Here is a 225802-nt window from a genome sequence, read left to right on the forward strand (position 1 = left end):
TTTCGCCACGCATGGTTCCGGCCGCCCTGTCGGGCGTGGGTCTGTCCATCGGGCTCTTTCTGCTTTTCAAATACGCGCTGGGGCTAAGCCTCGTGGGCTTCCCGAAAGGCTGGTTCTGATATGGAAATGCTGGCAAATCTCAGCCTTGGTTTTTCCGTGGCGCTCTCCCCCTTCACCCTCGCGCTTGCCGTGGCAGGTTGTTTTCTAGGAACGATCATCGGCGCACTGCCCGGGCTTGGCCCGTCCAATGGCGTGGCGATCCTGATCCCCCTGACCTTCACCATGGGGTTGGATGCAACCTCTGCGCTCGTGCTGATGACGGCTGTTTACTACGGCGCGATGTACGGCGGGCGGATTTCCTCCATCCTGCTGAACATCCCCGGCGATGAACCCGCACTAATGACGACGCTCGACGGTTATCCGATGGCCAAACAAGGCCGGGCGGGCGACGCATTGGTGCTCTCCGGCGTGGCCTCTTTCGTCGGTGCTTTTCTGGCCACCATCGGACTGATGTTGCTGGCGCCGATGCTGGCGCGCGTGGCCTATCTCTTTGGCCCTGCAGAGTATTTCGCGCTCTATCTGTTGGCCTTCTGCACTTTGGGGGGCATGGCCTCCAACAATCAGGCCAAGGCGGCGCTGGCCTCCTGTATCGGTCTGGGTATCGCCATGATCGGGGTGGACAGCTCCTCCGGGCTGCCGCGTCTGACGGGTGGCAATCTGCACCTCTATGACGGCATCGATTTCCTCGTGGCCATTGTGGGCCTCTTCGCCATCGCCGAAGTGTTTTTCTTCATCGAAAGCCACGGCAAAGGCTCCTCCATCGGGGTGAAACTCGATAAGGTGCGCATCCCCTGGAAAGATATCCTATCCACCAAATGGACCATGTTGCGTGCGTCTTTCGTGGGCTTCATTGCGGGGATCCTGCCGGGCGCGGGGGCCTCCTTGGGCTCATTCCTCGCCTATATGTCTGAAAAATCCATTGCCGGTGAAAAGGGTGGTTTTGGCACAGGTGTGGCCAAGGGGGTTGCGGCGCCGGAAGCGGGTAACAATTCCGCGGCGGGTGGCGCACTGGTCCCGATGCTCACGCTGGGCGTGCCGGGATCGGGCACCACCGCCGTGTTGCTGGCGCTGCTGATGACGCTGAACATCACCCCCGGCCCCACGCTCTTTACCGAGCGGCCTGAAGTGGTCTGGGGCCTCATCGCCTCGCTGCTCATCGCCAATGTGGTGTTGCTGCTGATGAATGTGCCGATGGTCAAGATCTTCGTGAAAATCCTGATGGTGCCCGCCTGGGTGCTGCTGCCGGGCGTCACGATGATCTCCTTTGTGGGCATCTATTCGCTGTCCGGCAGCTATTTTGACCTGCTGTTGATGGTCGGTTTCGGGGTGCTCGGCTATATCCTGCGCAAACTCGACATCCCGACCGTGCCGGTCATCCTCGGCATCCTGTTGGGTGGCAACATGGAGGACGCGCTGCGCCGTGCGATGGTGCTGTCAGATGGGGACGCGATGTTCCTCTTCTCCACACCCATCGCCATCGGCCTCTGGATCGCCGCGATTGCCGGCTTTGTGGCACCGATGTTCCTCCGAGGGGTTCTGAAAAAGCCACAAGCGGTCACAGACTGATGGTCCGGGTTCTGGTTCCATCCGGCGCTCTGGGCCTGAACTATGACGCAGAGGCTTTGCAGCGCGGGATTGTTGCAAAGCCGGACATCATCGCCATTGATGGCGGCTCTACCGACAGCGGCCCCTCTTATCTCGGGCGCGGCGTGTCAAAATATGCCCGTGCCTCGACCAAACTGGAATGGGCCGGGCTGATGGCCGCACGAGCGGAGGCTGGCGTGCCCCTGGTCATCGGCACGGCGGGCACCTGCGGAGCGGACAGTGCGGTGGACTGGATGCTCGACATCACGCGCGAGATTGCGCATGAGCAAGGCACCCCCTTGAAAGTGGCCGTACTGCGCTCTTCTCAGGACCCCGACCGCATCGCGCAAAGCTTTGAGGGAGGCGAGATCACACCGCTGGCAGGGGCGCCGGAGATCACCTCCGAGACCATCCGCGCCTGTTCCAATATCGTGGCGCTGGCAGGGGCGGAGCAGATTGCCGCAGCGCTCGAAACCGGTGCGGATGTGATCATCGCCGGGCGCACCACTGACACTGCGATCATCGCCGCCCTGCCCCTGATGCACGACTGCCACGCGGGCGCGGCATGGCACGGGGCCAAGATCGGCGAATGCGGCGCACTTTGCGCCACCAACCCGCAATCGGGCGTCATCATGATCGATTTCGACGCCACCGGGTTTACGGTGACACCGCTCGCCGACGGCGCCCATGCAAGCCCGCACACGGTGTCGGCGCATATGCTCTATGAGAATTCCGACCCCTTCATCCTCTATGAACCCGGCGGCCATCTGGACGTGACGGCCGCCACTTATACGGCGCTGGATGAGACCTCCGTCCGGGTTGAGGGCTCCGCCTGGCTCCCATCGGATCGGTACACTGTGAAGCTCGAAGGGGCGCGGCCCGCTGGCGCACGCACAGTGGTCATGGCGCTACTACGCGACCCGCACTATGTGGCGCAGGCGTCGGTCTGGGCCGATGATATTGTCGCAAAATGCTCCGCAAAGGTTTTGCAGCGCATGGATATCGCCGCAGCAGACTTCAACCTGGAAATCCGCTTGATGGGCCATTCCGCAAGCTTCGGCGCGCTGGAGACCAGGACAGCAGACCCCGTTGAGATCGGCGTGATCGGCATCATCACCGCGCCCACGGAGGCGCACGCCGCGGAGATCGGGAAACTGCTGAACCCCTATCTCCTGCACCATCCGCTGACGCAGGAAGAGGAACAGCCGACCTTTGCCTTTCTCTTCTCACCCCCGGAGATGCATCAGGGCGTGATCTATGAGTTTGCCCTGAACCACGTCTTGCATCTCACCGATCCGATGGAGGCGTTTCAACTGGAGGTGATTGACCTTGCCTGAACTTCGCAGCCTTGTCACCAAAGTGCGCAGCAAAAACGCCGGGCCGTTCTGGCTAACAATCGACATTTTCTGCGGCTCAAATGATGCCTACAAACAGGTTTGCTCCGGGCTAAGCACATCGCATGTGGCCGGAGTTTTCAAGGCCGACACGCAGACAATCAAGCGCTTTGACATTCCTGATCTGAACGTCGTCAAATTCTCTTTGCCGCGTCCGACCGTTCAAGGTGCCATTGGGGATCGAGACATGCACGGCGCGTCATGGGCCGCCCTTATTGGTGAGCTGGTCATTTAAGTCGTTTCAAACCATACGGAGACGTATGCATTTGCTATAATCGTCCTCACGCCTTAACCCTCGTATTTTCGGGGTCGTATAGCGGGGTAAGCTCAATTTCGGCTGGGCAAAGAATACCTAGGATATCCACCTGCAATTCTTTTGGATTATCGAGGATATCGGCATCCACAAAGGCAAGCGCCAGATTTGCGCCAACCCGATGCCCCCAGTCGCCTGAGGTGACGGTGCCAACCACCTTGCCATATTGCATCACGGACGCACCGCCCGGGGCTGGAGCATGGTTTGCGGCGACCCTCAAAGTGACCAATTTTTTGCGCGGCCCGCTAATCTGACGCTTCAAAAGCGCATCACGCCCGACAAAATCGCCCTTATTCACATCGACAAAGCGCTGCAGGCCTGTCTCGAAAGGATCGAACTCTGTCAGGATATCGCTCTTCCAATGAAGATACCCTTTTTCCATCCGCATTGAGTCAACGGCCCTGCTGCCAAAGAGTTTCAGGCCATGTGCTTCACCAGCCTGGCGCAAGGCCAGATAGGCGGCGTATAGCTGGGCGTTGGGGACGTGGATTTCATAGGCCAGTTCACCGGAAAAGCTGACGGACATGACCCACGCGGGCGCGATACCGACAAAAGCTTCACGCGCCGACAGCCAGGGAAAAGCCGTCTTTGACCAATCGCCGCGCGAGACAGACTGCAGGACCTCTCGCGCTTTTGGCCCCGCGAGCACAAGGATGGTCCAGTCATTGGTAAGGGACCGGATGTGCACATCCTCATCGTCCCGCACATGCGCCTGTAACCAGTCGAGGTCATGAAATTCCGATGCGGCCGCAGACCCATACCATACGCTATCGTTTGGCAAGTTAGCAATTGTAGCTTCTGCCTTTAATCGACCGTGTTCATTCAACAAATATCCCAGCCCCACTTTGCCGGGTTTGCGTGGCACACGACCGCAGATCATACGGTCGAGGAAATCATGAACGTCACGCCCCGTCAGTTCGATCCGATTGAATCCGTTCACTTCGGTCAGCCCCACGGCGTTCTGCACCGCAGCGACCTCGGATGCGATCACGTCAAAGGCTTCGTTGAACCGATAGCTGTGGGTCTCGGTAAACTCCGGCGATGGCATGATATACTCGATGCGCTCCCAGCCATTGACCACACCAAATGCGGCGCACTCGGCGGCCAGGACGGGTGTTAAAGGGGTCGTTTTCATCGGTCGCCCGGCAGGGCGGTGTTCGTGTGGGAAGTGAAAGCGGAACTCGTTCTGATAATCCTCGATCGCTTTAAGCGCGGTCAGTTCGACAGTCGCATGCCCGGTGAATCGTCGGGGATCGATCACCCATGTGTCATAGCAGGCTTCACCATGCACGATCTGCTGCGCGAGAAGCCAACCATGGCCACCGCCTTCGCCCAGACCGGCCCGCAGCCCGATGATACAAAAAGCATTGCGTTTGCCCGGAATCGGCCCCACCAAAGGGGCGCCGTCAATTGTATAGGTTATCGGCCCATTCACGACCGTATGGATTCCGGTTTCCATCAGCGTCGGCATCCGCGCAAAGGCACCTTCGAGCACATCGGTCACACGATCCAGGTCGTCGGGGCAAAGCGCATTCACGAAGTTCGGGTCGATCCCATCCATGCCCCAGGTTTTACAATCCTGTTCGTAAAACCCGACCAGCAAGCCGTGCTTTTCCTGCCTGCAATAATAATCACTGATCGGACACCTCAGCAGCGGCATGCGGCGTCCCGCATCGCGTATCGCGGGGATTTCTTCGGTCAGAAAATACTGGTGCTCCATCGAAATCACCGGGTGGTGCACCCCCATCATCGCACCGACCTCGTTCACCCGGTAGCCGCAAGCATTGACGACAACCTCGCAGTCGATGTCGCCTTTCTCGGTATGGACGACCCAACTGTCATCCGGTTTTTGGGTCAAGCCGATAACTGGCGTGTTGCGGTAAACCTCCGCCCCCGCCTTGCGCGCGCGCCGCGCCAGCGCCTGACAGAGCTGCGCCGGGTCGATATCGCCATCCAGCGGGTCCCAGAGCCCCCCCAACAGATTCTCCGTTGAAATCAGCGGGTGCCGGCGCGCGCATTCCGCAGCATCGATGACTTCGAATTCAACATCCATACCGCGGGCCATCGAGGCAAAGTGTCGATAGCCTTCCATCTGCGCTTCGGTGTTCGCCAGACGAATGCCGCCATCTGCGTGGTGGTAGTTGATTGGATAGTCGGGGTCATCAGCGAGCTCCTTGTAGAGCGCGATGGAGTGGCTTTTCAGACCCACCATCGTCTGCGTCATCCCGAAATTCGTCACCTGAGCCGCGGAGTGCCAGGTTGTGCCGCTGGTCAATTCATTCCGCTCGACCAGAACCACGTCCGTCCAGCCCTCTTGCGTCAGATGATAGAGGGTCGAGCATCCCGCGATCCCGCCGCCAATCACCACCGCCTTGCATTGTGTCTTCATCGAACGCTCCCGTAGATTTCGCAAACCCAAACGTGCCGGGACCGTTGAGGTCAAGCAAAGCGGCACATATTCGAAAAAATAGGATCCAGCATTTCAAATTTTCGCCGAAATATAAAATTTGGTTGCCTGAGCCCGTGTAAACTGCACCGATCATCTGATCCGCCTGGGAAACCCGATACGCATCGCAATGGACACCCAAAACTCCCGCCTCCGCCGATCCGGGCGCAAACACCGCATCGCAAAGCGCGCGGCAAAACCCGCTGTGAACCCTGCGGCGCCAGGCCAGTCGGGTGGTCGCTACACGCCGCTGACATCAGCCGAACTCACGGCCATCTATGACACAAGCCTGCGCCTGCTCGCCGAGCTTGGCATGGGCGACGTGCCAAAACGATTGCAGGAAGATCTGTTGGCCGTCGGCGCAGAGGTGGCGGGCAACGGTCGCATCACCCTGCCGCGCAGCTTGACGGAAGAGGCCATTGCACAGGCGGCACGCCGTTTCACCCTACATGGGCGCGACCCGGACCGCTCCATCGAGGTGGGCGGCGACAAGGTCTACTTCGGGACAGGCGGTGCAGCGGTCCAGACGCTCGATATCGAAACGCGCCTTTACCGACCGTCGACTTTGCAGGACTTGCATGATTTTACGCGTCTTCAGGACACTTTGGCCAACGTCAGCTGGTTCACCCGCTGCTGCATCGCCACGGATGTGCCGAATACCTTCGATCTGGACGTCAACACCGCCTATGCCCTGATGCGGCACACCACCAAGCCGGTCGCGACCGCCTTTACGCTGGCCGAGCATGTCGCTCCGATTGTGCAGATGTTTGACATCGCAGCCGGTGGCGAGGGTGCCTTTGCCAAGCGACCTTTCGTCAAGGCACATATCAGCCCGGTGATTTCACCCATGCGATTTGGCGCAGACGCGGTCGATGTGGTCTACGAATGCATCCGCCACAATATCCCCGTCTCCTGCATCACGGCGGCGCAATCGGGAGCAACGGCCCCTGCCACGCTGGCCGGTTTTCTGGCGCAATCGCTGGCGGAGACGCTGGCGAGCCTGGTGATGGTGCATGCGATCCAGCCTGGGTTTCCGATGATCTTTTCCAATTGGCCATTGGTGATCGATCTGCGCACGGGGGCCTTTGCCGGGGGCGGTGGCGAAATCGCAGTTTTGAACGCAGCCTCGGCGCAATTGTCCAACTGGTTGGGTCTGCCCTCAGGCGTTGCGGCCTCAATGACCGATGCCAAGGCGATCGACGCGCAATATGGTGCGGAAAAGGGGATGACATCGCTCGCAGCAGCCCTCGCGGGTGGCAATCTCATCTATGAAAGCTCGGGCATGACGGCCTCATTGCTGGGTGCGAGCTTCGAAGCCTTCGTCCTGGACGATGAAATGCATTCGGCAACCTATCGCGCGTTGCGGGGGATCGAAGTGACTGAAGAGAACCTGGGCTTTGACGCGATTTGCGACGCGGTGTTGGGCGACGGTCACTTTCTGGGAGCCCAACACACCTATGCTGCGATGGAGCGGGACTATTTCTACCCGCAACTCGCTGACCGCGATCAACCGGTCACATGGCTTGAAAACGGTGCGCAGGATGCTTGGTATCGCGCCAATGCGCGGGCCGGGACCATTCTGCAAGACCATCACCCGGATTACCTGACACCCGATCAGGACGCGGATATCCGACGCATTTTCAACATACTGGCGTAATGCGCGGCAAGAGCCGAAACTGCTCGCGCAGCCAGGGATAGTCGGCGATTAAGGGGTCAATAGCACGCGCTTCGATCAATCGCCGCAGCGTGACGTCGATCAATTCAAGCACATCCATCGAATACCCTTTTGCGAGGTAAATCGACAGAGTGCGGCCAAAGTCGCTGCCCGGAAACGGCAGCAGAGAAACCTGCCGGTGAAATCTGCGACCGCGCAGATAGTTGGTGGGCGTTGTAATCGTCCATCCCGCCCCATCCGCGACAAGACCCAGCAGCGATTGGTTGCTCTCGAACTCGAACCGTTGCGGCAGCTGCACGCGCATGCGCTGCAGCTGCGCCTCGATCCGGGTGCTCATGATCTGCCGGTGGCTGTAGCGCAGAAAAGGCAGCCCGGTCGTGTTGTCCAGATAGGCCTCAGCGGGGTGGGCCAACCCACGCGGCACCACAAGCACAAAGGGGTCGCGCAGCAGTGGAAAGCTGGTGATGTCATCCGCGCCAAAGGTTGGCTCGGTCCCGACGCCCACGTCTATGTCGCGTGCCTTGACCAGCGAGATGACCTCGTGGCTGGGCCGCGTCAGATGCTCGAACGTGCACCGGGGCAGCGCGACCGCCAGATGCCGGGCCAATTCGGGGGAGATTTCGCTGTCGAAATCCTCCACCATCGCCATGCGCAATTGCCGGGTGGTGCCAAGCGCGCCGGACAGTGTTTCCGTCGCCCCCTGCTCCAACGCGCTCAGCGCCGCAAGGACCCGCGGCAGGAAGGTTTCCCCTTCGGTCGTCAGGGTCAGGGGGCGGCGCTGGTGATCAAAGAGGGCCACACCCATCAGCTCTTCAAGCTTGCGCAGATGATGTGACGCGGTGCTCGACGAAAGACCGGTTTCCTGCGCTGCCCGGCTCACGGAGCCATGCTCCGCTGCGCGAGAAAAAACGGCCAAAGCCGTCAGGTTCATCTGGGAAATCTTCATCAGCCGCCTTGCCCCGGGTGGCTTGCGCCACAGTCTCTGGTCCGGTCAATCTAGACCGAACCCGGCGGCGCCACCATCCACATGTGGTGATCTGGGGCATCAGAGGTTGGTCCCGCGACATGAATGCCATGCCGCGCGACCGTGTTTGCTATTGCGGACGCACCGCATCGGCTGTGCCCTGGACAAAGGCGATCAGCTTTTCCACATCCTCTTCGGTCAGCTTGTCCGCAAACGACGGCATGCCACCGGCCACCATGCTGCCGCCCAGAACGATATCACCGGCATTCATCAGCAGGTCAGCATCCGAATAGCCCAGATTGGGCACGCCGCCGCCATTGTTCACGCCCGGCACCCCGTGGCAGAAAAGACAGTTGGACACGTAGATCGCCAACCCGTCCCCCACGTGATCCGGATTATAGGGCACCCCTTCGACAAGCGTGAGCCGTTCGCTCTTTACCGTCTCAGGCAAGGGCGCATCGCCGCCAACTTTGAAGGTATAGACACGCCCCGGACCGACCTTATCCGTGGCCCGCTGCATCATGCCATAAACGCCGCCCCAACCGACGGCGATAGTCACATATTGAGTGCCATCCTTCTCCCATGTCGCGGGAGCTGCAACGACGCCCGAGCCCACAGGGGTTTGCCACAAGACCTCCCCTGTGGCCGCGTCATAGGCCATGAAACGCCCGTCTGCGGTGCCCTGAAACACCAGACCGCCCGCCGTCGTCAGCGTGCCGCCATTCCAGGGGGAGACGTATTCCGCGCGCCAGGCTTCTTTTTGGGCGACCGGGTCCCAGGCCAGCAGGTGCCCGAAGGCCGTGGCCTCGGGTGCGACCACGTTGAACAGATACCCCAGGTTCCAGCCGACGCCGGACATGGTGGACATGGGTTTATGCGAATTGAGCTCCCAGGCGGGATCGGTCGATTGCACCAAAGGCACGCCTTGGGCGGGGATGTAGACCAGCCCGGTCTCAGGGTTGAAGCTCATCGGGTGCCAGTTGTGCGCGCCATAGGCCGAGGGGATGGTCTCCCACGGATCGGTTTTTGAGCGCGCACCTTCGGCCTCAATGGGCCGCCCGTTTTCATCATAGCCCGTGGCCCAGGTCACTTCGACAAAGGGCTCTGCCGAGATGAACGCCCCATTCGTTCTATCGATCACGTAGAAGAAGCCGTTTTTCGGAGCCTGCATCAGCACCTTGCGCTCGGCGCCATCGATTTCAAGATCGGCCAGAATGATGTGCTGCGTGGAGGTGTAATCCCAGGTATCGCCGGGCGTGTTCTGGTAGTGCCATTGGTATTCCCCCGTGGCCGGGTCAAGCGCGACAATCGATGCGAGATAGAGGTTGTCGCCACCACCCGGAGAACGCAGATGCCGGTTCCAAGGGGAGCCATTGCCCGTGCCCACATAGAGCAGACCCAGTTCCGGATCATAGGCCATCGCATCCCAGATCGTACCGCCGCCACCGGCCTTCCAGTATTCCGCAGACGCGTCCCAGGTGGCCGCTGCCGCTTCCATCGACGCATCCTCATATCCCTCTGCCGGGTCGCCGGGGACAACATACCACCGCCAGTCCATTGCGCCGGATTTGGCGTCATAGGCGCTGACATAGCCGCGCACGCCAAACTCCGCGCCGCCGTTGCCGATGATCACACGCCCATCGATCACGCGCGGCGCGCCGGTGATCGTGTAAGACATCTCGCGGTTCTCGATGGTGTCGGTTTTCCAGATCTGCGCGCCGGTGGCCGCGTCAATCGCGTGCAGATAGCCATCATAGGCACCGACAAAAACTGTGCCTTCGTAGAGAGCCACACCCCTGTTCACCACGTCGCAACAGCCCTTGTGGGCATATTCCCGTGGCACTTCCGGATCATAGACCCACAATTCCTCTCCCGTGACCGCATCCAGCGCATGCACAATCGACCAGGAGCCGGTGACATACATCACGCCATCCACGACAATCGGCGTTGCTTCGACACCCCGCCGCGACTGCATGTCATGTGACCAGACAAGACCCAATTCGCCCACATTCTCGGTGTTGATTGCGGTCAGTTTGGAGTGCCGTGTCTCTGCGTAATCCAACCCGTAATTCAGCCAATTTCGCGTCTCGGAGGCGTTCTCAATGATCGCCGCTGTATCGATGCCGCCGGTGATGTCACGTATCCGGTCTTCGCTCAGGGGTTCGGCCGATGCCACACCCGCTGCAGAAAGGGCGCAGACCGCCCAATACCAAAATCTCATATTTTCCTCCCATTGAATTACAGGTTGTCAAAGCACGCCAAAGTCACGGGGTCGTGCGGCTTGAGATACCGCTTTTTGATGTTTTTGTGCCGTGTTCGGAGGGGCAACACCCTCACTTCAGAAAGGCACAGGCCGCAGCCCGCAGCGAAACCTGTCGCGGCGCGATAGGCACCAGCGTCCGCTAAAATCCGATCAAAATCAACCTAAACGAGAGGCGCTTTCAGCACTGGATCCATCCGGCGATGGCAATGCAAGCTTCGGGCTGTCAAACCCTAACGGGTCGCAAAGCGGTCGGGTGCATAGGGTTTCAGATCGGTGTTCGGCGCGCGCCCGGTGAGCATTGAGGCCACCAGCCGCCCGGTCTTTGGCCCTCCGGTCAGGCCGATGTGGTGGTGACCAAAAGCCGTTATCACACCGGTTTGCCCAATCTCACCGATCAGCGGCAAACTGTCCGCAGGCGCTGGCCGGTGGCCCATCCATTCCTCTTCGCGCCCATAGGTCAGGTTGGGATAGGCCTCTTTGACCTTTCGGCGCAGCAGCGCAAAGGGCGCTCTTGAAGGCCCGGCCTCCAACCCGCCGAACTCGACAATTCCCGCACAGCGCAGACCTGCGGCCATGGGGGTCGCCACGAATTTGCCGCTGGCCACCATTGTCGGTGCGGCTGGCCCGCTTTCTGCCCCTTCAAATACGATGTGGTAGCCGCGCTCGCTTTCGAGCGGCACCGAAAGCCCCAGTTTGCGCATCAACGGCTTTGACCAGACGCCCGTGGCCAGAATGGCCGCGTCGCAAGGCATCGCACCCTCTTTTGTCACCACCGACGCAATGCGCCCGCCCGACATCTCGAAGTCCACCACTTCGGTCTCGCGGATCTGCCCGCCCATCCTGGTGAAGACCTCGGCCAGTGCAGCGACGTAACCGGCCGGATCCCGAATAAACCCATGGTCTTTCATCGTCGCCAGACAGCCGATGGCGGAGGACAGATTGGGCTCCGCCGCCTGCACCTCTGCGCCCTCACGCAGGTGCGGCTCGAACCCGGCCTGACGCCGCAGCGACCAGGTATAGCTGTCCGCTTCAAAAGCCGCACGATCCGCATAGGCGAAGTGGTAATCGCTGTCGGTGACCCAATGTGCGGCCTCTGTACCATCGGTCAGCGCTTTGTGCTGTTCGACCGCATCCGCGACAATCGGCGTCAAACCGGCAGCGATCCGGCGGGTTTCGGCATCACTGGCATGGCCGAGGTATTTCATCAGCCAGGGTGCCAGTTTCGGCAGGTAAGACCAGCGCAGGAACAGGGGAAAATTCGCGTCCAGCAACATGCCCGGTGCTTTGCGCACCAGCCCCGGCGCGGTCACCGGCACCATCGAGCAGGCGGCGAGCACCCCTGCATTGCCATAGGAGGTTCCCTGACCTGGTACCGCGCGATCCAAAAGGGTGACATCCGCACCAAACCGTTTCAGCCAGATGCCCGTAGAGACGCCCACAATACCGGCCCCGACGATGATAATTTTCTGTGTCACGGTTGAGCTTGCCTGCCTGTTGTTCCTGATCCGAGACCGCGCCCGAGGGTTCCGTCACAATGACGGCACGCATGTGTTCGTCAATCCGTTTTCACGATCAGGACCATCAGCCCATCCAGCGGCGCACCGGTGCGTTGCTCTCTTCAAGCGGTTGCGTGATGATATCCACCAGGGTTGGGCCGTCATGGGCAATCGCGCGGCGCAGCACCGCCTCCAGATCCTCCGGAGCCTCGACTTTCCAGGACGTGACACCGTAAGCAGCGGCGACCGCGGCCTGATCGACGCGGGTGAAATCCACGTTGTGATAGCGCGCGCCCTTGTCGTCCTTCTGGCTTGCCTTGATCCAACCAAAATTGCTGTTGGAAAAGACGATATAGGTGATGTTCGCGCGCGCGCGGCATACCGTTTCCAACTCGCCGCAGGTGAACCCGAAGGAGCCGTCACCCATCAGCGCGACGATTTTGCTCTCCGGTCTGCCGTACCACGCGCCCAACGCCGCCGACATCGCATAGCCGAGCGCCCCATGCGCCCGGTTGGTAATGAAATAGCGCCCGGCCATTGGCAGTTGATAATAAGCCGAGAAATACGGACAACTGGTGCCGGGATCGGACACAACGGTTGCGTCCTCCGGCAATACGCGCTGCAGGGTCGCAATCACGCGTTCCGGTCGAATCGGGGCGTCATTGCTGTTGGCCAAGGTCTGAAACTGCGCGAATTTTCGGCGTTTGATGTCTTCTGCCGTCGCTGCACCGCCGAAGGTCGCATGCCCCTGCCCCTTACGGTCCAGCACTGCGTTCGCCGCCGCCAAGGCCAGTTTCAAATCCGCCACGACCGCAACTTCTGCGCGGTAGTTCGCGCCGATCACCATCGGATCACTGTCAAGATGCACGACCCTGCCACCGGGTTTCGGCGCTTCCCACCGCGCCGTTGTGGTGGAGCCCGCACGACAGCCCATGAAAATCACCAGATCCGCGCCCGCCAGCGCTTCCCATGTTTCATCAGTACCGCCATTTGAGCCGACCACGCCGACGGATTGCGGGTGCGTTTCCGCCAGTGACCCCTGCCCCGAGATCGATGTGACAACCGACAAGTCAAGACGTGTCGCCAAACGGTCAAGCTCTTCCATCGCGCCGGCGATCACAACACCCCCGCCACAGACAATCACCGGGGATCTCGCTGACAAGATCGCGTCGAGCGCGGCTTCGACGGCGCCCGGGGCCGGGGCCGCGCGGTAGGCGGGGTAGCTTTGGTGCATGGGATCGGCCCAGATATCTTCCGGATCGACCGCGTCATATTGGATGTCATAGGGCAGACCCAGATGCGCCGCACCGGGCCGCCCTGTTGTCATGGCCCGAAAGGCCGCACGCACCATGCGCGGCACATGGGTCGCCTGTTTGATCACGGTATTCCACTTGGTCACCGGGCGCATCAGCGCCTCCTGATCCACCTCGGTCAGAGGGTACTTGCCATAGGTGCCCACCGAAATGTCGGTGGTGATGCCCAGAACCGCATATGAGCTCTCGCTCGCTTCAATCAGCCCCGGCAGAATATAGGTGGCACCGCCCCCGGATGGCCCCTCGCATACGCCCGGTCGGCCGGTCACCCGCGCATAGCCGTCCGCCATATAGGCCGCCGAGCGTTCATCACGGGTCAGCACGTGCGTGATCCCATGGTCGAGCCCACGCATCGCATCATAGAATGGCAGGCTGGTATCCCCGCAGAGCCCAAAGACATGTTTCACCTGATGCGCGTCCAGCATTCGGACCATCGCCTCGGCACCGTTGAGGGAGTTTGCCGTCATCACATCTCCTCGGACAGCAGGCCACCCAGCCTGCATGCACCATATGTATCGTTTTCAGAAGATGATGAAAACATCGCCGGGCTGGACATTTGCAGCAAATTGCGCTGCTTGGAACGCAGGGATTTCGGGAGGTTTCAGATGACCGTACAATCAGGGGGCAAGACGGTCTACGGTGCGACGGTCGGTATTCTGATGCTGGAAACACGGTTCCCGCGCATTCCCGGTGATATCGGCAATGCCCTGACCTGGCCCTTTCCGGTGCACTACCGCGTGGTTGAGGGTGCGACGCCTGATCTGATCGTACGAGGGGACGCGCGCGCCATGCGCGATGCGTTCATCACCGAGGCGCAGGCGCTGGTGCGCATGGGCTGCGACGGGATCGTCACCAATTGCGGGTTCTTGTCGATCCTTCAGGACGATCTCAAGGCTGCCTTGGGGGTGCCAGTGGCCAGTTCATCTCTGATGCAGGTCCCGATGATTGCCCAGACCCTGCCTGCAAACAAGCGCGTTGGGATCCTGACCATATCCAAGGAGAGCCTGACCCCGGATCATCTGAAAGGCGCGGGGGTGGCGCCCGAGACGCCGATCATGGGCACGGTGGGGGGGCGCTGCTTTTCGCAAGCCATCCTCGACGATGAATATGAGATCGACTTCGAGGCCTGCCGGTTGGACATGATCGATGCCGCGCGCGCGTTGACCGCAGAACACGATAACATCGGCGCCATCGTTCTGGAGTGCACCAATATGGTGCCCTACGCATCCGACATCCGGGTGGCGACCGGGCTGCCCATCTATTCCATCTACACCCTGGTGACGTGGTTTCAGAGCGCCCTGTCACCCCGCAGTTTTGCAGGGGCGTTGAACGATCCGCGCTGACAGCCCTTAAAACGCTCCGTGTTCGGCGTAGGCCGAGCCAGTATGCGTCTCCAGAAAGGCGGAGAGTGGCACGTCTTCCTGTTTCAGAAACCCCTGATCGGGCAGCGTGCCTTTGCGCACCATCTCGATGATGCCCACAACCGAGGATGCGGTTGTCCAGGCAATGGCCGTGCGGCGCTTGCCTGCCAGCGTGATCGGTTTGTAGCCCCGCACGAATTCGCGCCGCGCAAGCCGGCCCTCAATATCGCCTTCGGCGGAGACATGAACATAGACGATGTCATCTTCAACGGGTGGCTTGGCATTGACCAGTATCTCTCCCGCTTCGCGGCGACGTTCCCGCATCAGTAATTCATGGAAAAAGAAATTCATCAAATCCACATGACCTGGATAGCGCATTGTTTTATAATCGATATTTGGCACGCGTCCCAGATAGGTCTCGCACATGGTGCCAAGCCCGCCGGAGGTAGTGAAAGCCTCCAGCTCGGTCCCGTCAATGTAGAGTTTCTCGATCCATTCCATCGGGGAGACCCATTTGATCTGCCCATCTTCCAGCACCTCGCAGTCGTTCAGATACTCGTTTACCACGCCTTCCGGCGACCAGTTGAACGAATACCCCATCAACCCAGTGGGGTGTTGTGGCAGCGCGCCCACCCGCATTTTACAGGCGCGGCACTCGGAAAACTGGCTAATCAGATCGGCCCCCACGATGCCCACAAATCCAGGCGCCAGACCACATTGCGGCGCCATCAACCCTTTGGCATTTTTGGAAAGCTCCAGAATGGTCTTGGTGGTTGGCACATCTTCGGTCAGGTCGAAATAATGAATGCCCGCCGCATGCGCCACCGTCGCAACGGAGGTGTTCAGATGATAGGGTAGACAGGACAAAACCGCGTCCGCCGCGTTCAGATCATCCTCATACTGCGCAGGGTCCGACAGATCGCGGGTTTTGGTTTCAAACGGCAGATCCGACGCTTTCCGCTGCATATCGATGCCCGTGACGGTGAACCCCGCAGATTGCAAAAGCTCACCGGCCAGTGTGCCCACCTTGCCCAGACCCAATACGACGATGCGTTCCATGCTGCCCCTCCTGATCAATTCCTTGCCGCGATGCGCCATGCAAAGCCGCTTCTGACGGGGATGGCAATCACAATTCAGCGCCTCGGCGGGGTGCCACGGTTCAGGATGGAGCATAGGGGCGCAGGATGGTCTTGCGCGTGGCTTCCGTTGCCTGCGCGCGCCGCCTGCTGATATGGGAGCGCATCGCGGCAACTGCCCCCGGCCCGTCGCCCGCAGCCAGCGCGGTCACCACTTTCGAATGGTGCGCAGACGTGAGCCCGCAACAGTCTGCCATGTCGACCCAACGCACCAACCGCAGACGCGCGTTCAGATTCGCCAACACACGTTTCAATTCCCGGTTGCCGGAAAGACGCAACATCTGCATTTGAAAACTGCATTCGCTTTTTGCGCGCACCGGGAAAAGCCAGCGGGTTTGCACGGAATCGACCTGCCTGCTCCCTTCATCTGCGCAGTGTTTGACGGATGGTTTCATTCGGACAGTCACCGATAAATCCGATCCGGATCACCTCAAGCACAACACGTCGAACCGCGATATCGATCTCTGCGCGCTTTGTGGCCAAACCCCGGAACAGACGGCGGCCCTGCGCGACCTGGTCACGCGCAACATCGCCAACCCTGAAAGCCTTGCATTTTTCGGGATGACGCAACCCGGATTGCAACGCGAATAGGTCTCATTCCGGTTGGGCAGAAATTTCTTCTGCCCCTCCTTGCAGCAACTTCTTGACGGACGGACAGGTTTGATCTTAGCGTCTGGGCAGTAATGTACAGTGCTGTCCAGAGCTATCGCTAAGATCATCGGGAGGATCCGTCATGAAGTCGCACTACCGCGTTGTTGTCATCGGGGGCGGCGTTGTCGGCGCCTCCGTCCTTTATCATCTGGCCAAACTGGGCTGGACGGACGTCTGCCTGATTGAACGCTCGGTGCTAACGGCCGGGTCCAGTTGGCACGCGGCGGGCGGCATCCACGCGCTGAACGCGGACCCCAACATCGCGCAATTGCAGGCCTATACCATCGACCTGCTGAGCGAGATCGAGGCAGAAAGCGGTCAGAACATCGGACTGCACATGACCGGTGGGTTGACCATGGCGGGCACGCCCGACCGCTGGGAATGGCTGCAATCGGCCTACCGGACGTTCCAGTCCATCGGCATTGATGACTGCCGTCTGGTCAGTGTTGAAGAAGCGGTTTCGCTCAACCCCATCATGTCGGGCGAGGGGCTGCTCGGCGGCATGTGGGCCGACCGTGAAGGTTACATCGATACCACCGGCACGGTGCACGCCTATGCGGGGGCAGCGAAAAAACGCGGGGCCACGGTCGTCGAACACAACCGTGTGCTCGAGCTGAACCAGACCCTTGAGGGCTGGGAAGTTGTCACCGAAAAAGGCACGGTGACCTGCGAACATGTGGTCAATGCCGCAGGGCTCTGGGCCAAGCAGGTGGGGCGCATGGCGGGCATCGAACTGCCGGTCTCCCCACTGAACCACCACTACCTGATCTCCGATACGATCCCGCAATTGGAAGGACTGGATTTCGAGGTGCCGATGACCGTGGACCTCGAAGGCTTCACCTACCTGCGGCAGGACCAGAAAGGCGTGCTGCTGGGCATCTATGAGATCAACCATCAGCACTGGATGATGGACGGCGCGCCCTGGGAGTATGGGTTTGAGCTGCAACAGGAAGACCCGGACAGGATCGAACACGAACTAACGCTCGGATTTGAACGCTACCCCTGCCTGCAGGAGGTGGGCGTGAAAACCTGGGTCAACGGCGCCTTCACCTTCTCGCCCGATGGCAACCCGCTGGTGGGCCCGGTGCCGGGCAAACGTGGCTACTGGTCGGCCTGCGCTGTGATGGCCGGGTTCCTGCAGGGCGGTGGCGTCGGCAAATCGCTGGCGGAATGGATGATCCACGGCACGCCGGAAGCGGATGTCTACGGCATGGACGTGGCGCGTTACGGCGTCTGGGCGGAGAACAAGCAATATATCAAGGAGACCACGGGCCAGTTCTACACCCGCCGCTTCGTGATGACCTACCCCAACGAGCAACTGCCCGCGGGTCGCCCGCTGAAAACTGCCGGGGCCCATGAGGATATGACCGCCGCAGGCTGCCAATGGGGGCAAAGCTGGGATCTGGAGGTACCGCTTTATTTTGCAGAGCCGGGGTTCGCAGAGACGCCTTCGCTGAAACGCTCAAACGCCCACGATATTGTCGCAAAGGAATGCCACGCGGTCCGCGAACGGGTAGGCTTGCTCGACATCACCGGCTTTTCCCGCTTCGAGGTCTCCGGGCCAAACGCGGAACGCTGGCTGAACCGCGTTATGGCCTCGAAACTGCCGAAACCGGGCCGCGCACGACTCGCACCGATGCTGGCTGAAGACGGACGGCTGAAAGGGGATTTGACGGTCTTCAACTGGGGCGACGGCACTTGGTGGATCATGGGCAGCTACTATCTGCGCGCCTGGCACATGCGCTGGTTCGACGACCATATGGAGGAGGGCGTCACCCTCCGCGATCTGGGTGAAGACACGGCCGGTTTCTCCCTTTCGGGCCCGGCCTCGACAAAGGTTATTGAGAGACTGACCGATGGCCCTGTAAGCGATCTGCCTTTCATGGGCTGCGGTGCCTTCGACATCGGCCTTTTGCGTTGCAAGGTTGGACGACTGTCGGTGACCGGCGAGTTGGGCTATGAGATCCATTGCCGTGCGGGCGATCATGCTACCCTACGCCGCATTCTGCTGGAGGCGGGCGCGGATCAAGGCATCCGCGAGGTTGGCTTCAACGCGCTCCTGAGCCTGCGGATCGAGAAAAGCTTTGGCATCTGGAACGCCGAATTCACCCAAGGTTACACGGCGGGCATGACCGGCATGGACCGCTGGATCGACTGGGACAAGGACTTCGTGGGCAAACCCGCCGCTATCGCCGAGCGCGACGGCAATGGCCCCGCGCAAATCCAGGTCACTCTGGAAATCGACGCCGAGGGCGCGGATGCCAGCGGCTTTGAGCCCATCTGGTCAGAGGGCAAGCAAGTTGGTTTTGTCACCTCCGGCGCCTACGGGCACACAACCCGCAAATCGCTCGCCATGGCGCTGATCAATGCGGAAAACGCAACGCCGGGCACCGCGCTGAGCGTGCACGTTGTCGGCGTGGAACGTCAGGCGAAGGTGATCCCACCCTCGCCCTATGACCCTGAAGGCAAGGCGATGCGGGGATGACGCTGGCAGAAAACTCAGGCCGCAGACGCACACGCCGGGGCGGTGGGGCCGCGGCGCATCAAACCCGCAAGTTGGACTACCGAAACCTGCGCAACCCTTTCCCACCGATGACGATTTTCTCCGAAGATCGCATTGAGGCCATTCACGAAGCAGCCCTCGATGTGCTGGAGACACTCGGCATCAAGGTGCTGCTGCCGGAGGCGCGCAAAGCCTATCGCGCCGCCGGTGCACGGGTCGATGACAGCACCGAAATGGTGCACATCGGTCGTGAAATCGTCGCCGCCGCGCTGGCCACCGCGCCGACGTCGATCCCCGTCACGGCAGGGGCGCGGGAGCGCGATATTGTGTTGGAGCTTGGCAATCTGGTGTTTCAGCCGGGCGCTGGCGCGCCACACGCAACCGACCTGGAGCGGGGCCGCCGTCCCGGCACGGAACGCGATTTTCGCGAGTTGGTGCAGCTCACCCAGCATTTCGATGTGTTGCACATGGTGCCACCGCTGATTGAGCCACAGGATGTGCCCATGCACCTGCGTCACTACGCGACGCTCGACGCGCAGTTGTCGCTGTCGGACAAGGTGCCCTTCATCTTCTCGCGGGGCACGCCACAGGTCGAACAGAGCTTCGAAATGCTCCGCGACTTCAGAGGTCTGTCCGACGCGGAATTCGCCGCCGTCAGCCATTGCTATACCATCATCAACACCAATTCACCGCGCACACTCGACGTGCCCATGGCGCAGGGGCTGATGGATTTCGCCAACGCCGGTCAGGTCAGCATCGTCACCCCCTTTACCCTGATGGGCGCGATGGCCCCGATTACAGTCGCAGGTGCCATGACCCTCAGCCACGCCGAAGCGCTGGCGGCGATCACCCTCACGCAGCTGGTGCGCCCCGGCGCACCCGTGTGCTACGGCACCTTCACCTCGAACGTGGACATGAAATCCGGCGCGCCCGCTTTTGGGACGCCAGAGCATTTCAAGGCCAGCCTCGCCGCCGGTCAATTGGCCCGTAAACTTGGCCTGCCCTGGCGGTGCGCCAGCGGGTCCGCTGCCAATCTGAACGATGTCCAAGCGGCCAATGAAACGCAATTCGGGACCTGGGGGTGCCTGTTGGCCGGAGCAACGGTGGTGATCCATGCCGCGGGCTGGTTGGAAGGGGGATTGACCGTGTCTTATGAAAAGCTCATCACAGATCTGGAGGTTCTGCAGATGGTTGCAGAACTATGCGCCACCACCCCGGCGGAAAATGCCGACATCGCTTTGGATGCCCTGACCGAAGTGCAACCGGGCGGGCATTTCTTTGGCGCAGCCCACACAATGGAACGCTATCAGACAGCATTTTATGAGCCATTGATCGGCGATCTGTCGAATTTCGGAACCTGGGAAGAACGCGGCGCGCTGGACACAACCAGCCGCGCGACGCATATGTGGAAACGCATCGTGGCAGAGGCAAAAGCGCCGTCCATAGACGCGGATGCACTGGCGCGGCTGCATGGGTATATTCGCACAAAGTCCGAGGCGGGCGGCGCCCCGCCGGAAAGCTGATCCTTGGAGCACTCGCAAAACACATCAAATGGCCACCCATCGCCAGAGGGCGATCGTCTGGTCGGCAACGTCAAGGTCACACGCCAAAACTGGCTGGACGCAGCCCGCGAAGCTCTGATTGCCAATGGCGTTGAAGGGGTGAAAATCCAGGTGCTGGGCGCGCAGCTGGATGTCTCTCGCTCTAGCTTTTACTGGTATTTCAAGTCGCGCCAGGACTTGCTGAATGCCCTGCTCGACCATTGGCAAAAGACAAATACCGCGGCCCTTGTGGCAAAAACCGAAGAGCCTGCCCAGACCATCACCGAAGCCGTGGGCAATGTGTTTCGATGTGTGATCAACCCGCAGCTTTTTAACACGCGGCTGGATTTCGCCATTCGGGACTGGGCGCGCAGATCACCCAAGGTGCGCAAAATTCTGCACGCCTCTGAAAACAAGCGACTTGAAGCGCTGCACGCCATGTTCCTCCGCCACGGTTACGAAGACCTTGAGGCCGTCGCCCGCGCGCGCATTCTCTACTACATGCAAATCGGATATGACGATGCCCAATTGGGTGAGCCCATGGAAGACCGCAGCCGTCTGTTGCCAAGCTACCTGCTGGGCTTTACCGGGCAACAGGCAAGTCAGGATGAAATCGCTGCCCTTGTGCGCTATGCGGACGCGGTGGAGGCGCAGAAACAAGGCGATTAGTCTTCGGGTGAACCCGCAGGGAAAACTGCGCCTGCGCACCTAAGCGTTATTTGCTTCCCGCAGGAATATGCTAGACCGTTCGGTATCACAGCTGACTGACCCCAAAGGCATGCTCCATGAGTCTATTATCCATTTTTCGGCTGGCGCAGCCTCTTGCATGGGCGGCGGCTTTTGCTTTTTCAGCCACATCAGCTCTGGCGCAGGGCGGGCCCGCTGCGGTTGGCGTCGAAACCGTAAACTATCAGAGCATCGCGGAGACTGTGCCACTCTTCGCAGAAGTGGTGACATCCCGCGAAGGCACCGTGGCCAGCCGCATTGCCGGAACGGTTGATAAAGTTCATGTTCTGGAAGGGGTTACCGTGAATGAAGGCGACATCCTCGCCGAGCTGGACACCGAACTTCTGGAAATCCTGTCGCGCCAGGCAGGCGCGCTTTTGGCGGAGGCGCGGGCCGGGATTGCGACGGCCACATCGCGCGTAGACCGGTCAACCAAATCCCTTGCCCGCATCGAAGGGCTACGGGGGACATCCGCCTTTTCAACCAGCCGTTTCGACGAAGCGCAGAGCGATTTCTTTGAAGCACAAGGAGAATTGGCAGAAGCCGAAGCACGGGTTCAAACAGCGCAAGCCAATGTCGCAGAGACCACTTATCAACTGGAACGCGCGCTGATCCGGGCCCCGTTTTCCGGCATCGTGCTTGAGGTGAACACAAATCCGGGCGAATTCATCAGTTCCGGCGCGCCGGTGGTATCGCTGCTCGACACCCAATCCTTTGAGATCGAGGCCAGCGTACCGTCCAAATACGTGCGTGTTCTGGAGCCGGGGCTGCGCGTCATTGGCATAAGCGAGGCGGGTGAAGAGCTGGACCTCACCGTGCGCGTCCTCCTCCCCGTCGAAGATACAGCGACCCGCACGCGGCCAGTGCGCTTTTCTTCGCCTGGTCTTGCGGATTTGCAAACCATTGCCATCGGGCAATCGATCACAGTTTCGATCCCTATCAGTGCGCCGCGCGAAGTGCTGTCCGTGCCCAAAGACGCTTTGGTACAGGCACGGGGCGGATGGACGGTTTTTGTCGCCGAGGACGGGCAGGCCACGCCGCGCACCGTGCAGATTGGCGTGGCACTGGGGGACCGGTTCGAAGTGTTGAGCGGTCTGACAGAAGGGGATGTCGTGGTCACGCGCGGCAACGAACGGCTGCGCCCGGGCCAATTCATCGCGCCCATGAGCGCCAGCAACTAGGGAGACCGCCATGGATTTCATCCGGTTTGCCATCGATAGACCTGTCGCGGTACTCGCGGCGGTCATCATGGCGGTTCTGTTCGGCATCATCGCGGTCACCCGCATCCCAATTCAGCTGGCGCCTGATGTCCGCAAACCCATCGTGGTGATCAGCACGGATTGGCCGGGGGCTGCGCCTTCCGAGGTTGAGCGCGAGATCCTCAACCCGCAGGAAGAGGCGCTGCGCGGCCTTGAGGGGTTGGATATCATGACCTCCCGCGCCCGGTCGGGTGAAGCTGAGGTGACGCTGGAATTCGGGATTGGCACGGATATGGGGCAGTCGCTGCTGCTCGTCTCCAACCGGCTCGACCGCGTGGGCGACTACCCTGACGAGGCGGGCGAACCTTCGCTGGATACCTCCGGCGCCGACGACAGCCCGATTGCCTGGGTGCTGCTGACCGCTCAGGAAGGCAACACACGTTCCATGCCGACCTATGGCGATTTTGTCGAAGACATCATCAAGGACAGGATCGAGCGGGTAGAAGGCGTGTCCGCCGTCAATGTGTTCGGCGGCGTGACGCGCGAGTTGCAGGTTGTCGTGGACCCGCGCCAGCTGGCCCGTTTCGGCATGACCGTTCCCGATGTGGTCCGCACGCTGCGCAATGAAAACATCTCGCTGTCGGCAGGCGATGTGGAGGAAGGCAAACGCCGGTATATCGTGCGGGCTGAAGGTAACCTCAACACTGTCGCGGCCATCGAGGAGGTTGTTTTGCGCTCCGAGCGGAGCACCGGCGGGTCTGGTCGTGTGCGCGTGGGCGATGTGGCTGATGTGGGCTTTGCCTTTGGTGACCCGACCGCACGGCTGCGGTTCCGGGGCGAGCCGGGTCTGGCTTTCAACATCGTGCGGGAACCGGGCGCAAATGTCATTGAAACCATGGAGGCCGTGCAAGAGGTCCTGGCCACGCTGGATAGGGGGCCGGTAACCGATGCCGGCCTCAAGATGCGCCAAGTCTATGACGAAACCATCTATATCAACGGCGCCATTCAGCTCGTCACACAGAACATCTGGATCGGGGGTGGGTTGGCGGCCCTGATCCTGTTGATGTTCCTGCGCAGTCCGCGCGCGACGCTGGTGGTATCGCTGGCCATTCCGGTCAGCATCGTCGCCACATTTGTCGCCATGGCGGCCACCGGGCGGACGCTGAACGTCATCTCGCTGGCGGGGATCGCATTTGCCGTCGGCATGATCGTAGACGCGGCCATTGTGGTTCTGGAAAACATCTACCGGCTGCGGGAACAGGGAAAATCCCGGCGCGAGGCGGCCTATCTCGGCGCGAAACAGGTCTGGGGCGCGATTCTTGTCTCTGCATTGACAACAGTTCTGGTCTTTGTCCCCATCCTGATCATGCAACTGGAGGCCGGGCAGCTTTTCCGTGACATCGCTGTGGCCATTTCCGTCTCTGTTCTGCTGTCGCTGATTGTCGCGGTGACGGTGATCCCGGCGCTCGCCAGTCGCCTGCTGAAGCGCGGCGAACAGGTCACGATGAGGATCTGGGGGCTTGATCATCTAGCCCATGGGTTCCACCGCCTGGTGATGTCCTATGTCCGCCTGACCGTGCGCTACCGGCGCGTCGGGCTGTTGATGGTCGCGGCCATCGCAGGGGGCGCAGGGGTTGCCGCCATCGCCTTTCTGCCGCGCCTGGAATACCTGCCCGAAGGCAACCGCAACCTAGTCTTTGGCCTGATCATCCCACCGCCGGGATACAACCTCGACACCACACAAACCATCGCACAACGCATCGAAGGCGTGGCCCGCCCCCTTTGGGAAGCGGCCCCTGCCCCGGCCATGGAAGATGGCACACCCACCATCGAGAATTTCTTTTTCGTGGCGACCCCCGGGAATAGCTTTGTCGGGGCGGCTGCAGTGGACGGCGCGCGCGCGGGGGAGCTGATCCCCGTTTTGTCGGGCCCTATTTTCGCGGAACCCGGCACCTTTGGTTTCATGACACAGCCTTCGCTTTTCGGGCGGGGTGTGGGCGGCGGGCGCACCATTGAGCTCAATATTTCAGGGCAGGATCTGGATGAAATTCTTGCTGTGGCCGGTCAGGCCGCAGGCACAATCGCAGGCCTCCTGCCCCGCTCGGAGGGTCACCAGTTCCGCCCGATCCCGGGGCTCGAACTGGGCGCGCCGGAGGTACGGCTCGTCCCGGATCGGCTCAGGTTGGCGGACGCAGGTCTCACGGCCTCCGATCTTGCGCTTACGGTCGATGCCTTCAACGACGGGCTGCGCGTGGCGGAAATCACCGTCGGCGCGGAACGGTTGAACCTGATGCTCAAGGGCGATCCGGGGCTGCAGGTGGCGCAACGCACGCAAGACATCGGCAACTACCCTGTGGTCACCCCGGGGGGTCAGATCGTGCCGGTCACGGCGCTCTCTGATGTGGTTGTGACGGCGGGGCCCACCGAGATCAGGCACCGGGATCGGTTGCGGACGGTCACGCTCGAAGTGCGCCCTTCGGATGCCTTGCCACTCGAAGCGGCGGTGGAGCTCTTGGAAACCGAGGTGGTCTCTGTCCTTGAAGCGCAGGGTCTGCCGAATGGCATCCGCGTCAGCGTATCCGGCACCGCAGATCAGCTCAGCCAGACATGGGATGCGATCCAGATCAACCTCGCCGTGGCGCTGGTGATTGTTTTCCTCGTCATGGCGATCCTGTTTGAGAGTTTCGTTTTGCCACTGGTCATTCTGATTTCCGTGCCTGTGGCGGCAGCAGGTGGCGTAGGCGGGCTGGCGCTGCTCAACACCTTTCAAAACCAACCGCTCGATATGCTGACGTTGCTGGGATTCATCATTCTGGTGGGGATCGTGGTGAACAACGCGATCCTGATTGTGCACCAGACCCTTTATCACCTGCGGGACGAAGGTATGGCGCCGATTGATGCCATTGAAGAGGCCACGCGGAACCGCATTCGCCCTATTTTCATGTCCACGCTCACCAGTGTCTTCGGCATGCTGCCACTGGTGGTCTTTCCCGGCGAAGGGTCCGAGCTTTATCGTGGTTTGGGGGCTGTGGTGGTCGGCGGGCTCTCGATGTCGGCCTTCCTGACGCTGCTGACGGTCCCGCCGTTGTTGCGCCTCTGCGTGCGCGCTCCGAAGCCTGACGAGGATGCGGCGCTCTCAGGCACGCCAGCGCAATAGGTTTACTTGCGCCAGTGAAACGGCACGATGACCAGGGCCCCGATGGAGGCGGCGATGGCGTTCATCCCTGGGCTTGAAAAGCCAAACCCAAACATGATCCGGACGAAGTAGAATAAAAACGCCCCGCCAATGCAGATGATGATGCTCTGCAAATACCCATTGTGAGTAAATCCGGTCTTTTCGCAGAGATACCCCACGATCCCCGCAATCACGACGGTGCCAAAGAGCGTCAGAAACATGGGCCTCTCCTATTCCAGCTGCCTACCGGCTTCCAGCGGCCAGCCCCGCAGAAACGCCTCTGCATCCTGTACCCCTTTGCCCGCGCGCTGCAAGCGGATGAGTTCCACGGCTCCTGCGCCGCAGACCACACGCAGGGGGTCGTGCAGCACCTGACCGGGCGCGCCCTGACCCTGCGCGGTGCGGGACTCCAAAAGCTTGATCCGGGTCTCGCCATCAAGCGTCCAGGCGCCGGGAAAAGGTGACAGCCCCCGGATCAGCCTGTCCACATCCTCGGCGGGCTGGTGCCAATCTACACGCGCCTCCGATTTGTCGATTTTCTGAGCATAAGTCACGCCCTCAGTCGGCTGCGGTGTGGCGGAAAGCCAATCCAAATTAGTCAACGTCTCGACAATCAGCCACGCACCCATCTCGCTCAGACGGTCATGCAAACTCGCGGTCGTCTCATGCGGTCCGATGTCGACCTCACGGCGGGTAAGAACGGGCCCGGTGTCCAACCCGGCTTCCATCTGCATGATGCAAACGCCCGTTTTCGCATCACCGGCCATGATCGCGCGATGAATGGGCGCCGCCCCGCGCCAACGCGGGAGCAGGCTCGCATGAATGTTGAGGCACCCGCGCGCCGGTGCATCAAGCACCGCCTGTGGCAGGATCAGCCCATAGGCGACAACGACAGCCACATCTGCCTGCAGTGCCCCAAATTCCGCCTGGGCACTGGCGCTTTTAAGGGACACAGGGGTTCGCACGGGCAGGCCAAGCTCCAATGCTCTGGCATGCACGGGGCTGGGGCGCTCTTTCTTGCCACGGCCCGCCGGGCGCGGTGGCTGGCAGTACACGCATGCAAGCTCATGCCCGGCGTCGACCAAAGCATTCAGCACCGGAACCGAAAAATCCGGAGTGCCCATAAAAATCACGCGCATTTCTTCATCTCCAACATGCGACGGTCCACGACGCACCAAGGCGCCAGGATTTGCGACGGGTCACTCGGTGGGGTGTCCGCTGCTTCAGGTTTTGGCCTTCCGTGCTTTGCGCAAAAGCATGTCGCGCTTCACCTTGCTGAGACGATCAAAATACATCTTGCCCTGCAAGTGATCGATCTGGTGCTGCACACTTGTCGCCTCCAGGCCGACAAAATCGCGGCGAACATAAAGCCCGTTTTCATCCATAAAGCGCACGGCCACGCCGCGGGGCCGCGATACTTTGGCTGAAAATCCGGGCAGGTTCGGGCTTGCCTCTTCATGATCATTCATGATCGCCGAAGCGTCGAGCACCGTCGGATTGGCCATGCGGATGCGCCGGTCGCGGGTGTCGGACGCGTCGACAACCGCCAGCTGCAAGCCGATGCCGATCTGCGGCGCAGCCAGACCAACGCCCGGCATGGCATCCATCGTGTCGATCATGTCCTCCCAAATGGCCCTGATTTCATCGGTTATTTCTGCTACCGCTTCGGCGGGTCGGCGCAAACGCGGGTCCGGCCACGGCAGGCAGCGGCGCACCGTCATTGCACCGCCTCGGCGTATTCCGCTTCCAGCCTGGCGCGCGTATCCGGTGTCAGATGATCGAAAGTGACGATACCATCGAGATGGTCCAACTCATGCTGCACACAGGCGGCGGCAAACCCGGTGAAGGCTCTCACCTGACGTGCGCCCTCCAGATCGGTCCATGCCACGGTCACTTCGGCAGGCCGCTCAATCTCGGCGCTGACGCCCGGGATCGACAGGCACCCTTCAGTTTGCGTCGCGCGCGCTGCACTGCGCGCTTCAATCGCCGGGTTGATGAGGACCAGCGGCGCGGGCGTGCCCTCTTTCCAATCGGTGTCCATCACGAAAATACGCGACATAGCGCCCACTTGTGGCCCGGCCAACCCCCGGCCCGGTGCGGCATACATGGTTTCCAACATATCCGCCGCCAGAACACGGAGATCAGCGTCAATCACCGCCACCGGTGCGCAAACAGTGCTGAGCCGTGGGTCCGGCCAGCGCACAATGTCCCTGACGGTCATGCGCGCGCCAGCTCGCGCTTGAGTTTGACCATTTTCCGCGTGATCATCTGGCGTTTGAGCGGCTTGAGGTAGTCGATAAACAGCTTGCCATCCAGATGGTCGATCTCATGCTGCGTACAGGTCGCCCACAGCCCGTCAAAGACTTCGGTTTGCTCCTTGCCGTTGCGATCGATCCAGCGCACCTCAACCTCGGCAGGCCGTGTAACATCCGCAAACTGTTCAGGGATCGACAGACAGCCTTCCTCATAGACATTTGTTTCATCCGAGGAAGCGATGACCTCGGGGTTGAACATGATCAGTGGCCGCGGCGTTTCGGCCTCACCTTTGACGCAATCCAGCACCACCAGTCGCTGCAGGATGCCCACTTGCGGGGCGGCCAACCCGATGCCCGGCGCGGCGTACATCGTCTCCAGCATATCATCGGCCAGGGCACGCAGCTCATCGCTCAGATCAGCGACGGGCGCGGCGTGTTTCTTCAGCCGCGGGTCCGGATGCAAAAGGATATTTCGTTTCATAAAACTTCATGTAAGACAGGAGCCCGCTGGCTGCAACATTGCCGGGCTTGCAGCCAGCCGAAATCTCGCTAGCTATAGGACAGCCCCAAAGGAGACCCCCATGAGCCTCGACGATAGCCACGACGCCCGTTTTGATACCGTGATCGACCGGCGCGGCACGCAATCGAGCAAATGGGACTATATGGAGAAATACTACGGCGTGTCACCGGAGGGCGGGCTGGCCATGTGGACCGCTGACAGCGATTACCCGACGCCGGCTTGCGTCACCGATGCCTTGCACCGCGCCGCAGATCACGGGATTTTCGGCTATTACCCGGTCAACGACGAATACCTTGCGGCCATCCAGTGGTGGATGAAGACCCGGCACAATTGGCAGATCGAGCCCTCTTGGATTCTGACAGCTCAGGGGCTTGGCAATGCCATTGGACTGTCGCTGGATGTCTGGACCGAGCCGGGCGATCAGGTCGTGATTTTTAGCCCCGTCTACCATGAGTTCCGCAACAAGGTGGAAAAATCGGGCCGGGAAGTGAACGAATGCCCGCTGAGACGGGACGGCGACACCTACATGCTAGATTTGGACGATGCGCAGGCGCGCATGACCGGGCGTGAAAAAATGCTGATCTGGTGTTCACCGCAAAACCCATCCGGCCGGGTCTGGACAGCGGAGGAGTTGCGCGCCGTCGCGGACTTCGCCGCGCACAATGACCTCACGCTGGTATCGGATGAAGTGCATCATGATCTGGTTTACGCGGGCAGCACATTTGTGCCCATGCATATCGCCGCCCCCGACCATGAAGACCGGCTGATCGTGCTGACCTCCGCCTCCAAGACCTTCAATATTGCGGGGCAGCGCACCGGCAACATGATCATCCCGAATGCCTCCTTGCGCCGGGACATGCAAAACCGCCTGAATGCGCTGGATTACAAGCCTGCTGGGCTCAGCCTGCTGATGATCACCGCGGCTTATTCACCGGAAGGGGCTGAGTGGGTCGACGCGCAGGTCGCCTATCTGGAAGGCAATCGCGCGCTGTTTGATGCCGCAATTGATGCGATCCCGGGCGTGCATTCTTTGCCGCTGCGCTCAACTTATCTGGCTTGGGTAGATTTTGCCGGGACTGGCATGAGCTATGAGGAGATCTCCAGACGCGTGCTCAAAGACGCGCGTATCGCGCCCAGTGCAGGCCCGGAATTTGGCGCTGGTGGCGAGACGTTCCTGCGCTTCAACCTGGCAGCACCGCGTGCGACGATCCAGGAAGCCTGCAACAGGCTCACCGCTGCTTTCAGCGACTTGCAGTAGCTTTCTCGGGCCTTACCGCGCGTCTTCGATCAGACCAACCGGCGCGTCATCGGCAATTTCAAAATCCACTGCCGGCGCCTGCGACACCGCCGTGGCCCGTTTGAATTCGTAGCGGCGTTCGCCATTTTCGTCATCGCTGGCAATGATCAGGCACTGCATCAGGTGCAGACTGCCATCATAGAGGTCCACCCGACCACGCAGGCTCGGCGCTTCTGCTTCCATCGCAAAACCGGATTTCCACATGCGCAGTATCGGGTGAATTTTACCCCCGGCGCTCACACGCAGCCGAGAGGCGCGTTTTAATGACGCAACGCGCGCCTTGTCCAAACCTGCTTGAATTTCCTTGGAAAAAATCGCTTCCATATCGTTAATACCCTACATAATCCCCACAGCACATTGATGCGCCAATGCGCTAAAAATCAAGTTAAGTTTTTATGTCATAAAGACTGTCCTGTGCACTCATGCGGAGGTCTATGCGCGGGACTTGCGCTGTCATATTTGATGCTGACTGCGTAGAAAACGGCCAACGCAATAAGGGGAATCGGAATGGGACTTTTGGTCGACGGCATCTGGCACGACACCTGGTATGACACCAAATCCACCGGTGGAAAATTCAAGCGGTCCGAAGCGAAATTTCGCAACTGGATCACCACAGATGGCGCTGCAGGCCCCTCAGGAGAGGCTGGTTACAAGGCCGATTCGGGCCGCTACCACCTCTATGTCAGCTATGCCTGCCCCTGGGCGCATCGCACGTTGATCTTCCGTAAACTCAAAGGATTAGAAGATCACATCGGCGTCTCAGTGGTTCATCCAGACATGCTGATCGATGGTTGGACCTTTGAGACGGACGACCAGGGCGCCACAGGCGACACGCTCTACGAGATGCCGTTTGCCCGCAATATCTACACCAAGGCAGATCCGGTGTTTTCCGGGCGTGTGACGGTGCCCATCCTCTGGGACAAGGAGCGCGAAACCATCGTCTCGAATGAAAGTTCAGAGATCATCCGGATGTTCAACCTGGCCTTCGATGGCATCACGGGGAACACCAATGACTATTGGCCAAACGCGCTGCACGATGCCATTGCCCCGGTGAATGACCGCATTTACGACACCCTAAACAATGGCGTTTACAAATGTGGATTTGCGACGAGCCAATCGGCCTATGATGCGGCTGTAACGCCACTTTTCGAGACGCTGGACTGGCTGGAAACCCGTCTTGCAGACAGCCGTTACCTGATGGGCGACCGGCAAACCGAAGCAGATTGGCGGCTTTTCACAACGCTGGTGCGCTTTGATCCGGTCTATCACCTGCATTTCAAATGCAACCGGAAACGGTTAGTCGATTTTCCCAACCTCTGGGCCTATACGCGCGACCTGTTTCAAACGCCCGGGGTCGCCGAAACGGTGAATTTCGCGCATATCATCCGTCACTACCATTTCAGTCACGAAAGCATAAACCCGCACCGGATCATCCCGATCGGACCCGAACTCGATTTTTTGGCTCCCCACAATCGCGGGTGATGCCTAAAACGGGTGTTTGCAGCGGGTGGCCCGTTCAGGCCGCCCCGGAATGCTCTGAGACACCGCCATAATGCTCGACCATGGCAGCCAAATCCTCGGGGGGCGTGGCACTCTGCACAAACGCACAGGCGTTCGTTGCGTGCCGGAAAATCGAGCCATCCGAGAAAAACGACGTGTTGGTGACAAAGATTACCCGCGCGTCGGGCAACCTATAACTTGCATAGTCTGCAACCGCCAACGCCGATCCATCGCCCAGCATCAGATCCATGATGATCACGTCGGTCTGATGCGTGCTCAGGTGGTTGATGGCATCGACTTGCCCCGACGCACGTGCAACTGTCATGCCCATGCGCTCAAGGTGTCTTTGCCATAGTGTAGCCAGATCGTTTTGGCTCTCAACGATTAGAACCTTCATCTGTCCTCCATTCCAGCTTTTGCTGAAATATGTTTGCACCGCATACCCGTGGTCTGCCTCAAAGGTTAACAAACGATTAAGCACTCAGCGACATCTTTATCAATTGGCAATAGACTTGAACAACCGGCTGATTTCCGCTTTTAGCGGGTTTGAAAGGCGCGGATTTGCGCCACGATCTTGGAAAAGTAGGCATATTGTTGACGGGACTTGGGCGTGATCATGGCGGTGGGTTGGATGCTGCAGTTGCTCGCTTCGGGGGCACGCGAATCGGGTGGATTGACCTCTCGACGGGTATCAATCCTGTAGCATTCCCTGTCTCCAACCTGCCTTTCGATGCCTGGACAGCCCTGCCCGACAAGACCGCACAGGCCAACCTGCTCAAAGCGGCACGTCGCTTCTGGGGCATTCCGGAGCAGGCCGGGTTGATCGCGGCACCGGGCGCATCAGCCGTGATCGCGCAAATCCCGCAGGTGCTGCCGAAAGGGACCGTCTGCATCCCCGAGCCGACATATAACGAGCATGCAGCGGCCTTCAGGACTTACGAATGGGAAGTCACACAGGCTGGACCTGCCGATGTTCAGGTTGTGGTGCATCCGAACAATCCCGATGGTCGCCAATGGACGCAGGATACACTCCCGGTGCGGGATGCAACGCTCACGATCATTGATGAGAGCTTTTGTGACATCGCGCCTTCTCTATCGCTGATTGACAGCGCGGGCAGGCCCGGCACCCTCGTGCTGAAAAGCTTTGGTAAATTCTGGGGGCTGGCCGGGATGCGGTTGGGCTTTCTTGCCGGAGATCCTGAATTGATCGATCGACTGGCCGACACACTGGGGCCCTGGGCGGTATCCGGACCGGCGTTGCACATCGGTACGCAGGCGCTTTCTGATCTGGATTGGGCACGCGCGACACGTGACCGGCTTTCTGAGGATGCCGCACGTCTTGACGCGCTGATGCAGATTGCCGGCGCCAAGGTCGTTGGCGGCACCCCGCTGTTCCGTCTCTATGACGTGGGCGAGGCAATTGAGTGGCAAACGCGATTGGCACAGCATAAAATCTGGAGCCGGACTTTCCCTTACGCCCCCGGTTGGCTGCGCCTCGGCTTGCCACATCCGCTGCACTGGCCGCGGGTCGAAGCAGCATTGGCATGAGCAACGCTCTTTTGATCATGTGCGCGCTGCTACTCGATGCGGCGATGGGAGAACCGAAATGGCTGTGGAACCGCATGCCCCATCCCGCCGTACTGATGGGCAAGCTTGTCAGCGCGCTCGACCACCGCTTTAACACTGGAAACCAGCGCCGGGTCAAAGGCCTCGCTTGCGTTCTCATCCTCCTGATCACCGGTGCCATAATTGGCGCTATGCTCAGCGCCTTCGGGCCAGTGGTCGAAATCCTGGTGGCGGCGGTATTGCTCGCGCAGCGCTCTTTGGTGCAGCATGTCTCAATCGTCGGCGTCGGGCTCAGGATCTCGGTGCGGGAAGGCCGCCGCATGGTGGCCCGGATCGTCGGCCGCGATACCGCGGCCATGGACGACAACCAGATCGCGCGCGCCGCCATTGAAAGCGCCGCTGAAAACCTGTCGGATGGCGTGATTGCCCCTGCGTTCTGGTTCCTGATTGCGGGCCCGCCCGGGCTGGTGATCTACAAGTTGATCAATACCGCAGACAGCATGATCGGTTACCGCACGCCACGACATGAAGAATTCGGGTGGGCCGCCGCGCGCCTGGACGATCTGTTGAACCTGATCCCGGCGCGGCTGACCGCGGTGCTGATTGCCCTGCCCGCAGGATGTCTGGACACTACCGGCATCCGATCAGATGCCGGGTTGCACCGCTCTCCCAATGCCGGCTGGCCGGAGGCCGCCCTGTCGCGTGTGCTTGGCATCGCCCTTTCCGGCCCCCGCGCCTATGAGGGTGAAATGCGTGAATTCCCCTGGGTGAACGCCGAAGGCCGCCGCGCGCTGACACCTGTAGACATCGACGCCAGTATCGTGATGCTGTGGAAAGCATGGGGGGCCTTTCTGGCCCTCTGCGCCCTGATTGTTCTTTTGTAACCCGATATTCCGGAGGTTTCTGATGCGACTACCCCTTATTGCCCTGTGTCTTGCTGCCTTGCCCTTCTCCGCGCAGGCCTGCGGTGGCTCCTTTTCCGATTTCGTCAGCGGGCTGAAATCGGAGGCGATTGCAAAGGGGCATGACGGGGCAAAGGTGAACCAGTTCTTTGCTGGCGTTGCCCAGGACAGCAGGGTGCTCAAGGCGGACCGAGCCCAAGGCGTTTTTCAACGGCCTTTCCTCGATTTCTCAAAACGCCTGATTTCGGCAGATCGGCTCAAGCGCGGGATCAGCAACGCCAAGAAATATGACGCGACCTTTGACCGGGTCGAGCAGACCTACGGCGTTGATCGCGGCGTGCTTCTGGCTTTCTGGGCGTTTGAGACGGATTACGGCGGGTTTCAGGGCGATTTCAACACGGTCAATGCGCTGGTCACCCTGTCTCACGACTGTCGTCGTCCCGAGCTTTTCCGGCCACAAGTCTTTGCCGCCCTTGAGCTTTATGAGCGTGGTGCCCTTGATCCCAGAACCACCACGGGCGCCTGGGCGGGTGAGATCGGTATGGTCCAGATGCTGCCCCGGGATATCCTTGAAAACGGCGTAGATGGTGATGGCGATGGTAAGGTTTCGTTAAAGACTTCGGCGGTGGATGCGTTGATGTCGGGGGGATCCATGCTCAAGAGCCTCGGCTGGCGGGCTGGCGAGCCCTGGATTCAAGAGGTCAGCGTACCGGGTACATTTGACTGGTCGCAAAGCGGGCTCAAGGTTGTCAAACCGACATCGCAGTGGGCTGCCATGGGCGTCGAAGCGCGCAGCGGTGCGCTTGAAAAGAATTTGCCCGCCGCCTTGATCCTGCCGCAGGGGCACAAGGGGCCTGCCTTTCTCGCCTATCCAAATTTCAATGTATATTTTGAATGGAATCAAAGCTTTACCTATGTCATGACCGCCGCATATTTCGCCACTCGGCTACAAGGCGCACCCGTTTACGACGCAGGCAATCCCGACCCCGGGCTTTCCGGTGCGCAAACCAAGGAGCTGCAACGCAAGCTTCAGGCCCGCGGCCATGACGTGGGCAAGGTCGACGGCATTCTGGGCGCACGCACGCGCGCTGCCGTGCAAACCGAGCAGAAACGGCTGGGGCTACCTGCGGATGCCTGGCCCACCCCGACCCTCCTCTCGCGGCTTTGACGCCCTCGCCGTTAACCTTTCTTTACCGCAGAAAACGTAGTTTCTCGGGTGAAACTTACATTCAGGTTTGTTTTCTACCACTCGACCCTGCGCGCTGAGGCAGCGCGGGGTCTTTTTTATTCCAGGACCTCAGGTCGAATTGGAAATCGCTGCCCATCCTCGGTCAGCAGCACGATGCGGGTGCCGCTTTGCACGTAGCGATCACATCGCGCAAAACCATTGCGATACTGGATACAGACCGTCCCGTCGGGTTCGATCGTATAGCGGCCATAGGCAGACTGGCCGCTCGCATAAGTGTAGGAATACGCCCCGCCCGCCGAAAACTTGGACTGCCCGTCGTCATAAAACACAAGCGTCTGACCGGTCGTCAGCTGCGCCACTTCCATGTGAGACAGCAATTTGTCCCCCGCCCGCAGCGCCCAATCCTGCGCGGCGGCGGCAGTTGGTATCAAGAACATTGCAATCAGAGAGATGATCCGGGACATGACGAACAGCATAGCCCGGAACCAGGGCCGCGCGTTACACGATCAGGTGATCTTCCCGGCACGCACACCTGCGCACGTGCAGCGCGTCATGCGACCAGCGTCTCAGCCTTCTTAAGGTCCACAGATACCAGTTGGCTTACACCCTGTTCGGCCATCGTGACGCCAAAGAGCCGGTCCATCCGCGCCATCGTTACCGCGTGGTGGGTGATGATCAGGAAACGGGTTTCCGTCTGGCGACACATCTCGTCCAACAGATCGCAGAACCGCGTCACATTTGCATCATCGAGCGGGGCATCCACCTCGTCCAGCACGCAGATCGGGGCCGGGTTGGCCAGGAACACCGCAAAAATCAACGCCATGGCGGTCAGCGTCTGCTCCCCGCCTGACAGCAGGCTCAGCGTCGACAGCTTTTTGCCCGGCGGCTGACACATGATCTCAAGACCCGCTTCCAGCGGGTCATCGCTCTCGACCATGACCAGATTGGCCTCGCCGCCTCCAAAAAGATGGGTGAACAGCATGGAGAAATTGGAGTTCACCTGCTCAAAAGCTGTCAACAACCGCTCGCGCCCCTCACGGTTCAGACTGGCAATGCCGCCGCGCAGGGTCTTGATCGCTTCTTCCAGATCCGCCTTCTCACCGGTCAAGGTGTCGTATTCGGTCTGCACCTCGCGGGCATCTTCCTCAGCCCGCAAGTTGACCGCGCCCAAGGCATCACGCTGGCGCTTCAAGCGGTTCACATCCGCTTCTAGGGTCTCCGCGCCCGGCATCTGATCCGGGGTCACGTCCAATTGACCCAAAAGCTGGTTCGGCGTGATCTGGCTTTCATCGGCAATGCGTTCCGCGGCCAGTGCCACGGTTTCGCGCGCGGCATCGCTACGCGCCTCCGCCCGCGCCCGCGCTTCACGGGCTTCCGAGGCTGTACGCTCCGCCTCCCGCTCCGCCATGGTCGCCTCACGCAAGGCACCTTCAGCCGTCGACAAAGCATCCGAGCTTTGCGCCTTGCGCGCCTCTGCCACCGTGATCGCTTCACCCATCTCGGCGCGCTTGGTGGCAATCTCTGCAGGCGCAGCGCTGGCCTCCTCCAATTCCGCTTCGGTCGCGATTTTGCGTGCCACCAACTCCGCGCTGCGCTTTTCTGCCGTCTCCAGACGGTGCCGCCAGCCGCTGACTTCCTTGGTGACCTCCTGCGCGCGTTTGGTGCGCGCCTCGCCCTCACGGCGCAATTCGTCATGCGCAGACCGACGCGACATCATGGTGATCCGCGCGGCCTCTACGGCCATGCGGACTGCGTCGACCATCTCGCGCGCCTCAGTCAGATCGCCGAGGTCTTCCAGCGCGCGCTCCGCTTCCTTCAGCCGCGTCCGCGCGCCCATCGCTTCTTCTTCGTGGCGCGTTACAGCAAGCCCCAGGGACTCCAGCCGACCTTCGGCCAGATTTCGATCCGCCTCCGCGCGGCTCAGCCGCCGACCCGCCTCAGCGACCAATCGGTCCGCCGCGCGGCGCGCCTCGCGCGCCAGGGCATCCGCCTTTGTCAGCTCCGCCAGTTGCGCGCCCAGATGGTCATGCGCTGCCTTGGCCCCATCTGCGCGTTGCGACGCCTGTTCCAGGTTTTGCTTGAGCTCCTCAAGACGGTTGAGCTGTTGCAGGCGCAAGGCCGCCGCCGATGGCGCATCCTCGGCCCAGGCGCGGAACCCGTCCCAGCGCCACAAGTCCCCTTCGAGCGATACCAGCCGCTGCCCGGGGTTCAGTGCCGCCTGCAAACGCGGGCCCTCGTCGGCATCCACAAGACCGATCTGACTGATCCGGCGCGCCAGAACTTCGGGAACATCCACAAAAAGAGACAGGGGTTTAACCCCTTCAGGCAACGCCTGATGACGCTCGTAGGCAGGCAATGCAGCCCAACCAGACGGCCCGTCCGCGGCCACCTCCGGCGCGCGCAGATCGTCGGCCAGGGCAGCCCCCAGCGCTTTCTCATAACCGCTTTTGACCTGCAACTGATCGAGCACCTGCCCGCCTTCCGCCGTGTCACGGTCCACCAGCTTGGCGAGCGCACCCGCCTCGGCGCGCAACGCGTTCATTTCGCCCTCGGCCTCTGAACGAAGCGCTCGTGCATCCGCTTCGCGGCCTTGCGTCTCCGCCCGGGCTTCATCCGCCTCAACCAACGCCCGTTCTGCGTTCTCCGCTGTCGTAACCGCGGCTTTTTCCGCCGCTTCAGCCTCTGCGAAATCCTGCCCGGCTTTGGTCAGCGCGGCCTGGCTTTCCGCCACCGCATCGCGGGCCTTCACAGCCTCGGCTTCTGCCTTGCTTTGCGTTTTGCGGCTGTCTTCGAGCAGGCGCTGCGCGGATCCATGTCGGGCTGAAAGCCGCGCCATATCCTCGGTTTGCTGCGACAGCTCACCCTCACGCGTCTGCAAAACCGCGGCGGCCTCACGCGCCGCCTCGGCAGCCGCTTCGAGCTTTTCCTCGTGACCCTCGGCGGCCTTGGACAGCTCCTGCGCTTCCCATTCCAGCCGCGCGATGGTCTCACCCGCATCGCGGTTCAAGCCGCCTTCACGCTCAATATCGTGGCCCAGTTGCGCGATGCGCCCGGTCAGCGTTTCGATCAGCGCCTGCGCCCGGGCTTCCTGATCGTTCAGCGTGTCGCGCTCCACCGTCAACCGCTGCAAGACCGCAGCCGCAATGGCCTCTTCTTCCCGCAGCGGCGGCAATGCGCCTTCGGCCTCTTCACGGTGTTTGGCGGCCTGACGCACCGCCGCTTCTGCCTGCGCCGCCTCGGTCACCTTGCCCCGCAAGCTTTCCTCTGCGCTGGCACGCGCGTCATCCGCTTCGCGCCACCGGCGATAGAGCAACATGCCTTCGGCGCGCCGCAAATCATTGCCGATCTCGCGATAGCGCGCCGCCTGCCGGGCCTGCCGGGCCAGCTGCGCAAGCTGATTTGCGAGCTGTTCGATCACATCATCGACCCGGGCCAGATTTGTCTCCGCCCCTTTCAGCTTCAGTTCCGCCTCGTGGCGACGTTGATAGAGCCCGCTGATGCCCGCGGCCTCTTCCAGAATACGACGACGGTTCTTGGGTTTGGCGTTGATCAGCTCCGCAATCTGCCCCTGCCGCACAAGGGCCGGGCTGTGGGCACCTGTCGACGCATCGGCAAAGAGCATCTGCACATCTCGCGCGCGCACGTCCTTTGCACCTACCTTATAGGCACTGCCGACATCGCGCGTGATCCGCCGCACGATTTCCAACTGGTCGTTATCGTTGAACCCCGCAGGTGCCAGCCGGTCGGAGTTGTCAATATGCAGGGCCACTTCCGCAAAGTTGCGCGCGGGCCGGGTTGCTGCCCCGGCAAAGATTACATCTTCCATACCGCCACCACGCATCGCCGTGGGGCGGTTTTCCCCCATGACCCAGCGCAGCGCTTCGAGCAGATTGGACTTGCCGCAGCCATTGGGCCCGACAACGCCCGTGAGACCATCCGCAATGATCAGATCCGTGGGGTCCACAAAGCTTTTGAAGCCGGTCAGTCGCAGTTTGGAAAAGCGCAATGCAGGGTGTCCAATGATTCCTAAGGTGCGTTAGCGTGAGGGGACAGGGGGTGGTCTGTCAACCAATTCACCCCACAAGATGGGGACCATTTATCAGTTATCCACAAGATATTGATGCAATCCCCCCTCCTGCGATCTCCCTGCCCTGAGCCTATCCGACAGTCAATATCCGGTTTTCCGGATGCAGGCGGTCAACCGCTCCCGTCGCCGAAAGCGTGTTGTCACATCGCTATTGTTGTTTACCGCGCGTCAAAGTGGTCATATTATTTGACCAATAGGAGGCCCCATGCCCTTTCGCCCAGTCCAGTCCGAAAAACTCTCAACCGCCGTTGTGCGCCAGATCGAGCAGCTCATCCTGCGCGGCATTCTGCGGCCGGGTGAAAGGTTGCCTGCGGAGCGGGAGTTGGCAGAGCGTCTGAAAGTTTCGCGCCCCAGTCTGCGGGATGCCATCGGTGTGCTGCAGGAGGAAGGGCTGTTGAGCACGCGCGCGGGCGCGGGCGTATATGTCGCGGATGTTCTTGGGTCTGCCTTTGCCCCGGCGTTGGTGCAGCTTTTCGCGCGGCATGACGAAGCTGTATTCGACTACCTGTCGTTTCGCAAAGACATGGAGGGGCTCGCCGCCGAGCGTGCTGCGCAGGTCGGCTCCGATACGGATTTGCGCGTGGTGCAGACTGTTTTTGACAAGATGGAAGTGGCCCATACCAAGCGCAATCCGGAAGACGAAGCGCAGTTGGACGCGCAATTTCACATGGCAATTGTCGAGGCCAGCCACAATGTGGTGATGCTGCATATGATGCGGTCAATGTACCAGTTGCTGCGCGAAGGCGTGTTCTACAACCGACAGGTCATGTTCAAGCAACGCGCCACGCGCGGTATGCTGCTGGACCAACATCGGGCGATCAATGACCGGTTGCAGCAGCGCGATCCGGAAGGCGCCAGACAGGCTGTGGAAACGCATCTGAACTATGTGGAGACTTGCCTGCACGGGCAGATCAAGGCGGATCGCAACGAAGAAGTCGCGCGACAACGGCTTGATCACGAGGTGGAACGCCACTAGCGGCGATATCTGCCCGGGGGCCGCATCAGGCAAGAATGCAAATTGCCCGCGTTCATACTCAGCCAACAAAAAAACCCCGATCAAAAGACCGGGGTTTCCATCACATTAACTTCAGACAGCCAATCAGTGTAGTTTGGCGTCCACCTCGGCAATCGCCCCATCGATCAGACTGTTGCCCTGCGCGGCGGTCATCTGCTTGGCGATCACCTCGCGGGCCACGGCGACAGCGACGGTGATCGACTGATCCCGCACTTCCTTGACCGCAGCGCCCTGTGCCGTTGCAATCTGCTCTTCCGCGGCAGCCATACGGCGCTCCAGTGAAACGGCCAGATCGGCGCGGGCTTGCTCGGCGGCTGTGCGTGCTTCTTCCTTGGCAGCGGCGACGATGCGATCAGCCTGTTCCTGCACCTCGCGCTGTTTGCGCTCATAGCTGGCCAACAGGGACTGCGCCTCTTCGCGCAGCGCACGGGCTTCTTCCAGTTCGGACTGGATGCCTTCGGCGCGTTTGTCCAACATGCCGCCGATCAGCGAGGGTACTTTGAAGTAGATCAGAATGCCGATGAAAACGACCAGGCCGAGGAACACCACGAAGTCGGTGTTCTTCAAGGATATGCCACCGCCTGCGGCCATCGCCGGGCTCGCAATGCCCAGTGCAAATGTGGCAGTCAAAAAGGAAAATGTTTTGCGCATTGCGTTCATCCTTTCAACCGGGCGCCGACCGCCGTGGCAATTGCCTTGGCATCGGGTTTGCCGCCCATTGAGGCCACGATTTCACCGGCGGTATCGGCAGCCACTTCTTTGACCGCATCCATCGCGCCCGCACGGATTTCGGCAATCGCTTTTTCGGATTCTGCAGCCTTGGCCGCAATCTCCGCATCGGCTTTGGCGATAGCGGCATCCAGATCCGACTGAATTTCTGCCTTGGCCTCACCAACAATGCGGTGCGCCTCGGCACGTGCGTCCACTAGCGCCTTGTCATAGGCGGCTTCAGCTTCCTGCGCTTTGACTTTCAGATCCTCAGCGGCGGCGAGGTCACTTGTGATGGTGCCCTGGCGCTCTGCCAAAACAGCGGCGATCCGGGGCAGGGCCACCCGAGACAGGATAAAATAGATCACAATCAGCGTGATCACCAACCAGAAAATCTGGTTCCCCCATGTCGAGAAGTCGAGCTGTGGCATCCCTCCCGAGGAGGCAGCGTCAGCGCTATGTGTTTCGGTTGCCATGTCGGTCTCCTGCGCGGCGGGCCGTTACATCGGGCAGCGCGAGATGTCGCGCCGCCCGACCGTAAGGATAGTCGTCGTCTGCTCTTAGACGGCGAACATCAGCAACAGAGCGACGAGGAATGCGAAGATCCCCAGCGCTTCTGCGAAAGCGATACCGATGAAGAGTGTAGCTGTTTGGCTTGCAGCAGCAGATGGGTTTCGCAGTGCGCCTGCCAGGTAGTTGCCTGCAACGTTGCCAACCCCGATTGCGGCGGCGCCGGAACCGATTGCTGCCAGACCTGCGCCGATGTGTGCGAGTTCGCCTTCCATGTGAATTCTCCTTACGATTGGAAGTTGAGTATTTGGACGGGTGTTAAAATCGCCCGAATTAGTGATGCGGATGAAGCGCGTCCTTGAGGTACACGCACGTCAGGATGGTAAAGACATAGGCCTGAATGAAGGACACCAGGACCTCCAGGCCGTACATCGCGGTGATGCCAAGGATCGCAACCGGGCTTACAAGCGTCAGTGCAGCAAAACCGGCGAAAACCTTAATGACCGCGTGACCTGCCATGACGTTGCCCGCCAGACGAATGGAATGGCTCACGGGGCGCACGAAATATGAAATCAGCTCGATGATGGCCAGTACGGGCCGCAGGGCCAGAGGCGCCGACGATACCCAGAACAGACCCAAAAACGCCGCGCCGTTTTTGACAAAACCCAGGATTGTCACGGTCAGGAAGACCGCAAGCGCAAGCACCACGGTGACCGCGAAATGCGATGTCGGCGTGAAAGATGTAGGGATCAAGCCAAGGAAGTTGGCGCAGACAATGAACATAAAGAGGGTCATGATATACGGGAAATACCGCAGACCTTCCTTGCCGCAGATGTCTTCGACCATCTTGTAGACAAAGCCGTAGGCGAGTTCCGCAACCGATTGCGACCGGCTTGGCACGATGGCGCGTTTGGAGCTGCCCAGAACCAGCAGAAGGATGATGGCGACAATCGACAGACCCATCCAGAGCGCCGCATTTGTCGGCGTGTACCATGTGACATCACCGCCAAAAATCGGCTCGATGATGAACTGGTCCATCGGGTGGAAAACCAGACCGCCTTCTTCCGCCTTATCCGCCATTCCGGGCTCCCTCGTCTCGTTTCTCGGCCTCGTCGGCCAATTTCTTTTCCTGGATTTCCTGCGCAGAGCGGAGCATCGTTTTCACCCCGGCTGCCAGACCCAGCATTGTAAACAGCACCATGAAGATCGGGAGTGTTCCAAAGAGAACGTCGAGCCCGTATCCGATGCCAAAACCGATCCCCAGACCGGCCACCAATTCGATCACCATCCGCCAGGCAAGTTGCGCCTGAGAGTAGTGCTCATCCGCGCGGGGCGCTGGCGCTTGCGCCTGTTTTGCCGCTTCGATCTTGTCCTCAAGCTGCTGCATGCGCTGCTTTTGGTCGGGATCCGTCACGTCGAAACACCCCTTTGGATGGTTGCGCTGTTGCTATTGTGCACAGCGCTGCGAGTCAAGCACCGGCAGAGAGGCCCCAAGAACCATTTAAATATCTGATTTATCTACATTTACCTGACCTCGCAAAAACGCCGGTACAGGATGTCACAGGCTTATTTCGCGCTGCCTCGGCGGTTTGCATTATTCAACCAATTGGTTGACCTTAATCGGATAGCCCGGTCTCGCGAAAAGGTTCGGTCTGCTCCAGCAGCCACCGGCGGAACTGGCGCAGCGCTTTGCGGCGCATCCCGCGACTGCCATAGACCAGATGGTAGCTGCCCGACCGGATGCCCACATCGGAACACCGGATCAGCCGGCCCATGCGGCACTCCATATCGACACATTCCGCAGACCCCAGATAGATGCCGTGACCATGCAGCACCGCCTCGATCGCGAGGGTGGAGCGCATGCGCCAGCGTGGCTCGGTGATGGCGTCGGCACCGATGCCCGCCGCCTCGCACCATTGCTGCCAGACATTGCGCCCCCGGTCCTTGAGCAGGCGGAATTTCAGCAGCTCGGCCGCTGCGATCCCGCCCTCCGGGATCAGGCCTGGGGCCGCATAGGGATAGAGCGGCGCGTTGCTGAGCAGATCGGATGGGGCATCAACCCCGCCGGAGATCAGGAACCGCACGGCCAGGTCGGCCTCGTAGCGTTCGACGTCCGCGAGGTTCTGCGAGGCATCCAACCGGACCTCTACGTCAGGATATGCCTTGTAGAAGTCAGGCAGCCGGGGGATCAGGAACCGCTGCGCAAACAGGGTCTCACTGCTGACGGTGATCTGCCCTGCCGGGGCCTCCTCCAGTTCTTCGGTTGCCTCGCTGATCACATCAAGCGCCGGGATGATCCGCGTCAGATAGGCCTTGCCGTCGGGCGTCAGCTGCACTCCTCGTGGCAAATCACGAAAGAGCTGCGCACCCAACCGATGCTCCAGCCCGCGCACATGACGGCTGATCGCCGAATGGCTAACCCCCAGCTCATCGGCGGCACGGGAAAAGCTCTCATGCCGCCCCGCCGCCTCAAAGGCACGCAGGGCATTCAGCGGGGGGAGTTTGCGCGACATGGTATTTACGTGCGTTTTTTGCACAGGTTCTGTCAAGCAATTGTCTTTGTGAAATAACATAGGGGATACTAAATTTAACCTGAAACTCTGAAAACAGGTGATTTTCATGCAAACTCAGACCTTAAACGCAGCTTGCTGCGTGCAAGACAGATGTGTCGTAAACGCACCCGTCACACCCCGCAAAAGCCTCTGGCGCCAAATTCTGAACATTCTGCGGCCCCGACCCTATATCCCGCATGCCCGTGATCTCAGTGATCATATGGCGCGCGACATCGGCCTCAGCCCGGCAGAAATGGAACGCCACCGGCTGACCCTGCCTTCGCAGTCCACGTTCCACCCGCGCGGATGACACGCTTTCCCTCCGGCGGGGCGGGCGTTATGACGGGGTATGACACGCGACCTCGACCAGGCCTTTGCGGCACTTGCCGACCCGACACGGCGGGCCATTCTGACAATGTTGCTGGAAGACGATATGGCCGTCACGGATGTCGCGGAGCCGTTTGAGATGTCGCTTGCCGCGATCTCAAAGCATTTAACCGTCCTTACAAATGCGGGCCTGATTTCTCAGGAAAAACGTGGACGTGTAAAGTGGTGCAAGCTGGAGCCCGACGCCTTGCGGGCCGCATCGGTCTGGATGCAGGGCTTCGGGCAGTTCGAACCGGTCAACCTCGACGCGTTTGAGAGGTTCCTGGAATCCGAACTGCCTGAAGAGAGCGCCTGAACGGCGCGGTTTTGATCAGGTCGCAAAGTTGATCACAGCCATCACAATGACCACAAGTCCGACAAGATAAATAATACCGTGCATTGTTTTTCCCTCTCAATTTCTGTGGAGGATCAACGCGCGCCTGTCGGTTTCGGTTCCAGTTGTGGCCGACCATCGTCCCTGAGCAAGAGCCAGAGCGCGACCATTGTCAGCGCCACACCCCCCAAGACCGCCATGCCGGGCGCACCGTTACCCAGCGCCTGTTCCCACAGGATCACCCAGCTGGGCGTGAGGTAGGTATAGGCCATGACCTTGGCACTTGGCAGGCGCAGTGTCGCAAACTGCAGCAGCACAAAAGTCGCGGATGAGGCGAAAACCGCGATGTATATGAGTGTGATCCAAACGATCATGGGCAAGCCCGCCCAATCGGTGGCCATGATGTCGGACCACGCATAAAGCGTCAGCACCACGGCCCCGGCCACCAGAACGCCAAAGGTGAAAACCACCGCTGGCTCACCCCGGTTCAGCTTGCGCACCATCGGCGTGTAGACCGCATGCGCCACACAGCCGACAAAATATATTGCCTCACCCTGCCCAACTTCAAACGCCCGGAATGCCGACCAATCCGCGCGAAAGATAACCCATAACGCGCCCACCGCCCCAATGGTCAGCGCCAAGGCCATGCGCGGCGTTGTCACCTGCCGCAACAGGATCCAGCCAAAGCCTGCCGCCATCACCGGTGTCAGCGTAAAGACCGCCGCAGCGCTTACCGGTGCCGCCGTCTTCAGCCCCTCGAACATCAACACGAAATAGGTCACGAAGGTGCCGCCGAGTACGATGTAACGCCAGGGCGCGCGGAACGCAGCTATCGGCAACCCGGTGGTCGCCGCTGCCACAGCCCCGATCACCGCGGCGGCCAGAACAAACCGCGCGGCATTCAGCACCGCCGGATCGATGACATTGGCCACCTGTGCACCCAGCGCAAAGGATCCAGCGACAAGCGCTGAAAACGTCAGCATCGCCAGGTGCCCCTGCTGGCCCGGTGTCATACGATCCAGTCTTTCGACTGTTCCTTCAGGAAGGTCAGAAAGGCTTGCACTTTGGTGGTACGATGCAAATCGACATGCGTCACCAGCCAGAGCGGTGCGGACCATTCCTCCTGGCGCTCGTAGATTTCCACAAGATCAGGGTCCTGACGGGCTTCTATCACGGGCAGGAACCCGATGCCTGCGCCCGCCTTGATCGCCTCCTCCAGCGCATGGGTGTCGGTGGAGCGGAAGGTGAGTGATGCGGAAGGGATGTGAGACCGCAACCATCTATTGAACGGCGCGCGGCTATTGTCGCTGTCGTGACCCACAAACCGGTGTTTGGCAAAATCGTCCAGGCCTTTGGGCGTGCCATTTGCGCTCAGATAGGCCTTTGTCGCGTAGAGACCCATTTTCTGCGGGTGAAAAGCCTGCACCACATTGTCGGGCTGATCGGGCGCCGACCCCGCCCGGATCGCAATATGCGCCTCCCCGTATTCCAGGCGGAACAACCGATCCCCGGTCAGATACCGCACCACGACATCCGGATATTGCGTCTGAAACCTTGCCAGCAGCGGCACCATGCGCGGCGCAAGGCTGATCAGCGAGGTCACCACCAGATCGCCGGACACCTCGTTGCCAAGCCCCCGGATTCTGCCGGCCAATTGGCTGAATTGATCATCCGTGGCCTGCGCCACCCGCAGCAGATCCTGCCCCGCTTCGGTGGCGGTATATCCCCGCGCATGACGCTGAAACAGTTTGACGCCCAGACGTCCTTCGAGCGCATCAATGTGCCGGATCACCGTGGCATGGTGCACGCCCAGCACATCAGCTGCCCCGCTCACCGTGCCCATGCGCGCGACCTGATACGCCGTTTTTATTTCGTCCCAGTTGTCCATATCGCTGCACTGATGCCCAGATATGTGCGAAAACGCACGATTTTTGTTCAATAACGCCAATTGCGTTCGAAATTGCAATAATCATATTTGTTGCACAACACAACATTCGTGCCACTGATAACAGGACCTCTGCAATGACAAAGACCATTCTGCACATTGATGCATCCGCGCGCCTTGCCGGTTCCACCACCCGCCAGCTGACCTCACGCATCGTCGAGAAATTGGGCGGTGACGTTATCCGCCGCGATTTGACCGACGCGCTGCCCCAAATCAACGAAGCCTGGGTCAACGCCAACTTCACCCCCGCCGACCAACGCAGCGAAGCGCAGGAACAAGCACTCGCGCTTTCTGATGCGCTTGTGGACGAAATCAAAGCCGCCGACGTCATCGTGATCGGCGCACCGGTTTATAATTTTGGCGTCCCGGCCGCGCTCAAGGCCTGGATCGACCTGATCGCCCGCGCCGGGCTCACCTTTGCTTACACTGAAAACGGGCCAAAAGGGCTGCTGGAGGGCAAGCGTGCGGTGATCGCGCTGGCGACCGGAGGGACGCCGGTTGGGTCTGAGATTGATTTCGCCTCTGGCTACCTGCGCCACATCATGGGGTTCATCGGCATTTCGGATGTCGAGATCATCGCCGCTGACCGGGTGATGGCGGATGCAGAAAAGGCCGTGACAGGGGCTCACGCGCAAATCGACGCGTTGGCCGCCTGAGGGCAGACACATCCCCGAACATCGAGCAAGGTGGCGCCGGACCATTCCCGGCGCCATTTTTTTGTGCGGGAACGGCCCAGAAAACACCAATATCATCTGCATCTCTGTGGGCATGAAAATCTTGATCGACACTCCGGACCGGCTGGTGATTGAAAGTCGACCTATTCTGCTGTCACTGGCATTGGTGGCCATGATTTTGGTCCTGCTGTACGCTGCGTTTTCGGCTTATTCGGCCAAGGACACCGGCAAGGCATTGTTTATCCTGGTGATCACAATTCTATTAATGGGGCCTTCCCTGTGGTTCGCGGTCGAACGGGTGCAGGTGGTCTTTGACCGACGCGCACAAATCTGCAGTCTGCAGAGACGTCGGATGTCAGGGGATGAGCGCCAGATCCATCCGCTATCCGATGTGACCCGGGCAATGATCCAGACCCGCAAAGGCGATCATGACAATATAGACACGCACCGCGTAGCACTTGTGCTTGGCGCAGACCGGTTGGAAAATCGTCACGGGCTGACGCAAAGCTATCGCAGCGGTCCGCAGGCGGAAAAGATCGTGCAGCGCATCAATGCCTGGCTTGACTCCGCAAGGCCCACAGCCTAAACGCCGTCACAACATCCGGAAGCCTCGATCTTCCGGTCCCGAACCATTCGGGATCGCCCTCCGTCAGCGCGTTGCGCCCACGGGGGCAAAGCCATTTGGTTTTGCCCTCTTGCGAAATGGCCCCGGGCATTTGTGCATTGATCGCATGCTCCTTACATCGGGGGTATCGCAACCGAACCAAAGGGGGCCATGGCCCATGTTTGAAAATCTTTCCGAGCGCCTTTCTGGTGTCTTTGACCGTCTGACGAAACAGGGTGCGCTTTCCGAGGAGGATGTCGCAACCGCCCTGCGCGAAGTGCGCGTGGCCTTGCTGGAGGCTGACGTTTCGCTGCCTGTGGCGCGTGATTTTGTCAAAGCGGTTCAGGAAAAGGCCACAGGCCAGGCGGTCACCAAATCGATCACGCCCGGTCAGCAGGTCGTCAAGATCGTGCATGACGCGCTCATTGACGTACTCAAAGGCGAAGGTGAACCGGGTGCCCTGAAGATCGACAACCCGCCAGCGCCGATCCTGATGGTCGGCCTGCAAGGCTCCGGCAAAACCACCACGACGGCGAAACTGGCCAAACGGCTCAAGGACCGCGACGGCAAGCGCGTGCTGATGGCCTCGCTTGACGTCAACCGGCCCGCCGCGATGGAACAGCTCGCGATCCTGGGTGCACAGATAGGTGTGGACACCTTGCCGATCGTCAAAGGCGAGGATCCCGTCGCCATCGCCAAACGGGCCAAGACCCAGGCGGGTTTGGGCGGCTACGACGTCTACATGCTCGATACCGCGGGCCGCTTGCATATCGATCAGGAGCTGATCGCGCAGGCCGCGGCCGTACGCGACGTGGCCAACCCGCGTGAGACCCTGCTGGTGGTCGATGGTCTAACCGGTCAGGACGCGGTCAATGTGGCCACCGAATTTGACGACAAGATCGGCGTCTCCGGCGTCGTGCTGACGCGGATGGACGGCGACGGGCGCGGCGGGGCGGCACTGTCGATGCGTGCTGTAACCGGCAAACCGATCAAATACGTGGGCCTCGGCGAGAAGATGGACGCCATCGAAACCTTCGAGCCGGAACGCATCGCTGGCCGTATCCTCGGCATGGGCGACATCGTCGCGCTGGTTGAGAAGGCGCAGGAAACGCTCGAGCTGGAACAGTCCGAGCGCATGATGAAGCGCATGGCCAAGGGGCAGTTCAACATGAACGACCTCAAGATGCAGCTGGAACAGATGCTGAAGATGGGCGGCATGCAGGGGATGATGGGCATGATGCCGGGCATGGGCAAAATGGCCAAGCAGGTGGAAGATGCCGGGTTTGACGACAGCATCCTGCGTCGCCAGATCGCGCTCATCCAGTCCATGACCAAGAAAGAGCGCGCCAATCCGCAGATCCTGCAGGCCTCCCGGAAAAAGCGCATTGCCAAGGGTGCAGGGCTCGAGGTTTCCGAATTGAACAAGCTTCTGAAGATGCAGCGCCAGATGGGCGACATGATGAAGAAGATGGGCAAAATGGGCAAAGGCGGCATGCTCAAACAGGCCATGAAGGGGATGATGGGTAAGGGCGGCATGGACCCCGCGCAGATGGATCCCAAACAGCTTGAAGCGGCGGCCAAAGCCATGGGGGGCAAGCTGCCCGGCGGTCTGGGTGGCCTCGGTGGTGGCGGCGGCATGCCCCTGCCCCCGGGATTGTCAGGGTTCGGCAAGAAGAAATGATCACCTGCACGCTCACATACCGGATCGACCCTTATCAGGTGGACGCATTCGAGACCTATGCCAAGGTCTGGATCCATTTGGTGACCCGGATGGGCGGCACGCATCACGGTTATTTCCTGCCGCACGAAGGCGCAAATGACCTGGCCTGGGCCATGTTTTCCTTCCCGTCGCTGGCCGCTTACGAAGCCTACCGCGCCGAGATGGCCGAGGATGGCGAATGCCAGGCGGCTTTTGCCTTTGCCGCCAAAACCAAGTGCATTCTGTCTTACCAGCGCAGCTTTACCCGCCCGGTGCTGCAGGGCGCCACCCCCTCCGAGCTCGGGTTGATCGCATGAACACATTGCCATGTGAGACACCGTCCATCGGTGCCGCGGCGGCATTGGCCGCAAATTTCCAATCGCTTGTACCGGTCCTGGAAACCGAACGGCTGTGCCTGCGCGCGCCTCATATAGGCGACTTCAAGTATTACGCCGAAATCACTGTGGGCCCCCGTGGTCAGCATATCCTTGAGGACCCGACCCGCGAGGCGGCCTGGTACGACTTCACGCAGATGATCGCAGGTTGGACCCTGCGCGGCCATGGTCTGTGGACCGTGGAGCTGAAATCAGACGGTACCGTTCTGGGGTTTGTCTTGCTCGGGTTTGAACCGGGCGATCACGAAGCCGAGCTTGGTTTCATGCTGCGCGCGGTTGCAGAAGGCAAAGGCTATGCCCGCGAAGCAGCGCTCGCCGCGCGCGACTACGGCTATGCGGTGCTGGAAATGCCAACGCTTGTCAGCACAATCGAGCCTGCAAATACACGGTCCTGCAAACTGGCCGAACGCCTTGGCGCGCGCCGCGATCTGAAGGCCGAAGCGGCCATGCCGGACGACATTCTGGTTTATCGGCATCCGGCCCCGGAAGGACGGGCATGATGACAGAGTTTCCAACGCTCGAAACAGAACGCCTGATCCTGCGCGGCCCCCAACCGTCTGATGCGGAAGCCTTCATGGCATTCTACAGGACGGATCGGTCGCAATACACCGGCGGGCCGATGACCGACCGGCAGGCTTGGAACTTCTTTGGCACTGAAATCGGTCACTGGACCATTCGCGGCTTTGGCATGTTCGTCGTCACCCGCAAGGGATCGAATGATCCTCTTGGCATTGTCGGACATTGGTATCCCCATGGCTGGCCGGAAAAGGAAGTGGGGTGGGTGCTCTTTGACGCCGCCAGCGAAGGTCAGGGCATCGCGCGCGAGGCCGCGGAGGCCTGCATTGCGCATGCCTGGACTGTGCTCAATTGGGATACGATTGTCAGCTACATCCATCCGGATAATGCCGCGTCAATTGCACTGGCGGAGCGCCTCGGAGCCACACTTGACCGCGAAGCCCTGCAGCCCAAGCCCGAAACACCCGGGCTGGTCTACCGTCATCCGAGGGCATCCGCATGAGCACGCAGATCCCCAAGCTGGAAACCAACAGGCTGAGCCTGCGTGGCCCGGAGCCGGAAGATTACCCGGACTTCAAGGCAACATTTACCAGTTACCGCGCGCGGTATATGGGCGGCCCCCTGAACGCCTATGAAGCGTGGATGCTCTATGCCGCCGAGATTGGCCATTGGCAGATCCGTGGCTATGGCATGTGGATGATCCACGACAAAACCACCGATGAGACCTATGGCATGGCGGGCGCCTGGAAACCCGCAGCCTGGCCAGAGGCTGAAATCGCCTGGGTGATCTGGCCGGACAAGGCAGGCCATGGCTACGCGCTGGAAGCCACACATGCGGTGCGCGATTACCTATACGCCCAGAAGGGCTGGGACGCTGCCGTCAGCTACATCGATCCCAAGAACCTCGACAGTATCCGGCTCGCCGAACGTCTTGGCGCGGTCAAGGACCATGACGCCGCGACCATCGATGGCAATGATGCCGTTTACCGCCATCCAGCCCCTGCCGATCTCAAGGGATCGCAGCTGGCGCATGGCATCGAAATGGAGATCAGCCACTACGCCGATCCTCTCTTCAAACCGAAAGGATGGGCCATTGACTGATGTTGTCACCCGCGCCGCCGCGGTGCTGAAAGAACACCGCGCCTCCATCGACAGGCTCGACGCGATCCTCGTCTACACGCTGGGCGAGCGGTTCAAACACACGCAGGCTGTGGGGAAACTCAAAGCCGAACACGACCTTCCCCCGTCCGATCCTGCGCGCGAAGCCGCACAGATCGAGCGGCTCGAAGATTTGGCGAACCGGGCCGATCTGGATCCGGAATTCGCCAAGAAGTTTCTCAACTTCATCATCGCTGAAGTGATTCAGCACCATCAAACACACCAATCATAGGATGGATTGAAATCCACCTTACCTACTGAACACAAAAGGAAATAAACTATGGCTATGAAAATTCGTCTCGCCCGTGGCGGCTCCAAAAAACGCCCGTTTTACCGTATCGTTGCCGCAGACAGCCGCATGCCACGCGATGGCCGTTTCATCGAAAAGCTGGGCACCTACAATCCGCTGCTGCCAAAAGACAGCGAAGAGCGCGTGAAAATGGATGTTGAGCGCGTTCAGCACTGGCTGGGCCAGGGCGCACAGCCCACAGATCGCGTTGCGCGCATGCTCGAAGCGGCTGGCTTGAAAGAGAAAGCCGAGCGCAACAACCCCAACAAAGGCACGCCAGGCAAGAAAGCCCAGGAACGCGCCGAAGAGAAGGCGGCTAAAGCTGCGGCACCGGCGGAAGAAGCGCCTGCCGAGGAGGCTCCTGCAGCAGAAGGCGCCGAGTAATCGGAGCTTTTTGAGCGGACCAACCCATAGGCTGGGCAAGAACGGCGCTGCGCTCTTTCATGGGGCCGGCGCCTTTTTCACACCACGTTTGGAGCGATCATGTTCAGACCCATTCGAACCCTGATCCTGATCGTCGTTGCATTTGTAACCGGCATATTCTTTGAACGGGCGGCGCATCGCGACGCCTGTGTTGATCGAGGCGGTGCAATGTCTGAAGGTTTGTGTCTGGGAGCAGAGGAATGAGCGAAGACAGAATCTGTGTCGGTGCCATCGGGGGGGCCTATGGCGTGCGCGGCGAACTGCGCATCAAGAGTTTTTGCGCTGTCGCCGAAGACATCGAAACTTACAGCCCGCTGACCTCGGAAGATCAGGGGCAAACCTTCCATCTGGCGCTGATCCGGCCCATCAAAAACGGCTTTGTCGCGCGCATTGCCGAAGTTGCCACGAAAGAGGCCGCTGACGCCTTGAAAGGCGTACAGCTTTTTGCCAACCGCGATCAGTTGCCGAGCTTGCCGGACGATGAATACTATCACACCGACCTCATTGGGCTGGAGGTTTTGGACACGGGTGGCACCATGTTGGGACGCGTCAAGAATGTTCTGGACCACGGGGCGGGTGACCTGCTGGAAGTGCAGCGCCCCAGTTCATCGGAGACTGTGCTACTTCCTTTCACGCTTGCCGCTGTCCCAACGGTCGACCTCGGCGCAGGACGCATTGTCGCGGATCCGCCTGATGGGTTGTTTTGATCCTGCTGCTCGATCGCCGCGCGCTCTGGCAGACCCTTCGTCTGAGAGCATAAACAATCAACCTGCAGCACCAAATGAATACGACCGATCCCGCCAGTTAGCTGATGCCACACGCGCGGCAAAGAAGAGACAACAGGTTACGACAGGGGTTCGCCCCTTGTACCCACCGGGACAAAAACCGAATATGGGTTCAGCAGATGGGACAAAAATGAGCGACACTCCGAAATCTCACGGTCGCAAGACCATTCGGCCAACACTGAAACCACGGTCATTGATGGATACGGACGCAGAATTGGCTGGCGTCTGGCAAGCGCGCATTGTCACGCTCTTTCCGGATGCGTTTCCCGGCGTGCTTGGGTTGTCGCTGACCGGAAAAGCGTTGCAGGACGGTCGTTGGCAATTGCACACGCATGATCTGCGTGATTTCGGGATCGGCAAGCACCGCAATGTTGATGATACGCCTGCCGGGGGTGGTGCGGGCATGGTATTGCGCGCGGATGTCGTTGGACCTGCTCTCGCCGCCGCGCAATCTCACGCGCGCGGGCGTTGGCCGATATTCTATATGTCACCACGCGGGCGGCCGTTTGATCAGGCGATGGCGCGTGATCTGGCGCGATGTGATGGTGTGACCTTGCTTTGTGGCCGTTTCGAGGGGGTCGACGAACGCGTGATTGAGCATTTTGACATTACGGAAGTGTCTTTGGGTGATTTCGTGATGACGGGCGGTGAATTGGCCGCGCAGGCCATGATTGATGCGACGGTACGGCTGCTGCCGGGCGTGCTGGGAAATGCGCAAAGCACCGTGGAAGAGAGCCACGCGAATGGCCTTCTGGAGCATCCGCAATACACCCGCCCGGCAATATGGGAAGATCGCGCAATCCCGGATGTCTTGATGTCGGGCAACCATGGCGACATCGCGGAATGGCGCCGCGCACAGTCGGAAGCACTGACTAAACAACGGCGTCCCGATCTTTGGGAGAAGGCGCGAGACGAGCCCTAGGCGCGCAGCGCTGTCTTTCGAGACTGGTTAACAAGCCCCAATATTGCCGCAAATTAAGATCAATTTGACTAAGTTTCGTCAAAGTTTCTGGAGACACTCTCCCAAAGTGAAAGTCTGGGGAGATGTCACATGTTGAGACTGTTCAATACACTAAACACCGCGAAGCATGACCGCATCATCGCGACGTCTGCCGAAAAGTTTTCGCGCTTTGAGCCACGCCATGTGCGTGAAACCCTATCCGAGGACGTCGTTATCCCGGTCCAGCCAGCACGCCAAACGCCTGCCCCTGTTGCCGCTTACCGTCCGGCTTCTCTTGCTGCTAAAAGAGCTGAGCCCAAATTCGACGATGCGGCGCATCTGCATTCTGAGGCACGCGTTTCTGTCGCCGTCTTGCGCCGTGCCCTGCCGATACGATTTGCCGAAATCGCGTGACGTCGGTTCCCCATCGGTAGAGAGCCCGCCGGGCGTCGAGAGGTTTTCGCGACACCCCTCCGAAAGCCAAAACAGGCCCTCCCTGAAGACAACAGCATTTGTTTTCCTTCTGGCGTGGGTCTTCTAACCGAGAGCTTCATAAGCGCCCGGAAACATGGTGATCAAGCCTGATCATCGGTATGCGTTTAGTCTTGATCTCATTGAGTTTCCCCCCTATACCGCGCAAGTTCGGAGTCGCAACAGCGGCTCGGGACCCGTTTCTTATGTGCTGACTGGTGGGTTGCTCTGTCACCCACCGAACGCCCAGAAGACGGACAAAACCAGGAATGACGTTTGAACCCTTCCGGCGGGCGCGATACGCGGACCCGATGACAGACCGGAAGCTCTGAGACGCGGTAAATCTTCGTGGACAAAACCACGAGCATCATAGGAGACGATCAGATGGATCTGATTGCAGAACTCGAAGCGGAACAAATCGCCGCTCTTGGGAAAGATATCCCCGATTTCCGCGCCGGCGATACGGTCCGCGTTGGATTTAAAGTGACTGAAGGCACCCGCACCCGCGTGCAGAACTACGAAGGTGTTTGCATCGCACGCAACAACGGGCATGGCATTGCCGGGTCGTTCACCGTGCGCAAGATTTCCTTTGGCGAAGGTGTGGAACGTGTTTTCCCGCTGCATTCGACAAACATCGACAGCATCACCGTCGTACGCCGTGGCCGCGTGCGTCGTGCCAAGCTCTACTATCTGCGCAGCCGTCGCGGCAAATCCGCACGGATCGCCGAAAACACTCACTACAAGCCCAAATCGGGCGCCAGCGCGTAAGGACCGGTCTCATGAAAGCCGATACACATCCCGAATATCACACGATCAACGTCAAGATGACCGACGGCACGATCGTAGAAATGAAGTCGACCTGGGGCAAGGAAGGCGATCAGCTTTCTTTGGATATTGATCCTTCCGTGCACCCCGCATGGACTGGCGGAACATCGCGCCTGATGGACACCGGTGGCCGCGTGTCCAAGTTCAAGAATAAATACGCGGGCCTGGGCTTCTAAACACCCGCCGGATCTGACGAACACGGGCTGCACCTTTTCGGTGCAGCCTTTTTTGTCACCTAAGACCGTTCCACTATATCCAATTGCCTGCTGCTAACTCTGTACAGACGAGGCATATCGTCTTGGCAAATGAACATCTTGGTCCGCTCAAAACTCTTCCCAACCGGAATCAAGATCCTCTTCTGGTGGCGCAAGAACCGCATTTCCCTCAAATAGTCTCGCGGCGGGCGCATTGCGTTCCATCTGGGCTACAGACGGCACTTCCGTTTCCCTAGCCTTTTCGTGAATTGGCGTGTTGACGGCCCGATGCCCACCCATCTCAAAACGTCCCAATGTCGTCTGAAGTAACCCGGCCTGCTTTGCCAAAGAATGGGTCACAGCATTGGATTCTTCAAACATCGCGGCATTTTGTTGCGTGACATTTTCCAACTGCACCATCGCATCATTGGTTTGCGAAATACTGAGAGATTGCTCTTCCGCAGAAACCTTGATTTTTGCTACGAACGACGAAATCTCCCCAACCGCCGCGTTGATCTTACTAATGGCGACACCAGTGTCGCTGACCAATTGCACCCCGGTTGCTACCTGTTTTTCGCTGTTTTCGATGAGGCTGCCAATTTCGCGAGCAGCCTCTGATGAGCGTTGAGCAAGCTCGCGCACTTCGGACGCAACCACCGAAAACCCACGGCCCTTGTCGCCAGCGCGGGCGGCTTCAACTCCTGCGTTTAAAGCGAGAAGATTTGTCTGAAACGCGATGTCCTCAATAACATCGACAATTTTGCTGATCTTACCGGACGACTCCTCGATTTCACCCATTGCCTGAACGGCGTTTCGAACGATCTCATCAGATGAATCAGCACTCGTCTTCGCTGTCCGCACGATCTCATCTGCCTGTTGTGCACTCTTCGCCGATTGCTGTGAATTCACTGCGATCTGGGAAATCGCAGCGGTCGATTCTTCGAGTGTTGCCGCTTGGGACTCCGTGCGTTTTGCCAAAGATTCGGCGGCTGCCTCAACAGATCCAACGTCATCGTTGATGATACCAGCGTTGTGCTGGACGGCCCCGATCGCCTCCCGCAACTCTGACACCGCTTTGTTAAAGTCTGCTCGCAGATCTTCGTATTTCTGGGGCAGTGGCGTATCAATCTGCTTGGACAGATCGCCGTTTGCGAGGTGTTTGAGCGCAGTGCGGAGTGTTTCCACAACTGCCCGCTGATCCCGCTCGATCACGGCACGTTTCTCACGCTCTTCCAATTCAAACGCGCGGGCTTTCCGGTCAGCTTCGACTGCTTCGGCCGTGCCCGCTTCCGCCTTCGCGCGGGCCTCAAGCGCCTCTTTCTGCGCCTCTTTGGTGTCGCGCAACGCGGTTTCCGCCTCAAGACGCGCCGCTTCGGCCGCCGCCAATGCGGTGCGCGTCTCCGCAGCCGATGCCTGCGCCTCTTTGCTTTTCGCGACACTGTTGGCCAAGGCGCGGTTGCGGGCACGCAATGCGGTCCACAGGAAAGCCGCCTCGACGACGACGATGACACCATGCACCGCAGTCCGCTGCAGGTTTTGCGCCAGATCGAAAGACGGGTAGACCATGGAAGGCAGGAACAGGGACAGACCAAGGTGATGCGCCGCGATGGCCCCGGCAGCAACCAGAATGACAATCGGTTCCGACATCACCATACACACCGCCAAAACGGCAAAGAAAATCATATGGCTGTCGATCTGCCAGGGATGCCCCGACAACGCGGCAGTTATGCAAATTGCCTGGCCGACCAGCCCCAATGCGACAAATATGCGTCCATGCACCGTTTGCATTTTCGCGCCCGTCAACGCGACGATGGCAAAAAATGCAGCCATTGCACCCACGATCAAGAGCGGCGTTTGGGCGAGCATTGCGGCACCAAGTGACACCGGCACCAGCGCAATACTTCCCAAGGCAAGGCGCATCTGGGATGTGTCCGGCTTCTCCTCCAGCACACCGTTACTCTCGTTCGCTACCACATTCATATTGCAACTCCACACAACAACGCGAATTGTCTGCCATCCAGGACAAACCAAGCGCCATCTGATTTCAACGTGTCGGGAAAGTCCGGGTTATCCGAGATAGCCAGCGCCCCCAAAAGCGCCGTTTCCGGACCAAGAATTCTGCCGCCAGACTGCTGGATCAACGCCGCACGCCCCCGTTCGTTCGGTGAAATAACCAGCACGATTTCTCCGGGAACCGGCTTTGCATTGGCCAGCACAATGGCAGGCCCCGCGAGCAGTGCGACAGTTAAAACAAATGCATATGCAATCACTGGCATGGCAGCTCCAAACTCATCGGAGCGTTCATATCGGGCACTGGTTTACAATCAGCTAAGGGAAATCAGCGATTTCTGACCTCAGAACACCTGTCGGGTCATACCCACTGCTTGCCCTTGCCCGCAGATCACCACGCGCTCCAAAACATCTGAATTGCCGCAAAACAGCGGTAGATTCAGCCTCTGTACACCTTCCCAAATCTCGAAACCCAACATATAGTGCCCGCCAATAGAAAGCCGCATAAAGCAGCTGGGGCAAAGGATCGGGCACATGGCGCATATTATCGTCGTCGGGAATGAAAAAGGCGGCGCGGGGAAGTCTACTGTCTCCATGCATGTGGCGACGGCGCTTGCGCGCATGGGACACAAGGTCAGCGCCCTCGATCTGGACCTGCGCCAGCGCACGTTTGGGCGATATACCGAAAACCGGAAATCCTTTCTCAAAAAAGCCGGGCTGGAGCTCGCAAGCCCGAGCACACACGAGTTGCCCGAGATATCAGCTGACAGCCTGAAGCCCGGCGAAAACATCTATGATCATCGCCTTTCGGCAGCCGTGGCCTCGCTGGAACCGGACAATGATTTCATCCTCATCGACTGCCCGGGGTCGCACACGCGCTTGAGCCAGGTGGCGCATTCGCTGGCGGACACGTTGATCACCCCCCTCAATGACAGCTTCGTGGATTTCGACCTGCTGGCCCGGACGGATTCCTCGGGGGACGAAATTCTCGGCCCTTCGGTTTATTCGGAAATGGTCTGGAACGCGCGACAATTGCGGGCACAGGCCGGCCTCACCCCCATTGACTGGATCGTGGTGCGCAACCGCATGGGGGCGCAGCGCATGGTCAACAAGGAAAAGATGGAACGTGCGATCAAGAACCTGTCCAAACGCATTGGATTTCGCATCGCGCCCGGGTTTTCCGAACGCGTCGTCTTCCGAGAGCTGTTCCCGCGAGGTCTGACCTTGCTCGACCTCAAGGACATTGGTGTGAAACAGCTCAACATCTCTAACGTGGCAGCCCGGCAGGAGCTGCGTGACCTGATGAAAGCCTTGGAACTGCCGGGCGTTTCCGTCGATTTCTGATCCTGCCAACTCACGGAAATTTCAGTTTTTTTCACAACCCCGGTAGGCACGCTGGTGTCACGCAGGTGTGAGTATAAGGTGATCAGACCTTGCTCCTAAGGTGCCGCAGCTTTTCCATTCGGAGAGCTCATCTGACAGGAGTGAAAAATGAGATTTGTATCCAGAAACCTTTTGGCTCTGGCCGTAACTGCCATGGGCGCGACAGTCGCCGTTTCGGCGCAGGCGACCACCCTCCAGATCACCGTGACGAACAATCAGGCTCCCGGTGGTCTGTCGATTACACCGCTCTACACCGCATTACACGACGGGAATTTTGATGCCTTTGATCTGGGGGGTACGGCCTCGCCGGGGCTGGAACTGATTGCTGAAACGGGAATGCCTTCAACAATTGCCGCGGAGCGCCGTGCGATCGATGGGGATTCCCAGCCGCTGGTGCTGGCGTCGCCCAATGGTCCGCCGCCGGTACAACCCGGCGAACGCGTGTCCGGCATCCTCGAGGTGAACGCGTCCGAAGCGCTCTATTTCACCTTCCTATCGATGCTTTTGCCCTCCAACGACCATTTCATCGGCAATGATGATCCGCTGGCCTATCAGATCTTTGACGCAGCCGGTAACTTCACGGGCAACCGCACGATCAACGTCACCGGTGGGCAAATCTACGACGCAGGCACCGAAGCCAACGGGCTTGAAGGCGCCGCCTTCATTCAGGGCGTCGACATTGAGGACAGCCCGACCGGCGAAGGGTCTATCCAGCAAGGCCTTTCGCTGTCGGATGAGCTTTTTGGCGAAGGCGTGTTGCTTGCAACAGGCGACACACTGAACCCGGCGCTGATCGATTTCACTTCGAACCCGGGTGCTTTCAATCTGCTGACCATCCAGATCACAGAAGTTGCGCCGGTCCCCCTGCCCGCAACCGCGCCACTGCTGCTGGGCGCATTAGGCTTCATGGGATGGCGCCACCGTCGCAAAACCCGCAGCTGACACATCACGCGAAAGGCCTGTTCAGGGGCCTTTCGCCTTGTCCACCGGGGGCATTTGCGCCAGCAACCGCAGGGCCTTGCGCAGCGTTTCGAGGTCAGCCGGGTCAAACTGCCCGCTCAGCGTCTCGTCATAGGTTCGGGCAACCTCCCGCAGGTCTTTGTATGCCGCCTGCCCACGCGCTGTCAGGCCCAGATGCTCCACCCGGCGGTCGCTTTCGTCACGGCTGCGGGTCAGAAACCGTCGCTCCGCCAACCGATGCACCGCGCGGCTGATCTTGGTCTTGTGCATTTTCGCGGCGGTCCCGATCTCAACCGCTGTCATGCTGCCATAGAGCCCCAGATGGAACAGCACCCGCCACTCCGTTCGCAACATCCCATAGCGATCCTTGTACACCTGCTGAAACTCAAGGCTGCTGACCTCTGCTGCCTGATTGAGCAGATACGGCAGGAAATCCTGTAAATCGAAGGTGTCATTTTCGGGCGTCGTCATTGGGATCCCTTGTTAGTTACAAAAACAACTATTACAAGCGCGCAGGTCTTTGGCAAGGGAGCGCGCAGTGAATAGACAGGTGACACCAACAGGTTTAACGCAAGCAGCCAGCGGTGCAGGCACGGTTGCTGGCTACATGCCCGGGTTTGGCAATGATTTCGAGACCGAGGCGCTGCCCGGGGCCTTGCCGCAGGGGATGAATTCACCGCAAAAGGTGAACTACGGCCTCTACGGCGAGCAGCTTTCAGGGACCGCCTTCACCGCGCCAAGCCATCAGAACGAACGCACCTGGTGCTATCGCATCCGCCCCTCGGTCAAACATTCGCACCGCTATGAAAAGATCGACCTGCCCTATTGGAAATCCGCGCCACATATCCCCGAGGATGTCACCTCGCTGGGACAATACCGCTGGGATCCGGTGCCGCATGGCGCAGCAGAGATGACCTGGCTGACGGGCATGCGCACCATGACAACGGCGGGCGATGTCAACACGCAGGTCGGCATGGCCAGCCATATCTATCTGGTCACGGCATCCATGGTGGACAGCTATTTCTACTCCGCCGACAGCGAGTTGCTGGTGGTGCCGCAAGAGGGACGTCTGCGGTTTTGCACCGAACTGGGTGTCATCGACATCGCGCCGCAGGAAATCGCGATCCTGCCCCGCGGTCTGCTCTACCGGGTCGAGGTGCTGGAGGGGCCGTGCCGGGGCTTTGTCTGCGAGAACTACGGCCAGAAATTCGAACTGCCGGGCCGTGGCCCCATCGGTGCCAACTGCATGGCGAACCGCCGCGACTTCAAGACACCGGTTGCCGCCTTTGAGGATCGCGAAACCCCCTCCACCGTGACGATCAAATGGTGTGGTCAGTTTCATGAGACCGAGATTGGTCACAGCCCGTTGGATGTGGTCGCCTGGCACGGAAACTACGCGCCGGTGAAATACGACCTGCGCACCTACTGTCCGGTCGGCGCGATCCTGTTCGACCATCCCGACCCGTCGATCTTTACCGTGCTCACCGCCCCCTCCGGCGTGGAGGGCACCGCCAACATCGATTTCGTGCTCTTTCGGGACCGTTGGATGGTGGCTGAAGACACGTTCCGCCCGCCGTGGTACCACAAGAATGTCATGTCGGAACTGATGGGCAACATCTACGGTATCTATGACGCCAAACCGCAAGGGTTTGTGCCAGGGGGTATGAGCCTCCACAATATGATGCTGCCCCATGGCCCGGACAAGAACGCCTTTGACGGCGCCTCCAACGCCGAACTGGCGCCCGAATACCTCGCCAATACGATGAGTTTCATGTTCGAGACCCGCTTCCCGCAGCACCTGACAGCATTTGCCGCGAAGGAAGCGCCGCTGCAGGACGATTACATCGATTGTTGGCGCGATATTGAGAAAAAGTTCGACGGAACGCCCGGGAAGAAATAAGTACTGTGCATGAACACTGCACTTGTTGACCTCCTATTCTGGATCGGCGTCTTCGTCGCCTTTTTCTTTTTGTTCCGCTGGCTTCAAGCCCGCAAGAAGCGCGGAGACACTCCAAAGGATGACTGAAAGGTTTCCGGTTTTCATTGAAACAGATCTCCCGAAATGCCCCTTCGACCGCAGACAGAGGCAGGTATTTCAAGGGACGTCAAATCGGGACCGCCCCAGATGCCACTGACAAAAAGCTGGGTTGCCAGCGCGAATGATCCCGATACGCATTTCCCGCTGAACAACCTGCCGTGTGGCGTCTTCTCCAACGACCCGCATGACGCGCGCTGTGGCGTCGCCATTGGCGATCAGGTGCTGGACATGGCAGCGGTTGAAGCTGCGGGCCTGATCAGGCTGAGCGAAGAGCCAGTCTTTGATCTGCCCTTCTGGAATGACGTGATGGAGCTGGGGGCCGATGCCTGGCAAAAGCTACGCGACCGGCTCACTGAATTGCTGAAAGAATACGCGCCGGAACAAGCCATGATCGCACAGCATTTGGTGCCCATGTCTCAGGTCCGCCTGCACATGCCGCTGGTCGTCTCCGAATACACCGACTTTTACGCAGGTCGGCATCACGCCACCAATGTCGGCACCATGTTTCGGGGCGCTGAAAACGCGCTCCCACCCAACTGGCTGCACATCCCCATCGGCTATAACGGCCGCGCCAGCACTGTCGTCGTCAGCGGGACGGAGATCCGCAGACCCTCAGGCCAGACCAAGGCGCCAGATGCCGACATGCCCGCTTTCGGCCCTTGCCAGAAGCTCGACATCGAATTGGAGATGGGCGCGGTCGTCGGCATGTCGACGCAAATGGGACAACCGATTTCTGTGGCCGAAGCCGATCAGATGATCTTTGGCTATGTGCTTTTGAACGACTGGTCCGCGCGTGACATCCAGGCCTGGGAATACCAGCCGCTTGGGCCCTTTCAGGCCAAGGCCTTTGCCACCTCCATCAGCCCGTGGATCGTGACCGCCGCCGCGCTGGATCCCTTCCGCACCTCCACGCCGGAACGCGAGAAAGACCTGCTGCCTTATCTGCAGGAACCGCGGCCCATGTTGTTCGACATTGACCTTGCGGTACTGATTGAACCGGATGGTGGCACATCGGAGGTGATCGCCCGGACCAACTACAAGGAAATGTATTATTCCGCCGCACAGCAACTGGCACATCATGCGTCATCGGGTTGCGCGATGAACGCAGGTGATCTTTTGGGATCGGGCACCATATCAGGCCCGGAGAAAGATCAGCGCGGTTCGCTGCTGGAACTGAGCTGGGGCGGCGAGGAACCGATTGCTTTGCAGGATGGCACATCGCGCCGCTTCATCGACGATGGCGACACGCTGACATTGACCGGGCATGCACAAGGAGACGGCTATAAAGTGGGCTTTGGCGCCTGCACCGGCAAAATCCTGCCCGCAATCGACTTTCCGTAGAGCCACCACCGGTTTTGCCGACAAAAAACTCTGCACGCTTGGGGGGACCTGTTAGGGTCGCTGAAAGACAATTCACTTCTTCAAGAAGAGGCAAGGATGGTCGAAGCTTTCAAAACCATGGCGGCCAACAACGCCTGGGCAAATGCGACACTCTTTGGCGCCGCAACGCGGCTGCCGGAGACCGCCGCCCATGACCCCGCACCGGGGTTTTTCCCGACCCTCAGCAGGACGCTCAATCACATCCATGAGGTCGACCTCTACTATCTGGACGCAATTGAGCAGAAAGGACTGGGGCGGGCGGTCTACCGGCGCGAAGACATCCCAGCCATGGCTGATCTCGCAGAGGCGCAGGCGAAACTTGATGCAAGGCTGATCCGGTTTTGCGCCAAATTGACCCCAGAGATGCTTTTGGAAATGCGCCCGACGGAACGACATGAAGAAACGGTTCACGAAGAGGTTCAGGCCCTCTTGCTGCATCTCTTCCAGCATCAGGTCCATCACCGCGGGCAGGCGCATGTTCAACTGCACGCACTGGGCATTGACCCACCACAGCTTGATGACTTCCACCTGCGATATGATCGCGCCTTGTCAGCCCAGGTTTACTGGCAATGAGCAAATACGGCCCCGACAAGAAAGAACTGCAATTCCGGCTTTATGTCTCCATCGCCGGTCTGATCCTGATGATCGGCGCCATTGCATATCGGGGCATGCCTCAGGGGCCTGCGATGTTCGAGACCCTGGGGATTGCCGGGGCGTTTTTCGGCGGCACATTCGTGTGGACGCTGAAAAAACTGATCCGCAAGGAGTATTCTAGAGAAACCTAGGGCGTCATCGCGGCCCAAACCTCAACCTCAACAACAAACTCGGGCCGGGTAAAGCCGGACACGATCATGAGGGTCGAGGAGGGCAGCACGTCCACCTCTGCCAAAAAAGCATCCCGCGCCCGCATGTAGCCCGCCATATGCGCCCGGTCAGTGACAAAGGCGCTCACATGGCAGACCTGCGCCGCCCCCATGCCCGCCTCACCCAGAATGGCCAGGATATTCGCAAAACAGATCTTGGCCTGCGCTTCCGCACCGTCCGGGACAGAGCCATCCCGCGCCAAACCCAACTGGCCCGATGTGCGCACCACGCGTGCACCCGCAGGCAATTCCACGCCATGAGAATAGCGGGCAAAGGGTGGCGCGATGCTGCTGGGCAAAAGGGATTTCATTGGCCTCTCCATCTATCTGAGCCACTTGATACTTGCCGATGCACGCCCAGTTTGGAACTGCAAATCATCCTTTCTGAAACAGGTGTTTCACAGGGCCGCCTGTTGATTTCCTTGAATGGAGCGCCTTTGGGATAACCTCTATTTCCGGCAAAACCACAATCGATTGGCCCGCCGTTGCGGCGGCACTCGCCCCTATTGACGTCATGGATACGCCTGTGCATGTCAAAAAAGGCAGCCGCGATTTCTGTTGGTACGGCCCGATCCTGAATGCGGAACTGAAAAGCTGTTTTGGCGATCTGGTGGTACGTCCAAAACACCCGATCAAATGGCGCATGTGCTGCAGGTGGCCTATGCCCATGATGCGCCCATCGTTATCCGTGGCGGCGGCACCGGCAACCATGGGCAATCGACGCCATGACCCATGGCGAAATTAAGGGGCCGCGCGGTTTAAAAGAAGATTCGATGGCTAGGCATCTCCTCCAAAACCAAACCATATCCACCCAAATCGGGCGGATTGCCGTTGAATAAAAAACAGGCAGTAAAAAAAATTCAAACCGCTTTGATTGCCTTTTTTGGCTCTTTTTGGACTGATCCGTATCAAGAACTGGCCAGATGGCTGCCAAATTCCCGCGCGCGATCAAGGTGCAAGAGCGACACTGACTGTTCAAAATGCGCCCCCAACAGCAAAATTTGCACCTGCCCTTCCCGCATCAGGCACATCAAGCCACGCGCCGATCAGAATTAGGCATACGCGATCCAGGCGTTTCACTGTCCGGGCTTCCCCGCCTCAAGGGTTCTTGTGACGCTCCGATGGGGTTGACGCCACAAGCTCTAGCAATGACACTCCAGCCGTCCTCGAGAGGACGCCAAGAAAGCAGAACAACTGCATCACCACTCCGGAGCAAGAATCCGGCACTGCGCGCGACGATGCGCGCACCAACAGAGAGGAAGAAAATGACATTTTTCACACGCACCGGCAAACCTTTGCCGAAGACGGTCGTGGAGTCCGCCGCGAAGGTCGGCACGGACCCGGTAAATCGTCGCGAATTCCTGGCCATGGCGAGCGCGTTCGGCGCCACAGCGGCCACTGCCTATTCCATGATCGGCATGGCCGCACCTGCGCGCGCGGACGGCCATCAAACCGGCGGCACCGTCCGCTACCAGCAAGAAGTGCGTGCTTTGAAAGACCCGCGCACCTATGACTGGTCACAGATCGCCAACTACAGCCGCGGCTGGCTGGAATATCTGGTCATCTACGAAAATGACGGCACATTTACCCCTGCCCTGCTGGAAAGCTGGGAAATCAACGACAATGCCACCGAATACACGCTTAACGTTCGCAAGGGTGTGAAGTGGAACAACGGCGACGATTTCACCGCCGAAGACGTGGCCCGCAACATCACCGGCTGGTGTGACAAGGCCCTTGAAGGCAACTCGATGGCGGGCCGTTTCGGTGTTCTCATCGATGAGGCCTCAGGCCAGGCCATCGACGGCGCCATTACAGTTGTAGACAGCCACACCGTCAAACTGGCCCTGCCGCGCCCTGATATCTCACTAATCCCTGGCATGGCGGACTACCCGGCGGCGATCACCCCTGCGGGCTTTGATGCGGCCTCCATGATGGACAATCCCATCGGCACCGGCCCTTACCTGCCAGAATCGCTCGAAGTTGGCGTAAAAGGCGTAATCGTCAAGAACGAAGAGCACACGTGGTGGGGTACCGAGGTCTTCGGCGGACCCTACATGGACCGGATCGAATACATCGACTACGGCACCGACCCCTCTGCCTTTGTGGCCGCGGCTGAAGCTGAAGAGATCGATGCGCTTTATTCCATCGAGGGCGACTTTATCGACATCTTCTCCACCCTGGACGGCTGGGTCGAAAACTCCATCGCCACCGCGGCGACCATTGTGATCCGTCCGAACCAACTGGCCGAAGTGGATGGCGTAAAACCTTATGAAGACAAGCGCGTGCGTCAGGCCTTGTCCATGGCCGTGGACAATGCGGTGCTGCTGGAACTGGGTTATGGCGGTCGCGGCATTGAAGCCGAAAACCACCACGTGGGTCCGATGCATCCGGACTATGCTGAATTGCCCGCCCGCACGGTCGATCCCGCAGCCGCCAAGGCGCTGATGGATGAGGCCGGCATGGGCGATTATGAGCACGAGCTCTTCTCCATTGACGACGCCTGGCGCAAGGACACCACCGATGCGGTGGCAGCTCAGCTGCGCGACGCAGGCATCAAGGTCAAACGGACGATCCTGCCCGGCTCCACGTTCTGGAACGACTGGACGAAGTATCCCTTCTCCTCGACCAACTGGAACCACCGTCCGCTGGGCGTGCAGATCTGGGCGCTGGCCTATCGCTCCGGTGAGGCCTGGAATGAATTCGGCTGGTCCAATGCCGAGTTCGACAAGATGCTTGATGTCGCGCTGGCAACGGCGGACGTGGAAGAACGCCGCACGCTGATGAAAGACATGCAGGCGCTGATCCAGGAAGAAGGCGTGACGATCCAGCCTTATTGGCGGTCGCTCTACAACTTCACCAAGGAAGGGCTTGTGGGTGCCGGCCACCACATCGCGTTCGAGTTCCATCCGGCGCGTGTCGCCTGGACCTGATCCGGACCACATGACAGGGGGTCGCGCGCTGCGCGGCCCCTTTTTTCTTGCCTGTTTTCCGAAGCACCAAGAGGATTTGACATGGACACCGTATTATTGCTGGCACAGGCCATTGCCACGGGGTTGATCGCATCGTGGCTGACATTGGGACTGCGCGACAATCTGCTTTATCCCTCAGTGAACGAAACATACACCGCCGAAGTCCTGGCCATGACCCGCATGCGCGAAACCTACCCGGACGCCTTCAAGGAGGTCGCACACCGGGCCATATCAGATCGCAAGCTTCAAAGGGGTGCCTTTCGCCTGGTGATCCTGGTCGAAGGGCTCGCCTGTGTCCTGCTTTGGGTCGGGACCATCGGGCTGCTGATGGGGAGTATCGGGACCGCAACACCCGAAACAGGCCAGGCTTTGGCGCTGTTGGGTGCTACCAGCTTTACCGCCGTCTGGGCCGGATTTCTCATCGTCGGAAACCATTTTTGCTACTGGTTCTGTCACGAAGACGCACAAAATACCCATTACCAGATGACGTTATGGGGCCTCGCAACGATGGTGCTCATCTGCCAGAACTGATCTGGTTCTCCGCGCCGAAAAACAAGCCCAGATTGGCCTGCGTCTGTTGGAGACATCGCGCAGGCCAGGACATCCGTTCGAAACACCTCGTCACCCTGGCCTGACCCAGAAACGCGACATGGCTCAACACACCGCCCGATCCTGGGGGAAATCCGAGCGCATCAATGCTGATCTGATCAATGCGCGCGTGTTCCGCGCCCTGCGCCAAAAGCGCAAGCGCCGGTTGTGTCATGCCCATAATGACACGTTCAACCAAAACCGCATCATCCAGATCCTGACGTGTGACACCGGCAAACCACGCCTCCTCCCGCAAAAGGTCTTCGACCAGAGGGTCAATGACCAGCCCGCCACCGCCCGGATAGCGGTACCAGCCAACTCCCACACTGCGTCCCAGCCGGCCCTCGGAAACCATGCGGGGCAGGATGGGGATAGTCCGTTCATTCGTGCCAGCCTGCGGACCCGCACGCCGGGCAAGGCCGACGTCCAAGCCCTCCAGATCCTGCGCTTCGCAAACGCCAACGGTAAACCCATGTGCCACCATCGCGGCATCCAGTTCCCAGGGGTTGGTGGCATCCATCAGCAAGGTCTCCGATGCCGCGCGCACTCCCTCTGTCAGCGCAAGAGCGATCGCCGCATCCTTCACTCGGCAGACACCTCAAGAAACCCCCGCGAGGCGATGATCTTGACCAGATCGTTCAATGACGCCGAGACCGAACGGTTCGACGTGTTGATCTCGGCCTCCGCTTGCTGGTAGAGCGGCGCGCGCGTCTGCAGCAGCAGCTTCAACTGTTCCATCGCGGCGGGATTGCCCTGCATCGGACGCAAATCTCCCTGCGCCCGCACGCGTTGCATATGCTCCGCGGGCGAGGTGCGTACCCAGATCGTATGACAGCGCTCCAGAACCTGCCCGAATGTCCCCTCTTCGGCTACAAGCCCGCCGGCGACCGCCAGGATCATCTTGTCATGCGCACTGATCACGCGGGTGATTGCCTCGGCTTCCAGTGCGCGGTAGCCATCCTGGCCATAAAACGCCATGACCTCCGAAAGCGGCATCCCGGTGTGCTGCTCAATCTCTCTGTTCAATTCGATAAACGGTATCTTCAGCGCGTCGCCCGCAAGCTTACCCAAGGTAGATTTCCCGGCCCCGCGCAGCCCGACAAGACATATCCGCCCGGCCCGCAAGGTTGCTGGATTCTGAGGGGCAAGCAGCCCCCGCACCTGTTGTTGCAGCTCCCGCGGCGCATGACGGTAGAGCGTTGCGACGCGCTGCACCTCGCGGTCCCAGGGCGCCGTTTCCGACAATAGCGTTTCGATTTTCACATCAAGCGCTGTTGCAATCCGCTGCAAAAGGGTGATGGAAATATTGCCTTCTCCCGCTTCCAACTGTGCCAGATATCTCGGCGACACACCCGATTTTTCCGACAGCAACCGTCTCGGCAGCCCCTGCGCTTTGCGGATATCGCGCACACGCGTTGCAAGGCGCTTGATCAGCAGCGCCGCAGGATCCGGGGGGACAATCTCATCGGTCATCAAACAGTCTTGGTCCAAATGTGAATAATAATGCAAAGCCTAGCCTTCGGAGGTTCGAAATCAACGGCACCAGATAGCAATTGCGCACTATCACGCATCATCCTTCGTCGATCTCAATAGGTTTCGACATGATATCGTCCGTCGTCGCGCATCTGATCGCGCAGCGTGGACCAATCGATATCGGCGGCTGACGCGATATCGCGCATCGCCTCTTCGACACCTTCCTCCATCGCTTTCAGCCCACAGATATAGATATGCGCCGCGTCCGATTTCAGCATCTCGGCGACCGTATCCGCCTGCGCGCGCAGCCTGTCCTGCACGTATTGCTTGGGCGCGCCTTCCTGTCGACTGAACGCAAAATCCTTGAGCATGAAACGATCCGGTACCTTCTTGAGCGGTCCGAAATAGGGCAGATCACGCGGGGTACGCGCGCCAAAGACCAGCGTCAGACTGCCCTCCAGACCGGGCATTTCGCGTTGCCGTCGCATGGTGAACCCCCGAAACGGCGCCGACCCGGTACCGGTGCAGATCATCAGCAGGTGCGCATTTGGATCGGAGGGCAGCAGGAAGGTCGACCCAAAGGGGCCGGTGATCTGCACATCGTCATCTTTTTCCAGATCACATATGTAGTTCGAACACAGGCCGTTCTCTTCGCGCTTTACGGTCAGCGAGACGTTGTTGAATCCCGGTCGCTCACCATCGCGGGGGCTGGAAACGGAATAGAGCCGCGGCAGGTGCGGATTGCCTGCATCATCCGTCCCCGGGGCAATAACGCCGATGCTCTGTCCCTCCAGCACGGGAAACGGCAGCGCACCCAGATCGAGGATGATGTGGCGTACATCGCTGTCGCTCTCGGGGTCCGTCAGGCGGTAATTCCCCTGCACCTTGGCGGTCGCCGGGTTGCCGAGATTATAGAGGTTGATCGTGGGTTTCGACGCCGACGCAGGCGCTTTGGCGCGGCCCCCTGCTCCTTTGTGCGCCTCAGCAAGCAATGCGGCAATGGCATCATCATGCGCCTCGATGCCATCGTCTTCCGCCTCTGCATCCAACGCGATGTCTTCCTGCTTGGGCAGTTCTTCGAAACCGTATTGCTGGTCCAGCGAATAGGGCGTTTCAACCACCCGCCACTCATCAATGGAGCCGGTGGGACACACCGGGATACAGTCCATGCAGAAATTACAGGTGTCGGGGTCAACGACGACATTATTGTCGTCATGCTGGATCGCGCCAATTGGGCACGTCATTTCGCAGGTGTAGCAGCGGATACAGATTTCGGGGTCGATGAGGTGCTGTTTTACGGGTTTGTTCATGGGCTGGCGGAGGATCTTTGCAGCACCACATCCGGAATAAAGGCGAGGTCATAGATCTCGCGGCACAAGCCTTTGCAATCGGTGCACCCGAGGCAGTTCTGTTTTGGCGTTGCGTATGTCTTGGCGGTTTGGGTCTGCATGGGTCCGGTCTCCTTTGAAAAACAAGGTCACTGGCGGTGACGCGGGCCAGTTTCACTGGCCCGCAGGGCGGTTGCTTTGATGTGGATCAAGCCATGTGCAATTGCACATATTCGAAATCGCCGGGTTTGTTGTCGATCCCGACCTTCGGTGCGGCAATCCAGGAAGCATATTTTCCCGGCTCGTAGCATGGCACCATCAACGACTGGATGAAGTCGCCATCGGCCTTGGTCGGCAGCCATTCTGTGCGGCGCTTTTCCCATTCCTCTGCCGAAATGATGTTGCCATCGGGGTCCACCGCCACGGTCGAAAACACGCCGATTTGCCGATGAAACCCTTCATGCGGGAGCTTGAGTTCATAGTCGACCCCGGCCCTGGCAATGGCTTTGTTCCACCGGCCAACCCCGCCTGCGGCATCGCGCACATAGTCATCCCGCAGCCGCATGTTGATGGCGGTCAGTGCCGGTACGTCTTCGGTCACAATCGCCCCGTCCTTGATCGATGTGACCGCGTAGGTGTCGTTTTGCAGCCTGTGATCATCATCGATCCGCTGCTCCATATAACGCCCCTTGATGCCCGCGTTGAAGGCATTGGCGGCGTTGGTCGACACCTCCTGGCCAAAGAGATCGAGGCTCAGCGTGTAGTGCAGGGTCAGCTTTTTCTGGATGGTCGGCAGGTCGATGACCCCCAAATCACGGATCTTGTTGATGTCATAGGGGTCGGTGATCCCGTGTTTGTTCATCGCTTCCAGCGTGGCTTGGATGGTCCGGCCGACACCGGTTTCGCCCACAAACATGTGATGGGCTTCTTCGGTCAGCATGAAACGGCAGGTGCGGCTGAGCGGGTCGAACCCGGATTGCGCGAGGCTTTCCAGCTGCATCTTGCCATCCCGGTCAGTGAAATAGGTGAACATGAAGAACGACAGCCAGTCCGGGGTTTCCTCGTTGAACGCGCCCAGCATCCGCGGGGCTTCCTCGGAACCAGACGAGCGTACCAACAGGTCGTCGGCTTCTTCGCGACCGTCACGGCCAAAGTATTTTTGCAGCAGATAGACCATCGCCCAGAGGTGACGACCCTCCTCGACATTCACCTGAAAGAGGTTGCGCATGTCATAAAGCGAAGGGGCGGTCAGGCCCAGAAACCGCTGCTGCTCCACCGAGCCCGGCTCGGTATCGCCCTGAATAACGATCAGGCGCTTGAGCATGTTGCGATATTCGCCAGGGACCTCCTGCCAGGCGGTCTCGCCCATATGTTCGCCCATCGGGATCTTGCGCTCTTCGACCGCGGGTGCGAGCAGGACACCCCAGCGGTATTCCGGCATCTTCACGTAGTCGAATTTGGCCCAGCCCTTGGGGTCAACGCTGACCGCGGTGCGCAGATAGACCATCGATTCCTGGAAGTTCTGGGGGATCAGGTCGTTCCACCAGTTGATATAGCCCGGATGCCACTTTTCCAGAGCTTTCAGCACCTTCTTGTCAGAGCTCAGGCCGACATTATTGGGAATTTGGCTGTCATAGCTGACATTGATCAGATCAAGCATTTTGTCCTCCAAACTTCAGTGGCTGGAAAGCCGCCTTTGGTCACACACGTTCCATGTCGTAGACACCGCGCACGCCGGTGCCATAGCGCTGCAGCGCGCCTTCTGGTCCCACAGCGTTCGGGCGTTGAAAAATCCAGTTTTGCCAGGCCGTCAAACGCCCGAAAATGCGCGTTTCCATCGTCTCGGGTCCGGCAAACCGCAGATTGGCTTCCATGCCCGTCATCGCATCGGGGGAGAAACTGGCGCGCTCTTCCATGAAGAGGCGCACCTCATCCTCCCAATCGATGTCATCATAGGCATAGGTTACAAGGCCAAGCGCCTCAGCCTCATCGGCCTCTAACGCGTCGCCGATCCGGGCGCGCAGAACATCAATCTGCTCCGGGGCGCCCAGAAACCGTGTCTGCAAACGGCTGAGACCATTGCCCATCGGGAAGCTCCCGAAATTGCCGTCTGTCATCGTCACCGCCGCCATCGGGCGCGGGTCATCCTCGAAGTCTTCCAGCATCATGTAGCTGCGATCCACCGCCCAGAGCAGCTCCGCCAGCACCCCCGCAAAACACGACCCATGCTCGACAATCGCCACCAGGCTGCGCGAGGTCATGTCCACGCGCTTCAGCACCCGCTTCCAAAGCCCCAGGACCTCATTGGCCAGCCAATGATCCTTGTTCGCCAACAGCAAGGCTTCATGCGCGATCACCTTGGCCGGATCCCCTTGCGTCTGAAACTCGATCAGCCCCAACTCCCCCTCATTCGTACGCAGGTGCAAAATCGCATCATCAAGCTCGCGGGCACAGCGGAGCATCCATGCCTCAGCCCCCTGCGCCGTAAACGCATCCATATCTGCGGGCGCATCGCCATCCGGGCCTGTGATCGTGACAACCGCGCGCCGTCCTTTGCGATCCAACGTGACCGCGACGGTCGAATAGCTGACGCCATCTTCTGCGAATTCGCGGTCCAGCGGTGTCAGGCGGATGCCCCGCGCGACATCGGGTTTATCCGAGGCGTCGGCCATCGCCCGCGCCCGCGCCGCCACCGCGTCATCGAATTTCGAATTCGCGATCACCTCATCCACCAGCCCCCACTGCAAGGCGCGCTTGCCTTTGACGCCTTCCTCAACGGAGCAGAATACATCCGCCAGATCGCGCCGCACCTTTCGCTTATCGGTGACGCGCGTAAGACCGCCGGTGCCGGGCAGCACAGCCAGCAAGGGTACTTCCGGAAGCGCCACGGAGGAGGTGCTGTCATCGGTCAGCATAATGTGGTTGCAGGCAAGCGCCAACTCGTAGCCGCCGCCCGCGCAGGCGCCGCGCACGGCACAGATGTAGTTCTGCCCGCTGTCTTCAAGCGCCGCCTCATAGGTGTTGCGGGTCTCATTGGTAAACTTGCAGAAGTTCACTTTATGCGCGTGTGCAGCACCACCCAGCATCCGGATGTTGGCGCCCGCGCAAAACACCTTGTCCTTGGCAGACTGCAATACCACCACTTTGACCTCAGGGTGTTCGAAGCGCATCCGCTGCACCACATCGGACAACTCGATATCCACACCAAGGTCATATGAATTCAGCTTGAGCTGATAGCCGTCAAACAACCCGCCATCTTCATCGACATCCATATAGAGGTTCGCGACAGGGCCATCATATTCGACCCGCCAGTGTTTCATTTCGGCTGGATCAACCTGGAAATCTATGCGCTGGGTCACACCCATCCCTCCCTGAGACCAAGATATGAGCTGCTGGGCGGAATTATAATTCATGTTTTAACAAATACAAACTGTGATTGCAGCTTATCTTGGCACGAAATTTACAACTTAGCGCATTATATTGCATTTTTTGCATCCATATGGACAGTGGTAAGCTGTATCTTCACCTCCTCGATTCCCATGCCCATTACGCGTTCGTGCGGGGCACATCGCGACAAATGCGCAGTCACCATGTCGCACAATCGGCGGGCCGCGCGCGGCTTGCCCATCAGCAGTTTCAGGCGCGCATTCGCCAGTTGGATCAGCGCCTGAACCATCTCGCGTTCCGGGCCGGGATCGGATGTTTGCATCCACACTGCCTCCAGCACCTCGTGGCACTCCCAAAAATATCCGGCCCGGAGATAGGCAAGCCCCGTTTGAAACGCGGCGGTGCGGTGCAGCTCGTCGGATGGGATATCGGGTGTGACACTTGCCTTGATCGGGTCAAACCAATCTTCCGGGTGGCGGGCGTTTTTGCCGGGAACATAAACATGCGGCGGCAGTCGAACGCCGGGCGGCAGATCAGGCCAAGGCAACGGTCTCTTGCTCCAACCGCACAAGCCTGGCGCAGAAGGCTGCTATTTCCTGCAAAACCGCCTCCGCGCGTTCGACGTGAGGCGCATGACCGCATCCCGCCAGAACCAGGGTTTCCAGCGGTGCGTAGATGCGCTCCTCGATCTCGTCTATCTGCGCAAGCGTGCCATAGGGGTCATCGTCGCCCTGGATGGCCAGCACAGGCACACGCCAATGGTCGATCGTATCTGCAACGTTCCAGCTTTCGAAATCCGGATCGGTCCAGACGTCGTGCCAACCGCGGAATGCACCGTCGACGTCCTCATGGTGGCGCGCCAGTTTTGCCTTGAGGTCATCAGTGCCGAATTCCTCCCCAGCGGCGCGGATGGTGGCCAGACCTTCGGGTTCAGTGAAAAAATGCGGCGCCATCAGGATCAGCCCACGCACCCGCCGGTCGCTCACCGATCCCGCGTAGATGCCGGCAATCGTGGCACCATCCGAATGGCCCAGCAGGATCACATCGCCCAGTCCCGCCGCGTCCAGTACCTGACCAAGCACATCTTCGGCTTCGCGGGTCATGTAGTCCAACGGTCGTGGCAAATCGACCTTGTCGGAGCGCCCGTAGCCTTGCCGTGAATAGACAAACACACCAAGCCCCGTTGCCGCGGCAAGGCGTTGCGGCAGATCACGCCACAAGGCGACAGAGCCCAAACCGTCGTGCAACAGGACCAGCGTGGGCGCGGCACCAGGTGGCGGACCATAGCAGGCGTATTCCAAGCAGGTCCCTCGAACACTCAGACGCTGGTCTGGATCAGCGGCCCAAGCTACCATCATTCTGCCCCGTCCCGCAGTTTGAAACGCTGAATTTTGCCCGTTGCGGTTTTGGGCAGATCTTCGACGATCTCGATCCAGCGAGGGTATTTCCACTTGCCGATCCGGCTCTTCACATGCTCGATCAGCAGCGTCTCCAAATCCTCTGGCGCGGCCCCTTCCAGCACGACAAAAGCCTTGGGTTTTTCCAGCCCCTCGGCGTCGCGGGCGGCAACCACCGCGGCTTCCAGCACGGATGCATGGCTGGCCAGCGCCTGCTCGACCTCGAACGGCGACACCCAGATGCCAGACACCTTGAACATGTCATCCGTGCGCCCACAATAAACATAGCGCCCATCGGGGCGGCGCTCATATTTGTCGCCCGTCCGCGTCCACACGCCTTCGAAGGTCGCGCGGGATTTTGCCCGCTGGTTCCAGTATCCCGCAGCCGAAGACGCACCGTTGACCAGCAGCTCACCGATTTCGTTGTCACCGACCTCTGCGCCCGCTTCGTTCACCAGTCGCATGTCATATCCCGGAACCGCCGTGCCCGAGGTCCCGTATTCCAGATCATCCGGTCGATTGCTGAGAAAAATATGCAGCATCTCGGTGGACCCGACACCATCTAGAATGGCGACGTCGGTATGCGCCTCCCACCGCATACCGACGTCTTCGGGCAACGCCTCCCCCGCCGAGATACATCTGCGAAGCGGGGCATCAGGCGTCCCTGTCTTGTCCATTTCGGCGATCATGGCCGCATATAGCGTAGGTACACCGCAGAAAACTGTGGGCTTTTCTGCATTAAGGGTCGCGATCATGTCAACCGGTGTTGGCCGATCAGCGAATAAAATCGTGGTTGCCCCAACGGCCAGAGGAAAGGTCAGCGCGTTTCCCAGACCATAGGCAAAGAAGAGTTTGGCCGCCGAAAAAACCCTGTCCGCCTCGGTAAGGCCCAGCACATGCGCGCCGTAGGTATCTGCGGTTGCTTGCAGGCTGGAATGGACATGTTGAACCCCCTTGGGCTGCCCGGTCGAGCCCGAAGAGTAGAGCCAGAAAGCCGTTTCATCTGCCGATACCGGACGGGTTGGCACCCGCTCCGCACCCTGCAGAAAGTCTTCGAAAGCCTCTGTGCCCTCAATATCCGCTGCCCCGATGACGATCACATGGCGAAGGTAGGGGTTTTCCGCCAAAACCGGGGCGATGGTCTGATAGAGTGGAGCGGAGACAAACAGCGCCGATGCCCGGCTGTCGCGCAGGATCGCGTCATAAACCGGGGCGGCCAGCAATGTGTTGATCGGGATCGGCACGACGCCACATTTCAGGGCGCCAAAGAAAATTTGCGGGAATTCCACCGTGTCCAACACCAACATGGCCACGCGTTCCTCGGGCCGGATGCCTGCGCGTAGAAGTGCCCCTGCAAGCCTCTCCGCGCCATCGGCCATCTGCTGGAATGTCAGGCTGCGGCCGGTGCCCGCTTCCCGGTATGCCGTCTTGTCGCCGCGTCCTTCCGTGAGGTGCCGGTCGACAAAATAATGCGCCGCATTTTCAGTGGTGCTGGTCACCGTTTTCTCCCCCGGGGCTCCAAAGCGACTTCGGATCTATACTGCATTATGTTCAAATGACCGCAAGCCGTTCCCCAAATTGGTGCAGTTTACTGCATGTCCCTGATCTCATCCGGGGCATCGGTCAGGCGGGTATCAAAAACAAGGTGATGGCCGGGAACATGACAAGAATGACCACCCTGACGATGTCGGAACCGACAAAAAACATCACCGCCTTGTAGGTGTCGGTCATCGGGGTTTCGCGGTCCATCGCGTTGATGATGAAGAGGTTCATACCCACAGGCGGCGTGATCAGTCCGACCTCGACCACGATCAGCACAAGGATACCAAACCAGATCGCGACGTGTTCGGGCGACATGCCGAAGTCCATGGCCGAAATCACCGGAAAGAAGATCGGTACGGTGAGCAGGATCATCGACAGGCTGTCCATCAGACAGCCGAAGATCAGATAGAAGATGAGGATGATGGAGAGCACGAACCACGGGCTGAACCCCTGCGCCAGCACCCAATCCGCCATGAATTGCGGCACGCCCGAGAGGGCGAGGAAGCTGTTGTAGAAACTTGCGCCGAGCACGATGAAGAAGATCATCGCGGTGGTGCGGGCGGTCCCCAGCAGGCTGTCCCGAAAGACCGACCAGTTGAGGCTGCCGGACAAAAGCGCCACCAGCCCGGTGCCTGCCGCCCCGATGGCGGAGCCTTCGGTGGGGGTGAACCAGCCCAGATAGATGCCGCCCACGACAAGGCCAAAGATCATCAGAACCGGCCATGTTTCGGCCAGCGCCGCCCAGCGTTCGGACATCGGTTGCGGGGGCCGCGTGCCTGCTGATTTCGGGTAGAGCCGCACGTAGAGTGAAATCGTCAGCATATAGCCGAGGGCCGCCAGAATGCCGGGGATGAAAGCAGCAAGGAACAGTTTCGCGATGTTCTGCTCGGTCAGGATGGCGTAGATCACCAGGATCACCGATGGCGGGATCAGGATGCCCAGCGTCCCTCCCGCCGCCAGTGTCGCCGTGGAGAACCCGCCGGAATAGCCGTAGCGGCGCAGCTCCGGCAGCGCGACCTTGGACATGGTCGCAGCCGTGGCCAGGGATGATCCGCAAATCGCGCCAAATCCGGCACAGGCCCCCACGGAGGCCATGGCAACGCCCCCCCGGCGGTGGCCTAGAAAGCTCTCGGCGGCTTTGAACAGCGATGTGGACATACCCGACAGGGTTGCGAACTGCCCCATCAGCAAAAACATCGGAATGATCGACAATGAATAGCTGGAAAACTGCGTATAGGTTTCTGATTTCAGTTTATTCAGCAGCACGTTGGGGTTGCCGCCCATTGCAAAATACCAGCCCGCAAATCCACAAAGCAGCATCGCAAGCCCGATGGGTGCGCGCAGAAACACCATGATCAGCAGGATCGGGAAGGACCAGAATCCGAGTTCGAGATTGCTCACAATCAGATCCTTACGCGGTCGGCAACAAAACACGCCCCGAGAGGCTTTCACCGATGCGCATCACGGCACAATAGACGGCAACGATGCAGGTCACGACGGAAGCCGCAAAGCTTGCCGAATAGGCCCACCAGACCGGGAACTGCAAAAACAGGGTTGTCTCGCCATTGCCAATGTAGCGCTGCATGCCCTCATAAAGACGCCAACTGATCAGCAGCAGCGCTGCGGTTAACACCACCTCCCAAAAGGCCATAATGGCGCGGTTGAGCCGCCTCGGCAGCTTGGAGGTAAAAATATCCACGGTCGCATGGGCGCCATAAAGCTGGCAGATCGGGAAAAACGAAAAAATGGCAAAGGCGACCCCGGCTTCGAGCAATTCATAGCTGCCGTTCACCTCGCCGATGCCCAAATCCAGCAGGGTCTGGGCAAAGCCGCCCAGCAGGCTCTCTGCCCCGTCCGAATGCAGCATTTTGTTCAGCGAGCGCCCGACAATGGAGAGTGCCGTCAGGATGATCAGGCCGACCAGCACCAGACCGCCAATGATCGCTGTGCCGCGTGCCAGCAGTTTAATTGCGTGATGCATTCAGGGGGCTCCGCTGCCGGTGTGAAAAAGCCCGACGCAAGTGGCGCTTGCACCGGGCTTTTTCAGTGGTGTCGCTGTTACTCGGTGTATTTGTCGATGAGCATCCGGGCCTCGTCGATCAGCGCCTGACCATCGATGCCCTTTTCGTTCATGTCCGCAACCCACTCCGCATAAATCGGTTCGGCCACGGCCTTCCACTCCGCGGTTTCTTCCGCGTTCAGCGTCACGATGTTGTTGCCGCGATCCGCCGCTGCCTGACGCGCGGGGCCATCGCTATCGGCCTGAGTGCCCCCGGCAAAGACCGAGAATTCCAGACCGGAGTTATCGTCGATCACCTTTTGCAGATCCGCAGGCAGGCCGTCATAGCGATCCTTGTTCATGGCCAGAACGAAGGTCAGCACGTAAAGCGCGTTGCCGGTGAATTCCGTGTGGTTGTCCACAAGCTCCGGAATTTTCAGCGCCGCCGTTACTTCCCAAGGGATCGTGGTGCCGTCGATCACACCTTTGGAGAGCCCCTCTGGCACCGCAGGCACTGGCATCCCAACAGGTGTTGCACCAACTTTTTCCAGCAGCGCATTAGCCAGGCGCGAGCCGCCGCGAATTTTCAGGCCTTCCATGTCGGAGGGTTTGCGCACTTCCTTGTTCGTATGGATCAGGCCCGGCCCGTGCACCCATGTGCCCAGGATGTGCACATCCTTGAATTCGGTGTCCTTCATATGCGTTTCAAACATTTCCCAATAGGCGCGGGAGGCCGCACGGGCGTTTGTCATCATAAAGGGCAGTTCGAACACTTCGGTGGACGGGTAGCGGCCCGGCGTGTAGCCAACCACGGTCCAGACGATGTCCGCGACACCATCAATGGCCTGGTCCATCAGCTCCGGCGGCTTACCGCCGAGCTGCATCGACGGGTAGCGTTCGACCTTGATGCGACCGCCGCTGTCTTCCTCGACGCTATCCGCCCAGACGTCCAGCACCAGCTTGGGCACATTGGCTTGTGGCGGCAGGAATTGATGCAGGCGCAAAGTGACCTCCTGCGCCATCGCAGGGGCTACGCCAAATCCGAATGCCAGCGCCGCCCCTGCGGCCACATTCAGAAATGATTTCCGTGAGATTTTCATCCTTTTTCTCCCTTAAATCCCGGTCCGGCCTTGCGTTTTGCGGCCTTGGACTCGTCTTCCCTGACAAATTGCTATTGCAGATACTGCCCGATGTCACCTGTGTTTGTAACTATCAGTGAAAGGGTTAACAGCTTACTTCCGCTCTCTTTGTGTCTCATGGGAAACTGCGCCTTCAAGGCCGGTGGAGCCATAGAGCCAAGCAATTTGGTCAAACCATGCCTGCGGCCCACGGGCCGTCATCACCGCGTTCCGCAATGCCGCATGCGCGCCTGCGGGGTGATAGACATGGGTGCCGATTTCACGCGACTGCAACTGCACGCGGGCGGTCCTGAGGCGCCGCCGGTCTTGATATCGGATCAAGGCCGCGGGCAGGTCACGTGCACCCGCCAGTTCATCGGCAAGGCACACCGCGTCTTCCAGCGCCATGCAGGCCCCTTGCGCAAAATACTGCAACATCGGATGCGCGGCATCCCCCAGCAGGGCAACGCGCCCCTCCGTCCAGCCCATCACCGGGTCGCGGTCACACAGCACCCAGAGCTTCCAGTCCGATCCCTTGTCGATGATTTGACGTGCTTTGGGATGCACATGCTCAAACCCGCGGCGCACCTCCTCATGCGTTACCGGTTTTCCGGCAACCGGTTCCGGGGCGTCATTGTGATAGGTCACAACCAGGTTGAACAGCTTCCCGCCCGACAGCGGGTAGTGCACGATATGACACTTTGGACCGGCCCAGAGCGTCGCATCATTCCAGCGCAGATCCTCGGGCATCTCGGCCACGGGAATCACCGACCGATAGGTGCTATGCCCGGAGACAACCGGCGCCCCGTCCCCCAGCAGCTGCGCGCGTATTTTCGACCATAGCCCATCTGCGCCAATCAGCGCGCGCCCGTGCAATCGGCGCGCGTCCTGTAGGGTTACGGTCACGTCCGCTTCTGTCTGATCGTACGCTGTGACCTCGGCATTTGTCTGTAATTCAATAAGCGGGCTCACCCTGCAGGCCTTTAGCAGAACACCGTGCAGGTCGTCCCGATGCACAACCGCGTAAGGATTGCCAAATCGCGCGCGAAAGGCATCATCCAGCGGGATGCGAGTGATCTCATCCGCGCTTAACGCATCCATCAAACGCAGATTGTCGATGTAGACGGCCATGGCCCGCGCCTGATCGCCAACGCCCAGCGTATCAAAGGCATGAAAGGCGTTCGGCCCAAGCTGAATACCGGCCCCGATTTCACCCAGTTTGGATGATTTTTCCAACACCAGCGACCGCAGACCCTTTTGCGCCAGCCCAAGTGCGGCTGCCAGCCCGCCGATACCGCCGCCCGCAATCAGGATTTGATCTCTGTCCGGCATCACGCTCTCCCGCGCCCATGTTTTGCGCGGGGGCTTGCCGGGGTCAATCTGAATGATGTCAGGGGAGGAATGGTGGCGTTACCTGGACTTGAACCAGGGACCTAACGATTATGAGTCGTTCGCTCTAACCAACTGAGCTATAACGCCATCGGAGCGTGGACTATGCCAGCCCCGCTTTGCCGTCAAGCCAGAAAGCGCGTTTCCTACGTCCGGACCGCGTCAATCATCCGCTGGACATTGTCCGGATCCGCATCCGGCGTGATGCCGTGGCCCAGGTTGAAGATATGCGGTCCCTTGGAGAAGGCCTTGACGATGGCGCAGGTCTCATCCACCAGCGCCTGACCACCCGTCACCATATGGCTGCTGGCCAGGTTGCCCTGCACGCAGCCATCGACCTGCACCTTGGCCGCCGCCCAATCCGGGCTGACCGAATTGTCCAGTGCCACGCAATCGACACCGGTTGCCTTGGCAAATCCGATGTAGTGATCGCCTGCCTCGCGCGGGAACCCGATGATCGGGATATGCGGGTAGCGCGCCTTCAGCGCCGCGGTGATTTCGCGCGCAGGCTCCAGCGCATATTTGTCGAAGGCCTCACCCTTGAGCGAGCCTGCCCAGCTGTCGAAGATCTTGACGACCTCGGCGCCCGCATCGATCTGCGCCGCCAGATAGTCGATGGTGCCCGCCGTAATCCGCGCCAGCAGCGCCTCAAAGAGCGCATTGTTTTCCTGGCGTAGCGCATGCGCGGGTCCCTGATCCGGCGTGCCGCGTCCCGCGATCATATAGGTGGCGACCGTCCAGGGCGCGCCCGCAAAACCGATCAGCGTGGTTTCAGCAGGCAATTCCCGCCGTAAGATACGGACCGTCTCATAGATCGGGTTCAGCGTCTCGTGAATATCTTCGACGGGGCCGAGCTTGTCGAAATCAGCCTGCGTCTGGATGGTGGAGAGGCGCGGCCCTTCACCGGTCACAAACCAAAGATCCGCCCCCAACGCCTGCGGCAGCAGCAGGATATCGGCAAAGAGGATGGCCGCATCGAACCCATACCGGCGAATGGGTTGCAGCGTCACTTCCGCGGCCAATTCGGGATTATAGCAGAGCGAGAGGAAATCCCCGGCTTGCGCGCGCGTCGCCTTGTACTCGGGCAGATAACGCCCGGCCTGTCGCATCATCCAGATCGGCGGCGTTGGAAGGGTCTCGCCCGCAAGGGCGCGCAGGATGGTTTTTGTCGGGGCCATGGGTGTCCTCATTTTCGCGTAGCTTGTTGGTCGGGGGCACAGCGACCGTTGTCAAGAGACTGACGGGTTGTCAGGATAAATTGACGCGCATAAAGATGATCTCATGACAGTGACCCTTCCCTCCCCCGCTTCCCCGCTGAAAATCGGCACCCGTGGCTCGCCACTGGCGCTGGCCCAGGCCTATGAGACCCGCGACAGGCTGGCCCAAGCGTTTGATCTGTCAGAAGAATGCTTCGAGATCGTGGTCATCAAGGTCACTGGCGATGCGGTGCAGGATCGCCCGCTGAAAGAGATCGGCGGCAAGGGGCTTTTCACCCGCGAAATCGAGGAAGACCTGCTGTCAGGAAAAATTGACATCGCTGTCCACTCGATGAAGGACATGCCAACGCTGCAGCCCGACGGGTTGGTCCTCGACACCTATCTGCCGCGCGAGGATGTGCGGGATGCCTTTGTCTCCCCCAGCCTCAGCAGCATCGCCGATCTTGCCGCCGGCGCCGTGGTCGGCACCTCCAGCCTGCGCCGCAAAGCGCAGTTGCTGAACCGGCGGCCTGATCTAAACGTGGTGGAGTTTCGCGGCAATGTGCAGACCCGTCTGAAAAAACTGAGCGAAGGTGTCGCGGAATGCACATTTCTCGCCGCGGCCGGATTGAACCGCCTCGGCATGGCGGATGTGCCCGCGACACCCATCGATCCTGAGGAGATGTTACCCGCGGTCGCCCAAGGCGCCATTGGCATCGAGCGGCGCGTTGCAGATGACAATACTGCCGAATTGCTTATGGCGATCCATGACATCCCGACCGGGCAGCGGCTGGCGGCGGAACGCAACTTCTTGCTGACGCTGGATGGCTCCTGCGAAACGCCAATCGCGGGGCTTGCCGAACTGCAAGGCGACGCCCTGCACCTGCGCGGCGAAGTGCTGCGTCCCGATGGCAGTCAGGCGATCAGTGGCGCGCGCTCAGGCGCTATTTCCGACGGTGCCGCGATGGGCAAAGAACTGGCCGAAGAGCTGCTTGCCCGCGCCGGTGCCGGTTTCTTCGACTGGCACGGTAGCTGATCCATTCTTCTGGCCAAAAATATCCCGGGGGAGGCCTCGGCAGAGGCCGGGGGCAGCGCCCCTCTCAGACCCACTTCGCAAGCGGCGGCAGGCTCATCAACACCGCATTGGCGTCATGCCCGGTTTCCAACCCAAACTTGGTCCCGCGGTCATAGACCAGATTGTATTCCGCATAGAGGCCCCGGTGCACAAGTTGCGCATCCTTGTCAGCATCTGACCACTCTTGCGTCCGGCGTTTGCGCACCAGCGGAACATAGGCCGGCAAAAACGCCCGCCCGATGTCCTGGGTCAGTTTGAAGTCCGTCTCCCAATCGCCGGTACAGTGATCATCCATGAATATCCCGCCCACACCCCGCGCCCGTTTGCGGTGGGGAATGAAAAAATACTCATCCGCCCATTCCTTCAGACGTGGGTAAAAGTTAGACCCATGGGGATCGAGATGCGTCTTCTGTGTCGCGTGAAAATGCGCCGTGTCATCGGCATATTCGATGCAGGGGTTCAGATCCGACCCACCCCCAAACCACCACGCATGTGGAGTCCAGAACATACGGGTATTCATATGAACCGCCGGCGCGTGCGGGTTCTGCATATGGGCCACCAGACTGATGCCCGAGGCCCAGAACCGCGGGTCGTCTTTCATGCCCGGAATGCCCTTGCGCGCCGCCATGGCCATCTGCGCGCGCTCCCCCAGCGTGCCGTAGACGGTAGAGATGTTCACACCGACTTTCTCGAAGACACGCCCCCCGCGCATGACGCTCATCAGACCACCGCCCGCATCGGACCCGTCATCGCTGCTGCGCTGCGTTTCGGTGACATCGAATGCACCGGGTGCCGCGTCCGAAAGTGGCCCTGATGTATGATCCTGTTCCAGCGCCTCGAAGGCGGCAACGATGTCATCGCGCAGGCTGCGAAACCAATCGGATGCACGGGATTTCTCGGAGGCGAAGCTGTCGGTCATACAGGGTCCAATGTGTCACTTTTTCCTGACACCATGTCTAGACCGGAAACCGCAATATGGAAAAGAGAGAAATCTTAATGCGCAGGGGCCGCCACCGCATCCAACAAGCTGCGCCCACCATCCACGGTGATGATTTCGCCAGTCATGAAGCCTGAGCTTTCGGCGGCCAGAAACTGCACCGCTTCGGTAAGCTCCGCAGGACCCGCGATGCGGCCCAAAGGCGTGTGGTTGCGGATGTCTTCGCGCCAATCGCTGTTTTCCACCACAGAGGATTTCAGGGAGGCGCTCATCACCGAGCCAAAAGCCACCGCATTAACCCGGATGCGTTCCGGGGCCAGCGCCAGGGCCATCGACCGGGTCATTTGTTCCAGAGCCGCCGAGGCAACCGAATACCCCATCAGTTCCGGATGGGTGCTGCGCGACGCAATTGAACTGAGGTTGATGATAGTGCCCAATTGTCCTTCGGGCTGATCCGCGCCTTGCTTGATCATCCGCTTGGCGACCTGTTGCGTCAGATGCAGCGAGGTCATCAGGTTCTGCTCCAAGAGCACGGCAACCGAGGTGTCCTCGACATTCAGCGCATCGGTCGACATCACCTGCCTGGAGGCGTTCACAAGGATGTCGACGCGCTCGAAGGCATCAATGGTGGCGGACACCAGATTGGCAATGGTCAGCCTTTGCCGCAAATCACCCGCGAAATAGCGCAGATTGCTGTCCTCACCCTGATCGCCCCATTCGTTGGCCAGCTTCTTTTCATCCATATCGGCGCACATCACATTGGCGCCCCGATCCGCGAATTGACGCGCGATGGCCAGGCCAATGCCATTGGCTGCACCAGTCACAATCGCGGTTTTGCCGTTTATCGAAAAAGACATGCAGTTCCCCTTTTGCGCCCTGCCACCCTAGACACCTCAGCCACGTTTGCGAAGCGGTCGGCTGGCGTGGAACAGTTTAAAGCGCCGATCCGCACCAATCTCGGTCACCTTCGCAAACAGCGTTTGTAGTGTCGCCTCATACGGCAGGTGGCGGTTGGCGACCATCCACAACTGACCCTGCGCATGCAATACCCGTGCTGCAGATTGCATGAACGCCTGCCCCAGACCGGGATCTGCAGCGCGCGATGTGTGAAAGGGCGGGTTCATAACAACCGCATCCAGCTTGTCATCCGGTCGCCAGGAGGTGGCATCCGCCCAATGAAATTGCGCACGCGTGTCGGTCACGTTATGGCGCGCGCATTCAAGTGCCATATGCCCCGCTTCAACCAGATGGACCTCTTCTACACCCGGGCGGGCGAGCAGATGCGCGGACAGATACCCCCAACCCGCGCCCAGATCAGCGATGCGTTTCCCCGGTTTTTCGGGCAGTGCATCAATCAGAAGCGCAGAGGCAGGATCAACCGCATCGGCAGAAAAGACGCCGGGTGCTGTCCAGAACCCACCGTCGGTCAGCGCAGGACCCGCCACCCAATCCGCAAAAGCCTGCGGGTCGGCGGCGTTCACCCAAAAGAGCTTGCCATGCGCCTTGGAAATCGGCCCCTCAACAGCGCAGCGTTTGCGCATGTCGCGCAGGATGCTGTCCACACCGTCGGTTTTCTGACCATCCACCACAACGGGGCCGTCCACGCATTGCATCGCTTCTGCGATCATCGCGCGGGCCTCGGCCTTCGAGCGGGGCAAGGCGATAAGTGCGGCTGCATACCGGCCCTCAGGTGCGACCGCGCAGTCATATCCGCGGGTGACCCAGGCATCATGATCCGGGCGAAAACCTTGCAATATCTGCGCGCGATCCTTGGGAACACCCGTCAAAGCAGCGGCGATTGTGGGTTGAAAAACCGCAATCCGCCCATCGGGTGGCCACGATAAACCGCCCCCATCGAGGGCGAGCGACAATCGGGCGTCGATCACGCGCCTAGTCTTCTTTTTCCATGGTGCATTGCAGCGGATGTTGGTGACGGCGGGCAAAATCCATCACCTGCGCCACCTTGGTCTCCGCGATCTCGTGACTGAACACCCCCACGACGGCCACGCCCTTTTTATGCACGGTCAGCATGATCTCAAACGCCTGCGCGTGGTTCAGGCCAAAAAACCGTTCCAGCACATGCACGACAAACTCCATTGGCGTGAAGTCGTCATTGAGCAGCAAGACCTTGTAAAGCGGCGGGCGCTTGGTCTTGGGCTTTGTCGCTGTCAGAATAGAGGTATCGCCCTCGTCTTCCGTGCGGTCTGCCATCATGAATGCGTCGCGGTGCATTTCTGCTCCTGATCTGCTTTTCGGTCGTGGTGAGTCGTTGAGGGCTCTATATAACCTGTCTGAACATTTAGAAAAGGGGGAGGGCAGAATGGCGCGGCAGCTCAGCGTAATCGGTTTCGATGCCGACGACACCCTTTGGCACAACGAACGCGTGTTTCAGATGACGCAGGCGCATTTCGCGGACCTGCTGGCGGAATACTCCGCCCCTGAAACCCTGATGGACCGACTGCTGGCGGCTGAAAAACGGAACCTCGGCCACTACGGGTTTGGCGTGAAGGGTTTTACCCTTTCCATGATCGAAACCGCAATTGACGTGACCGACGGCAAGGTCGCAGCGCCTGTGATTGCGGAAATCATGGAGGCCGGTCGCGAGATGCTGCGCCACCCTGTCGAACTCTTGCCGCACGCGCGCGATGCTGTCGTGGCGGCCCGCGAGACCCATGCCATCGTTCTCATCACCAAGGGCGACCTTTTGGATCAGGAACGCAAACTGGCGCAATCTGGCTTGGGGGATTTGTTTCACGCCGTTGAAATCGTGTCCGACAAGACGCCACAAACTTATCGGGACATTTTTGCCCGCCACGGCAACGGCGCGGAGAATGGGTTGATGATCGGCAATTCCATGCGCTCGGATGTACTGCCGATGATCGATGCCGGTGGCTGGGGGGTCTTCGTACCGCACGGCCATGAGTGGGAGCTGGAAAAGGCACCCGCGCCCGAACCGGGGAACCGGTATCACGCCCTGGACGATCTGAGCGGTTTGGCCGCGCTGATCGCCGAAATCGACAGCGACTGAGTCCTTTCGCGTTTCCGCGAACGCCTTGCCACATTCCTGCCACAATAGCTCAATTGGGTGACGCGCCACAGCGCGCCCCAAGATATGGATTACGCTTCATCAAAAGTTAACGCAAATACCTTAAAACAAAGACTTTATAGAAATCCAAAGCTGTGTTAGCCTCTCCACATAAAATAGCCAGTCGAAACAATTCGGCGGCATGAGGCAGAAAAAAGGCAGGTTATCATGAAGGTTCGGCGCGCAATGCCGGCCCGTTACGGGCTATTTGTTCTCGCAGCACTGTGGTTACTGGTGGTTGTACCGCTCAGCGCAGCCGCTGCTCCCTATGCAGCATATGTGATGGATGCCCGATCGGGCAAAGTTCTGCACTCACGCAACGCCGACACACGATTGCACCCTGCATCGTTGACGAAAATGATGACGCTCTACATCGCGTTTCAAGCGGTGGAGCGCGGCGAGATTTCGCTCGATACCAAGGTGAAGATTTCCCGTCATGCCGCGTCCGAGCCGCCCTCCAAACTGGGTTTGAAATCAGGTCAGCGTATTGCCTTTCGCTATCTGATCCGCGCCGCCGCTGTGAAATCTGCCAATGATGCCGCAACTGCCATCGGCGAAGCGCTTGAGGGGTCCGAGGCCGCCTTTGCCCGTCGTATGACCCGCACCGCTAAAGCGCTGGGGATGACGCGGACAACCTTCAAAAACGCGCATGGTCTGACGGAATCCGGCCACCTGTCGACGGCCCGGGATATGTCGATCCTCGGACGGCACGTACTTTATGACTACCCTGAATATTATAACCTTTTCTCGCGTCGTTCGACAAATGCGGGCGTTCGTGAAGTCGCCAACACCAACCGGCGCCTACTGGCGGCTTATCGCGGCGCTGACGGGATCAAAACCGGCTACACACGTGCAGCCGGGTTTAATCTTGTAGCATCCGCTGAACGCGGTCGGGAACGCATCATTGCAACGGTTTTCGGCGGCACTTCGACCAGCGCGCGCAACGCACGGGTGGCAGAGTTGCTCGACATGGGCTTCAAACGCGCGCCAACACGCGTGGCGCTGCAAAAGCCTCGGAAACCAGCCTACACCCCAGGTGGCGCGGGCAAAACGGTCCGTGTCAGCGGCATTACACGCCAGAGCCTGCGTCCGCGCCTGCGGCCCGTGGCGGATGTCGAAGACGTTCTGGCCACCGTTGTGGCACAATCCGTGAAACCGGCGGAGCCGACCGTGGCAGCGCAAGCCAGCACCAGCGGCGTGTTGTCAGCTGACATCACCAGCGCTTTGATTGAAGCGCAGCAGACACCGGTGGAGCCCGCGGTCGTGACACAAGAGCCCGGCGCACCAAACAACGGCCTGGCGGCCCTGACGTTGCGCCCTATCATGCGCCCGACGGACGTCGCGACCGCGCCTGAAGGTGAGCCGGTGCAGGAAAATGAGGTTGTAACACGGCTTTCCACGTCCGGGGGGCACCAGTGGGGTGTGAACGTTGGCCAGTATAACAGCCGGTACAACGCGGAACGCGCGCTTGTTACCACTGCCCTTGCGGAAATGGCAACGCTGGACGGCACATTGCGGAAAGTTGTCAAAAAGCCAACGGGGTTTGATGCCAACTTCCTGGGGATGACCCGCGACAGCGCGGATCTCGCCTGCCGCCGCCTGGCTGCACGAAACATCAACTGCATGATGGTTGGACCGTCCTAGACCACAGAAGCCCTAGGATCGTTGGATCAGGGCTTCGGCGCGTCGTCCCAGGTATCGCTGAGAATACGGCGACTGTCGCCATCCGGATCGTCGTATTGGCGCGACTTGAGCGTGTAGAGAAACCCAACAAGACCAAGCCCGCCAAGGATCAGGGAAATCGGGATCAGATAGGCCAGCACGTTCATCCTCGCCCCCTGACTCGCAACGCGTTCAGCGATACGGTGATCGAAGAGGTCGACATCGCCAGCGCGGCAATCAGTGGCGTTGCCATGCCCGCCACCGCCAGCGGCACCGCAATGACATTGTAGAGCGTTGCAATGCGGAAATTTTCCTTGATCCGCTTTGTGGCCTGACGCGCGACCAAAACAGCTTCCGCCACCGGCGACAGATCCTGCCCCAGCAGCACCATATCCGAGGCGGCGCGCGCCGCATCCAGGGCCTGCGCCGGACTGATGGAGACATGTGCCGTCGCCAGTGCGGCGGTATCATTCAGCCCATCGCCGACCATCAAAACATGATGCCCCTCCTCGCGGAGAGCTTTGACAAATTGTGCTTTCTGATCGGGCAACATAGCGGCGTGCCATTCGGAAACATCTAGTTCTGCCACAAATTCACGCACGGCGGTAACCCGGTCTCCCGACAGCAACACAACCCGAATGCCCGCGTCTTTGAGACTGGAAATGGCATCCGTCGCCCCCGTTCGCGCATCGTCTTCGAAGGTCAAAAGCACCGGCGCGCCATCCCCGACGTCAAGGGCTGCGCATATGCCCTCCTGCTCCACCGCGACGCCCACCCAATCCGGGCGGCCCAGACGCTGGATCTGCCCGTTTGCCGCGGCTTCGGTCCCGAAACCGGGCTTCTCGACCAGGCCCGTCAGGGGCTGCACCGGCGATCCGGCTGATTGCGCCACAGCGACAATCGCGCGGGAAAGCGGGTGGGACGAGCCTTGCGCTAAAGCATAGGCAACCTCTTGTTGCCGCGCGTTCATGTCAGCCCAATTTGACAGGCGGGGTTTGCCGGTGGTCAGGGTGCCGGTCTTGTCAAAAACCACCGTATCCACCTCAGCCAGACGTTCGAGCGCAGTTGCATTCTTGATCAGCAACCCCTTGCCAAAGAGCCTGCCCGAGGCTGCGGTTGTCACCGCGGGCACCGCAAGCCCAAGCGCGCAAGGGCAGGTAATGATCAAAACCGCCGCCGCGATATTCAGCGACACCCGCATGTCGCCGGACCAGATGAGCCAACCCAGGAATGCGAGCGCAGAGAGGATATGCACACCCGGCGCATATAGTTTGGCCGCGCGATCCGCCAGCGAGGTGTACCGCGACCGCCCGCTTTCGGCGACAGCAACCAGCTGTGCCATGCGTTGCAGGGAGGTATCCTGGCCCACGGCTGTGGCACGCAATGTCAGCGGCCCGGTCAGGTTGACCTCACCCGCGCTGATCACATCCCCAACACCGCGCACTTCGGGCAGGGTTTCCCCCGTAAGCATGGCCCGATCGACCTCTGAATGGCCTTCGGTCACTACACCGTCCACCGGTGCGCGGCCTCCGGGACGCACCAGAACAAGGTCATCAACCCGCAATTCCGCGACAGAGACTTCGCTCGGACCTTCCGCCTCGATGCGCCACGCGCGGGGCACCTCCAGCGCCGTCAGTTCTTCAGCGGCGGAACGGGCGGCGGAGCGCGCGCGCGCATCCAGCCACCGGCCCGCCAGCAGGAAAAAGGTCAGCGTCAAAGCCGCATCAAAATAGGCATGATGCCCGGACAACCACGTCTCCCAGAGCGATGTGACCAGGGCCAGCAGGATGGCCAGCGTGATGGGCACATCCATATTCAACCGCCCTGCCAGCAGCGCCGCCCAGGCATTGCGAAAAAACGGTTGCGCCGAAAAGGCGATGGCTGGAATGGCGATGGCGGCCGAAATCCAGTGGAACAGGTCACGGGTGGAATCGGTCGCACCGGACCACACGGCAACCGACAACAACATCACATTCATGGACGCAAACCCGGCGACGGCCAGACGCATCAGAATGTCCCGGCTTGCCATGCGGGTAGCTGTTTCGTTGAGCGCTCCGGGATCAAGCTCATGCGCCTCGAACCCTTCGCCCTCTAGCAAGGAGACCAGTTCAGGCGCGGTCACCTCAGGCTCCGCCTCCACCAAAGCCCGCTTCAGGGTCAGGTTCACCCGTGCATTTTTGATCCCGGGATGGGCGTTCAGGGCCTTTTCCACCTTCGCGATGCAAGCCTGACAATGGATTGTCGGCAAGGACAGGACCACTCGTGCCTCCGGCAATGCAATGGGCGCTCCCTCAACCGGGGTCGCCAGGCAGCCAGGACAGGCGACCGGCGTATTTGTCGTGGCTGTGGTCACGGCGACCCTTTTGGCACGTGCAGGATCACACGCTGACGAAATTCAGTGCCGTCGTCTGCCAGCGCAACCATCCTCAGGTTCCAGTTGCCCGGTGCCAATGCTGCCGGTGCGACATAGCGGGTGCCATCAAAGACAAAAGCAGGCGTCTGATCATCACGCACATGGGTTGCCCGGCCCAGCGTCGCCTCAAGCGCCGCGACTTCCACCGGTTGGCGTTCGGCATCGGTGATCGACAGATGCACCTCACCCCCACGCGCTTCGGCCAGAACGGACCAGCCCAACGCGGTCTGTGCGGCGCGGTCCACGTCGAATTTCTGACTGGCAACGTAGGAGTTACGCACTTCCAGTCCGGGGAATGTGCTGATCGCGCTATACGCCAGAAAGAGGTTGACGCTGATGATCACCGTGAACGCGGACACAAAGATCATGGCAACATGGCGCCCAGTCAGATTGCGGGTTGTGGTGGTCATTGCGCTTCTCCTTTTCCACTGAAGCTGCTGTCTTTGTAGGCGCGGTCGCCGTTGGTCAGATCTTCGACCCAGAACCGCAGATCGGTTCTTTCTGCCTCCGCTGGCGCGGATCCGGGCGGTGCGATCACGTAAACCCGCTGCAGAAACGAGGTGTCCGCAGGCACCGGGACGGACCCATATGGGGTGCCCTCCAACTGAACCCGCAGGGTCGGATCGCCCTTGGCAAAGAGCCGGAACAGGCGTTCCTCGCCGTTCTTGTTGCGCAGGCGGACGTCATAGGTGTTGCGGATCGACCCATCCGAGAGCGTGACAAATGTCGGGTTGCGCACGGCAGCAACGGTCATCTCAATCTCGGCACGCATGAAGAGCGCCACGACCAGCGCAACGCCGACCCCAGCCCAGAGCGCAGAATAGAGGATCGTGCGTGGCCGGAACGCATGCAGCCAGGGATTGCGGGGGTCATTGCCTTCCCGCTCCAGCTTTTCATCAGAGAGAGCGATGTAGTCGATCAAACCACGCGGTTTGCCGATCCGCTCCATCACATCATCGCAGGCGTCGATGCAAAGCGCGCAGGTGATGCATTCAAGCTGCTGCCCGTCACGGATGTCGATGCCCATCGGGCAGACGTTCACGCAGGCCATGCAATCAATGCAGTCGCCCATCGGTTGGGTCTTGGCCTCCTGGCTATGTTTGCGCGGCTCCCCCCGCCAGTCGCGATAGGCGACGGTCATGGTGTCTTCGTCCATCATGGCCGCCTGAATGCGGGGCCAGGGACAGGCGTAGATGCAGATCTGCTCCCGCATGAACCCGCCGAATACAAAGGTTGTCGCGGTCAGAACCGCCACCGTGATATAGGCTACCGCATGGGCCTGCCCGGTGAAGATGTCCACGAACAGCGTCGGCGCATCGGCAAAATAGAAAACCCAGGCACCGCCCGTCGCCACCGCGATCAACAGCCATACCACCCATTTCGTCACCCGCAGACGCAGTTTGCGCGCATCCATCTTGGCCTGCCGATGCAACCGCAAGCGCGCATTACGGTCGCCTTCGATCCAGCGTTCCACCAGGATGAACAGGTCGGTCCAGACGGTCTGTGGGCAGGCGTAGCCGCACCAGACGCGACCCAGCGCGGAGGTAAAGAGAAAGAGCCCCAGCCCGGCCATGATCAGCAGACCGGCCACGAAATAGAACTCATGGCTCCAGATTTCGATCCAGAAGAAGTAAAAACGACGATTGGCAAGATCGAGCAGCACCGCCTGATCCGGCAGGCTCGGCCCCCTGTCCCAGCGGATCCAGGGCACAAGGTAATAGATGCCAAGAGTGACAGCGAGGATCACCCATTTGAGGTTGCGAAACTTACCAGAAACACGCCGCGGGAAAATCGGCTCGCGGGCGGCGTATAGGCTGGGCGTTGGTGCTTGATCTGTCACAACTGTCCTTGCGGGTTGGGCGTGGTGCTGTCGCGATAACGTCGATCTGACAGCACCCTACCACAAAAGAGGGTGAAGCCGGCGGGGTTACTCGCCCCCGCCCAACTGGTGCACGTAGAGTGCCACCGCCCTGATCTCAGCCTCACTCAGCCGCTGGGTCCAAGGTGGCATGACGCCATAGCGGCTATAGGTCACAGTCTCGGTCAGCGCTTGGACATCCCCACCATAGAGCCAGATGGCATCGGTGAGGTTGGGCGCGCCCTGTTCGCGGTCGCCCATGCCGTTTTCGCCGTGACAGGCGGAGCAATTGTCTGCAAAGACCTCTGCCCCCGGACCCGCCAGCGCCGCATCCGCCTGCCCGCCCGAAAGCTCCAGAACATAGTTCACGACCTGGGAGATTTCCTCCGGTTCCAGGATTTCACCAAAGGCGGGCATTTCGGAATAGCGCGCGTCGTTGTCTTCCTCGTTGCGGATGCCGTGGGCGATGGTGGTGTGGATCGATTCGATATCACCGCCCCAGAGCCAATCGTCATCCAGAAGGTTTGGATAACCGACAAAACCCGCCGCACCCGAGCCGTGGCACTGCGCGCACCAGGTCCGGAAGACCGCGGCCCCGGCGGAGACGGCATAGCCGTTCAGCTCCGGGTTGGCCGAAATCTCGGTCAGCTCCGCCGAAGCCAGCTGCGCGTTGATCCCTGCATTCGCTTCTTCCACGGCTGCAATCTCCGCGGCGACTTCACCGCGTGTGGAGTACCCAAGTAAACCTGCGGTCGCAGAAGACACCAGCGGCCAGGCCGGATAGGCGATGGTATAGCCAATGCCCCAGATGATGGTCACGTAGAAGGTCCAGAGCCACCAGCGCGGCATGGGGTTGTCGAATTCCTCGATGCCGTCCCAGGTATGGCCGGTGGTGTTCGGATCGCCCTCTTGTTTTGGGGGTACTTTGCTCATTTCGATGCCTCCTGATCTGGGGCGGGTCTGTCTTCATGGCGGAACGGGATGTTGGCAGTGTCCTGATGGACCTTGCGGCTGCCGGGTCGAAAGACCCAGAACGCCACGCCCACAAAGATGCAGAACAACAAGAGCAGCATCCAGCTATCCGCGAATTCACGTAAGAAGGTATAGGTTTCCATCTGATCCTCCTTAGCGGTTTGCGTCTGGGGTGAAGGTCGAGAAATCGACCAAAGTGCCCAGCATCTGCAGATAGGCGATCAAGGCGTCCGCTTCGGAAATGCCCGGCTGCCCGTCAAAGTTGCGCACCTGCGCGCCCGGGTAGCGTTCCAACATGTCGTCATAATCGCTGTCGGGATCCGCCTGTGCGCGGAAATCGGCGGCGGCAGCTTCGATCATCTCATCGGTGTAGGGCACCCCGACAAACGCGTGGGTTTTCAACAGATCGGCAATATGATCGGGCTCCAGCAGTGTCCGCTCCAGAAAGCCATATTTTGGCATGATGGATTCCGGGACCACCGACTGCGGATCGCGCAGGTGGTCAATGTGCCAGTCGTCCGAATACCGTCCACCGACCCGCGCCAGATCCGGCCCGGTCCGTTTGGAGCCCCATTGGTGCGGGTGGTCGTACATGGATTCCGCCGCCAGAGAGTAGTGGCCATAGCGCTCCACCTCGTCGCGCATCGGACGGATCATCTGGCTGTGGCAGACATAGCAGCCTTCGCGCACGTAGATGTCGCGCCCGGTGAGTTCGAGCGGGGAATAGGGCCGCATGCCCTCAACCTTCTCGATGGTGTTTTCGAGGTAGAAGAGCGGCACGATCTGTACCAGACCGCCGATGGTGACCACCAGAAAGCTGAGCACCAAGAGCAGGCTTGCGTTGGTTTCGATGAACTTGTGTTTTGAGAGGATCGACATCTGTTCCCTCCTTATTCAGCAGGGACAGCTGTGCCGAGGCCGGCCTTGGCAGGCGCAGCACGGACAGTCATCCACAAGTTATAGCACATGATGAGCGCACCGGAGAGGAAGAGGACCCCACCCAGACCACGCACCACATACATCGGGAACTTCGCGCTCACGGTGTCAGCGAAGGAGTTCACCAAGAAGCCATTGGCGTCGACTTCGCGCCACATCAGGCCTTCCATGATGCCGGTCACCCACATCGAGGCCGCGTAGAGCACGATGCCGATGGTCGCGAGCCAGAAGTGCCAGCTGACGAGGCCAAGGCTGTAGAGCCGTTCGCGTTTCCAAAGCACCGGCACCAGGTAGTAGAGCGCGCCAAAGGTGATCAGCCCGTTCCAACCGAGCGCACCGGAGTGCACGTGCCCAATGGTCCAGTCGGTGTAATGCGACAGCGAGTTGACCGAGCGGATCGACATCATCGGCCCCTCGAAGGTCGACATGCCGTAGAAGGCCAGCGAGGTCACCATCATCCGCAAAACGGGGTCGGTGCGCAGCTTGTCCCAGGCGCCCTGCAACGTCATCAGACCATTGATCATGCCGCCCCAGCTGGGCATCCACAGGATGATCGAGAAGACCATGCCCAAGGTTGCCGCCCAATCCGGTAGCGCGGTGTAGTGCAAGTGGTGCGGGCCCGCCCAGATGTACAGGAAAATCAGCGCCCAGAAGTGGATGATCGAGAGCTTGTAGGAGAAGACGGGGCGTTCGGCCTGTTTTGGCACGAAGTAATACATCATGCCCAGGAAGCCCGCGGTCAGGAAGAAGCCCACCGCATTGTGGCCGTACCACCATTGCACCATCGCATCCTGCACGCCCGAAAAGACCTGCACCGATTTGCTGCCCCAGATCGAGACGGGGATGGAGATGTTATTGACGATGTGCAGCATCGCGACGGTCACGATGAAGGCCAGGTAGAACCAGTTCGCGACGTAGATATGCGGCTCTTTCCGCTTCACGATTGTCCCGAGGAAGACCGCCAGATAGGCGACCCAGACGATGGTCAGCCAGATATCGACGTACCATTCGGGTTCCGCGTATTCCTTGGACTGGGTGCCACCCAGCAGGTAACCAGTGGCCGCGAGCACGATGAAGAGCTGATAGCCCCAGAAGACGAACCAGCCCAGATTGCCGCCCCAGAGCCGCGCGGCGGAGGTCCGCTGCACCACATAGAATGACGTGGCGATCAAAGCGTTGCCGCCAAACGCAAAAATCACCGCAGAGGTGTGCAGCGGTCGCAATCTTCCAAAGTTGGCGTAGCCCTCAGCCCACGCGAAATTCAGCGCCGGAAAAGCCAGCTGAAAGGCGATGACCACGCCCACCAGAAATCCGACAACCCCCCAAAAGGCGGTTGCGATGACGCCTGCGCGCACCACACTGTCAAAATATTCATGGCTGGGCGTTGGTGTGACGGGTTCATCCGTTGCGCGCAGTGTTGTGAGAAACAACCCCGCCGCCACGATCATGAAAATGACCATGTGAAGCTGATAGGCCAGATCGCGCGCGTAGCTGGCTGCGATCATCGCAAACAGCGTGGCGAGCGCGAGCACCACCAGCTTCACGTAATTGAGTGTTCCGGTATTCATTGGTCCGGGTTCCCTTCCGCTTTGCCCCGCGCCGGGCGCAGGGAAGTTCGTAACTGGTCTCATGTCGCGCGGAATGGTCCGAACGACCTTGATCTGCATCAAGTATTGTGGGGTTTTTGCCTGACACCGATCAAGGCTCCACAAAAACCCACCGCTATAGTCCGGTCCAAATACCGTTGGAAAGGATCCGGACCATGTCTTTCAAAACCATTTTCACTGCCCTTTCGTCCTTTGATACCAGCAAAGCGGCATTGGTGCAGGCGGCCAGACTGACGGAGGCGCAGGACGCCCATCTGGAAGTCATGTGCCTTGGGATCGACCGGTCACGCAGCAATTATTACGAGGTCGGCGCAAATGCGGTGATTATGCAGGCCGCTATAGAAGAAGCACATGCTCAGGCCGAAAGCACAAGAGAGCAAGTGATAGAATGGCTCGGTAAAAGCAACATCCGCTGGAATGCGACGAATTCGGTCGCCACCTTCACCGACATGAGCATGCCGCTGTCGAAGGCTGCGCGCTTTGCGGATCTATGTGTGGCCTCCCTGCCCTACCGCAGCAACAGCCGGGCCGAAGAAAACGTCATCCTTGAGACCATGATGTTCGATGCGGGTTGTCCAACCGTGGTGACGCCGGACGTGGATCCCGTTGGCCGGCCCGAGAGGATTGTCATCGGCTGGAATGAAAGTGCCGAGGCCCTGCGCGCCGTCCGGGCCGCCGTACCGCTGATGCAATCGGCAAAGGAGGTGCATATTGCGATCATCGATCCACCAGAACACGCGCCGGACCGGTCCGACCCCGGCGGTGCGCTGGCGGTGATGCTGGCGCGGCATGGGATCAGCTGCGACATTCAGGTGATGACCCGCAGCGGGGCCAAGGTCAGCGAGCGCCTGCGACGCCATGCGACGGAGACCGGTGCGCAGATGCTGGTGATGGGCGCCTACGGTCATTCCCGGTTCCGCGAGGCGGTGCTCGGCGGTGCCACCCGTGAAATGCTGGAACACGCGCAAACGCCTGTGTTCATGGCGCACTGATCAGGCTTGCGCGGTCGCCCGAGATCTTCGGACAACGCGGCTTCCCATCAGCTCAAAATACCGCCATCGCTGTCATCGCCGGCCTCAAGCAGCAACCGATCCATGTCCGGGACCGTGATGCTGCGTTTACCGCTCAGCGTAATGACCTTGTCGCGCTTCAATGCAGAGACCTGGCGGCTGACTGTTTCCAGTGTCAGGCCAAGATAGTCGGCCATCGCTTCGCGTGTGAGCGGCAACTCGATTTCAAGCGCTTTGCCCGGTGCACTGCCATCCAGAACGGCATCCCGCCGTGCAATGATCGACAGCAAACTCGCGATTTTCTCGCGCGCTGTCTTGCGGCCCAAGACAAGCATCCATTCGCGGGCGGCATCCAACTCATCCAGGGTCATTTCGAGCAACCGATGCGCAATATGCGGCGTGGTGTTGATCATCTGCTCAAAGGGTTTGCGCCGAAAGCAGCACATCATCAGGTCGGTTGTCGCCGATACCGTATAGGCCGCAGAAGCGCGCCCCGGGCGACCGACGAAATCAGAAGGCAGCAGCAGGCCCACCATCTGCGTCCGGCCGTCCTCCATGGTTTGGGTCAGCGTTGCAACGCCGGAGACCACAGAGGCCACGAAATCCATATGGTCGCCCGCCCACATCACGGTCTGACCGGCTGAAAAGCTGCGGTAATATTTGATGTCTTCCAACAGTTCCAACTCATCCCGGTCACATTTGGCGCAGACGGCCCGGTGACGGATCGGGCATTCGGAACAGCTTTTGATGGTTGGAGACACTAGTTGTTGCACGTCGGTTTCCCATTTTGATCTGTGTCAAAGAATGCTGACACTGCGCTGGCCATTGTACCACTATGCACATGACGTCCAAGTTAGCCAAGCTGGGGCTTTTTGACGCGAAGGTACCGCGTTACACAAGTTACCCGACAGCACCTCAGTTCAACGCTGATGTTGGTGGCGCACAGATGCAGGCGTGGGTACGGTCTATCGCTCCTGGAAGCCAGATATCGCTTTACCTGCACATCCCGTTTTGCAGGCATTTGTGCTGGTTTTGTGCCTGCCGGACGCAAGGCACGCAAAGCCTCTCACCGGTTGCGGGCTATCTCAAAAGACTGCGCACCGAGATCGCCTTGCTGGGGCAGAACCTGCCACATGGTGTGACACTAAGTCGTATGCATTGGGGCGGCGGGACCCCGACTTTGTTGTCCCCGGATATGATTGACGAACTGGCTGCTGCGATTACCGCCGTTACACCGCTTGCCGAAGGGGCCGAGTTTTCCGTCGAGGTCGACCCAAAGGAGATTGATTCGGCCCGGGTGGCGGCGCTGGCACGTGCGGGGATGACCCGGGCCTCCATCGGCGTGCAGGATTTCGACCCGGAGGTACAAACCACAATCGGGCGCCTTCAGGGGTTCGAGGTGACGCGGGATGCCGCACAATTGTTGCGATCCGCGCAGATCACGTCGCTGAATGCCGACATCCTCTTCGGCCTGCCGCATCAGGACACTGCGCGCATCGCCACCTCGGTTCAGAAATTGCTGACGCTCAACCCCGACCGCATTGCCTTATACGGGTACGCGCATGTGCCCTGGATGGCGCGGCGACAATCGATGATCCCAACCGAATCGCTGCCGACACCAGAGAAACGTCTGAAACTCTTTGAAACCGCCAAGCAGTTGTTTGAATGGGACGGCTACCAGCAGATCGGCATCGATCATTTCGCGGCACCGCACGACAGCCTGGCGATAGCGGCAAGAACCGGCCAGTTACGGAGAAATTTTCAGGGCTATACCGATGATCCGGCAGATGTTTTGATTGGTGTGGGCGCCTCAGCGATTTCTCGGTTCCCGCAGGGCTATGCGCAAAACGCTGCGGCGACCTCGGACTATGCCAGGTCCATCGACGCGGGCCGATTTGCGGTCTCCAGAGGGCATGTGTTTTCAGCAGAGGACCAGCTGCGCGCCCGCATCATCGAAGCGATCATGTGCGATTTCTACGTCAGCTACGATGATGTTATCGCCCGTTTCCCGCAGGCCAGCGGCCAAATCAGACAACTGCTCCAGAATGCATCGGAGCGGTTTGGTGAAATGGTGCAGCTCACCGAAGACGGGCTGCGCATAAGACAAGAAGCACAAGCGCTCGCCCGCATCATTGCCCGCCACTTTGACGCCTATGCGCTCTCAGGTGCCGGGCACGCCACGGCGATCTGAAACCAGGTAGTCAGCCCGTCGCCTGCAGCAGCGTGCGGGTATAGTCATGGGATGGCGCGTCAAAAATCGTGTCCACATCGCCCACTTCGACCACGTCACCGCGTTTCATCACCATCACCTGATGAGACATGGCACGCACGACATTAAGATCGTGACTGATGAAGATATAGGCCAGCCCGTATTTTTCCTGCAGGTTCCGCAAAAGATCCACGATCTGCACCTGAACCGTCATATCCAGCGCTGATGTCGGCTCATCCAGAACCAAAAGGCGCGGCCGCAGCACCATCGCGCGGGCAATGGCGATCCGCTGACGCTGCCCGCCCGAGAACTCGTGCGGGTAACGGTCCATTGTGGCCGGATCGAGGCCCACCTCCACCATCACCTCGCGCACGAGGTCACGGGGGTCGCGGTCGGCATCTACCTTATGAATGCCCAAACCCTCGGAGATGATCTGCGCGCAGGTCATCCGGGGGCTCAGACTGCCAAACGGGTCCTGAAACACGATCTGCATGTCCTTGCGCAGCCCGCGCAGCTGGCGTGTCGACCACTTGCGCACATCCTGCCCCATGAAGACGATCTGCCCTTCTGACGCAATCAGCCGCATGATCGCCAGGGCCAGCGTGGTCTTGCCAGAGCCGCTTTCACCCACGATCCCGATGGTTTCACCCGCCCGCACGGTCAGGCTCGCGTCGTTGACGGCCTTCACATGGCCCACGGTACGGCGCAGCAACCCGGCCTGAATGGGAAACCAGATTTTCAGATTGTCGGTTTGCGCGACAACTTCGGCATTGTCGGGCACCGGCACCGGCGCGCCGGAGGGTTCCGCGCTCAGCAGCTTATTGGTGTAGGGGTGTTGTGGATTGTCGAAAATGTCACGGGTCGGTCCGGTTTCCACAATCTCGCCATGCTGCATGACGCAGACCCGGTCGGCGATGCGCCGCACAATACCCAGATCATGGGTGATGAACAAAAGGCCCATGCCAAGCCGATCCTTGAGCTCCTTCAAAAGGTCCAGGATCTGCGCCTGAATGGTCACATCGAGCGCAGTCGTCGGCTCATCGGCGATCAGCACATCCGGCTCATTGGCCAGCGCCATGGCGATCATGACACGCTGGCGCTGCCCGCCGGAAAGCTGGTGCGGGTAGCTTGCAATCCGGCTTTCGGCGTCCTGAATGCCCACCTGCTCCAGCAATTCCAGAATACGCGCGCGCGCGGCCGCCCCGGCCAATCCCTGATGCAGCGCAAGGCTTTCGGCGAGCTGCTTTTCGATCGTATGCAGCGGGTTCAACGAGGTCATCGGCTCCTGAAAGATAAAGCTGATGTCATTGCCGCGCACCTTGCGCAGTTGCGCTTCATCCGCGCCGATCATCTGTTTCCCGTCATAGGTGACGGAGCCGGAAATCTCCGCGCTTTCCCCCAGCAAGGACACGGTGGAGAGCGCCGAGACCGACTTCCCCGAACCGGATTCGCCGACCAGAGCCACCGTTTCGCCACGCTCCACGGCAAAGCTGACGCCCTTGACGGCCTCAGTCACAGCACCATCCTGCCGAAAGCTGACCCGCAGGTCTTTGACCTCTAGTAATGCTGTCATGAAAACGTCTTTCGGGGATCAAAGGCATCGCGGATGCCTTCAAAAATGAAGACCAGCAGCGACAACATGATCGCAAAGGTGAAGAAGGCCGTGAAGGCAAGCCAGGGGGCCTGCAGGTTTTGCTTGGCCTGCAGGGTCAGCTCGCCCAACGACGGCGCAGAGGACGGCAGGCCGAAGCCTAGGAAATCCAGGATCGCCAGCGTGGAGATCGTGCCGGTGATGATGAAGGGCAGCATGGTCAGCATCGCGACCATCGCATTGGGCAGCATGTGGCGGAACATGATCGTGATGTTGCTGACGCCCAAAGCGCGGGCGGCGCGGACGTATTCAAGATTTCGAGCGCGCAGGAACTCGGCGCGCACGACCCCCACCAGCGAGGTCCAACTGAAGAGCACCAGCAAGAAGACCAGCAACCAGAAACTTCGACCCAGAATCGCAAACATGATGATGATCACGTAAAGCGAGGGCGTGGAGGCCCAGATCTCGATGATCCGTTGGAAAATCAGATCGGTCTTGCCGCCGAAGAACCCCTGCACGGCCCCCGCAATGATGCCGATGAGGCTGGAGGCGCCAGTCACCAGCAGCGTGAAGAAGATCGACAGCCGAAAACCGTGGATCACCCGGGCAAGCACATCGCGTTTAGTGCCATCGGTCCCCAACAGGTTTTCCCCATTGGGCGGCAGCGGGGCCGCGCCCGGACGGTCCACCGCAGTGTCGTAGGAATAGGGGATCAACGGCCAGAGCGCCCAGCCTTTTTCGATTTCCTCGCCGTCGATGATGCCATCCTGCGCGTCCTCATAGTAGGCATCCGGGTCATCAAAGCACAGATCAAGGCCGCCGGTTTCGATCAGGCATTTCACCTCCGGATCGCGGTAGACGGCTTCGGTCTGGAAATCGCCGCCGAATTCCGTCTCGGGATAGAAATTCCAGATCGGCGTGTAGTAGCTGCCGCGATATTGCACCAGAATGGGTTTGTCATAAGCGATGAACTCGGCGATCAACGACAACCCGAAGAGAACCGCGAAAATCCACAGCGACCAGAACGCCCGCCGGTTGCGTTTGAAATTGCGCCAGCGGCGCTGGTTGAGCGGTGAGAGTGCCATCAGCCTTCCCTCCGTTCAAAGTCGATGCGCGGATCGACCAGCACATACATCAGGTCCGAAATGATCCCGACCAGCAGACCGATGAGGCCAAAGATGAAGAGCGTGCCAAAGACGATGGGGTAGTCGCGCGCGACAGCAGCCTCAAAGCCCAGACGCCCGAGCCCATCCAGGCTGAAAATCGTCTCGATGATCAGCGACCCGCCAAAGAATACGCCGATGAAAACGGCAGGAAACCCCGCGATCACGATCAGCATCGCGTTGCGGAAGACGTGCCCGTATAGGACCCGGCTTTCCGATAAACCTTTGGCGCGCGCCGTAATCACGTAGTGCTTTTTGATCTCATCAAGAAAGCTGTTCTTGGTCAGCAGCGTCAGCGTGGCAAAGGCCGAGATAGTCGAAGCGAGCACCGGCAGCGTGATGTGCCAGAAGTAATCCGCCACCTTGCCCAGTGGGCTCAACTGGTCGAAATTATCGGACGTCAGACCGCGCAGTGGGAAGATCTGCCAATAGGACCCGCCCGCAAAAAGCACCAGCAGCAGGATCGCAAAAAGAAACCCGGGGATCGCATAGGCCGCGATGATGGCACCCGACGTCCATGTATCAAAACTGGTACCGTCCTTGACCGCCTTGCGGATGCCCAGCGGGATCGACACCAGATAGGCGATCAGCGTGGACCACAGCCCCAGCGTGATGGAGACGGGAAGTTTCTCCTTGATCAGCTCGATGACCGAAATCGAGCGGAAATAGCTCTCCCCGAAATCGAACCGCATATAGTTCCAGATCATGTTCAGAAATCGCTCGACGGGCGGTTTGTCAAAACCGAATTCCCGTTCCAGTTCGGCGATGAATTCGGGCGGCAGGCCCCGGGCACCGACATATTGACTGTCATTGCTGGGCAGATCGGAATTGCCTGCATCATTGCCCGCACCGGCAAAACCGCCAAAAACGTCGCCCTCACCCTGAGCGCGGGCGATTGCCTGCTCCACCGGACCACCTGGGACAAATTGCACCAGCGCAAAGTTGATGAGCATGATCCCCAATAGCGTCGGGATGATCAGCAAAAGCCTTCTGACAATATAGGCGCCCATGGTTGGCTGCTACCTCAGCGCACCGGCAGCGCGCAAGGCGTCCGCCTTGTCCTGATTGTACCACCAGAAGTCCAGCTGACCCAACGCGAAGGGTGGGATTTCTTCGGGGTGCTCATACTGGTCGTAATAAGCCACCCAGAAGCTGTCATTGTACCATGTGGGGATCATAAAAAACTCATACCGCAGCGCCCGGTCCAGCGCCATCAGGGTCACATCGGTGTCTTCCTTGGTCTCCATGCGCTGGGAAGCTTCGATGATTTCATCCACCAGCGGGCTGGCCAATCCGGCCGGGTTGAAGACCGAAAATGCTGCAGCTTCGGACCCGAAGAACTGTTGCAGGCCGCCGCCCGTGCTGAGGAAAGGGATGTATTGATCATAGACAAGGTCATAGTCGCGATCCCGCTCGCGGCTCGTATATTGTGACGCATCCACCGCTTCCAGAACGGTTTCGATGCCCATCGCCTGCACGTTGGACAGGAAGTTTTCGACCACGGCGCGGAGCGTGGATGAGCCTGCGGAATTCAGCAGGAAGGTGATCTTCAAAGGTTGCCCATCGGCGTTCCGGCGCTGGCCGTTGGCATCCACGGACCAACCGGCCTCGTCCAGCAGTTTCATCGCGCGGCGCAGATTGCGACGATCCAGCAGCCGATCGCCGTTGGATGTGTGCGGCACACGCGCATCGGCGGTCAGCATTTCCGCGGGTACCAGATCCCCCAGAGACTGCAGGAACTCAAGCTCCGCTCCCTCGGGCGCACCCACAGCCATCAGGTCCGTGTCCTGATTGAAGGACGCGCGCGGCTTGAACAGGCCAAATTGCAGCGACTCGTTGGTCCATTCGAAATTGAACCCAAGTGCTATGGCCTCCCGCACACGACGATCCTGAAATACCTCCCGCCCCAGATTGAAGACAAAGCCCGTCGGTGTGGGTGGCGAGCCATCGGGCAATTCCTTCTTCACGATCTGCGCGTTGTTCACCTTGGGGAAATCGTAGGCCGTGGCCCATTGACGCGAATTCCCTTCGGTTCGGAAGGTATACTCTCCCGCCTTGAAGGCCTCGAACGCGGCGTTTTCATCACCAAAATACTCGACGCGTATGGTGTCGAAATTGTTCCGACCGACGTTAAAGGGCAGGTCTTTGCCCCAGTAGTCGGGGTTTCTTTTGTAGATGATCCGCCGGTTTACATCGATGGTATCGACCATATAGGGCCCGGAACCAGGGGAAATATCCAATCGGCTTTCATCCAGCCGCGCGCCGGTTTTCTCATACCAGGCCTTTGAGAAAATCGTCATGCCGCCGACAACCTCGATCAGGCTCCGGCGCGAAATGCCGGGGGTGAAGGAATATTTGATGGTGTGGTCGTCAATCACCTCGATGTCGGTGATGCGCTTGCTTACCGCATCCGCGTAGGATTTCAGCCCTTGCTCCAGGATAAGCTGCTGGCTGAACGCCGCATCATGGGCCGTAAGCGGTGTGCCGTCTGAAAACCGCGCCTCGGGTCTCAGATAGAAGATGACCCAATTCTTGCCTTCATCATATTCCAAACGTTCTGCCACCAGCCCGTAGTATTCCGCGAAAACATCGGCGGGCGCGGTCGTACCGCCGGTGCCCTCCCCCAACAGGCTTTCATACATGATGGTGCTGAGCGCCCCACCGCGGCCCTTGCGGGTAAAAGGGTTCATCGAATCAAACGTGCCCAGTGCGGAGAATGAGATTTCGCCGCCTTTGGGCGCATCGGGGTTCACGTAATTGAAGTGGGTGTAGTCTTCCGGGTAGGACAGGTTTCCGTAGAAGGAATAACCGTGGCTGACGATCGTCTTTTCTTCGGCCCGCGCGTCATTCGACCAGATCAATGCCAGCAACAACACCACCAAACACAGACTCAGCTTGAGCGCAAAAAGAACAGGGTTTGGCATGATCGTGTTCGCCTGTAGGGCTTTCATCTGGCATATCCTCCGGTCTGGCGCCGCGCGGTTCGGCGTTCTTGTCGTTAACCATGTAAGCTAACGGGACGTTGCGCCAAGTTACAAGTTGCGAAAATGTGATCCGAGGTGTCGAAAGCCGCCGACGCGCAACAAAAAAGCCACTTGCATTTCAACAAGCGGCTTTTTTGGTTAAAGACCGGTTAATATCAGTCGTCGAGGCTGTCCAGATAGGCAATCAGGTCGGCGCGCTCTTCAACTTTCTTAAGACCCGCAAAGCTCATCGACGTGCCCGGAGCATAGGAGGAAGGTTTCTCAAGGAACCCGTTCAGGTTGTCCGCGCTCCATGCACCGTCCATCGAAGCCAGCGTGTCTGAGTAGTTGAAACCGCCAACGGCGCCCTTATCGCGTCCAACCACGCCATAAAGGTGCGGACCGGTACCGTTCTCGCCATCAACCAGCTTGTGACAGGCAGAACACTTGCGGAAAACCTTGGCGCCATCCTCGGCGCTGGCGGATGCGAGGATCGTTGCGAAATCCACTTCCTCGACCTCAGCAACTTCTTCGCCGCCCTCCACTTCGATCACATATGATGCTTCGCCGTGGCTATCTACGTGGTACAGCTCTTCGGCCATCCATTTACCAAGAAGGAGCACAAGCAGCGCGCCGCAGATGCCGCCGGCCGCTTTGGTGAAGGTCATTGTATCAAACATGGCTTTATGGTCCGTTGCTATGCATTTGCGCGGTATCTATTGCTTCACCTTGCTGGTGGCAAGGTGTACTTACCGCGACCAATCGACCCCGCATAGAAGAAAAATACCAAGGACCACTTAATGAGCACCGCAACTTCCGCCCGTATCGCATTTCAGGGTGAACTTGGCGCCTATAGCCACGAAGCCTGCCGCATGGCCCGACCCAATATGACCCCCGTGCCCTGCGCCACCTTTGAGGATGCGATTGATGCGGTGCGGTCGGGCAAAGCCGAGCTGGCGATGCTGCCGGTCGAAAACTCCACCTACGGACGCGTCGCGGACATCCATTCGCTGTTGCCGAAGTCGGGCCTGAACATCATCGAAGAGGCTTTTGTCCGCGTTCACATCAACCTGCTGGCGCTTCCCGGTACGAAAATCGCTGATGTCAAAAGTGCCATGAGCCACACCGTTTTGTTGGGGCAATGCAAGGATTTCCTCGCACAACATGGCATTTCCCGCGTGACCGGCGCGGACACCGCGGGTTCGGCCAAGGACGTGGCGGCGGGCGGCGATCCGACCATGGCCGCACTCGCCAGCGAATTGGCCGGCGAGATCTATGGCCTCGACCTGCTGGCGCGGCACATCGAGGATGAGGGCAACAACACCACGCGCTTTCTGCTGATGTCGCCCCAGGCCGATATCACGCGCCGGGGCGATCACGGGATGATCACCAGCTTTGTCTTTGAGGTCCGCAACATCCCGGCGGCGCTCTACAAGGCCATGGGCGGCTTTGCCACCAACGGGATCAACATGACCAAGCTGGAAAGCTATATGGTTGGTGGCTCGTTCACCGCTACGCAGTTTTATGCCGATATCGAAGGCCACCCGGATGATCCCGGCGTGCGTCGCGCGTTGGATGAGTTGGATTACTTCACCAATATGGTCGAAATACTGGGTGTCTACCCGGCGGACCCCGGGCGCAACTGAAGGTTCAGGATCAGCTGAGCGCTCGAACCTCACGCCGCAACTTGCCGAGCAGCGTCAGGTCGCGCGACCCCTCAAGGACGGCTCGGGCCGAGGCGCTGACCTGCGCGCCAAGGTGGTCAAACCACATCAACAGGGCTTCGCCCACTGCCAGCTTTTCGTTGATTTCAAAGATCTCGACCAGGGTACCCTCATCGCCCAGATCGGTCAGCGTGATTTCGCATGTTCCCTTGTTGAAATCCCGATTGCGGGCGCTGGTTCTGGCGTGGAATTTGTACGCATACCGCCGATGCAATGCGAACTCCGTCACCTCGACGTGCAACTCCAAAACTGCACTTCCGCCCAACCCGATTTTTTGAATATACTGCTCGGGTGCACCCGGCACGGGATCAAAGCCACGCAACGTACCGGAGTAATAAGCCTCCAGATTGTTCGGATCAGGTACCAGGCGCGCCCAGACCTGCGCAGGCGTCGACCGGGTTTTGAACCGCGACCGCAGGCGCACTGCGACCCCCAGGCCGGATTTCTGCCACCACGATCCGTAAAGGACATGATGCAGAACGGCGAACAGCACGAAGAACGAAAAGGTCGACAGCCACTCGGGCACGCCCCGCGAAAGCGTCGACAGAGCGGTGTTTTGCCAAACGCTGGTGATGAAAAAGACGATCCCGCCGAGTTCCATCACCACCCGAAAGCTTGGAAAGAGCGCCACGCCCACGAATCCCAGAACCGCTATGATCCCCATAAAGATTGCGGTGATCAGGAAGTCGAACGCGAGCGGCACGCCATCATCAACGGCGTGAAACTGCAAGAATCCCGCCAAGCCGAAAAACAGGGTACCCACCAGGATGCGGCGGTAATGGAGACGCAGAAGGGTTATCATGGCGCGACGTGACCATCGAAAAACGGTGGAGTCGGGGCGCGCTTTGGGCAAATCCAAGACGTTCGTTTGCGACGCTGGCCCTACGCGCGCGCCTGATAGCCTGCTTCGATTTCCTTGAGATACTGCGCCGCCCGCGCCTTGAAGCGTTTGTTCAACGTCGCTTTGGTAAGTTTCAAAGGTTGCAACATGACTCGCGCCGCCAGGGTTTGAGGACGCACTTCGAGGGCGATCATGATCCGCGTCCGGGTGCGCGACAGCGCGATGAGTTCGCAACTTGTGCTGCCGTAGAGCCCTGGTGAGGTCAGCTCCATCACCATCTCGTTGGGCGGATCGTAAGTGATGACTTCGACACTCAGAGACCGTTGCTTTCCGCGCAGGTCAAATTGCGCGTCCCACTTCATGCCGATGCCCGGCACCGGCAGGCCGTCCACCCGCCTGACATCCGCGCCCCGCCGCATCGCCGCGCGTTCGTAGTTCTCAAAGGATGACAACATCTCAAAAACTGCCGCGATGGGAGCTTCCATGTCCTCTTGGGTGGAGAATTTCATGCGGTCGCCTGCTCAGTCCTGTTGGCCCAGTCTCGGTTCAATCCAGCCGGTCCGCAAGCCAGTTTTCCAGCAAAAAATGCGCGATCGCCCCTTTGCGGGCGGGCAATATCTTTGGATGGTCGCTTGCAAAAATCTGCATCATCTCTTCGCGACTGATCCATAGGGCGTCTTCGATTTCCACCGGATCAATGGTGATGTCCTCGTTCAGAGCGTCCCCGCGACAGCCGAACATCAAAGAGGACGGGAAGGGCCAGGGCTGACTGGCGAGATACGACACCGGACCAACCGCGATACCGGCCTCTTCAAAAACTTCGCGGCGCACGGCGGCCTCCAATGTCTCGCCGGGTTCCACAAATCCGGCCAGCAATGAATACATGCCCTCGGGCCACCCCGGTGAGCGTCCCATCAGAACCTTGTTGCCGGAGGTGATGAGCATGATGACGACAGGATCCGTGCGCGGAAAGTGAGAGCCCGCGCATGCCGGACATTTGCGTTGCCAGCCCGCCTGGCTCATGTGGGACTTTTCACCACATTTTGAGCAAAACTTATGGCTTTCATGCCATCCGAAGATCGCCTTTCCGGTTGCCGCCAATTCGGCATCCCGCGGCGTGAGCCATGTCATGATCCGCCGCAATTCGGCAAAGGCCATCGAGGCGGGTAGTTTTGGATGTCGCTGCTCGGACGGATCGAGAAACCCACCCAAGGCTTCGGGATCCAGGTATTCGGGAACCCAGGGCGACAGATCAAACCCGAACCGACCAGCACCCTCTTCACGACCCAGAAAGATCGTCTCCGCGCTGGCCTCGGACAACACGGGATGATCGAGAGGGAGCCGCACTAGACTGGCCGGGTTTTCCGTATTGATCAGGGGTTTGCCGCGCCAGAACAGAATTGCCCGCGTATCGGGATGATTTCGCAACGTTTCGACCGCGCCATCATCGGTTCGCAATTCGCCTGCGCGATCCAGCGCGGACCCGCCAAAAGTGACTGTTTCGGCATGTTTCATCGTGTTCCCCCGCGCCTTGGCGTTGACGACTGGCACGCAGCTATCGCTGTTGCAAGACCAAAGCGCGCAGGCGCATCTGCGGTCTTGCCAACCCATGCGCGATCTGATGGATATAAACTCGTGCAAGAGTTGATTTTTTCCGACGAGGGATGTGACCAAGATAACCGGCATTTCTGAGTCCAATGCATCGGAACTACGCGTCCGTTTGCGAGTGTTGGCCACAAGCGATCTGCACATGCAGTTGGTCGCCTATGACTACGTGAACGATCAAAAGACGGGCGGCGACAGCCTCGTTCAACTGGCCACCATCATCCGGCAGGCGCGATCCGAAGCCCGGGAAACGGGCGCGATGTGCCTGCTTGTCGACAATGGCGACACCTTGCAGGGCACGCCGATGGGCGGTCATCTGGCAATGCATCCTGGTCTGAAACATCCCATGGCTGCCGCGATGAATGATCTGGGGTATGATGCGATTGGTATCGGCAACCATGACTGCGATCACGGGCTTGCGTATCTGGCGCGATGTCTCGATCAGTTTGATGCGCCCGCGATCAGCGCCAACCTGAGATCTGCCGCATTACCGGGGCTTCGCACCCATATTTTGCTGGAAAAGAATGTGCCCGGCCTGGGCGATACCGACGACGTACTGCGCGTCGGGATCGTTTCAGCTTTGCCACGCCAGACCGCATCTTGGAACCGCCATCAACTGGAAGGACAGGCGCAGGTCGCTGATCCCATTCCGGCGCTGGAAGAAGCAATTGCCGCCGCCAAAGCCGAAGGCGCGGATATCGTGATTGCGCTGGCGCACATGGGCATCGCCCAGTTTGACGAGGGGGATGACGCACAAAACCAAACCGCGGAGGTCGCCCAGCTCAAGAACGTGGATGCCGTGGTCGCGGGTCATACCCACCTGAAATTCCCGGGGCCCGATCATTCAGGTGTGAACGGCGTCGATTGCGAGAACGGCATGATCAACGGCACACCTGTGGTCATGCCAGGGTGCAGTGCATCTGAACTGGGCGTGATTGACCTGGACCTGCACCGCACCGCGCACGGAGGGTCGTGGCAGGTCACGGAGCGTGCCGCCGCCCTGCGCCACCCCACAAAAGAGACCGTTGATGACAGGGCGGTCGAGGCGCTTGCGCAAGAGGCCCATGTTCAGACTCGCACCTATCTGTCACAGCCGGTGGCCACCCTCGCGGGGCCTATGCACAGCTATTTTGCGCTCGCGCATCCCAGTCACGTGCCCGCCATGATGGCGGAGGCAAAACGCTTTGCGATCCAACAGGCGATCATCGGCACCGAGCTTGCCGATCTGCCCTTGATCGCGGCTGTTGCCACACCGGCAACCGGCGGCTTTGACGGGCCGGAGAATTTTGTCTCTCTCCCCGCAGGCCAACTCAGACGACGCCATATTGCTGGTCTCATTCCCTATTCAAATCAGGTCTGGGCGGTGAAAGCCTCCGGTGCACGGCTTTCGGGATGGCTCGAACGCTCCGCTTTGCTGTTCAATGTCCTGAGCGCCGACACCCCGGATCAGATGCTGGTGGACCCTAAGGTGCCCGGGTTCCGCTATGATGCGCTCTACGGTCTGACCTATGAAATCGATCTGACCCAACCATCTCGCTTTGACGCCGCCGGGCGCCCGGTCGAGGGCGCGCTTGGCCGCGTCCGCGATATCCGCTGGCAGGGTGAACCGGTCCATCCTGATCAGGAATTTCTGGTCGCTGTCACCGATCACCGCGCTGGCGGCGGCGGCACGTTTCGAGCGTTCAGCGACAACAACATCGTGGTGCGAAACGACGCACCCCTGTCGCAGGCCTTGATCGAATATCTGAAGAACCCGGATTACCATGTGGTAAGATCCGCCGCCCCATGGCGCTTCAAAGCCGATCTTGGTTTGCGCGCTTTCCTGCATACAGCGCCGGACGCCCTGAACCACCTGCACGACATTGCGCACCTGCGACCGGAAGCCTGTGGCTATACGCGCGACGGCTTTGTGCGATTGCGCTTGCACCTCTAGGCTCCGGGCTTGCGCCTTGGAGCTGCCTTGCCTATATGGAGCGTTGAGAGGTTGGCGCGGGCGAGCGCCTCGCCAACCCGGTCAGATCCGGAAGGAAGCAGCCGTAACGAGCCCCGCTTGGGTCGTTGTCCAGCCTCTCACCACCCGCGCTTGTGCCGCGTGTATTTCTTTAAACCCCGATATCTTTGGTGCCGAGCATGACGTCCCACAGGGCATCATTGCGACGCGCAAACGCCGAGATGTGCCCCACCTGCCTCAAGCCATGGTCCGCCGGTGCGATCCGCTGAACCTCTGCCTGTCCACCATAGAGCCGCGCCAGCCGCCGGGTGCAGATTTCCGGCACCAGATCATCATCCTTGAAGGACATCAGCCGCACCGGTGCGCCCGACCGGGACCAATCGGGCGGTGGCAGGCTTTGGGTCACGGCACCGGCAAAGACCCCTGGCGTTGTGCACCATCTGCGCCATTCCGCAAAGGCGGCTGCTGGCATATCCGCGCCGAACCCCAAAAACCGGCCGGGCATATACCCCAGCAACCGCGACATCACTGGCGGCAACCCGTACCAGAAGAACAATGCAAGACCGCGATAAGGCCATGGATGATCCGCATGGTGGACCAATCCGGCACCCACCCCGATGACCCGGTCAATGCCGCTGACATCGGCCTGCATCGGCAGCATCATCGCGCCCAGCGAATGCCCCATGACCCACAATGGGGCATCAGGGACAGCCCGACGCAGATGCGCGCGCGCCGCTAAGTTGTCACGCAGGCCCCAGTCCGACATCGTTGCCCGGCAGGCCCGCATACTGCCGTTTGCCGAGCGCCCCATGCCCCGGTAATCGTAGGTCAAAACCGCCACGCCCCGCTCAGCTGCCGCCCAATAGGCAAAGGCATTGTAATATGTCTGCGGCACCCCGGTGGCACCGTTCAGCACCAGCGCGGCACGCGGCTTAAATGGCGGCCTATAGAGCGTGCCACTCAACTCGGCGCCATCTTCGGTCTTGATCAGGCGGCGACGCACATTTGGTGTTTCGACGACTTTCAGCATGCGGACATCTCTCTGCTGCTATTGCGTTAGACCAATCAGTCTAGTTACATCTCTGGACCAATTGGTCTACTTCTGTCAAGCTCTTCTCATGAAAACCGCTGCCCTGCCCACCAAGGATCGGCTGATCCGCGCCGCCGCCCAGCTCTTCCGGTCGCGCGGGTATCATGGTGTCGGACTCAACGACCTGCTGGCAGAGGCATCGGCCCCCAAGGGCTCGCTCTATCACCACTTTCCGAACGGCAAGACGGATCTGGCCCTGGCTGCCGCGACCTGGGCATCGGATGAGATGCTCCGCGTGATCGCGGCCAGTTTTGCAGACACCAAATCCTTTGATGACGGGGCGACAACGCTGTGTTTCAAGCTCGCCAAACTCTTTGATCTCACCGGTCAGCAAGACGGCTGTCCGATTGGCTCAACGCTGTTTGAAGGGCCGGAAAACGCTGCGTTCCTAGAGCACGCGGACCGATGTTATCAGGGCTGGATCGAGGAAGTGCAGGACCACGCAACCCGCTTTGGCATGGGCGAAAAAGAAGCCCGCCAACGTGCGGACCATCTGTTTCTGCTGATCCAGGGTGGGTGGCAATTGGCACGCGCCAAGCGCAGCTCTGAGGTTCTGCGTGACCTGCCAAAACTTTTCGCCATAGCCGGTTAGCACAGACTGCTGGTTGCGTCCCGATGGATCCTCAAAGTTGGCGGGCACCAAAGGTGTCGCAATCGCGGATCGCACCACTGTCATATCCCCGCTCGAACCAGCGCGCACGCTGCGCGGAGGTGCCATGGGTGAATGTATGCGGCTGTGGCACGCGACCAGCCTGGCGCTGCAAATGGTCATCGCCGATCATGCGCGCGGCATTCAATGCTTCCTCAAGATCACCTCGCTCCATCAGCCCCTGAACCGACCGCGCCCAAACACCCGAAAAACAATCCGCCTGCAATTCCAACCGGACAGTCAGCGCATTGGCGTCCACGGTGCTCGCGCGCTGGCGGGCGTCATTCACCTGCCCCAGAATGCCCAATTGGTTTTGAACATGATGCGCCACCTCATGCGCGATCACATAGGCTGCGGCGAAGTCGCCAGCAGCCCCCAATTGCCGATCAAGTTGCACAAAAAATTGGGTATCCAGATAGGCGCTTTGATCCGCCGGGCAGTAAAACGGGCCGGTAGCGCCCGAAGCACCACCGCACCCGCTTTGCGTGACGCCTGAGAAAATGATCAGCTGTGGCGGCGCATAAGCACGCCCGACCTGTTGGGCAAAAACCTGGCTCCAGACCTCCTCAGTGGTGGTCAGAACCTTGGCGGAAAACGCGACGGCCTCGGTTTCTTCGGCAGTGGCCGGGCGGCTTTGCTCGGTCGGCGCATTGCCCCCTTGCAACAGCGGCGTGACGTCGATGCCGGTGAAGTAACCAATCGCCAGAACAGCCAGAATACCAACCAGCCCCATGCCACCGGCACGCCCGCCCCGTGCGCGGCCACCGCGCCTGACAGACACGTTCTTGCTGGATCTGATGCCGCGCAACCGCATGGGCGCCCTCCTGTTCCCATCGCCATGGGCATCATAACGCCTGAGGCGGGCCAAAGGTCCATAAGAAACATGGATGTCGCGCTTTATCGACGACAGCGACCATTCCCCCATGCCCCGGTTTACGTCCATCCTTGCTGCGCATACGCTATGGTCTGATCATCGAATCTCTACCCCAAGGCAGGTGCATGACCGAGACCGAAAAAAACCAATATCAGGTGCTGGCGCGCAAATACCGGCCTGAGACCTTTGCGGATCTGGTGGGTCAGGACGCGATGGTGCGGACGCTGAAAAATGCCTTTGAAGCGGACCGGATCGCACAGGCCTTTGTGATGACGGGCATCCGCGGGACGGGCAAGACCACGACCGCGCGGATCATTGCCAAGGGCATGAATTGCATCGGCGCGGATGGCGCGGGCGGGCCCACGACTGAGCCCTGCGGTGTCTGCGAGCATTGCAGCGCGATCATGGAAGGGCGCCATGTCGATGTGATGGAGATGGACGCAGCCTCGAACACAGGTGTGGCCAATATTCGCGAAATCATCGATTCCGTGCACTACCGCGCCGCCTCCGCGCGCTACAAAGTCTATATCATCGACGAAGTGCACATGCTGTCGACGGGTGCCTTCAACGCGCTGCTGAAAACGCTGGAAGAGCCGCCCGCGCATGTGAAGTTCATCTTTGCAACCACGGAGATTCGCAAGGTCCCGGTGACCGTGCTGTCCCGCTGTCAGCGGTTTGATCTGCGGCGGATTGAGCCGGAAGTCATGATTGCCCTGATGCGCAAGATTGCCGCTGCTGAGAGCGCAGAAATTGCCGAGGATGCATTGGCCCTGATTGCCCGTGCGGCGGAAGGCTCCGCGCGCGATGCAACATCGCTGCTCGATCAGGCGATCAGCCACGGCGCAGGCGAAACCACCGCCCTGCAGGTGCGCGCCATGCTGGGGCTGGCGGACCGGGGCCGGGTTCTGGATCTCTTCGACATGATCCTGAAAGGCGATGCTGCCGCGGCCCTGACGGAGCTCTCCGCACAATATGCCGAAGGGGCGGACCCGATGGCGGTATTGCGGGATCTGGCGGAAATCACCCATTGGGTGTCCGTTGTGAAAATCACACCGGAAGCAGCAGAGGATCCCACCGTTTCACCGGACGAGCGCAGCCGGGGGCTGGCCATGGCGGAGGCTTTGCCAATGCGCGTGCTGACACGGCTGTGGCAGATGTTGCTGAAAGCTCTGGATGAGGTGGCAAGTGCGCCCAATGCGATGATGGCGGCAGAAATGGCGATCATCCGGCTGACCCATGTAGCCGATCTGCCGAGCCCGGAAGAATTGGTGCGCAAATTGCAGGGTACCACGCCCCCTGCGACACCGGCGCCAAATGGATCCGGTGGTGGACCTGCGCAGGGCGCAGGCGCGCGTGCCGCGGGCGGGGGGGCCTCGGCTGTCGCCTCGGCCCGGAGCAACGCGGGCACCGGCGCAGGACCAGCCACGGCGCAGGCGATTGATCTGGACGCAGCGCTGGCGCGCTTCCCAACCTTTGATCACATCGTTGAGTTGATCCGCGCCAACCGGGACGGCAAGCTGCTGGCGGATGTCGAAACGGATCTGCGGCTTGTCTCCTATCAACCGGGCCGGATCGAATTTGAACCTACCGAGCGCGCACCGCGGGATCTGGCACAACGACTTGGGCAAAGGCTGCAAATGTGGACCGGCAACCGCTGGGCCGTGACCGTCGTGAGCGATGGTGGTGACAAGACCATCGACGAGGTGCGAAACGCCAAGAAATACGCGCTTGAAGCCGAGGCAAAAGAGCACCCCCTGATGCAGGCCGTGCTTGCACAGTTTCCAAAGGCGACGATAAAAGATATTCGCACGCCCGATCAGATCGCGGCCGAAGCGGTGCAGGAGGCGCTGCCCGAGGTCGAGGACGAGTGGGATCCTTTTGAGGATGACTGAACCGCAGGCGCTGATCCCACCCGCCATGGCCGCGCTGGAACGGGACTGGCAGATGTCCCCGGGTATCGTGTCAAACGGCCATATTTTCCTGACCGGGTTCAACGGTTGCCCGCTGGAGGGCGCGCCCTCACCCGATCCGGAAACGCAGATCACAACCGCCTTCGACATGGTCGAAATGGTGCTGGCTGAGGCGGGCCTCAGCCTTGCCGATGTGGTCGAGATGACCTCCTTTCATGTTGGGCTGGCCGATCATCTGTCGCTGTTTCGCAGGTTGCGGGCAGAACGGATAAACCGGCCCTACCCCGCGTGGACGGCCCTGGAGGTAGCAGGTTTTGCCACCCCCGGCGTGATTGTTGAGCTTAAGGTGGTCGCCCGGCTTAAAAGTGACTAAGTAACAGGACAACAGCGGCGCAAGCCAACAACCGACACGAAGGAACACGACATGCTCAAAGGATTAGGCGGACTCGGCGATATGGCCGGGATGATGAAAAAGGCGCAGGAAATGCAGGGCAAGATGGCGCAACTGCAAGAAGATATGCAGAAAATCATGGTCGAAGGCTCGTCCGGTGCGGGCCTCGTGACGGCAAGCTGCACGGCAAAGGGTGAGTTGAAAACATTGAATATCGACCCCTCGATCTTCAATGGTGACGACAAGGAAGTGGTCGAGGACCTGATCCTTGCGGCGATCAAGGACGCTCAGACCAAGGCCGCCGAGCGCGCGCAGGAAGAGATGTCAAAACTGACCGAAGGGATGGGCCTGCCCGCCGACATGAAGCTGCCCTTCTAGCGCGCAACTTGTTCGGCAAACCAACGATAGTAAAACAGAGCGGGTTGTCTCAGGACGCCTGCGATTTCCCACCCTCTTTTGAGTGAAACACCCCCCGACAACATATGAGCAGCACCAAAGACATCGACGCGCTGATCGACCTGATGGCCAAATTGCCGGGCCTCGGACCGCGATCGGCACGGCGGGCGGTGCTGCACCTCATCCGCAAACGCAGCCTGCTGCTCACCCCGCTTGCGGATGTGATGCAAACGGTGGCGGTCACGGCCCGCGAATGTCTGAATTGCGGGAATGTCGGGACCCTGGACATCTGCGACATCTGCACTTCGGAGAAGCGCGCAAACGGCGAGCTTTGCGTGGTCGAGGATGTGGCAGACCTTTGGGCGATGGAGCGCTCCGGCGTGTTCAAGGGGCGTTACCATGTGCTGGGCGGCACGCTGTCCGCCCTTGATGCCGTGGGCCCTGACGAGCTGCGGATTCCGCGCCTGATTGATCGGGTGCCATCAGAAAACATTACAGAGGTCATTCTGGCGCTGAACGCCACCATCGATGGGCAAACCACGGCGCATTACATCGCGGACCAACTGGATGGGCAGGTCACCCTGACCTCGCTGGCGCAGGGTGTGCCCATTGGCGGCGAGCTCGATTACCTTGATGACGGCACCATCACAGCGGCGATGCGGGCGCGCAAAACGATCTAGTCGTAGGCGGCGTCCACGATAATTTCGACCTTCAGTTCCGGGCGTGCCAGTTTGGCCTCGCCACAGGCGCGCGCTGGCGCATGGCCTTCCGGCACCCAGGCGTTCCAGACCTCATTCAACCCGGCGAAATCGCTCATATCCGAGAGCCATATGGTCGCTCGCAACATCTTTTCACGGGATGAGCCTGCCTGGATCAGCAAGGCGTCGAGACGGCGCAGGCACTCTTCGGTCTGCGCCTGAATGGTTTCGCCTTCGCCAACCTGACCGGTGATATAGGCAACACCCTGATGTTTCACGATCTTGGAAGATCTCACCCCAGTATCGATGCGTTCAATCATTCTTTGGTCCTTTGCGGGTTAACCAGCGGTCTTGCCTCAATGACGGCAAAAATGCGAGCGCGCAAGATAGCATCAAAGCCGCCTACGCAAGAAACGGAAGTGGGGCGCATCGGTATCATCCAACGCGTCAGTCTTTCTCCCAATCCTCACCGATTGGTGCGCGATCACGTTGTCTTTCATCCCGGATCATTGATCGCACCTCCACCTCTTCTTCCACGGTCGCAGGCTCGATTGGGGTGGCATCAGCAGGCTGAGCCGTCAGCGCCAGTTGGAAGAAAATCGGAAAGTGATCCGACCCGATATGATCGAGGCGCTTGATGGAGACGAGACGGAATTGCGCGCTGTGAAACAGATGATCCAGCGGCCATCTGAACACCGCATAATCCGCGTGAAATGTATTATAGAGGCCACGCCCGACACGGGGGTCCAGCAAGCCCGAAAGCCGCTGAAACCGCCGTGTTGTGGTGGACCAGGCGACATCGTTCAGATCGCCCGCGACGATGGTTGGCACCGCCGCCCGCTGCGCTTCCAGCCCGACAAGCGCGATCTCACTGTCGCGCCCCTTGGTGTCGTGATCAATCACAGGCGGTTCCGGGTGCAGGATATGCAGCTCTACAGGATCGCCAGACGGCAGGGTCAGACCGGTCCGGATCGACGGCACATTTTCTGTGATGAGCATGCGCACTTTGGTGTCATGCAAGGTCAGCCGAGACATCAGGCACAGACCGTACCCATTGTCCTGCGGGACCTTCACCCAATTTTCATAGGTGTCGCGAAACGCCTCTTCGAGCGCTTGCGTCCACTCCGCATCGACCTCAATCGCAACCGCGACGTCCGGGTCTTGGTCTTTGATCAGGCGCATGAGCCGCGCGTAGGACCTGTTGGACATTTTGACATTCGCACAGAGCAGTGACATCTGGCGCGTCTTATCGGCAAGCTGTGACGGGGTCGCGCGGTGCGATCGCTTTGGCCAAATCGGTGTGAACTTGATGATATAGCCCAGTTGCACAAAAGCGATGATCCCAAGCATCACCGCAGGTCCGCGCAACGGCCCGCCCATCATCACGGCAAACACCGCCGCAAGAGCGGCCAGGATCGCCATTTGCGCGCGGGGAAAGGCCAACCCCCGTATCGCGCCGAACGGCAGCTTCGAGAGTGGGAGCAAGGTGGCCAATGCCAAGGCACCGGTGAGGCTCCAGAGGGCGTAACCTGCCAACGACATTGCCATGGGGGTGCAATCCTTCCACGGATAAACTGTCAGAGGTCTGTCCGGTTCCAAACAGAGCCCGAAAAGACAAACTGCCCGGCGGTTTTACAACGCAGGACAGTTTTTGAATTTCAAGGCGTCAGTCGCGCTTGGTCTCTTCTTCGGTCTCATCATCATGGGTGCCATCGGGCAGGTTGAAGAAACTATCCGCATCGGAGAAGTCGCCCGCAGATTCTTCTTCGGTTGCCTCTTCCGCGTCACCCGCCAGCGTGAAGGTCTCCAACCCTTCGATGGCGGTGGGGATTTTGGGCTCCGCGTCCATGCCAAGGCTCTGCTCGGTGCTCACCAGCTTGCGGCGTTCGTCGTCGCTCATTACTGGCGCATCGGCGGCTTTCTTGGCCGCCGCTTTCTGCACCACCGCGTCCAGTTCGGATTGTTTGCAGAGCCCCAGGGCCACTGGATCGATGGGCTGAATGTTGGAAATGTTCCAATGCGTCCGCTCGCGGATCGCCTGAATGGTCGGCTTGGTGGTGCCGACCAGCTTGCTGATCTGCCCATCGGTCAATTCTGGATGGAATTTCACCAGCCACAGGATCGATGCGGGCCGGTCCTGCCGTTTGCTGAGCGGTGTATAGCGCGGGCCACGGCGTTTTTCCTCACCCTGGGCTGCGGCGTTGAATTTCAGCTGCAGCTTGTGCAGCGGGTTGCCCTGCGCGGTGTCGATCTCATCCTGTGTCAGTTGATTATTGGCAATCGGGTCGAACCCCTTCACGCCCTGTGCCACATCGCCATCTGCGATGCCCTGCACTTCCAGCTCATGCATACCGACAAAATCGGCGATCTGCTTGAAGCTGATTGTTGTGTTGTCTACCAGCCATACGGCTGTGGCCTTCGCCATGATCGGTTTTGCCATTGTCGGTCTCCTGTCTCATATGTCGCGGCCCACACCTCATCCGTCGCCTGAAAAGGCTGTCCCGGTGGTCTGGGACGGTTTCCATTGTGGGGGAACTTGTGGCTTATATAGGCTGGACGGTGAAATAAGGAAAGACCCAATGCGCGCGATCCTATTGTGGCTGATGATGGCCGTGCCGCTGGCCGCACAGGAAAACAAGCCCGGCGCGTTTGACTATTATGTCATGTCGCTCAGTTGGTCGCCCAATTGGTGTGCTCTTGAGGGGGATGCACGCCGGTCCCCGCAATGCGATGCAGATCGGGGCCACGGCTGGATTCTGCATGGGTTGTGGCCGCAATACGCGCGGGGGTACCCGTCTTATTGTCAAACCCTCGCACGGGCCCCGAGCCGTCAGATGACAGCAGAGATGGCCGACATCATGGGCACGCCGGGTCTCGCCTGGCATCAATGGAAAAAACATGGTGTCTGTTCCGGTCTGGATGCTGATGCATATTACGCGCTGTCCCGCGAGGCCTATGCCACGATCATCCGGCCCGAGGTGTTTCGACGGTTAGAAGATCCCGTCAAACTGCCTGCCAAAGTGGTGGAGGAGGCCTTCCTGAAAGCAAATCCGCAGCTTGATGCCGATATGATCACCATCACCTGCCGCGATGGTCACATTCAGGAAGCACGCATCTGCCTGTCAAAAGATCTGGCGCCGGTGCCCTGCGGGCGCGATGTCATCCGGGATTGCCGCCGGTCGGACGCGCTCTTCACCCCCATCCGCTAACCGTTAGACCCGGCGTATCAGATCTCAAGGATGGTACTGCCCGTTGTTTTGCGCGCTTCCAGCGCCGCATGGGCTGCGCGCACTTCCGCAAGTGGGAACCGCTGATCGATGCGTATTTCCACGGCGCCAGAGAGCACTTTTTCAAAGAGGTGATCCGCCATGTCCTGGCAGGCATCGCGATCCGCCATATGGGCAAAAAGCGTGGGCCGCGTGATCTTCAACGATCCCTTTTGCGCGAGAACAGCCAGATTGAACGGCGGTACCGGCCCCGACGCATTGCCGAAAGAGATCATCATGCCCAGCGGTTTCAGACTGTCCAGTGAACCGTCAAACGTATCAGCCCCAACAGCGTCCATGACGACATCCACGCCTTTGCCGCCGGTCAGTTCCTGCACCTGCGTCCCCCAATCCTCGGTGCGGTAGTTGATGCAATGTGTGGCACCATGCGCCAACGCCAGTGCACATTTTTCATCCGTGCCGGCGGTGCCGATGAGGGTGATCGCCTCTGAGCGCGCCCACTGGCAGGCGATCAGCCCGACGCCACCTGCCGCCGCGTGGAAAAGCACCGTGTCTCCGCGGGCGGTGGGCGTGGTGCGGTGAAAGAGGTATTCGACCGTCATGCCCTTCAGCATCATGGCCGCCGCGTGCTCGAACGATATGCCCTCCGGCAGGGCGCAGACCTGTGTTGCGGGCATGATCCGCGCTTGCGCATAGGCCCCGGGCGGCGTTGCCGCATATGCTGCGCGATCCCCCGGTTTGAGGTGCGTCACCCCTTCGCCTACGGCCTCGATGATCCCGGCGGCCTCCATGCCCAAAGCATGTGGCAGCTCAAGCGGATAAAGGCCGGTGCGTTGGTAGACATCGATGAAGTTCAGCCCACAAGCCTTATGCGCGATCCGGACTTCACCCGGGCCCGGTGCGCCCAGGTCGCGGTCGACCACCTGCATCGCCTCGGGGCCTCCGGCTTCTTCAATGATAACGGTCTGCGCCATTTGACTGTCCTTCGTGTTTGTTTACGTCGCTGCGGCAAACTCTAAAGTCGGCCACAGGCGCGGCCTATCCGCCCACCTTCAAAACGATTTTGCCAATGTGGCCAGAGCTTTCCATGCGCGCGTGCGCTTGGCTGGCATCTGCCAGTTCAAAGGTCTGATCCATGACCGGTTTGACCTTGCCCGCCTCTAGCAGCGGCCAAACGGCCTCGCGCAGATCCTGCGCGATCCGCGCCTTGGCCAGATCGCTTTGCGGACGCAATGTGCTGCCGGTCATCGTTAGCCGTCGCGTCATCAGCGTGGCAAAGTTGACCTCCACCTTCGGCCCGCCCAGAAAGGCGATCTGCACCAACCTGCCATCATCGGCCAAGGCTTTGAGGTTGCGCGGAATATATTCGCCCCCGACCATATCCAGAATGAGATCGGCGCCACCTTCGTCGCGCACCACCTCGACGAAATCCTGTGATCGGTAGTTGATCGCAATCTCCGCGCCCAAGGCGGTGCAGGCATCGCATTTATCCGCGGACCCAGCCGTTGCAAACACCCGTGCGCCAAACGCATGCGCCAGCTGGATGGCCGTGGTTCCGATGCCAGAGGATCCGCCATGGACCAGAAACCGTTCCCCGGCCTGTAACCCACCGCGGGTAAAGACATTTGACCACACGGTGAAATATGTCTCCGGCAGGCAGGCCGCTTCCATAAGCCCCAATCCGTCGGGGACTGGCAGACAATGCGCCGCCGGGGTTGCGACATATTCCGCGTAACCGCCGCCCGGCAAAAGGGCGCAGACCTGATCCCCCGGCTTCACCCCGGACACACCCTCGCCGATGGCCACCACGTCTCCGGAGGCCTCCAGCCCGGGCAGATCGCTGGCCGTGGGTGGCGGAGCGTAAAGTCCTGCGCGTTGCAGCGCATCGGGCCGGTTCACCCCGGCCCAGGCCACCTTGATCACCACTTGTCCGTGACCCGGCTCCGGCACCGGCCGCTCGGTCAGTTGCAAGACATCGGGGCCACCGGGGCTGGTGATTTCAACGGCGCGCATCATCTGGGACATTTTCGCGATCCTTTCTGCTGGCCTATCCGTATCAGGACGGTGCGGAATGGCAAACCAAAGGTCGCGGTCCGCATGGCTGCGCCGGGAAACGACCCGAGGGAAACCTCAATCGCGCGGCGCGGTCCAGCTGCCGGGCAGGTCCATTTTCGGCATACGAGCGGGTGCTTTGATGTGGCTCATCACCCAGTTTGGCCCCGTCATCAGGCGGCTGAGCGTCGGGCTTTGCCGCATACGCGCCTTGAGTTTTTCGATCTGCATCACATCCTCGATGCGACGGTCCAGAAACGCCCATGTCGCCATGTTGTCCGGGCTCTCATCGCCCAGCCAGTAAAGAATGGTCGCCGAGTAAACCCCGCTGAGCGTCGCCCGCTTGGTGTACCAGTTTACGTCCTCTGACGTGTCCCCGAGAGCGGTCCAGATATGATCGGCGGTGCCCCAGACCAGCTTGGCCCCGTCAGCCGCATGCATCGGCAGCGCAAAGAGCGTCGTCCCGCGCCGCACCGCTTCCTTGTCGGTCACCTCTTCGATCCTGAAGCGCACCGCCGCCGCGATTTTATCCCGGAATTTCAGCGCGCTCATGTCTTCCGACTTGATGCGGTCCAGCATGGCCTCATCCCCGCGGTGGTGGAACGCAATCGCCAGATCTATGGCACCCCGCGGGCAGATGGCACGCGCCACGGCAGGGGCAACATCCGCATCGCGAATCGCTGCCTGAAACGTCGCCTCTGACCATCCGTCAAACGGCACATGCGCCAAAGCGGCATCCAAAAGCTGTGTCTTTGCGGTCTCGTAAGATACGGTCATGGCATTTCTCCGGGTTTCAAAGCGGCGCTACACTGGACAACATAGGTTGTCCTTGCTATATGCCCACTTCCTGCAAATCCTTGCAACTCAACTTAGAAAGGTGGTGAAAACCACATGCAGGTTAGTGTTCGCGACAACAACGTCGATCAGGCACTTCGTGCCCTGAAGAAAAAGCTGCAGCGTGAAGGTGTCTTCCGTGAAATGAAGCTCAAGCAACATTTCGAGAAGCCGTCCGAGAAAAAAGCGCGCGAGAAAGCTGAAGCGATCCGCCGTGCCCGTAAACTGGCACGCAAAAAGGCCCAACGCGAAGGGATGATGTAAATCGTCACCGCTCGAAGCCGAAAGAGTTTGCCCCCGTATGCTGGTCATACGGGGGTTTCTTTTTTGCCCAGTCATATCGCGATGCGTAAACTAAGTGTCAAAGTCGAGAGATATCGCTGTTCGGACGCCACCGGCTGTTAAGGGTCCCGCTGATAATTCTGCTGCAGGATCAGCCTCAGGAAACCGGCCGTGAACGTCGATCAATACTCATCCAAAGCGCGAGACAGCTCGTTTTTGAAACGGAGCAAAACCCCGCTGGCATTTGTTTTCTGCATGACGGTGCTGATCGGGATCGGGCTTCATCTGGCCATCGACTGGGCGGTGAACAAGACCATCATGGCGAAAGCCGAACATGTCGCGATGATATGGGCGTCGAATTTTGATGCCGAACTGACCGATCTGGAGACCATTACCCAGGCTGGCGCGCTGTCGGAACGCCAGCAGAAGGTCATCGACGCGGCCCTGTCATTTTCAGAAGTCTATTCATTTACGGTCTTCGATCCGCAAGGCGTCTTGATTTATTCATCCGACTACGGCGTCGCAACCACACCTTCGGAGCAATCCCAGAACCTGCAGGCAAAAGGCGTATTCGCATCACAAAGCCCGGCGGTAGACATCATCAAACGCACATCTGCGAGCGATGTTCAAAATGTGTTCGTGCAGGTATTTGTGCCCGCCATTGGCGCCGAAGGCACGCCCATCGGTACCGTTGGGCTGTTTCTGGACAAAACACAAAGTGCAGCCGTTTACGCAAAGGTTATGGGATGGTTTGGCTGGCTGCTGCCGGGAAGCTGCGCAATTCTATATGCGTTTCCAGCCTTTGCTTATGTCATGAAACGCGAGCAGGTCCATGCGCGTACCAAGAAACTCGCCCTCCTGTCGCGATTTGATCAATTGACCGGAACGCTCAACCGGCATTCGATGAACGCGGCGTGTCACGAGATTTTTGAGCATCGGAAACCGGATGACATGACCGGGGTCTTCTTTCTCGATATCGACAAATTCAAAACCGTCAATGACGAGTACAGCCACGAATTTGGCGATGCCTATCTTCAGTTTGTCAGCTCTGCACTTGCCAGCAGTGTGCGCTCCGGCGACTTGATTGGCCGAATGGGCGGCGATGAATTTGTCATCGTGTTGCCCAATGCGACATTGGCCGAAATGCACAGCATCGGTGATGCCATTTTGCAAAAATCGCGCGCGCCCTTTGCATTCAAAGGCACCACAATCCAGGCCAGCGTCAGCATTGGATTCTATCTTGCGGACGCGGAGACACCCAAAAAAGACGCGCTACATGCCGCGGATCTGGCGCTATACCATGCCAAGGCCAATGGCCGAAACGCCATGATGGAATACTTCCCCGAGCTGGATAAAGCGATGCTCCGGCGGCGCGAGGTAGAAACGCGCATGCGTGATGCATTGCGGAGCAACACCTTTGAAGCGGTTTTCCAACCCATCAATAACCCGCAGGACAAATCGATTGTTGGCTTTGAAGCTTTGTTGCGTTTGGACGACAAAGATGGTGAGCCGATACCGCCGGACGAGTTCATTCCAATCGCCGAAGAGACCGGGATGATCCACCCCTTGGGCAGATTTGTCCTTGAAAACGGGCTTACAGCTGCGAAGTCATGGCCGGATCATGTATTCCTATCCGTCAACCTGTCGCCCGCCCAGTTCAAGCACGGGAATCTGGTGGATCAAGTCGCGGAATTGCTTGAGACCTTTGATTTCCCCGGAAGCCGCCTTGAGTTTGAAGTCACGGAAGGCTTGCTGATGGCAGATGAACAACGGGTCTCGGATCAGCTGATTGGGCTGAAACAGCTTGGCATTTCCATCGCCATGGATGATTTCGGAACAGGTTATTCGAGCCTGGGGTATCTGTGGAAATACGACTTCGACAAACTGAAAATTGATCGGGTGTTCCTGGAAGGCTTCGACTTTGATCGTGAACGTTATCAGGAAATAATCGAGACCATCGTGGTTCTGGGCCATAAAATGGGGATGCAGGTCACAATCGAAGGCGTCGAAACAGAACGGCAACATGACATGCTGGATTTGCTCGCCTGCGATCAATACCAGGGGTTTTACTTCGGCAGACCGATGCCAGCAGATCAGGCCCTGAAGGCATTGTCCGAAGGCGATGACAATGTGTCCGCCGCATGATGTGACGCGCGACGTTTAAACCCTAAAACTGCAAGACCCGAAAAGCAGTTCCGCGTTTGAGGCTTCAATCGAGCACAATACCTTCGACGAACGCTCGCCCGAGGAGAGCGCAGAAAAGTCACATATCGCGCCACAAATCAAATCATGTTCAAACCGGCAGTGCGGTTGTTTTGAAAACCGTACGCAGCGCGAAACTCGACTGCATTTGCCCCACCCCCGGCAACCGTGCGAGATATTGGCGGTGTATCCGCGCAAAATCCTCCGTATTCTCGGCGACGACTTTCAGCAGATAATCGGCGGTGCCTGCCATCAAATGGCATTCCAACACATCCGGGATACGACGCACCGCCTTTTCAAAGGCTTCCAAAACCTCGTCCGCCTGACCTTGAAGCGTGATTTCCACGAAGACCGTCGTCGGCACACCCATCTTGCGCGCATCCAGCAAGGCGACATAATCACGAATATAGCCATCCTTTTCCAACCGCTGCACGCGCCGGTGACAGGCGGAGGGCGACAGATTCACCACCTCACTGAGTTCGGCATTCGCCATGCGCCCCTTGCGCTGCAGCGCCTTGAGGATACGTTTGTCTATCGCGTCCAAGCTCATTTCCGCAAAAATCTCCGACAGAATCCCATCTGAACGCTATTTTATTCACAAAAGCAGCCGTTTGACGAGCCATATTTGGTGCCACATTGCGCGGGGCTTGTCGTATTCACCACACAACGACTTGGTGGAGGAGACACCCATGATTATCGGTTGCCCAACAGAGATCAAACCGCAAGAATTTCGCGTCGGCATCACGCCCAATGCGGCTCAGGAAGCCGTAAACCATGGTCATGAAGTCCTGATCCAGGCTGGCGCAGGCGCCGGTGCCGGATTTGAGGACGACGACTACCGCACCGCTGGTGCCCGGATCATCGAAACGGCCGCGGAGATCTTCGGCACTGCGGATATGATCGTCAAGGTCAAAGAACCGCAATCCGGTGAGCGCAAGATGCTGCGCGAAGGCCAGCTGCTCTTTACCTACCTGCACCTTGCGCCGGATCCCGATCAGACACACGACCTTCTCGCCTCCGGCGCGACCTGCATCGCCTATGAGACCGTGACCGATGACCGGGGCGGTTTGCCATTGCTCGCCCCGATGTCCGAGGTCGCCGGGCGTCTCGCACCCCAGGTTGGAGCGTGGACACTGCAAAAAGCCAACGGCGGTCGCGGCGTTTTGATGGGCGGCGTTCCCGGCGTGGGGCCAGCGCGCGTTGTCGTGATTGGCGGCGGCGTTGTGGGCACCCATGCTGCGAAAATCGCGGCTGGCATGGGCGCCGACGTGACCGTGCTGGACCGGTCGCTGCCACGGCTCCGCTATCTGGACGATGTTTTTGGCGGGACTTTCAAAACCTCTTATGCCTCCGCGGGCAATACGCTTGAACTGGCGCAGGCGGCGGACATGATCATCGGCGCGGTCCTCATCCCCGGTGCCGCCGCCCCCAAGCTCATCAGTCGCGCGCAGTTGAGCCAACTCAAACCGGGTACGGCACTTGTTGACGTCGCGATCGACCAGGGCGGCTGTTTTGAAACATCCAAAGCCACGACGCATCAGGACCCGATCTATGATGTCGATGGTATCATGCATTACTGCGTCGCAAACATGCCGGGCGCAGTTGCCCGGACCTCTACCATTGCGCTTGGGAACGCGACGATGCCATTCATGCTGGCCCTCGCCGATAAGGGCTGGCGCCAAGCCTGCAGCGACGATCCGCATTTGATGAACGGGTTGAATGTACATGCTGGGCAGCTGACCTATTACGCGGTGGGTAAGGCGCTTGGGATCGACGTGATCGCCCCAAGCGTGGCCATCAAGGGCTGACAAGCGTGTCGAAAAAGCGCCCCTCGAAAAGGGGGCGCATGCGGTTTATTCTGGAGGCGGCGAATTCGGTGAAGGTTGTCACTTTGCGCGTGCCCCGCAGATCTGCATGGGTCAGTACCCAGATCGGCCTGTAGGGCAACAGCGGCACCCGTGGCAGCCTTTCCATCTCGGGCTCTGCGTCTCCCAGGAAACACGGCATCCGAGTGGCACCGATGTTGGCACGCACACCTGCGAGGGCCGCGTACATGTCATCCACCGTCAGGGTGACACGACGCGTGGGCCAGGCCTCTTTCAACACGTCGGGCGGGCCCGGCCAATGCGCAAATCTTATCCAATCGAGGGGGAGCGTCGGATCTGCGCGCAGGCGCGCGGCCTGTTCCTTGCCCACATAGACTGCCGCCGATTGCTCCGTCACCCGCCGCCCGACCAGGGTATCGCCGGGGGTGTCAGAAATGCGAAACGCCACATCGGCTTCATGCGCAGCCAGGTTTAACTGGCGGTTTGCGGCAATGATTTTCAGCTCGATCGCCGGGTAGAGTTCTTTAAAGTCCTTCAGGATCGGGGCCAGCACCCTTTCGACCATCAGTTGCGGCGCGGTAACGGTCAACGCACCGCTAAGCTGCTGATCCCGGGCGCTCAGACTGCGGCTCAACTCATGGCTCGCAGTCTCCATCCGTTCCGCGATACGTGCCGCTTCCTGTCCGGCATCGGTTGGGCGATAGCCACCCGGCGCGCGGTCAAACAAGCGTGCGCCCATCGCACGTTCGGCAGCGGCAATGCGACGTGACACGGTTGCGTGGTTTACTTTCAACGCCCGCGCAGCCCCGCTCAACCCGCCATGTCGCACCGTTTCCAGCACGTATCTGAGATCATCCCAATCCACCATGCTGATCGTTATTGCACATGAGATATGCACAGCTGAAGTGTTTTCGCACAAGGTCAGGGATCATAATTTCGTGTTCAGACATTCACCGAAAGGACATAAAATGACCGCACATGCCGTTGCCACCCTGAAGCTCAAAGATCCAGAAGCGCTTGCCGCTTATCGCGAAAAAGCAGGGGCTGCCCTGGCGCGCCACGGTGGCGCGGTCTTGCAGGCCTCTACTGAGCTGACCCGACTGGAAGGTGCACAATCGCTGCCGGATGGTGTGGCGATCTTGACGTTCCCGGATCGGGACGCCGCACAAGCATGGATCGACGACCCGGAACTTGCAGAAACCCATGCCTTGCGCACTAAGGGTGCGGAGACTCTGATCGCTCTGCTGTAGACACGAAAAAGGCCCGCATCTTTCGAACTGCGGGCCTTTTTGAACATCTGTTTTTGTCAGTCAGCGCGCTTCAACGAGTCGCGAATTTCCAACAGCACATCCAATTCAGATGGGCCTTTGGGCTCTTCTGGTGCTGCCTCTTTTTCTTTCTCGGCGTTTTCCTTGATGCGATTGACCATCTTCACCAACAAGAAAACCACGAAGGCAACGATCAGGAAATTCATGATCGCCATGACGAACTTGCCGACAGCAAACACAGGCACGCCTGCTTCGGTGGCGGCTTCGATGGATGCAAAGCTTTCTTCGCCCAGAACGTAGAACCAACCGGAGAAATCGATGCCGCCTGTAAAGAGCGCGATAATAGGGTTGATCAGATCGCCCACCAACGATGTCACAATCGCCGTAAATGCCGCCCCGATGATGATGCCGACGGCCATGTCCATGACATTGCCTTTGGCGATAAAGTCTTTGAATTCATTGATCATAGGTGTCCCTCACACTGTCTTTCGTGGGCTTTTTCTTCGTGGTTTTGCCCAATGTGCGTTTGTTAACACATTGCTGCGCGCAGGCGAGACTGTTTTTGCGGGGAAATCCGCCTATGTCTTACCCCTAACTTTAGAAGGAGATGCCTGATGGCCGACCTGTCACACTTTATGATCAACGACAAATGGCCCGCAAAGGACCCCGGCGTTCTACAGTTGTACTCCTTCCCCACCCCCAATGGGGTGAAGGTATCCATTGCTCTGGAAGAAATGGGCATCCCCTACGAGGCGCATACGGTGACCCTGTCGGACGCGGACGTCAAAAGCCCGGAATTCCTGTCGCTGAATCCAAACAACAAGATCCCCGCGATTATTGACCCGAATGGCCCCGACGGCGCCCCGGTGACGCTGTTTGAGAGCGGTGCGATCCTGCTGTATTTGGCCGAAAAATCAGGAAAACTGCATGGTTCCAATGCAGCCGAGAAGGCGCAAATATCCCAATGGCTGATGTTCCAGATGGGCGGGCTCGGTCCGATGTTTGGCCAGCTTGGGTTCTTTTACAAATTCGCCGGGTCGCAATGGGAAGATAAGCGCCCGCAACAACGCTACATTGACGAGGCAAAACGCCTGTTGGGCGTGTTGGACGGGGTACTGGAAGGCAAAACCTGGATTGCCGGTGATTATTCCATTGCGGATATCGCGATAGCGCCCTGGTTGCGGGCACTCGATTTTTACGAAGCAAAAGAGGTCGTTGGCTTTGCGGATCACAAGAATGCGGCAGCGTATCTTGAGCGTTTTCTTGAGCGTCCGGCCGTTGCCAAGGGGTTGCTGATCCCACCGCGCGAACCATCATAAACAAACGTGCAGAGTAGCGTCTTTAGCTAATCTGCATGCCTTGTCCGAGATATGGACACATGCCGATGCAAGGCCGCCCGGCTTTACGCCGGCAATGTGCCGGTCAGCACATATTTCAGGATGTCGACAACCTGCGCCGGTTCCTGCGCCACGGCCAGAGCGGCGGCATCCACCTCTTTCAAAGCATGCGCGTGATCGGGGCCATGCAGAATAATCAGCGACTTGCCCAAGGCTGACGCATAGCCTGCGTCAAAGGCCGCATTCCACTGCTTGTATTGATCGCCAAACCGCACAACCACAACATCCGCATCTGCGATGCCTTTGCGGGTACGGATCGCATTGACCATCGCCCCTTTGTGATCATGCCAGTATTTGTTGTCCTCGGCGCCCAGAATTGACACCCCGCAATCATCGCTGGCTGCGTGATCTGTGACCGGACTGTCAAAGGCAACGTCGAGAGACTGCGCCCCCGTCATGATCTGGTCCCGCCAGTCAGTATGAATTTCACCGGACAGATAAACTTTGAGTGTCATGTCTTTCTCCTTGGTGCACGGGTGTGATCACCCCGCGTCAGGGTGACGACATAGAACGCGGCGATGGAATGTCCCGCAGCTTAGTCGCGCAGGACACCGCCGGTGGCTTTGGTAACCTTTTCCACGACCTTGGCGCTAACAGCTTCGATGTCCTTGTCCTTAAGCGTTTCCGTCTCCGGCTGCATCCGTACGGTCAGGGCCAGTGATTTCTTGCCCGCCCCCAGACTGCCGCCGATGAATTCGTCGAAAATGCGCACGTCCCGAATGAGCGCCTTGTCCGCCCCCATCGCCGCATTGACGAGGGTCAGCGCTTCTACTTCAGCATCGACAACAAAGGCAAAGTCACGCTCGACAGCCTGCAGATCGCTGATGTGCAGCGCACCACGGGAGGCGCCGGTTTTGCGTGGCATCGGCACTTCGGCAGGCCAGAGGGTGAAGGCCATTGCCGGGCCTTTCACATCCATCGCCGCCAGAACCCTCGGATGCACTTCACCGAAAATGCCCAGCACTTTCTTTGGCCCCAGACAGATCATGCCGTGCCGCCCGGGGTGCCACCACTCCGCAGCACCACGCAGAATTTGCACCTTTGCCGGGGCGCCCATGGCGGAAAGAACCGCCTCCGCATCGGCTTTGACGTCAAAAACATCGACACCGCGCGATGCACCGTGCACGTCCTTTGGACCGGTGCGTCCCACCAGCAATCCGCTCACCAGCAAATGCTGCTCCCCCGGTTCACCCCCGTGAAAGGCCGGTCCGACTTCAAAAAGCGCGACATCGGCAAACCCACGGGCCTGATTGCGGGCAGCCGCCTGCAACAGCCCGGGCAAAAGCGCGGGCCGCATGTGGCTCATGTCACTGCTGATCGGGTTTTCAAGGCGCGTGGTATCGTCACCGCCGCCAAAGAGCTTGGCGGATGTCTGATCGATGAAGCTGTAGGTCACGCATTCATTGTACCCCCGGGCCGCGCAGGTTCGGCGCGCAATCGCCTCGCGGCGTTGCATCGGCGACAGGATCGGCTTGGGCACGCCGTCCGTAAGGCGCGGCAGCGGTTTGCCCTTCAGCTTCTTCAGTGACGCAATCCGCGCGACCTCCTCCACCAGATCAGCCTCGCCCTGAACGTCCGGACGCCAGCTTGGCACATGCGCCATATTACCTTCGAGGATGAAACCCAGCGAGGTCAGCGTCTGCCGCTGTTCGCTTTCGGGAATGTCCATACCCACCAGCGACTGCACACGTGCAGCATCGAGCTTGTAGGCGCGGTCGGTATCTGGAACTTTGCCCGCGACAATCACCTCAGATGCCTCGCCCCCTGCGTGATCGAGGATCATGCGGGTCGCGTGTTCGATGCCATAGGGCGTCCAGGCCGGGTCGATGCCCCGTTCAAACCGGTAGCGGGCGTCGGAATTGATCTTGAGTGCACGACCGGTATAGGCCGTCCGAATGGGATCAAAATAAGCCGCTTCGATGAACACATTCGTGGTCTCGGGCGTACAACCAGAAGCCAGACCGCCCATCACGCCACCAATGCTTTCGACACCATTGGCGTCCGAGATTAGCGTCATGCCCTCGCTGAAGGTGTATTCGGTTTCATCCAGACCAACCAGCGTTTCGCCCCCTGCGGCGCGGTGAACACGCAGGGCGTTGCCGGCGATCTTGTCCGCGTCGAAGACGTGCAATGGGCGGTTGCGGTCATAGGTGAAGAAATTGGTCACATCCACGAGAAAGGAGATCGGGCGCAAGCCAATCGCGCGCAGACAATCCTGCAACCATGCAGGCGACGGCCCGTTGGTCACGCCACGGATCATGCGGCCATAGAACACCGGGCATTGGTCCAGCGTGTCACCTTCGATGGTGACGGTGATCGGGCACGGGAATACCCCCTCGACCGCGTCCACATCGCGTTTCTTGAGCTTGCCGAGCCCGCGCGCTGCCAAATCGCGGGCGATGCCGCGCACACCCAAGGCATCGGGGCGGTTTGGTGTGATCGCAATCTCGATCACCGGGTCCACTTTGGCCGGATCGTTCTCGGCCAGCCAATCGACGAAAGACTGCCCGACCTCGCCCGAGGGCAGTTCGATGATGCCATCGTGCTCGTCACTCAGCTCCATTTCGCGCTCGGAGGCCATCATGCCAAAGCTCTCGATGCCACGGATTTTGCCGACGCCAATCGTCGTGTCGATGCCCGGCACGTAGACGCCCGGCTTGGCGACAACGACGGTGATACCTGTCCGCGCATTTGGGGCGCCACAGATGATCTGCTTGATACCTTCATCCGTGTCTACCTGGCACACACGCAGACGGTCGGCATCCGGATGCTTTTCCGCAGATTTGACGTAGCCGATGGTAAAATCGCGCAGTTTCGCACCCCGATCCTCGACGCCTTCGACTTCCAGTCCGAGGTCGGTCAGGGCGTAGAGGATTTCATCCAGCGTTGCAGATGTGTCCAGATGGTCTTTCAACCAGGAGAGCGTGAATTTCATGGGGTATCACCGGCGTCAATTCTATGTCGCGCCCTGATAGCTCAAAGCGACCAGAGGGGGAAGCCATAGCAGAGCCAATGGTGCGGCCTAAGGATATGAGTTCGGCAGCCCCAGCAATTCGTCGAGCTGACGCGCGATCCAGCCATGCGGGATAAAATGCCCACCCGGGTGGATATCAAGGCTGACACGCCCCCCGGAACAGTCCCATGTCGTCCGCTCAAAGGTCAGAAAGTCGCGCGCATTCCACGGGCCCTGCGGGGCGCCGGCATCGCAACCGAATTTCTCTCGCCACAGATACACCGGGTAGTCCAACTCGCCATTTGGGCCGTAGGGATAATCCAGAACCTGATCGTTTAAACCGTAAACCTGCCGCACCTCTTGGGGCGCCGTCACGCAATCTTCTGTCTGGCTAAGCGTTCCAGAAATGGCCAGCAGGGCGGCCACATCCGCGCCATCCTCACAGACAAACCGCCAGGCCATGTTGCTGCCCCAGGAATAGCCCGACACAAAAACCTGATCTGCAAGGACGGGGTAGCGCTTTTTAACATCCTGCAGAACCGCGCGCGCGAACCCAACATCATCGGTGCCAGCACGCCAGAAGTCCCAACTGCGCCCGAGACCATTCGGGGCCACCAGCAAAACCCCGCGTCGGCGTGTTGCCCCGGAAATCCGCTGATGTTGTACGATCAAAGTGCCTTGTCGTTGCCACCCGTGAAAATGCAGCATGATGGGCAGAGGCGTCACCCCATCCCAATCGTCCGGGGCGCGGACATGATAGCTGCGGTCGCCCAGAAGGCAGGGGGTCTCACCTTCGCACTCCCTGTTCCAGGGGCCCATGGCGGTGGCAGTATTTGCCCACAGCAGGACACCCAGTAACGCTATCAAATACTTCATGAAAAGCACCTTAGGGATCACGCACCCACTGTCACTTCACAAGCGCGATAGTTCGGATCAGAGGCTCGCAAGCCAGTTGCGCAATTCGGTCAACCGCATGTCCGATTGCATATCCTCGTAGCGCACGCGCAGGCGCTTTGCGGCCTCCGGGTCCGTGTCGGCGATCTCGATATCGCGCGCTTGCTGATCCGGCAGACGATCCCACGCACGCACCCGCCCGCCAATAAACGGCAGCGTGTATTCGGGATGATATTGCACACCCCAAAAGCGGATGCCGTCCTGCTCATAGGCAAAGGCCTGCACATCGCTATGCGCATTTGTCGCCAGTAAAACCGCGCCATCGGGCAATTGCGCAACCTCATCCCGGTGCACACAAGGCACCGCATACCCATCCTGGCGCCCGGCTAGCAGCGGATGGCGCCGACCGGGCGCGGTCAATTGAATGTCCCGCGCCAGACCATCTTCGCGACCATTCGGGGAGGCATGGTTGCGACCCCCCAGAACTGTCGCGGCAAGCTGCATACCGTTACAAGACCCAAGCGTCGGCAGCCCGACGGCAAAGCACCGCTGCATGGCTGCAGCCAGGGGTTTTGCCTCTGGCGCGTCCGTGCACCACGCAACGCCCGACCCGGTGAAAACGGCCCCGTCAAAACCTGCAAGGTCGGGCAAGTCTTCACCGTCGTAGGGGGATACGATGTCGATTGTCAGATCGCTGCGGCAGGCTTTCAGCGCGTCGGCGTAACCCTCTCCCGTGGTGTGCCCGACCTCCGCCTGATTGCGCGTGTTGGCATCGCCGGGATCGGAATCAACAATGAGAATTTTCAGCATGTTGCTTCCCCTCCCCGGCTACTAGCGGCTCAGCCCACCGTGCAGGTTGGGCTGGTCGAGGCTGGCGAAACCATAGTGACGCAGCCACCGCAGGTCGGAATCGAAGAAAGCTCGCAGATCAGGAACGCCGTATTTCAGCATCGCGATCCGGTCGATCCCCATACCAAAAGCAAAGCCCTGCCAGTATTCTGGATCGATCCCACCTGCGGACAGGACTTTGGGGTGCACCATGCCACTGCCGAGGATTTCCAGCCAGTCGTCACCTTCGCCCACTTTCAGCGTACCACCTTCCCAGGAACAGCGAATATCGACCTCGGCCGAAGGTTCCGTGAACGGGAAATGCGACGCACGGAAGCGCAGGTCCACACCGTCCACCTCGAAATAGGCCTTCACAAATTCTTCGAGCACCCATTTCAGATGCGCCATAGAGATGTCCGTGTCGATCGCCAGCCCTTCGACCTGATGGAACATCGGCGTGTGCGTCTGATCATAATCCGCGCGGTAGACACCACCGGGACAGATGATCCGCATCGGTGCGCCCATCTTCTCCATCGACCGGATTTGCACCGGGCTGGTGTGTGTGCGCAGAACATGCGGCGGGCGATTGTCGCCTTCGGCGCGGTGCATGTAAAAGGTGTCCATCTCCGCCCGTGCCGGGTGATGACCGGGAATGTTCAGCGCATCGAAGTTGTACCAGTCCGTGTCAATCCGCGGCCCTTCCGCCACGGAAAAACCCATCTCGGCAAAGATGGCGGTGACCTCTTCGCTGACCTGAGAGATCGGGTGGATGGTGCCCTGCGGACGCCCGCGCGCCGGTAGCGTCACATCCAGCCATTCCTCGCGCAGGCGCGCATCCAGTGCGGCATCTGCCAGACCGGCTTTTTTCGCTGTAAGCGCGGAATTGATCTCGTCTTTCAACGCGTTAAGAACTGGCCCCGCCACCTGGCGCTCCTCAGGGGTCATTTTGCCAAGTTCACGCATTTTCAGCGCAACTTCGCCCTTCTTGCCCACAGCCGCCAGCCGGATGGATTCCAGCGTTGCCTCATCTGCAGCATCTGCAATCTGACCAAGGTATTTTTGCTTGAGATCGTCCATCTCTGCCTCGCAGGTTCATCTTGAAGCGGTGCTAGCAGAATGACCGATGATTGCAAGGCGCGCCCGCGCGGCAGGACCCAAATGTTTTTCGATCCAGATCAATGCGCTTGATATGTGGATCATCCTATCGCCGCCAGTACGATGTCAGCCGCAGCGCGATGTACCTGCTTTCGGTCGACATCTTTGTGGTCTGAAAAGACATCGATTTTCCCGACAAGCGACTTGTCAGACGGTGGCGAAAGAAAGGTGTAGTGCCCTACGTTTTGCCCCAGATCATATCGCTGAAAGCTCTTGTTTTGCCGCATAAGCCAGTCCGCACATTGCGCGGACGGTGCCTCAAGGTCCGCGCCGCCGGTCAGCACCGTAACAGGTAACTTCAGCGCCGCGATGGTTTGTGGGGTGAACGACCGGATGGGCGGCGCAGGTGCGATGGCGGCCAGCGTCCCGATGCGGCTGTCGGAAAAATCCTCGCCGTGCCGGGCCCAAGAGCGTCGAAAAGCCTCCGATGTTTTTTCGAGAACCGGGATTTGATCCGCCACGTCAGGAAATTCTGCCGGGCCGCTGTCCACTATGGTGTTGGCACGGCGCCAGGCGTCGAATGTCGTCAGCGAGGTTCTGGCGCCGCCCAGTGCCAGCACAGTATGAGCCCCGAGCGAAAAGCCAATTGCCGATACGTGATTATCGTCAAACCTATTGGCGAAAAACCCCGTTGTGCTGAGCGATGTCAGCAGCAGGGAGAGGTCTGCCGCCCGTTCCCACCAGCACAGGAAACCCGCTGCATCGTAGGGTTCCAATCCGGTGTTTCCATGGTGATTGGCCCCGATAACCACATGGCCCTTGCACGCAAGGAACCGTGCCAACCATCCCAGGCTTTCCGCTGTGCCGCCAGTGCCGTGCGACAGCAGAACCACCGGTAGCCTCGCCTTGCCAGCCAGATCGGCGTTCCGGATCACATGCCCCAAATCAAAGAAATGCCCTTCGGCACGCTCTGCATCCTTATGACCCTCAATCGGGTACCACGCCGACCACGCAATGGGCCGGTCACCGCTGTTTTGCCAGTTTGAACGCGCCGGGTCGTGGATCTTCCCTGTTCGATAGCCACAGGCTGCCATACCGATTCTCCTTCCAGGGCAAGGCTCTGTAAATATTTGAAAATTTTCAATAGAATGATCTGTGGCGATAGGTCAGGCTGCGTATCTCAGCAACAACGCTTATCGCAGCACCGACCGTAAAAAGGCTTGTGTGCGGGCAACCTGTGGGGTGGAAAAAATCTCCTCCGGGAGGCCTTCCTCAACAATCACACCGCCGTCCATAAAGCACACACGGTCCGCCAGCTCACGCGCAAACCCCATCTCATGGGTCGCCAACAGCATGGTCATGCCTTCGCCACGCAACTGGCGCAGAACATTCAAAACCTCACCCACAAGCTCGGGGTCCAGCGCCGCCGTGATTTCATCAAAGAGCATGATCTCAGGGCGCATGGCCAGCGCCCGAATGACCGCCACACGTTGCTGCTGACCGCCTGAAAGCTGATCGGGATATTTCTCGATATGCTGCGCCAGCCCGAAACGTTCAAAAAGGGCTTCGGCACGGACGCGCAGTGCACCGGCCTCTTCCTTCAGCACCCGTCGTGGCGCCAGCAACACGTTCTCCACAGCGCTCATATGCGGAAAAAGGTTGTAAGACTGGAACACGATCCCAATCCGGCGTCTTATCGGCCCCAGATCGAGTCCGGGTTCCGAGATGTCCAGCCCGTCGAGCAAGACAACACCATCGTCAATCGGTTCCAACTGGTTGATACAGCGCAGCAAGGTCGACTTTCCGGATCCGGACGCGCCGATCAGGCAAATCATTTCACCTGCCGCCACATCCATATCGATGCCGCGCAGGACCGCATTGTCGCCAAATGACTTGGTCACACCGCGCAGAGACAGCTTAGCTTCTGGCATTGCGGTCCCGGTTCAGCAGATGATCGGCGTAGCGGGTTGCGGGCACCGTCACCAGCAGGAAAATCACCGCGGCGACCACATAGGGTGTAAAATTTGCCAGCAGGCTTTTGTAGATCCCCGCCTGGCGCAGGATCTCCACCGGACCGATGAAGCTCAACAGCGCCACATCTTTTTGCAGCGCCACCAGCATGTTCATATTGGCGGGCACAACCCGGCGGATGGCCTGTGGCAGAATGACGTAGCGCATGGTGTCACGCTCGCTCAGCCCCAGACAGATCGACGCGTTGCGCTGGCTGGCATGAATGCTTTCGATGCCAGAGCGCAAGACTTCAGCCACATAGGCGGAATAGGTCAGCACCAGGGCAACGGTACCCCAGATATAGGGGCTGTTCCACGGGCGCGGCAGGCCCAGGCCCGGCACACCAAAACCGATCAGGTAGATCGTCAACACAACCGGCACACCGCGAAATACGTCGACGTAGACTGCGCCAAAAATCCGCAGCGGGAAAAGCGCCGGGGCCTGCGCGCCCCTGGCCAGTGCAATCGCCAAGCCCAACGCCAGAATGAGCGGCACCGACCAGGCGAAGATCATCACGTCGATCAGAAAGGCGCGGAGCAGCGTCGGAAAGGTCTGCGCAAAGACCGCACCGTCGAAAAAGCTGGCCTTCACCTGCGGCCAACCCGGCGCCAAGGGCACAAGCACCATGATCGCAGCCAGCACAAGGGCCGTACTGATGCCCGCAACCCTCAGCGCGCGTCGTCGCTGCCCCGCCTCATATGCCTGTCTGCGGTTCATCGGCGCCTTATTTGATCAATGGCACACCCGTCGCTTCCTGCAGCCATTCGGCCTCAATGGCCGCCAATGTGCCATCCGATTTCAGCGCCGCCAGCGCCGCATCCACACATTCCTTCAGCGGGTTGCCTTCGGTCATCAGCATACCGAAGTGATCGGGGTTTGCCGTCTCATCCGGTGCAAACTGACCCAGGACGGCACCGCCTTCCAGCACGACCGCGGAGAGATAAAGCGCGGTCGGCAGATCAAACAGCGCCGCATCGACCTGCCCCGCTTTCATGGCTTCGACAACATTCGCATTGTCGTCATAAACGAGCGGGCTGGAGCCGGGCGAAATGGTTTCCATCACAACCGGCAGCGCCGTGGTCGAGGCCACCACGCCCCATTTCATCTCCTTCATCGCATCGAGGCTCGGGTCCAGACCATCGCCACCCCGGACCAGTACCGCCATCGGGGCGGTGTAGTAAGGCTCGGAAAAGTCGACGACCTTGTCACGCTCCGCCGTGATCGAGAATTGCTGCATGTTGAGGTCAAAATTCTTGGCGCCCGGCTGGATCGCCTGATCGAAGGAGGTGCGGGTCCAGACCACGTCCCCTTCGGCAAAGCCCATCGCATCGGCCAGCGCATAAGCCAAGGCGGCTTCAAATCCTTGCCCGCTCTCCGGCGCGTCATCGATCACCCAAGGATAATACGCCGGGTTGCCGGTTGCGATGGTCAGCTTGCCTTCCGCGAGGGTTTTGCCATCCGCGCAGCTTTGCGCCGCGGCGGCTCCAGCCATCAAGACAGTTCCCAGAGCGACGCTGGTCAGAAATTTCCACATCATGATCTCTCCCCGAAATCGTTGGTTTTCTGAGAGTGTTTATCTCTTTTGCACCTGCAACGCGCAAGTCCGGATCAGCCAGCAGAGGAGCGCGCGCCAAGGATCCGCCCGAGAATCGGGCTAGGATGATTTCCAGCGGCGGTGCACCCAGAGCCATTGCGACATGTTCGCGCGCACCTGAGCCTCAAGGCTGTCGTTGAGGGCCTGGGTCATTTCTTCGGGGGTGGTATGCGGGATGGGCGGCTCGACAATCATCTCGAAGCTCAGCCCATCGGGTTGGCGAATACCATAGCAGGGCACCAAGAGCGCGTCGTACCGCAGCGCAAGCTCCGCCGCGGACAGCGCGGTATAGGCCCGGTGACCAAAAAACGTGAGCGGCGCACCCGCCTGCATGTGCTGATCGATCAGCAAGGCAATCGCGTTGCCCGCTTTGAGAAACCTGACCATTTCGCCCATCCCGCGCCGCCCCCGCAGAAACAGCGGCGTGCCGACCTGCGAAATGCGCGAGACGTAGAAGTCATTGAACCCCTTGTAGTTCATGCTCCGGTAGAGCCCGCCCACCTGCAGACCGCGCTGGATCAGCTTAGAGCGCACGATGTCGTAGTTGCCGATATGACCTGACACCAGAATGACCGGGCGTCCGGCCTCGCGTGCTGCGTCGATGGCGGCAAGCCCGTCCCCCGTAATCGGTGTATTCCGCGCGGTTTCGACAAGTTTCTTGGGCGAAAACAGCTCACACAAGGTGCGCCCAATCTGATCGGGCACATCTCGGGTCATTTGCGCCACGTCTTCCTCGGGCATATCGGGGAAGATGAAATGCATGTTATCGCGGATCCGCCCGCGATACCCGATGACCGGCGCCACCAGCCGCGAGATCACCCAACCACCAACGGGCACGCGCGTCCGGTAGGGCAACAGCGTCAGTGACCTGATGATCCCGATGATCACGGCGCTGACGATCCGATCCTTCAGATCAGGCTCTTCATCGCTCTTTTGATTTTTACTGCCGGTCGCTGCCATCTGAAATTCTTGTAGGTTTCTCTGTCCGGGGTTGTATCACTTAACGGCACCCGCTCAATAGGCTGCGGTCAGCTTATTGCGGGGCGCCCGAACCGGTTTCTGCCGCCCACCCCATATGGGGTCTGAAACGAAAAAAGCCGCCCCTTTTGGAGCGGCTTTCTCAATTCCTGTTCACAATGGCTTCAGGCGGCCAGTGCGTCTTGTGCCTGTTTGACGATCGCACCAAATGCATCGGGTTCATGCACGGCCAAGTCGGCCAGTACTTTACGGTCCACTTCGATACCTGCAAGGCTCAGACCGTTGATGAAGCGGCTGTAGGTCAGCGCCTCGTCGTGGCTGCGCACAGCTGCGTTGATCCGCTGGATCCACAACGCCCGGAAATTGCGCTTGCGGTTCTTACGGTCACGGGTGGCGTATTGGTTGGCTTTGTCGACGGCCTGGCGGGCAACCTTGAAGGTGCTCTTGCGACGACCGTAGTAGCCTTTGGCGGCCTTGATGACCTTCTTGTGACGCGCGTGGGTGACGGTTCCACCTTTAACTCGGCTCATATCAGTTCTCCTGTCACTTAGCGGTCGTAGGGCATGAAGCCCTTGACGATTTTGGCATCTGGTGCGGACAATTCTGTTGTCCCGCGTGCATTCCGGATGAATTTGCGCGTCCGTTTGATCATGCCGTGGCGTTTGCCAGCCTGACCGCCGATGACCTTGCCAGTGGCCGTCACCTTGAAGCGCTTCTTGGCGCTCGATTTCGTCTTCATCTTGGGCATTTCCGTCTCCTATCGTTCAGATCGGTATCTCACGCGACTCGGCATGCCACATTGGCCGGTCCCGCAACTCAGAAGCCGCTCTTTAAGAGGTTGCACCGAATATGGCAAGAGCCGATTGGCCCCAGCAACGGCACGGGTGTCTCAGGGCAGATATTTCACAAACACCTGCACGAAGGTTTTGGGCAGCGACGCGGCGGTGTAGCCAACCGGAGACGTGGCAGAGGCGTAGACAATCAGCCCTGTGGCCAGCAAAACCGTGAGTGCCGATGCGCGCGGCACCCGCCGATCCACCAGCGCCGAAAAGATTGAAATAAGTGAAAACGCACCAATGATGATCCCCAGCACCATAGCTGTGTCTGCATCCATCGCCTGACCCTTCCCCCGTATCGCCGGGGCAAGTTTACTCTGGATCGGTATTGAAAATCAAACGTTCGTCACAGGGGGCAACGCGCAGAATATTCGTGCTGCCCGGCACATTGAAGGGCACACCCGCGGTCACGACGATCTGGTCGTTTTCCTCGGCATATCCTTGGCGCAGGGCGGCCCGCGCCGAGGCAACAACCGCAAGCTTGAACCGTTCCAGCTTGTCGGTGATCACGCAATTGGTGCCCCAGCTCAGCGTCAGGCGGCGCGCCGTGCGCACCAGCGGGGTCATCGCCAGAATGGGCACACGGGGCCGTTCGCGCGCAACCAGCAGGGCGGTTGTACCGCTTTGGCTGAAACAGCAGATGGCCTTGATATCCGTGGTCTCAGCGATCTCCCGTGCCGCCGAGACGATCCCATCCGCGATGGTGGCACCTTTGCTCTCACGCGAGGCTTCGATGATCTGGGTGTAGGTCGGGTCAAGCTCGACCTCAGTGGCGACGTTATTCATCGTCGTTACGGCCTCAACGGGATAGGCACCCGCTGCGGATTCCGCTGACAACATCACCGCATCCGCACCCTCATAGATGGCCGTTGCCACATCGGAGACCTCGGCCCGCGTGGGCATCGGGCTTTCGATCATGCTTTCCATCATCTGCGTGGCCACGATCACGGGCTTGGCCGCAGACCGGCATTTGCGAACGAGACGTTTCTGAATCGGTGGTACATTCTGCACCGGCAATTCCACACCAAGGTCGCCGCGCGCCACCATGATCCCATCGCTGACCTTAAGAATATCCTCGAAGTTCTGCACCGCAGCCGGTTTTTCGATCTTGGAGAGGATCGCAGCGCGACCATTTGCAAGATCAGAAGCCTCCAGCACATCTTCGGGCCGTTGGACAAAGCTAAGCGCCAGCCAGTCCACGCCCAATTCGCAAACAAACTCCAGATCCTTGCGATCCTTGTCAGACAGCGCAGCCAGCGGCAGCACCACATCCGGCACATTCACGCCTTTGCGGTTGGAAATCACGCCGCCCGCAACCACCGTACAATTGGCAAAATCGGGCCCACATTCATTGACCTTGAGGCGGATTTTACCGTCGTTCACCAGCAGGCTGGCACCGGGTTCAAGGGCCGCAAAAATCTCCGGATGGGGCAGACAAACGCGGGTCGCATCGCCCTCCGCCGTATCCAGATCCATGCGGAAGGACGCACCTTCTTCAAGCATCTCGCCATCTTCATTTGTGAAGACACCGACACGCAGTTTTGGCCCCTGCAGATCCGCGAGGATACAGATGCTACCGCCAGTGTCTTCTTCGATCTGGCGAATGATCTTGTGCTTTTCGCGGATTTCTTCGTGGCTGCCGTGGCTCATGTTGAGCCGGAACACATCCGCGCCTGCGGTGTGGAGCGCATGAATCATCTCGTAGGTCTCAGACGCCGGTCCGAGGGTGGCCACGATTTTGACGTTGCGGGTGCGTCTCATCTTGATAGTCGTCCTTCTTGGGCTTGTTACCGCTAACGGCTTGCGCACCTTATGTCGCATGATGGCACGCAGAGCAACTGCCGTCACCCTGCGTGGTTTCAATTAAGCCTTGATGACATCGCATTTGTACAGGACGTAAGCACACCGTCCGCGGTTGACATGCGCGCGCGCCGACCCAATCTGACATGTCATACAAAGGAGTCCGCCATGCCATCGCAACAAGAGATCGAATTTCAGGCCGCCGCATTCCGCCGGTTGCAAAAGCACCTGATGGAAGATCGCACTGACGTTCAGAACATCGACATGATGAACCTTGCCGGGTTTTGCCGGAATTGCCTGAGCCGCTGGTATGCGGAGGCGGCCGCGGAACAGGGTGTCGAAATCGGCAAAGAGGAAGCGCGCGAACTGTTCTACGGGATGACGATGGACGCGTGGAAAACCAACTATCAGACCGAGGCGACGGGCGATCAGCAAAAGGCATTCGAGAAGAGTTTCGCGGAGAACGTGGGCAGGGGTTGAAATCGTAACAACACGTTAAGTCATCTGCGGTTAGGGTCCGTGCATCCCGAGACAGGAGCCTTCGGATGCGACCTCTGCTTATCTTGCTGCTTGCGGCCTTGCCCGGCTGGCCCCTTGCCAACACCTATGTGCAGTACAAGGATTGGTCGGTTTACATCACCGAAGTCGACACCGGTCAGGATCTGCGCCGCACCTGCTCTGCTTCGACCGGCGGTGATGGGCTGCCGCGGCTGTCGATCACCACAAGCAATGGCGATGCCGGCCCGCCGCTGGACTATCCCGCGCCGCTCATTGAGGAACGGGCGCCCCGCGGCTATGGCACCCAGATCCAGCCCGGCGACTACATCATCTATGAATTTGACGATGGCTCCGGCGCCGAAGCCACGCTGGAGACCGGATATGAGGAAGGTGTTTTCCCCTTCGCGCGCGTACAGCCCTTCCCGCGGGAAATCCTGTGGATGCTACAATCGATGCGCAGCGCGCAGACGATCTCAATCTACCGTGTCAGCAGGGATACCGCGGCACGCGAGCCTGTCACAACCTTTTCGCTGGCGGGTTTTACGGCCGCATACCTCAAGATGATCGAAAGCTGCGGTCACATTCCAGGCGAGGTCATCCGCTGACCCCCCCGTCCTAACGTGATCAAGAAAAGCCGGTGCGCCGTCAGATCGCGGCTTTCAGGCTTTCTTCCAGATAGATTTCGCGCAGCCGCGGCGCGACCCGGCCGGGCACACCTTCGCCCAAAGCCACCCCATCAATCTCCACAACGGGCATCACAAAGGTGCTAGCCGAGGTGATAAAGGCTTCGTCCGCCTCTTTCGCCTCATCGATTGTGAAATTCCGCTCTTCCACTTCCATCTGAGCCTCCTGCGCAAACCGCAGCACCGCCGCCCGCGTGATCCCATGCAGGATATCGTTGCTCAGACCACGTGTGATGATCTTGTTGCCCTTGACGATATAGGCGTTGTTGCTGGTGCCTTCGGTGACAAATCCGTCTTCGATCATCCAGGCGTCATCCGCACCGGCCTTTTTCGCCATCATCTTGCCCATCGAAGGATAGAGCAACTGCACCGTTTTGATGTCGCGACGCCCCCAGCGAATGTCCTCGATGCTGATGACCTTCATGCCCTTTTGCGCCGCCGGGCTGTTGGCCAATCCCGGTTTCGACTGTGTAAAGAGCACGATTGTCGGCACCGTCGTTTCTGGATCAGGGAACACAAAATCCCGATCGCCCGGCGCACCACGGGTAATCTGCAGATAGATCATGCCTTCGTCGATCTCATTGACGCGCACCAACTCGCGGTGCACTTCCAACAGATCCTCTTTGCTGATCGGGCTGCGCATGTCCAATTCGTCCAGAGACCGCTGCAACCGTACCGCGTGACCGTCAAAATCGATCAGCTTGCCGCCCAGAACCGAGGTCACCTCATAGACGCCATCAGCCATCAGAAACCCGCGATCAAAGATCGAGACCGATGCTTCGTTTTCGGGCAGGTAGTCACCATTCAAGTATACTGTGCGCATTTTGGTCTCCTTCGTCCGGGTGCCGCCGGTTGCTGGTTTCGATCCCACGTCTTCAAGGGTTTACCGGCATTCCTCAGCCCCACAACCCCACATCAGACGGGTGAACCCCTTTTTCATCAAAAATCAACGGCGTGTCACGGTCTTCGGCCAGCAGCAGCGGGCCATCCAGATCGGTGACCATCGCGCCCTGCGCCAGTAAAACCGCCGGGGCCATCGCCAGGCTGGAACCGACCATACACCCGATCATGATATCATAGCCCTGCGCCAACCCCTCGCTGCGCAGCGCCAACGCCTCGGTCAACCCGCCCGCCTTGTCCAGCTTGATATTGATCACATCGTATTTGCCTTTGAGCCTGGACAGGCTCGCGCGGTCATGGCAGCTTTCGTCGGCGCAGACCGGTACAGGACGTTCCATCCCGATCAGCGCCTCGTCTTCTCCCGCGGGCAAGGGTTGCTCCACAAGTGCCACGCCCAGACGCACCAGATGCGGCGCAAGATCTGCATAGACCTCAGCGCTCCAGCCCTCGTTGGCATCGATGATGATCTTGGCATCCGGCGCGCCCGCACGCACCGCCTCCAGCCGGGGCATGTCGTCCGGCGTGCCCAGTTTGATTTTCAGCAGGGGTCTGTGGGCGTGTACCGCCGCCTGCGCACGCATGTTTTGGGGCGTGTCCAGCGACAGGGTATAGGCGGTGATCTCTGGCCCCGGTGCGGGCAATCCGGCCAGCTCCCACGCACGTTTGCCTGCTTGTTTCGCTTCCAGATCCCATAGCGCGCAGTCCACCGCGTTGCGCGCGGCCCCCGCAGGCAGCAGATCGTAAAGCGCAGCACGCGTTACATGCTCGGGCAGATTTTCGATCTCCGCCGTTACACTGTCGAGCGTTTCATCATATCGGGCGTAGGGCACGCATTCTCCCCATCCTGTATGCGTCCCGTCCGTCACCTGCACGGTCAGCACCTTTGCCTCCGTCCGCGACCCTCGGCTGATCGTGAAAACCTGCGCGAGACGGAATACATCGTGGCTGACGGTAATGCGCATGCTGGCTCCTCTACCCTTCTTCAAACACTCACGCCCGACGCGGCGACACAAAGACCGACTTACAGCGCCAGCAACGCATCCACCAGCTTGCCCGCGCCAAAGCGGAACGGATCGGACGCCGGCAGGCCCATCCGGTCCTCGATCTCCTGTAGGCACGCCTTTGCCGCGTCCTCATCCAGCGCCTTGGTGTTGACCGAAACGCCTGTAACCTGACAGTCAGGATTGGCCACGCGCGCAATCGGCAGTGCGGTGTCGCGCAATTGCTCCAACGTGGGCAGGCTATATGTCGGCAGCCCGCGCATGTGCGTGCGTGTCGGCTCGTGACAGAGGATAAGCGCATCCGGTTGCCCGCCATGGATCAGCGCCATGGTCACGCCGGAATAGGATACGTGGAAAAGGCTCCCCTGTCCTTCGATATGATCCCAGTGATCCGCGTCATTGTCCGGTGTCAGGTACTCGACCGCCCCCGCCATGAAATCCGCGATCACTGCGTCCAGCGGCACGCCCTTGCCGGTGATCAGAATACCCGTCTGACCGGTGGCGCGGAAATCGGATTTCAGCCCCCGTTTGACCATCTCGGCGTCCATGGACATCGCGGTATACATCTTGCCGCAGGAACAATCGGTGCCGATCGCCAGCACCCGCTTGCCCGTGCGCTTCACACCGTTTGCAATCGGATAGGCCACCGAAGGTACACGCACATCATGCAGCGTGCCGCCGTTGACCTTCGCCGCTGCCTGCAGCTCATCTTCGTTGCGCAGCAGGTTGTGCAGGCCCGCAGCGATGTCATACCCCATCTGCAACGCCTGCACCAAAACCACTTTCCATTCATCCGAAATCACGCCGCCGCGGTTGGCCACGCCGATCACAAGCGTCTTGGCCCCCGCTTTCAGGCCTTCCTCTAGCGTCAGGTCTGTAAGACCCATGTCCGCACCACAGCCCGGCAGACGGAACTGGCCAACCGCGTTTTCCGGACGCCAGTCCTTGATGCCCTGCGCGACCTTTGCGGCCAGTTGATCCGGCGCGTCGCCAAGGAACAAAAGATATGGTGTCTGGATCATGGTTAAGCCTCCGTAAATTTCAGTGCAATTTCACTTCTTTTGCCTGCAATGACATCGCGAATGAAGCTCGTTTTGCCGGTCAGACGCAAGATTATTCTAATGATGAGGGTTATGGACGAAGAATTCAGCACAACACCAAAAGGCGAGCATCGAATCCAATGCTGCACCTGCAAAATGCACTTGCAGCATCTTGCGCAATTTAATACCAACAGACGCAACACAATCGTAATTTTATTACCCAAAGGTCCCGCATGAGTTTCCGTATCCAGCCTGCCGCCCCTGCCCGCCCCAATCGTTGCCAGCTCTTCGGTCCCGGGTCGCGCCCGGCGATTTTCGAGAAAATGGCGGCCTCCGCTGCAGATGTGATCAATCTCGATCTCGAAGACAGCGTCGCGCCCTCCGACAAGGACAGCGCGCGCGCGAACATCATTGCCGCCATCTCTGACATCGACTGGGGTACCAAGACCTTGTCCGTCCGGATCAACGGCCTCGACACGCCTTTCTGGTATCGCGATGTGGTCGATCTTTTGGAGCAGGCGGGCGATCGGTTGGACCAGATCATGATCCCCAAGGTCGGCTGCTCGGGCGACATCTACGCCGTGGACGCGCTGGTCACGGCCATTGAAGCCGCCAAGGGGCGTGCCAAGAAAATCAGCTTCGAGGTCATCATCGAATCCGCCGCTGGCATCGCACATGTTGAGGAGATCGCGGCAAGCTCACCCCGCCTGCAGGCCATGAGCCTGGGGGCTGCTGATTTCGCCGCCTCCATGGGAATGCAAACCACCGGCATTGGCGGCACGCAGGAAAACTACTACATGATCCGCGAGGGTCAGAAACACTGGTCCGACCCTTGGCATTGGGCGCAGGCCGCGATTGTTGCGGCTTGCCGCACGCACGGTGTTCTGCCCGTCGATGGCCCCTTTGGCGATTTCTCGGACGATGACGGGTTCCGCGCCCAGGCCCGCCGCTCCGCCACGCTGGGCATGGTTGGCAAATGGGCCATTCACCCCAAGCAGGTTGCCATCGCCAATGAGGTTTTCACCCCCTCCGACGAAGCCGTGGCCGAAGCGCGCGAAATCCTCGCAGCCATGGAAGAGGCCAAAGCCAAGGGCGAAGGCGCTACGGTCTACAAGGGCCGCCTGGTGGACATTGCCTCGATCAAACAAGCCGAAGTCATTGTGCGTCAGTCCGAAATGATCCACGGCTAACGTATCTTTGATTTGGCTTTCGCGCGGGTTGGTGGCTGAGTGTCCACACCAAAACGGGAGCTTCCCATGTACCGACTCTTTGCCCTTGCCGTCACCTGCCTGTGGATCACTTCCGCCCAGGCGCAATCCATCGCGCCGCGCGAGGGTTGGGTTGTCATCGAAACCGGCAAGGCGCACGCAACGCTCCTGGCCGACCTGAAAGAGGCGGTCAAGGCCAACAAGATGGGTGTTGTTACACAGGCAGGCCCAACCGGGGCCGCCCGCAACCGGGGCATTACCCTTCCGGAAAACCGCGTGGTCGGCGTGTTCAACAACGATTTTGCGGTGAAAGTATTGGCGACCTCAACCGCCGCGATGATCGAAGCGCCCATTCGCTTTTACGTCACCGAAGAGGCGGATGGCACCGCAACCCTCTCTTACAAAACCCCGGGCTTCGTCTTTACGCCCTATTTAGATGAGGGCGGCCAGGCGCTTGCCGATCTCGCAGCTGAACTTGACGCCAAATTCAGCGCAATCGCCACGGCCGCTAGTCAGTAGCGGTTTCTTCTGGCCCGAAATATCCTCACCGAAGGTATTCATCTCTTTTGGCGCAGCGGGCGATCCGCCTACGCCCGTTCGTCCTTGGGCGACCCCATCACCACATAAGACGTGATCGAATTGACCTGTGGTAGAGCCCCCAATTTGTCCGTGTGAAAACTCTTGTAGCTGGGCAGATCGGCACATTCCACGCGCAGCAGATACTCGATGGAACCGGTGATATTGTGGCACTCCACAACCTCCGGGGCCCGCGAAATCGCTCGCTCGAATGCCTCCTGCGAGGCTTTCGAATGATCCCCCAGCCCAACCCCGATATAGGCAACGAACCCGATCCCGAGCGGCGTCGGATCCAGCACAACGCGGTAGCCCTTGATGACACCGCTGCGCTCCAATTCCTGTACCCGGCGGAGCGACGCAGAAGGCGAAAGACCCACCCGGTCGGCCAGTTCGAGGTTACTGATGCGTCCATTGCGCTTCAACTCACGCAATATCTGATCTGATTTCTCATCAATTCCGCCCATATGTTGCGATCTTTGCCCCAAAACACACGATAACGCAATTTCTAACCGCGAAAAAACGCAAGAATTGCGCCATGACCTTCGAAATACTCTCCGCTCTCACGCTTTTTGCTTTTGTCAGCTCGGCAACCCCGGGCCCGAACAACCTGATGCTGATGGCCTCGGGGGCCAACTACGGCTTCGCGCGATCCCTTCCTCATATGTTGGGCATCTCCATCGGCTTTGCGGCAATGATCATCCTGGTCGGCGCCGGGTTGGTCCGAATCTTTGACGCCTACCCGGTCAGCTACACGCTTCTGAAAGTCTTCTCGGTTGTCTATCTTGTGTATCTCGCCTGGAAGATCGCCAACGCCGCACCAATCCGGAAATCTGCCGCCGAAGGCACGCCAATGACCTTTCTCCAGGCGGCCGCCTTTCAATGGGTCAACCCCAAAGCCTGGGCAATGGCGCTCACCGCACTCTCGGTCTATGCGCCCGGACAAACCCTGACCGCCTTTGCCATCGTCGCGGTGGTCTTTGGCCTTGTGAACCTGCCGTCGATCACGCTTTGGACCCTCCTGGGCCAGCAGATGGCACGCGTGCTGACCAATCCGACCCGCCTGCAGGTGTTCAACTGGACAATGGCCGGATTGCTGATCGCCTCGATCTACCCCGTCCTGTTGCCCGCCTGAGAGCCGTTGCATTGCCCCGCAATGCCCGCCATATACGGGTGAGCAACAACGATAAGGTCGACCATGACCCAATACATGGATTTCGAGAAACCGCTGGCCGAGATCGAAGGCAAGGCGGAGGAACTCCGGGCCCTCGCGCGCGCCAATGAAGAAATGGACGTCACCGAAGAAGCGGCAGCGCTGGACGTCAAGGCCAGTGCGATGCTGGAAGACCTTTATAAATCTCTGACCCCCTGGCGCAAATGCCAGGTTGCACGGCACCCCGAGCGCCCGCATTGTCAGGACTACATCAACGCCCTTTTCACCGATTACACACCGCTGGCGGGTGATCGGAACTTTGCGGATGACCACGCGGTGATGGGCGGGTTGGCGCGGTTCAATGACACACCGGTCATGGTAATCGGCCATGAAAAGGGCAATGACACGAAATCCCGTATTGAGCGCAACTTCGGCATGGCGCGTCCTGAAGGGTATCGCAAGGCCATCCGCCTGATGGACATCGCCCATCGGTTCGGCCTGCCGCTGATCACCCTGGTCGACACGCCCGGCGCCTACCCGGGCAAAGGTGCCGAAGAGCGTGGCCAGTCCGAAGCCATTGCGCGCGCGACGGAGAAATGCCTGCAAATCGGCGTCCCGCTGATTTCCGTGGTCATCGGCGAGGGTGGCTCCGGCGGTGCCGTGGCCTTTGCAACGGCAAACCGGGTGGCCATGCTGGAACACTCAGTCTACTCGGTGATCAGCCCCGAAGGCTGCGCCTCGATCCTGTGGAAAGACGCGGAAAAGATGCGCGAGGCGGCGGAAGCGCTGCGACTGACAGCCAGCGATCTTAAGCAATTGGGTGTGATTGACCGGATCATCCCCGAACCCATGGGCGGCGCGCACCGCGATGCAGCCACGGCAATCGCAGCTGTTGGACGCGCCATTGAAGGCATGTTGCAGGATCTGAAGGGCAAGGACGCGCAGGCTTTGGTCGCGGACCGCCGCAACAAATTCCTTGAAATTGGCGCAAAAGGCCTCGCGGCCTGATCGCTACACCGCCGCCTCAAACCGGATCCGAAAGCGCGGGCCCGGAGGGTCGATCTCGTCAAACCCCAAAGCTGGGTAAATCTGCTGGGCCAGGGTGTTGTCGGGATGGGTCCCAACGATCAGATATCGGCAACCTTGGTGCTGCGCGAGCCTTTGGCTGGCCTTGATCAGAGCTTTGCCAACCCCCATTTGGCGCGCCTCCGGGATGACATAGAGATGCTGCAGGTCCATGCCCCGCACCCCGAACTGCATCTGTGCCAAGGGACAAAGAGCCGCATAGCCAATGGTTTCGTCTTCATGAAGGGCCAGCAGAATACGCACCCAAGGCTGCGGTCCCAGAATATCCCGCACCAGTTCCCGTGCCGTGACGGTGGCCACATCCCCGTGATGATCAGCCAATTCTGACACCATCCTGAGTACAGCCGAAATATCATTTGCCTCCGCGGGTCTGATCTTCCCGGAAAACATTTTTTTCTCTTTGCTCATTACACCACTTACCAAAAATAACCAAAGTCCAACCCCTCACGCCATGCGCTGAATACAACGTATAATTGTGTCCCCGAAAGGGCTGAATTTTGGTAAAATTCAATTTATGGTTGAAATACACAAGGGCAGACGTCGCGTCAGAACGTGGCTTAGCTGGCCAGCATCCGCAAACCCTGCGTCACATCCGAGCGCACCGCGAGACGCAAACCCGGCTCATCCCCGGCGCGCAGAGCGGCGATGATCAACCGGTGGAACTGCGGTGGTTCCGTCTTGCGCAGCCGACCATAGAGCGCGCGCATCGTGGGCCCCATCTGCAGCCAGACGGTTTCGGCCATGGCCAACATCGCAGGCGCTTGCGCGCGCAAGTACAAGGTTCGGTGGAATTCCAGATTGGTCCTGATGTAGTTCACCGCGTCCCGATGCGCGACTGCTTCGGCGATGGTCGCGTTGATGGTCTGCAGCCGTTCAATCAATGCCATATGTGCACGGGGCAAGGCGCGGCTGGCCAGTTCCACCTCGATCAGGGCGCGCAGCGCTGCAAGCTCTTCGATCCGTTCGTTGCTCAACTCAGGTGTGGTCACGCGACCCGAAGATGACATCGTGAGCGCCCCCTCCGCCACAAGGCGGCGCACCGCCTCTCGTGCAGGGGTCATCGAAACCTCATATTCCTTGCCAATGCCGCGCAGTGTCAGCCCCTGCCCAGGCGGCAAATCGCCTTGCATGATCCGACCGCGCAACGCGCGATAAACGCGATCATGGGCAACGGGCGTGGCATCAACGGGGCGCGGGTTCAGGATCATCATCGGTTTGTGATCACAAACCCTGCTCAGGTCAAGCCCCGGCCCGTTTCACCTGTCAAACCGGTATCTGTGCAGGTCGCCCCCGTGTTTGCGCAGCCATGCGCGTGGCGCAGTGTACTCCCCGTGAATCCGCTGGACTTCGTTCCAGAAAGCCGGCGCGTGGTTCATCTCGGACAGATGCGCGACTTCATGCGCCGCGACGTAATCGAGCACGTCCGGCGGCGCCAGGATCAACCGCCATGAATACATCAACCGTCCTTCGGCCGTGCAGGAGCCCCAGCGAGATCGGGTGTCGCGCAGGGTGATCGCAGAATAGGGCTTTCCCAATTTGGCGGCGAAATGATCCGACGCCTCCGCCAGACGCGCGCGGGCCACGGTTTTGAGATACCCCGCCAAACGCGCGCCAATCCGATCAGACGGGCCGGGAACCGCGACGCGCGCGCCCTCAAAGCGCACCTGCCTACCCGAACCGGCAACCACTTCGTGCATCACACCGCCCACCGGCAACACCGCGCCGAGACGCACCGCAACATCGTCGCCACGCGCCTCAAGATGTTTGCGAATCCATCCCTCCTTTTCGCGGGCAAAGGCCATGGCTTCGCGTTCGGGCACCCGGTTTGGCAGGGTTAGCGTAACGCGCCCGTCCAGTTGGGAGATTCGCAACGAAATGCGGCGGGCGCGGGTCGATCGCCGCAGGATCAAGGGGATGGGCGGGTCGCCGGGCAGGATGATCTGGGGCATAACGGGCTCTCTGGGGTGACCTTCCGCGCGGCAGGCCTTTACAGCCTCCGTTTCATATGGCACTTGGCCGGAATCATCTACAGCAGAACAGCAATTGAAAAGGGGGTTTTTCATGCCCAAAGAAGAATGGGGAACGAAGCGCCTCTGCCCCACCACCGGCAAACGTTTTTATGATCTGAACAAGAATCCGATCGTCAGCCCCTACACCGGCGAAGTGGTCGAGATTGACCTCAGCAAATCACGCATGATCGCGGCGGACGCCGAGGATGCTGCATCCGCCAAGGCCAAGGCCAAAACCTCTACGGAAGAGGATGATGTGGTATTGGATGATGAAGAGGACGTTGATGTTGATCTGGGAGACGATATCCTGGATGACGACGAAGACGATGATGACAGCGTGCCGCTCGAAGAGATTGCGGACGTCGCATCGGAAGACGACGACAACTGATTTGACGATTTCGCGCGGGGCGGCAGGTTTTTTGACTTGATCCCGCCCCGTGATGCGCCTATTCAGCGGCGCACTGGATTTAACGATCCAACCCGTGAGACCCGCAAGGGCGCACAATGGGGCCTTAGCTCAGCTGGGAGAGCGCCTGCATGGCATGCAGGAGGTCAGCGGTTCGATCCCGCTAGGCTCCACCAAAATCCCGACCCAACATATCTTAAGGCTTGCTGACCAACTTCCGCGGCTTGCCTGTTCAAGCGGAGTGGCTTGATTATGGTCAACGTGGTGGCGCGTGAGACCTGGAACTGGCCGCGAGATCAAAGTCCTGCCAGAGTAGTGCAAACTGTTGGGAGCGACATGATGATTGAACGCCTGGACTATGTCTCCGTGAACGGACCTGCGGTCGCCAGCATGGCGAAAGCCAAGACGCATATGCCCACCATCGACGCAAAATTGCGCGCGCTTATCGAACTGCGCGTCTCGCAGATCAATGGGTGCGTTTATTGCGTCGATCTGCACACTTGCGAGGCACGCGCCGATGGAGAGACCGAACAACGCCTGGATTGTCTGACCGTTTGGCGGGAATGCCCGTTTTTCTCCAACAGCGAAAAGGCTGCCCTGGCGTGGGCTGAAGCCATCACCCTGCTGCCTGATAACGGCGCGCCCGACCACCTGTTCGGTGCGATAAAAGCCGAATTCTCTGACGCGCAGATCGTCGATCTTACCCTGATTATTGCGCAGATGAACGCATGGAACCGGTTGGCCGTCAGCTTTGGCCATCTGCCTGACGAACGGACCTAGGCGCGCCGCCTCGCGCGGGCCAACCTTCGGTCCTGAACGTCAAAGAGCCCTATGACCAACCAGGCCCTGACGGCACCAGCGCAGATTCTCATCGACTCTTGCGCCCCAAAGGCATAACGACGCCGCAACGCGGCGCGCCTTGGTACATCCTAACGGCCCTATGCCGCCCAAGAGACAGGTACTTCCGTGATCCAGACCCTTTCCGACGCCTTGGCAAAACAAGGCTATGAAACGCTGACCCCGGTGCAGCAGGCCGTGACAGATCCCGATCTGGTAGCGGCCGATTTGCTGGTTTCGGCCCAGACCGGGTCAGGCAAGACCGTCGGCTTTGGCCTTGCCATCGCTCCGACCCTGCTGGGCGAGGCGCTGCATTTTGGCCCGGCAAGCGCACCTTTGGCGTTGATCATCGCACCGACGCGCGAGTTGGCCATGCAGGTCAATCGCGAACTGACGTGGCTTTATGGATTGGCCGGTGCCGTTGTGACCTCCTGCGTGGGCGGCATGGACAGCCGGACCGAACGGCGCGCGCTGGAGCGGGGCGCGCATGTCGTGGTCGCCACCCCGGGACGGCTTTGCGATCACATCAAGCGCGGCAATATTGACCTCTCCGCGATCCGCGCGGTGGTGTTGGACGAAGCCGACGAGATGCTGGATCTTGGATTTCGCGAAGAGCTGGAATTCATTCTGTCGGAAACACCCGAGGATCGGCGCACCCTGCTGTTCTCCGCCACGGTGCCAGCGGCCATCGCCAAACTGGCACAAAGCTACCAGCGAGATGTGCAGCGCGTGTCCACCGCCGGTGAGACGCGCCAGCATTCGGACATCGAATACCGGGCGCTGACGACGCATCCGCGCGACATCGACAATGCCATCATCAACGTGCTGCGGTTTTACGAGGCCAAGAACGCCATCATCTTCTGCAACACACGTGCGGCTGTGGCGCGCATGACCTCGCGGCTGACGAACCGAAACTTTTCGGTTGTGGCGCTGTCGGGCGAGTTGACCCAATCTGAGCGCACGAATGCCCTGCAATCCTTGCGTGATGGGCGGGCGCGGGTTTGTGTGGCCACCGATGTGGCCGCGCGCGGCATTGACCTGCCCAATCTGGAACTGGTGATCCACGCCGATCTGCCGTCCAATTCCGATACGTTGCTGCACCGGTCCGGGCGCACCGGGCGGGCGGGTCGCAAGGGGGTCTCAGCACTGATCGTTCCGCCGAAGCTGCGCTCCAAAGCCAACCGGCTGATCGGTGGTGCGAAGCTGAAGGTTGCCTGGGCCGAGCCACCTTCCGCCGCAGAGGTGTTGGCGGAGGACGAGGCGCGTCTCTTGGCCGATCCCTCCTGGTCGGAGCCGGTGCCCGAGGGCGCCCAGGACATCGTGGCGCGTTTGGTCGAAGAGTTTACCTCAGAGCAACTGGCTGCCGCTTTCGTGAACCTCACCCGCGCGCGAAAGTCTGCGCCGGAGGAGCTATCCGATTCCGCGGCGAAGGATGATCGTCCGCGCAAGGAATTCGGCCCGTCGGTCTGGTTCTCGATTTCCCTGGGGCGCAAAGACGGCGCGGAGCCCCGGATGCTCCTGCCGATGGTCTGCAACAAGGGGAACCTGACCAAGGACGATATCGGTGCCATCCGCATTCAACCAAGCCACAGTTTTGTCGAGGTGCTGGCCAGTCGCGCGGAGGCTTTTGTCGCAGCCGTGGGTCCTGACATGGTCCTTGAGAAGGGTGCGCAGCTGACGCGTCTGGACGCCGCGCCAAATCTGGACCGCGGCCCGGCGCCAGACCGGAAACCGCGCGGCCCGAAGCCCGATTTCAAAAAACCCGGACGCGCAAAGCCTGCTTATGATCCGCTGGCGGCTGAGCAGGCCGCGGGTACGCCGCGCAAACGCGAAAAGCCTCGCTCGGAAGTCACGGACAAACCCTATAAACCAGCCGCGGCACCCAAAGGGAAAAAGCCGCCCAAGTCCCACAAGACCGAGCGCTCCCCGATGAAACCGGGCGCAAAACCGAAGGCCAAATCCACTGCTCCCGCCGACGGGCCGCGGGCCAAGCCGGTCTGGACGAAGGAAAATCGTGATACCGCCAAGGCTGAGCGTCGGACACGCGATAACGAAAACCGGGGGGATCGCAGCAGGGATGCAAAACCCGGTGGCAAAGGCGGCGCGCCCCGCGATCAGAATGCGTCCAAAAAACGCGCGGCAGATCCCTCCAAGAGGTTTGTACCGCCTCACAAGCGCGGGAAACCCTCCGGCAAGGGCCCGAATGCGACACCACGCCGCAAATCCTGAGTTTGGTGTCCCATCATTGGCGCCGTCAGCACCATGGATGCCAAAGCCACCAGAATGGTCGCCAGGCACGATCGTCAGCAGCGGTTTCGCGAAGCGCAAGCCACTGTGATGGGCGCCGTGGAGTTACCCCCTAACCGTGAAGTTCAGATCACGCCGTAAGCCGCACGCATCTGGCGAAATGACAGCAAGCGCCGTTGTTTTTCATCCCAAAGGTGCAGGCGCGCGCAGGCGATGCTTTCGCGAATGCTCAGCCGTTGGGCCTCTGCCAATTCGCTATGATCGCGCAACACCTCTTTCAGCCGGTAAAAGGGAATGCGGCTGTAAAGATGGTGCACATGGTGAATCCCAATATTGGCGGTAAACCACTGCAAAATTCCGGGCATGACATAATGCGAAGAGCCATGCAGCGCCGCTTCGTGTAGCGCCCAATCCTCCGGCTGGTCCCATTGCGTTTCTTCGAATTGATGCTGGACGTAAAACAGCCAGACACCCAGCGTCGCGGCCACCAGCGTTGTCGGCACGAACACCAGCAGCAGTGGCATAAGGCCGCCAAAGTAAACGATCAGCCCCACCGTCAGCGCCACGCCCAGATTGGTACCCATGGAGCTCAGCCAGATGCGCCAGCCATCGTCCATCATGCCAAAAGGCAGCCGGTTTTCGAGGTAAAACAGGTAGGCTGGCCCCAACACAAACAGAACCAGGGGATTGCGGTAAGCGCGATACCGCAGCCGCCCAAACCAGCCACGCGCGCGATATTCGTCGACCGTCAACGTGACCACATCACCCATGCCACGTTTATCCAGATTGCCAGCGCTGGCATGGTGAAACGCGTGCGACCGTCGCCAGACGTCATAGGGCGTCAGTGTCAGCACGCCCAAGGCGCGCCCGGTCCAGTCGCTGAGCACGCGATTGGCAAAAAACGACCCGTGCCCGCAATCGTGCTGAATGCAAAAAAGGCGCACGAGGAACAGCCCGTTGAGGCAGGCAAGGGCAAAGGCCGCCCAATAGCTGATCGACAGCAGCCACCATGCGATGGCCCAGATTGCCAGAAACGGGATAAGGCTCACCGCAATTTCAAAGGTCGACCGCGCCGGGTTCGGGTCGCGATACTTGGCCAGAATGCTCACCCAGGCAGCCGCAGGTTTAGACGCAGGATCCACCGGCATGGCGCCCTCAAAGGGAGTTTCGGATGTCATGGTAGCCTGCCTTTTATATGCTCGTTTCCTCAGGGATACTGATGATCCACGATTACACAAGCTTATTGAGTAATTCTGAACGTTTTTGGGGATTTCTGACGCAGTTATGTTGCTTTTGGCATGCCGCTACACACATGATCGGTCGCCAATAGCAGAAAGGCCCCACGCGGGGCCTCTCCGGATTTCGGTGATTCCAGCTGCGTCACCCTTTGCCTTTCCATGGGACGAGGATGCGTTCGGCCCATCGCATGAGCATGTCGATGCCGAAGCCGATGACGCCGATCAGGATGATGCCCATGATCACGATATCGGTGTTCTGGAACTTCGAGGCGGTCATGATCATCATGCCGGCGCCTTGTTCGGCCGCGACCAGTTCAGCCGCAACCACCGTGCCCCAGCAGACCCCCATCGCCACCCGCGCGCCGGTGAAGATCTCGGGCAGCGAGTTCGGCACGATCACGTGGCGCATGATCTGCCACTTGCTGGCGCCAAGGCTGTAGGCCGCGTGCACCTTGGAGATTTTCACGCCGGAGACCCCGGACCGCGCGGCAATCGCCATAATCCACAAGGCCGCCAGGAACAACAGGATGATCTTGCCCGCCTCACCGATACCCGCCCAGATGATCACCAGCGGGATCAGCGCCAGCGGCGGCACCGGCCGCATGAACTCGACAATCGGGTCAAACCAGCCGCGGAACCAGTCACTCAGACCCATCGCATAGCCCAGCGGGATGCCAACGACAGCACCGATCAGAAAGCCTACGACCACGCGGAAGAGCGAGTAGCCCAGATGCTCCAACAGCGTGAAGTTGCGGAAGCCGGAGCTCATGATCTCAAGCGAACGGGTCCAGACGGCCTCCGGTGCGGGCAGATAAAGCGGTTCCATCTGCCAGCCCCTGGTGGGCTCAAAGTTCGGCGTGCCCTTGTCCGACAGGGTCACCGCACCGCCATCAACCTTCACCGTCTCACCTGGCGCGATCTTTTCGCCGTTGATGGCGATGACTTTGGCGCCATCTTTCTTGGTGATGTCATCGTTGCGGTCCACGTTGATCAGACCGGTGCGCCACTGTGCAATTGCCGCGGAATCGTTCTTGGCAAAGCCGTCGCCCGGATCGACTTCCGGCGCATCCGTCGCGACCTCGCGCGGATGCACAACGACGGTGACGGTCGCGTCATCGGGCGCCTGGCCTTCGGCCTGTGCGGTATAGGTAAAGCTCGTCGTGCCCTCATAGGGGCCCGGCGCATGCAGGAACCCCGGCAACAGGCTGGAGCCGGTGAAGATCCCCCACATCAGGAAGATCGTCAGGATCGAGATGATGCCCGCCGCCCGGTTGGGCCGCACCGCACTTTCATCCCCGAAGGTCACGGTTTTCAGCGAGGTGTAGTCCGAGAGGCCAGCCCCCTGCACCACCTTGGTGACAATGAAGAAAGCGGCGACAAAGATGATGATATAGATCAGTAAAGGGATCATGCCGCGTCCTCCTTACCGCCCATAATTTCTTCTTCCATATCCCAGATCATGTTCAAGATCTCTTCGCGCTTGGGCCCAAAGTCGGGATGTTTCTTCACTTCGCGCAGATCGGCATCCACGCCGAGATCCGCAAAGGGCAACCGGTATTCCTTGTGGATGCGTCCGGGCCGCGGCGCCATCACGATCAGGCGTTCGCCCAAGAGCAAAGCTTCCTCCACCGAGTGGGTGATGAGGATGATGGTCTTGCCGGTCTCTTTCCAGAGCTTCAGCACCAGGCTCTGCATCTTCTCGCGCGTGAGCGCGTCAAGCGCGCCCAGCGGCTCATCCATCAGGATAACATCGGGATCATTGGCCAGACAGCGCGCCAAGGCGACCCGCTGCTGCATCCCGCCTGACAGCTCGTAGACCGCCTTTTCCTTGAAGTCCTGCAGACCGACCACATCGAGCAGATGGTCCACCGTTTCGTCCTTGTCGCGCTTCGGCGTGCCCTTCATCGAGGGGCCAAAGCCTACGTTCTCGCGCACCGACATCCACTCGAACAAGGCCCCCTGCTGGAACACCATGCCGCGTTCGGCATCCGGCCCCGTCACCTTGTGACCGTTCAGGATCAACTCGCCCGCCGTGGGCGCCAGAAAACCCGCCACGATATTCAGCAATGTGGTCTTGCCGCAGCCCGATGGCCCCAGCACGCTCAGCAATTCCCCCGCCTTGAGGTCAAGCGACACATCCTGCAAAGCCTGCACATGATCGCCGTTGGGCAACTCAAAGCGCATCGATAAATTTTCTATAGATAATCCGGTCATGAGGTCCCCACCTGTTGCCCAAAAAGGGCGGCTTGCCGGGCAGGGTTGGCCCCGCCTCTGGTCCTTAAAGAGTAACGGCGCGAGGATGCCTCGCGCCGTTACAGTATGTTTTACATACCCTTGGCTGCTGAGAGCGGACCGGTGTTCACCGCGTCCTCGTAGCTGTCGAGCGCCTTGTCGATGGAGCCCGATTCAACGAAGACATCCGCCACGCCTTTCATGAAGGTCGCTGCATTGCCGCCAAGCCAGGCTTCGGAAAGCTGCTCTTCGACAGAAGGGAATTCAAAGCCCGAAATCGAAGCGCGCGCCGCTTCCAAATCCATACCGGATTGCTCGGCGATCACCGCCAGCATCTCGTCGCTCTGGTTGGCCTTCCACTCGGCGTTTGCCGCAGCCGTCACCGCCGCGAACTTCGCAACGACATCACCGCTCTCGGCAATGTAGGAGGCCGGGGCCGAGGTCACGTCAAAGACCAGAATGCCAAGTTCCTGCTTTTCCGCACCGGTCAGAAGGATGTTGCCATATTCTCTCATCCGCGCGAGGCCACCACCCCACCCGCAGGCAAAGTCAACCGCGCCCTGGCTCAGGGCAGCAGCTCCTTCTGGCGGTGCCATGTCGACGATCTGCAGCGACGCCAGGTCCACGCCAAAATGGTCCATCTGGCGCAGGAAGCCATAATGTGCGGCTGTCCCCAGCGGCACAGCCACCTTCTTGCCGGCCAACTCGCCCGCGCTGTCCTTATCAATCTCCAGCGATGCAGCCACGACACAGTTGTCGTTTTCCGAATAGGAGACCGCCACATCCACGATCTGGATGTCCTGGCCGCCCGAGGTTGCCACAACGAACGGCGGCACACCCTGGCTGACGGAAATTTGCACATCGCCTGATGCCATTGCCGCCGACATCGCCGTGCCGGTCTCGAAGGACACCCAGTTCACCTTCATCCCGAGTGCCTCATCATAAGCGCCCGAGGCTTTCGCCGCCAGGAACGGCATCGGCCATTCAAGGAAATAGCCGACGGTGATCTCACCGTGGCCGTCTGCTGCGGCTGTTTGCGCGCTCAGCGCCATCACGGCGCCCGCTACAAAAGCACATGCTGTCTTCTTGATCATTTTTTTCTCCCGTTGATCATACGCCGACCTTCCAAAGGCGGCCTTCTATTGGTGCGTCACGGCTTCATGCCGCTTCTTGATTTCGTTGCACATCGTCATCCAATGTCAGTTTTGAAGCGCCTGCAAGAGCATTATTGGCACAAAACTGTCATCTTAATGGAACTGCCCGATATTTATGCCTCTCTTTTTTGATCATCTCAGGACATTGTAAAATCCTGAAAGTCTCTATTGCAAAAGCCTGAAGTCAGGAGGGCCTTCTGCCTTCCATCGCCCGGCATAGTGACGTTGCGCGCATCAGAACAAACGTCCACTTTCTGCATCTAGATGAGTCCAGTTTACCCCCAGGGGTCGCTTTTCCACTCCATCTGGTCGCGCCTGCGCAGCAAGGCCATGGCCAACCCGGCGCCAAGCACCTTTGGGCTGCGGACTTTGTAGGACGGAATCTTCGTAACCGGAAACGGTCGATCCTCCGCCGGGGTGCCCAGCGCCCGGCCGGCCAGTTCGCGCCCATCACATGGCTCATTGCCACGCCCCGCCCGTTGTACCCCAGACCAACAATCAGATCGGGGGCCGGGTCATGCAGATGCGGCACCCAATCTTCGGTCAAGGCGATGTGCCCACGCCATTTGCAACACCACTTCACGCCCTTGCGGCTTGGAAAGGTCTCCGGTGCATCTTTTTTCAATCCAACCGAACCCACCGACGCCACCCCGCAGGTCGTTGAAGCCAATGCCACCGAAACCCATCTGCCCGCCGGGCGCACGCCGCGCGTACATGATCAGCCGCCGGGTGTCAGAGATCGTAGCCCCTGTGGCAGGATCGACCCGATCTCGCTTTCCGACAACGGCTCGGTTGCCGTCTGTGTGAAAGAGAGCGGCAGCACGAACCGCTTCAGCCCTTTGACCAGACTGTCGGAATAGCCATTGGTCGCAATGATCACCGAGGCCGCCGTCACTTTGTGCCCTGCCACGTCCAGCGTCAGATCACCCTCCAGCGCTTGGGCTGGGGCGGCATCGGGGGCAGTTGCACGCCAAAGAGCGTAAGGGATTTAAATGGCGGCGGGTGTTGCTCACAAATGCGGCACCGGTCGAAGGGGTGATATTGGCACAGGATTTGACTGGCTGGTGCCAATTGGCCCATAAATACAGGGCACTGCACCCGATATCGCTTGATCAACCGGCTTATCTGGCTCTATCTTTGTGGTATATCTGGCCCTACTTCCAGTGCCTGAAAAACAGTCATGTCGGTCAAATCCGGATCGCTCGCCATCCGATTTCACCTGATTCTACGCTAACAGAAAGGCCCGACCCATGGACGGCAATTTCAACGAGAACGACCTTAGCCGCGTCGTCGAAGCGGACCGCGCAAATGTGTGGCACCACCTGATCCAGCACCAGCCGTTCTTTACCGGCGCCGATCCCAAGATCATCATCGAAGGTAAGGGCCTGCGTGTCTGGGACCAGAAAGGCATCGAGCATATCGACGCCGTTTCGGGTGGCGTCTGGACGGTGAATGTGGGCTATGGCCGCGAAACCATGGGCGATGCCGTGCGCGACGCGATCGTGAAAATGAACTTCTTCGGCGGCACCGTAGGTTCCGTGCCCGGTGCGCTTTTTGCTGAGAAGCTGCTGACCAAGATGCCCGGGCTTGACCGCATCTATTACGCCAACTCCGGCTCCGAGGCGAATGAGAAAGCCTTCAAGATGGTGCGCCAGATCGCGCACAAGCGCTATGGTGGCAAGAAACACAAAATCCTCTATCGCGACCGCGATTACCACGGCACCACCATCGCGTGCCTCAGCGCGGGCGGTCAGGACGAGCGCAACGCGCAGTACGGGCCCTATACCCCCGGCTTCATCCGCGTGCCCCACTGCCTGGAGTACCGTAAGCACGAACAAGACGGCGCGCCTGAGCAGAACTACGGCGAATGGGCCGCGAACCAGATCGAAGAGATCATTCTGCGCGAAGGCCCCGACACCGTGGGTGCCCTCTGCCTTGAGCCGGTCACAGCAGGTGGCGGCGTGATCGAAGCGCCCGATGGCTACTGGCCCCGCGTCGCCGAGATCTGCAAGAAATACGACATCCTGCTGCACATCGACGAGGTCGTTTGCGGTGTGGGTCGGACCGGCACATGGTTCGGCTACCAGCACTACGGCATCCAGCCAGACATGGTCACGATGGCGAAAGGCGTGGCCTCTGGTTACGCAGCGATCTCCTGCCTGGCGACCACAAACGAAGTCTTTGACATGTTCAAGGACGACACGTCCGACCACATGAACTACTTCCGCGACATCTCGACCTTCGGCGGCTGCACGGCGGGTCCCGCGGCGGCGCTGGAAAACATGCGGATCATCGAAGATGAGAACCTGCTCGAGAATACGGTGCAGATGGGCGACTATATGGTCGACAAGCTGCGCGAGTTGCAGGACAAGCACGCGGTGATCGGTGACGTGCGCGGCAAAGGCCTCTTCGTCGGTGCCGAACTGGTCGCAGATCGCACCACGCGCGAACCGGCAGCCGAAAAGATGGTGCAGGCGGTGGTCGGCGACTGCATGAAGCAGGCGGTGATCATCGGGGCGACCAACCGCTCGCTGCCCGGCAAGAACAACACGCTGTGCTTCTCGCCCGCGCTGATCGCCACCAAGGACGACATCAACCAGATCGTTGAGGCCGTCGACGGCGCCCTTACCCGCGTCTTCGGCTAAAGCCCGCGCGGACGGGCTGCTGGCCTGAGCGACGCACCGCCTAGATTAACGGGGCGCGGGAACCTTCCCGCGCCCCGTTGCGTTTTTTCGGTAGTCAAAAGGAGTGACATCATGAATAGAGCATTTCTCACGCTGCCCGTGATCGCGGCGCTTGCCGCCTGCGCCACCCAGGACCAGAATACCATCGCCGGCAGCCTTGGTGGTGCTGCAGTAGGGTATGCCCTCGATGACAACGACCGTGGCAGAGGCGCCCTGATCGGTGCGGCAGCCGGGGCCGTTGCTGGCAATTTCCTCGGCCGCACTGCCAGCGGTGATTGTGTCTATCAGAACGCCGACGGCACCCGTTATACCGCCGCCTGCCCCTGATCGCGCCCTGCTCGCAAAAGAAAAAGCCCCGGTTTTCGCCGGGGCTTTGTTTCTGTGCCACGCCTCCTGCGTCTTAAAGCAGTGACTGCTCCGCATCCGAGGCTGACGTCCCCAGCAATTCCAGGCCAGCCTCAAGATGATCGGCAAAATGCGGTGTCCCGATCAGGTAATCCGCCGTCGGTGTCACAGCCTCGCGTTTTGCTGTTTCCAAGGCCTCGCTATACTCATCCGCGCTAAAACTATCCCGCCCGATCCACATGATGGCAATCAGGCTATGGCATTCATCTTCGTTCAGGGTTTCCAAAAACCCACGCAGTTCAGCCTCCGCCCGGTCAATCTCATGCCCATAGAGAATGATCTGAGCCACTTTGGTCACAGCAATATCCAACATCGTCGCCCCACTTTCTTTTTCGGCATCTATGAACATGCATCTCAGGTCCGCGCGTGGTCGTACATGATTTAGATCAACGCTTATGATGCATGGCAGAGCGCGGTTTTTACCCCATCGCAGATGTTGATTCAGGTCAACGACGGTTTTGTAACTACTTTGCTAGACTCCGCCTTCTAAAAGGAGGGACTATATGTCAACGCAAGTAAAAACGCCGGTAACGGCGAAAGTTAAACAACCTACCGCGGAAATCATCGGTTTCGAACAAGGTGAATACCCCTATGCGGAGCGCCTCGGGCGCGCCGCCTATGAAGCGGAGAAAACAGCACTTCAGGTTGAATTGCTCAAAGTGCAACTTTGGTTACAAGAAACCGGGCAAAAGGTCGTCATGTTGTTCGAAGGCCGGGACGCGGCTGGCAAAGGCGGCACCATCAAACGTTTCGCCGAGCACCTGAACCCCCGCAGCGCGCGTGTTGTTGCCCTGAACAAACCCACGGAAGAAGAAAAAGGCCAATGGTTTTTTCAGCGCTACGCCAAGCACCTGCCGACATCAGGCGAAATCGTTCTTTATGATCGATCCTGGTACAACCGCGCAGGCGTCGAACGGGTGATGAGCTTCTGTGAGCCGAACGAATACCTCGAATTCATGCGGCAGACCCCGGAGTTTGAACGCATGCTGGTGCGCAGCGGCATCAAGCTCTTCAAATACTGGTTCTCGGTCACGCAGGAGGAACAAAAGCGCCGGTTTGCGTCTCGGGAAACCGATCCGCTCAAACGCTGGAAACTCTCGCCCATCGACCGCGCCAGCCTCGGCAAGTGGGACGATTACACCGAAGCAAAAGAAGCGATGTTCTTTTACACCGACACCGCCGACGCGCCCTGGACCGTCATTCGGTCAAACGACAAGAAACGGGCGCGGCTGAATTGCATGAAGCATTTCCTGTACGATCTGGATTATCCGGACAAGGACGAGACCGTGGCGTTGCGGCCTGACCAGAATATCGTGCATCAAGCGGGTAGCATCGTGCGGGCCTCGGACCATATTTTTGCGGCCTCGCTCCACCCGAAAACCCGAAAGAGCTAGATCAAATCTCCCAGTCTCCCTGCCGTGGGGGCCGCATCGGTCTTTCTGTGTGGCCCCCATGTGCTTTGGCCCCTTCCGCTCGGTAACTGCACCGCATGCGGCATATCCCGTGCAGCGCGCAGCTAGCTACCTGGTGGTCCAAAAAAGCCAATGATCTGCGCGAGACGCCCCTCTGGCGACAGGGTGCCAAAATCCACACCCTCGATGGCCGTCGCGCCATCTGCGGTGATCATCCGCCATGAGAAATAGATCTTATCGTGATGCGTGCTGACCCCGCTGGTCAGCTCAATCCGCGCGCCCGGCCATTGTCGATGCACGTCGCCGATATGATCCACTAACGCCTCGCGGCCCATTATGTCGGCGGATGGGTCCTGATACTGGCCCTTCTCGCTCCAGGCAATTTCTAGCAACTCCCGTCGCTTGGAGACCTCCGGCTCACACCAAGCGGCGCCATATGTCTGCACGATTCGATCCAGTGTCATCGCCTTCCCTCCCCTTACGCCAGGCTCGAAGCTTATACGCCTGTGCTCTGCAAGAATCACCACAACGCATAGAAATGGATGCTACAAGGATGCATCAAGCCATTGCGGATTTGCACAGCGCTTGCAAGATGAGTGCATTAATGATACTCAGAGTTTCAATAATACAATATTTAGTCAAATCTGACTGCACGCATGGGGGGATAAATCGGGCTTTTGGTGTCCGATTAATACCAGATTGAAGGCAGTCTATGTCCAGTATAGGCTCCTTGCATGGCGCTGCCCGTCGAAACCTTTTTCCTGCACCCTGATGCTCAGGGAACGCTGCAATCGCAGATACAGCAGATGATTGCCCAGGGGATCCTCTCGGGCCGGTTTCAGCGTGGGGAAAAGCTGCCCTCGACCCGTAAACTCGCCATACATCTCGGGGTCAGCCGGATCACGGTGACGATTGCCTATACGGAATTGCTGGCCAATGACTATCTGACCTCACGCGGACGGTCGGGCTATTACGTTTCAGAAAACGCGCCCGTGCCGCCGGCTTTCACACCCAGTCAGGCGGGCCCCGATGCGGTGGACTGGACGCGGGCGATTGGTCAGCGGTTTTCCGGCGGTGACATGCCCCGCAAGCCATCGGATTGGGGCGGCTACCGCTTTCCCTTCATCTACGGACAGGCCGATCCGGAGCTTTTCGACCACGCGAACTGGCGGCTCTGTGCGCTCAAGGCGCTGGGGCAGAAGGATTTCACTGCGCTCACAACGGATTACTACGATCAGGACGATCCGCAGCTGATCGAGTTCATCGCGCGGCACACGCTGCCGCGACGCGGGATTGCGGCGCGACCCGAACAGATCCTGATCACCCTGGGCGCGCAGAACGCGCTCTGGCTGACCACGCAGGTTCTGCTGACACAGCGGCGGCGCGCGGCGCTGGAAGACCCTTGTTATCATGCCCTTAGGGACATCCTTTCGCAATCTCGTTGCCATACGACGCCTGTGCGCGTGGATGCCGACGGGATGCCACCTGATGCGATCCCGCCAGATACGGACGTGATCTTCACCACGCCCAGCCACCAGTGCCCGACCACCAACACCATGCCCATGCACCGGCGCCACGACCTGCTGGAGCGGGCCGCGGAAATGGACGCGTTGATCGTCGAGGATGACTACGAATTTGAGATGTCCTTTCTCAAAAGCCCCTCTCCTGCGCTGAAAAGCCTCGATACCGATGGGCGTGTAATCTATGTGGGCAGCTTTTCGAAATCGCTGTTTCCCGGCCTGCGCCTAGGCTATCTGGTGGGCTCTGAGCCCTTCATTCGCGAGGCGCGCGCGCTGCGCGCATCCGTCCTGCGACACCCACCCGGACATGTTCAGCGCACGGCGGCCTATTTCCTGTCGCTTGGCCACCACGACGCCCTGATCCGCCGCATGGGCAGCGCCCTGCACGAGCGTCGCGAAGTCATGGCCAAGGCCATCGCGGCGCATGATCTGCAGATCGCAGGCCAGGGCGCCTATGGCGGCTCCTCTTTCTGGATGCGCGCCGACAACGGCGTAGACACTCACGAACTCGCGCGTCGCCTGCAGGCCCGCGGCGTTTTGATCGAACCCGGACATTCGTTTTTTTCCGGACCCGCCCGCCCCAAGGACTACTACCGGCTCGCCTATTCCTCCATCCCGGCAAACCGCATCGCAGATGGCGTTGCAATCGTTGCGGACGAAATGCGCGCCATGAGTCATCTGGGATTAAGTGAAGCAAGCAACTGGCCCTAACCGCGTCCTGCCCGACGCTCTACTTTGGCCGAAAATTAAGAATCGAAACCTCTATCCAAGGACCCGCGCCATGAAAATGACCACTGAAGAAGCCTTTGTTAAAACACTCCAGATGCATGGGATCGACAATGCATTTGGCATCATCGGCTCCGCCATGATGCCGATCTCCGACATCTTCCCCGATGCGGGCATCAAATTCTGGGACTGCGCCCATGAAACATCCGGCGGCATGATGGCAGACGGCTTCACCCGCGCCACCGGCAAGATGTGCATGATGATCGCGCAGAACGGCCCCGGCATCACCAACTTCGTGACGGCTGTGAAAACCGCCTACTGGAACCACACGCCTGTGCTGCTGGTCACGCCGCAAGCCGCCAACAAGACCATCGGTCAGGGTGGCTTCCAGGAAATGGAGCAAATGAACCTCTTTGCCGATTGTGTGGCCTATCAGGAAGAAGTGCGTGACCCCTCCCGCATCGCCGAGACCCTGAACCGCGTGATCATGCAGGCCAAACGCGCCTCCGGTCCGGCTCAGATCAACATCCCGCGTGACTTCTGGACACAGGTCATCGACATCGAACTGCCGGCAATCGTGGACTTCGAACTGCCGCAGGGCGGCGAAGCTGCCGTCGCAAATGCGGCAGAGCTGCTCAGCAACGCGAAATTCCCAGTCATCCTGAACGGCGCCGGTGCGGTTCTATCCAAGGGCGGCATCGAAGCCTCCCGCGTGCTGGCCGAGAAGCTCGACGCCCCCGTCTGCGTCGGCTACCAGCACAATGACGCCTTCCCCGGCAACCACCCGCTGTTCGCAGGTCCGCTGGGCTACAACGGCTCCAAGGCCGGCATGCAGCTGATCAACAAGGCTGACGTCGTGCTCTGCCTCGGCACCCGCCTGAACCCCTTCTCCACTCTGCCCGGCTACGGCATTGATTACTGGCCGACAGAGGCCAAGATCATCCAGGTCGACATCAACCCCGACCGCATCGGCCTGACCAAGAAGGTCACCGTCGGCATCGTCGGCGACGCGGCCAAGGTGGCCCAGGGCATCACCGCGCAACTCTCTGACGACGCAGGCGACACCAACCGCGCGGAACGCAAGAACACCATCGCCACCACCAAATCGGCCTGGGCGCAGGAACTGACCTCGCTGAACGAAGAGCAGGACGATCCCGGCACCAACTGGAACGAGCGGGCCCGTGCGGCAAAGCCGGACTGGATGTCCCCCCGCATGGCATGGCGCGCGATTCAGGCCGCTCTGCCGGTCGAGGCGATCATCTCCTCCGACATCGGCAACAACTGCGCCATCGGCAACGCCTATCCGTCGTTCAATGAGTCCCGCAAGTACTTGGCACCGGGCCTCTTTGGTCCCTGCGGTTATGGCCTGCCCTCCATCGTGGGTGCGAAAATCGGCCAACCGAACACGCCGGTTGTGGGCTTTGCAGGCGACGGCGCTTTCGGCATCTCCGTCAACGAGCTGACAGCGATCGGCCGCGGCGACTGGCCTGCGATCACGCAGATCGTTTTCCGCAACTACCAGTGGGGCGCTGAAAAGCGGAACTCGACACTCTGGTTCGACGACAACTTCGTCGGCACCGAGTTGGACGAGGAAGTGTCCTACGCCGGGATCGCCAATGCCTGTGGCCTCAAAGGCGTCATCGCCCGCACACAGGAAGAGCTGACAGCGGCGCTGGATCAGGCGATCAAGGACCAGATGGAAAACGGCGTGACCACGCTGATCGAAGCCATGATCAACCAGGAACTGGGTGACCCGTTCCGCCGCGACGCGATGAAAAAGCCTGTCGAAATTGCTGGCATCAGCAAAGACGACATGCGCGCGCAGGTTGTGTAAGCCTAGGTGCACATCACGAACTGCATAAAACAAAGGATCAGGCCATGAGCGTTCTGCGCGCCCTTTCCAACCGCGCAGCCGCCCGGCCTGCCCATATTGTCCTGAGCGAAGGTCACGATCCCCGGATCGTGGCCGGCGCCATCGCCGCCGTGCAGGCCGGAACCGCCCGGATCACGCTGGTCGGCGCGCGGGACGATGTCACCGCACAGCTTGTTGCTGCCGGTGCGCCCAACAATCCCGCCATTTCAATCGAAGACCCCGCCACCTCCGCGCTCAGCGCTGGTCTTGCGGAGGCGTTCTACGCGTTGCGCAAGCACAAGGGCGTGACGCCCGAGATCGCCGAGACGCAGGTGCTGAACCCGCTGGTCTTCTCCGCCCTGATGGTCCGCGAGGGGCACGCTGACGGCACCGTTGGCGGCGCTGTTGCGACCACTTCCGACACCGTGCGCGCTGCCTTGCAGGTCATCGGCAAGGCCAAGGACGCGCCGCTGGTGTCCAGTTTCTTCCTGATGGCGCTGCCCGAAGGCCACCCTTCCGGTCGTGACGCCATGATCTTTGGGGACTGCGGTCTGGTGATCGAACCAACCGCCGAGGAACTCGCCGCCATTGCTGTCGCCTCCGCCAATTCCTGCCAGCAGCTGCTGGGCGTCGAGCCGCAGGTCGCGCTTTTGTCCTTCTCCACCATGGGCTCGGCCAAACACGCCGCTGTCACCAGGGTGAGCGAAGCCGCCGCCTTGCTGAAGGCCAACCATCCCGACCTCAAGGCCGATGGCGAGTTGCAATTCGATGCGGCTTTTGTGCCCGAAGTTGCGGCCTCCAAAGCCCCCGGCTCCCCGACAGCAGGGCATGCCAACGTAATGATCTTTCCCAACCTCGACGCGGGCAACATCGGCTACAAGATCGCGCAGCGCATTGGCGGCGCCGATGCCATCGGCCCGACCCTTCAGGGTCTCGCCAAACCCGCCAACGACCTCAGCCGGGGCTGCACCGCTCAGGATGTGACCAATATGATCGCCGTGACCACCCTTCAGGTCGCCCGCTAACTTCAGGAGCTTTCCATGAACCAGCCCGTTATCGATCTGAGCCCGAAAGTCTCTGATGAGGTGCGCAAGACCACGTGTTACATGTGCGCCTGCCGCTGTGGCATTAACGTGCACATGAAGGATGGGAAAGTTGCCTATATCGAAGGCAACAAGGACCATCCGGTCAATCAGGGCGTGCTCTGTGCCAAGGGCTCGGCGGGCATCATGCAGGTCAACGCGCCCTCGCGCCTGCGCGCACCGCTGAAACGCGTGGGCGAGCGCGGATCAGGCGAGTTCGAAGAGATCTCATGGGATGAGGCGCTGCAAATCGCCACCGACTGGCTGGATCCCGTGCGCAAGGACAATCCCGAAAAGCTGGCGTTTTTTACGGGCCGTGACCAGTCCCAAAGCTTCACGTCCTTCTGGGCGCAGAACTTCGGCACCTGCAACTACGCAGCCCACGGCGGCTTCTGCTCGGTCAATATGGCCGCGGCGGGCATCTACACCATGGGCGGCGCTTTCTGGGAATTCGGCCAGCCCGATTGGGACCATACCAAGCTCTTCATGCTTTTTGGTGTCGCCGAAGACCACGACAGCAACCCGATCAAGATGGGCATTGGCAAGATCAAGAAACGCGGCGCGCGCGTCATCGGCGTGAACCCGATCCGCACCGGCTATAACGCCGTGGCCGATGATTGGGTTGGCATCACCCCGGGCACCGACGGGCTGTTCATTCTGGCGATGATCCACTGCCTGATGAAGGCGGGCAAGATGGATCTGAACTACCTCGCGCAATACACCAACGCGCCAGTGCTGGTGATCAACAACCCCGGGGCCGCCGATCACGGTCTGCTGATGCGCGATGAAAACGGCAAGGAACTGGTGATCGACCGGAACACCGGCAAGCTCACCCCCTTTGACCAGCCCGGCGTCAAGCCGGACCTCGCCGCCACCTATGAAGCAGACGGCCAGAACCACCGCCCGGTCTTCCACCAGATGGCGGAAATGTATCTGGACGAGCAATACGCACCAGAAAGCGTTGCGGAGCGTTGCGGTATCCCCGCAGGCCGCATCCGCGCCATTGCCGCTGAACTGGCGCGCGTGGCCTTCGAGGAATCCTTTGAACTCGACCACGCATGGACCGACTTCCGGGGTGAGAAACACGACAAGATGGTGGGCCGCCCGGTCTCCTTCCACTCCATGCGCGGCATCTCCGCCCATGCCAACGGGTTCCAGACCTGCCGCGCGCTGCACATGCTGCAGATCATCCTCGGCACGGTCGAGGTGCCGGGCGGCTTCCGCTTCAAACCACCCTATCCGAAACCGGCCACCGCCCACCCCAAACCGCACTGCAGGGTGACGCCGGACACGCCGCTTGATGGCCCGCACCTGGGCTTCGTGCACGGCCCCGATGATCTCGCGCTCAAGGAAGACGGCACCCCTGCCCGCATCGACAAGGCCTTCACCTGGGAAAACCCGATGTCGAGCCACGGGCTGATGCATATGGTGATCTCCAACGCCTACGCAGGCGATCCCTACAAGATCGACGTGCTCTTCATGTATATGGCGAACATGTCGTGGAATTCCTCGATGAACACGCGCGGCGTGATCGACATGCTGACCGACAAGGATGAGAATGGCGACTACGTCATTCCGAAACTAATCTATTCGGATGCCTATAGCTCCGAGATGGTCGCCTATGCCGATCTGATCCTGCCCGACACCACATATCTGGAACGCCACGACTGTATCTCGCTGCTTGATCGTCCGATCTGCGAGGCCGATGCCGCGGCAGACGCCATCCGCTGGCCGGTGATCGAACCCGACCGCGATGTGAAAGGCTTCCAGTCCATGCTCTGCGAACTGGGCGCGAAACTGCAATTGCCCGGTTTCATCAACGCCGATGGCAGCCAGAAATACGCGGACTACGGTGATTACATCGTCAATCACGAGCGCAAGCCGGGCATCGGGCCACTGGCTGGTTTCCGGGGTGAGAACGGCGATAAATCCGGACGCGGAGAGGTGAACCCGAACCAGCTGGACCGTTACATCGAAAACGGCGGCTTTTTCGTCGAACACATTCCTGCTGGCGCCAATTACTACAAACCTTGGAATACCGCCTATCAGGATTGGGCGGTGGGCATGGGCATCTATGACAAGCCCGAACCCTACCTCTTCTCCCTTTACTCCGAACCGATGCGGAAATTCCAGCTGGCCGCCGAAGGCCACGGCGAGCGGCAGCCGCCCGAACACCTGCGCGACCGGATCCGCGAAAAGATGGCCCCGCTGCCAATCTGGTACTCCTCCGAGGAGGAAAACAAAGCGGACGAATACCCCGTCACCGCGCTCACCCAGCGCCCGATGGCGATGTACCACTCCTGGGGCTCGCAAAACGCCTGGCTGCGGCAGCTGCACGGGCACAACCCGCTCTACTTGCCGACAAAGCTGATGCGCGAAAACGGTTTGACGGATGGTGATTGGGCCAAGGTGACCTCCCCGCATGGCGAAATCACCGTGCCGGTGCTGGAGATGGCGGCGCTGAACGAAAACACCGTCTGGACATGGAATGCCATCGGCAAGCGCAAGGGCGCCTGGGCACTGGAGGAAAACGCCCCCGAAGCCACACGCGGTTTCCTGCTGAACCACCTGATCCACGAGCTACTGCCCCCGAAAGGCGACGGCCTCCGCTGGGCCAACTCCGACCCAATCACCGGTCAGGCCGCCTGGTTCGACCTAAAAGTGCGCCTCGAAAAGGCCGCAGCACCGGACGAATCCCAACCAGGCTTCGCGCCAATCAAGTCACCCGTGGGTACCGGCCCAAAAGACCTGACTTGGAAGGTGGGCGAATGACCCTGCTTCTTCTGGCCGTAAATATCCCGGGGGAGCGCGCCGCGCGCGCGGGGGCAGAGCCCCCAAACCTCAACGGTCTCCTACTCAATCGCATACGATGCACCGACGTAACACCCGCGCAAAACCGACGTGATACCGGCGTTGCACCGACAGCCAGAAAAGAGGGCCTCTCATGACCACTCTGCCAGCCAAAACCGAAAAGAAACTGGGGCTCGTCATCGACCTCGATACCTGCGTCGGCTGCCACGCCTGCGTGATATCCTGCAAAGGATGGAATACCGAGAATTACGGCGCGCCACTCTCTGATCAGAACGCCTACGGTGCCGATAATTCCGGCACCTTCCTGAACCGCGTGCACAGCTTCGAGGTACAACCAGAAGGTGATGCGGCCGCTCAGCTGATCCACTTCCCCAAATCCTGCCTGCATTGCGACGACGCTCCCTGCGTGACCGTCTGCCCCACCGGCGCCAGCTACAAGCGTGTCGAAGACGGCATCGTTCTGGTCAATGAGAGCAATTGCATCGGCTGCGGCCTCTGCGCCTGGGCCTGCCCTTACGGCGCCCGCGAATTGGATCAGGCCGAAGGTGTCATGAAGAAATGCACCCTCTGCGTCGACCGGATCTACAACGAGAACCTGCCCGAAGAGGACCGCCAGCCCGCCTGCGTACGCACCTGCCCCGCCGGCGCCCGCCACTTTGGCGATCTTGGCGATGAAAACAGCGACGTCAGTAAACTGGTAGCGGAGCGCGGCGGCATGGATCTGATGCCCGAGCAGGGCACCAAACCGGTCAACCAATACCTGCCCCCACGTCCGAAAGACACGATCCCGGAGTCGGGACCTGAATTCGATGTGCTCGCCCCCTTCCTCGAACCGGTTGCGGAGGAGCCAAAAGGCTTCCTCGGCTGGCTCGACAAGACCTTGGAGAAACTCTGATGCATCCGGCACCCTCTGTCATTTTCTTCACGACGTTCAGCGGCCTGGGCTTCGGATTGTTGTTTTTTCTGGGGCTCGGCTACCCCGCTGTCACCGGCTGGATGGCTTTCGCCTTCTTTGCGATCGCCTATGCGATGGCCGTGGGTGGCTTGCTGGCGTCGACCTTCCACCTGGGGCGTCCTGAACGCGCGGTCAAAGCCTTCACCCAGTGGCGCTCCAGCTGGCTGAGCCGGGAAGCATGGTGTGCCGTCGGCGCCCTGGTTCTGATGGGTCTCTATGCTGCGGGATTGGTGTTCTTTCAAACCCGCATCGCGATCCTTGGCATTCTGGGCGCGGTGATGTCGCTGGCCACGGTTTTCACCACATCGATGATTTACACGCAGCTCAAGACCATCCCGCGCTGGAACATGAACATCACCCCGGTGAAGTTCCTCTCCCTGTCGCTTGCGGGCGGCGCGCTCTTTGCCGGACAGGTTTCGATTGCCCTGGTCCTGCTGGTGATCGCCGGACTTGTACAAGTCTTCACCTGGGTTGAAGGCGATAAGGCACTGGCCGCATCTGGGACCGATATGGCAACCGCCACGGGGCTTGGCAGCATTGGTAAAGTCCGGGCGTTCGAGCCGCCCCACACCGGGACCAACTACCTGCTGCGCGAATTCGTGCATGACATCGGACGCAAGCACAGCCAGAAACTGCGGGCAATCTCACTGATCCTGATGGTCGCCGTGCCCTTCGTGCTGCTGATCCTGCCGTTCTCGCACTTCTTCGCGCTGCTGGCGGTGATCAGTCACGTCGCGGGCGTGCTGACCGCGCGCTGGCTGTTTTTCGCAGAAGCCGAACATGTGGTGGGTCTCTACTACGGCAAGCGCTAAAGCGGCAGCCTGCATTCCACGACGCGGGCCATGATCGACGCGCCGATGGGCAGGATCTCCTCGCCCAGCACAAATCCCGGGTTATGCAGCGGCACCGTGCCGCTGTGGCCCAGGTTGCAATAGGCGCCGGGCACAACCTTGAGCATGTCGGCAAAATCCTCCGACCCGGTGACCGGCGTGTTTTCGGTTGAGGTATTTTCCACTCCAACGATGTCGGCCGCCGCTTTCATATAGGCCTCCGACAGATCGGCATCATTGATCAGAACATCGAAGACATTGCGCAGATCCAGATCGATCTCGACACCATGAGCTGCCGCAAAGCCTTTGCATATCTTCTCCATACGCTCGGCTGCAACTGCGTAAATCTCATCCTTGAAATAACGAATGGTGCCGGCCAGATGCGCTTTTTCGGGCACGACGTTATAGGCACTACCGGAATGGATTTGCGTGACCGACAAGACGCAGGTTTCCAGCGGGTCGATATTCCGGCTGAGGATGGTGTTCAATTGCGCCGCCAAGGTCGTCGCAACCATCAAGGCATCGCGACCTTCTTGCGGCATCGCCGCGTGGCTTCCGAGACCCTGGATATTGATGTCAAAGAAGGCAGCCCCGGCGAGTGCGGGCCCTTTGCAAATGCCGAAACGCCCCGGACAACCTGTTGGATAATTGTGCATGCCGAAAATCTCGTCACAGGGAAAGCGGTCAAAGAGCCCTTCTGCGATCATGCCGCGCGCGCCGCCGAGGCCCTCTTCGGCGGGCTGAAAGATCAACACCGCCGTGCCATCGAAATCCCGTGTCGCGGCCAGATGCTTCGCCGCTCCCAGCAGCATGGTCGTATGCCCATCGTGACCACAAGCATGCATGACGCCGGAGGTGGTCGAGGCATAGTCGAGATCGCTGGCTTCCAGGATCGGCAAGGCATCCATATCCGCCCTGAGGCCAACGCGCCGATTGCCCTGCCCTTTGCCGTGGATCAGGGCGACAACGCCCGTCTCGGCAATCCCCGTATGCACCTCATCAGCGCCGTAGCGCGTCAGCACATCGGCGACGATCCCGCTGGTACGGCGCTCCTTGAAACCGATTTCCGGATGCCTGTGGAAATCGCGAAAAATCGCTTCCAGCTCCGGGGTGCTTTCGGAAATGATCGGCAGAATGTTCATGATGGCCTCCTCCCAGCGTGCAATGTCCGCACAAAGCCCGAGGCCATCATGACGTGTTTGAAGGCGATTGGAAGAGGTGGCGGGAGTGATCCCGCCAACCCCGTCAGTTTGTCAGACCCGCGTGGCGCAGGCCGTCATCCACCAATCCACGTGTCGCGTCCGACAGGCCGGTCAGCGGCAGCCGCACCTCATCAGAACAAAGATCCAGCCGCGACATGGCGTATTTCACGCCCACAAGCCCAGGCTCGGTAAAGATCGCCTTGTGCAGCGGCATCAAACGGTCCTGAATATTCAACGCAGTGCCATAATCCCCGGCGCGGCAAGCCGCCTGCATGTCGCTCAACAGTTTTGGCGCCACATTGGCCGTCACGGAAATGCAGCCGACACCGCCCTGCGCGTTGAAGCCATGCGCGGTCGCGTCTTCACCCGACAGTTGGATGAAATCCGACCCGCAGGTGATCCGCTGGTCACTGACCCGCGCCAGATCGCCGGTGGCATCTTTCACGCCAACGATACGCGGCAGTTTCGCCAATTCGCCCATGGTCTCCGGCGACATGTCCACAACCGACCGACCGGGAATGTTGTAGATGATGATCGGCAATTCGCAACAATCGTGCAGCGCGGTGAAATGCGCGATCAGACCGGATTGCGTGGGTTTATTGTAGTAAGGCGTGACAACCAGCACGGCATCCGCGCCCACTTTTTCCGCATGGCGGGCCAGCCGCATCGCTTCGATGGTGTTGTTGGACCCCGCGCCAGCAATCACCGGGATGCGCCCTGCGGCCGCTTTCACGACCTCTTCGACGACGATCTCGTGTTCGCGGTGGGTCAGGGTCGGGCTTTCACCGGTTGTGCCCACCGGGACCAAACCGTTGCTGCCTTCACCGATATGCCACTCGACCAGCTTCTTGAGGGTCTCAAGATCCAGCTCGCCGTTCCTGAACGGCGTGACGAGGGCAGGCATTGAGCCTTTGAACATGTGCACGCTCCTTTTTTAATTTGGCCGGCAAATGGCCTGAGATTAACCACATTTCAGCATGATCGTGATTTGATCCACGACTATGAAGTTATATGTATCAGAGGCTCTAGCCCTCAAACGCTGGGAAATGCAAGTGATCAGACGCTGGCTGACGACACTGATTTTGGTTTTAATGACTGCGGCACCGGCTTTGGCGGAACGGCCCAGACCCCTGGCATGGGCAATGGATGCTCTGCGAGACGGCGATTGGCGCACAGCTGCGAAAATTGCCGCGCGCGACGGTGACGTCGCCGCAGACGTTATTGAATGGTCGCGCTTGCGCGCTGGCAAAGGGTCCTATCGCGAGGTCACGGCCTTTCTGGAGCGGCGCCCCGATTGGCCGGGCGAGCCCTATTTGCGCAAGCAATCCGAACGCGTCGTGATCAAAGAAAAAGATTCCGACGTGATCGCGTTCTTTGCCGAATACGCCGCCCAGACGCCGGAAGGTGTGCTGCGCCATGCCGAAGCCCTTGCACGCAGCGGATCACCCGAAAAGGCAAATGATATTCTGGTGTCTGCATGGCGTTCCATGCCAATGGGATCGAGCGCCCAGTCGCTCTTTCTGGTCAGCCACAGCGCCTTGTTGAAAAAACATACCGTCGCTCGGCTGGATGCGATGCTATGGGATGGTGCAATCGAAAACGCCCGGCGGCTGTTTGATCTGGTACCCGCTGCGGACCTGGCCGTGGCCAATGCCCGGATTGCCCTGCGTGCGCGGGCAAATGGTGTGGATGCATTGATCGCGAAAATCCCGGGGAGCCATGCAAAAAATCCTGGGCTGCAGTACGAAAGATTTGTCTGGCGCGCGCGGAAGGGCCGCTGGGATGATGCGAAATCTCTGCTGCAAGCCACATCCACCAGTGCCGAAGCGCTTGGTGAGCCCGAAGCCTGGGGCAGCCGTCGCCGGTCCATGGCGCGCGATGAAATGCGCGATGGCAATGCCGAGCGTGCCTATGAGATTGCGTCGCGGCATTTCCTGACAGCCGGATCGAATTACGCCGATTTGGAATGGCTCTCCGGATACATCGCGTTGCGCAAGTTGAACGAGCCGGAAACGGCGTTGCAACACTTCAAGAATCACGGCGCTGCTGTGCGCTCTCCGATTTCCAAGGGGCGCGCGGGTTATTGGCAGGGCCGGGCGCTGGAGGCGATGGGCGATGTCGCAGCGGCTGATCAGGCCTATGCGCGGGGCGCACAGTATCAGACATCATTTTATGGTTTGCTGGCCGCGGAACGTGCAGATTTGCCCTTTGATGACGCATTATTTGCGGATCGCGCCCCCGGCGACTGGCGGGAGGCACCGCTGGCAAAATCACCTGTTTTCATCGCAGGGTTGTTGTTGCAGGCCTCAGGCGAACTCGATCTGGCGGAGCGGTTCTGGACACACCTTGCGGAAAGCCTAAACGAGGAAGAAGCCATGCTGCTGGCCGAAGCCGCATTGGATGCCGAACAACCCCACCTCGCCGTAATGATTGGCAAACGGACAGCGCGGCGCGCGGTGGTTGTGCCACGCGGATATTATCCGCTGCATTCGGTGGCGGCCCAGGACCTTCCCATGGCCCGCGATATGGTGCTCGCCATCGCGCGACGGGAAAGCGAGTTCGACCCGCGAGTGCAAAGTGGTGTGGGCGCCCGTGGGCTGATGCAGATCATGCCGGCGACAGGGCGTGAGGTTGCGGCCTCTCTTGGACGCAAAGGCGAACACAGCACGGATCGGCTGACCTCAGATCCCAAGTATAATGCAGAGCTTGGTGCGACTTATCTGTCCAAACTTGCGGCACGGTTCCGCGGAAATGTGGTGATGATGTCAGCCGGATATAACGCTGGTCCCAGCCGCCCGGACCGCTGGATGCTGACCTATGGGGACCCACGCAGGGGCGACGTCGACATCGTCGATTGGATTGAACACATTCCATTTCGGGAAACACGCAACTACGTCATGCGTGTGACCGAAAGCCTGCCCATCTACCGCGCGCGACTGGGCCAGGAGCCGCTGCCGCAGAGCTTCACCGAAGAATTGATGGGCTCAACGTTGCTGCCGTTCGCGCCAAAGGGTGAATAGACCCGCGGCGACAATGACCGTCACACCAAGGGCCACATTGGGCCGAATAGATTCGCCAAAGATCATGATCCCCAGCGCGGACGCAAAGACCAGCTGGAAATAGGCGAAGGGTTGCACGGCGCTGGCCTCAGCGACTTCGTAGCAGCGTATCAGCAGCCAATGGCCGGACGCGCCGGTCACACATAGAAGCGCCATCCACATCCAATCCACACCCGTCATGGGTTCCCAAAACCAAATGCCAATGATGGTCATCGTGATGGCACCTGCGGTACCGGTCCAGAAAAAGCTGGTTGCTGTGCTGTCTTGTCTGGCGACGAACCGGGTCAACAGCCCGTAAAGTGCAAACATCAGGGCTGCCAGCAAGGGGATCACTGCGTAGGGGTCAAAGACTGAAACGCCCGGTTGAAAAATGATCATGACCCCAACGAACCCCACGCCGATCGCCGCCCACCTACGCCACCCGACTTTTTCACCCAGCAACGGACCAGAGAGCGCCGCGACCAACAAAGGGTAACAGGCAAAGACGGCATGGCTTTCGACCAGTCCCAAAAGCGTGAATCCCGTTACCATGACGCAGACCTCCAGAGCGAGCAGGACGCCGCGAAACCCTTGGACCAGAGGTTGTTTTGTCTGCGCCGCCGCGCCTATGCCGCCGGCCTTTCTGCGCGCTACCGCGATGACAAACGCCGCAAAGAACCAATAGCGTACCATCACCACCAGATAAACATTATAGGCGTCGGCAAGATGCCGTGAGATGCCATCCTGAAGCGCAAACACGATGGTGGTCAGCAGCATCAGGATGACGCCAAGACGAACATTGTTTGTCTGCGTCACGATCTCAGCACTCCGACCGACATATGCCGCTTGCGACCATACCCCTTGGTTCTTGTGACCGCGAATCCTGCGTCCGTTAGCGCGCGGCGCACAAATCCGGCCGCCGTATAGGTGGCAAAGCTGCCCTTGCTGGCTGTGTGGAACGCGACCTGTTTCAGAATGGCATCCGACCAAAGCTCAGGATTCTTTGCTGGCGAAAACCCGTCCAGGTACCACGCATTTGCCTTATCGGACCAGGTTTGAAGTTCAGTGCTGGCATCGCCGACCAACAGGTTCAGCACGACATCCTCACCAAACTCGATAGGACCGCCCTCCGGACTCCACAGAGCAACCAGGGCAGCGGCCAGGTCATGCAGTTCCGGAAAAGCGGCCAACGCCTTTTCAATCTCCGGTGCAGACATCGGGTAGGCCTCAAAACTCGTAAACTTCAGACGCCCCGCGACACCGAATTGCCGCCAGGCGCGAACGGTTGTCAGGAAATTCAGACCTGTCCCAAACCCCAGCTCCGCCACATGGAAACCGTCACGAAAGCGTTCAGGCAACCCATTGCCTTGCAAAAACACATGGCGCGTTTCTTCCAATCCGTTTTCGAGGCTGAAATATGGGTCGTCAAAACGGTTGGAAACAGGCACACCATTCGCGTTCCAGGTTACATCTGCCGACTGGTTCTGCACGGATGGTCCCTATAATGTCGCCGAAAACTGGCGCGACACTGTGCGACATGACAAGGATTTGCAATGGTCGATATCACCATACGCGGTGCAGGTATTTTCGGCCTGTCAATCGCGTGGGCCTGCGTGCAGCGCGGTGCAAAAGTCCAGATTATCGACCCCAATGGCGCCGGGTCTGGCAGCAGTGGCGGCGTGGTCGGTGCCCTGGCCCCGCATGTGCCAGAGAATTGGAATCCGAAGAAAGCCTTTCAACTGGACAGCCTGCTCATGGCGCAAAACTTCTGGCAAGAGGTTGAAGCAACGGGTGCGGTCTCTGCGGGTTACACACAGTCCGGGCGGATCCAGCCGATTTTGGACGCAGCAGGGCTGGCGCTTGCAAAACAGCGGACGGAAACGGCGCCGGTCCACTGGGGAAACAAGGCAACCTGGTCCGTCGAGAAAATCGGTGATGACGCCTGGATGCCTGCGTCACCAACGCGATGGGTTATCCGGGATACATTGAGCGCACATCTGCATCCGCGCCGCGCCTGCGCCGCTTTGGTCGCGGCCCTGGCGGCACAAGACGTGCCGATCACCTCGGAAGGGAAAGAGCGCGGCAAGGTCATTTGGGCCTGCGGTGTTGAAGGCCTGTCCATGCTGAACGAAGAACGCCCGCGGTTGGTGGGAAATGGTGTGAAAGGGCAAGCTGCGCTCTTGCAATTTAACGCACCGGGGGCGGCCCAGATTTTTGCAGATACGGTGCACATCATCCCGCATCTCGATGGCACGGTCGCCGTTGGCTCGACCTCAGAGCGTGATTTTGACGATCCGCGCAGCACCGATGAAAAACTGGACGACGTCATTGAAAAGGCACGCAATGCCGTTCCAGCGCTGAAAAACGCACCCGTTGTTCAACGGTGGGCTGGTGTGCGTCCACGCGCGCGCAGCCGCGCACCCATGCTGGGGGAATGGCCGGGCCGAACCGGGCATTTCATCGCAAATGGCGGCTTCAAGATCGGTTTCGGCATGGCGCCCAAAATCGCGACCGTGATGGCCGATCTTGTACTGGAAAACCGCAACGACATACCGCAAGGGTTTGAGGTCAGCGCGTCGTTTTAATTGTCCTGCGCTGTTTCAGCGTGCAAGTTTACCGCGACATCCGCGCCCGATCACGCCGACATATGAGGAAACGCTCATGCCGCATACCGAGATACAATGCCGTGTTCGCGCGCTGGATCATCTGGTCCTGACGGTCAAGAGCATTCCCGACACGGTCCGGTTTTACACGCAGGTCCTGGGAATGCGCGGCGAACAGTTCGAAGTTGCGGATGGATCACGCCGCTGGGCGCTGCTTTATGGTCAAAGCAAGATCAACCTGCATCAGAAAGGACGGGAGTTCGAGCCCAGAGCTGCGCACGCGCATCCCGGCACGGCGGATTTGTGTTTTTTGACGGATGCGCCCATCGACGCCTGGATGACCCACCTGGCAACGCATCAGATCGACATCGAGGATGGTCCCGTTGAGCGGTCCGGCGCCATCGGCCCGATCATGTCGCTCTACCTCAGAGACCCAGATGACAACCTGATTGAAGTCTCCGTGCCGCAGGTTTAGCGGTCCACTTCGGCACGCAGGGCCTGCATCAGAGCCGTAAGCTCCCGTATGTACATCTCCCCGGTCAGCTTGCCGTCTTCGTCAAATTGAGCGCTGCAATTCGCAAGGTGTATTTCCGGGCCCTGCAAAATCCGCGGACGGAAGGGCACCATAAAACCCCGCAAAACCATCTGTGCCCGTTCCCCTCCTGCGCGACCCGCAGCGGCGGACATGACGGCGACAGGTTTCCCGTTCCACGGCTTCGCTTTTGTACGGCTTATCCAATCAAGGGCATTCTTCAAAACACCTGAGGGTCCCTTGTTGTACTCGGGCGTGGCAATCAGCACCGCGTCGGCATCGGCGATATCGTCGGAGAGCTTTTGCACGGCTGCAGGCACCCCCTGATCGCTTTCAAGATCGCCGTCGTAGAGCGGAAACCGCAAGTCTGCGAGATCGAAATCGCAATCTTCGAACAGACGCGCCGCTTCCCGAAGCAGCTTGCTGTTTGCAGAGTCTTTGCGCAGCGACCCGGACAAACCAAGAACAGTGTATTTCGCCATAAATATGTCTTTCCGATACCAAAGGATTTCGCGACATCCTGATGGCAATCACCCAAAAGACAAGAGCCCCGGCAGATTACCGGGGCTCTTTGATGCAGTTTTTCAGATATCGCCTACGCAGCGTTCGGCACGATGACGATTTCCACCCGGCGGTTCTGGGCTTTTCCGGCAGCATTCAGGTTGCTGGCAATCGGCTGGTTCTCACCGCGCCCGAAGGTCTGAATACGTGCACCGGATACACCTGCGTTCAGCAGCACACTGCCCACGGCGCTTGCGCGGCGTTCAGACAGCTGCTGGTTATAGGCCGCATCGCCATCGCTGTCGGTATGTCCGATAATCTGGATCGTGGACTGCGGATATTGCTGCAGGTTGCCGGCAACGGTGTAGAGATCGTTTTGCAAATCCGGGCGGACGGCAAAGCTTTCTGTGGCAAAGAGAATATCCTGAGGCAGGCTCACGATCAGACGATCACCGGTGTTGGTGATGGTGACGTTGTCATTGCCGAGCTCTCTGCGCAGATCCGCTTCCTGCCGGTCCAATGAATATCCGATCCCGGCGCCCAATGCGGTGCCGACAACGGCCCCGACAATGGCGCCGTCGCCGCGATTGCCGTCACCCTTTGACAAAGCGCCAAGCAAGGCACCGGCACCCGCCCCAATCAACGCACCCTGCTGCGTCCTGGGCGTATTCGAATTGGCGCCAATCTGGTTTGGATCCGTACAAGCGGCCAGCACCAACGTGCCCGAAAGGGCCACGATCAAAGTGGATTTTGTGAATGTCATAGCGTACTGCCTTCAATGGTTGCGGCCCCGTTCGGGCAGGGCGTCTTGATGTGAACGCGTTCTATATGGCCGCAGTTCCTGCTCAAACCAAGGGGAAAAACCGTCGGCAATAACCCGCCACTGACACAAACCATCAACTTTCCGCGCGCACAGCCTCATAAGCCAGCATGGCGCGTTTCATGGGCAGGCCCCAATGATAGCCACCCAGCCCGCCGGATTTACGCAACGCCCGGTGACACGGGATCAGCCAACTGATCGGATTACGACCCACCGCAGTACCAACCGCCCGCACGGCGCGCGGCTTACCAATGGCCTGTGCAATCTCGGAATAGGTTGTGACCTGCCCCGAAGGAATGCTGAGCAGGGCCTCCCAAACCTTGATCTGAAACGGCGCGCCGATGAGGAAAAGCGGGGCCGTGTCGAGCGTGCCATCACCGGCCCCGAAGGCCTGCAAAACCCACGGGCGCAGCATCATTGGATCCTCTACAAAATCAGCTTTGGGCCACCGCGCCAAAAGGTCCTGCAGGGCGGCCTCCTCCCCCATTTCAGCGGCGAAACCAATGCCACAAATCCCCTTATCCGTGCCCATGACAATGGTCGGCCCAAAGGGGCTTTCGAACCATCCCCAGAAAATCTTCAGCCCGGCCCCACCGCGGGCAAATTCACCGGGGCTCATCGATTCCCACCGCACGAAAAGGTCATGCAGCCGGCCACTGCCAGACAGCCCCAGCGCATGGGATGCCTCCAGCGTGGTGAACTTTTCGCGCAGCAGGGTCTTTGCGTGGCCCAGTGTCAGATATTGCTGATACCTTTTGGGCGACACGCCCACCCAGCGCGAAAAAAGACGTTGGAAATGGGCGACGCTCATCCCCATCTCAGCCGCTATGGCGTCCAGCGACAGGGGGTCTTCGGCTTGATCAATCAGATCGATGGCGCGCCGCACCACCTGATAGTGATAGGCTGTTTCCGATGTATCGGGGAGTGTTTGATGCTGTGTCATGTCTGCACATTACGAAATGCACCCGCATCGCGCGACCCGAAACCTGCGGTTTCAAGCGCTTTGCTTTTCGACAGCGTGGCGTTGATCCACCCCAGCAACCTTGACCGGTTCAATGAGTAGCCGCGCTTCTTTTCGCGACAGACAGGGGCGCGCTGTGCGCTGCTCATATAGCTCCGGGCCCAACACGGCCTTCAACCGCGCAAGGTTGTCCGCCGACATGCGTTTCAATGCTTCGGGACCGGGAAACATCGTTTCCACCCATGCCCCTTGTGCAACAATGACCTGATGCCGCGCGCAGACAATATGCGTGACGGTGTAGTCCTTTTCCGGTGAAATCTGATGTGCCACACCGCGATCCAACCATGCCTTGGCCGGTGCCAGCACCTCGCTCTCGAAGTAAAGCAGTTCCGCCCCCGTTGAGGTTAGCAGCACCCGATGATCGCCGGTTACGTGCAAATCATGGGTGGGAATGTTGGTGCTCAAAGACCCCGCAGGAATGCACAACGGACGATCATCAGGGTTCTTGATAAAATGACTGTATGGGATCCGCGTGCGTCCGATCCACAGAATAGGCTGATATCCATGGTCGCGGGTCAGAACCATGTCTGAGGTCTCCAGCCATTCAACCGGGATTTCGCCCTCCTGCGTCTGGATCATCGTGCCCGGCCCAAAACACGGCACGCTGTCAGCTTCATAGGCTGCGTAGGTTTGCCGCGTGTCGTCGCCATCCGGTCCGCCCAGAAGATTGTCGATGTCCCGCCCACCAACATATGAATAGCTCACGCCCGGTTGCAGCGGCTCGGATGGGACATATCCCATCTTCACCCCGTCAATTTCGATCCTGTCGATTGTGACATACGATCCATCGGGTGCTTGAAGTACCGCGTATTGCTCCCCGTAGATCAACCCGGATGAGACCGGTGTGCCATCAGGCATTGTGACCACACCGGTCTGGTTGGCATCCTCGCCCACCTCGTCATTTTTCTCGTCACCGTCCAGGAAATTATCGTCATCGGTGATTTCAAAACGCACCCGATCAGTACGGAAATCATAGTTCGGATCCAGCGTGAAACTGCCCGTATTGGGGTCGTAGACAAGCGCGTCCGACGAGTAGCCATAAAATACACTGGTCGGCACCGCGGCCTCCTCGCAACAGATGAATGCGGAACCTGACACATGTTGGTGAATATCTTGCTTAAAAATGCTGCGGCTTTTGAGACGCATTTTAAACATCGGCCATGGTTGGCCTTGCTCCCTGCCCGGAATCCTCCCATACCGGAAAAATGGCAAAACAGCTTGGTTATCATACAATCCGCGAGATTTTCACGCGCTTTAGGGACGCAGACCCGGAACCCAAGGGCGAGCTGGAGCATGTGAATGTCTATACTCTGGTCGTGGCCGTGGCGCTAAGTGCACAGGCGACGGATGCCGGCGTGAACAAGGCCACGCGCAAGCTCTTCCAGATCGCCGACACCCCGCAAAAGATGCTGGATCTCGGGATTGAGGGGCTGACCGAACACATCAAGACCATCGGCCTTTTTCGGCAAAAGGCCAAGAACGTCATCAAACTGAGCCAGATCCTCGTCGATGACTATGGCGGCGATGTGCCCAACAGCCGCGCAGCGCTTCAGGGTTTGCCCGGCGTCGGGCGCAAGACGGCCAATGTGGTCATGAACATGTGGTGGCAATTCCCGGCGCAGGCGGTCGACACCCATATCTTCAGGCTCGGCAACCGCACCGGCATCGCACCGGGTAAAACCGTCGAAGCCGTCGAGCGCGCCATCGAGGACAATATTCCGGCTGATTTTCAGCTGCATGCCCACCATTGGATGATTTTGCACGGGCGATATCACTGCAAGGCGCGCAAACCCATGTGCCCCACCTGCATCATCCGCGATCTCTGCCCATTTGAGGACAAAACCTTATGAAAACCTACGAAGTCGTTGGCATCGGAAACGCCGTTGTCGATGTGATCACCCATGCCGATGACACCTTTCTCAACCATATGGGCATTGAAAAAGGCATCATGCAGCTCGTGGATCAGGGTCGGTCGGAAAAGCTCTTTGCCTCGATGAACGACCGCTTGCAAACCCCCGGTGGGGCTGTGGCCAACACGGTGGCAGGCGTCGGCGCCTTGGGGTTGCAGACCGCCTTCATCGGTCGCGTCCGCGATGATGCCCTGGGCCGGTTTTATGCCAGTGCGATGACGGACAATGGCATCGATTTCGTGAACCCGCCGGTGGCGGATGGGGAAACACCCACATCGCGCTGCATGATTTTTGTGACACCTGATGGGGAGCGGTCGCTGAACACCTATCTGGGCATTTCCACCGGGCTGACCTCGGACGACGTACCGGTGCAGGTCTCCGGCAATGCGCGGATCATGTTCCTGGAAGGGTACCTCTTTGATCACGACGCGGGCAAAACCGCATTCCGCGAAGCGGCCCGCGCGACCAAAGCCGGCAACGGGATTTCAGGGATCGCGATTTCAGACCCGTTCTGCGTGGAGCGTCACCGCGCGGATTTTCTTTCCCTGATCGAACATGATCTGGATTACGTGATTGGCAATGAGCACGAGATCAAGTCGCTCTACGAGACGGATCTGGAAACAGCGCTGGCGCGGACGGCTGATATCTGTCCGCTTGTGGTCTGCACACGCTCCGGCGATGGCGTCACCGTTCTGTCCGACGGCCGCCGCATCGATGTGCCGGTGCAGGAGGTCATTCCCGTCGATGCCACCGGCGCGGGCGACCAATTTGCCGCCGGGTTCCTTTACGGTCTGGCCACCGGGCGCGATCTGGAGGTTTGTTCACGTATGGGCAATCTCTGCGCGGCAGAGGTCATCAGCCACGTGGGCCCCCGACCTCAGATCGACATGAAAGAGGTATTCCACAAAGAAGGCCTCGTCTGACCATGCTGACGGACGGGTTACATGCCATTCCACCGGGCAAGGTCGCGATGATCGTGACCTACCTGGAGATGACATCGAAACCCGAGATCAAGCAAAGCACCCTGCCCGAGGGCGTTGCATTCAGGCAGGTGGATGCGGGATTGGACTGGTACCGCGATATCTTCAGGCGCGTGGGGTCGCTGGACTGGCTGTGGTACGGGCGGTTGACGCAGAGCGACGCGGATTTGCTGCAGATCCTGAACGATCCGAAGGTGGAGATCTTCACCCTGTCCCGCGATGGACAGGACGAGGCCTTGCTGGAGCTTGATTTCCGCCAGGACGGTGCCTGCGAGCTTGCATACTTCGGGCTGACCTCAAACCTGATCGGGACCGGTTCCGGGCGTCATCTGATGAACGAAGCGATCCGCCGCGCCTGGGAAAGGCCGGTCTCCCGGTTTCACGTACATACCTGCACCATCGACAGCCCGCAGGCGCTGAGCTTCTATCGTCGCAGCGGATTTACCCCGATACGACAGGCGGTGGAGATTGACGACGATCCGCGTGTCATTGGCGTGCTGCCCAATACCGCCGCGCCGAATGTGCCCAGCTTCCGCCCCTAGATCAGCGCGCTGAACTCATCCATGACGGCAGCATAGACGTCACGCTTGAAAGGCACGATGTTGTCGACCAGCGCATTGGCGGGCAACCAGCGCCATTCCGAAAACTCAGGGTGCTCGGTGGCAATATCGATCTGACTGTCCTCACCTTCAAACCGCATCAGGAACCACTTTTGTTTTTGCCCCCGGTAGCGGCCTTTCCAGAGCTTTGGCACCAGATCGAAGGGCAGCTCATAGGGCAGCCATTGATCGCTGGCCGCCACAACACGCACCAGATCCGCCGTCACACCGGTTTCTTCCCAAAGTTCGCGCAGGGCTGCGGCCTCAGCCGCCTCGCCCTTGTCGATCCCGCCCTGCGGCATCTGCCAGGCGGCAATCTGGCTGTCCCGTCGCTGGCCCACGAAGACCTCGCTGTTGCGGTTGATCAGCATCACACCGACGCATGGCCGGTAGGGCAGCTTCGCAATTTCTTCGGGGGTCATTTCAGCCTCTTCTCCATTTCAGCGCGCGCGAGACTTTGCCCATCGCGCACAACCGTCTCATGATGGATAACCAAAAACCCCATTGCCCGAAAGGCCGGTTGCGCCATGAGGCTTGCGTGGGTCCACAGACACGGCTCCTGCCGCCCCCGCGCCCGCTGCTCAATACGGTTGTAAAGCTTGCGGAAGAGCCCAGTGCCCTGATGCTCCGGCAAAACGAACGCAAGATCGATGTAGCCCCCCGGTTCCACGGTCATGAACCCAGTAATCCGACCCTCGCTCTCAGCCACCAGGGTCTCCAGCCTTGACAGCCGAGCGGCCCACCGCTCCCCCGATGGCGGTTCGGGCAACCACGCGCGGCGCTGCGCTTGGCTATAGGGGCTTGGCCCCTCGCGCACAGCGGCAAAGAAGACCTGCGCCAGTTCCGGTGCATCTGCGGGGGCTGCCCATCGCAACATGGTCCTGCTCCTTGTTGCCACGATCCTTCCATGTGACGCGGCGTTCGACGTGACAGCGCATATGTGAAAATGTGATCTCAGGGCAACCAAAACCGGGGAGGGTTTCGCATGGCCAATTATCCACATCTTCTGGCACCGCTTGATCTGGGCTTCACCACGCTCAAAAATCGGGTGCTGATGGGGTCCATGCATACCGGCCTAGAAGAGACCAAGGACTGGAACCGGGTTGCGGAATTCTACGCGGAGCGCGCGCGCGGCGAGGTCGGCCTGATGGTCACCGGAGGGATTGGCCCCAACCTCGAAGGATCGGTTCTGCCCGGCGCCGCGATGATGGTCAGCCAGCAGGACGTGGACAATCACAGCGTCATCACCAGACGCGTGCATGATGCCGGTGGCAAGATCGCCATGCAGATCCTGCACGCAGGTCGCTATGCCTACGGGCCCAAATGCGTGGCCCCCTCCGCCATCAAATCCCCCATCTCCCCGTTTCCGCCCGCAGCGCTGGACGCAGAGGGCATCGAGAAACAGATCGCTGATATCGTGACCTGTGCGCAGCGCGCGCAAGAGGCCGGGTATGACGGGGTCGAGATCATGGGGTCGGAGGGGTACTTCCTGAACCAATTCCTCGTCACACACACCAACAAACGCGATGATGAATGGGGCGGGTCCTATGAAAACCGCATGCGCCTGCCGATCGCGGTGGTGCGCCGAGTGCGCGAGGCGGTGGGCACCGATTTCATCATCATCTACCGGCTGTCGATGATCGATCTGGTCCCCAATGGCTCAACTCATGAAGAAGTCGTGCAGCTGGCGCGGGAAATCGAGAAGGCCGGTGCGACCATCATCAATACGGGTATCGGCTGGCATGAGGCGCGCATCCCGACCATTGCCACCTCGGTGCCGCGCGCGGCCTTTGCCTGGGTCACGAAAAAGCTGATGGGCAAGGTCGGCATACCGATAATCACGTCGAACCGGATCAATACGCCAGAGGTGGCCGAAGAGGTGCTGGCGGATGGCTGCGCGGATATGGTGTCCATGGCGCGCCCGATGCTGGCCGATGCCGATTTCGTGGCAAAAGCCATGGCGGGGAAATCCGCACAGATCGCGCCCTGCATTGCCTGCAATCAGGCCTGCCTCGATCACACCTTCAGCGGCAAAATCTCCAGCTGTCTGGTCAATCCGCGCGCCTGCTATGAGACCGAACTGCAGATCACCCCGGCCGAAGCGCTCAAATCCATTGCCGTCGTTGGCGCTGGACCCGCGGGGCTTTCCGCCGCCATGACGGCCGCCGAGCGTGGCCATAAGGTGACGCTCTTTGACCGGGCCGCGGACATCGGCGGCCAGCTCAACATGGCCAAACAGGTCCCCGGCAAGGAAGAGTTTTGGGGGCTGGTGGACTGGTACCGCACCATGGTCGACGATCTGGGCATCGATCAGCAGCTGGGCCGCGAGGTCGGCGCGTCGGATCTGAAAGGATTTGACGAGGTGATCGTCGCCACCGGCGTTGCGCCGCGCGACCCGGAAATTCCCGGCCAGTCCGCACCCCATGTGGTCAGCTACATTGATGTGCTGCGCGGCAAGGTCGCGGTGGGCAAACGCGTGGCCATCGTCGGCGCGGGCGGCATCGGGTTTGATGTGGCAGAATACCTTGTGCATGAGGGGACCAGCCCTACTGAGAGCCTGCCGGATTGGATGCGCGAATGGGGCGTGGCGGACCCGGCTGAGCACCGATCCGGCCTCGCACCCGAAGGCCCGCAACCGCACGCGCCCGCACGACAGGTCACGCTGCTGCAGCGCAAAGCGGAGAAACCGGGCAAGCGTCTCGGCAAGACCACCGGCTGGATCCACCGCGCAGCGCTCGCGATGAAAAACGTCAAGATGATCGGCGGCGTGAATTATGAACGGATCGAGGACGGCGGCATCATGGTCTCGCACGGCGAGGCACGGGAAAACCCAACACTGATCGCGGCGGACACCATCGTGCTCTGTGCGGGTCAGCTCTCTGATCGCTCTCTGGCCGATACGCTGGAGGCACAAGGGACCCCCTGCCATGTCATTGGCGGTGCCGATGTTGCCGCCGAACTGGATGCCAAACGTGCGATCAATCAAGGCACCCGCCTCGCAGCAGCGCTTTAGACACGGCATGTGATGAAGCGAAAGTGACACAGATTACAATAGGCTGACATTGTTGGCGCGCCCTGGTTCGCGTAACCTGCATCGATCATGACGCAGGACAGAAGCCATCGGCCTTTTTAGCAATACCTCAAGCGACAAAGCGGTGCGGGAGGGGCTGCCCGATGCCTATCCGGCGCTCTGGCGGTTCTGCATCTCGCTGACCGGTCGCAAGGATTGGGCGGAGGAAGTCGCGCAAATGACCTGTCTTCGGGCCATCGAAAAGGCAGATGGTTTTGAACCCGGGACCCATCTTGACCGCTGGCTGATGCGGATCGCACACAGGCTTTGGCTGAACGAGTTGCGCGCCCGCAAGGTGCGCACGGCGGGCGGGCTTGTGCCTGTGGAGGAGCAGGATCTTGCAGATCAGAAAAATAACAGCGCGGAAGCGAATATTTTCGTTTCTGAAGTGTTTTCCCAGATAAACGCCCTGCCTGATGCACAGCGACATGCGGTCACGCTGGTTTACGTGGAAGGAATGAGCTACCGCGAAGCTGCAGACATTATGGAGATTCCGATCGGCACCGTGATGAGCCGGTTGGCCGCTGCACGCAAGACGCTGAACACGAAGATGCCGGATGAACAAAGGTCGACCCTATGACGGACGCCGCACATATCACGGACGAAGACCTGACGGCCTACCTTGATGATGAGGTAACCGCTGAGCTGCGTGCGCGGATTGAAACGGCGCTGCAGGTCGACCCGGCGGTCAAGGCGCGCCTGACAGGATTGACGCTGGATATCGCCAGCCTGCGCCGCGACATGCTGGCCAGCTACCCGCCCGCGCCGCCGCTGCCGGAAATGCCGGTCGCACCAAATGCGCACAGTTCCACCGGCATATTCGCCACCGGACTTGTGGCAGGGCTGGCCATCAGCGGGATCGTCTTTGCCTCATTCCTTGCGCAACCTAAGCCCGCAGAAGGCTGGGCTGGTTTCGTGGCAAGCTACCAGATGCTTTACACCGCCGAGACGCTAGATGTGGTGGATCAGAGCGACGCGGACACCCGCGCGCAGCTGCAACGCGTCTCCGCCGCAGTGGATCTGGACCTGAGCATCCTGCCCGAGATCGATGGTTTGACCCTGAAACGCGCGCAGGTCCTTGGATTTCGGGGGCAACCCCTGGTGCAGATTGCCTATCAGGATGCGGATGGCACACCCGTTGCACTGTGCATTATTCTCGCTGATGGGCAGGCACCGCTTGCCCTGACCGAAGGCGAGGCGAGAGGCCTTCAGACCGTACGCTGGAACCGCGACGCGCACGGATTTCTACTGATCGGCGACATGGATCCGGCACCGCTGCGGCAAGCAGCAGAGGTTTTTGCCGCGGCCCTTTAGGCGCGATTTTCCGCCGGAATTGTGGCCATCGCGTTTCCACGCCCTCAACGATCCATGCAAAAACCGCGATACTGTCTCACCTCCGCCGCGTTCCTGCCCGAATTGGTGCGCATAACCATTTTCGGAACTGACAGAATAAAAGGGGAAGGCAATGGACCGCCTCACGGAAATGGAAGCATTCGCCACGGTAGTGGACCAGGGCGGCTTCACTGACGCGGCCAAAAAGATGGGGATCTCAAAATCTGCTGTCTCAAAACATGTGTCTTCCCTCGAAGCGCGCCTCGGTGCGCGCCTGCTGAACCGGACAACCCGCCGGGTCAGCCCCACAGAAATTGGTCTGGCCTATTATGACCGCGCCCGTCGTGTCCTGAATGACGCGGGCGAAGCGGATGCGCTGGTCACATCCATGCAAAGCGCGCCCTCCGGCCTGCTGCGCATCTCGGTCGCGACAGATTTCGGGGTAAACCACCTGTCGCCTGTGCTGAGCGAATTCCTGTCCGATTTCCCGGACATTACGGTCAATATGGTGCTGAACAACCGGTACGTTGAGCTGATCTCAGAAGGCTTCGACATGGCCGTGCGCATCGGTGAGCTGGAAGACAGCTCCCTGCGCGCCCGCAAACTGACCGAGACCACAAAGCGTATGATCGCCAGCCCGGAGTATTTTGAAAAATACGGCCGACCGGAAAAGATCGACGACCTGAACAACCACAAACTGCTGCATTACTCCAACCAATCCTCAGGCAACGTCTGGAAACTGACGGCCCCTTCGGGCGAAAAACGTCAGGTTCGTACCGCGGGCTGGTTGAGTGTGAATGACGGGCAATCCCTGCTGAACGCTGCGATTTCCGGTCTCGGCATCGCCTATCTGCCCAGCTTTCTTTATGCGGACGCCATGGACAAAGGGCTGATCGAAGACGCGATCCCTGACCTGCCCCTAGAGACCCAAGGCATCTATGCGGTCTACCCGCCCGGGCGTTTCACGCAGCCCAAGGTCCGCGCCTTCATCGACTTTCTCGTCCACGCCTTTGCCGAAAAAGGCCCCTCGGACTGGTAATTAAATCTACACCCCCCTCGGTGACCTACCCCTCGGAACATTCATGTTCCGGGGGTTTTTTCTTTGGCACTGGGGGTCACTCGACGTTCAGAATAATGGCTTCGACACGGCGGTTTTGCTCCCGCCCTTCGGGTGTCAGATTTGTCGCCACGGGCGCCAGATACCCCATGCCCTCAGCATCCAGCCTGCTTGCGTCGATACCGTATCCATCTATCAACCGGGTCCGGACAGCGCGGGCACGTTCACGCGATAGGGTGATGTTCACCGCCAGATCCCCGACCGTATCCGTATGCCCGACAAGCGCCACGCGCAGATCGGGGCGGCGGGCGAGCGCTTCGGCCAGCTGCGCCAGCGAGGCAAAGGGACCCGCGCCAAGCTCCGACGTCCCGGTGGCAAATTCGAGGTCCTGAAGAATGACAAACCCCTGCGCCAGAAAATCCCCCGTTGGGGGTGTGCGGCCTTCGCCTTGACCCGCGCTCCCCGGATCGGCGCGAGGTACAGGCGTTGTCGCATCGCCATTTTCCGCAAGTGCAGAAGCTGCAACCGCATTGATGATCTGCACATAGGCCGACGCCGCCGTGACGCTCGCCAGAACCGTGAGGGCCTCGGACGGGTTGTCGGCAGGGCCTTTGAATGCAGTCAGGTACCGATATGAGGCGATATTGACATACATATTTGGCCCCGGCAGCACCTCGATGGCGAAGCGAAAGTCAAAGCCACCGCAGGCTGCGCTCTCACACTCGAAATCAATGCGGTAGCCAAGATCTTCGATCTGCTGGCGCAGGGGCGCCATGACCTGCAACGAGGTCAGACCGCCGGTATCAATGCGCCAGGCGGTGCGTGTCACAGAGCCTTCGAGGGTCTGCATCGGCACATGCGCGCCATCAAAAGCGCCCAGCGGCGCGTTAAAACTGTCAAGCTCAGTCGCGCGTTCCACCGTCCTGCTGGCACCTGCGGGCAGGGCCAAATCAGCGGCAAACACGCCCGGCGCGCCGCAAAGCAGTGCGACTGTCAGAAGCGCGCGCAGGGTCATCTGCTCTGCGCGTGGTAGTCTTCGTTCGGGCGCATGGCAGTGGCGCTCGCCACCCGGTTCGTCATGTTGAAAAAACCTGCCACATTGGCGATGTCCCAGATATCCTGATCGGTAAATCCGACCTGGCGCAGGGCATCGCGGTCGTTTTCTTCGATCGTCGCACTTGCGGTTGTCATCATCGCGGCGAAATCCAGCATCGCACGCTGGCGTGCATCGAGCTTGGCCACCCGGTAGTTCATCACCAGCGCCTCACCCAGCATCGGATCACCAGACATCGCGCGCACCGCGGCACCATGCGCCACAAGGCAGTAAAAACACTTGTTGATCGAGGAGACGACCACCGCGATCATCTCGCGTTCCAGCTTACTGAGCCCGGAGGGGGCCAACATCAGATTGTTGTAGACGCCCGTGAAAGCATCGAGTTTCTCAATGTCAAAGGCATAGGCGCGCAAGACATTGGGCACCATGCCCAATTTCTCCTGACAGACATCGAAATACTTCTGCGTCGGGGCGGGGAGCGGATCGACCATGGGCAGGTTCAGGGCCGTCGGGAGTGCGGTATCAGCCATGGTTAGGTTCCTTGCGCGGTTTTGTGTCGGTAATGGTACTGCCCCACGATCTCAAAGCCCAGAGAGGAATAGAGCGCGTTGGCGGCGGTATTCGCCTGTGTGCAGAGCACAGCAATATGGGTTGCCCCCTGTTTTTGGGCCCAGAGGGCCGCCGCCCGCATGACCCATTGCGCCACGCCCTGGCGGCGTTGCTCCGGCAGTATTTCGACCGCATGCACCATGCAGATCGTCTCATGCATCGCAGCAAACGCGGCCCCGGCGGGCTTTTCATTCCAGCGGGCAAGAATACCGGTTTTCACCCCGGCGCGCGCCATCACCGCCAGACGTTCCGGACCGATGCCGCCCTGCGCCCAGATCTCCTCCATGATCGCCAAAGGCTCCCATATGCAGAAGGCTGTGACCCGCGGCACTGGCTTATCCGTCAGTCGGGCAACGGGCGTGCAATAGACGTTGGTGGGGTCAAGGACGTGGTAGCCCTGGGCCGCAAGCCTTTGATCCAGATCTGCATCCTCCGGGCGGATCATGAAGAGCGGGTCCTGCCCATCTTGCCCCATCTCCGCTTCGGCGGCTGCGATATCTGTTTGCTGGGGCAAAGTCTGCGCGGTCGCCGCCGAGGCCCTTTTCCCGCCGCCCGCACCATGGCGCAGCAGCCAGGGTCCTACGGCGCGTTTTGCAGCGGCAGGCCAGGTTGCGTCGATGGCCGCAAACAGCGTTTCAAGTGTCATTTTGGGAACGACTCGGCAAGGCGTTCGATCGCCAGACGCACCAGCGCCGGATCAGAGCCACGGACCACGACATTCGATCCATATTTGCCGCTTTTTTTCTGAAACGGATAAGATCCCATGCTCAAGGTCGGATATTCCGCCGCGAGCGCGCCCAAAGGCCCGGCAATATCCCCTTCGCCGCGATCAATCCGCAGCGTTTCCGAGATCAGCGGCGCGCCTCCGATCAAGGTCGGCAGCAAGCTTTCGACCATGGCCTGGAACACCGACGGTACACCGGCCATCACATGAACATTCCCGAGCGTGAACCCCGGCGCGGAGGAGACCGGGTTATCGATCAACACCGCATCATCGGGAATGCGTGCCATGCGCAAGCGGGCCGCGTTCAACTCTGTCCCGGTGTTCTTGTAATGCGCTTCCAGAATGCTGCGCGCGTCGTCGCGCACATCAATATGCTTGTTGAAAGCCGCAGCGATGCAGTCGGCGGTGATATCATCATGCGTCGGACCGATACCGCCGCTGGTGAAGACGTGGTCATAGCTGGACGACAGCGCCTGAACCGCCGCAACAATCGCATCCGGGTCATCGCTGACGACCCTGACTTCACGCAGATCAATGCCCGCCTCTGTCAGCTTGCCCGCCAGATGGTACATATTGGCATCGCGCGTCCGGCCGGACAGTATTTCGTCGCCGATCACCATCATGGCTGCCGTTGGATTGGGCATCGCTCTGCTCTCCTTGCGTCTCACCTTATGCGAGGTATAGACCTGCGTTTATGCGCTTTCAAACCGATCTTGTACCAGCAACGCTGACCCGCCGTTACAAACGATTTCTGGCGGACTGCGTGCTGGAGGGATCGGGCATGGAAATCACCGCTCATTGTGCCAATCCCGGCTCAATGATGGGTCTGGCCGAGCCGGGCATGCGGGTCTGGCTGGAACCCAATGACGATCCGAAAAAGAAGCTGAAATATGGCTGGCGGCTGGTGGATCATGAGAACGGACATTTTACCGGTGTCGACACATCGCTACCGAACCGCGCGCTCAAGGTGGCTCTGCAAGCGCGGGAATTGGCCCCCTTTGCCGCCTATGATATGGTGCGACCAGAGGTGAAATACGGTGAAAACAGCCGGATCGACTTTCTGCTGCAAGGGGATGGGCTGCCCGACGCCTATGTCGAGGTCAAAAGCGTGACGCTCTCGCGGCAGGCAGGACGGGCCGAATTCCCCGATAGTGTTACCGCCCGCGGTGCCAAGCATCTGGGCGAGCTTGCCACCATGGCCCGCATGGGTCACCGGGCGGTGATGCTCTATCTGGTGCAGCGCACGGATTGCACCAGCTTTGCGCTGGCGGAGGATATCGACCCGGCCTATGCCACGGCCTACCGGGCGGCACGAGATGCAGGCGTTGAAACTATTTGCTATGATACCAATATCTCGCCAAAGGGTATTGCCGTGTCAGGCATGTTGGATATTGCGATCTGAAGGCCCTCTGGCCCTTGGATTTGTTGCGCGTTAAAAGCGCAGAATAAAGATGATGGAGCACTTGCGTGGACGAAAACCTTCGGGGCCGTCATACCAAAGACGGCATACGCATTTATGAAAAGGCTGACTTTGCCGGCATGCATACTGCGGGCGCCCTGGCTGCGCGCATTCTCGATGATGTGGCGGCACTTGTCTTTGTCGGCCAGACCACGGGTGCAATCGACAAGGCCATCACCGAAATGGTTGAGGCCGCCGGGGCCACCTCAGCGACCATCGGATACAAAGGCTACAAGCACGCCAGCTGCATTTCCGTAAACCACGTCGTCTGTCACGGCATTCCAGGTGACAAGACGCTCAAGGACGGCGACATTCTGAACGTCGACGTGACCGTGATCGTCGATGGCTGGTTCGGCGACACCAGCCGCATGTATGTGGCGGGCAAATTGCCCCGCAAGGCTGAACGCCTGATCCAAATCACCCATGACGCGCTGATGCTGGGGATCGAGGCCGTCAAACCCGGCAATACCTTTGGCGACATTGGTCACGCGATTCAGTCTTATGTCGAAAGCCACCGCATGTCGGTGGTGCGTGACTTCTGCGGGCACGGGCTGGGCCGAGTGTTCCACGCGCCCCCCAATGTGCTGCATTACGGACGTCCTGGCACAGGGGCGGTGTTGGAAGAGGGCATGTTCTTCACCATCGAGCCCATGGTCAATCTGGGACGCCCGGAAACCAAGACGCTCTCGGACGACTGGACGGCAGTGACCCGTGACAAATCCCTGTCTGCGCAGTTCGAGCATTCCATTGGGGTGACCGCAAACGGTGCCGACATCTTCACGCTGTCCCCCGGCGGGCTGTTCCACCCGACCTACGCCAAAGATTAGTCTTTCGTTTCAGCCTCGTGGCGCAGAATCTGCAACAGCATGGTCTCGCCTCCCCACGGCTGGACCGCATCTCCGATAAAGATCGGCGCGGGGCGAGGTTGGGGTGGTTTTGCTGCCGCCCGTTCGAGTGAGAAGGTCGGCCAGAAGAAAGAGAGTGCTGATGTGAACATGCGCGACCGATAGCATATCAGGCGGCTGATTTCGACAATAAGGTAATATGCGTGTCCCCGTATCTGCGCTGATCCGCTGGCGAGAAACCACCGGGCGTCGGCATCGGCTGCGCTTCCTCCCAGACAACGAAAGCGTCCTCGGCCAGCCAGCCACCTGCCACGGCGGCCTCAAGCGCTTTCAACCCCAAATTCTTGCCGTAAGGCGGATCGAGAAACACCAGATCAAAGGGATCCGCGTCACAGGGTGGCAGCCGCGTTGCATCTCGCTGGATTACCCGCGTCCCTTCGGTTGCGCGCAGTTTGTCGATGTTCTGACGGATCAGCTTTTGTGCCACGCGGCCATCGTCGACAAAGGTCACATGCGCCGCCCCGCGCGATAACGCCTCAAGCCCCAGCGCGCCGGTCCCCGCAAAAAGGTCCAACACGCGCGCATCGTCGATCACATCATGGTGGCTCAGGACGCTGAAAAGGCTTTCACGCACGCGGTCGGTTGTGGGGCGCAGATGCGCACCCTTGTCGCCCTTACCGACGCTCGCAAGGGCGGTGCCGCGATATCGCCCGGCAATGATCCTCACGCCTGTAAAAGCGGTTTCAGATCAGCACCGGGATCGCCGACAACCGCAGGATCAGCGGTCTTTCCGGCCTCGATCAGGCGCTTTCCGATCATATAGGCGCGCGAGTCATTCATTGCATCCACGGCCAGCAGATCGCCATCGCGGTAGTACCAGAAGGAAGCGGTTTGCCCTACGCCGACGCGGCTGACGACATCCGTATACCCGGTGTTCAGGCCCGCAATCTGCAGCTTCACGTCATATTGATCAGACCAGAACCAGGGCTTGGCGATATATTCTTTTTCAGCGCCCATGATGTTCTCGGCGACCACTTCGGCCTGATCAATGGCATTGGGCACGCTTTCCAGCCGAATGCGCCCGCCGCGATAGGGGAAGGAGGCGCAATCGCCCGCCGCCCAGATATGCGGATCAGATGTACGTCCCTGCGCATCAACCTTGATCCCGTTGTCGATGGCCAGCCCCGCTGCCTCAGCCAAGGCGGTTGCCGGCGCAATTCCAACGCCCGCAATGACAAAATCAACGCTCAATTCCGTCCCATCGCTCAAAACGGCCCCGGTCACCGTTTCCTCGCCGATCAACCGGTCGAGGCCTGTGCCTTCGAGGATGTTCACGCCATGGGAGTGGTGCAGGTCTCTAAAATAATCGCTGGTCTGCGGGGTCGCGACACGTTGCAGGATGCGCTCTGCCATCTCGACCAGGGTAACCTCAAGCCCCAGTTTGGCAGCGACGGAGGCCGCCTCCAAACCGATGTAACCGCCGCCCACGATCAAAACGCGCTTGCCCGCCTGGAAATGCGGCGCCATCGCATCGACATCCGCCAGATCACGCACCACAAACACCCCGTTCAGATCGCCGCCGATACTACTGGGTAAACGGCGCGGCACAGAGCCCGTTGTCAGCACCAGATCATCATAGTGCAAGGCCTCGGACCCAAGCGTGACCGTCCGGCGCGCCGGATCGATTGCCGTCACCTCCGCATCCATGCGCAACGTGATGTCGCTCTCCGAATAGAAGGTTTCCGGGCGCAAAAAGAGCCGCTCCAAGGCCATGTCGCCCATCAGATAAGCCTTGGACAGAGGCGGACGCTGATAGGGTGGCACCGGTTCCGCGCCGATCAGTGTGATCGCATCTTTGCAGCCGCTGTTGCGTAGTTTCGCGACGCAGGAAGACCCCGCCTGCCCGGCTCCGATCACGACGATGTGGCGCATGGGGCCCCCTTTTGTTAACCATTTCTTCTGGTGCTGCCCAAGGCCGCAGCCTATATCCACTGCAACGACAAACGCAATTGCAAGAAAGGCGTATCACATGACGATTTCTCAAGGCGACCAGCTACCCGACGCAACACTGGTGGAAATGGGCGCAGACGGACCATCGCCTGTCTCGATGGCCGACAAAACCAAAGGCCGCAAAGTTGTGATCTTCGCCGTGCCGGGGGCCTATACGCCGACCTGCCATTCGGCGCATGTGCCAAGCTTTGTGCGGACCAAAGACCAGTTTGACGCGAAAGGTGTGGATGAGATCATCTGCGTCTCCGTCAATGATCCCTTCGTTTTGAAAGCCTGGGGCGAGGTCACCGGTGCAACAGCTGCGGGCATCACCATGCTGGGCGACACGGAAAGCGCGTTTACCAAATCGATTGGCATGGAATTTGACGCCCCGCCCGCAGGGTTGCTGTCACGCTCCAAACGCTATGCGATGCTGGTGGAAGACGGCAAAGTGACGCTCTTTCAGCCCGAGGAAAGCCCCGGCATGTGCGAAGTCTCCGCCGGGGAAGCGCTGCTCGACAACATGTGAGACAAGAAAAGGCCCGGAGCGGATGCTGCGGGTCTCTTTCGATGCAGCAAACCTACGAGGCCTGAACGATGGTCGTGGTGGGGAAGGGAATGTCGATCTGCCCCTTGTCCAGCGCCTCTTTGACGGCGCGCTTCATATCCGCCTGATAGGCGAAGTATTCCGAGGCATCGACCCAGACGCGCACCAGAAAATCCACCGAACTTGCGCCCAGATTATTGACCTGAATGAACGGCGCCGGATCGGATTTGGAGCGCGGGTCCGCCATGATCGTGTCCAGAATGATCCGCTCGGCATCCGCCAGATTGACCCCGTATCCGACCCCGAAAGACCACTCCGCACGGCGCGTCGGGTTGCTGGAATAATTCGTGATCACATTGCCCCAGACCTGCGCATTCGGGATAATAACCTGCACGTTGCTGACATCCGCCAGCTCAGTGAAGTTCAAAGTGATGGCTTTGACGGTTCCCATGGTCCCGCCAACATCGACAAAATCGCCAAGTTTGATGGGCCGAAAGAGGATCAGCATCACGCCCGCCGCGATGTTGGACAGCGTTCCTTGCAGGGCCAGGCCAATCGCGAGGCCCGCGGCACCGATGATCGCCACCACGGAGGTCGTCTGCACGCCGAAAGTGTTGAGAACAAAAAGAAAGGTGAACCCAAGCACCAGATACCGCACAATCGATGACAGAAAGTCGAAGAGCATGTCATCAAGATGCGCGTATTTGAAGCCCAGCGCCCGAACGCGGCGTTGCAGCCAGGCCGAGATGGTCCACCCGACAAAGAGGATTGCGATCGCTGCCAGCACCGACCCTGCCGTGCTGAGCAGAAAGTCCAAAGTAAGCAGATCCGACACGGTTTTCCCCTGCCAGATTTCAGTCGCTAACAACTCATCCATCGTTTACTCCGCCAGACTGTCCATTTTGCGCGCAAGCTTTGCGTCGAGCGCGCTAATGCCATCGACGTCGTGGGTGGTCAACACCACCTGCACAGTCTTGTAAACGTTGTGCCATTCGGGATGGTGATCCCATTTCTCGGCCCAGAGGGCGACGCGGGTCATCCACCCGAAGGCATCCACGAAGTTTTTGAAAACAAAAGTTTTCTGGATCGCGTCGCGTCCGTCCACCATTTCCCAGCCCGCGGCAAAGAGGGGCTCCAGCAGCGGGCCTCTGGTTTCTTCGCTCAGTTTTTCTGTCATTCCTGTTCCTCAACATCTGCCCGTCTGAACGGGCCAAATTCGGTCAACACATTTATCTCCTCATCCACAGCGTCGCGTTCGGCCTTGAGATAACTGTCTATAGCATTCGCGAAACTGGGATCATTCACCCAATGCAAAGACCACGTCGGGTTCGGCAAATAGCCGCGTGCCAGCTTGTGTTCGCCCTGTGCGCCGGCTTCGACGCGGTCGAGCCCCATTTCGATCGCGATGTCGATGGCGCGATAATAACAAAGCTCAAAATGCAGACAGGGGTGATGCTCGGTGCATCCCCAATACCTGCCGTATAACGCCTGAGCCCCGATAAAGTTCAGCGCGCCCGCCACCCAGCGGCCGTTCCGTTCCGCCAGAACCAGCGCGATGTCATCCCGCAAGGCTTCCTGCGCGATGTCGAAAAACCGCCGGGTCAGATAGGGTGTCCCCCATTTGCGCGCGCCGGTATCCTGATAAAACCGCCAGAAGGCATCCCAATGCTCCGGCTGCAGCGCATCCCCGGTAATCGTGTGGATCTCACCGCCAAAGTTTTGCGCCTGCCGCCGTTCTTTTCTGATGTTCTTGCGCTTGCGCGAGCTCAGGGACGCAAGGAAATCGTCGAATTGAGCGTAGCCATCGTTCTGCCAGTGAAACTGCTGCGTCTTGCGCAGCATCAGCCCGATGGCTGCGCCGCGTTGCGCTTCCTCTTCGGTACAAAAGGTCAGGTGCAAAGACGAAATGTTGTTGTTATCCGCCAGTTGCACCGCGCCCTGGATCAGTGCAGCGGTGCCCGCGTCCTCGAACCCCGGCCTGACGAGCAGCCGCCTGCCCGTCGCCGGTGTGTGTGGCACCGCAATCTGCAGTTTCGGATAGTATCGCCCGCCCGCGCGCTCGTAGGCATGCGCCCAGTTGTGATCAAAGATATACTCACCCTGACTGTGGGATTTGACGTACATCGGCGCCACGCCAATCAACTGCCCCGACACATAGGCCGTCAGGTATTGCGGCTGCCAGCCCGTGCCGGTGCCGACGGATCCGCTTTCTTCAAGCGCGCTCAGAAACCGGTAGGTGGTGAAGGGATCATTGGGCCGCGCGCCATCTGTGGCCTCGGGACAGGCGCAGGCATCCCAATCCTGCGCGTCGATTGCGCGCAGCGACGGAATGATCCGGATTTCGAATTCCTGTTCCTGCATCAACTTTACCCTTGCCCCTGCCTAAGGTGTGGCCCCGACGCCCCGGATCAAGCGGGAAGCGCCGCGAGGTACTGCTCAAAGGTAATATTCTGCGCAACCTTGCGCGCCTTTGCTTCATCTTCCGGCGATCTCACTGTCCAGCAAAGCACCGCAGCACCCCGCGCTTTCAATTCCGCCACGCGCGGGTGATCGAGATCATGGATGCTGTGACTGATGAAGCTGCACTCCGCCCTCTCGTAGTCAGGAATTTCGCGCAGATGCACACGTGTCTCAGCTGGCAGCGACCAATTCTTTTCCTCATAGGCTTCGGTCACAAGACCGCGTGGGGTCTCCGGGCATAGCGCCGCCATCCGGATCACAGAATGCGGGTTGAACGACATGACACCTACCGGCCCTGAATACCCTTCCAATGCGCTGGCAACAGCCGCTTCCAACGGACCGACATCCGGCCCCATTGCGCCATCCTGATCCTTGATTTCGATCAGTAGGGGCACCTGCCCGGCCACCAGTGACAGGATTTCCGGCAGATCGGGGATGCCCTCCTCACCGCCGCGTAAAGCTGTCTGCGCCAAAGTCGCCGCGGTTTGTGCCCGAATGGGACCTGATGCCTCGGCCAGTCGGTCCAGCGCGTAGTCGTGAAAGACCAAGGCCTGCGCATCAGCGCTTTGCTGCACGTCGATCTCGATCCCATAGCCTGCGGCAATCGCCGCACGGATGGCCGCCCGGCTGTTTTCCGGCCGGCCGTCTGACACATCATGCAAGGCACGATGTGCCAGCGGCGTGGTCAGAAAGGGTTCTGGCAGGGCGACCTTCATTTGATTTCAAAGATACCTTCGATCTCAACCGCAACGCCCAAGGGCAGAGCCGCTGCCGAAACGGCAGAGCGCGCATGGCGGCCCGCATCGCCCAGGGCCTCAACCAGGAAATCTGACGCGCCGTTGATCACCTTGGGCTGATCGGTGAAATCAGCCGTCGAATTAACGAAACCCGTCAGCTTGACCACACGGAGCAGACCATCGATGTCACCCCCGCAAGCCGCTTTGACCTGTGCCAGCAGGCTGATCGCACAGAGGCGCGCAGCCGCAGCCCCGGCGTCGACGTCCATATCCGCGCCCAGCTTGCCCGTCACCAGCCCATCGGGGCCATTTGAGATCTGCCCCGAAACATAAAGGGTGCTGCCGGATTTCACGAAAGGCACGTAGTTGGCCGCAGGGGCTGGCGCATCGGGCAGAGACACACCAAGGTCGGCAAGGCGGGAAGCAAAACTCATAGTAGGGTCCTTTTGAGTAAGATCAAAGCGATATTCTGCCGAGTAATGACGCATTCCGGTCAAGGGTGCAATTTGAGCTTCTGCACACTTCACCAATCTGCGCAAATGCCAAACCGCCTTGGCTATGCCGAACCGAAATTATGTTATGCGTGACTGCAGGTGTGGCCGCTCCACCCGATTAAACTATTGATAATAAAATATAATTTTTAACCCGCACAACGCGAAAGTGGTCGGGATTGGTCAAGAGCAGCAGGTTCCACCTACCCGTCGCTCACATTTCCGCTTACAAGTCTCACCTTGTGGCCGTTGCTGTGGACGTTATACGCACAATCAAGTTAGAGTTGCGCTGTCGCGCTTCTGCCACATCATACGATTACCCACCTGTTGCCCCCTAGGCATCCTCACAAAAAGAATTACCTACCTCTCCACAGTTTTTGCAGGATCATCCCAGTGTCTCTTTCCTTAAAAATCAAGGCTTTCGCGCGACCCTCTGTTCTTCTGGTTGCTGCGCTGACGTTGAGCGCCTGTGCCACATCGCAGGACGTGGCCACCCGTTCCAATGGAATCAACGATCCCTATGAGACGCAGAACCGCAAAGTCCACGCGTTCAACAAGGGTCTGGACAAAAACCTGGTCCGCCCGGTGGCGCAGGGCTACGGCGTTGTGCCCGTTGAGATGCGGAATACTGTCAACAATTTCTCTGAAAACCTTGGCATGCCGGGTGTTGCGATCAATAGCCTGTTGCAGGGTGACCTGCGCGGCACCGGTATTGCCACCTTGCGTTTCGTGATGAACACGACCATAGGGATCGGTGGCTTCTTTGATGCGGCGGATGAGCTCAAGATCCCCGCCCATGACACCGATTTTGGCGAAACCCTGTCCGTCTGGGGCGTTGGCGAAGGCGCTTACATCGAATTGCCGGTCTTTGGACCCTCCACTCAGCGTGACACGGTTGGTCTGGTGGTCGATTTCTTCACCAACCCGCTGACCTACAACACACTCGACGGCGATGCCGAGTTGATCCCGCCCACGGCCAAGGGTGGTGCCGTCCTGAACGACCGGGAACGGTTCAGCGACACCATCGATTCGGTGCTCTACGAAAGCACCGACAGCTATTCACAGTCTCGTTTGATCTATCTTCAGAACCGCCGTTTCGAATTGGGCCAGGAGGCCCGCGAAGACGTCGACCCATTTGCAGCAGACCCATATGAGGACCCCTATGCTGAGTAATCTCAACCGCAGAGATTTTTTCCTGAGTACCGCCGCTTTCGCGCTACTGACGGCGCAGCCCGCGCTTGCTTTGACCGAGACAGATGCCCGCAAACTCGTGGACGAGGTTGTCGCGGACATTGACCGGGTCATCAGTTCCGGTCAGTCCGACAGCGCCGTCCTGCGCGAGTTCGAAAAGCTCTTCGTGCGCTACGCGGACGTCAACATCATGGCGCAATACGCGCTGGGAGCGGATGGCCGCTCCGCGTCTGCATCGCAAAAGCGTGCGTTCAATGATGCCTTTACCGGCTATATAGCCCGGAAATACGGCAAGCAGTTCCGTGATTTCATCGGCGGCCGTGTCGAGGTGCAATCCGCGCGTCAGATCAAGGCCGGCTATGAAATCAATACGCTGGCCTACCTGCGCGGCGACGGGCCTTTTGAGGTTTCCTTCCATGTTTCTGACAAGTCCGGCAGAAACAAGTTCTTCAACATCTTCATCGAAGGCGTCAACTTGCTCCTGACAGAACGGAGCGAGATCGGCTCGATGCTTGACCGCCGGGGCGGCGACATCAACGCGATGATCGCGGACCTTAAGAAGGCGGGGTAAGGCACCTCCCAAACAACTCGGGTCCCCCAAGGCTGCTTGAAAACGAGATTTCAACGCCCTTTTCGGGACCCGATGTTTAAGGTGTTCTCAGAAGGGCTGAACCCGATCTAGCGATCGCCGCCATTGGCATTTGGCGGCGTATTTCCGGACCCGCCGCCACCGCCCAGAATATCGCGCAATAGACCTTCCAGAACTCCGACCGCACCGCCGCCCTGTTGGCCCCCGCTCGGTTCGCGGACCTCCCCGGATTGTGAGGGCAACATCAGGGGCAAAGGCTTGAGCGGCACACCTTCATGCACGCGCATCATGGTCTCACGCCAGATGTCGGCAGGCAGACCCGCGCCTGTGACGCCGGTCAAGGGAGTGTTGTCGTCATATCCCATCCAGACCCCCGCCACGTAATCCGCAGAGAACCCGACGAACCAGGCGTCGCGTGCGGCCTGCGTCGTGCCGGTCTTGCCTGCCAGCTGACGCCCGCCAAACTGCGCGCGCTTGCCGGTCCCTTCGGAGACCACTTTCTCCATCATGTAGATGAGCTGCCGCGCCGCCGGTTCCTGCACCACCCGCTCACCAATGCCGCCGCCGGTCCCCATCAACGGCTCATCGTCGCCCAAAAGCCGAAGCTCGACGAGACCGTAAGGAACGACAGACGATCCACCGTTCAGAATGCCCGCATAGGCACCGGTCATTTCGATCAGCGTGCTTTCGGACGCGCCCAGCGCCAGTGCCGGCCCCGCGGCAAGATCGCTCTGCAGGCCGAATTCACTGGCAACCTGCCGCACGAGATCACGACCCACGAATTCCGAAACCTTGACTGCTGGAATGTTCAGGCTGTCCTGCAAGGCTTGGGTCAAGGAAACCTTGCCATAGAACCTGTTGGTGTAGTTGCGCGGTGACCAGGGGCCCGACCCGGGGATATTAATGGTCAGCGGTTCATCTACAACCGTGTCATTCGGGGAATACCCCAGATCAAGGGCTGCCGCATAAACGAACGGCTTGAAAGCTGAACCGGTCTGGCGTTTCGCCTGAACCGCGCGATTAAATGCCCCCGCGACCTTGGTCTTGCGCCCGCCCACCATCGCGCGCACCGCGCCGTCGGCAGACATCACAACGATGGCGGCCTGCGCTTTGCTGCCGTCGCGGATCTTGTTCTCGAACACCCATTGCATGGCCTCATCCGCGGCGCGCTGAATGCGTTGATCCAGGGTGGTTCTGATGATCACATCTTCGGTGGTCTTCCGGGTGAAGAATTCTGGCCCTGACGACATCACCCAATCGGCAAAATACCCGCCCGCGCGCGCTTCGGCCGCCTGTGACAGCTGCGCAGGTTTGCTTTGGGCATCGCGGGCTTCGGCGTCCGACAGATAACCTTGTTCATTCATCAAGCGAACAATCGTTGCCGCCCGCCCCTGCGACCGCGTGAGGTCATTCGTCGGTGCGAAGCGTGTGGGGGCCACCAGAAGCCCCGCAAGCATCGCAGCTTCCGCCGGGTTCACATTTGCGGCTGACTTACCGAAATATCGCTGGCTTGCCGCTTCGAACCCACGCGCCCCCGCGCCCAGAAAGGCACGGTTCATGTAGATCGTCAGGATGTCGTCCTTGGAGTATTTCGCCTCCATCGCCAGCGCGTAGATGGCCTCGGACGCCTTGCGTTTGATCGTACCGCGACGACACTCCGCCTCGTATTCCGCTTCCGACTGAACGGTCGGATCGAACGGCACACCGAGGCACAGGAGCTTGGCCACCTGCTGCGTAATCGTGGACCCGCCGTGCCCGGACAAGGGACCGCGCCCCTCACTGAGGTTGATGCGCACAGCACTTGCAATGCCCCGCGGGCTGAGGCCGAAGTGGCGGTAGAACCGTTTGTCTTCGGTCGCAACAATCGCGTTGCGCAGATGTGGCGAGACCGTATCCGCCGTAACAACGCCACCGAACTGATCACCACGCCAGGCAAAAACCTGCCCGGCATCGTCCAGCATGGTCACCGACCCGCGCGCGCGCGCATCCAACAGCTCGGTCACGTCTGGCAGCGTGGTATAGAAGTATCCAACCATCAGCCCCAGCATCAGGCAAACCACCGCGCCGATCCGCCAGGTCACACGCCAGATCAGACGCAAGATCCAGCGGATGATGCGTTGAAAGAAGCCTATGATACCGCCGCGCTTCTTCGTTGGCGTGCGGCGCCGCGCTGTCTTGCGCGGTTTTGCTTTCGGCTTGGCCTTGGGTTTGCGCGTCTTTTTCGGTTGCGCACCGTAGCGCTTATCCGCGACCAGTGGCCGCCTGCCTTTGCGTGAATCACTCATGAAGAACCTGCCCGGCCCAGTGTTGTTTTGTGCAGCTTACCCCGGCTGGACGGAATTGTTGAGGTGGTGGCAGTACGAAAGATCATTATTTGTCTGATTAATTTTTAAGCGGTTTTTTCGAAACGCCCAATAATTGATCAACTCACTTCGGTTTCTCCCGAGAACCACCCCCCGAAACTTTCATGTTCACGACCCGATGACGTTTTCTTCAGGCGCAACCATTGCAGAGAACTCTGCCAAGTTAAGGGGACACGAGGTGAAACTCATCATTGCAACAATCAAGCCGTTCAAGCTGGAGGAGGTGCGTGAAGCACTGACCGAAGCCGGAGTGCGCGGCATGATGGTAACCGAAATCAAAGGTTTTGGCTCACAGTCAGGTCACACCGAAATCTATCGCGGCGCTGAATACGCGGTGAATTTCGTGCCGAAGGTCAAAATCGAGATCGTCGTGGCGGCAAGCGCCGTCGATCAGGTGGTCGAAACGATCACCAAGACCGCGCACACAGGAAAAATCGGCGACGGCAAGATTTTCGTTCTGAGTGTCGATCAGGCCGTTCGCGTCCGTACCGGCGAAACCAACGAAGACGCGCTGTGAAGTCGCTGTAGCTTAGGGATAAGACTTATGAAAAACCTCAAAACATTCGCCATCGCAGCGGCGCTGACCGCGCTGCCGACGCTGGCTCTCGCACAGGACGCGGCACCGGGCTTCGATGAAATCGGCCCGTATATCATGACGACGCTCCTGTTCCTCGTGGCTGGCTTCCTGGTCTTCTTCATGGCCGCGGGCTTTGCGATGCTCGAAGCAGGCCTCGTGCGGTCCAAGAACGTGACCATGCAGCTGACCAAGAACATCGCGCTCTATTCTTTCGCCGCGATCATGTATTGGCTCATCGGTTTCAACCTGATGTACCCGGGCGACGGCTGGATCATTGCCGGTTGGGTGGGCCCATTCTTCTCCACAACAACGCTTGACCCAGTCGGTGTTGCGGCTGCGGATGCAGCACTGGATTATGCCTCCATCGGGTCGGACTTCTTCTTCCAGTTGGTCTTTGTCGCCGCCACAGCATCGATTGTGTCAGGTGCACTGGCCGAGCGGATCAAGCTGTGGCCATTCCTGGTCTTCGTGATCATCCTCACGGGCGTCATGTATCCCATATCCGGGTCCTGGCAGTGGGGCGGCGGCTGGCTGTCCGAAGCAGGCTTCTCCGACTTCGCCGGTTCCACCGTCGTGCACTCCGTTGGCGGTTGGGCCGCTCTGGCCGGTGCCATCGTGCTTGGTCCACGTCTGGGCAAGTACAAGGACGGCCGCGTGAACCCGATGCCCGGCTCCAACCTGGCGCTTGCGACCTTGGGGACGTTCATCCTGTGGCTCGGCTGGTTCGGCTTCAACGGCGGTTCGCAGCTTGCCATGGGCACTGTCGGTGATGTGTCCGACGTCTCGCGTATCTTCGCCAACACCAACATGGCGGCGGCTGCCGGTGCTGTAACAGCTCTGATCCTGACGCAGGTCATGTACAAGAAAGTGGACCTGACCATGGTGCTGAACGGCGCGCTTGCGGGCCTTGTCTCCATCACCGCCGAACCCCTGGCGCCAACGCTCTTCGGCGCGCTCTGGATTGGTGCCATTGGTGGCGTGATTGTGGTCTTCGCCGTGCCGATGCTGGATAAGTTCAAAATCGACGATGTGGTCGGCGCAATCCCTGTTCACCTTCTGGCGGGCATCTGGGGCACCATCGCTGTCATCTTCTACGGTGACGCCAGCCTCGGTACGCAGTTGATGGGGATCATTGGCTACGGTGTCTTCACCTTCGTGGCTAGCCTTATTGTCTGGTCCATCTTGAAGGCCACCATGGGTATCCGTGTCAGCGAAGAGGCTGAGATCAACGGCCTCGACACCAGTGAGCTGGGTATGGAAGCCTATCCGGACTTCTCCAAGGGTTAAGCCCTGTCAGAACGAACTAAAAAGCCCGGGCCTTCGCGCCCGGGCTTTCTTTTGCAAACAGCCATGCGGCCTCACATTCTTCTGGCCCTAAATATCCCCGCCGAAGGCAAATACCTCTTACCCTCCGCGCCAACATCAGACACCCGCGTCGATGATCGCCTTGGCCAGAATGGGCACGGTTTCGGCGTTCAGCCCCGCAATGTTCATGCGACTGTCCGCCACCATATAGATGCCGTTTTTCTCCCGCATCTCCTCGACCTTTTGCGGCGTCGTACCCAGTCGGGAAAACATCCCCCGGTGCTGCGCAATAAAACCAAACCGGTCAGATCCGGACAGGCGCTGCAACTCGCTGGCCAATTGAGTCCGCAGGCCCAGCATGCTGCTGCGCACCTCTTCAACCTCAGCCATCCAGTCCTGGCGCAGTGCCTCATCGTTCAGGATCATCGTCACCAGCCGCGCCCCATGATCCGGCGGGAAAGAAAAATTCTGCCGGTTCAGAAACGCCAGCGTGTCCTGATGCAGCTTGCGGGCCTCCGCATTCTGGCTCACCGCCATCAACAGGCCGGTCCTTTCGCGGTAAATGCCGAAGTTCTTCGAGCAGCTGGCGGCAATCAGGCACTCCGGCACCGACGCGGCAACCAGACGCGTTGCCGCTGCATCTTCCTCCAGACCATCTCCGAACCCCTGATACGCAATATCGATCATCGGCACGGCACCGGTGTCGTTCAACACCTCCACAACCGCCTGCCATTCCGTCATGTTCAGGTTTGCACCCGTCGGGTTATGACAACAGCCGTGCAGCAGCACGACATCGCCCGCCTTGGCCTGCCGCAGGTCTTCCATCATGCCATCGAAATCGACACCGCGGCTTTCATCGTCAAAGTACCGGTACCGCACCACCTCGATGCCAAGATACCCCAGGATCGAAATGTGGTTTGGCCAGGTTGGGTCGGATACGAAAACCCGCGCCTCAGGTCGCGCCATTTGGATCAGTTCAAAGGCCTGCCGCACGGCACCTGTGCCGCCCGGCGTTGCGACCGCTGCGATGGTGTCGCGCGCCACGGCGTCGGACAGGACAAGCTTGATCATCGCGTCCGAAAACGCAGGATCGCCCGCCAGCCCGGTGTAGACCTTGGTGTTTTCCTGCTCCCAAAGCTGTTGCTCTGCGGTTTTGATCGCACGCATCACGGGTGTCAGGCCCGTTGCATCCTTATAGACCCCTACGCCCAGATCAATCTTGGTCTGGCGCGGATCGTCCTTGTACATCTGCATCAGGGCAAGAATGCCATCGGCAGGTCGTTTTTCCAGGGTTTCAAACATCAAGCGTCTCCGGTTGCGACGGGTACCGTGGGGAACATCCCCCATTCGGCCCAAGATCCATCATAAAGCGACCAATGCGCATGGCCCAGACGTTCCAGCGCCAGTGCCAGAATGGCCGCGGTTACGCCGGACCCACAGGTGGTGATGATGGGCATCCTTAAATCAACACCAGCTGCGTTAAAGATCGCGCGGCAGGCCTCAGGGTCTTTCATCGTCTTGTCAGTATTCAACAGGTCGGCATAGGGCACGTTGCGCGACCCCGGAATGTGACCGGCGCGCAGCCCATCACGCGGCTCCGGCGCTTCTCCGCGAAACCGCGAGGCAGCGCGGGCGTCAACGATCACATGATCGCCAAGCTTGGACGCGGAGGAGACCTGCGTGACATCGCGCACCAATTGGTTCTGCATCCGCACGGTCATGTGACGGTCGCGGATGATCGGAGGCATGTCCTCCACCGGATGCCCCTCCGCTTGCCATTTTGGAAATCCACCGTCCAGCACGGCCACGTTTTCCTGCCCCATCAGACGAAAAAGCCACCAAACGCGGGCGGCCGACAGCAGCCCGGCCCCATCATAGACCACAACCTGATGCCCATCCCCCACGCCCATCGCACGCAGACGCGACATGAATTTCTCAACGGGGGGCGCCATATGCGGCAGATCGGAACGGTGATCCGAAATCTCGTCAATGTCGAAAAACCGCGTGCCTGGAATGTGCCCCGCATCGTATTCGGCGCGCGCATCGCGGCCCGCTTCGGGCAGATACCAAGAGGCATCCAAAATCCGCAGATCGGGGTCTTTCAGGTGTTGGGCCAACCATGCGGTGGACACCAGTGTTTTTGGATCATCAGCCATGCGAGTCTCCCGGCAGTGCAAATCAAACTCTGGGTACCGCCCACGGGCTTTGGTATCAAGTCCGCTTGCGCAGCGATGGCCAGCAGCCCACATGACAAGACGCCCATTTCCAGCGGATCTGAACAGCGCCAGAGCGGGTTTTTCCTAGCCGTGATCCTTCATCAGCCGCGACTTCTGACGCGACCAGTCGCGCTTGGCCGCCGTCTCCCGTTTGTCGTGCAGCTTCTTGCCCTTAGCGACACCAATCTTGATCTTCGCCATACCGCGATGATTGAAGTACAACACCAGCGGCACCAAGGTCATGCCTTTGCGTTGCGTCGCATTCCAGAAATCCGACAGCTGCTTGCGCGAGACCAGCAATTTGCGGCGGCGCCGTTCATCGTGTTGGAAGGTTTTCGCCTGCTTGTAGGGGGCGATGTAGCTGTTGACCAACCACAGTTCTCCCTCCTCGACCGCAGCATAGCTCTCCGCGATATTCGCCCCGTCCATCCGCAGCGATTTCACTTCTGATCCTTCCAGAATGATCCCGCATTCGATGTCTTCCTCGATCGCATAGTCAAAGCGCGCGCGCCGGTTTTCGGCCACGACTTTGTAGTTGGGATCGGACTTTGATGCAGATTTTACCTGGGCCATACTCGGTGATGTAATCCCAGACGCGTGAAGGCGCAAGTTGGCCCGGTCTCAACAGCAAAGGACAGCACCCAAAACGTGTTTTCTGATCGTGACACTCTCCCATTAGGCGTTCACAATAAAATGTTGTATGACGATCTAACGACAATTGACCGGGAGCTCCCGATGTTTAATCCGACGGCAACGCTGGCGTCTTCTTTTGGCGAACATCTGTCGGAGACGTTTCTCCAGTATTTCTCGGGTCGCGACCCTGAATATGCCGCCTACATCAATGGTTGCGCCAAGATGGTCCTCGAACGTCTCGCAAATTCTGACGCGCTCTATCACAACGCGGAACACACCATTATGGTCACGCTGGTCGGCCAACAGATCATGCGCGGCAGACTGGTGACGGAGGCCATCCAACCGCGTGACTGGCTGCACTATATCATCTCTCTGCTGGTCCACGACATCGGGTACCTGCGCGACATTTGCGAAGGTGATAAAGGATCAACGGTTGTGATCGACGCTGAAGGAAATACGATCACACCGCCGCGCGGTGGCTCGGATGCCTTCCTCGCCCCCTACCATGTCGACCGGGGTATGATGTATGCGCGCAAGCGGTTTTCAGAATCGGTTCTGATCGACGAAGAACGAATCGCAACAGCCGTGGATTACACGCGATTTCCGGTCCCCGATGACCCCTATTATCACTCCACCTCAAGCGAACCTGCGCTGGTGCGTGCCGCCGATCTGATTGGCCAGATGGCCGATCCGTTTTATCACCGCAAGATCGGCGCGCTGTTCCTGGAATTTCAGGAAACCGGCATGGCCGAGCAGTTGGGCTATGAAAGCGCAGTGGACCTGATGGAGAAATTCCCCGATTTTTTCTGGTCACAGGTGCAGCCGCTCATCGGGCCGGCACTGGGGCACCTGGAACAGACGATGGAGGGTAAGCAATGGGTGGCACAGCTCTACAATCACATCTTCCAGGTCGATCACCGCACCAGCGTGTTGGGGCCGTTCAGCGGTTCCTGAGGTTGTGATCAGTCGCCCAGCTTGGCGTGCACTTCGTCGAGATCGATCTCGCTGAGGGGCAGTTTGTTGCCCGGATTTTCAAAGTCATATTTGAATAATTCAAAATCGCGTTTGTAAATCTCATAGACCAGATGCATCGACAGGTCGTCGAAATAATCCTCGACCGCATGGATACGTTTGGGGCCGTGCCCTTCGCTCTCATTGAACCTCGGCACCTTGTCCAGCTTGATCGGGAAAGGCGTCTCAATCGCTTTCAGAACATCCTGCATCCCGTCATTGAACTGCTCCGTCCAGACGATTTTGTCATAGGTCCCGCCATTCACGATAAAGGTGCTGACATGACCGGACATGGCGGACCAGTGGATATCCGGGTCCATGGGTTTGCGGAACTTTATGGTGTCCCGCGCGAACAGCAAAAACCGCCTGAACGACGCGATCTGATCAAACGCGCCCTCCCCATCGTCGCCCCCCACGTCGATCCCGTATTTTTGTGCCAGCTGGGGCACCAGATTGCCGCGATACCGCTTGCCGTTGCGTTGAATCCCGCAAATCTTGTCAAAGAAGGAGCTTAGAATCCGCGTGTAAGGATTGCGCACGCAGGTGAAAGCATAGGATTTGTGCTGTTGCACATTGTCGGTGATCGGTGCCTGGCTGTCCTCCAGCGCCCATTTGTGCAGCCCCTCTTTTGCATCGTGAATGTCGCCCTCAAAGAACTCTCCGTGGTCGGAATAATACATGATCTGACCAATGGTGGAGCAGGCACATTTGGGCACCACACGGTACACCATGCTTTGACTTGTGGTCATCCAGGTTCCGGGGAAACCCATCTGTCGTACTCCTGCTCGACCGGCGCGTTTGGGAACGCAGCACGTGTTGGTTGCGAAAAAAGCAAAAAAATACAGTTTATTCAATGCGCCTTCATGCTTATCAAAGTATAGAGTGGCAGAAAAAAGAGCAGACCAGTTTCACCGTGGCAAAGATCGCCTTTATCCTTTTGTGCCATAAAGATCCCGATGCCATCATCCGGCAGGCGGAGCGGTTGACCGCGGCAGGCGACTACATGGCGATCCATTTTGATGCGCGCGCCAACCCCAATCACTACGACAAAATCCGCAAGGCCTTGAATGGGAACGCAAATGTAACATTCGTCAAACGCCGCGTGAAATGCGGCTGGGGCGAGTGGTCCCTGGTTCAGGCCACCCTGAACGCGGTGCAGGCGGCGGTCGAGGCCTATCCGCGTGCGACGCATTTCTACATGCTGTCGGGCGATTGCATGGCCATCAAGACCGCAGAATATACGCATCAGTTTCTTGGTGAAAACGATGCGGATTTCATTGAAAACTTCGATTATTTCGAAAGTGACTGGATCAAGACCGGTATGAAGGAAGAGCGGTTGATCTACCGCCACTTCTTTAACGAGCGCAAAAACAAGCCGCTTTTCTACGCCTCTATGGAGCTGCAACGCCGGTTGAAACTACAACGCACCCTGCCCGACGACATCCAGATCAGGATCGGCAGCCAATGGTGGTGCCTGCGCCGGGAGACCGTGGAAAAGGTGCTGGCTTTCATCAAAGAACGCCGCGACGTGATGCGCTTTTTTTCGACCACCTGGATCCCGGACGAGACCTTCTTTCAGACCATCGTGCCCCATCTTGTGCCTGAACCGGAAATCCGCAGCCGCACCCTGACCTTCCTGATGTTCACGGATTATGGGATGCCAGTGACGTTCTATAACGATCACTACGACATGCTGATCAGCCAGGATTACCTTTTTGCTCGCAAGATCAGCCCGGAGGCGCGGGATCTCAAACGTCGCCTTGGACTGCTCTATGCGGCGTCGGGCGTGCATTTCCAGATTTCGGGAGAAGGTCCCAGTCTTTTCAAGTTCCTGACGGGTCGGGGCCGGATCGGTCGCCGCTTTGCTTCGCGGTTCTGGGAAACGGAATCGACCCTTGGCCGCGAACGCGAATTACTGGTTGTGGTCTGCAAGAAATGGCACGTGGCCAAACGCGTGTTGGAGCGGATCAGACAGACAACAAATGTGCCTGCGGTTGAATATCTCTTTAACGAAGAAGATACGCCGCTGCCCGATCTTGGCGGGATCCAGACCTCACTGGAAAAACGCACACGCCACCGGCGCGCCCTGATGCGGATGCTGTTTGATTTCTACGAGACGGACCGCATGATCGTCTGCATGGATCCTGGCAACATCGAGTTGCTGCAGGATTTCGCCGCCGACAGATCCGTGACCCGCCTGCTTGAGATCGAGTGTAGTTTCACCGATGATTATCTGATCGGGCACGCCATGCGTGTGGGGCTGGCAGGCGAGCAGACCTCCTCCGAGACACTCGAACGCTTGCTGCCAACCATTCGCAACGACATGATCTTCGAAAGCGACCGCATTCGCGATGCGGATTTCAAAAACTACAGCCGCATTCGTGAATCCGATGACATGGATGACAATGCGCAGGCGCTGGCCGAATTCCTGTCAATCTCGCCCGATGCCGCGCGCGAGATTGCGGGCAACCCGCATCTGTTTGCCGATTGAGGAGCCTATATGAGCTACGCCTACGACGACCAGAACATCTTCGCCAAGATCCTGCGCGGCGAAATTCCGAATACAACTGTGCTGGAAACGGACCACAGCCTTGCCTTCCGCGATCTTTATCCACAGGCGCCCACACATGTGCTGGTGATCCCCAAGGGGCCCTATATCAGTTACGACCACTTTGCCGCTGAGGCATCGGAGGCGGAGATTGTCGATTACACCCGCGCCATCGGCGAGGTGTGCCGCATGGAGGGCGTCACCCTCACCGCCGGCGATGGGTTTCGCATGATCTCAAATGCCGGGGCGGACGGCGTGCAGGAAGTGCCGCATCTGCACGTGCACATTCTGGGCGGGCGTGCGTTGGGGCGGATGCTGGCAAAAGCCTAGTACCCGCGGCGCTTGGCGGCCCACCACCGGCGGAACCGGCTGCGTTTTTCGGCCATGTTGTCCTCGGCGGCTTCCCAGCTGTCCTGGATTTCTTCCAGTTTCGGGTCGATCCGCGCCTCGCGGAAACGCCGCCAGCGTACCCGGACACCATAGAAAATTGCGCCGAAAAACAACAGGATCAGCGTGTTCAGCCAGGGCAAAGGCTTGCTGGCCTCCGGCCCCTCCACCGGCCAGACCGAAATGGCATTGGGGAAAATCGAGAAAAATTCCACCCGCCACCCATAGTGACGAATGGCGTTGTACTGCGGGTCGGCAGCTGTCGATTTCGCATCTGCCGCCTCGGCCTGCAGGTTGGAAGTGTCGAACTTGAAATAGGGTGGCCAGCCCCAGCCCGTGTCTTCGTTGCGGTAGACCATCACCCGATTGTCGGCCCGGCGGGTCTGGATAAAGAACACATCACGGCTTGTCGCATTTGGATTTGACCCTGCATCAGCCTGCGCCCAGAACAGGCGGTTTTCACCGGGATCAATCCGTTTTTCATAGGTGTCTGTCACACGTACAATATCGACCTGAGGCAGCGTGTAATGGAACACCGCCACGATCAGCGACCAGATGATCGCGATGAAACCCCATTTGACGTAAAACATGACAGGCCCTTTCTCAGGCGAAATTCGTAAAATAGATCAGCAGGCCAACCGCAATGGTCGGAATGACGTAGACCCCGAGGATCAGCTTGCGCCGCAGCGAGCTGTCATAGTCCTGCAAACCGGCGCGTACAAAGCTTTCGCGGTTGCCCGGCCCCCGCGCCGCGTCCCACTCTGCTTCGAGTTTACCGCGTCTGACCGCGCGTGAATAGAAGGAGAGACAGACATAGATGATCGTCAAAACGACGAAGCCAATGACCAGCAATCGTGCCAGTGCGAACATGCCCATCTCCCGGTTTATGCGCCTGTGCTATTAGATAGGGCATGTGAACGCAATTTACATGCCCCGCCTGCGCAAGTTTCTCATGGTCTTTCGCAAATGTAGCAGCTGTTGGAAAGGTCCAATCAGGCCTGTGGTCGGCCGTGCCCCGCACGAAACTAATTCAATTGACCGGGCCGCCACAAACTGTGCCGCTGACCGTCAGCCCACGACGTTAAACTCAGGCCCATAGGGGTAGCCAGTGATGTTCTCGTGACCCTCTTCGGTGATCACCAGAATATCATGCTCCCGGTAGCCACCCGCGCCCGGTTGATCCGCCGCAATTGTCAGCATCGGTTCCATTGAGATCACCATACCCGGCTCCAGAACCGTGTCGATGTCCTCTCGCAATTCCAACCCGGCCTCACGCCCGTAGTAGTGGCTCAGCACGCCAAAGGAATGCCCATAGCCAAAGGTGCGATAGCGCAGCAGGTCGCGTTCGGCGAAGAAATCATTGATCTTATGGGTGACATCGGCACAGGACACACCCGGTTTCAGCAGGCTCATGCCGTATTCATGCGCTGCGACATTCGCTGCCCAGATCTTCAGGCTCGCCGCATCCACCTCCTCGACAAACAGCGTGCGTTCCAGCGCCGTGTAATATCCGAAAATCATCGGAAAGGTGTTCAGAGACAGAATATCGCCCCGTTCCAGCACCCGCCCCGTGACCGGGTTGTGCGCGCCATCGGTGTTCAGGCCCGACTGGAACCAGACCCAGGTATCGCGGTACTCTGCATCCGGAAACCGCTTGGCAATCTCCAGTTCCATCGCGTCGCGTCCGGCCATGGCCACGTCAATCTCCCGCACGCCCGGTTTGATCGCCTCCCGGATCGCATAGCCGCCAACATCCGCAACCTGCGCACCATGGCGGATCAGCGCGATCTCGGCGTCGGATTTATGCATCCGCTGGCGCATCGTGGTCTCATAGAGGTCCACCATCGTGAGCGGGTTCAGGAAATCCTCCAGCTTGTCGCGCTGCATCAGCGTCAGGTGGTCGCCCTCATAGCCGATGATCTTATTCTTGCCGGTCACCGAGGCCACGGCGCGCCAGAAATTGTCGCGCTGCCAGTCGGTATAGGTGATGTTATCGGCAAAGCTGCGCCGCCACGGCTGGCCTGCGTCGATGCCCGCGCTGATGGTGACAGCATCCCTATCCGTCACGACCAAGCCGTAGGGCCGCCCAAAGGCGCAGTAGAGGAAGCCGGAGTAATAGGCGATATTATGCATCGACGTGAAGACAGCCGCAGAGACACCGGCAGCTTCCATCCGTTCCCGCAGCTCGGTCAAGCGCGCCTCATATTCAGCCGCAGCAAACGGCAAAGGCGATTTTTCACCGTTGTGATAGCGGTAAATTTCCGGGCGATCAGAGTGTTTCTGGGTGGTCATGTCAGACCCTCCTTATGCAGAAAGGTCCCGGCGTTCAGGACAAATCATGGCCATCCACCGGACGACGCCATCGCCCGCAGCCAGGTGAATGCTTGGATGATTCCATGCCCGCGATCAAGGCCTATTGCCCGGTCAGAAACTGCACCAGATCGCTGTCAGGTTCTTCCAGCGCCTCAATCACATCGAAATGGTGCTTTCCCGGCATAATCACCTGCCCCACGCCCCAAGCCTTGGCCTGTGCGTCGGCCTGCTCCAGAAACACAGGGCGTTCATCCGCGCCAACCCAAATCTTCACCGATGCCTCTTGCGGTGGGGCCATGTTGATCACGCTTTCGGCCATGACCTCATCCGCATCCAGTCGCAGTATCTCATTCATCGAGGTTTCAAGCAGCGGGGCCAGGTTAGCAACGGGCGAAATCGGCGCAACCCGTTCGATCCGGCGACGCACAGGCTCCGGCAATACCAGCGGATCCATCATCCGGGAGACCAGATGCCCCCCTGCCGAATGACCCGCGAGCACGATAGGGTCAACGCTGCGGTCCGCGATTTTCGTGACCGTCATCGCAATCTGACGCGTGATCTCCGAGATGCGCACCCGCGGGCACAGATCGTAACCTGGCAGGGCCACGGACCAGCCCGATGCCATCGCACCCGCTGCCAGATGAGACCAAGAGCTGTGGTCGAAAGCCTTCCAATACCCGCCGTGCACAAAGATCAGCGTCCCGCGCGACACCCCTTCGACGTTAAAGAAATCAAACACCTGACGGTCGCTCGGACCGTAAGACAGGCCGAGTTCGGCACGCGGACCCAAGCCTTCGCGAAACGCCGATGCCGCCGCCGCCCATTTGGGGGGATATGTTTCTGCCCCTTCTATGTAGGCGGCATTCGCATAGGCATCGTCCAACGGCATCATTTGTTTCACCCTCTTGATCGGAACTGGACAATCATACTCAGAGTTGATTTGAGAACCACAGCCATTTTCGTGGAGGACCCGAAATGAAAGATATTCTAAACACCGATCTCAAATCCCTGCTCAAAGACCCCACCCTGTTGGAAACCCGCGCCTACATCGGCGGACAATGGGTCGATGGGGAGGACGGCACCTTTGATGTGACCAACCCCGCCCGGGGCGATGTGATTGCCAAGGTCGCTGATCTGAGCCGTGCCCAGGTGGCCGGCGCGATTGCCCAAGCCGAAGAGGCGCAGAAAGACTGGGCCGCCTGGACGGGCAAGGAACGCGCGGCGGTGATGCGCAAATGGTTCGACCTGATGATGGAAAATGCCGACGATCTGGGCACGATCCTGACCGCCGAACAGGGCAAACCGCATGCGGAGGCCAAAGGTGAGATCGCCTATGGCGCCAGCTTCATCGAATTCATGGGCGAGCAAGCCAAGCGCGTCTATGGCGAGACCATCCCCGGACATCAGCGCGACAAGCGCATCACTGTGCTGAAACAGCCCATTGGGGTGGCCGCGTCGATCACGCCGTGGAATTTCCCCAATGCGATGATCACACGCAAGGCCGCCCCTGCGCTCGCGGTTGGCTGCTCCTTCGTGGCGCGCCCCGCCGCCGAAACGCCGCTCTCTGCTATCGTCATGGGCGTGTTGGCGGAACGCGCTGGCATTCCGGCGGGCGTTTTCAACGTGGTGCCCTCCTCTTCATCTTCTGCGGTGGGCAAGGAGTTCTGTGAGAACCCCGCCGTGCGCAAACTGACCTTCACCGGCTCCACCGAAGTCGGGCGCATCCTGATGAAGCAGGCCGCTGATCAGGTCATGAAATGTTCCATGGAGCTCGGTGGCAATGCGCCCTTCATTGTCTTTGATGATGCCGATCTGGATGCCGCCGTCGAAGGCGCGATGCTTTGCAAATTCCGCAACAACGGTCAGACCTGCGTTTGCGCCAACCGCATCTACGTGCAGACCGGGGTCTATGATGCCTTTGCCGCCAAGCTGAAGGTCGCCGTCGAGAACCTGAAAGTCGGCGACGGTCTCGAAGAGGGTGTGACCACCGGTCCCCTGATCAACCAGGACGCGGTCGAGAAGGTGAAAGAGCATATGGACGACGTCGTGAACAACGGCGGCGCGATCCTGACCGGTGGCAAAGCCCATGAAATGGGGGGCACGTTCTTTGAGCCCACAGTGGTCACAGGGGTCACGCAGGACATGAAGGTTGCCACCGAAGAAACCTTCGGCCCGCTCGCTCCGCTTTTCAAATTCGAGGATGAAGATGAAGTCATCGCCATGGCCAACGACACGATCTTTGGTCTGGCCTCGTATTTCTACGCCAAGGATCTCAGCCGCGTGTACAAAGTCGCCGAGGCGCTGGAATACGGGATTGTCGGCGTGAACACCGGCATCATCTCAACCGAGCTCGGCCCCTTCGGCGGGGTGAAGCAATCCGGGCTCGGGCGCGAAGGATCCCACCACGGCATCGAAGACTATCTGGAGATGAAATACATCTGCATGTCAGTCTGAAAACACCGACATCGACCAAAGGAGCCGCATTTTTGCGGCTCTTTTTTTGTGTGCGATCCCCTTTTTTCATGAACATTTCACATCGCACCGCAAGAAATTTCCGATTTTTGTGAACATTGTTCAAAAAATGTGTTGACGGAATCACCGCGCCTTCCTATTTGTTATGAACATTGTTCACAAAAGGAGATCAACAATGCTTATTCGCTCTGCTCTCATCGGTCTGACCATGGCCGTTTCCGCAACCGCCGCCTTTGCAGGCCCCAGTGGTCAGCACTCCGCTGAGGCCGCCTATCACAGTGGTGAAGCCGCCAGCCACGGGGGCGCTGCCGTCTCTTCGGGCGCGGCGACCGTTGCTTCGGTACCGATTGTTGCCGTGGGATCCGCCATCGCCCTGACAGGGTCTGCCCTGGAAGAGATTGGCACCAGCGCCATCGACCTGGGCGCTGACATCGGTCACGCAAGCCGCCCGCAACAGACCATCAACATCACCGTGATGCCCAACGCGGCGCCCACATTGGACTAACGACAAATTTCCGGGAGACCTCGATATGAAACGTTTTCTGACCCTCTTTGCCATCGCGCTGACATTGCTGCTGCCGTCCCTTTCCTGGGCCGGCAGCGCCGAAGACACACAACCCGTCCTGCCCCGCGCCGAAGTTCTGGTCTTCGCCACCGCGCTGCAACAGGACCTCGCCGCCCGGGGGGCCCATGTGGCCATCGTCGGGCGCGTTGGGCGGGACCCCGAAACCCTGCCCGGCGGGATCGACTACACCCACGTCGCCTATTGGGTCTACTCGACCATCCAGCGTGCAGATGGCACAACCGACAAGGGCTACCGGGTCTATAACCTTTACCAGCTCGCAGATGACGATTCCCAAAGCCGATTGGTGCAGGACAGCCCCGCGGACTTCTTCGCCGGTGTCTTTGAACTGGACGCGGGTGTCATCATCCCCGACCCGAGACTGCAAAAGAAACTGCTGCAGGTGATCGCTAGCCCGACCTATGCCGCGCTGCACAACGCCAGCTACTCGGTGCTCGCCAATCCAATGACACCGCAGTTTCAGAACTGCACAGAACACACGCTCGATGTGCTGATGGCGAGCCTCTACGGCACCACGAATCAGGCGCAGATCAAGGCCAATATCGCGGCACATTTTGACCCGCAACCAGTGAAAATCGGCGGCCTCAAGCGTCTCTTTGCGCCGGCGGCATCTGCGGCGCTGACCACCGCCGATCATGGTGCGCAAATCGGCACCGCAACATTCGGCTCAATCGCGCGGTTCATGGCGGAAAATGACCTGTCGGATCAGATCTACCGCTACACGCCGCATCAGGCGGAGCCGTTCTGAAATTGACAACCGCAGCCTGATACCACAAGAAATCGGGTCATGAACACGGAACAAAAACTGTCCAGACGCGACCGCAACCTTGCTGAAATCCGCGAAAAGGCCACGGAACTGGCGGAGCGCATCGTCCTTGAAAAAGGGGGCGATGCGCTTCACGCACGTGGCCTTGCACAAGAGCTGAAGATCTCTGTCGGATCGCTCTACAACGCTTTTGGGGACCTCAACGGGGTGGTCCGCGCGGTCAACACGCGATGTGCAGAACGGCTCTCGGAAAACCTGCGTGCCGCGGTGGCCGCCGCCCCCGATGACAACCGCGCCCGGGTCATTGCCATCGGCGAGGCTTATTTCGATTTTGCCATAGCTGAGCCGCGGCGGTGGTGGATGCTCTTTGAACGCGATTCCGATCTGCAGCTCGATCTCAAAACACAAAACCTGCAGGAGGGTTTGCTGGAAATGCTGGTGACCGCTGGCGGTGGCGATCCTGAGAACACCCGCCACAGGCAGTTCTTCCTGCTACTTTGG

The 225802-nt window shown here is 59.6% G+C and carries 236 protein-coding genes, 2 tRNA genes and 1 other RNA gene (2 of these 239 running past the window's edge); 106 read left to right on the top strand and 133 right to left on the bottom strand.

Annotation, left to right across the window (positions count from 1 at the left end):
* The 4 genes in view from Q1A20_RS11915 to Q1A20_RS11930 are tightly spaced (at most 1 nt apart) and all read left to right on the top strand, a layout consistent with a single transcriptional unit that may run on beyond the window.
* Positions 1 to 119 carry the 3' portion of a tripartite tricarboxylate transporter TctB family protein gene (locus Q1A20_RS11915; protein ID WP_299407926.1) on the top strand. The gene continues 319 nt to the left of window position 1, outside the view, so 119 of the gene's 438 nt are visible here — the last part of the coding sequence; the start codon falls outside the window, past its left edge; its stop codon occupies positions 117 to 119.
* A gap of 1 nt (position 120) precedes the next feature.
* Positions 121 to 1626 carry a tripartite tricarboxylate transporter permease gene (locus Q1A20_RS11920; protein WP_299407928.1) on the top strand — a complete coding sequence of 502 codons (1506 nt, stop codon included), beginning with the start codon at positions 121 to 123 and terminating at the stop codon, positions 1624 to 1626.
* A complete protein-coding gene (locus Q1A20_RS11925) occupies positions 1626 to 2981 on the top strand; it encodes an acyclic terpene utilization AtuA family protein (protein WP_299407931.1) in 1356 nt (451 codons plus the stop codon). The genes Q1A20_RS11920 and Q1A20_RS11925 overlap by 1 nt, the downstream gene beginning before the upstream one ends.
* A complete protein-coding gene (locus tag Q1A20_RS11930; protein WP_299407933.1) occupies positions 2974 to 3273 on the top strand; it encodes a DUF4387 family protein in 300 nt (99 codons plus the stop codon). The genes Q1A20_RS11925 and Q1A20_RS11930 overlap by 8 nt, the downstream gene beginning before the upstream one ends.
* A gap of 46 nt (positions 3274 to 3319) precedes the next feature.
* Here the strand turns inward: Q1A20_RS11930 and Q1A20_RS11935 are convergent, their stop codons facing one another.
* Positions 3320 to 5740: an FAD-dependent oxidoreductase gene (locus Q1A20_RS11935; RefSeq protein ID WP_299407936.1), complete on the bottom strand. Its 2421-nt coding sequence runs from the start codon at positions 5738 to 5740 to the stop codon at positions 3320 to 3322.
* A gap of 187 nt (positions 5741 to 5927) precedes the next feature.
* Between Q1A20_RS11935 and Q1A20_RS11940 the strand changes: the two genes are divergently transcribed.
* Entirely contained in the window at positions 5928 to 7454 is a 1527-nt protein-coding gene (locus Q1A20_RS11940) for a trimethylamine methyltransferase family protein (RefSeq protein WP_299407938.1), read from the top strand.
* Here the strand turns inward: Q1A20_RS11940 and Q1A20_RS11945 are convergent.
* From Q1A20_RS11945 to Q1A20_RS11960, 4 genes are all read right to left on the bottom strand, one after another.
* Positions 7438 to 8418, bottom strand: a complete 981-nt coding sequence (locus Q1A20_RS11945; protein WP_299916988.1) for a LysR family transcriptional regulator — start codon at positions 8416 to 8418, stop codon at positions 7438 to 7440. The genes Q1A20_RS11940 and Q1A20_RS11945 overlap by 17 nt on opposite strands.
* A gap of 148 nt (positions 8419 to 8566) precedes the next feature.
* Entirely contained in the window at positions 8567 to 10657 is a 2091-nt protein-coding gene (locus Q1A20_RS11950) for a PQQ-dependent dehydrogenase, methanol/ethanol family (RefSeq protein WP_299407943.1), read from the bottom strand.
* Between the two features lie 272 nt (positions 10658 to 10929).
* Positions 10930 to 12174, bottom strand: a complete 1245-nt coding sequence (locus Q1A20_RS11955; RefSeq protein ID WP_299407946.1) for an FAD-binding oxidoreductase — start codon at positions 12172 to 12174, stop codon at positions 10930 to 10932.
* 106 nt (positions 12175 to 12280) lie between these two features.
* On the bottom strand, positions 12281 to 13975 hold the full coding sequence (locus Q1A20_RS11960; protein ID WP_299916989.1) for a thiamine pyrophosphate-binding protein: 1695 nt from the start codon (positions 13973 to 13975) through the stop codon (positions 12281 to 12283).
* Between the two features lie 138 nt (positions 13976 to 14113).
* On the opposite strand from Q1A20_RS11960, the gene Q1A20_RS11965 reads away from it, so the two are divergent.
* Entirely contained in the window at positions 14114 to 14851 is a 738-nt protein-coding gene (locus Q1A20_RS11965; protein WP_299916990.1) for an aspartate/glutamate racemase family protein, read from the top strand.
* 6 nt (positions 14852 to 14857) lie between these two features.
* Here Q1A20_RS11965 and Q1A20_RS11970 read toward each other — a convergent pair whose 3' ends face one another.
* On the bottom strand, positions 14858 to 15928 hold the full coding sequence (locus tag Q1A20_RS11970; RefSeq protein ID WP_299916991.1) for a saccharopine dehydrogenase C-terminal domain-containing protein: 1071 nt from the start codon (positions 15926 to 15928) through the stop codon (positions 14858 to 14860).
* Between the two features lie 100 nt (positions 15929 to 16028).
* Entirely contained in the window at positions 16029 to 16400 is a 372-nt protein-coding gene (locus Q1A20_RS11975; RefSeq protein ID WP_299916992.1) for an FCD domain-containing protein, read from the bottom strand.
* Here Q1A20_RS11975 and Q1A20_RS11980 point away from each other — a divergent pair.
* The 6 genes from Q1A20_RS11980 (at position 16384) to Q1A20_RS12005 (ending at position 25782) form a co-directional block, all read left to right on the top strand.
* Positions 16384 to 16596, top strand: a complete 213-nt coding sequence (locus Q1A20_RS11980) for a hypothetical protein (protein ID WP_299916993.1) — start codon at positions 16384 to 16386, stop codon at positions 16594 to 16596. The two genes, Q1A20_RS11975 and Q1A20_RS11980, sit on opposite strands and share 17 nt — an antisense overlap.
* 142 nt (positions 16597 to 16738) lie before the next feature.
* Positions 16739 to 19141: an FAD-dependent oxidoreductase gene (locus Q1A20_RS11985; RefSeq protein ID WP_299916994.1), complete on the top strand. Its 2403-nt coding sequence runs from the start codon at positions 16739 to 16741 to the stop codon at positions 19139 to 19141.
* Entirely contained in the window at positions 19138 to 20682 is a 1545-nt protein-coding gene (locus Q1A20_RS11990; protein WP_299916995.1) for a trimethylamine methyltransferase family protein, read from the top strand. The genes Q1A20_RS11985 and Q1A20_RS11990 overlap by 4 nt, the downstream gene beginning before the upstream one ends.
* A gap of 3 nt (positions 20683 to 20685) precedes the next feature.
* Positions 20686 to 21369 carry a TetR/AcrR family transcriptional regulator gene (locus tag Q1A20_RS11995; protein ID WP_299407963.1) on the top strand — a complete coding sequence of 228 codons (684 nt, stop codon included), beginning with the start codon at positions 20686 to 20688 and terminating at the stop codon, positions 21367 to 21369.
* A gap of 116 nt (positions 21370 to 21485) precedes the next feature.
* Positions 21486 to 22607, top strand: coding sequence for an efflux RND transporter periplasmic adaptor subunit (locus Q1A20_RS12000; RefSeq protein ID WP_299407966.1), 1122 nt, complete (start codon positions 21486 to 21488; stop codon positions 22605 to 22607).
* A 10-nt stretch (positions 22608 to 22617) separates the two neighbouring features.
* Positions 22618 to 25782: an efflux RND transporter permease subunit gene (locus Q1A20_RS12005; RefSeq protein WP_299407969.1), complete on the top strand. Its 3165-nt coding sequence runs from the start codon at positions 22618 to 22620 to the stop codon at positions 25780 to 25782.
* Positions 25783 to 25784: 2 nt separating this feature from the next.
* On the opposite strand, the gene Q1A20_RS12010 is transcribed toward Q1A20_RS12005, so the two are convergent.
* The 5 genes from Q1A20_RS12010 to def (Q1A20_RS12030) all read right to left on the bottom strand — a co-directional run bounded on the left by Q1A20_RS12010 (position 25785) and on the right by def (Q1A20_RS12030) (position 28536).
* Positions 25785 to 26021: a hypothetical protein gene (locus tag Q1A20_RS12010; protein WP_298974783.1), complete on the bottom strand. Its 237-nt coding sequence runs from the start codon at positions 26019 to 26021 to the stop codon at positions 25785 to 25787.
* A gap of 9 nt (positions 26022 to 26030) precedes the next feature.
* Positions 26031 to 26939 carry a methionyl-tRNA formyltransferase gene (fmt, locus tag Q1A20_RS12015; RefSeq protein ID WP_299407972.1) on the bottom strand — a complete coding sequence of 303 codons (909 nt, stop codon included), beginning with the start codon at positions 26937 to 26939 and terminating at the stop codon, positions 26031 to 26033.
* 84 nt (positions 26940 to 27023) lie between these two features.
* On the bottom strand, positions 27024 to 27521 hold the full coding sequence (gene def, locus Q1A20_RS12020) for a peptide deformylase (protein WP_299407974.1): 498 nt from the start codon (positions 27519 to 27521) through the stop codon (positions 27024 to 27026).
* On the bottom strand, positions 27518 to 28021 hold the full coding sequence (def, locus tag Q1A20_RS12025; protein WP_299407977.1) for a peptide deformylase: 504 nt from the start codon (positions 28019 to 28021) through the stop codon (positions 27518 to 27520). The genes def (Q1A20_RS12020) and def (Q1A20_RS12025) overlap by 4 nt, the downstream gene beginning before the upstream one ends.
* A complete protein-coding gene (gene def / locus Q1A20_RS12030) occupies positions 28018 to 28536 on the bottom strand; it encodes a peptide deformylase (protein ID WP_298974779.1) in 519 nt (172 codons plus the stop codon). Before def (Q1A20_RS12030) ends, def (Q1A20_RS12025) begins: the two co-directional genes overlap by 4 nt.
* 100 nt (positions 28537 to 28636) lie before the next feature.
* Here def (Q1A20_RS12030) and Q1A20_RS12035 point away from each other — a divergent pair, with 100 nt between their 5' ends.
* Complete coding sequence (locus Q1A20_RS12035) at positions 28637 to 29833, top strand: MalY/PatB family protein (protein ID WP_299407980.1); 1197 nt, start codon at positions 28637 to 28639, stop codon at positions 29831 to 29833.
* A 12-nt stretch (positions 29834 to 29845) separates the two neighbouring features.
* Here Q1A20_RS12035 and Q1A20_RS12040 read toward each other — a convergent pair whose 3' ends face one another.
* Positions 29846 to 30196, bottom strand: coding sequence for a hypothetical protein (locus Q1A20_RS12040; RefSeq protein WP_298974777.1), 351 nt, complete (start codon positions 30194 to 30196; stop codon positions 29846 to 29848).
* Positions 30197 to 30379: 183 nt separating this feature from the next.
* Here Q1A20_RS12040 and Q1A20_RS12045 point away from each other — a divergent pair, with 183 nt between their 5' ends.
* Complete coding sequence (locus tag Q1A20_RS12045; RefSeq protein ID WP_299916996.1) at positions 30380 to 31354, top strand: glutathione S-transferase family protein; 975 nt, start codon at positions 30380 to 30382, stop codon at positions 31352 to 31354.
* Between the two features lie 34 nt (positions 31355 to 31388).
* On the opposite strand, the gene Q1A20_RS12050 is transcribed toward Q1A20_RS12045, so the two are convergent.
* Positions 31389 to 31769, bottom strand: coding sequence for a response regulator (locus Q1A20_RS12050; RefSeq protein ID WP_299407986.1), 381 nt, complete (start codon positions 31767 to 31769; stop codon positions 31389 to 31391).
* A 197-nt stretch (positions 31770 to 31966) separates the two neighbouring features.
* On the opposite strand from Q1A20_RS12050, the gene Q1A20_RS12055 reads away from it, so the two are divergent.
* Genes Q1A20_RS12055 through Q1A20_RS12065 form a run of 3 tightly spaced genes read left to right on the top strand, consistent with a single transcriptional unit; the run spans position 31967 to position 35008 of the window.
* Positions 31967 to 32920 (top strand): threonine-phosphate decarboxylase, encoded by a 954-nt coding sequence (locus tag Q1A20_RS12055; RefSeq protein ID WP_299917089.1) that lies wholly within the window; start codon positions 31967 to 31969, stop codon positions 32918 to 32920.
* The gene (gene cbiB, locus Q1A20_RS12060; RefSeq protein ID WP_299916997.1) at positions 32917 to 33822 is read left to right on the top strand and encodes an adenosylcobinamide-phosphate synthase CbiB; all 906 of its coding nucleotides are present in this window, start codon (positions 32917 to 32919) and stop codon (positions 33820 to 33822) included. Before Q1A20_RS12055 ends, cbiB begins: the two co-directional genes overlap by 4 nt.
* Positions 33823 to 33844: 22 nt before the next feature.
* The gene (locus tag Q1A20_RS12065) at positions 33845 to 35008 is read left to right on the top strand and encodes a lytic murein transglycosylase (RefSeq protein WP_299916998.1); all 1164 of its coding nucleotides are present in this window, start codon (positions 33845 to 33847) and stop codon (positions 35006 to 35008) included.
* A 116-nt stretch (positions 35009 to 35124) separates the two neighbouring features.
* Here Q1A20_RS12065 and Q1A20_RS12070 read toward each other — a convergent pair whose 3' ends face one another.
* A complete protein-coding gene (locus tag Q1A20_RS12070; protein ID WP_299916999.1) occupies positions 35125 to 35493 on the bottom strand; it encodes a hypothetical protein in 369 nt (122 codons plus the stop codon).
* An 86-nt stretch (positions 35494 to 35579) separates the two neighbouring features.
* Positions 35580 to 39035, bottom strand: coding sequence for a chromosome segregation protein SMC (smc, locus tag Q1A20_RS12075; protein ID WP_299407993.1), 3456 nt, complete (start codon positions 39033 to 39035; stop codon positions 35580 to 35582).
* Positions 39036 to 39321: 286 nt separating this feature from the next.
* On the opposite strand from smc, the gene Q1A20_RS12080 reads away from it, so the two are divergent.
* Positions 39322 to 40092: a FadR/GntR family transcriptional regulator gene (locus tag Q1A20_RS12080; RefSeq protein ID WP_299407996.1), complete on the top strand. Its 771-nt coding sequence runs from the start codon at positions 39322 to 39324 to the stop codon at positions 40090 to 40092.
* A 123-nt stretch (positions 40093 to 40215) separates the two neighbouring features.
* On the opposite strand, the gene Q1A20_RS12085 is transcribed toward Q1A20_RS12080, so the two are convergent.
* The 6 genes from Q1A20_RS12085 to Q1A20_RS12110 all read right to left on the bottom strand — a co-directional run bounded on the left by Q1A20_RS12085 (position 40216) and on the right by Q1A20_RS12110 (position 43862).
* Positions 40216 to 40782, bottom strand: coding sequence for a F0F1 ATP synthase subunit B (locus Q1A20_RS12085; protein WP_298974768.1), 567 nt, complete (start codon positions 40780 to 40782; stop codon positions 40216 to 40218).
* 5 nt (positions 40783 to 40787) lie between these two features.
* Positions 40788 to 41315 carry a F0F1 ATP synthase subunit B' gene (locus Q1A20_RS12090; RefSeq protein ID WP_298974767.1) on the bottom strand — a complete coding sequence of 176 codons (528 nt, stop codon included), beginning with the start codon at positions 41313 to 41315 and terminating at the stop codon, positions 40788 to 40790.
* Between the two features lie 84 nt (positions 41316 to 41399).
* Positions 41400 to 41624 (bottom strand): F0F1 ATP synthase subunit C, encoded by a 225-nt coding sequence (locus tag Q1A20_RS12095; protein ID WP_011567586.1) that lies wholly within the window; start codon positions 41622 to 41624, stop codon positions 41400 to 41402.
* 58 nt (positions 41625 to 41682) lie between these two features.
* Entirely contained in the window at positions 41683 to 42429 is a 747-nt protein-coding gene (locus tag Q1A20_RS12100) for a F0F1 ATP synthase subunit A (RefSeq protein WP_298974766.1), read from the bottom strand.
* A complete protein-coding gene (locus Q1A20_RS12105) occupies positions 42419 to 42763 on the bottom strand; it encodes an AtpZ/AtpI family protein (protein ID WP_298974765.1) in 345 nt (114 codons plus the stop codon). Before Q1A20_RS12105 ends, Q1A20_RS12100 begins: the two co-directional genes overlap by 11 nt.
* Positions 42764 to 42965: 202 nt before the next feature.
* Positions 42966 to 43862, bottom strand: a complete 897-nt coding sequence (locus Q1A20_RS12110; RefSeq protein ID WP_298974764.1) for a LysR substrate-binding domain-containing protein — start codon at positions 43860 to 43862, stop codon at positions 42966 to 42968.
* Between the two features lie 106 nt (positions 43863 to 43968).
* Here Q1A20_RS12110 and Q1A20_RS12115 point away from each other — a divergent pair, with 106 nt between their 5' ends.
* Positions 43969 to 44211 (top strand): hypothetical protein, encoded by a 243-nt coding sequence (locus Q1A20_RS12115; protein ID WP_299502153.1) that lies wholly within the window; start codon positions 43969 to 43971, stop codon positions 44209 to 44211.
* Between the two features lie 39 nt (positions 44212 to 44250).
* Complete coding sequence (locus Q1A20_RS12120; RefSeq protein WP_298974762.1) at positions 44251 to 44583, top strand: metalloregulator ArsR/SmtB family transcription factor; 333 nt, start codon at positions 44251 to 44253, stop codon at positions 44581 to 44583.
* A gap of 113 nt (positions 44584 to 44696) precedes the next feature.
* On the opposite strand, the gene Q1A20_RS12125 is transcribed toward Q1A20_RS12120, so the two are convergent.
* Together Q1A20_RS12125 and Q1A20_RS12130 are read right to left on the bottom strand one after the other, a co-directional pair.
* A complete protein-coding gene (locus Q1A20_RS12125; RefSeq protein ID WP_299408018.1) occupies positions 44697 to 45614 on the bottom strand; it encodes a DMT family transporter in 918 nt (305 codons plus the stop codon).
* On the bottom strand, positions 45611 to 46489 hold the full coding sequence (locus Q1A20_RS12130) for a LysR family transcriptional regulator (RefSeq protein ID WP_299408021.1): 879 nt from the start codon (positions 46487 to 46489) through the stop codon (positions 45611 to 45613). Before Q1A20_RS12130 ends, Q1A20_RS12125 begins: the two co-directional genes overlap by 4 nt.
* Before the next feature lie 134 nt (positions 46490 to 46623).
* Between Q1A20_RS12130 and Q1A20_RS12135 the strand changes: the two genes are divergently transcribed.
* The 15 genes from Q1A20_RS12135 (at position 46624) to rpmE (ending at position 55501) form a co-directional block, all read left to right on the top strand.
* Positions 46624 to 47202 carry an NAD(P)H-dependent oxidoreductase gene (locus Q1A20_RS12135; protein WP_299408023.1) on the top strand — a complete coding sequence of 193 codons (579 nt, stop codon included), beginning with the start codon at positions 46624 to 46626 and terminating at the stop codon, positions 47200 to 47202.
* Positions 47203 to 47314: 112 nt separating this feature from the next.
* A complete protein-coding gene (locus tag Q1A20_RS12140; protein ID WP_299408025.1) occupies positions 47315 to 47806 on the top strand; it encodes a hypothetical protein in 492 nt (163 codons plus the stop codon).
* Positions 47807 to 48002: 196 nt separating this feature from the next.
* Complete coding sequence (gene ffh / locus Q1A20_RS12145; RefSeq protein WP_299408027.1) at positions 48003 to 49505, top strand: signal recognition particle protein; 1503 nt, start codon at positions 48003 to 48005, stop codon at positions 49503 to 49505.
* The gene (locus Q1A20_RS12150) at positions 49502 to 49840 is read left to right on the top strand and encodes an NIPSNAP family protein (protein WP_299408030.1); all 339 of its coding nucleotides are present in this window, start codon (positions 49502 to 49504) and stop codon (positions 49838 to 49840) included. The genes ffh and Q1A20_RS12150 overlap by 4 nt, the downstream gene beginning before the upstream one ends.
* Entirely contained in the window at positions 49837 to 50418 is a 582-nt protein-coding gene (locus tag Q1A20_RS12155; protein ID WP_299408032.1) for a GNAT family N-acetyltransferase, read from the top strand. Before Q1A20_RS12150 ends, Q1A20_RS12155 begins: the two co-directional genes overlap by 4 nt.
* A complete protein-coding gene (locus tag Q1A20_RS12160; protein ID WP_367180895.1) occupies positions 50415 to 50936 on the top strand; it encodes a GNAT family N-acetyltransferase in 522 nt (173 codons plus the stop codon). The genes Q1A20_RS12155 and Q1A20_RS12160 overlap by 4 nt, the downstream gene beginning before the upstream one ends.
* Complete coding sequence (locus Q1A20_RS12165) at positions 50933 to 51535, top strand: GNAT family N-acetyltransferase (protein ID WP_299408037.1); 603 nt, start codon at positions 50933 to 50935, stop codon at positions 51533 to 51535. Before Q1A20_RS12160 ends, Q1A20_RS12165 begins: the two co-directional genes overlap by 4 nt.
* Positions 51528 to 51824 (top strand): chorismate mutase, encoded by a 297-nt coding sequence (locus tag Q1A20_RS12170; RefSeq protein ID WP_298974751.1) that lies wholly within the window; start codon positions 51528 to 51530, stop codon positions 51822 to 51824. Before Q1A20_RS12165 ends, Q1A20_RS12170 begins: the two co-directional genes overlap by 8 nt.
* 48 nt (positions 51825 to 51872) lie before the next feature.
* Positions 51873 to 52265: a 30S ribosomal protein S16 gene (gene rpsP / locus Q1A20_RS12175; protein WP_298974750.1), complete on the top strand. Its 393-nt coding sequence runs from the start codon at positions 51873 to 51875 to the stop codon at positions 52263 to 52265.
* A 99-nt stretch (positions 52266 to 52364) separates the two neighbouring features.
* Positions 52365 to 52508 carry a hypothetical protein gene (locus Q1A20_RS12180; RefSeq protein WP_298974749.1) on the top strand — a complete coding sequence of 48 codons (144 nt, stop codon included), beginning with the start codon at positions 52365 to 52367 and terminating at the stop codon, positions 52506 to 52508.
* A complete protein-coding gene (rimM, locus tag Q1A20_RS12185; RefSeq protein ID WP_299408039.1) occupies positions 52505 to 53011 on the top strand; it encodes a ribosome maturation factor RimM in 507 nt (168 codons plus the stop codon). Before Q1A20_RS12180 ends, rimM begins: the two co-directional genes overlap by 4 nt.
* Positions 53012 to 53219: 208 nt before the next feature.
* Entirely contained in the window at positions 53220 to 54011 is a 792-nt protein-coding gene (gene trmD, locus Q1A20_RS12190) for a tRNA (guanosine(37)-N1)-methyltransferase TrmD (RefSeq protein WP_299408041.1), read from the top strand.
* 129 nt (positions 54012 to 54140) lie between these two features.
* Entirely contained in the window at positions 54141 to 54443 is a 303-nt protein-coding gene (locus Q1A20_RS12195) for a hypothetical protein (protein WP_298974746.1), read from the top strand.
* A 441-nt stretch (positions 54444 to 54884) separates the two neighbouring features.
* Positions 54885 to 55268 (top strand): 50S ribosomal protein L19, encoded by a 384-nt coding sequence (gene rplS / locus Q1A20_RS12200; protein ID WP_299408044.1) that lies wholly within the window; start codon positions 54885 to 54887, stop codon positions 55266 to 55268.
* Between the two features lie 11 nt (positions 55269 to 55279).
* The gene (gene rpmE / locus Q1A20_RS12205; RefSeq protein WP_298974744.1) at positions 55280 to 55501 is read left to right on the top strand and encodes a 50S ribosomal protein L31; all 222 of its coding nucleotides are present in this window, start codon (positions 55280 to 55282) and stop codon (positions 55499 to 55501) included.
* Between the two features lie 147 nt (positions 55502 to 55648).
* Here the strand turns inward: rpmE and Q1A20_RS12210 are convergent, their stop codons facing one another.
* Positions 55649 to 57037, bottom strand: a complete 1389-nt coding sequence (locus tag Q1A20_RS12210) for a methyl-accepting chemotaxis protein (RefSeq protein WP_299917000.1) — start codon at positions 57035 to 57037, stop codon at positions 55649 to 55651.
* An 18-nt stretch (positions 57038 to 57055) separates the two neighbouring features.
* Between Q1A20_RS12210 and Q1A20_RS12215 the strand changes: the two genes are divergently transcribed.
* A complete protein-coding gene (locus Q1A20_RS12215) occupies positions 57056 to 57400 on the top strand; it encodes a hypothetical protein (protein WP_299917001.1) in 345 nt (114 codons plus the stop codon).
* A 95-nt stretch (positions 57401 to 57495) separates the two neighbouring features.
* On the opposite strand, the gene Q1A20_RS12220 is transcribed toward Q1A20_RS12215, so the two are convergent.
* Complete coding sequence (locus tag Q1A20_RS12220) at positions 57496 to 57795, bottom strand: hypothetical protein (RefSeq protein WP_298974742.1); 300 nt, start codon at positions 57793 to 57795, stop codon at positions 57496 to 57498.
* A 268-nt stretch (positions 57796 to 58063) separates the two neighbouring features.
* On the opposite strand from Q1A20_RS12220, the gene Q1A20_RS12225 reads away from it, so the two are divergent.
* Both Q1A20_RS12225 and Q1A20_RS12230 read left to right on the top strand, forming a co-directional pair.
* Positions 58064 to 58873 carry a division plane positioning ATPase MipZ gene (locus tag Q1A20_RS12225; protein ID WP_298974741.1) on the top strand — a complete coding sequence of 270 codons (810 nt, stop codon included), beginning with the start codon at positions 58064 to 58066 and terminating at the stop codon, positions 58871 to 58873.
* Positions 58874 to 59020: 147 nt separating this feature from the next.
* Positions 59021 to 59854: a spondin domain-containing protein gene (locus Q1A20_RS12230; RefSeq protein ID WP_299408050.1), complete on the top strand. Its 834-nt coding sequence runs from the start codon at positions 59021 to 59023 to the stop codon at positions 59852 to 59854.
* A gap of 21 nt (positions 59855 to 59875) precedes the next feature.
* On the opposite strand, the gene Q1A20_RS12235 is transcribed toward Q1A20_RS12230, so the two are convergent.
* Positions 59876 to 60343, bottom strand: a complete 468-nt coding sequence (locus Q1A20_RS12235; RefSeq protein ID WP_298974739.1) for a MarR family transcriptional regulator — start codon at positions 60341 to 60343, stop codon at positions 59876 to 59878.
* A gap of 136 nt (positions 60344 to 60479) precedes the next feature.
* Here Q1A20_RS12235 and hmgA point away from each other — a divergent pair, with 136 nt between their 5' ends.
* The 4 genes from hmgA (at position 60480) to Q1A20_RS12255 (ending at position 64075) form a co-directional block, all read left to right on the top strand.
* Entirely contained in the window at positions 60480 to 61772 is a 1293-nt protein-coding gene (gene hmgA, locus Q1A20_RS12240) for a homogentisate 1,2-dioxygenase (RefSeq protein ID WP_298975003.1), read from the top strand.
* A 225-nt stretch (positions 61773 to 61997) separates the two neighbouring features.
* A complete protein-coding gene (gene fahA / locus Q1A20_RS12245) occupies positions 61998 to 63251 on the top strand; it encodes a fumarylacetoacetase (protein WP_299408053.1) in 1254 nt (417 codons plus the stop codon).
* Positions 63252 to 63347: 96 nt separating this feature from the next.
* On the top strand, positions 63348 to 63863 hold the full coding sequence (locus Q1A20_RS12250) for a DinB family protein (RefSeq protein ID WP_299408056.1): 516 nt from the start codon (positions 63348 to 63350) through the stop codon (positions 63861 to 63863).
* Positions 63860 to 64075 carry a hypothetical protein gene (locus tag Q1A20_RS12255; protein WP_298974736.1) on the top strand — a complete coding sequence of 72 codons (216 nt, stop codon included), beginning with the start codon at positions 63860 to 63862 and terminating at the stop codon, positions 64073 to 64075. Before Q1A20_RS12250 ends, Q1A20_RS12255 begins: the two co-directional genes overlap by 4 nt.
* Here Q1A20_RS12255 and Q1A20_RS12260 read toward each other — a convergent pair.
* Entirely contained in the window at positions 64072 to 64464 is a 393-nt protein-coding gene (locus Q1A20_RS12260; protein WP_299408059.1) for a RidA family protein, read from the bottom strand. The genes Q1A20_RS12255 and Q1A20_RS12260 overlap by 4 nt on opposite strands.
* A gap of 954 nt (positions 64465 to 65418) precedes the next feature.
* Between Q1A20_RS12260 and Q1A20_RS12265 the strand changes: the two genes are divergently transcribed.
* A complete protein-coding gene (locus tag Q1A20_RS12265) occupies positions 65419 to 67083 on the top strand; it encodes an ABC transporter substrate-binding protein (RefSeq protein WP_299408061.1) in 1665 nt (554 codons plus the stop codon).
* A gap of 81 nt (positions 67084 to 67164) precedes the next feature.
* Positions 67165 to 67653, top strand: a complete 489-nt coding sequence (locus Q1A20_RS12270; protein ID WP_299408064.1) for a DUF2165 domain-containing protein — start codon at positions 67165 to 67167, stop codon at positions 67651 to 67653.
* On the opposite strand, the gene Q1A20_RS12275 is transcribed toward Q1A20_RS12270, so the two are convergent.
* From Q1A20_RS12275 to hemE, 15 genes are all read right to left on the bottom strand, one after another.
* Complete coding sequence (locus Q1A20_RS12275; RefSeq protein ID WP_299408067.1) at positions 67637 to 68296, bottom strand: 3-hydroxyacyl-CoA dehydrogenase family protein; 660 nt, start codon at positions 68294 to 68296, stop codon at positions 67637 to 67639. The genes Q1A20_RS12270 and Q1A20_RS12275 overlap by 17 nt on opposite strands.
* A complete protein-coding gene (locus Q1A20_RS12280; RefSeq protein ID WP_299408069.1) occupies positions 68293 to 69183 on the bottom strand; it encodes a helix-turn-helix transcriptional regulator in 891 nt (296 codons plus the stop codon). Before Q1A20_RS12280 ends, Q1A20_RS12275 begins: the two co-directional genes overlap by 4 nt.
* Positions 69184 to 69296: 113 nt before the next feature.
* Entirely contained in the window at positions 69297 to 70493 is a 1197-nt protein-coding gene (boxA, locus tag Q1A20_RS12285; RefSeq protein ID WP_299408072.1) for a benzoyl-CoA 2,3-epoxidase subunit BoxA, read from the bottom strand.
* Positions 70490 to 70633, bottom strand: a complete 144-nt coding sequence (locus tag Q1A20_RS12290; RefSeq protein WP_298974729.1) for a hypothetical protein — start codon at positions 70631 to 70633, stop codon at positions 70490 to 70492. The genes boxA and Q1A20_RS12290 overlap by 4 nt, the downstream gene beginning before the upstream one ends.
* An 86-nt stretch (positions 70634 to 70719) precedes the next feature.
* Positions 70720 to 72171, bottom strand: a complete 1452-nt coding sequence (gene boxB, locus Q1A20_RS12295; RefSeq protein WP_299408075.1) for a benzoyl-CoA 2,3-epoxidase subunit BoxB — start codon at positions 72169 to 72171, stop codon at positions 70720 to 70722.
* A gap of 40 nt (positions 72172 to 72211) precedes the next feature.
* Complete coding sequence (gene boxC / locus Q1A20_RS12300) at positions 72212 to 73870, bottom strand: 2,3-epoxybenzoyl-CoA dihydrolase (protein WP_299408078.1); 1659 nt, start codon at positions 73868 to 73870, stop codon at positions 72212 to 72214.
* Between the two features lie 116 nt (positions 73871 to 73986).
* A complete protein-coding gene (locus tag Q1A20_RS12305; RefSeq protein WP_299408080.1) occupies positions 73987 to 74445 on the bottom strand; it encodes a DUF309 domain-containing protein in 459 nt (152 codons plus the stop codon).
* On the bottom strand, positions 74432 to 75256 hold the full coding sequence (locus Q1A20_RS12310) for an alpha/beta hydrolase (RefSeq protein WP_299408082.1): 825 nt from the start codon (positions 75254 to 75256) through the stop codon (positions 74432 to 74434). The genes Q1A20_RS12305 and Q1A20_RS12310 overlap by 14 nt, the downstream gene beginning before the upstream one ends.
* The gene (locus Q1A20_RS12315; protein ID WP_299917002.1) at positions 75253 to 76794 is read right to left on the bottom strand and encodes a benzoate-CoA ligase family protein; all 1542 of its coding nucleotides are present in this window, start codon (positions 76792 to 76794) and stop codon (positions 75253 to 75255) included. The genes Q1A20_RS12310 and Q1A20_RS12315 overlap by 4 nt, the downstream gene beginning before the upstream one ends.
* Positions 76795 to 76918: 124 nt before the next feature.
* Positions 76919 to 78238 (bottom strand): TRAP transporter large permease, encoded by a 1320-nt coding sequence (locus tag Q1A20_RS12320; RefSeq protein ID WP_298974720.1) that lies wholly within the window; start codon positions 78236 to 78238, stop codon positions 76919 to 76921.
* 10 nt (positions 78239 to 78248) lie between these two features.
* Positions 78249 to 78818, bottom strand: a complete 570-nt coding sequence (locus tag Q1A20_RS12325; protein WP_299408088.1) for a TRAP transporter small permease — start codon at positions 78816 to 78818, stop codon at positions 78249 to 78251.
* 77 nt (positions 78819 to 78895) lie between these two features.
* Complete coding sequence (locus Q1A20_RS12330) at positions 78896 to 79936, bottom strand: TRAP transporter substrate-binding protein (protein ID WP_299408090.1); 1041 nt, start codon at positions 79934 to 79936, stop codon at positions 78896 to 78898.
* A gap of 132 nt (positions 79937 to 80068) precedes the next feature.
* Positions 80069 to 81286, bottom strand: coding sequence for a 3-hydroxybenzoate 6-monooxygenase (locus tag Q1A20_RS12335; RefSeq protein ID WP_299408093.1), 1218 nt, complete (start codon positions 81284 to 81286; stop codon positions 80069 to 80071).
* 70 nt (positions 81287 to 81356) lie between these two features.
* Positions 81357 to 81433: transfer RNA gene (locus Q1A20_RS12340), tRNA-Met, on the bottom strand.
* 56 nt (positions 81434 to 81489) lie between these two features.
* A complete protein-coding gene (hemE, locus tag Q1A20_RS12345) occupies positions 81490 to 82521 on the bottom strand; it encodes a uroporphyrinogen decarboxylase (RefSeq protein WP_299408095.1) in 1032 nt (343 codons plus the stop codon).
* Between the two features lie 103 nt (positions 82522 to 82624).
* Between hemE and hemC the strand changes: the two genes are divergently transcribed.
* Complete coding sequence (hemC, locus tag Q1A20_RS12350; protein WP_299408097.1) at positions 82625 to 83575, top strand: hydroxymethylbilane synthase; 951 nt, start codon at positions 82625 to 82627, stop codon at positions 83573 to 83575.
* Between the two features lie 64 nt (positions 83576 to 83639).
* Here the strand turns inward: hemC and hemF are convergent, their stop codons facing one another.
* The 4 genes from hemF to clpS form a co-directional block, all read right to left on the bottom strand.
* A complete protein-coding gene (gene hemF / locus Q1A20_RS12355; RefSeq protein WP_299408099.1) occupies positions 83640 to 84533 on the bottom strand; it encodes an oxygen-dependent coproporphyrinogen oxidase in 894 nt (297 codons plus the stop codon).
* A gap of 74 nt (positions 84534 to 84607) precedes the next feature.
* On the bottom strand, positions 84608 to 85408 hold the full coding sequence (locus Q1A20_RS12360) for an SDR family NAD(P)-dependent oxidoreductase (protein ID WP_299408101.1): 801 nt from the start codon (positions 85406 to 85408) through the stop codon (positions 84608 to 84610).
* A gap of 36 nt (positions 85409 to 85444) precedes the next feature.
* Complete coding sequence (locus Q1A20_RS12365; RefSeq protein ID WP_299917003.1) at positions 85445 to 86437, bottom strand: class I SAM-dependent methyltransferase; 993 nt, start codon at positions 86435 to 86437, stop codon at positions 85445 to 85447.
* A gap of 4 nt (positions 86438 to 86441) precedes the next feature.
* Complete coding sequence (clpS, locus tag Q1A20_RS12370; RefSeq protein ID WP_298974695.1) at positions 86442 to 86783, bottom strand: ATP-dependent Clp protease adapter ClpS; 342 nt, start codon at positions 86781 to 86783, stop codon at positions 86442 to 86444.
* 88 nt (positions 86784 to 86871) lie between these two features.
* Between clpS and Q1A20_RS12375 the strand changes: the two genes are divergently transcribed.
* Together Q1A20_RS12375 and Q1A20_RS12380 are read left to right on the top strand one after the other, a co-directional pair.
* Positions 86872 to 87579 (top strand): HAD family hydrolase, encoded by a 708-nt coding sequence (locus tag Q1A20_RS12375; RefSeq protein WP_299917004.1) that lies wholly within the window; start codon positions 86872 to 86874, stop codon positions 87577 to 87579.
* Between the two features lie 225 nt (positions 87580 to 87804).
* Positions 87805 to 89280 (top strand): D-alanyl-D-alanine carboxypeptidase family protein, encoded by a 1476-nt coding sequence (locus Q1A20_RS12380; protein WP_299408110.1) that lies wholly within the window; start codon positions 87805 to 87807, stop codon positions 89278 to 89280.
* A gap of 26 nt (positions 89281 to 89306) precedes the next feature.
* Here Q1A20_RS12380 and ccoS read toward each other — a convergent pair whose 3' ends face one another.
* The 8 genes from ccoS to ccoN form a co-directional block, all read right to left on the bottom strand.
* On the bottom strand, positions 89307 to 89465 hold the full coding sequence (gene ccoS / locus Q1A20_RS12385) for a cbb3-type cytochrome oxidase assembly protein CcoS (protein ID WP_298974689.1): 159 nt from the start codon (positions 89463 to 89465) through the stop codon (positions 89307 to 89309).
* On the bottom strand, positions 89462 to 91651 hold the full coding sequence (locus Q1A20_RS12390; protein WP_299917005.1) for a heavy metal translocating P-type ATPase: 2190 nt from the start codon (positions 91649 to 91651) through the stop codon (positions 89462 to 89464). The genes ccoS and Q1A20_RS12390 overlap by 4 nt, the downstream gene beginning before the upstream one ends.
* Positions 91648 to 92121: a FixH family protein gene (locus Q1A20_RS12395; protein WP_299408115.1), complete on the bottom strand. Its 474-nt coding sequence runs from the start codon at positions 92119 to 92121 to the stop codon at positions 91648 to 91650. Before Q1A20_RS12395 ends, Q1A20_RS12390 begins: the two co-directional genes overlap by 4 nt.
* Positions 92118 to 93551 carry a cytochrome c oxidase accessory protein CcoG gene (gene ccoG / locus Q1A20_RS12400; protein WP_299408118.1) on the bottom strand — a complete coding sequence of 478 codons (1434 nt, stop codon included), beginning with the start codon at positions 93549 to 93551 and terminating at the stop codon, positions 92118 to 92120. Before ccoG ends, Q1A20_RS12395 begins: the two co-directional genes overlap by 4 nt.
* A gap of 87 nt (positions 93552 to 93638) precedes the next feature.
* Positions 93639 to 94502, bottom strand: coding sequence for a cytochrome-c oxidase, cbb3-type subunit III (ccoP, locus tag Q1A20_RS12405; RefSeq protein WP_299408121.1), 864 nt, complete (start codon positions 94500 to 94502; stop codon positions 93639 to 93641).
* On the bottom strand, positions 94499 to 94684 hold the full coding sequence (locus Q1A20_RS12410) for a cbb3-type cytochrome c oxidase subunit 3 (RefSeq protein ID WP_298974679.1): 186 nt from the start codon (positions 94682 to 94684) through the stop codon (positions 94499 to 94501). Before Q1A20_RS12410 ends, ccoP begins: the two co-directional genes overlap by 4 nt.
* A 10-nt stretch (positions 94685 to 94694) precedes the next feature.
* A complete protein-coding gene (ccoO, locus tag Q1A20_RS12415; RefSeq protein ID WP_299408124.1) occupies positions 94695 to 95420 on the bottom strand; it encodes a cytochrome-c oxidase, cbb3-type subunit II in 726 nt (241 codons plus the stop codon).
* Positions 95421 to 95431: 11 nt separating this feature from the next.
* Positions 95432 to 97045: a cytochrome-c oxidase, cbb3-type subunit I gene (gene ccoN / locus Q1A20_RS12420; RefSeq protein ID WP_298974675.1), complete on the bottom strand. Its 1614-nt coding sequence runs from the start codon at positions 97043 to 97045 to the stop codon at positions 95432 to 95434.
* Between the two features lie 194 nt (positions 97046 to 97239).
* Between ccoN and Q1A20_RS12425 the strand changes: the two genes are divergently transcribed.
* Complete coding sequence (locus Q1A20_RS12425) at positions 97240 to 98076, top strand: universal stress protein (protein WP_298974673.1); 837 nt, start codon at positions 97240 to 97242, stop codon at positions 98074 to 98076.
* A gap of 47 nt (positions 98077 to 98123) precedes the next feature.
* On the opposite strand, the gene fnrL is transcribed toward Q1A20_RS12425, so the two are convergent.
* A complete protein-coding gene (fnrL, locus tag Q1A20_RS12430; RefSeq protein ID WP_298974671.1) occupies positions 98124 to 98867 on the bottom strand; it encodes a transcriptional regulator FnrL in 744 nt (247 codons plus the stop codon).
* Between the two features lie 62 nt (positions 98868 to 98929).
* On the opposite strand from fnrL, the gene hemN reads away from it, so the two are divergent.
* Complete coding sequence (hemN, locus tag Q1A20_RS12435) at positions 98930 to 100285, top strand: oxygen-independent coproporphyrinogen III oxidase (RefSeq protein WP_299917006.1); 1356 nt, start codon at positions 98930 to 98932, stop codon at positions 100283 to 100285.
* A 10-nt stretch (positions 100286 to 100295) separates the two neighbouring features.
* Here the strand turns inward: hemN and Q1A20_RS12440 are convergent, their stop codons facing one another.
* The 5 genes from Q1A20_RS12440 to Q1A20_RS12460 all read right to left on the bottom strand — a co-directional run bounded on the left by Q1A20_RS12440 (position 100296) and on the right by Q1A20_RS12460 (position 106700).
* Positions 100296 to 101876: an ABC transporter ATP-binding protein gene (locus Q1A20_RS12440; protein WP_299917007.1), complete on the bottom strand. Its 1581-nt coding sequence runs from the start codon at positions 101874 to 101876 to the stop codon at positions 100296 to 100298.
* The gene (locus tag Q1A20_RS12445) at positions 101873 to 102979 is read right to left on the bottom strand and encodes an ABC transporter permease (protein WP_298974668.1); all 1107 of its coding nucleotides are present in this window, start codon (positions 102977 to 102979) and stop codon (positions 101873 to 101875) included. Before Q1A20_RS12445 ends, Q1A20_RS12440 begins: the two co-directional genes overlap by 4 nt.
* Positions 102979 to 104067, bottom strand: a complete 1089-nt coding sequence (locus Q1A20_RS12450; RefSeq protein WP_298974666.1) for a microcin C ABC transporter permease YejB — start codon at positions 104065 to 104067, stop codon at positions 102979 to 102981. Before Q1A20_RS12450 ends, Q1A20_RS12445 begins: the two co-directional genes overlap by 1 nt.
* A 9-nt stretch (positions 104068 to 104076) precedes the next feature.
* Positions 104077 to 106008, bottom strand: a complete 1932-nt coding sequence (locus Q1A20_RS12455) for an extracellular solute-binding protein (RefSeq protein ID WP_299408142.1) — start codon at positions 106006 to 106008, stop codon at positions 104077 to 104079.
* Positions 106009 to 106196: 188 nt separating this feature from the next.
* Positions 106197 to 106700 carry a cytochrome c family protein gene (locus tag Q1A20_RS12460; protein ID WP_298974664.1) on the bottom strand — a complete coding sequence of 168 codons (504 nt, stop codon included), beginning with the start codon at positions 106698 to 106700 and terminating at the stop codon, positions 106197 to 106199.
* 120 nt (positions 106701 to 106820) lie between these two features.
* Here Q1A20_RS12460 and Q1A20_RS12465 point away from each other — a divergent pair, with 120 nt between their 5' ends.
* Positions 106821 to 107666 (top strand): prephenate dehydratase, encoded by an 846-nt coding sequence (locus tag Q1A20_RS12465; protein ID WP_299408145.1) that lies wholly within the window; start codon positions 106821 to 106823, stop codon positions 107664 to 107666.
* A 10-nt stretch (positions 107667 to 107676) separates the two neighbouring features.
* On the opposite strand, the gene Q1A20_RS12470 is transcribed toward Q1A20_RS12465, so the two are convergent.
* The 3 genes from Q1A20_RS12470 to nudC form a co-directional block, all read right to left on the bottom strand.
* Positions 107677 to 108546: a hypothetical protein gene (locus Q1A20_RS12470; RefSeq protein WP_299408148.1), complete on the bottom strand. Its 870-nt coding sequence runs from the start codon at positions 108544 to 108546 to the stop codon at positions 107677 to 107679.
* Between the two features lie 80 nt (positions 108547 to 108626).
* Positions 108627 to 109094 carry an SRPBCC family protein gene (locus Q1A20_RS12475; RefSeq protein ID WP_299408150.1) on the bottom strand — a complete coding sequence of 156 codons (468 nt, stop codon included), beginning with the start codon at positions 109092 to 109094 and terminating at the stop codon, positions 108627 to 108629.
* 37 nt (positions 109095 to 109131) lie between these two features.
* The gene (gene nudC / locus Q1A20_RS12480) at positions 109132 to 110100 is read right to left on the bottom strand and encodes an NAD(+) diphosphatase (protein ID WP_299917008.1); all 969 of its coding nucleotides are present in this window, start codon (positions 110098 to 110100) and stop codon (positions 109132 to 109134) included.
* A gap of 151 nt (positions 110101 to 110251) precedes the next feature.
* Between nudC and Q1A20_RS12485 the strand changes: the two genes are divergently transcribed.
* Complete coding sequence (locus Q1A20_RS12485; RefSeq protein WP_299917009.1) at positions 110252 to 112123, top strand: 5'-nucleotidase C-terminal domain-containing protein; 1872 nt, start codon at positions 110252 to 110254, stop codon at positions 112121 to 112123.
* Between the two features lie 44 nt (positions 112124 to 112167).
* Positions 112168 to 112266, top strand: an RNA gene (gene ffs, locus Q1A20_RS12490) — signal recognition particle sRNA small type.
* Positions 112267 to 112292: 26 nt separating this feature from the next.
* Here the strand turns inward: ffs and Q1A20_RS12495 are convergent.
* Positions 112293 to 113171 carry an alpha/beta fold hydrolase gene (locus Q1A20_RS12495; protein ID WP_299408156.1) on the bottom strand — a complete coding sequence of 293 codons (879 nt, stop codon included), beginning with the start codon at positions 113169 to 113171 and terminating at the stop codon, positions 112293 to 112295.
* 88 nt (positions 113172 to 113259) lie between these two features.
* Between Q1A20_RS12495 and Q1A20_RS12500 the strand changes: the two genes are divergently transcribed.
* The gene (locus Q1A20_RS12500) at positions 113260 to 113823 is read left to right on the top strand and encodes a TetR/AcrR family transcriptional regulator (RefSeq protein ID WP_299408158.1); all 564 of its coding nucleotides are present in this window, start codon (positions 113260 to 113262) and stop codon (positions 113821 to 113823) included.
* Between the two features lie 31 nt (positions 113824 to 113854).
* Here the strand turns inward: Q1A20_RS12500 and Q1A20_RS12505 are convergent, their stop codons facing one another.
* Entirely contained in the window at positions 113855 to 114694 is an 840-nt protein-coding gene (locus Q1A20_RS12505; protein WP_299408160.1) for a neutral zinc metallopeptidase, read from the bottom strand.
* 185 nt (positions 114695 to 114879) lie between these two features.
* Here Q1A20_RS12505 and Q1A20_RS12510 point away from each other — a divergent pair, with 185 nt between their 5' ends.
* The 4 genes from Q1A20_RS12510 (at position 114880) to recR (ending at position 118131) form a co-directional block, all read left to right on the top strand.
* Positions 114880 to 116646 (top strand): DNA polymerase III subunit gamma/tau, encoded by a 1767-nt coding sequence (locus Q1A20_RS12510; protein WP_299917010.1) that lies wholly within the window; start codon positions 114880 to 114882, stop codon positions 116644 to 116646.
* Positions 116639 to 117037: a RidA family protein gene (locus tag Q1A20_RS12515; RefSeq protein WP_299408165.1), complete on the top strand. Its 399-nt coding sequence runs from the start codon at positions 116639 to 116641 to the stop codon at positions 117035 to 117037. Before Q1A20_RS12510 ends, Q1A20_RS12515 begins: the two co-directional genes overlap by 8 nt.
* 51 nt (positions 117038 to 117088) lie before the next feature.
* Positions 117089 to 117433 (top strand): YbaB/EbfC family nucleoid-associated protein, encoded by a 345-nt coding sequence (locus Q1A20_RS12520; protein WP_299408168.1) that lies wholly within the window; start codon positions 117089 to 117091, stop codon positions 117431 to 117433.
* A gap of 104 nt (positions 117434 to 117537) precedes the next feature.
* On the top strand, positions 117538 to 118131 hold the full coding sequence (gene recR / locus Q1A20_RS12525; RefSeq protein ID WP_299408171.1) for a recombination mediator RecR: 594 nt from the start codon (positions 117538 to 117540) through the stop codon (positions 118129 to 118131).
* On the opposite strand, the gene Q1A20_RS12530 is transcribed toward recR, so the two are convergent.
* The 3 genes from Q1A20_RS12530 to Q1A20_RS12540 all read right to left on the bottom strand — a co-directional run bounded on the left by Q1A20_RS12530 (position 118128) and on the right by Q1A20_RS12540 (position 120589).
* Complete coding sequence (locus tag Q1A20_RS12530; protein ID WP_299408173.1) at positions 118128 to 118469, bottom strand: RidA family protein; 342 nt, start codon at positions 118467 to 118469, stop codon at positions 118128 to 118130. The two genes, recR and Q1A20_RS12530, sit on opposite strands and share 4 nt — an antisense overlap.
* Before the next feature lie 127 nt (positions 118470 to 118596).
* Complete coding sequence (locus Q1A20_RS12535) at positions 118597 to 119697, bottom strand: endonuclease/exonuclease/phosphatase family protein (RefSeq protein ID WP_299408176.1); 1101 nt, start codon at positions 119695 to 119697, stop codon at positions 118597 to 118599.
* A 118-nt stretch (positions 119698 to 119815) separates the two neighbouring features.
* Entirely contained in the window at positions 119816 to 120589 is a 774-nt protein-coding gene (locus tag Q1A20_RS12540) for a DUF1013 domain-containing protein (RefSeq protein WP_298974637.1), read from the bottom strand.
* A 139-nt stretch (positions 120590 to 120728) separates the two neighbouring features.
* On the opposite strand from Q1A20_RS12540, the gene Q1A20_RS12545 reads away from it, so the two are divergent.
* A complete protein-coding gene (locus tag Q1A20_RS12545; protein WP_299917011.1) occupies positions 120729 to 121358 on the top strand; it encodes a ribonuclease T2 in 630 nt (209 codons plus the stop codon).
* Positions 121359 to 121375: 17 nt separating this feature from the next.
* Here Q1A20_RS12545 and Q1A20_RS12550 read toward each other — a convergent pair whose 3' ends face one another.
* The 3 genes from Q1A20_RS12550 to Q1A20_RS12560 form a co-directional block, all read right to left on the bottom strand.
* Positions 121376 to 122350: a quinone oxidoreductase gene (locus tag Q1A20_RS12550; RefSeq protein ID WP_299917012.1), complete on the bottom strand. Its 975-nt coding sequence runs from the start codon at positions 122348 to 122350 to the stop codon at positions 121376 to 121378.
* 64 nt (positions 122351 to 122414) lie between these two features.
* The gene (locus Q1A20_RS12555) at positions 122415 to 123401 is read right to left on the bottom strand and encodes an NAD(P)H-quinone oxidoreductase (protein WP_299917013.1); all 987 of its coding nucleotides are present in this window, start codon (positions 123399 to 123401) and stop codon (positions 122415 to 122417) included.
* A gap of 105 nt (positions 123402 to 123506) precedes the next feature.
* Positions 123507 to 124205, bottom strand: a complete 699-nt coding sequence (locus tag Q1A20_RS12560; protein ID WP_299917014.1) for a COQ9 family protein — start codon at positions 124203 to 124205, stop codon at positions 123507 to 123509.
* A gap of 114 nt (positions 124206 to 124319) precedes the next feature.
* On the opposite strand from Q1A20_RS12560, the gene rpsU reads away from it, so the two are divergent.
* Both rpsU and Q1A20_RS12570 read left to right on the top strand, forming a co-directional pair.
* Entirely contained in the window at positions 124320 to 124526 is a 207-nt protein-coding gene (rpsU, locus tag Q1A20_RS12565; RefSeq protein ID WP_007118112.1) for a 30S ribosomal protein S21, read from the top strand.
* Between the two features lie 189 nt (positions 124527 to 124715).
* Positions 124716 to 126689 carry a bifunctional diguanylate cyclase/phosphodiesterase gene (locus Q1A20_RS12570; protein ID WP_299917015.1) on the top strand — a complete coding sequence of 658 codons (1974 nt, stop codon included), beginning with the start codon at positions 124716 to 124718 and terminating at the stop codon, positions 126687 to 126689.
* 148 nt (positions 126690 to 126837) lie between these two features.
* Here Q1A20_RS12570 and Q1A20_RS12575 read toward each other — a convergent pair whose 3' ends face one another.
* Complete coding sequence (locus Q1A20_RS12575; RefSeq protein WP_298974613.1) at positions 126838 to 127296, bottom strand: Lrp/AsnC family transcriptional regulator; 459 nt, start codon at positions 127294 to 127296, stop codon at positions 126838 to 126840.
* Positions 127297 to 127435: 139 nt separating this feature from the next.
* Between Q1A20_RS12575 and ald the strand changes: the two genes are divergently transcribed.
* Entirely contained in the window at positions 127436 to 128554 is a 1119-nt protein-coding gene (gene ald, locus Q1A20_RS12580; protein ID WP_299917016.1) for an alanine dehydrogenase, read from the top strand.
* On the opposite strand, the gene Q1A20_RS12585 is transcribed toward ald, so the two are convergent.
* Entirely contained in the window at positions 128544 to 129440 is an 897-nt protein-coding gene (locus tag Q1A20_RS12585; RefSeq protein WP_299735089.1) for a LysR family transcriptional regulator, read from the bottom strand. The genes ald and Q1A20_RS12585 overlap by 11 nt on opposite strands.
* Positions 129441 to 129540: 100 nt before the next feature.
* Here Q1A20_RS12585 and Q1A20_RS12590 point away from each other — a divergent pair, with 100 nt between their 5' ends.
* Positions 129541 to 129822, top strand: coding sequence for a DUF1330 domain-containing protein (locus Q1A20_RS12590; RefSeq protein WP_298974606.1), 282 nt, complete (start codon positions 129541 to 129543; stop codon positions 129820 to 129822).
* 56 nt (positions 129823 to 129878) lie between these two features.
* On the opposite strand, the gene mscL is transcribed toward Q1A20_RS12590, so the two are convergent.
* Positions 129879 to 130307 (bottom strand): large conductance mechanosensitive channel protein MscL, encoded by a 429-nt coding sequence (gene mscL, locus Q1A20_RS12595; RefSeq protein ID WP_298974603.1) that lies wholly within the window; start codon positions 130305 to 130307, stop codon positions 129879 to 129881.
* 147 nt (positions 130308 to 130454) lie between these two features.
* Here mscL and Q1A20_RS12600 point away from each other — a divergent pair, with 147 nt between their 5' ends.
* Entirely contained in the window at positions 130455 to 131159 is a 705-nt protein-coding gene (locus tag Q1A20_RS12600) for a glutathione S-transferase N-terminal domain-containing protein (RefSeq protein ID WP_299917017.1), read from the top strand.
* A gap of 83 nt (positions 131160 to 131242) precedes the next feature.
* Here the strand turns inward: Q1A20_RS12600 and Q1A20_RS12605 are convergent, their stop codons facing one another.
* From Q1A20_RS12605 to pyk, 14 genes are all read right to left on the bottom strand, one after another.
* Positions 131243 to 131692, bottom strand: coding sequence for a YtoQ family protein (locus Q1A20_RS12605; protein WP_298974599.1), 450 nt, complete (start codon positions 131690 to 131692; stop codon positions 131243 to 131245).
* 80 nt (positions 131693 to 131772) lie between these two features.
* Positions 131773 to 134172, bottom strand: a complete 2400-nt coding sequence (gene pheT, locus Q1A20_RS12610) for a phenylalanine--tRNA ligase subunit beta (protein WP_299408203.1) — start codon at positions 134170 to 134172, stop codon at positions 131773 to 131775.
* Positions 134173 to 134259: 87 nt separating this feature from the next.
* Complete coding sequence (locus Q1A20_RS12615; RefSeq protein ID WP_299408205.1) at positions 134260 to 135066, bottom strand: polyhydroxybutyrate depolymerase; 807 nt, start codon at positions 135064 to 135066, stop codon at positions 134260 to 134262.
* 57 nt (positions 135067 to 135123) lie between these two features.
* Positions 135124 to 135894 carry a type 1 glutamine amidotransferase gene (locus tag Q1A20_RS12620; protein ID WP_299408207.1) on the bottom strand — a complete coding sequence of 257 codons (771 nt, stop codon included), beginning with the start codon at positions 135892 to 135894 and terminating at the stop codon, positions 135124 to 135126.
* A 21-nt stretch (positions 135895 to 135915) separates the two neighbouring features.
* The gene (gene pheS, locus Q1A20_RS12625) at positions 135916 to 136989 is read right to left on the bottom strand and encodes a phenylalanine--tRNA ligase subunit alpha (RefSeq protein ID WP_299408209.1); all 1074 of its coding nucleotides are present in this window, start codon (positions 136987 to 136989) and stop codon (positions 135916 to 135918) included.
* Between the two features lie 119 nt (positions 136990 to 137108).
* Positions 137109 to 138101, bottom strand: a complete 993-nt coding sequence (locus tag Q1A20_RS12630; RefSeq protein WP_299408211.1) for a hypothetical protein — start codon at positions 138099 to 138101, stop codon at positions 137109 to 137111.
* Positions 138102 to 138200: 99 nt separating this feature from the next.
* Positions 138201 to 138938 (bottom strand): amino acid ABC transporter ATP-binding protein, encoded by a 738-nt coding sequence (locus Q1A20_RS12635; protein ID WP_299408213.1) that lies wholly within the window; start codon positions 138936 to 138938, stop codon positions 138201 to 138203.
* Entirely contained in the window at positions 138925 to 139734 is an 810-nt protein-coding gene (locus Q1A20_RS12640) for an amino acid ABC transporter permease (RefSeq protein ID WP_299408216.1), read from the bottom strand. The genes Q1A20_RS12635 and Q1A20_RS12640 overlap by 14 nt, the downstream gene beginning before the upstream one ends.
* 7 nt (positions 139735 to 139741) lie before the next feature.
* A complete protein-coding gene (locus Q1A20_RS12645) occupies positions 139742 to 140509 on the bottom strand; it encodes an ABC transporter substrate-binding protein (RefSeq protein WP_299917090.1) in 768 nt (255 codons plus the stop codon).
* A 162-nt stretch (positions 140510 to 140671) separates the two neighbouring features.
* A complete protein-coding gene (locus tag Q1A20_RS12650; RefSeq protein WP_298974586.1) occupies positions 140672 to 141571 on the bottom strand; it encodes a lysophospholipid acyltransferase family protein in 900 nt (299 codons plus the stop codon).
* A gap of 182 nt (positions 141572 to 141753) precedes the next feature.
* Positions 141754 to 142119: a 50S ribosomal protein L20 gene (gene rplT, locus Q1A20_RS12655; protein WP_138662406.1), complete on the bottom strand. Its 366-nt coding sequence runs from the start codon at positions 142117 to 142119 to the stop codon at positions 141754 to 141756.
* A 17-nt stretch (positions 142120 to 142136) separates the two neighbouring features.
* Complete coding sequence (gene rpmI, locus Q1A20_RS12660) at positions 142137 to 142337, bottom strand: 50S ribosomal protein L35 (protein WP_298920221.1); 201 nt, start codon at positions 142335 to 142337, stop codon at positions 142137 to 142139.
* A gap of 141 nt (positions 142338 to 142478) precedes the next feature.
* Positions 142479 to 142703, bottom strand: coding sequence for a hypothetical protein (locus Q1A20_RS12665; protein WP_298974583.1), 225 nt, complete (start codon positions 142701 to 142703; stop codon positions 142479 to 142481).
* A 34-nt stretch (positions 142704 to 142737) separates the two neighbouring features.
* The gene (gene pyk / locus Q1A20_RS12670) at positions 142738 to 144186 is read right to left on the bottom strand and encodes a pyruvate kinase (protein ID WP_298974580.1); all 1449 of its coding nucleotides are present in this window, start codon (positions 144184 to 144186) and stop codon (positions 142738 to 142740) included.
* A gap of 207 nt (positions 144187 to 144393) precedes the next feature.
* On the opposite strand from pyk, the gene Q1A20_RS12675 reads away from it, so the two are divergent.
* Complete coding sequence (locus tag Q1A20_RS12675) at positions 144394 to 144705, top strand: DUF1244 domain-containing protein (RefSeq protein ID WP_299408225.1); 312 nt, start codon at positions 144394 to 144396, stop codon at positions 144703 to 144705.
* A 65-nt stretch (positions 144706 to 144770) separates the two neighbouring features.
* On the top strand, positions 144771 to 145328 hold the full coding sequence (locus Q1A20_RS12680; protein WP_299408228.1) for a hypothetical protein: 558 nt from the start codon (positions 144771 to 144773) through the stop codon (positions 145326 to 145328).
* Between the two features lie 40 nt (positions 145329 to 145368).
* Here the strand turns inward: Q1A20_RS12680 and Q1A20_RS12685 are convergent, their stop codons facing one another.
* The 3 genes from Q1A20_RS12685 to dgcN all read right to left on the bottom strand — a co-directional run bounded on the left by Q1A20_RS12685 (position 145369) and on the right by dgcN (position 148329).
* Positions 145369 to 146229, bottom strand: a complete 861-nt coding sequence (locus Q1A20_RS12685; protein WP_299408229.1) for a D-amino-acid transaminase — start codon at positions 146227 to 146229, stop codon at positions 145369 to 145371.
* Between the two features lie 73 nt (positions 146230 to 146302).
* Positions 146303 to 147268: an N-acetyl-D-Glu racemase DgcA gene (gene dgcA, locus Q1A20_RS12690; protein WP_299408232.1), complete on the bottom strand. Its 966-nt coding sequence runs from the start codon at positions 147266 to 147268 to the stop codon at positions 146303 to 146305.
* Between the two features lie 59 nt (positions 147269 to 147327).
* Positions 147328 to 148329 (bottom strand): N-acetyltransferase DgcN, encoded by a 1002-nt coding sequence (gene dgcN, locus Q1A20_RS12695; RefSeq protein WP_299408235.1) that lies wholly within the window; start codon positions 148327 to 148329, stop codon positions 147328 to 147330.
* A gap of 251 nt (positions 148330 to 148580) precedes the next feature.
* On the opposite strand from dgcN, the gene Q1A20_RS12700 reads away from it, so the two are divergent.
* A complete protein-coding gene (locus tag Q1A20_RS12700) occupies positions 148581 to 149537 on the top strand; it encodes an L-malyl-CoA/beta-methylmalyl-CoA lyase (protein ID WP_299917023.1) in 957 nt (318 codons plus the stop codon).
* 66 nt (positions 149538 to 149603) lie between these two features.
* Positions 149604 to 150074, top strand: a complete 471-nt coding sequence (locus Q1A20_RS12705; protein ID WP_299408240.1) for a DUF302 domain-containing protein — start codon at positions 149604 to 149606, stop codon at positions 150072 to 150074.
* A gap of 68 nt (positions 150075 to 150142) precedes the next feature.
* On the opposite strand, the gene Q1A20_RS12710 is transcribed toward Q1A20_RS12705, so the two are convergent.
* Positions 150143 to 150595 carry an Lrp/AsnC family transcriptional regulator gene (locus Q1A20_RS12710; RefSeq protein WP_299408242.1) on the bottom strand — a complete coding sequence of 151 codons (453 nt, stop codon included), beginning with the start codon at positions 150593 to 150595 and terminating at the stop codon, positions 150143 to 150145.
* A 71-nt stretch (positions 150596 to 150666) separates the two neighbouring features.
* Here Q1A20_RS12710 and Q1A20_RS12715 point away from each other — a divergent pair, with 71 nt between their 5' ends.
* Both Q1A20_RS12715 and Q1A20_RS12720 read left to right on the top strand, forming a co-directional pair.
* Positions 150667 to 151263 carry a LysE family translocator gene (locus Q1A20_RS12715; RefSeq protein ID WP_299408245.1) on the top strand — a complete coding sequence of 199 codons (597 nt, stop codon included), beginning with the start codon at positions 150667 to 150669 and terminating at the stop codon, positions 151261 to 151263.
* 63 nt (positions 151264 to 151326) lie between these two features.
* Complete coding sequence (locus tag Q1A20_RS12720) at positions 151327 to 152289, top strand: acetyl-CoA carboxylase carboxyltransferase subunit alpha (protein WP_299408248.1); 963 nt, start codon at positions 151327 to 151329, stop codon at positions 152287 to 152289.
* A 3-nt stretch (positions 152290 to 152292) separates the two neighbouring features.
* On the opposite strand, the gene Q1A20_RS12725 is transcribed toward Q1A20_RS12720, so the two are convergent.
* From Q1A20_RS12725 to Q1A20_RS12735, 3 genes are all read right to left on the bottom strand, one after another.
* A complete protein-coding gene (locus tag Q1A20_RS12725) occupies positions 152293 to 152688 on the bottom strand; it encodes a GNAT family N-acetyltransferase (protein ID WP_299408251.1) in 396 nt (131 codons plus the stop codon).
* Between the two features lie 236 nt (positions 152689 to 152924).
* Positions 152925 to 153575, bottom strand: coding sequence for a GntR family transcriptional regulator (locus Q1A20_RS12730; RefSeq protein WP_299408254.1), 651 nt, complete (start codon positions 153573 to 153575; stop codon positions 152925 to 152927).
* A 48-nt stretch (positions 153576 to 153623) separates the two neighbouring features.
* Positions 153624 to 154316 (bottom strand): M48 family metallopeptidase, encoded by a 693-nt coding sequence (locus tag Q1A20_RS12735; RefSeq protein WP_299408257.1) that lies wholly within the window; start codon positions 154314 to 154316, stop codon positions 153624 to 153626.
* Between the two features lie 112 nt (positions 154317 to 154428).
* Here Q1A20_RS12735 and Q1A20_RS12740 point away from each other — a divergent pair, with 112 nt between their 5' ends.
* From Q1A20_RS12740 to Q1A20_RS12755, 4 genes are all read left to right on the top strand, one after another.
* Positions 154429 to 154764, top strand: a complete 336-nt coding sequence (locus tag Q1A20_RS12740) for a TIGR02300 family protein (protein WP_298974557.1) — start codon at positions 154429 to 154431, stop codon at positions 154762 to 154764.
* A gap of 118 nt (positions 154765 to 154882) precedes the next feature.
* Positions 154883 to 154958: transfer RNA gene (locus Q1A20_RS12745), tRNA-Ala, on the top strand.
* 160 nt (positions 154959 to 155118) lie between these two features.
* Positions 155119 to 155562, top strand: a complete 444-nt coding sequence (locus tag Q1A20_RS12750; protein WP_299917026.1) for a carboxymuconolactone decarboxylase family protein — start codon at positions 155119 to 155121, stop codon at positions 155560 to 155562.
* A gap of 186 nt (positions 155563 to 155748) precedes the next feature.
* On the top strand, positions 155749 to 157848 hold the full coding sequence (locus Q1A20_RS12755; protein WP_299917028.1) for a DEAD/DEAH box helicase: 2100 nt from the start codon (positions 155749 to 155751) through the stop codon (positions 157846 to 157848).
* 143 nt (positions 157849 to 157991) lie between these two features.
* Here the strand turns inward: Q1A20_RS12755 and Q1A20_RS12760 are convergent, their stop codons facing one another.
* The 5 genes from Q1A20_RS12760 to Q1A20_RS12780 all read right to left on the bottom strand — a co-directional run bounded on the left by Q1A20_RS12760 (position 157992) and on the right by Q1A20_RS12780 (position 163400).
* On the bottom strand, positions 157992 to 159014 hold the full coding sequence (locus tag Q1A20_RS12760; protein ID WP_299408477.1) for a fatty acid desaturase: 1023 nt from the start codon (positions 159012 to 159014) through the stop codon (positions 157992 to 157994).
* A gap of 232 nt (positions 159015 to 159246) precedes the next feature.
* The gene (locus Q1A20_RS12765; protein ID WP_298974550.1) at positions 159247 to 160515 is read right to left on the bottom strand and encodes an ABC transporter permease; all 1269 of its coding nucleotides are present in this window, start codon (positions 160513 to 160515) and stop codon (positions 159247 to 159249) included.
* Entirely contained in the window at positions 160512 to 161318 is an 807-nt protein-coding gene (locus Q1A20_RS12770) for a taurine ABC transporter ATP-binding protein (protein WP_298974548.1), read from the bottom strand. The genes Q1A20_RS12765 and Q1A20_RS12770 overlap by 4 nt, the downstream gene beginning before the upstream one ends.
* Before the next feature lie 110 nt (positions 161319 to 161428).
* Positions 161429 to 162430, bottom strand: a complete 1002-nt coding sequence (locus tag Q1A20_RS12775) for an ABC transporter substrate-binding protein (protein WP_298974547.1) — start codon at positions 162428 to 162430, stop codon at positions 161429 to 161431.
* A gap of 778 nt (positions 162431 to 163208) precedes the next feature.
* Complete coding sequence (locus Q1A20_RS12780) at positions 163209 to 163400, bottom strand: hypothetical protein (RefSeq protein WP_299917030.1); 192 nt, start codon at positions 163398 to 163400, stop codon at positions 163209 to 163211.
* A 340-nt stretch (positions 163401 to 163740) separates the two neighbouring features.
* Between Q1A20_RS12780 and Q1A20_RS12785 the strand changes: the two genes are divergently transcribed.
* Both Q1A20_RS12785 and Q1A20_RS12790 read left to right on the top strand, forming a co-directional pair.
* The gene (locus tag Q1A20_RS12785) at positions 163741 to 165135 is read left to right on the top strand and encodes an aminotransferase class III-fold pyridoxal phosphate-dependent enzyme (protein WP_299408268.1); all 1395 of its coding nucleotides are present in this window, start codon (positions 163741 to 163743) and stop codon (positions 165133 to 165135) included.
* 111 nt (positions 165136 to 165246) lie between these two features.
* Positions 165247 to 165501, top strand: coding sequence for a YMGG-like glycine zipper-containing protein (locus Q1A20_RS12790; protein ID WP_298974541.1), 255 nt, complete (start codon positions 165247 to 165249; stop codon positions 165499 to 165501).
* A gap of 73 nt (positions 165502 to 165574) precedes the next feature.
* Here the strand turns inward: Q1A20_RS12790 and Q1A20_RS12795 are convergent, their stop codons facing one another.
* On the bottom strand, positions 165575 to 165892 hold the full coding sequence (locus Q1A20_RS12795) for a DUF3775 domain-containing protein (protein WP_299408479.1): 318 nt from the start codon (positions 165890 to 165892) through the stop codon (positions 165575 to 165577).
* A 190-nt stretch (positions 165893 to 166082) separates the two neighbouring features.
* On the opposite strand from Q1A20_RS12795, the gene ppk2 reads away from it, so the two are divergent.
* Positions 166083 to 166973: a polyphosphate kinase 2 gene (gene ppk2 / locus Q1A20_RS12800; protein WP_299917033.1), complete on the top strand. Its 891-nt coding sequence runs from the start codon at positions 166083 to 166085 to the stop codon at positions 166971 to 166973.
* 122 nt (positions 166974 to 167095) lie between these two features.
* Here ppk2 and Q1A20_RS12805 read toward each other — a convergent pair whose 3' ends face one another.
* Positions 167096 to 167455 (bottom strand): hypothetical protein, encoded by a 360-nt coding sequence (locus tag Q1A20_RS12805; protein ID WP_299917035.1) that lies wholly within the window; start codon positions 167453 to 167455, stop codon positions 167096 to 167098.
* Between the two features lie 270 nt (positions 167456 to 167725).
* On the opposite strand from Q1A20_RS12805, the gene Q1A20_RS12810 reads away from it, so the two are divergent.
* The 6 genes from Q1A20_RS12810 to Q1A20_RS12835 all read left to right on the top strand — a co-directional run bounded on the left by Q1A20_RS12810 (position 167726) and on the right by Q1A20_RS12835 (position 176749).
* Complete coding sequence (locus Q1A20_RS12810; protein WP_299408274.1) at positions 167726 to 169222, top strand: PLP-dependent aminotransferase family protein; 1497 nt, start codon at positions 167726 to 167728, stop codon at positions 169220 to 169222.
* A 70-nt stretch (positions 169223 to 169292) separates the two neighbouring features.
* Positions 169293 to 171071 (top strand): sulfoacetaldehyde acetyltransferase, encoded by a 1779-nt coding sequence (gene xsc, locus Q1A20_RS12815; RefSeq protein ID WP_299408277.1) that lies wholly within the window; start codon positions 169293 to 169295, stop codon positions 171069 to 171071.
* Positions 171072 to 171115: 44 nt separating this feature from the next.
* On the top strand, positions 171116 to 172114 hold the full coding sequence (gene pta / locus Q1A20_RS12820; RefSeq protein WP_299408279.1) for a phosphate acetyltransferase: 999 nt from the start codon (positions 171116 to 171118) through the stop codon (positions 172112 to 172114).
* Between the two features lie 15 nt (positions 172115 to 172129).
* Positions 172130 to 174943: a molybdopterin oxidoreductase family protein gene (locus tag Q1A20_RS12825; protein WP_299917037.1), complete on the top strand. Its 2814-nt coding sequence runs from the start codon at positions 172130 to 172132 to the stop codon at positions 174941 to 174943.
* Between the two features lie 172 nt (positions 174944 to 175115).
* Positions 175116 to 175877, top strand: coding sequence for a 4Fe-4S dicluster domain-containing protein (locus tag Q1A20_RS12830; RefSeq protein WP_298974528.1), 762 nt, complete (start codon positions 175116 to 175118; stop codon positions 175875 to 175877).
* Positions 175877 to 176749 (top strand): DmsC/YnfH family molybdoenzyme membrane anchor subunit, encoded by an 873-nt coding sequence (locus tag Q1A20_RS12835; RefSeq protein ID WP_299408284.1) that lies wholly within the window; start codon positions 175877 to 175879, stop codon positions 176747 to 176749. The genes Q1A20_RS12830 and Q1A20_RS12835 overlap by 1 nt, the downstream gene beginning before the upstream one ends.
* On the opposite strand, the gene Q1A20_RS12840 is transcribed toward Q1A20_RS12835, so the two are convergent.
* Entirely contained in the window at positions 176746 to 177909 is a 1164-nt protein-coding gene (locus Q1A20_RS12840) for a M20 aminoacylase family protein (RefSeq protein ID WP_299917040.1), read from the bottom strand. The genes Q1A20_RS12835 and Q1A20_RS12840 overlap by 4 nt on opposite strands.
* Positions 177910 to 178012: 103 nt before the next feature.
* A complete protein-coding gene (gene dapA / locus Q1A20_RS12845) occupies positions 178013 to 178888 on the bottom strand; it encodes a 4-hydroxy-tetrahydrodipicolinate synthase (RefSeq protein ID WP_299408288.1) in 876 nt (291 codons plus the stop codon).
* Between the two features lie 127 nt (positions 178889 to 179015).
* Here dapA and Q1A20_RS12850 point away from each other — a divergent pair, with 127 nt between their 5' ends.
* Positions 179016 to 180989, top strand: a complete 1974-nt coding sequence (locus tag Q1A20_RS12850) for a lytic transglycosylase domain-containing protein (RefSeq protein ID WP_299917042.1) — start codon at positions 179016 to 179018, stop codon at positions 180987 to 180989.
* On the opposite strand, the gene Q1A20_RS12855 is transcribed toward Q1A20_RS12850, so the two are convergent.
* Both Q1A20_RS12855 and mnmD read right to left on the bottom strand, forming a co-directional pair.
* Complete coding sequence (locus tag Q1A20_RS12855) at positions 180954 to 181823, bottom strand: DMT family transporter (RefSeq protein WP_299408293.1); 870 nt, start codon at positions 181821 to 181823, stop codon at positions 180954 to 180956. The genes Q1A20_RS12850 and Q1A20_RS12855 overlap by 36 nt on opposite strands.
* Entirely contained in the window at positions 181820 to 182497 is a 678-nt protein-coding gene (gene mnmD / locus Q1A20_RS12860; protein ID WP_299408296.1) for a tRNA (5-methylaminomethyl-2-thiouridine)(34)-methyltransferase MnmD, read from the bottom strand. The genes Q1A20_RS12855 and mnmD overlap by 4 nt, the downstream gene beginning before the upstream one ends.
* Positions 182498 to 182560: 63 nt before the next feature.
* On the opposite strand from mnmD, the gene Q1A20_RS12865 reads away from it, so the two are divergent.
* Positions 182561 to 183592: an FAD-binding oxidoreductase gene (locus Q1A20_RS12865; protein WP_299408297.1), complete on the top strand. Its 1032-nt coding sequence runs from the start codon at positions 182561 to 182563 to the stop codon at positions 183590 to 183592.
* Positions 183593 to 183668: 76 nt separating this feature from the next.
* The gene (locus tag Q1A20_RS12870) at positions 183669 to 184085 is read left to right on the top strand and encodes a VOC family protein (protein WP_299408300.1); all 417 of its coding nucleotides are present in this window, start codon (positions 183669 to 183671) and stop codon (positions 184083 to 184085) included.
* Here the strand turns inward: Q1A20_RS12870 and Q1A20_RS12875 are convergent.
* From Q1A20_RS12875 to Q1A20_RS12890, 4 genes are all read right to left on the bottom strand, one after another.
* On the bottom strand, positions 184082 to 184624 hold the full coding sequence (locus tag Q1A20_RS12875; RefSeq protein WP_299408302.1) for an NADPH-dependent FMN reductase: 543 nt from the start codon (positions 184622 to 184624) through the stop codon (positions 184082 to 184084). The genes Q1A20_RS12870 and Q1A20_RS12875 overlap by 4 nt on opposite strands.
* Positions 184625 to 184737: 113 nt before the next feature.
* Positions 184738 to 185406 carry an OmpA family protein gene (locus tag Q1A20_RS12880; protein WP_299917045.1) on the bottom strand — a complete coding sequence of 223 codons (669 nt, stop codon included), beginning with the start codon at positions 185404 to 185406 and terminating at the stop codon, positions 184738 to 184740.
* Between the two features lie 133 nt (positions 185407 to 185539).
* Positions 185540 to 186406 carry a bifunctional helix-turn-helix domain-containing protein/methylated-DNA--[protein]-cysteine S-methyltransferase gene (locus tag Q1A20_RS12885; protein ID WP_298974510.1) on the bottom strand — a complete coding sequence of 289 codons (867 nt, stop codon included), beginning with the start codon at positions 186404 to 186406 and terminating at the stop codon, positions 185540 to 185542.
* A 51-nt stretch (positions 186407 to 186457) separates the two neighbouring features.
* Positions 186458 to 187543, bottom strand: coding sequence for a Hint domain-containing protein (locus Q1A20_RS12890; RefSeq protein ID WP_299408306.1), 1086 nt, complete (start codon positions 187541 to 187543; stop codon positions 186458 to 186460).
* A 146-nt stretch (positions 187544 to 187689) separates the two neighbouring features.
* Here Q1A20_RS12890 and nth point away from each other — a divergent pair, with 146 nt between their 5' ends.
* Genes nth through Q1A20_RS12905 form a run of 3 tightly spaced genes read left to right on the top strand, consistent with a single transcriptional unit; the run spans position 187690 to position 189916 of the window.
* Complete coding sequence (nth, locus tag Q1A20_RS12895) at positions 187690 to 188334, top strand: endonuclease III (RefSeq protein WP_299408482.1); 645 nt, start codon at positions 187690 to 187692, stop codon at positions 188332 to 188334.
* Complete coding sequence (locus tag Q1A20_RS12900; RefSeq protein WP_299408308.1) at positions 188331 to 189317, top strand: adenosine kinase; 987 nt, start codon at positions 188331 to 188333, stop codon at positions 189315 to 189317. Before nth ends, Q1A20_RS12900 begins: the two co-directional genes overlap by 4 nt.
* Before the next feature lie 2 nt (positions 189318 to 189319).
* The gene (locus tag Q1A20_RS12905; protein ID WP_299408310.1) at positions 189320 to 189916 is read left to right on the top strand and encodes an N-acetyltransferase; all 597 of its coding nucleotides are present in this window, start codon (positions 189320 to 189322) and stop codon (positions 189914 to 189916) included.
* Here Q1A20_RS12905 and Q1A20_RS12910 read toward each other — a convergent pair.
* Both Q1A20_RS12910 and Q1A20_RS12915 read right to left on the bottom strand, forming a co-directional pair.
* A complete protein-coding gene (locus tag Q1A20_RS12910) occupies positions 189913 to 190395 on the bottom strand; it encodes an RNA pyrophosphohydrolase (protein WP_299408313.1) in 483 nt (160 codons plus the stop codon). The genes Q1A20_RS12905 and Q1A20_RS12910 overlap by 4 nt on opposite strands.
* Entirely contained in the window at positions 190392 to 190850 is a 459-nt protein-coding gene (locus Q1A20_RS12915; RefSeq protein ID WP_299917049.1) for a GNAT family N-acetyltransferase, read from the bottom strand. The genes Q1A20_RS12910 and Q1A20_RS12915 overlap by 4 nt, the downstream gene beginning before the upstream one ends.
* 108 nt (positions 190851 to 190958) lie before the next feature.
* Between Q1A20_RS12915 and Q1A20_RS12920 the strand changes: the two genes are divergently transcribed.
* From Q1A20_RS12920 to Q1A20_RS12935, 4 genes are all read left to right on the top strand, one after another.
* The gene (locus Q1A20_RS12920; RefSeq protein WP_299917051.1) at positions 190959 to 192986 is read left to right on the top strand and encodes an NADPH-dependent 2,4-dienoyl-CoA reductase; all 2028 of its coding nucleotides are present in this window, start codon (positions 190959 to 190961) and stop codon (positions 192984 to 192986) included.
* Between the two features lie 142 nt (positions 192987 to 193128).
* Positions 193129 to 193623 (top strand): RNA polymerase sigma factor, encoded by a 495-nt coding sequence (locus tag Q1A20_RS12925; RefSeq protein WP_299408321.1) that lies wholly within the window; start codon positions 193129 to 193131, stop codon positions 193621 to 193623.
* Positions 193620 to 194357: a hypothetical protein gene (locus Q1A20_RS12930; RefSeq protein WP_299917052.1), complete on the top strand. Its 738-nt coding sequence runs from the start codon at positions 193620 to 193622 to the stop codon at positions 194355 to 194357. The genes Q1A20_RS12925 and Q1A20_RS12930 overlap by 4 nt, the downstream gene beginning before the upstream one ends.
* A gap of 151 nt (positions 194358 to 194508) precedes the next feature.
* Positions 194509 to 195414 (top strand): LysR family transcriptional regulator, encoded by a 906-nt coding sequence (locus Q1A20_RS12935; RefSeq protein ID WP_298974494.1) that lies wholly within the window; start codon positions 194509 to 194511, stop codon positions 195412 to 195414.
* A gap of 76 nt (positions 195415 to 195490) precedes the next feature.
* On the opposite strand, the gene Q1A20_RS12940 is transcribed toward Q1A20_RS12935, so the two are convergent.
* The 4 genes from Q1A20_RS12940 to Q1A20_RS12955 are packed head-to-tail and all read right to left on the bottom strand — an operon-like array spanning position 195491 to position 198463.
* A complete protein-coding gene (locus Q1A20_RS12940; protein ID WP_299408325.1) occupies positions 195491 to 196447 on the bottom strand; it encodes an OmpA family protein in 957 nt (318 codons plus the stop codon).
* Positions 196444 to 197016 (bottom strand): peroxidase-related enzyme, encoded by a 573-nt coding sequence (locus Q1A20_RS12945; protein WP_299408328.1) that lies wholly within the window; start codon positions 197014 to 197016, stop codon positions 196444 to 196446. The genes Q1A20_RS12940 and Q1A20_RS12945 overlap by 4 nt, the downstream gene beginning before the upstream one ends.
* A gap of 2 nt (positions 197017 to 197018) precedes the next feature.
* Positions 197019 to 197741: a GNAT family N-acetyltransferase gene (locus Q1A20_RS12950; protein WP_299408330.1), complete on the bottom strand. Its 723-nt coding sequence runs from the start codon at positions 197739 to 197741 to the stop codon at positions 197019 to 197021.
* Positions 197738 to 198463: a molybdopterin-binding protein gene (locus Q1A20_RS12955; protein WP_299408333.1), complete on the bottom strand. Its 726-nt coding sequence runs from the start codon at positions 198461 to 198463 to the stop codon at positions 197738 to 197740. Before Q1A20_RS12955 ends, Q1A20_RS12950 begins: the two co-directional genes overlap by 4 nt.
* A 50-nt stretch (positions 198464 to 198513) precedes the next feature.
* On the opposite strand from Q1A20_RS12955, the gene sfsA reads away from it, so the two are divergent.
* Entirely contained in the window at positions 198514 to 199221 is a 708-nt protein-coding gene (sfsA, locus tag Q1A20_RS12960; protein ID WP_299408335.1) for a DNA/RNA nuclease SfsA, read from the top strand.
* A gap of 65 nt (positions 199222 to 199286) precedes the next feature.
* Complete coding sequence (map, locus tag Q1A20_RS12965; RefSeq protein WP_299408338.1) at positions 199287 to 200105, top strand: type I methionyl aminopeptidase; 819 nt, start codon at positions 199287 to 199289, stop codon at positions 200103 to 200105.
* A gap of 187 nt (positions 200106 to 200292) precedes the next feature.
* On the opposite strand, the gene rsmD is transcribed toward map, so the two are convergent.
* The gene (rsmD, locus tag Q1A20_RS12970) at positions 200293 to 200850 is read right to left on the bottom strand and encodes a 16S rRNA (guanine(966)-N(2))-methyltransferase RsmD (RefSeq protein WP_299408343.1); all 558 of its coding nucleotides are present in this window, start codon (positions 200848 to 200850) and stop codon (positions 200293 to 200295) included.
* Positions 200847 to 202055, bottom strand: a complete 1209-nt coding sequence (locus Q1A20_RS12975; protein ID WP_299408345.1) for an FAD-dependent oxidoreductase — start codon at positions 202053 to 202055, stop codon at positions 200847 to 200849. The genes rsmD and Q1A20_RS12975 overlap by 4 nt, the downstream gene beginning before the upstream one ends.
* 97 nt (positions 202056 to 202152) lie before the next feature.
* Here Q1A20_RS12975 and Q1A20_RS12980 point away from each other — a divergent pair, with 97 nt between their 5' ends.
* Complete coding sequence (locus Q1A20_RS12980; protein ID WP_298974469.1) at positions 202153 to 202641, top strand: peroxiredoxin; 489 nt, start codon at positions 202153 to 202155, stop codon at positions 202639 to 202641.
* A 52-nt stretch (positions 202642 to 202693) separates the two neighbouring features.
* Here Q1A20_RS12980 and Q1A20_RS12985 read toward each other — a convergent pair whose 3' ends face one another.
* From Q1A20_RS12985 to Q1A20_RS13005, 5 genes are read right to left on the bottom strand one after another with little or no spacing between them, the layout of a single operon-like run.
* The gene (locus Q1A20_RS12985) at positions 202694 to 203536 is read right to left on the bottom strand and encodes a mechanosensitive ion channel domain-containing protein (RefSeq protein ID WP_298974468.1); all 843 of its coding nucleotides are present in this window, start codon (positions 203534 to 203536) and stop codon (positions 202694 to 202696) included.
* Positions 203537 to 203539: 3 nt separating this feature from the next.
* The gene (locus tag Q1A20_RS12990; RefSeq protein ID WP_299408350.1) at positions 203540 to 203836 is read right to left on the bottom strand and encodes a 4a-hydroxytetrahydrobiopterin dehydratase; all 297 of its coding nucleotides are present in this window, start codon (positions 203834 to 203836) and stop codon (positions 203540 to 203542) included.
* Complete coding sequence (locus Q1A20_RS12995) at positions 203833 to 205020, bottom strand: GNAT family N-acetyltransferase (RefSeq protein ID WP_299408352.1); 1188 nt, start codon at positions 205018 to 205020, stop codon at positions 203833 to 203835. The genes Q1A20_RS12990 and Q1A20_RS12995 overlap by 4 nt, the downstream gene beginning before the upstream one ends.
* 47 nt (positions 205021 to 205067) lie before the next feature.
* A complete protein-coding gene (locus tag Q1A20_RS13000) occupies positions 205068 to 205835 on the bottom strand; it encodes a glycerophosphodiester phosphodiesterase family protein (protein ID WP_299917056.1) in 768 nt (255 codons plus the stop codon).
* Complete coding sequence (locus Q1A20_RS13005) at positions 205832 to 206290, bottom strand: RidA family protein (RefSeq protein WP_298974462.1); 459 nt, start codon at positions 206288 to 206290, stop codon at positions 205832 to 205834. Before Q1A20_RS13005 ends, Q1A20_RS13000 begins: the two co-directional genes overlap by 4 nt.
* Positions 206291 to 206740: 450 nt before the next feature.
* Here Q1A20_RS13005 and Q1A20_RS13010 point away from each other — a divergent pair, with 450 nt between their 5' ends.
* Both Q1A20_RS13010 and Q1A20_RS13015 read left to right on the top strand, forming a co-directional pair.
* Positions 206741 to 207520: a VacJ family lipoprotein gene (locus tag Q1A20_RS13010; RefSeq protein ID WP_298974460.1), complete on the top strand. Its 780-nt coding sequence runs from the start codon at positions 206741 to 206743 to the stop codon at positions 207518 to 207520.
* Positions 207510 to 208109, top strand: coding sequence for a phospholipid-binding protein MlaC (locus tag Q1A20_RS13015; RefSeq protein ID WP_298974459.1), 600 nt, complete (start codon positions 207510 to 207512; stop codon positions 208107 to 208109). The genes Q1A20_RS13010 and Q1A20_RS13015 overlap by 11 nt, the downstream gene beginning before the upstream one ends.
* A gap of 107 nt (positions 208110 to 208216) precedes the next feature.
* On the opposite strand, the gene Q1A20_RS13020 is transcribed toward Q1A20_RS13015, so the two are convergent.
* A complete protein-coding gene (locus Q1A20_RS13020) occupies positions 208217 to 210412 on the bottom strand; it encodes a transglycosylase domain-containing protein (RefSeq protein WP_299917058.1) in 2196 nt (731 codons plus the stop codon).
* 256 nt (positions 210413 to 210668) lie between these two features.
* Here Q1A20_RS13020 and Q1A20_RS13025 point away from each other — a divergent pair, with 256 nt between their 5' ends.
* Together Q1A20_RS13025 and Q1A20_RS13030 are read left to right on the top strand one after the other, a co-directional pair.
* A complete protein-coding gene (locus Q1A20_RS13025) occupies positions 210669 to 211007 on the top strand; it encodes a P-II family nitrogen regulator (protein WP_298974997.1) in 339 nt (112 codons plus the stop codon).
* A 27-nt stretch (positions 211008 to 211034) separates the two neighbouring features.
* Positions 211035 to 212354, top strand: a complete 1320-nt coding sequence (locus Q1A20_RS13030) for an ammonium transporter (RefSeq protein WP_298974456.1) — start codon at positions 211035 to 211037, stop codon at positions 212352 to 212354.
* Positions 212355 to 212489: 135 nt separating this feature from the next.
* On the opposite strand, the gene Q1A20_RS13035 is transcribed toward Q1A20_RS13030, so the two are convergent.
* The 3 genes from Q1A20_RS13035 to smpB all read right to left on the bottom strand — a co-directional run bounded on the left by Q1A20_RS13035 (position 212490) and on the right by smpB (position 215161).
* A complete protein-coding gene (locus tag Q1A20_RS13035) occupies positions 212490 to 213719 on the bottom strand; it encodes an amino acid aminotransferase (protein WP_299408365.1) in 1230 nt (409 codons plus the stop codon).
* Positions 213674 to 214528, bottom strand: a complete 855-nt coding sequence (gene sseA / locus Q1A20_RS13040; RefSeq protein WP_299408368.1) for a 3-mercaptopyruvate sulfurtransferase — start codon at positions 214526 to 214528, stop codon at positions 213674 to 213676. The genes Q1A20_RS13035 and sseA overlap by 46 nt, the downstream gene beginning before the upstream one ends.
* 144 nt (positions 214529 to 214672) lie before the next feature.
* Positions 214673 to 215161: an SsrA-binding protein SmpB gene (gene smpB, locus Q1A20_RS13045; RefSeq protein ID WP_299408371.1), complete on the bottom strand. Its 489-nt coding sequence runs from the start codon at positions 215159 to 215161 to the stop codon at positions 214673 to 214675.
* A gap of 162 nt (positions 215162 to 215323) precedes the next feature.
* On the opposite strand from smpB, the gene Q1A20_RS13050 reads away from it, so the two are divergent.
* Positions 215324 to 216175, top strand: a complete 852-nt coding sequence (locus tag Q1A20_RS13050) for a hypothetical protein (RefSeq protein ID WP_298974451.1) — start codon at positions 215324 to 215326, stop codon at positions 216173 to 216175.
* An 8-nt stretch (positions 216176 to 216183) separates the two neighbouring features.
* Here the strand turns inward: Q1A20_RS13050 and Q1A20_RS13055 are convergent, their stop codons facing one another.
* Positions 216184 to 217002, bottom strand: coding sequence for a sulfotransferase family protein (locus Q1A20_RS13055; RefSeq protein WP_299408376.1), 819 nt, complete (start codon positions 217000 to 217002; stop codon positions 216184 to 216186).
* 143 nt (positions 217003 to 217145) lie between these two features.
* On the opposite strand from Q1A20_RS13055, the gene Q1A20_RS13060 reads away from it, so the two are divergent.
* Together Q1A20_RS13060 and Q1A20_RS13065 are read left to right on the top strand one after the other, a co-directional pair.
* Positions 217146 to 218723, top strand: coding sequence for a DUF5928 domain-containing protein (locus Q1A20_RS13060; RefSeq protein ID WP_299408485.1), 1578 nt, complete (start codon positions 217146 to 217148; stop codon positions 218721 to 218723).
* 9 nt (positions 218724 to 218732) lie between these two features.
* Positions 218733 to 219110, top strand: coding sequence for a histidine triad nucleotide-binding protein (locus Q1A20_RS13065; protein ID WP_299408378.1), 378 nt, complete (start codon positions 218733 to 218735; stop codon positions 219108 to 219110).
* On the opposite strand, the gene Q1A20_RS13070 is transcribed toward Q1A20_RS13065, so the two are convergent.
* The 4 genes from Q1A20_RS13070 to Q1A20_RS13085 form a co-directional block, all read right to left on the bottom strand.
* Complete coding sequence (locus Q1A20_RS13070; RefSeq protein ID WP_299408380.1) at positions 219107 to 219757, bottom strand: DUF1523 family protein; 651 nt, start codon at positions 219755 to 219757, stop codon at positions 219107 to 219109. The two genes, Q1A20_RS13065 and Q1A20_RS13070, sit on opposite strands and share 4 nt — an antisense overlap.
* A 13-nt stretch (positions 219758 to 219770) precedes the next feature.
* Positions 219771 to 220037, bottom strand: a complete 267-nt coding sequence (locus Q1A20_RS13075) for a hypothetical protein (RefSeq protein ID WP_298974447.1) — start codon at positions 220035 to 220037, stop codon at positions 219771 to 219773.
* Between the two features lie 198 nt (positions 220038 to 220235).
* Positions 220236 to 221459 carry an aminopeptidase P family protein gene (locus Q1A20_RS13080; RefSeq protein ID WP_299408382.1) on the bottom strand — a complete coding sequence of 408 codons (1224 nt, stop codon included), beginning with the start codon at positions 221457 to 221459 and terminating at the stop codon, positions 220236 to 220238.
* 121 nt (positions 221460 to 221580) lie between these two features.
* A complete protein-coding gene (locus Q1A20_RS13085) occupies positions 221581 to 222369 on the bottom strand; it encodes an alpha/beta hydrolase (protein WP_299408487.1) in 789 nt (262 codons plus the stop codon).
* 86 nt (positions 222370 to 222455) lie between these two features.
* On the opposite strand from Q1A20_RS13085, the gene Q1A20_RS13090 reads away from it, so the two are divergent.
* The 4 genes from Q1A20_RS13090 to Q1A20_RS13105 all read left to right on the top strand — a co-directional run.
* Positions 222456 to 223934 (top strand): NAD-dependent succinate-semialdehyde dehydrogenase, encoded by a 1479-nt coding sequence (locus Q1A20_RS13090; RefSeq protein ID WP_299408385.1) that lies wholly within the window; start codon positions 222456 to 222458, stop codon positions 223932 to 223934.
* A gap of 193 nt (positions 223935 to 224127) precedes the next feature.
* Positions 224128 to 224457: a hypothetical protein gene (locus tag Q1A20_RS13095; protein ID WP_299408386.1), complete on the top strand. Its 330-nt coding sequence runs from the start codon at positions 224128 to 224130 to the stop codon at positions 224455 to 224457.
* Positions 224458 to 224482: 25 nt separating this feature from the next.
* Positions 224483 to 225283 carry a DUF2145 domain-containing protein gene (locus tag Q1A20_RS13100; protein WP_299408389.1) on the top strand — a complete coding sequence of 267 codons (801 nt, stop codon included), beginning with the start codon at positions 224483 to 224485 and terminating at the stop codon, positions 225281 to 225283.
* A gap of 39 nt (positions 225284 to 225322) precedes the next feature.
* A protein-coding gene (locus tag Q1A20_RS13105) for a TetR/AcrR family transcriptional regulator (protein WP_298974442.1) crosses the window boundary here: on the top strand, positions 225323 to 225802 show its 5' portion. It continues 126 nt past the right edge of the window; 480 of the gene's 606 nt are visible here — the first part of the coding sequence; the start codon lies at positions 225323 to 225325; the stop codon falls past the right edge of the window.

Origin of the sequence: uncultured Roseobacter sp. (genome assembly GCF_947501835.1) — a bacterium.
In the GTDB taxonomy this organism is placed as follows: Bacteria; Pseudomonadota; Alphaproteobacteria; order Rhodobacterales; family Rhodobacteraceae; genus Roseobacter.

Coding starts and splice junctions, on each gene's coding strand:
- Q1A20_RS11920 (WP_299407928.1), top strand. CDS start 121: ATGGAAATGCTGGCAAATCTCAGCCTTGGTTTTTCCGTGGCGCTCTCC.
- Q1A20_RS11925 (WP_299407931.1), top strand. CDS start 1,626: ATGGTCCGGGTTCTGGTTCCATCCGGCGCTCTGGGCCTGAACTATGAC.
- Q1A20_RS11935 (WP_299407936.1), bottom strand. CDS start 5,740: ATGAAGACACAATGCAAGGCGGTGGTGATTGGCGGCGGGATCGCGGGA.
- Q1A20_RS11940 (WP_299407938.1), top strand. CDS start 5,928: ATGGACACCCAAAACTCCCGCCTCCGCCGATCCGGGCGCAAACACCGC.
- Q1A20_RS11945 (WP_299916988.1), bottom strand. CDS start 8,418: ATGAAGATTTCCCAGATGAACCTGACGGCTTTGGCCGTTTTTTCTCGC.
- Q1A20_RS11950 (WP_299407943.1), bottom strand. CDS start 10,657: ATGAGATTTTGGTATTGGGCGGTCTGCGCCCTTTCTGCAGCGGGTGTG.
- Q1A20_RS11960 (WP_299916989.1), bottom strand. CDS start 13,975: ATGACGGCAAACTCCCTCAACGGTGCCGAGGCGATGGTCCGAATGCTG.
- Q1A20_RS11965 (WP_299916990.1), top strand. CDS start 14,114: ATGACCGTACAATCAGGGGGCAAGACGGTCTACGGTGCGACGGTCGGT.
- Q1A20_RS11970 (WP_299916991.1), bottom strand. CDS start 15,928: ATGGAACGCATCGTCGTATTGGGTCTGGGCAAGGTGGGCACACTGGCC.
- Q1A20_RS11975 (WP_299916992.1), bottom strand. CDS start 16,400: ATGAAACCATCCGTCAAACACTGCGCAGATGAAGGGAGCAGGCAGGTC.
- Q1A20_RS11985 (WP_299916994.1), top strand. CDS start 16,739: ATGAAGTCGCACTACCGCGTTGTTGTCATCGGGGGCGGCGTTGTCGGC.
- Q1A20_RS11990 (WP_299916995.1), top strand. CDS start 19,138: ATGACGCTGGCAGAAAACTCAGGCCGCAGACGCACACGCCGGGGCGGT.
- Q1A20_RS12000 (WP_299407966.1), top strand. CDS start 21,486: ATGAGTCTATTATCCATTTTTCGGCTGGCGCAGCCTCTTGCATGGGCG.
- Q1A20_RS12005 (WP_299407969.1), top strand. CDS start 22,618: ATGGATTTCATCCGGTTTGCCATCGATAGACCTGTCGCGGTACTCGCG.
- Q1A20_RS12010 (WP_298974783.1), bottom strand. CDS start 26,021: ATGTTTCTGACGCTCTTTGGCACCGTCGTGATTGCGGGGATCGTGGGG.
- fmt (WP_299407972.1), bottom strand. CDS start 26,939: ATGCGCGTGATTTTTATGGGCACTCCGGATTTTTCGGTTCCGGTGCTG.
- def (WP_299407974.1), bottom strand. CDS start 27,521: ATGACGGTGCGCCGCTGCCTGCCGTGGCCGGACCCGCGTTTGCGCCGA.
- def (WP_299407977.1), bottom strand. CDS start 28,021: ATGACCGTCAGGGACATTGTGCGCTGGCCGGACCCACGGCTCAGCACT.
- def (WP_298974779.1), bottom strand. CDS start 28,536: ATGAAACGAAATATCCTTTTGCATCCGGACCCGCGGCTGAAGAAACAC.
- Q1A20_RS12035 (WP_299407980.1), top strand. CDS start 28,637: ATGAGCCTCGACGATAGCCACGACGCCCGTTTTGATACCGTGATCGAC.
- Q1A20_RS12040 (WP_298974777.1), bottom strand. CDS start 30,196: ATGGAAGCGATTTTTTCCAAGGAAATTCAAGCAGGTTTGGACAAGGCG.
- Q1A20_RS12045 (WP_299916996.1), top strand. CDS start 30,380: ATGGGACTTTTGGTCGACGGCATCTGGCACGACACCTGGTATGACACC.
- Q1A20_RS12050 (WP_299407986.1), bottom strand. CDS start 31,769: ATGAAGGTTCTAATCGTTGAGAGCCAAAACGATCTGGCTACACTATGG.
- cbiB (WP_299916997.1), top strand. CDS start 32,917: ATGAGCAACGCTCTTTTGATCATGTGCGCGCTGCTACTCGATGCGGCG.
- Q1A20_RS12065 (WP_299916998.1), top strand. CDS start 33,845: ATGCGACTACCCCTTATTGCCCTGTGTCTTGCTGCCTTGCCCTTCTCC.
- Q1A20_RS12070 (WP_299916999.1), bottom strand. CDS start 35,493: ATGTCCCGGATCATCTCTCTGATTGCAATGTTCTTGATACCAACTGCC.
- Q1A20_RS12080 (WP_299407996.1), top strand. CDS start 39,322: ATGCCCTTTCGCCCAGTCCAGTCCGAAAAACTCTCAACCGCCGTTGTG.
- Q1A20_RS12085 (WP_298974768.1), bottom strand. CDS start 40,782: ATGCGCAAAACATTTTCCTTTTTGACTGCCACATTTGCACTGGGCATT.
- Q1A20_RS12090 (WP_298974767.1), bottom strand. CDS start 41,315: ATGGCAACCGAAACACATAGCGCTGACGCTGCCTCCTCGGGAGGGATG.
- Q1A20_RS12095 (WP_011567586.1), bottom strand. CDS start 41,624: ATGGAAGGCGAACTCGCACACATCGGCGCAGGTCTGGCAGCAATCGGT.
- Q1A20_RS12100 (WP_298974766.1), bottom strand. CDS start 42,429: ATGGCGGATAAGGCGGAAGAAGGCGGTCTGGTTTTCCACCCGATGGAC.
- Q1A20_RS12110 (WP_298974764.1), bottom strand. CDS start 43,862: ATGTCGCGCAAACTCCCCCCGCTGAATGCCCTGCGTGCCTTTGAGGCG.
- Q1A20_RS12115 (WP_299502153.1), top strand. CDS start 43,969: ATGCAAACTCAGACCTTAAACGCAGCTTGCTGCGTGCAAGACAGATGT.
- Q1A20_RS12120 (WP_298974762.1), top strand. CDS start 44,251: ATGACACGCGACCTCGACCAGGCCTTTGCGGCACTTGCCGACCCGACA.
- Q1A20_RS12125 (WP_299408018.1), bottom strand. CDS start 45,614: ATGACACCGGGCCAGCAGGGGCACCTGGCGATGCTGACGTTTTCAGCG.
- Q1A20_RS12130 (WP_299408021.1), bottom strand. CDS start 46,489: ATGGACAACTGGGACGAAATAAAAACGGCGTATCAGGTCGCGCGCATG.
- Q1A20_RS12135 (WP_299408023.1), top strand. CDS start 46,624: ATGACAAAGACCATTCTGCACATTGATGCATCCGCGCGCCTTGCCGGT.
- Q1A20_RS12140 (WP_299408025.1), top strand. CDS start 47,315: ATGAAAATCTTGATCGACACTCCGGACCGGCTGGTGATTGAAAGTCGA.
- ffh (WP_299408027.1), top strand. CDS start 48,003: ATGTTTGAAAATCTTTCCGAGCGCCTTTCTGGTGTCTTTGACCGTCTG.
- Q1A20_RS12150 (WP_299408030.1), top strand. CDS start 49,502: ATGATCACCTGCACGCTCACATACCGGATCGACCCTTATCAGGTGGAC.
- Q1A20_RS12155 (WP_299408032.1), top strand. CDS start 49,837: ATGAACACATTGCCATGTGAGACACCGTCCATCGGTGCCGCGGCGGCA.
- Q1A20_RS12160 (WP_367180895.1), top strand. CDS start 50,415: ATGATGACAGAGTTTCCAACGCTCGAAACAGAACGCCTGATCCTGCGC.
- Q1A20_RS12165 (WP_299408037.1), top strand. CDS start 50,933: ATGAGCACGCAGATCCCCAAGCTGGAAACCAACAGGCTGAGCCTGCGT.
- rpsP (WP_298974750.1), top strand. CDS start 51,873: ATGGCTATGAAAATTCGTCTCGCCCGTGGCGGCTCCAAAAAACGCCCG.
- Q1A20_RS12180 (WP_298974749.1), top strand. CDS start 52,365: ATGTTCAGACCCATTCGAACCCTGATCCTGATCGTCGTTGCATTTGTA.
- rimM (WP_299408039.1), top strand. CDS start 52,505: ATGAGCGAAGACAGAATCTGTGTCGGTGCCATCGGGGGGGCCTATGGC.
- trmD (WP_299408041.1), top strand. CDS start 53,220: ATGAGCGACACTCCGAAATCTCACGGTCGCAAGACCATTCGGCCAACA.
- Q1A20_RS12195 (WP_298974746.1), top strand. CDS start 54,141: ATGTTGAGACTGTTCAATACACTAAACACCGCGAAGCATGACCGCATC.
- rplS (WP_299408044.1), top strand. CDS start 54,885: ATGGATCTGATTGCAGAACTCGAAGCGGAACAAATCGCCGCTCTTGGG.
- rpmE (WP_298974744.1), top strand. CDS start 55,280: ATGAAAGCCGATACACATCCCGAATATCACACGATCAACGTCAAGATG.
- Q1A20_RS12220 (WP_298974742.1), bottom strand. CDS start 57,795: ATGCCAGTGATTGCATATGCATTTGTTTTAACTGTCGCACTGCTCGCG.
- Q1A20_RS12225 (WP_298974741.1), top strand. CDS start 58,064: ATGGCGCATATTATCGTCGTCGGGAATGAAAAAGGCGGCGCGGGGAAG.
- Q1A20_RS12230 (WP_299408050.1), top strand. CDS start 59,021: ATGAGATTTGTATCCAGAAACCTTTTGGCTCTGGCCGTAACTGCCATG.
- Q1A20_RS12235 (WP_298974739.1), bottom strand. CDS start 60,343: ATGACGACGCCCGAAAATGACACCTTCGATTTACAGGATTTCCTGCCG.
- hmgA (WP_298975003.1), top strand. CDS start 60,480: ATGCCCGGGTTTGGCAATGATTTCGAGACCGAGGCGCTGCCCGGGGCC.
- fahA (WP_299408053.1), top strand. CDS start 61,998: ATGCCACTGACAAAAAGCTGGGTTGCCAGCGCGAATGATCCCGATACG.
- Q1A20_RS12250 (WP_299408056.1), top strand. CDS start 63,348: ATGGTCGAAGCTTTCAAAACCATGGCGGCCAACAACGCCTGGGCAAAT.
- Q1A20_RS12255 (WP_298974736.1), top strand. CDS start 63,860: ATGAGCAAATACGGCCCCGACAAGAAAGAACTGCAATTCCGGCTTTAT.
- Q1A20_RS12260 (WP_299408059.1), bottom strand. CDS start 64,464: ATGAAATCCCTTTTGCCCAGCAGCATCGCGCCACCCTTTGCCCGCTAT.
- Q1A20_RS12265 (WP_299408061.1), top strand. CDS start 65,419: ATGACATTTTTCACACGCACCGGCAAACCTTTGCCGAAGACGGTCGTG.
- Q1A20_RS12270 (WP_299408064.1), top strand. CDS start 67,165: ATGGACACCGTATTATTGCTGGCACAGGCCATTGCCACGGGGTTGATC.
- Q1A20_RS12280 (WP_299408069.1), bottom strand. CDS start 69,183: ATGACCGATGAGATTGTCCCCCCGGATCCTGCGGCGCTGCTGATCAAG.
- boxA (WP_299408072.1), bottom strand. CDS start 70,493: ATGAACAAACCCGTAAAACAGCACCTCATCGACCCCGAAATCTGTATC.
- Q1A20_RS12290 (WP_298974729.1), bottom strand. CDS start 70,633: ATGCAGACCCAAACCGCCAAGACATACGCAACGCCAAAACAGAACTGC.
- boxB (WP_299408075.1), bottom strand. CDS start 72,171: ATGCTTGATCTGATCAATGTCAGCTATGACAGCCAAATTCCCAATAAT.
- Q1A20_RS12310 (WP_299408082.1), bottom strand. CDS start 75,256: ATGATGGTAGCTTGGGCCGCTGATCCAGACCAGCGTCTGAGTGTTCGA.
- Q1A20_RS12325 (WP_299408088.1), bottom strand. CDS start 78,818: ATGCATCACGCAATTAAACTGCTGGCACGCGGCACAGCGATCATTGGC.
- Q1A20_RS12330 (WP_299408090.1), bottom strand. CDS start 79,936: ATGAAAATCTCACGGAAATCATTTCTGAATGTGGCCGCAGGGGCGGCG.
- Q1A20_RS12335 (WP_299408093.1), bottom strand. CDS start 81,286: ATGCCGGACAGAGATCAAATCCTGATTGCGGGCGGCGGTATCGGCGGG.
- hemE (WP_299408095.1), bottom strand. CDS start 82,521: ATGGCCCCGACAAAAACCATCCTGCGCGCCCTTGCGGGCGAGACCCTT.
- hemC (WP_299408097.1), top strand. CDS start 82,625: ATGACAGTGACCCTTCCCTCCCCCGCTTCCCCGCTGAAAATCGGCACC.
- hemF (WP_299408099.1), bottom strand. CDS start 84,533: ATGACCGACAGCTTCGCCTCCGAGAAATCCCGTGCATCCGATTGGTTT.
- Q1A20_RS12360 (WP_299408101.1), bottom strand. CDS start 85,408: ATGTCTTTTTCGATAAACGGCAAAACCGCGATTGTGACTGGTGCAGCC.
- clpS (WP_298974695.1), bottom strand. CDS start 86,783: ATGCACCGCGACGCATTCATGATGGCAGACCGCACGGAAGACGAGGGC.
- Q1A20_RS12375 (WP_299917004.1), top strand. CDS start 86,872: ATGGCGCGGCAGCTCAGCGTAATCGGTTTCGATGCCGACGACACCCTT.
- Q1A20_RS12380 (WP_299408110.1), top strand. CDS start 87,805: ATGAAGGTTCGGCGCGCAATGCCGGCCCGTTACGGGCTATTTGTTCTC.
- ccoS (WP_298974689.1), bottom strand. CDS start 89,465: ATGAACGTGCTGGCCTATCTGATCCCGATTTCCCTGATCCTTGGCGGG.
- Q1A20_RS12395 (WP_299408115.1), bottom strand. CDS start 92,121: ATGACCACCACAACCCGCAATCTGACTGGGCGCCATGTTGCCATGATC.
- ccoP (WP_299408121.1), bottom strand. CDS start 94,502: ATGAGCAAAGTACCCCCAAAACAAGAGGGCGATCCGAACACCACCGGC.
- Q1A20_RS12410 (WP_298974679.1), bottom strand. CDS start 94,684: ATGGAAACCTATACCTTCTTACGTGAATTCGCGGATAGCTGGATGCTG.
- ccoO (WP_299408124.1), bottom strand. CDS start 95,420: ATGTCGATCCTCTCAAAACACAAGTTCATCGAAACCAACGCAAGCCTG.
- ccoN (WP_298974675.1), bottom strand. CDS start 97,045: ATGAATACCGGAACACTCAATTACGTGAAGCTGGTGGTGCTCGCGCTC.
- Q1A20_RS12425 (WP_298974673.1), top strand. CDS start 97,240: ATGTCTTTCAAAACCATTTTCACTGCCCTTTCGTCCTTTGATACCAGC.
- hemN (WP_299917006.1), top strand. CDS start 98,930: ATGCACATGACGTCCAAGTTAGCCAAGCTGGGGCTTTTTGACGCGAAG.
- Q1A20_RS12440 (WP_299917007.1), bottom strand. CDS start 101,876: ATGACAGCATTACTAGAGGTCAAAGACCTGCGGGTCAGCTTTCGGCAG.
- Q1A20_RS12445 (WP_298974668.1), bottom strand. CDS start 102,979: ATGGCACTCTCACCGCTCAACCAGCGCCGCTGGCGCAATTTCAAACGC.
- Q1A20_RS12450 (WP_298974666.1), bottom strand. CDS start 104,067: ATGGGCGCCTATATTGTCAGAAGGCTTTTGCTGATCATCCCGACGCTA.
- Q1A20_RS12455 (WP_299408142.1), bottom strand. CDS start 106,008: ATGAAAGCCCTACAGGCGAACACGATCATGCCAAACCCTGTTCTTTTT.
- Q1A20_RS12460 (WP_298974664.1), bottom strand. CDS start 106,700: ATGTTTGATACAATGACCTTCACCAAAGCGGCCGGCGGCATCTGCGGC.
- Q1A20_RS12465 (WP_299408145.1), top strand. CDS start 106,821: ATGAGCACCGCAACTTCCGCCCGTATCGCATTTCAGGGTGAACTTGGC.
- Q1A20_RS12470 (WP_299408148.1), bottom strand. CDS start 108,546: ATGATAACCCTTCTGCGTCTCCATTACCGCCGCATCCTGGTGGGTACC.
- Q1A20_RS12475 (WP_299408150.1), bottom strand. CDS start 109,094: ATGAAATTCTCCACCCAAGAGGACATGGAAGCTCCCATCGCGGCAGTT.
- nudC (WP_299917008.1), bottom strand. CDS start 110,100: ATGAAACATGCCGAAACAGTCACTTTTGGCGGGTCCGCGCTGGATCGC.
- Q1A20_RS12495 (WP_299408156.1), bottom strand. CDS start 113,171: ATGCTGAAAGTCGTCGAAACACCAAATGTGCGTCGCCGCCTGATCAAG.
- Q1A20_RS12500 (WP_299408158.1), top strand. CDS start 113,260: ATGAAAACCGCTGCCCTGCCCACCAAGGATCGGCTGATCCGCGCCGCC.
- Q1A20_RS12505 (WP_299408160.1), bottom strand. CDS start 114,694: ATGCGGTTGCGCGGCATCAGATCCAGCAAGAACGTGTCTGTCAGGCGC.
- Q1A20_RS12510 (WP_299917010.1), top strand. CDS start 114,880: ATGACCGAGACCGAAAAAAACCAATATCAGGTGCTGGCGCGCAAATAC.
- Q1A20_RS12515 (WP_299408165.1), top strand. CDS start 116,639: ATGACTGAACCGCAGGCGCTGATCCCACCCGCCATGGCCGCGCTGGAA.
- Q1A20_RS12520 (WP_299408168.1), top strand. CDS start 117,089: ATGCTCAAAGGATTAGGCGGACTCGGCGATATGGCCGGGATGATGAAA.
- recR (WP_299408171.1), top strand. CDS start 117,538: ATGAGCAGCACCAAAGACATCGACGCGCTGATCGACCTGATGGCCAAA.
- Q1A20_RS12530 (WP_299408173.1), bottom strand. CDS start 118,469: ATGATTGAACGCATCGATACTGGGGTGAGATCTTCCAAGATCGTGAAA.
- Q1A20_RS12535 (WP_299408176.1), bottom strand. CDS start 119,697: ATGGCAATGTCGTTGGCAGGTTACGCCCTCTGGAGCCTCACCGGTGCC.
- Q1A20_RS12540 (WP_298974637.1), bottom strand. CDS start 120,589: ATGGCAAAACCGATCATGGCGAAGGCCACAGCCGTATGGCTGGTAGAC.
- Q1A20_RS12545 (WP_299917011.1), top strand. CDS start 120,729: ATGCGCGCGATCCTATTGTGGCTGATGATGGCCGTGCCGCTGGCCGCA.
- Q1A20_RS12550 (WP_299917012.1), bottom strand. CDS start 122,350: ATGGCGCAGACCGTTATCATTGAAGAAGCCGGAGGCCCCGAGGCGATG.
- Q1A20_RS12555 (WP_299917013.1), bottom strand. CDS start 123,401: ATGTCCCAGATGATGCGCGCCGTTGAAATCACCAGCCCCGGTGGCCCC.
- Q1A20_RS12560 (WP_299917014.1), bottom strand. CDS start 124,205: ATGACCGTATCTTACGAGACCGCAAAGACACAGCTTTTGGATGCCGCT.
- rpsU (WP_007118112.1), top strand. CDS start 124,320: ATGCAGGTTAGTGTTCGCGACAACAACGTCGATCAGGCACTTCGTGCC.
- Q1A20_RS12575 (WP_298974613.1), bottom strand. CDS start 127,296: ATGAGCTTGGACGCGATAGACAAACGTATCCTCAAGGCGCTGCAGCGC.
- ald (WP_299917016.1), top strand. CDS start 127,436: ATGATTATCGGTTGCCCAACAGAGATCAAACCGCAAGAATTTCGCGTC.
- Q1A20_RS12585 (WP_299735089.1), bottom strand. CDS start 129,440: ATGGTGGATTGGGATGATCTCAGATACGTGCTGGAAACGGTGCGACAT.
- Q1A20_RS12590 (WP_298974606.1), top strand. CDS start 129,541: ATGACCGCACATGCCGTTGCCACCCTGAAGCTCAAAGATCCAGAAGCG.
- mscL (WP_298974603.1), bottom strand. CDS start 130,307: ATGATCAATGAATTCAAAGACTTTATCGCCAAAGGCAATGTCATGGAC.
- Q1A20_RS12600 (WP_299917017.1), top strand. CDS start 130,455: ATGGCCGACCTGTCACACTTTATGATCAACGACAAATGGCCCGCAAAG.
- Q1A20_RS12605 (WP_298974599.1), bottom strand. CDS start 131,692: ATGACACTCAAAGTTTATCTGTCCGGTGAAATTCATACTGACTGGCGG.
- pheT (WP_299408203.1), bottom strand. CDS start 134,172: ATGAAATTCACGCTCTCCTGGTTGAAAGACCATCTGGACACATCTGCA.
- Q1A20_RS12615 (WP_299408205.1), bottom strand. CDS start 135,066: ATGAAGTATTTGATAGCGTTACTGGGTGTCCTGCTGTGGGCAAATACT.
- Q1A20_RS12620 (WP_299408207.1), bottom strand. CDS start 135,894: ATGCTGAAAATTCTCATTGTTGATTCCGATCCCGGCGATGCCAACACG.
- pheS (WP_299408209.1), bottom strand. CDS start 136,989: ATGGACGATCTCAAGCAAAAATACCTTGGTCAGATTGCAGATGCTGCA.
- Q1A20_RS12630 (WP_299408211.1), bottom strand. CDS start 138,101: ATGGCAGCCTGTGGCTATCGAACAGGGAAGATCCACGACCCGGCGCGT.
- Q1A20_RS12635 (WP_299408213.1), bottom strand. CDS start 138,938: ATGCCAGAAGCTAAGCTGTCTCTGCGCGGTGTGACCAAGTCATTTGGC.
- Q1A20_RS12640 (WP_299408216.1), bottom strand. CDS start 139,734: ATGAACCGCAGACAGGCATATGAGGCGGGGCAGCGACGACGCGCGCTG.
- Q1A20_RS12645 (WP_299917090.1), bottom strand. CDS start 140,509: ATGGCTGGAGCCGCCGCGGCGCAAAGCTGCGCGGATGGCAAAACCCTC.
- Q1A20_RS12650 (WP_298974586.1), bottom strand. CDS start 141,571: ATGGCAGCGACCGGCAGTAAAAATCAAAAGAGCGATGAAGAGCCTGAT.
- rplT (WP_138662406.1), bottom strand. CDS start 142,119: ATGAGCCGAGTTAAAGGTGGAACCGTCACCCACGCGCGTCACAAGAAG.
- rpmI (WP_298920221.1), bottom strand. CDS start 142,337: ATGCCCAAGATGAAGACGAAATCGAGCGCCAAGAAGCGCTTCAAGGTG.
- Q1A20_RS12665 (WP_298974583.1), bottom strand. CDS start 142,703: ATGGATGCAGACACAGCTATGGTGCTGGGGATCATCATTGGTGCGTTT.
- pyk (WP_298974580.1), bottom strand. CDS start 144,186: ATGAGACGCACCCGCAACGTCAAAATCGTGGCCACCCTCGGACCGGCG.
- Q1A20_RS12675 (WP_299408225.1), top strand. CDS start 144,394: ATGCCATCGCAACAAGAGATCGAATTTCAGGCCGCCGCATTCCGCCGG.
- Q1A20_RS12680 (WP_299408228.1), top strand. CDS start 144,771: ATGCGACCTCTGCTTATCTTGCTGCTTGCGGCCTTGCCCGGCTGGCCC.
- Q1A20_RS12685 (WP_299408229.1), bottom strand. CDS start 146,229: ATGCGCACAGTATACTTGAATGGTGACTACCTGCCCGAAAACGAAGCA.
- dgcA (WP_299408232.1), bottom strand. CDS start 147,268: ATGCGCATTACCGTCAGCCACGATGTATTCCGTCTCGCGCAGGTTTTC.
- dgcN (WP_299408235.1), bottom strand. CDS start 148,329: ATGATCCAGACACCATATCTTTTGTTCCTTGGCGACGCGCCGGATCAA.
- Q1A20_RS12700 (WP_299917023.1), top strand. CDS start 148,581: ATGAGTTTCCGTATCCAGCCTGCCGCCCCTGCCCGCCCCAATCGTTGC.
- Q1A20_RS12705 (WP_299408240.1), top strand. CDS start 149,604: ATGTACCGACTCTTTGCCCTTGCCGTCACCTGCCTGTGGATCACTTCC.
- Q1A20_RS12710 (WP_299408242.1), bottom strand. CDS start 150,595: ATGGGCGGAATTGATGAGAAATCAGATCAGATATTGCGTGAGTTGAAG.
- Q1A20_RS12715 (WP_299408245.1), top strand. CDS start 150,667: ATGACCTTCGAAATACTCTCCGCTCTCACGCTTTTTGCTTTTGTCAGC.
- Q1A20_RS12720 (WP_299408248.1), top strand. CDS start 151,327: ATGACCCAATACATGGATTTCGAGAAACCGCTGGCCGAGATCGAAGGC.
- Q1A20_RS12730 (WP_299408254.1), bottom strand. CDS start 153,575: ATGATCCTGAACCCGCGCCCCGTTGATGCCACGCCCGTTGCCCATGAT.
- Q1A20_RS12735 (WP_299408257.1), bottom strand. CDS start 154,316: ATGCCCCAGATCATCCTGCCCGGCGACCCGCCCATCCCCTTGATCCTG.
- Q1A20_RS12740 (WP_298974557.1), top strand. CDS start 154,429: ATGCCCAAAGAAGAATGGGGAACGAAGCGCCTCTGCCCCACCACCGGC.
- Q1A20_RS12750 (WP_299917026.1), top strand. CDS start 155,119: ATGATGATTGAACGCCTGGACTATGTCTCCGTGAACGGACCTGCGGTC.
- Q1A20_RS12760 (WP_299408477.1), bottom strand. CDS start 159,014: ATGCCGGTGGATCCTGCGTCTAAACCTGCGGCTGCCTGGGTGAGCATT.
- Q1A20_RS12765 (WP_298974550.1), bottom strand. CDS start 160,515: ATGATCCCTTTACTGATCTATATCATCATCTTTGTCGCCGCTTTCTTC.
- Q1A20_RS12770 (WP_298974548.1), bottom strand. CDS start 161,318: ATGACCGGATTATCTATAGAAAATTTATCGATGCGCTTTGAGTTGCCC.
- Q1A20_RS12775 (WP_298974547.1), bottom strand. CDS start 162,430: ATGATCAAGAAGACAGCATGTGCTTTTGTAGCGGGCGCCGTGATGGCG.
- Q1A20_RS12785 (WP_299408268.1), top strand. CDS start 163,741: ATGGACGGCAATTTCAACGAGAACGACCTTAGCCGCGTCGTCGAAGCG.
- Q1A20_RS12790 (WP_298974541.1), top strand. CDS start 165,247: ATGAATAGAGCATTTCTCACGCTGCCCGTGATCGCGGCGCTTGCCGCC.
- Q1A20_RS12795 (WP_299408479.1), bottom strand. CDS start 165,892: ATGTTGGATATTGCTGTGACCAAAGTGGCTCAGATCATTCTCTATGGG.
- ppk2 (WP_299917033.1), top strand. CDS start 166,083: ATGTCAACGCAAGTAAAAACGCCGGTAACGGCGAAAGTTAAACAACCT.
- Q1A20_RS12805 (WP_299917035.1), bottom strand. CDS start 167,455: ATGACACTGGATCGAATCGTGCAGACATATGGCGCCGCTTGGTGTGAG.
- Q1A20_RS12810 (WP_299408274.1), top strand. CDS start 167,726: ATGGCGCTGCCCGTCGAAACCTTTTTCCTGCACCCTGATGCTCAGGGA.
- xsc (WP_299408277.1), top strand. CDS start 169,293: ATGAAAATGACCACTGAAGAAGCCTTTGTTAAAACACTCCAGATGCAT.
- pta (WP_299408279.1), top strand. CDS start 171,116: ATGAGCGTTCTGCGCGCCCTTTCCAACCGCGCAGCCGCCCGGCCTGCC.
- Q1A20_RS12825 (WP_299917037.1), top strand. CDS start 172,130: ATGAACCAGCCCGTTATCGATCTGAGCCCGAAAGTCTCTGATGAGGTG.
- Q1A20_RS12830 (WP_298974528.1), top strand. CDS start 175,116: ATGACCACTCTGCCAGCCAAAACCGAAAAGAAACTGGGGCTCGTCATC.
- Q1A20_RS12835 (WP_299408284.1), top strand. CDS start 175,877: ATGCATCCGGCACCCTCTGTCATTTTCTTCACGACGTTCAGCGGCCTG.
- Q1A20_RS12840 (WP_299917040.1), bottom strand. CDS start 177,909: ATGAACATTCTGCCGATCATTTCCGAAAGCACCCCGGAGCTGGAAGCG.
- dapA (WP_299408288.1), bottom strand. CDS start 178,888: ATGTTCAAAGGCTCAATGCCTGCCCTCGTCACGCCGTTCAGGAACGGC.
- Q1A20_RS12850 (WP_299917042.1), top strand. CDS start 179,016: ATGCAAGTGATCAGACGCTGGCTGACGACACTGATTTTGGTTTTAATG.
- Q1A20_RS12865 (WP_299408297.1), top strand. CDS start 182,561: ATGGTCGATATCACCATACGCGGTGCAGGTATTTTCGGCCTGTCAATC.
- Q1A20_RS12870 (WP_299408300.1), top strand. CDS start 183,669: ATGCCGCATACCGAGATACAATGCCGTGTTCGCGCGCTGGATCATCTG.
- Q1A20_RS12875 (WP_299408302.1), bottom strand. CDS start 184,624: ATGGCGAAATACACTGTTCTTGGTTTGTCCGGGTCGCTGCGCAAAGAC.
- Q1A20_RS12880 (WP_299917045.1), bottom strand. CDS start 185,406: ATGACATTCACAAAATCCACTTTGATCGTGGCCCTTTCGGGCACGTTG.
- Q1A20_RS12885 (WP_298974510.1), bottom strand. CDS start 186,406: ATGACACAGCATCAAACACTCCCCGATACATCGGAAACAGCCTATCAC.
- nth (WP_299408482.1), top strand. CDS start 187,690: ATGGCAAAACAGCTTGGTTATCATACAATCCGCGAGATTTTCACGCGC.
- Q1A20_RS12900 (WP_299408308.1), top strand. CDS start 188,331: ATGAAAACCTACGAAGTCGTTGGCATCGGAAACGCCGTTGTCGATGTG.
- Q1A20_RS12905 (WP_299408310.1), top strand. CDS start 189,320: ATGCTGACGGACGGGTTACATGCCATTCCACCGGGCAAGGTCGCGATG.
- Q1A20_RS12910 (WP_299408313.1), bottom strand. CDS start 190,395: ATGACCCCCGAAGAAATTGCGAAGCTGCCCTACCGGCCATGCGTCGGT.
- Q1A20_RS12915 (WP_299917049.1), bottom strand. CDS start 190,850: ATGTTGCGATGGGCAGCCCCCGCAGATGCACCGGAACTGGCGCAGGTC.
- Q1A20_RS12920 (WP_299917051.1), top strand. CDS start 190,959: ATGGCCAATTATCCACATCTTCTGGCACCGCTTGATCTGGGCTTCACC.
- Q1A20_RS12930 (WP_299917052.1), top strand. CDS start 193,620: ATGACGGACGCCGCACATATCACGGACGAAGACCTGACGGCCTACCTT.
- Q1A20_RS12935 (WP_298974494.1), top strand. CDS start 194,509: ATGGACCGCCTCACGGAAATGGAAGCATTCGCCACGGTAGTGGACCAG.
- Q1A20_RS12940 (WP_299408325.1), bottom strand. CDS start 196,447: ATGACCCTGCGCGCGCTTCTGACAGTCGCACTGCTTTGCGGCGCGCCG.
- Q1A20_RS12945 (WP_299408328.1), bottom strand. CDS start 197,016: ATGGCTGATACCGCACTCCCGACGGCCCTGAACCTGCCCATGGTCGAT.
- Q1A20_RS12950 (WP_299408330.1), bottom strand. CDS start 197,741: ATGACACTTGAAACGCTGTTTGCGGCCATCGACGCAACCTGGCCTGCC.
- Q1A20_RS12955 (WP_299408333.1), bottom strand. CDS start 198,463: ATGCCCAATCCAACGGCAGCCATGATGGTGATCGGCGACGAAATACTG.
- sfsA (WP_299408335.1), top strand. CDS start 198,514: ATGCGCTTTCAAACCGATCTTGTACCAGCAACGCTGACCCGCCGTTAC.
- Q1A20_RS12975 (WP_299408345.1), bottom strand. CDS start 202,055: ATGCGCCACATCGTCGTGATCGGAGCCGGGCAGGCGGGGTCTTCCTGC.
- Q1A20_RS12980 (WP_298974469.1), top strand. CDS start 202,153: ATGACGATTTCTCAAGGCGACCAGCTACCCGACGCAACACTGGTGGAA.
- Q1A20_RS12985 (WP_298974468.1), bottom strand. CDS start 203,536: ATGGATGAGTTGTTAGCGACTGAAATCTGGCAGGGGAAAACCGTGTCG.
- Q1A20_RS12990 (WP_299408350.1), bottom strand. CDS start 203,836: ATGACAGAAAAACTGAGCGAAGAAACCAGAGGCCCGCTGCTGGAGCCC.
- Q1A20_RS12995 (WP_299408352.1), bottom strand. CDS start 205,020: ATGCAGGAACAGGAATTCGAAATCCGGATCATTCCGTCGCTGCGCGCA.
- Q1A20_RS13000 (WP_299917056.1), bottom strand. CDS start 205,835: ATGAAGGTCGCCCTGCCAGAACCCTTTCTGACCACGCCGCTGGCACAT.
- Q1A20_RS13005 (WP_298974462.1), bottom strand. CDS start 206,290: ATGAGTTTTGCTTCCCGCCTTGCCGACCTTGGTGTGTCTCTGCCCGAT.
- Q1A20_RS13015 (WP_298974459.1), top strand. CDS start 207,510: ATGCTGAGTAATCTCAACCGCAGAGATTTTTTCCTGAGTACCGCCGCT.
- Q1A20_RS13020 (WP_299917058.1), bottom strand. CDS start 210,412: ATGAGTGATTCACGCAAAGGCAGGCGGCCACTGGTCGCGGATAAGCGC.
- Q1A20_RS13030 (WP_298974456.1), top strand. CDS start 211,035: ATGAAAAACCTCAAAACATTCGCCATCGCAGCGGCGCTGACCGCGCTG.
- Q1A20_RS13035 (WP_299408365.1), bottom strand. CDS start 213,719: ATGGGGGATGTTCCCCACGGTACCCGTCGCAACCGGAGACGCTTGATG.
- sseA (WP_299408368.1), bottom strand. CDS start 214,528: ATGGCTGATGATCCAAAAACACTGGTGTCCACCGCATGGTTGGCCCAA.
- smpB (WP_299408371.1), bottom strand. CDS start 215,161: ATGGCCCAGGTAAAATCTGCATCAAAGTCCGATCCCAACTACAAAGTC.
- Q1A20_RS13050 (WP_298974451.1), top strand. CDS start 215,324: ATGTTTAATCCGACGGCAACGCTGGCGTCTTCTTTTGGCGAACATCTG.
- Q1A20_RS13055 (WP_299408376.1), bottom strand. CDS start 217,002: ATGGGTTTCCCCGGAACCTGGATGACCACAAGTCAAAGCATGGTGTAC.
- Q1A20_RS13065 (WP_299408378.1), top strand. CDS start 218,733: ATGAGCTACGCCTACGACGACCAGAACATCTTCGCCAAGATCCTGCGC.
- Q1A20_RS13070 (WP_299408380.1), bottom strand. CDS start 219,757: ATGTTTTACGTCAAATGGGGTTTCATCGCGATCATCTGGTCGCTGATC.
- Q1A20_RS13075 (WP_298974447.1), bottom strand. CDS start 220,037: ATGTTCGCACTGGCACGATTGCTGGTCATTGGCTTCGTCGTTTTGACG.
- Q1A20_RS13080 (WP_299408382.1), bottom strand. CDS start 221,459: ATGACCACCCAGAAACACTCTGATCGCCCGGAAATTTACCGCTATCAC.
- Q1A20_RS13085 (WP_299408487.1), bottom strand. CDS start 222,369: ATGCCGTTGGACGATGCCTATGCGAATGCCGCCTACATAGAAGGGGCA.
- Q1A20_RS13090 (WP_299408385.1), top strand. CDS start 222,456: ATGAAAGATATTCTAAACACCGATCTCAAATCCCTGCTCAAAGACCCC.
- Q1A20_RS13095 (WP_299408386.1), top strand. CDS start 224,128: ATGCTTATTCGCTCTGCTCTCATCGGTCTGACCATGGCCGTTTCCGCA.
- Q1A20_RS13100 (WP_299408389.1), top strand. CDS start 224,483: ATGAAACGTTTTCTGACCCTCTTTGCCATCGCGCTGACATTGCTGCTG.